Source organism: Sphingomonas sp., assembly GCF_041661825.1.
Classification (GTDB): domain Bacteria; phylum Pseudomonadota; class Alphaproteobacteria; order Sphingomonadales; family Sphingomonadaceae; genus Sphingomonas.
In genome coordinates this window covers 337,970-561,723 of record NZ_JBAZTU010000002.1, presented here as the reverse complement: position 1 = coordinate 561,723, position 223,754 = coordinate 337,970, and the positions used below count along the sequence as shown (strand labels likewise).

At 65.0% G+C, this 223,754-nt stretch carries 228 protein-coding genes and 2 pseudogenes (2 of these 230 running past the window's edge); 136 read left to right on the top strand and 94 right to left on the bottom strand.

Annotation, left to right across the window (positions count from 1 at the left end; translation table 11 throughout):
* The 3 genes from WC729_RS09825 to WC729_RS09815 form a co-directional block, all read left to right on the top strand.
* On the top strand, nucleotides 1–2,518 hold the 3' portion of the coding sequence (locus WC729_RS09825) for a CHAT domain-containing protein (RefSeq protein ID WP_372852082.1). Its footprint begins 344 nt before the window's first position; the window shows 2,518 of its 2,862 coding nt (coding positions 345–2,862); its start codon lies beyond the left edge, outside the window; it ends in the stop codon at nucleotides 2,516–2,518.
* Between the two features lie 358 nt (nucleotides 2,519–2,876).
* A complete protein-coding gene (locus tag WC729_RS09820) occupies nucleotides 2,877–3,629 on the top strand; it encodes a class I SAM-dependent methyltransferase (RefSeq protein WP_372852080.1) in 753 nt (250 codons plus the stop codon).
* Nucleotides 3,630–3,918: 289 nt separating this feature from the next.
* A complete protein-coding gene (locus WC729_RS09815; protein WP_372852078.1) occupies nucleotides 3,919–4,896 on the top strand; it encodes a hypothetical protein in 978 nt (325 codons plus the stop codon).
* On the opposite strand, the gene WC729_RS09810 is transcribed toward WC729_RS09815, so the two are convergent.
* Both WC729_RS09810 and WC729_RS09805 read right to left on the bottom strand, forming a co-directional pair.
* Nucleotides 4,893–6,080, bottom strand: coding sequence for an acetyl-CoA C-acyltransferase (locus tag WC729_RS09810; RefSeq protein WP_372852076.1), 1,188 nt, complete (start codon nucleotides 6,078–6,080; stop codon nucleotides 4,893–4,895). The two genes, WC729_RS09815 and WC729_RS09810, sit on opposite strands and share 4 nt — an antisense overlap.
* Nucleotides 6,081–6,182: 102 nt before the next feature.
* The gene (locus tag WC729_RS09805; RefSeq protein ID WP_372852074.1) at nucleotides 6,183–6,587 is read right to left on the bottom strand and encodes an acyl-CoA thioesterase; all 405 of its coding nucleotides are present in this window, start codon (nucleotides 6,585–6,587) and stop codon (nucleotides 6,183–6,185) included.
* Between the two features lie 120 nt (nucleotides 6,588–6,707).
* Between WC729_RS09805 and WC729_RS09800 the strand changes: the two genes are divergently transcribed.
* The 4 genes from WC729_RS09800 to WC729_RS09785 are packed head-to-tail and all read left to right on the top strand — an operon-like array spanning nucleotide 6,708 to nucleotide 9,611.
* Entirely contained in the window at nucleotides 6,708–6,965 is a 258-nt protein-coding gene (locus WC729_RS09800; RefSeq protein WP_372852072.1) for a hypothetical protein, read from the top strand.
* Nucleotides 6,958–7,713: an A24 family peptidase gene (locus tag WC729_RS09795; RefSeq protein ID WP_372852070.1), complete on the top strand. Its 756-nt coding sequence runs from the start codon at nucleotides 6,958–6,960 to the stop codon at nucleotides 7,711–7,713. The genes WC729_RS09800 and WC729_RS09795 overlap by 8 nt, the downstream gene beginning before the upstream one ends.
* Nucleotides 7,710–8,159, top strand: coding sequence for a hypothetical protein (locus WC729_RS09790; protein ID WP_372852068.1), 450 nt, complete (start codon nucleotides 7,710–7,712; stop codon nucleotides 8,157–8,159). The genes WC729_RS09795 and WC729_RS09790 overlap by 4 nt, the downstream gene beginning before the upstream one ends.
* 33 nt (nucleotides 8,160–8,192) lie before the next feature.
* A complete protein-coding gene (locus WC729_RS09785; RefSeq protein WP_372852066.1) occupies nucleotides 8,193–9,611 on the top strand; it encodes a coniferyl aldehyde dehydrogenase in 1,419 nt (472 codons plus the stop codon).
* Between the two features lie 4 nt (nucleotides 9,612–9,615).
* Here the strand turns inward: WC729_RS09785 and WC729_RS09780 are convergent, their stop codons facing one another.
* The 5 genes from WC729_RS09780 to WC729_RS09760 form a co-directional block, all read right to left on the bottom strand.
* Entirely contained in the window at nucleotides 9,616–10,833 is a 1,218-nt protein-coding gene (locus tag WC729_RS09780) for an RNA polymerase sigma factor (protein ID WP_372852064.1), read from the bottom strand.
* Entirely contained in the window at nucleotides 10,830–11,180 is a 351-nt protein-coding gene (locus tag WC729_RS09775; protein WP_372852062.1) for a YciI family protein, read from the bottom strand. The genes WC729_RS09780 and WC729_RS09775 overlap by 4 nt, the downstream gene beginning before the upstream one ends.
* An 83-nt stretch (nucleotides 11,181–11,263) precedes the next feature.
* Complete coding sequence (locus WC729_RS09770) at nucleotides 11,264–12,169, bottom strand: sigma-70 family RNA polymerase sigma factor (protein ID WP_372852060.1); 906 nt, start codon at nucleotides 12,167–12,169, stop codon at nucleotides 11,264–11,266.
* Nucleotides 12,166–12,921 carry an SDR family NAD(P)-dependent oxidoreductase gene (locus WC729_RS09765; RefSeq protein ID WP_372852058.1) on the bottom strand — a complete coding sequence of 252 codons (756 nt, stop codon included), beginning with the start codon at nucleotides 12,919–12,921 and terminating at the stop codon, nucleotides 12,166–12,168. The genes WC729_RS09770 and WC729_RS09765 overlap by 4 nt, the downstream gene beginning before the upstream one ends.
* Nucleotides 12,922–12,983: 62 nt before the next feature.
* Nucleotides 12,984–13,922, bottom strand: a complete 939-nt coding sequence (locus WC729_RS09760; protein WP_372852056.1) for a rhodanese-related sulfurtransferase — start codon at nucleotides 13,920–13,922, stop codon at nucleotides 12,984–12,986.
* Nucleotides 13,923–14,042: 120 nt separating this feature from the next.
* On the opposite strand from WC729_RS09760, the gene WC729_RS09755 reads away from it, so the two are divergent.
* Nucleotides 14,043–14,606 carry a DUF4337 domain-containing protein gene (locus WC729_RS09755; RefSeq protein ID WP_372852054.1) on the top strand — a complete coding sequence of 188 codons (564 nt, stop codon included), beginning with the start codon at nucleotides 14,043–14,045 and terminating at the stop codon, nucleotides 14,604–14,606.
* On the opposite strand, the gene glpD is transcribed toward WC729_RS09755, so the two are convergent.
* Nucleotides 14,599–16,053: a glycerol-3-phosphate dehydrogenase gene (gene glpD / locus WC729_RS09750; RefSeq protein WP_372852052.1), complete on the bottom strand. Its 1,455-nt coding sequence runs from the start codon at nucleotides 16,051–16,053 to the stop codon at nucleotides 14,599–14,601. The genes WC729_RS09755 and glpD overlap by 8 nt on opposite strands.
* Before the next feature lie 331 nt (nucleotides 16,054–16,384).
* On the opposite strand from glpD, the gene rpsL reads away from it, so the two are divergent.
* The 36 genes from rpsL to WC729_RS09570 all read left to right on the top strand — a co-directional run bounded on the left by rpsL (nucleotide 16,385) and on the right by WC729_RS09570 (nucleotide 41,570).
* Complete coding sequence (gene rpsL, locus WC729_RS09745; RefSeq protein WP_019516007.1) at nucleotides 16,385–16,756, top strand: 30S ribosomal protein S12; 372 nt, start codon at nucleotides 16,385–16,387, stop codon at nucleotides 16,754–16,756.
* A 55-nt stretch (nucleotides 16,757–16,811) separates the two neighbouring features.
* The gene (rpsG, locus tag WC729_RS09740; protein WP_299912737.1) at nucleotides 16,812–17,282 is read left to right on the top strand and encodes a 30S ribosomal protein S7; all 471 of its coding nucleotides are present in this window, start codon (nucleotides 16,812–16,814) and stop codon (nucleotides 17,280–17,282) included.
* A gap of 69 nt (nucleotides 17,283–17,351) precedes the next feature.
* Nucleotides 17,352–19,427: an elongation factor G gene (fusA, locus tag WC729_RS09735; protein ID WP_372852049.1), complete on the top strand. Its 2,076-nt coding sequence runs from the start codon at nucleotides 17,352–17,354 to the stop codon at nucleotides 19,425–19,427.
* A gap of 77 nt (nucleotides 19,428–19,504) precedes the next feature.
* Nucleotides 19,505–20,698 (top strand): elongation factor Tu, encoded by a 1,194-nt coding sequence (tuf, locus tag WC729_RS09730; RefSeq protein ID WP_332716319.1) that lies wholly within the window; start codon nucleotides 19,505–19,507, stop codon nucleotides 20,696–20,698.
* Between the two features lie 107 nt (nucleotides 20,699–20,805).
* Nucleotides 20,806–21,117 (top strand): 30S ribosomal protein S10, encoded by a 312-nt coding sequence (gene rpsJ / locus WC729_RS09725; protein WP_034161642.1) that lies wholly within the window; start codon nucleotides 20,806–20,808, stop codon nucleotides 21,115–21,117.
* Between the two features lie 200 nt (nucleotides 21,118–21,317).
* Entirely contained in the window at nucleotides 21,318–22,073 is a 756-nt protein-coding gene (gene rplC / locus WC729_RS09720; RefSeq protein ID WP_372852046.1) for a 50S ribosomal protein L3, read from the top strand.
* A 2-nt stretch (nucleotides 22,074–22,075) separates the two neighbouring features.
* Nucleotides 22,076–22,705, top strand: coding sequence for a 50S ribosomal protein L4 (gene rplD, locus WC729_RS09715; RefSeq protein WP_372852044.1), 630 nt, complete (start codon nucleotides 22,076–22,078; stop codon nucleotides 22,703–22,705).
* Entirely contained in the window at nucleotides 22,698–23,015 is a 318-nt protein-coding gene (locus WC729_RS09710; RefSeq protein ID WP_372852042.1) for a 50S ribosomal protein L23, read from the top strand. The genes rplD and WC729_RS09710 overlap by 8 nt, the downstream gene beginning before the upstream one ends.
* Before the next feature lies 1 nt (nucleotide 23,016).
* A complete protein-coding gene (rplB, locus tag WC729_RS09705; RefSeq protein WP_372852040.1) occupies nucleotides 23,017–23,853 on the top strand; it encodes a 50S ribosomal protein L2 in 837 nt (278 codons plus the stop codon).
* A gap of 5 nt (nucleotides 23,854–23,858) precedes the next feature.
* On the top strand, nucleotides 23,859–24,134 hold the full coding sequence (rpsS, locus tag WC729_RS09700; protein WP_034161646.1) for a 30S ribosomal protein S19: 276 nt from the start codon (nucleotides 23,859–23,861) through the stop codon (nucleotides 24,132–24,134).
* The gene (gene rplV / locus WC729_RS09695; protein WP_272626161.1) at nucleotides 24,134–24,511 is read left to right on the top strand and encodes a 50S ribosomal protein L22; all 378 of its coding nucleotides are present in this window, start codon (nucleotides 24,134–24,136) and stop codon (nucleotides 24,509–24,511) included. The genes rpsS and rplV overlap by 1 nt, the downstream gene beginning before the upstream one ends.
* Complete coding sequence (rpsC, locus tag WC729_RS09690; protein WP_372852037.1) at nucleotides 24,511–25,206, top strand: 30S ribosomal protein S3; 696 nt, start codon at nucleotides 24,511–24,513, stop codon at nucleotides 25,204–25,206. The genes rplV and rpsC overlap by 1 nt, the downstream gene beginning before the upstream one ends.
* A gap of 12 nt (nucleotides 25,207–25,218) precedes the next feature.
* Nucleotides 25,219–25,653, top strand: a complete 435-nt coding sequence (gene rplP / locus WC729_RS09685) for a 50S ribosomal protein L16 (RefSeq protein WP_372852035.1) — start codon at nucleotides 25,219–25,221, stop codon at nucleotides 25,651–25,653.
* A 1-nt stretch (nucleotide 25,654) separates the two neighbouring features.
* Entirely contained in the window at nucleotides 25,655–25,873 is a 219-nt protein-coding gene (rpmC, locus tag WC729_RS09680) for a 50S ribosomal protein L29 (protein WP_372852033.1), read from the top strand.
* A gap of 11 nt (nucleotides 25,874–25,884) precedes the next feature.
* A complete protein-coding gene (gene rpsQ / locus WC729_RS09675) occupies nucleotides 25,885–26,157 on the top strand; it encodes a 30S ribosomal protein S17 (RefSeq protein ID WP_372852031.1) in 273 nt (90 codons plus the stop codon).
* A 60-nt stretch (nucleotides 26,158–26,217) separates the two neighbouring features.
* On the top strand, nucleotides 26,218–26,586 hold the full coding sequence (gene rplN, locus WC729_RS09670; RefSeq protein ID WP_332716285.1) for a 50S ribosomal protein L14: 369 nt from the start codon (nucleotides 26,218–26,220) through the stop codon (nucleotides 26,584–26,586).
* Nucleotides 26,586–26,903: a 50S ribosomal protein L24 gene (rplX, locus tag WC729_RS09665; protein WP_372852029.1), complete on the top strand. Its 318-nt coding sequence runs from the start codon at nucleotides 26,586–26,588 to the stop codon at nucleotides 26,901–26,903. The genes rplN and rplX overlap by 1 nt, the downstream gene beginning before the upstream one ends.
* Nucleotides 26,904–26,934: 31 nt before the next feature.
* On the top strand, nucleotides 26,935–27,492 hold the full coding sequence (gene rplE / locus WC729_RS09660) for a 50S ribosomal protein L5 (RefSeq protein ID WP_372853294.1): 558 nt from the start codon (nucleotides 26,935–26,937) through the stop codon (nucleotides 27,490–27,492).
* A 1-nt stretch (nucleotide 27,493) separates the two neighbouring features.
* Nucleotides 27,494–27,799, top strand: a complete 306-nt coding sequence (rpsN, locus tag WC729_RS09655; protein ID WP_372852027.1) for a 30S ribosomal protein S14 — start codon at nucleotides 27,494–27,496, stop codon at nucleotides 27,797–27,799.
* A 10-nt stretch (nucleotides 27,800–27,809) separates the two neighbouring features.
* The gene (gene rpsH, locus WC729_RS09650) at nucleotides 27,810–28,205 is read left to right on the top strand and encodes a 30S ribosomal protein S8 (protein ID WP_272626176.1); all 396 of its coding nucleotides are present in this window, start codon (nucleotides 27,810–27,812) and stop codon (nucleotides 28,203–28,205) included.
* Entirely contained in the window at nucleotides 28,205–28,738 is a 534-nt protein-coding gene (gene rplF, locus WC729_RS09645) for a 50S ribosomal protein L6 (RefSeq protein WP_372852025.1), read from the top strand. Before rpsH ends, rplF begins: the two co-directional genes overlap by 1 nt.
* Nucleotides 28,738–29,097, top strand: a complete 360-nt coding sequence (gene rplR / locus WC729_RS09640) for a 50S ribosomal protein L18 (protein WP_272626180.1) — start codon at nucleotides 28,738–28,740, stop codon at nucleotides 29,095–29,097. Before rplF ends, rplR begins: the two co-directional genes overlap by 1 nt.
* 2 nt (nucleotides 29,098–29,099) lie before the next feature.
* Nucleotides 29,100–29,825, top strand: a complete 726-nt coding sequence (gene rpsE, locus WC729_RS09635) for a 30S ribosomal protein S5 (RefSeq protein ID WP_372852022.1) — start codon at nucleotides 29,100–29,102, stop codon at nucleotides 29,823–29,825.
* A 5-nt stretch (nucleotides 29,826–29,830) separates the two neighbouring features.
* A complete protein-coding gene (gene rpmD, locus WC729_RS09630) occupies nucleotides 29,831–30,031 on the top strand; it encodes a 50S ribosomal protein L30 (protein WP_372852020.1) in 201 nt (66 codons plus the stop codon).
* Nucleotides 30,032–30,149: 118 nt separating this feature from the next.
* Nucleotides 30,150–30,692, top strand: a complete 543-nt coding sequence (gene rplO, locus WC729_RS09625; protein ID WP_372852018.1) for a 50S ribosomal protein L15 — start codon at nucleotides 30,150–30,152, stop codon at nucleotides 30,690–30,692.
* 185 nt (nucleotides 30,693–30,877) lie between these two features.
* On the top strand, nucleotides 30,878–32,242 hold the full coding sequence (gene secY, locus WC729_RS09620) for a preprotein translocase subunit SecY (protein ID WP_372852016.1): 1,365 nt from the start codon (nucleotides 30,878–30,880) through the stop codon (nucleotides 32,240–32,242).
* A 31-nt stretch (nucleotides 32,243–32,273) separates the two neighbouring features.
* Complete coding sequence (locus WC729_RS09615; protein ID WP_372852014.1) at nucleotides 32,274–32,924, top strand: adenylate kinase; 651 nt, start codon at nucleotides 32,274–32,276, stop codon at nucleotides 32,922–32,924.
* 67 nt (nucleotides 32,925–32,991) lie between these two features.
* A complete protein-coding gene (locus WC729_RS09610; RefSeq protein WP_372852011.1) occupies nucleotides 32,992–33,552 on the top strand; it encodes an SRPBCC family protein in 561 nt (186 codons plus the stop codon).
* Between the two features lie 313 nt (nucleotides 33,553–33,865).
* Entirely contained in the window at nucleotides 33,866–34,558 is a 693-nt protein-coding gene (locus WC729_RS09605; RefSeq protein WP_372852009.1) for a response regulator transcription factor, read from the top strand.
* Nucleotides 34,558–35,907 carry an ATP-binding protein gene (locus tag WC729_RS09600; protein ID WP_372852007.1) on the top strand — a complete coding sequence of 450 codons (1,350 nt, stop codon included), beginning with the start codon at nucleotides 34,558–34,560 and terminating at the stop codon, nucleotides 35,905–35,907. The genes WC729_RS09605 and WC729_RS09600 overlap by 1 nt, the downstream gene beginning before the upstream one ends.
* 22 nt (nucleotides 35,908–35,929) lie before the next feature.
* Nucleotides 35,930–36,640 carry a hypothetical protein gene (locus tag WC729_RS09595; protein ID WP_372852005.1) on the top strand — a complete coding sequence of 237 codons (711 nt, stop codon included), beginning with the start codon at nucleotides 35,930–35,932 and terminating at the stop codon, nucleotides 36,638–36,640.
* Nucleotides 36,641–36,836: 196 nt separating this feature from the next.
* Nucleotides 36,837–37,205 (top strand): 30S ribosomal protein S13, encoded by a 369-nt coding sequence (rpsM, locus tag WC729_RS09590; RefSeq protein WP_332717555.1) that lies wholly within the window; start codon nucleotides 36,837–36,839, stop codon nucleotides 37,203–37,205.
* Nucleotides 37,206–37,265: 60 nt separating this feature from the next.
* A complete protein-coding gene (gene rpsK, locus WC729_RS09585; RefSeq protein WP_034161671.1) occupies nucleotides 37,266–37,655 on the top strand; it encodes a 30S ribosomal protein S11 in 390 nt (129 codons plus the stop codon).
* A 95-nt stretch (nucleotides 37,656–37,750) separates the two neighbouring features.
* On the top strand, nucleotides 37,751–38,815 hold the full coding sequence (locus WC729_RS09580; RefSeq protein ID WP_372852003.1) for a DNA-directed RNA polymerase subunit alpha: 1,065 nt from the start codon (nucleotides 37,751–37,753) through the stop codon (nucleotides 38,813–38,815).
* 121 nt (nucleotides 38,816–38,936) lie between these two features.
* Nucleotides 38,937–39,359: a 50S ribosomal protein L17 gene (rplQ, locus tag WC729_RS09575; protein ID WP_372852001.1), complete on the top strand. Its 423-nt coding sequence runs from the start codon at nucleotides 38,937–38,939 to the stop codon at nucleotides 39,357–39,359.
* A gap of 78 nt (nucleotides 39,360–39,437) precedes the next feature.
* Nucleotides 39,438–41,570, top strand: coding sequence for a prolyl oligopeptidase family protein (locus WC729_RS09570; protein WP_372851999.1), 2,133 nt, complete (start codon nucleotides 39,438–39,440; stop codon nucleotides 41,568–41,570).
* 479 nt (nucleotides 41,571–42,049) lie between these two features.
* On the opposite strand, the gene WC729_RS09565 is transcribed toward WC729_RS09570, so the two are convergent.
* Nucleotides 42,050–43,147 carry a 50S ribosomal protein L11 methyltransferase gene (locus WC729_RS09565; protein WP_372851997.1) on the bottom strand — a complete coding sequence of 366 codons (1,098 nt, stop codon included), beginning with the start codon at nucleotides 43,145–43,147 and terminating at the stop codon, nucleotides 42,050–42,052.
* Nucleotides 43,148–43,253: 106 nt separating this feature from the next.
* Here WC729_RS09565 and WC729_RS09560 point away from each other — a divergent pair, with 106 nt between their 5' ends.
* From WC729_RS09560 to WC729_RS09550, 3 genes are all read left to right on the top strand, one after another.
* Nucleotides 43,254–43,769, top strand: coding sequence for a hypothetical protein (locus WC729_RS09560; RefSeq protein ID WP_372851996.1), 516 nt, complete (start codon nucleotides 43,254–43,256; stop codon nucleotides 43,767–43,769).
* A gap of 59 nt (nucleotides 43,770–43,828) precedes the next feature.
* Nucleotides 43,829–45,385: a glutamine-hydrolyzing GMP synthase gene (gene guaA / locus WC729_RS09555; protein WP_372851994.1), complete on the top strand. Its 1,557-nt coding sequence runs from the start codon at nucleotides 43,829–43,831 to the stop codon at nucleotides 45,383–45,385.
* Between the two features lie 292 nt (nucleotides 45,386–45,677).
* Nucleotides 45,678–46,934: a tyrosine-type recombinase/integrase gene (locus tag WC729_RS09550; RefSeq protein ID WP_372853292.1), complete on the top strand. Its 1,257-nt coding sequence runs from the start codon at nucleotides 45,678–45,680 to the stop codon at nucleotides 46,932–46,934.
* Here the strand turns inward: WC729_RS09550 and WC729_RS09545 are convergent.
* A complete protein-coding gene (locus WC729_RS09545) occupies nucleotides 46,888–47,184 on the bottom strand; it encodes a helix-turn-helix transcriptional regulator (RefSeq protein ID WP_372851992.1) in 297 nt (98 codons plus the stop codon). The two genes, WC729_RS09550 and WC729_RS09545, sit on opposite strands and share 47 nt — an antisense overlap.
* Before the next feature lie 152 nt (nucleotides 47,185–47,336).
* Here WC729_RS09545 and WC729_RS09540 point away from each other — a divergent pair, with 152 nt between their 5' ends.
* The 21 genes from WC729_RS09540 (at nucleotide 47,337) to WC729_RS09440 (ending at nucleotide 71,262) form a co-directional block, all read left to right on the top strand.
* The gene (locus WC729_RS09540; RefSeq protein ID WP_372851990.1) at nucleotides 47,337–48,293 is read left to right on the top strand and encodes a tol-pal system YbgF family protein; all 957 of its coding nucleotides are present in this window, start codon (nucleotides 47,337–47,339) and stop codon (nucleotides 48,291–48,293) included.
* A 216-nt stretch (nucleotides 48,294–48,509) separates the two neighbouring features.
* Entirely contained in the window at nucleotides 48,510–49,301 is a 792-nt protein-coding gene (locus WC729_RS09535; RefSeq protein ID WP_372851988.1) for a zincin-like metallopeptidase domain-containing protein, read from the top strand.
* Entirely contained in the window at nucleotides 49,271–51,421 is a 2,151-nt protein-coding gene (locus WC729_RS09530) for a ParB/RepB/Spo0J family partition protein (protein WP_372851986.1), read from the top strand. Before WC729_RS09535 ends, WC729_RS09530 begins: the two co-directional genes overlap by 31 nt.
* Before the next feature lie 203 nt (nucleotides 51,422–51,624).
* A complete protein-coding gene (locus tag WC729_RS09525; RefSeq protein WP_372851984.1) occupies nucleotides 51,625–52,005 on the top strand; it encodes a tautomerase family protein in 381 nt (126 codons plus the stop codon).
* 378 nt (nucleotides 52,006–52,383) lie between these two features.
* Complete coding sequence (locus WC729_RS09520) at nucleotides 52,384–56,745, top strand: strawberry notch-like NTP hydrolase domain-containing protein (protein WP_372851982.1); 4,362 nt, start codon at nucleotides 52,384–52,386, stop codon at nucleotides 56,743–56,745.
* 11 nt (nucleotides 56,746–56,756) lie between these two features.
* A complete protein-coding gene (locus WC729_RS09515) occupies nucleotides 56,757–57,809 on the top strand; it encodes a toprim domain-containing protein (protein WP_372851980.1) in 1,053 nt (350 codons plus the stop codon).
* A 316-nt stretch (nucleotides 57,810–58,125) separates the two neighbouring features.
* Complete coding sequence (locus tag WC729_RS09510; RefSeq protein ID WP_372851979.1) at nucleotides 58,126–59,061, top strand: DUF2493 domain-containing protein; 936 nt, start codon at nucleotides 58,126–58,128, stop codon at nucleotides 59,059–59,061.
* Between the two features lie 376 nt (nucleotides 59,062–59,437).
* Complete coding sequence (locus WC729_RS09505) at nucleotides 59,438–59,605, top strand: hypothetical protein (RefSeq protein WP_372851977.1); 168 nt, start codon at nucleotides 59,438–59,440, stop codon at nucleotides 59,603–59,605.
* Between the two features lie 140 nt (nucleotides 59,606–59,745).
* Nucleotides 59,746–60,162: a hypothetical protein gene (locus WC729_RS09500; RefSeq protein ID WP_372851975.1), complete on the top strand. Its 417-nt coding sequence runs from the start codon at nucleotides 59,746–59,748 to the stop codon at nucleotides 60,160–60,162.
* Nucleotides 60,163–60,598: 436 nt separating this feature from the next.
* Nucleotides 60,599–60,919, top strand: a complete 321-nt coding sequence (locus WC729_RS09495) for a DUF736 domain-containing protein (RefSeq protein ID WP_372851973.1) — start codon at nucleotides 60,599–60,601, stop codon at nucleotides 60,917–60,919.
* 222 nt (nucleotides 60,920–61,141) lie between these two features.
* The gene (locus WC729_RS09490; protein WP_372851971.1) at nucleotides 61,142–61,357 is read left to right on the top strand and encodes a helix-turn-helix domain-containing protein; all 216 of its coding nucleotides are present in this window, start codon (nucleotides 61,142–61,144) and stop codon (nucleotides 61,355–61,357) included.
* A 2-nt stretch (nucleotides 61,358–61,359) separates the two neighbouring features.
* A complete protein-coding gene (locus WC729_RS09485) occupies nucleotides 61,360–62,679 on the top strand; it encodes a type II toxin-antitoxin system HipA family toxin (protein WP_372851969.1) in 1,320 nt (439 codons plus the stop codon).
* A gap of 364 nt (nucleotides 62,680–63,043) precedes the next feature.
* Entirely contained in the window at nucleotides 63,044–63,328 is a 285-nt protein-coding gene (locus WC729_RS09480; RefSeq protein WP_372851967.1) for a helix-turn-helix transcriptional regulator, read from the top strand.
* A 2-nt stretch (nucleotides 63,329–63,330) separates the two neighbouring features.
* Nucleotides 63,331–64,206 (top strand): replication initiator protein A, encoded by an 876-nt coding sequence (locus tag WC729_RS09475; protein WP_372851965.1) that lies wholly within the window; start codon nucleotides 63,331–63,333, stop codon nucleotides 64,204–64,206.
* 355 nt (nucleotides 64,207–64,561) lie between these two features.
* Entirely contained in the window at nucleotides 64,562–65,083 is a 522-nt protein-coding gene (locus WC729_RS09470) for a DUF2840 domain-containing protein (protein ID WP_372851962.1), read from the top strand.
* A complete protein-coding gene (locus tag WC729_RS09465; protein ID WP_372851960.1) occupies nucleotides 65,080–65,613 on the top strand; it encodes a S26 family signal peptidase in 534 nt (177 codons plus the stop codon). The genes WC729_RS09470 and WC729_RS09465 overlap by 4 nt, the downstream gene beginning before the upstream one ends.
* Nucleotides 65,614–65,647: 34 nt before the next feature.
* A complete protein-coding gene (locus WC729_RS09460; protein WP_372851958.1) occupies nucleotides 65,648–65,983 on the top strand; it encodes a DUF736 domain-containing protein in 336 nt (111 codons plus the stop codon).
* A 4-nt stretch (nucleotides 65,984–65,987) separates the two neighbouring features.
* The gene (locus tag WC729_RS09455) at nucleotides 65,988–66,701 is read left to right on the top strand and encodes a lytic transglycosylase domain-containing protein (RefSeq protein WP_372851956.1); all 714 of its coding nucleotides are present in this window, start codon (nucleotides 65,988–65,990) and stop codon (nucleotides 66,699–66,701) included.
* Nucleotides 66,702–66,954: 253 nt separating this feature from the next.
* Nucleotides 66,955–68,709: a relaxase/mobilization nuclease domain-containing protein gene (locus WC729_RS09450; protein WP_372851954.1), complete on the top strand. Its 1,755-nt coding sequence runs from the start codon at nucleotides 66,955–66,957 to the stop codon at nucleotides 68,707–68,709.
* A 34-nt stretch (nucleotides 68,710–68,743) separates the two neighbouring features.
* Entirely contained in the window at nucleotides 68,744–70,825 is a 2,082-nt protein-coding gene (locus tag WC729_RS09445; protein WP_372851952.1) for a conjugal transfer protein TraG, read from the top strand.
* On the top strand, nucleotides 70,822–71,262 hold the full coding sequence (locus WC729_RS09440) for a CopG family transcriptional regulator (RefSeq protein ID WP_372851950.1): 441 nt from the start codon (nucleotides 70,822–70,824) through the stop codon (nucleotides 71,260–71,262). Before WC729_RS09445 ends, WC729_RS09440 begins: the two co-directional genes overlap by 4 nt.
* Before the next feature lie 144 nt (nucleotides 71,263–71,406).
* Here the strand turns inward: WC729_RS09440 and WC729_RS09435 are convergent, their stop codons facing one another.
* Complete coding sequence (locus WC729_RS09435; protein ID WP_372851948.1) at nucleotides 71,407–71,727, bottom strand: hypothetical protein; 321 nt, start codon at nucleotides 71,725–71,727, stop codon at nucleotides 71,407–71,409.
* A gap of 262 nt (nucleotides 71,728–71,989) precedes the next feature.
* On the opposite strand from WC729_RS09435, the gene trbB reads away from it, so the two are divergent.
* From trbB to WC729_RS09370, 13 genes are all read left to right on the top strand, one after another.
* A complete protein-coding gene (trbB, locus tag WC729_RS09430) occupies nucleotides 71,990–72,925 on the top strand; it encodes a P-type conjugative transfer ATPase TrbB (protein WP_372851946.1) in 936 nt (311 codons plus the stop codon).
* Nucleotides 72,922–73,254 carry a TrbC/VirB2 family protein gene (locus WC729_RS09425; RefSeq protein ID WP_372851944.1) on the top strand — a complete coding sequence of 111 codons (333 nt, stop codon included), beginning with the start codon at nucleotides 72,922–72,924 and terminating at the stop codon, nucleotides 73,252–73,254. Before trbB ends, WC729_RS09425 begins: the two co-directional genes overlap by 4 nt.
* 17 nt (nucleotides 73,255–73,271) lie before the next feature.
* The gene (locus tag WC729_RS09420) at nucleotides 73,272–73,523 is read left to right on the top strand and encodes a VirB3 family type IV secretion system protein (protein ID WP_372851942.1); all 252 of its coding nucleotides are present in this window, start codon (nucleotides 73,272–73,274) and stop codon (nucleotides 73,521–73,523) included.
* Between the two features lie 8 nt (nucleotides 73,524–73,531).
* Nucleotides 73,532–75,967, top strand: coding sequence for a conjugal transfer protein TrbE (trbE, locus tag WC729_RS09415; protein WP_372851940.1), 2,436 nt, complete (start codon nucleotides 73,532–73,534; stop codon nucleotides 75,965–75,967).
* A complete protein-coding gene (trbJ, locus tag WC729_RS09410) occupies nucleotides 75,964–76,716 on the top strand; it encodes a P-type conjugative transfer protein TrbJ (protein ID WP_372851938.1) in 753 nt (250 codons plus the stop codon). Before trbE ends, trbJ begins: the two co-directional genes overlap by 4 nt.
* Nucleotides 76,717–76,733: 17 nt before the next feature.
* Entirely contained in the window at nucleotides 76,734–77,099 is a 366-nt protein-coding gene (trbK-alt, locus tag WC729_RS09405) for a putative entry exclusion protein TrbK-alt (RefSeq protein ID WP_372851936.1), read from the top strand.
* 1 nt (nucleotide 77,100) lies between these two features.
* Complete coding sequence (gene trbL, locus WC729_RS09400; RefSeq protein ID WP_372851934.1) at nucleotides 77,101–78,381, top strand: P-type conjugative transfer protein TrbL; 1,281 nt, start codon at nucleotides 77,101–77,103, stop codon at nucleotides 78,379–78,381.
* 3 nt (nucleotides 78,382–78,384) lie between these two features.
* Nucleotides 78,385–79,068, top strand: coding sequence for a conjugal transfer protein TrbF (trbF, locus tag WC729_RS09395; protein WP_372851932.1), 684 nt, complete (start codon nucleotides 78,385–78,387; stop codon nucleotides 79,066–79,068).
* Nucleotides 79,065–80,078: a P-type conjugative transfer protein TrbG gene (trbG, locus tag WC729_RS09390; protein WP_372851930.1), complete on the top strand. Its 1,014-nt coding sequence runs from the start codon at nucleotides 79,065–79,067 to the stop codon at nucleotides 80,076–80,078. The genes trbF and trbG overlap by 4 nt, the downstream gene beginning before the upstream one ends.
* Nucleotides 80,075–81,325, top strand: coding sequence for a TrbI/VirB10 family protein (locus tag WC729_RS09385; RefSeq protein ID WP_372851928.1), 1,251 nt, complete (start codon nucleotides 80,075–80,077; stop codon nucleotides 81,323–81,325). Before trbG ends, WC729_RS09385 begins: the two co-directional genes overlap by 4 nt.
* On the top strand, nucleotides 81,325–81,531 hold the full coding sequence (locus tag WC729_RS09380; RefSeq protein ID WP_372851926.1) for a DUF2274 domain-containing protein: 207 nt from the start codon (nucleotides 81,325–81,327) through the stop codon (nucleotides 81,529–81,531). Before WC729_RS09385 ends, WC729_RS09380 begins: the two co-directional genes overlap by 1 nt.
* Before the next feature lie 139 nt (nucleotides 81,532–81,670).
* The gene (locus tag WC729_RS09375) at nucleotides 81,671–82,108 is read left to right on the top strand and encodes a hypothetical protein (RefSeq protein ID WP_372851924.1); all 438 of its coding nucleotides are present in this window, start codon (nucleotides 81,671–81,673) and stop codon (nucleotides 82,106–82,108) included.
* Nucleotides 82,105–83,523, top strand: coding sequence for an ImmA/IrrE family metallo-endopeptidase (locus tag WC729_RS09370; RefSeq protein WP_372851922.1), 1,419 nt, complete (start codon nucleotides 82,105–82,107; stop codon nucleotides 83,521–83,523). Before WC729_RS09375 ends, WC729_RS09370 begins: the two co-directional genes overlap by 4 nt.
* Before the next feature lie 259 nt (nucleotides 83,524–83,782).
* Here WC729_RS09370 and WC729_RS09365 read toward each other — a convergent pair whose 3' ends face one another.
* Nucleotides 83,783–84,022, bottom strand: a complete 240-nt coding sequence (locus WC729_RS09365) for a YozE family protein (protein ID WP_372851920.1) — start codon at nucleotides 84,020–84,022, stop codon at nucleotides 83,783–83,785.
* Nucleotides 84,023–84,334: 312 nt separating this feature from the next.
* On the opposite strand from WC729_RS09365, the gene WC729_RS09360 reads away from it, so the two are divergent.
* The 3 genes from WC729_RS09360 (at nucleotide 84,335) to WC729_RS09350 (ending at nucleotide 89,395) form a co-directional block, all read left to right on the top strand.
* Complete coding sequence (locus WC729_RS09360) at nucleotides 84,335–84,850, top strand: hypothetical protein (protein WP_372851918.1); 516 nt, start codon at nucleotides 84,335–84,337, stop codon at nucleotides 84,848–84,850.
* Nucleotides 84,851–84,909: 59 nt separating this feature from the next.
* Nucleotides 84,910–86,178, top strand: coding sequence for a CsgG/HfaB family protein (locus WC729_RS09355; protein WP_372851916.1), 1,269 nt, complete (start codon nucleotides 84,910–84,912; stop codon nucleotides 86,176–86,178).
* Nucleotides 86,179–86,278: 100 nt separating this feature from the next.
* Nucleotides 86,279–89,395, top strand: coding sequence for a beta strand repeat-containing protein (locus tag WC729_RS09350; RefSeq protein WP_372851914.1), 3,117 nt, complete (start codon nucleotides 86,279–86,281; stop codon nucleotides 89,393–89,395).
* Nucleotides 89,396–89,531: 136 nt separating this feature from the next.
* Here the strand turns inward: WC729_RS09350 and WC729_RS09345 are convergent, their stop codons facing one another.
* From WC729_RS09345 to WC729_RS09335, 3 genes are all read right to left on the bottom strand, one after another.
* The gene (locus tag WC729_RS09345; RefSeq protein ID WP_372851912.1) at nucleotides 89,532–90,443 is read right to left on the bottom strand and encodes a LysR family transcriptional regulator; all 912 of its coding nucleotides are present in this window, start codon (nucleotides 90,441–90,443) and stop codon (nucleotides 89,532–89,534) included.
* Nucleotides 90,444–90,692: 249 nt separating this feature from the next.
* Entirely contained in the window at nucleotides 90,693–90,959 is a 267-nt protein-coding gene (locus WC729_RS09340; RefSeq protein ID WP_372851910.1) for a hypothetical protein, read from the bottom strand.
* 181 nt (nucleotides 90,960–91,140) lie between these two features.
* Entirely contained in the window at nucleotides 91,141–91,470 is a 330-nt protein-coding gene (locus WC729_RS09335) for a hypothetical protein (RefSeq protein ID WP_372851908.1), read from the bottom strand.
* Between the two features lie 53 nt (nucleotides 91,471–91,523).
* Here WC729_RS09335 and WC729_RS09330 point away from each other — a divergent pair, with 53 nt between their 5' ends.
* Nucleotides 91,524–92,819 (top strand): hypothetical protein, encoded by a 1,296-nt coding sequence (locus WC729_RS09330; protein ID WP_372851905.1) that lies wholly within the window; start codon nucleotides 91,524–91,526, stop codon nucleotides 92,817–92,819.
* Here WC729_RS09330 and WC729_RS09325 read toward each other — a convergent pair.
* From WC729_RS09325 to WC729_RS09290, 8 genes are all read right to left on the bottom strand, one after another.
* Nucleotides 92,816–93,904: a hypothetical protein gene (locus WC729_RS09325; protein WP_372851903.1), complete on the bottom strand. Its 1,089-nt coding sequence runs from the start codon at nucleotides 93,902–93,904 to the stop codon at nucleotides 92,816–92,818. The genes WC729_RS09330 and WC729_RS09325 overlap by 4 nt on opposite strands.
* Nucleotides 93,897–94,598 carry a hypothetical protein gene (locus WC729_RS09320; RefSeq protein ID WP_372851901.1) on the bottom strand — a complete coding sequence of 234 codons (702 nt, stop codon included), beginning with the start codon at nucleotides 94,596–94,598 and terminating at the stop codon, nucleotides 93,897–93,899. The genes WC729_RS09325 and WC729_RS09320 overlap by 8 nt, the downstream gene beginning before the upstream one ends.
* On the bottom strand, nucleotides 94,588–96,621 hold the full coding sequence (locus WC729_RS09315; RefSeq protein WP_372851899.1) for an AAA family ATPase: 2,034 nt from the start codon (nucleotides 96,619–96,621) through the stop codon (nucleotides 94,588–94,590). The genes WC729_RS09320 and WC729_RS09315 overlap by 11 nt, the downstream gene beginning before the upstream one ends.
* 174 nt (nucleotides 96,622–96,795) lie before the next feature.
* Nucleotides 96,796–97,524 (bottom strand): PP2C family serine/threonine-protein phosphatase, encoded by a 729-nt coding sequence (locus WC729_RS09310; RefSeq protein ID WP_372851897.1) that lies wholly within the window; start codon nucleotides 97,522–97,524, stop codon nucleotides 96,796–96,798.
* Nucleotides 97,517–98,986, bottom strand: coding sequence for a hypothetical protein (locus tag WC729_RS09305; RefSeq protein WP_372851895.1), 1,470 nt, complete (start codon nucleotides 98,984–98,986; stop codon nucleotides 97,517–97,519). Before WC729_RS09305 ends, WC729_RS09310 begins: the two co-directional genes overlap by 8 nt.
* Entirely contained in the window at nucleotides 98,983–102,417 is a 3,435-nt protein-coding gene (locus WC729_RS09300) for an AAA domain-containing protein (protein WP_372851893.1), read from the bottom strand. The genes WC729_RS09305 and WC729_RS09300 overlap by 4 nt, the downstream gene beginning before the upstream one ends.
* A gap of 532 nt (nucleotides 102,418–102,949) precedes the next feature.
* Nucleotides 102,950–103,843: a HEPN domain-containing protein gene (locus tag WC729_RS09295; protein ID WP_372851891.1), complete on the bottom strand. Its 894-nt coding sequence runs from the start codon at nucleotides 103,841–103,843 to the stop codon at nucleotides 102,950–102,952.
* Between the two features lie 173 nt (nucleotides 103,844–104,016).
* Nucleotides 104,017–105,852, bottom strand: a complete 1,836-nt coding sequence (locus tag WC729_RS09290) for a HipA domain-containing protein (protein ID WP_372851889.1) — start codon at nucleotides 105,850–105,852, stop codon at nucleotides 104,017–104,019.
* A gap of 174 nt (nucleotides 105,853–106,026) precedes the next feature.
* Here WC729_RS09290 and WC729_RS09285 point away from each other — a divergent pair, with 174 nt between their 5' ends.
* Nucleotides 106,027–108,123 (top strand): helix-turn-helix domain-containing protein, encoded by a 2,097-nt coding sequence (locus WC729_RS09285; RefSeq protein WP_372851887.1) that lies wholly within the window; start codon nucleotides 106,027–106,029, stop codon nucleotides 108,121–108,123.
* 210 nt (nucleotides 108,124–108,333) lie between these two features.
* Here the strand turns inward: WC729_RS09285 and WC729_RS09280 are convergent, their stop codons facing one another.
* The 6 genes and pseudogenes from WC729_RS09280 to WC729_RS09255 all read right to left on the bottom strand — a co-directional run.
* A complete protein-coding gene (locus WC729_RS09280; protein WP_372851885.1) occupies nucleotides 108,334–108,693 on the bottom strand; it encodes a hypothetical protein in 360 nt (119 codons plus the stop codon).
* A gap of 142 nt (nucleotides 108,694–108,835) precedes the next feature.
* Nucleotides 108,836–109,117, bottom strand: coding sequence for a hypothetical protein (locus tag WC729_RS09275; RefSeq protein ID WP_372851883.1), 282 nt, complete (start codon nucleotides 109,115–109,117; stop codon nucleotides 108,836–108,838).
* A gap of 388 nt (nucleotides 109,118–109,505) precedes the next feature.
* Complete coding sequence (locus tag WC729_RS09270; protein ID WP_372851881.1) at nucleotides 109,506–110,522, bottom strand: hypothetical protein; 1,017 nt, start codon at nucleotides 110,520–110,522, stop codon at nucleotides 109,506–109,508.
* Nucleotides 110,523–110,850: 328 nt separating this feature from the next.
* Complete coding sequence (locus WC729_RS09265) at nucleotides 110,851–111,231, bottom strand: hypothetical protein (RefSeq protein WP_372851879.1); 381 nt, start codon at nucleotides 111,229–111,231, stop codon at nucleotides 110,851–110,853.
* Nucleotides 111,232–111,419: 188 nt separating this feature from the next.
* Nucleotides 111,420–111,695, bottom strand: a complete 276-nt coding sequence (locus tag WC729_RS09260; RefSeq protein ID WP_372851877.1) for a sulfotransferase domain-containing protein — start codon at nucleotides 111,693–111,695, stop codon at nucleotides 111,420–111,422.
* Between the two features lie 77 nt (nucleotides 111,696–111,772).
* A pseudogene (locus tag WC729_RS09255) lies at nucleotides 111,773–111,919 on the bottom strand (hypothetical protein); the annotation flags it as partial.
* A gap of 555 nt (nucleotides 111,920–112,474) precedes the next feature.
* On the opposite strand from WC729_RS09255, the gene WC729_RS09250 reads away from it, so the two are divergent.
* The 3 genes from WC729_RS09250 to WC729_RS09240 all read left to right on the top strand — a co-directional run bounded on the left by WC729_RS09250 (nucleotide 112,475) and on the right by WC729_RS09240 (nucleotide 116,537).
* Nucleotides 112,475–113,092, top strand: a complete 618-nt coding sequence (locus WC729_RS09250; RefSeq protein ID WP_372851875.1) for a hypothetical protein — start codon at nucleotides 112,475–112,477, stop codon at nucleotides 113,090–113,092.
* 1,054 nt (nucleotides 113,093–114,146) lie between these two features.
* A complete protein-coding gene (locus WC729_RS09245; RefSeq protein WP_372851874.1) occupies nucleotides 114,147–114,302 on the top strand; it encodes a hypothetical protein in 156 nt (51 codons plus the stop codon).
* Nucleotides 114,303–114,659: 357 nt separating this feature from the next.
* Entirely contained in the window at nucleotides 114,660–116,537 is a 1,878-nt protein-coding gene (locus WC729_RS09240; RefSeq protein WP_372851873.1) for an asparagine synthase-related protein, read from the top strand.
* Nucleotides 116,538–116,549: 12 nt separating this feature from the next.
* Here the strand turns inward: WC729_RS09240 and WC729_RS09235 are convergent, their stop codons facing one another.
* From WC729_RS09235 to WC729_RS09220, 4 genes are all read right to left on the bottom strand, one after another.
* A complete protein-coding gene (locus WC729_RS09235) occupies nucleotides 116,550–117,479 on the bottom strand; it encodes a sulfotransferase domain-containing protein (protein ID WP_372853290.1) in 930 nt (309 codons plus the stop codon).
* Entirely contained in the window at nucleotides 117,409–118,344 is a 936-nt protein-coding gene (locus tag WC729_RS09230) for a hypothetical protein (protein ID WP_372851872.1), read from the bottom strand. Before WC729_RS09230 ends, WC729_RS09235 begins: the two co-directional genes overlap by 71 nt.
* 4 nt (nucleotides 118,345–118,348) lie before the next feature.
* Entirely contained in the window at nucleotides 118,349–118,648 is a 300-nt protein-coding gene (locus WC729_RS09225; protein ID WP_372851870.1) for a PqqD family protein, read from the bottom strand.
* A gap of 826 nt (nucleotides 118,649–119,474) precedes the next feature.
* Entirely contained in the window at nucleotides 119,475–120,167 is a 693-nt protein-coding gene (locus tag WC729_RS09220) for a glutathione S-transferase family protein (RefSeq protein WP_372851869.1), read from the bottom strand.
* A gap of 801 nt (nucleotides 120,168–120,968) precedes the next feature.
* Here WC729_RS09220 and WC729_RS09215 point away from each other — a divergent pair.
* From WC729_RS09215 to WC729_RS09200, 4 genes are all read left to right on the top strand, one after another.
* Nucleotides 120,969–121,463 (top strand): RNA polymerase sigma factor, encoded by a 495-nt coding sequence (locus WC729_RS09215; RefSeq protein ID WP_372853288.1) that lies wholly within the window; start codon nucleotides 120,969–120,971, stop codon nucleotides 121,461–121,463.
* Complete coding sequence (locus WC729_RS09210; protein ID WP_372851867.1) at nucleotides 121,463–122,476, top strand: FecR domain-containing protein; 1,014 nt, start codon at nucleotides 121,463–121,465, stop codon at nucleotides 122,474–122,476. Before WC729_RS09215 ends, WC729_RS09210 begins: the two co-directional genes overlap by 1 nt.
* Nucleotides 122,477–122,585: 109 nt before the next feature.
* Nucleotides 122,586–125,519 (top strand): TonB-dependent receptor domain-containing protein, encoded by a 2,934-nt coding sequence (locus tag WC729_RS09205; protein WP_372851865.1) that lies wholly within the window; start codon nucleotides 122,586–122,588, stop codon nucleotides 125,517–125,519.
* An 11-nt stretch (nucleotides 125,520–125,530) separates the two neighbouring features.
* Entirely contained in the window at nucleotides 125,531–127,618 is a 2,088-nt protein-coding gene (locus tag WC729_RS09200) for an Atxe2 family lasso peptide isopeptidase (protein WP_372851863.1), read from the top strand.
* Here the strand turns inward: WC729_RS09200 and WC729_RS09195 are convergent.
* The 7 genes from WC729_RS09195 to WC729_RS09165 form a co-directional block, all read right to left on the bottom strand.
* On the bottom strand, nucleotides 127,587–129,368 hold the full coding sequence (locus WC729_RS09195) for an asparagine synthase-related protein (protein WP_372851861.1): 1,782 nt from the start codon (nucleotides 129,366–129,368) through the stop codon (nucleotides 127,587–127,589). The genes WC729_RS09200 and WC729_RS09195 overlap by 32 nt on opposite strands.
* Complete coding sequence (locus WC729_RS09190; RefSeq protein ID WP_372851858.1) at nucleotides 129,365–130,021, bottom strand: lasso peptide biosynthesis B2 protein; 657 nt, start codon at nucleotides 130,019–130,021, stop codon at nucleotides 129,365–129,367. The genes WC729_RS09195 and WC729_RS09190 overlap by 4 nt, the downstream gene beginning before the upstream one ends.
* A 63-nt stretch (nucleotides 130,022–130,084) precedes the next feature.
* Nucleotides 130,085–130,219, bottom strand: coding sequence for a benenodin family lasso peptide (locus WC729_RS09185; RefSeq protein ID WP_372851856.1), 135 nt, complete (start codon nucleotides 130,217–130,219; stop codon nucleotides 130,085–130,087).
* A gap of 101 nt (nucleotides 130,220–130,320) precedes the next feature.
* Nucleotides 130,321–130,920, bottom strand: coding sequence for a GntR family transcriptional regulator (locus tag WC729_RS09180; protein WP_372851854.1), 600 nt, complete (start codon nucleotides 130,918–130,920; stop codon nucleotides 130,321–130,323).
* Complete coding sequence (locus tag WC729_RS09175; protein ID WP_372853286.1) at nucleotides 130,917–131,813, bottom strand: phytanoyl-CoA dioxygenase family protein; 897 nt, start codon at nucleotides 131,811–131,813, stop codon at nucleotides 130,917–130,919. Before WC729_RS09175 ends, WC729_RS09180 begins: the two co-directional genes overlap by 4 nt.
* A 5-nt stretch (nucleotides 131,814–131,818) precedes the next feature.
* A complete protein-coding gene (locus tag WC729_RS09170) occupies nucleotides 131,819–132,427 on the bottom strand; it encodes an acyl-homoserine-lactone synthase (protein ID WP_372851852.1) in 609 nt (202 codons plus the stop codon).
* A 100-nt stretch (nucleotides 132,428–132,527) separates the two neighbouring features.
* A complete protein-coding gene (locus WC729_RS09165) occupies nucleotides 132,528–133,370 on the bottom strand; it encodes a LuxR family transcriptional regulator (protein WP_372851850.1) in 843 nt (280 codons plus the stop codon).
* Nucleotides 133,371–133,596: 226 nt separating this feature from the next.
* On the opposite strand from WC729_RS09165, the gene WC729_RS09160 reads away from it, so the two are divergent.
* Entirely contained in the window at nucleotides 133,597–134,145 is a 549-nt protein-coding gene (locus WC729_RS09160; RefSeq protein ID WP_372851848.1) for an RNA polymerase sigma factor, read from the top strand.
* Nucleotides 134,145–134,516 carry a DUF6768 family protein gene (locus WC729_RS09155; RefSeq protein ID WP_372851846.1) on the top strand — a complete coding sequence of 124 codons (372 nt, stop codon included), beginning with the start codon at nucleotides 134,145–134,147 and terminating at the stop codon, nucleotides 134,514–134,516. The genes WC729_RS09160 and WC729_RS09155 overlap by 1 nt, the downstream gene beginning before the upstream one ends.
* Here WC729_RS09155 and WC729_RS09150 read toward each other — a convergent pair.
* From WC729_RS09150 to WC729_RS09130, 5 genes are all read right to left on the bottom strand, one after another.
* Nucleotides 134,419–135,996 (bottom strand): chloride channel protein, encoded by a 1,578-nt coding sequence (locus WC729_RS09150; protein WP_372851844.1) that lies wholly within the window; start codon nucleotides 135,994–135,996, stop codon nucleotides 134,419–134,421. The genes WC729_RS09155 and WC729_RS09150 overlap by 98 nt on opposite strands.
* A 431-nt stretch (nucleotides 135,997–136,427) precedes the next feature.
* A complete protein-coding gene (locus tag WC729_RS09145; RefSeq protein WP_372851842.1) occupies nucleotides 136,428–137,576 on the bottom strand; it encodes a Wadjet anti-phage system protein JetD domain-containing protein in 1,149 nt (382 codons plus the stop codon).
* Complete coding sequence (locus tag WC729_RS09140) at nucleotides 137,573–141,013, bottom strand: SbcC/MukB-like Walker B domain-containing protein (protein WP_372851840.1); 3,441 nt, start codon at nucleotides 141,011–141,013, stop codon at nucleotides 137,573–137,575. The genes WC729_RS09145 and WC729_RS09140 overlap by 4 nt, the downstream gene beginning before the upstream one ends.
* The gene (locus WC729_RS09135) at nucleotides 141,000–141,719 is read right to left on the bottom strand and encodes a DUF4194 domain-containing protein (protein WP_372851838.1); all 720 of its coding nucleotides are present in this window, start codon (nucleotides 141,717–141,719) and stop codon (nucleotides 141,000–141,002) included. The genes WC729_RS09140 and WC729_RS09135 overlap by 14 nt, the downstream gene beginning before the upstream one ends.
* A complete protein-coding gene (locus WC729_RS09130) occupies nucleotides 141,712–143,127 on the bottom strand; it encodes a Wadjet anti-phage system protein JetA family protein (protein WP_372851836.1) in 1,416 nt (471 codons plus the stop codon). The genes WC729_RS09135 and WC729_RS09130 overlap by 8 nt, the downstream gene beginning before the upstream one ends.
* Nucleotides 143,128–143,409: 282 nt before the next feature.
* Here WC729_RS09130 and WC729_RS09125 point away from each other — a divergent pair, with 282 nt between their 5' ends.
* Nucleotides 143,410–144,690: a cation:proton antiporter gene (locus WC729_RS09125; RefSeq protein ID WP_372851834.1), complete on the top strand. Its 1,281-nt coding sequence runs from the start codon at nucleotides 143,410–143,412 to the stop codon at nucleotides 144,688–144,690.
* Between the two features lie 33 nt (nucleotides 144,691–144,723).
* Here WC729_RS09125 and WC729_RS09120 read toward each other — a convergent pair whose 3' ends face one another.
* Entirely contained in the window at nucleotides 144,724–145,701 is a 978-nt protein-coding gene (locus tag WC729_RS09120) for an alpha/beta fold hydrolase (protein ID WP_372851832.1), read from the bottom strand.
* A 149-nt stretch (nucleotides 145,702–145,850) separates the two neighbouring features.
* Here WC729_RS09120 and WC729_RS09115 point away from each other — a divergent pair, with 149 nt between their 5' ends.
* The gene (locus tag WC729_RS09115; protein WP_372851830.1) at nucleotides 145,851–146,747 is read left to right on the top strand and encodes a LysR family transcriptional regulator; all 897 of its coding nucleotides are present in this window, start codon (nucleotides 145,851–145,853) and stop codon (nucleotides 146,745–146,747) included.
* A gap of 6 nt (nucleotides 146,748–146,753) precedes the next feature.
* Here the strand turns inward: WC729_RS09115 and WC729_RS09110 are convergent, their stop codons facing one another.
* Nucleotides 146,754–147,350 carry a CGNR zinc finger domain-containing protein gene (locus WC729_RS09110; RefSeq protein ID WP_372851828.1) on the bottom strand — a complete coding sequence of 199 codons (597 nt, stop codon included), beginning with the start codon at nucleotides 147,348–147,350 and terminating at the stop codon, nucleotides 146,754–146,756.
* 130 nt (nucleotides 147,351–147,480) lie between these two features.
* Between WC729_RS09110 and WC729_RS09105 the strand changes: the two genes are divergently transcribed.
* The 5 genes from WC729_RS09105 (at nucleotide 147,481) to WC729_RS09085 (ending at nucleotide 151,297) form a co-directional block, all read left to right on the top strand.
* On the top strand, nucleotides 147,481–148,449 hold the full coding sequence (locus tag WC729_RS09105; protein WP_372851826.1) for an alpha/beta fold hydrolase: 969 nt from the start codon (nucleotides 147,481–147,483) through the stop codon (nucleotides 148,447–148,449).
* 147 nt (nucleotides 148,450–148,596) lie between these two features.
* The gene (locus WC729_RS09100) at nucleotides 148,597–148,986 is read left to right on the top strand and encodes a nuclear transport factor 2 family protein (protein WP_372851824.1); all 390 of its coding nucleotides are present in this window, start codon (nucleotides 148,597–148,599) and stop codon (nucleotides 148,984–148,986) included.
* Complete coding sequence (locus WC729_RS09095; RefSeq protein WP_372851822.1) at nucleotides 148,983–149,759, top strand: SDR family NAD(P)-dependent oxidoreductase; 777 nt, start codon at nucleotides 148,983–148,985, stop codon at nucleotides 149,757–149,759. Before WC729_RS09100 ends, WC729_RS09095 begins: the two co-directional genes overlap by 4 nt.
* A 17-nt stretch (nucleotides 149,760–149,776) precedes the next feature.
* Nucleotides 149,777–150,553, top strand: a complete 777-nt coding sequence (locus tag WC729_RS09090) for a haloacid dehalogenase type II (RefSeq protein WP_372851820.1) — start codon at nucleotides 149,777–149,779, stop codon at nucleotides 150,551–150,553.
* 33 nt (nucleotides 150,554–150,586) lie between these two features.
* Complete coding sequence (locus tag WC729_RS09085) at nucleotides 150,587–151,297, top strand: NAD(P)H-dependent oxidoreductase (protein ID WP_372851818.1); 711 nt, start codon at nucleotides 150,587–150,589, stop codon at nucleotides 151,295–151,297.
* Nucleotides 151,298–151,308: 11 nt separating this feature from the next.
* Here the strand turns inward: WC729_RS09085 and WC729_RS09080 are convergent, their stop codons facing one another.
* The 5 genes from WC729_RS09080 to WC729_RS09060 form a co-directional block, all read right to left on the bottom strand.
* Nucleotides 151,309–152,055, bottom strand: coding sequence for a putative DNA-binding domain-containing protein (locus tag WC729_RS09080; protein ID WP_372851816.1), 747 nt, complete (start codon nucleotides 152,053–152,055; stop codon nucleotides 151,309–151,311).
* Nucleotides 152,052–152,891: a DUF692 domain-containing protein gene (locus WC729_RS09075; protein ID WP_372851814.1), complete on the bottom strand. Its 840-nt coding sequence runs from the start codon at nucleotides 152,889–152,891 to the stop codon at nucleotides 152,052–152,054. Before WC729_RS09075 ends, WC729_RS09080 begins: the two co-directional genes overlap by 4 nt.
* Before the next feature lie 109 nt (nucleotides 152,892–153,000).
* Entirely contained in the window at nucleotides 153,001–153,258 is a 258-nt protein-coding gene (locus WC729_RS09070; RefSeq protein ID WP_281125328.1) for a hypothetical protein, read from the bottom strand.
* Between the two features lie 88 nt (nucleotides 153,259–153,346).
* The gene (locus tag WC729_RS09065) at nucleotides 153,347–153,988 is read right to left on the bottom strand and encodes a DUF1109 domain-containing protein (RefSeq protein ID WP_372851812.1); all 642 of its coding nucleotides are present in this window, start codon (nucleotides 153,986–153,988) and stop codon (nucleotides 153,347–153,349) included.
* A complete protein-coding gene (locus WC729_RS09060) occupies nucleotides 153,988–154,521 on the bottom strand; it encodes a sigma-70 family RNA polymerase sigma factor (protein WP_372851810.1) in 534 nt (177 codons plus the stop codon). The genes WC729_RS09065 and WC729_RS09060 overlap by 1 nt, the downstream gene beginning before the upstream one ends.
* A gap of 257 nt (nucleotides 154,522–154,778) precedes the next feature.
* Between WC729_RS09060 and WC729_RS09055 the strand changes: the two genes are divergently transcribed.
* Genes WC729_RS09055 through WC729_RS09030 form a run of 6 tightly spaced genes read left to right on the top strand, consistent with a single transcriptional unit; the run spans nucleotide 154,779 to nucleotide 158,798 of the window.
* Nucleotides 154,779–155,051 carry a DUF2282 domain-containing protein gene (locus WC729_RS09055; protein WP_372851808.1) on the top strand — a complete coding sequence of 91 codons (273 nt, stop codon included), beginning with the start codon at nucleotides 154,779–154,781 and terminating at the stop codon, nucleotides 155,049–155,051.
* Nucleotides 155,052–155,055: 4 nt separating this feature from the next.
* Nucleotides 155,056–155,901 carry a DUF692 domain-containing protein gene (locus WC729_RS09050; RefSeq protein ID WP_372851806.1) on the top strand — a complete coding sequence of 282 codons (846 nt, stop codon included), beginning with the start codon at nucleotides 155,056–155,058 and terminating at the stop codon, nucleotides 155,899–155,901.
* Nucleotides 155,894–156,634 (top strand): putative DNA-binding domain-containing protein, encoded by a 741-nt coding sequence (locus WC729_RS09045; protein WP_372851804.1) that lies wholly within the window; start codon nucleotides 155,894–155,896, stop codon nucleotides 156,632–156,634. Before WC729_RS09050 ends, WC729_RS09045 begins: the two co-directional genes overlap by 8 nt.
* Entirely contained in the window at nucleotides 156,631–157,074 is a 444-nt protein-coding gene (locus tag WC729_RS09040) for a DoxX family protein (protein ID WP_372851802.1), read from the top strand. The genes WC729_RS09045 and WC729_RS09040 overlap by 4 nt, the downstream gene beginning before the upstream one ends.
* A 42-nt stretch (nucleotides 157,075–157,116) precedes the next feature.
* Nucleotides 157,117–158,064, top strand: a complete 948-nt coding sequence (locus WC729_RS09035; protein WP_372851800.1) for a helix-turn-helix domain-containing protein — start codon at nucleotides 157,117–157,119, stop codon at nucleotides 158,062–158,064.
* A complete protein-coding gene (locus WC729_RS09030; RefSeq protein ID WP_372851798.1) occupies nucleotides 158,064–158,798 on the top strand; it encodes a DUF1223 domain-containing protein in 735 nt (244 codons plus the stop codon). Before WC729_RS09035 ends, WC729_RS09030 begins: the two co-directional genes overlap by 1 nt.
* A gap of 158 nt (nucleotides 158,799–158,956) precedes the next feature.
* Here the strand turns inward: WC729_RS09030 and WC729_RS09025 are convergent, their stop codons facing one another.
* From WC729_RS09025 to WC729_RS09005, 5 genes and pseudogenes are all read right to left on the bottom strand, one after another.
* Nucleotides 158,957–159,385: a multiprotein-bridging factor 1 family protein gene (locus WC729_RS09025; protein WP_372851795.1), complete on the bottom strand. Its 429-nt coding sequence runs from the start codon at nucleotides 159,383–159,385 to the stop codon at nucleotides 158,957–158,959.
* Nucleotides 159,382–159,648: pseudogene (locus WC729_RS09020) on the bottom strand (hypothetical protein); the annotation flags it as partial. The pseudogene WC729_RS09020 and the gene WC729_RS09025, both read right to left, overlap by 4 nt.
* Nucleotides 159,611–159,823, bottom strand: a complete 213-nt coding sequence (locus WC729_RS09015) for a hypothetical protein (RefSeq protein WP_372851793.1) — start codon at nucleotides 159,821–159,823, stop codon at nucleotides 159,611–159,613. The gene WC729_RS09015 and the pseudogene WC729_RS09020, both read right to left, overlap by 38 nt.
* Nucleotides 159,824–159,877: 54 nt before the next feature.
* Entirely contained in the window at nucleotides 159,878–160,069 is a 192-nt protein-coding gene (locus WC729_RS09010) for a hypothetical protein (protein ID WP_372851791.1), read from the bottom strand.
* 274 nt (nucleotides 160,070–160,343) lie between these two features.
* Nucleotides 160,344–160,775, bottom strand: a complete 432-nt coding sequence (locus WC729_RS09005; RefSeq protein ID WP_372851789.1) for a winged helix-turn-helix transcriptional regulator — start codon at nucleotides 160,773–160,775, stop codon at nucleotides 160,344–160,346.
* Nucleotides 160,776–160,875: 100 nt separating this feature from the next.
* Between WC729_RS09005 and WC729_RS09000 the strand changes: the two genes are divergently transcribed.
* The gene (locus WC729_RS09000) at nucleotides 160,876–161,865 is read left to right on the top strand and encodes a zinc-binding alcohol dehydrogenase family protein (protein WP_372851787.1); all 990 of its coding nucleotides are present in this window, start codon (nucleotides 160,876–160,878) and stop codon (nucleotides 161,863–161,865) included.
* Nucleotides 161,866–161,927: 62 nt separating this feature from the next.
* On the opposite strand, the gene WC729_RS08995 is transcribed toward WC729_RS09000, so the two are convergent.
* From WC729_RS08995 to WC729_RS08960, 8 genes are all read right to left on the bottom strand, one after another.
* Nucleotides 161,928–162,908 (bottom strand): hypothetical protein, encoded by a 981-nt coding sequence (locus tag WC729_RS08995; protein WP_372851785.1) that lies wholly within the window; start codon nucleotides 162,906–162,908, stop codon nucleotides 161,928–161,930.
* An 11-nt stretch (nucleotides 162,909–162,919) separates the two neighbouring features.
* Nucleotides 162,920–163,306: a thioredoxin family protein gene (locus tag WC729_RS08990; RefSeq protein WP_372851783.1), complete on the bottom strand. Its 387-nt coding sequence runs from the start codon at nucleotides 163,304–163,306 to the stop codon at nucleotides 162,920–162,922.
* A gap of 67 nt (nucleotides 163,307–163,373) precedes the next feature.
* Nucleotides 163,374–164,099, bottom strand: a complete 726-nt coding sequence (locus WC729_RS08985) for a cytochrome c biogenesis CcdA family protein (RefSeq protein WP_372851781.1) — start codon at nucleotides 164,097–164,099, stop codon at nucleotides 163,374–163,376.
* Between the two features lie 3 nt (nucleotides 164,100–164,102).
* On the bottom strand, nucleotides 164,103–164,501 hold the full coding sequence (locus WC729_RS08980; RefSeq protein ID WP_372851779.1) for a thioredoxin family protein: 399 nt from the start codon (nucleotides 164,499–164,501) through the stop codon (nucleotides 164,103–164,105).
* 77 nt (nucleotides 164,502–164,578) lie between these two features.
* The gene (locus WC729_RS08975) at nucleotides 164,579–165,682 is read right to left on the bottom strand and encodes an ABC transporter permease (protein WP_372851777.1); all 1,104 of its coding nucleotides are present in this window, start codon (nucleotides 165,680–165,682) and stop codon (nucleotides 164,579–164,581) included.
* Nucleotides 165,679–166,407 carry an ABC transporter ATP-binding protein gene (locus WC729_RS08970; RefSeq protein WP_372851775.1) on the bottom strand — a complete coding sequence of 243 codons (729 nt, stop codon included), beginning with the start codon at nucleotides 166,405–166,407 and terminating at the stop codon, nucleotides 165,679–165,681. The genes WC729_RS08975 and WC729_RS08970 overlap by 4 nt, the downstream gene beginning before the upstream one ends.
* Nucleotides 166,400–167,458, bottom strand: coding sequence for a 3-oxoacyl-ACP synthase III family protein (locus tag WC729_RS08965; RefSeq protein WP_372851773.1), 1,059 nt, complete (start codon nucleotides 167,456–167,458; stop codon nucleotides 166,400–166,402). Before WC729_RS08965 ends, WC729_RS08970 begins: the two co-directional genes overlap by 8 nt.
* Complete coding sequence (locus WC729_RS08960) at nucleotides 167,455–167,892, bottom strand: 3-oxoacyl-ACP synthase (RefSeq protein WP_372851771.1); 438 nt, start codon at nucleotides 167,890–167,892, stop codon at nucleotides 167,455–167,457. Before WC729_RS08960 ends, WC729_RS08965 begins: the two co-directional genes overlap by 4 nt.
* Nucleotides 167,893–167,898: 6 nt before the next feature.
* Here WC729_RS08960 and WC729_RS08955 point away from each other — a divergent pair, with 6 nt between their 5' ends.
* The gene (locus tag WC729_RS08955; protein WP_372851769.1) at nucleotides 167,899–168,234 is read left to right on the top strand and encodes a hypothetical protein; all 336 of its coding nucleotides are present in this window, start codon (nucleotides 167,899–167,901) and stop codon (nucleotides 168,232–168,234) included.
* A gap of 219 nt (nucleotides 168,235–168,453) precedes the next feature.
* Here WC729_RS08955 and WC729_RS08950 read toward each other — a convergent pair whose 3' ends face one another.
* Nucleotides 168,454–169,002: a TetR/AcrR family transcriptional regulator gene (locus WC729_RS08950; protein WP_372851767.1), complete on the bottom strand. Its 549-nt coding sequence runs from the start codon at nucleotides 169,000–169,002 to the stop codon at nucleotides 168,454–168,456.
* A 232-nt stretch (nucleotides 169,003–169,234) separates the two neighbouring features.
* On the opposite strand from WC729_RS08950, the gene WC729_RS08945 reads away from it, so the two are divergent.
* Both WC729_RS08945 and WC729_RS08940 read left to right on the top strand, forming a co-directional pair.
* Nucleotides 169,235–169,597, top strand: a complete 363-nt coding sequence (locus tag WC729_RS08945; RefSeq protein ID WP_372851764.1) for a glutathione S-transferase family protein — start codon at nucleotides 169,235–169,237, stop codon at nucleotides 169,595–169,597.
* A 7-nt stretch (nucleotides 169,598–169,604) separates the two neighbouring features.
* Nucleotides 169,605–169,838, top strand: coding sequence for a glutathione S-transferase family protein (locus WC729_RS08940; protein ID WP_372851762.1), 234 nt, complete (start codon nucleotides 169,605–169,607; stop codon nucleotides 169,836–169,838).
* A 240-nt stretch (nucleotides 169,839–170,078) separates the two neighbouring features.
* Here the strand turns inward: WC729_RS08940 and WC729_RS08935 are convergent, their stop codons facing one another.
* Both WC729_RS08935 and WC729_RS08930 read right to left on the bottom strand, forming a co-directional pair.
* Nucleotides 170,079–170,825, bottom strand: a complete 747-nt coding sequence (locus WC729_RS08935) for a FadR/GntR family transcriptional regulator (RefSeq protein ID WP_372851761.1) — start codon at nucleotides 170,823–170,825, stop codon at nucleotides 170,079–170,081.
* Between the two features lie 96 nt (nucleotides 170,826–170,921).
* Nucleotides 170,922–173,771, bottom strand: a complete 2,850-nt coding sequence (locus WC729_RS08930) for a TonB-dependent receptor (RefSeq protein ID WP_372853284.1) — start codon at nucleotides 173,769–173,771, stop codon at nucleotides 170,922–170,924.
* Nucleotides 173,772–173,944: 173 nt separating this feature from the next.
* On the opposite strand from WC729_RS08930, the gene WC729_RS08925 reads away from it, so the two are divergent.
* Nucleotides 173,945–174,979: a sugar kinase gene (locus WC729_RS08925; RefSeq protein WP_372851757.1), complete on the top strand. Its 1,035-nt coding sequence runs from the start codon at nucleotides 173,945–173,947 to the stop codon at nucleotides 174,977–174,979.
* A gap of 66 nt (nucleotides 174,980–175,045) precedes the next feature.
* On the opposite strand, the gene WC729_RS08920 is transcribed toward WC729_RS08925, so the two are convergent.
* From WC729_RS08920 to WC729_RS08855, 14 genes are all read right to left on the bottom strand, one after another.
* Nucleotides 175,046–175,918, bottom strand: a complete 873-nt coding sequence (locus WC729_RS08920) for a rhamnogalacturonan acetylesterase (protein WP_372851755.1) — start codon at nucleotides 175,916–175,918, stop codon at nucleotides 175,046–175,048.
* Between the two features lie 28 nt (nucleotides 175,919–175,946).
* Nucleotides 175,947–176,699, bottom strand: a complete 753-nt coding sequence (locus tag WC729_RS08915) for an SDR family NAD(P)-dependent oxidoreductase (RefSeq protein WP_372851753.1) — start codon at nucleotides 176,697–176,699, stop codon at nucleotides 175,947–175,949.
* Nucleotides 176,696–178,000 carry an MFS transporter gene (locus WC729_RS08910; protein ID WP_372851751.1) on the bottom strand — a complete coding sequence of 435 codons (1,305 nt, stop codon included), beginning with the start codon at nucleotides 177,998–178,000 and terminating at the stop codon, nucleotides 176,696–176,698. The genes WC729_RS08915 and WC729_RS08910 overlap by 4 nt, the downstream gene beginning before the upstream one ends.
* 5 nt (nucleotides 178,001–178,005) lie before the next feature.
* Nucleotides 178,006–180,207 (bottom strand): alginate lyase family protein, encoded by a 2,202-nt coding sequence (locus tag WC729_RS08905; protein WP_372851749.1) that lies wholly within the window; start codon nucleotides 180,205–180,207, stop codon nucleotides 178,006–178,008.
* Nucleotides 180,204–181,577 carry a polysaccharide lyase 6 family protein gene (locus WC729_RS08900; protein ID WP_372851747.1) on the bottom strand — a complete coding sequence of 458 codons (1,374 nt, stop codon included), beginning with the start codon at nucleotides 181,575–181,577 and terminating at the stop codon, nucleotides 180,204–180,206. The genes WC729_RS08905 and WC729_RS08900 overlap by 4 nt, the downstream gene beginning before the upstream one ends.
* A 654-nt stretch (nucleotides 181,578–182,231) precedes the next feature.
* Complete coding sequence (locus WC729_RS08895; protein WP_372851744.1) at nucleotides 182,232–182,420, bottom strand: hypothetical protein; 189 nt, start codon at nucleotides 182,418–182,420, stop codon at nucleotides 182,232–182,234.
* Between the two features lie 44 nt (nucleotides 182,421–182,464).
* Complete coding sequence (locus WC729_RS08890) at nucleotides 182,465–183,016, bottom strand: ATP-binding cassette domain-containing protein (protein ID WP_372851742.1); 552 nt, start codon at nucleotides 183,014–183,016, stop codon at nucleotides 182,465–182,467.
* Between the two features lie 43 nt (nucleotides 183,017–183,059).
* Nucleotides 183,060–183,815: a molybdopterin-dependent oxidoreductase gene (locus WC729_RS08885; RefSeq protein WP_372851740.1), complete on the bottom strand. Its 756-nt coding sequence runs from the start codon at nucleotides 183,813–183,815 to the stop codon at nucleotides 183,060–183,062.
* On the bottom strand, nucleotides 183,812–184,624 hold the full coding sequence (locus WC729_RS08880) for a cytochrome b/b6 domain-containing protein (RefSeq protein WP_372851738.1): 813 nt from the start codon (nucleotides 184,622–184,624) through the stop codon (nucleotides 183,812–183,814). Before WC729_RS08880 ends, WC729_RS08885 begins: the two co-directional genes overlap by 4 nt.
* Before the next feature lie 136 nt (nucleotides 184,625–184,760).
* Entirely contained in the window at nucleotides 184,761–185,318 is a 558-nt protein-coding gene (locus WC729_RS08875; RefSeq protein ID WP_372851736.1) for a cytochrome P460 family protein, read from the bottom strand.
* A complete protein-coding gene (locus tag WC729_RS08870; RefSeq protein WP_372851734.1) occupies nucleotides 185,315–185,920 on the bottom strand; it encodes an NADPH-dependent FMN reductase in 606 nt (201 codons plus the stop codon). The genes WC729_RS08875 and WC729_RS08870 overlap by 4 nt, the downstream gene beginning before the upstream one ends.
* Entirely contained in the window at nucleotides 185,920–186,393 is a 474-nt protein-coding gene (locus tag WC729_RS08865; RefSeq protein WP_372851732.1) for a DUF1348 family protein, read from the bottom strand. Before WC729_RS08865 ends, WC729_RS08870 begins: the two co-directional genes overlap by 1 nt.
* Nucleotides 186,390–187,022, bottom strand: coding sequence for a pyridoxamine 5'-phosphate oxidase family protein (locus tag WC729_RS08860; RefSeq protein ID WP_372851730.1), 633 nt, complete (start codon nucleotides 187,020–187,022; stop codon nucleotides 186,390–186,392). Before WC729_RS08860 ends, WC729_RS08865 begins: the two co-directional genes overlap by 4 nt.
* 72 nt (nucleotides 187,023–187,094) lie before the next feature.
* A complete protein-coding gene (locus WC729_RS08855; protein ID WP_372851728.1) occupies nucleotides 187,095–187,640 on the bottom strand; it encodes a carboxymuconolactone decarboxylase family protein in 546 nt (181 codons plus the stop codon).
* Nucleotides 187,641–187,756: 116 nt separating this feature from the next.
* On the opposite strand from WC729_RS08855, the gene WC729_RS08850 reads away from it, so the two are divergent.
* From WC729_RS08850 to WC729_RS08835, 4 genes are all read left to right on the top strand, one after another.
* Nucleotides 187,757–188,698, top strand: coding sequence for a LysR family transcriptional regulator (locus tag WC729_RS08850; protein WP_372851726.1), 942 nt, complete (start codon nucleotides 187,757–187,759; stop codon nucleotides 188,696–188,698).
* Between the two features lie 118 nt (nucleotides 188,699–188,816).
* Nucleotides 188,817–189,482, top strand: coding sequence for a glutathione S-transferase (locus WC729_RS08845; protein WP_372851724.1), 666 nt, complete (start codon nucleotides 188,817–188,819; stop codon nucleotides 189,480–189,482).
* A 216-nt stretch (nucleotides 189,483–189,698) separates the two neighbouring features.
* Complete coding sequence (locus WC729_RS08840; protein WP_372851722.1) at nucleotides 189,699–190,304, top strand: cytochrome b; 606 nt, start codon at nucleotides 189,699–189,701, stop codon at nucleotides 190,302–190,304.
* Nucleotides 190,305–190,645: 341 nt separating this feature from the next.
* Nucleotides 190,646–191,338 carry a cytochrome b gene (locus WC729_RS08835; RefSeq protein ID WP_372851720.1) on the top strand — a complete coding sequence of 231 codons (693 nt, stop codon included), beginning with the start codon at nucleotides 190,646–190,648 and terminating at the stop codon, nucleotides 191,336–191,338.
* On the opposite strand, the gene WC729_RS08830 is transcribed toward WC729_RS08835, so the two are convergent.
* Complete coding sequence (locus WC729_RS08830) at nucleotides 191,335–191,955, bottom strand: rhodanese (RefSeq protein ID WP_372851718.1); 621 nt, start codon at nucleotides 191,953–191,955, stop codon at nucleotides 191,335–191,337. The genes WC729_RS08835 and WC729_RS08830 overlap by 4 nt on opposite strands.
* A gap of 46 nt (nucleotides 191,956–192,001) precedes the next feature.
* Between WC729_RS08830 and WC729_RS08825 the strand changes: the two genes are divergently transcribed.
* Both WC729_RS08825 and WC729_RS08820 read left to right on the top strand, forming a co-directional pair.
* On the top strand, nucleotides 192,002–192,796 hold the full coding sequence (locus tag WC729_RS08825) for a quinoprotein dehydrogenase-associated SoxYZ-like carrier (RefSeq protein ID WP_372851716.1): 795 nt from the start codon (nucleotides 192,002–192,004) through the stop codon (nucleotides 192,794–192,796).
* Nucleotides 192,793–193,746 carry a quinoprotein relay system zinc metallohydrolase 1 gene (locus tag WC729_RS08820; protein WP_372853282.1) on the top strand — a complete coding sequence of 318 codons (954 nt, stop codon included), beginning with the start codon at nucleotides 192,793–192,795 and terminating at the stop codon, nucleotides 193,744–193,746. Before WC729_RS08825 ends, WC729_RS08820 begins: the two co-directional genes overlap by 4 nt.
* Before the next feature lie 27 nt (nucleotides 193,747–193,773).
* Here the strand turns inward: WC729_RS08820 and WC729_RS08815 are convergent, their stop codons facing one another.
* The 6 genes from WC729_RS08815 to WC729_RS08790 all read right to left on the bottom strand — a co-directional run bounded on the left by WC729_RS08815 (nucleotide 193,774) and on the right by WC729_RS08790 (nucleotide 202,496).
* Nucleotides 193,774–194,469: a response regulator transcription factor gene (locus WC729_RS08815; protein ID WP_372851714.1), complete on the bottom strand. Its 696-nt coding sequence runs from the start codon at nucleotides 194,467–194,469 to the stop codon at nucleotides 193,774–193,776.
* Complete coding sequence (locus WC729_RS08810) at nucleotides 194,466–195,911, bottom strand: sensor histidine kinase (protein WP_372851712.1); 1,446 nt, start codon at nucleotides 195,909–195,911, stop codon at nucleotides 194,466–194,468. The genes WC729_RS08815 and WC729_RS08810 overlap by 4 nt, the downstream gene beginning before the upstream one ends.
* A 108-nt stretch (nucleotides 195,912–196,019) precedes the next feature.
* Entirely contained in the window at nucleotides 196,020–197,954 is a 1,935-nt protein-coding gene (gene acs, locus WC729_RS08805) for an acetate--CoA ligase (RefSeq protein WP_372851710.1), read from the bottom strand.
* A 1-nt stretch (nucleotide 197,955) separates the two neighbouring features.
* Nucleotides 197,956–199,971, bottom strand: coding sequence for a TonB-dependent receptor (locus tag WC729_RS08800; RefSeq protein ID WP_372851708.1), 2,016 nt, complete (start codon nucleotides 199,969–199,971; stop codon nucleotides 197,956–197,958).
* Between the two features lie 68 nt (nucleotides 199,972–200,039).
* Nucleotides 200,040–201,440 carry a porin gene (locus WC729_RS08795; protein WP_372851706.1) on the bottom strand — a complete coding sequence of 467 codons (1,401 nt, stop codon included), beginning with the start codon at nucleotides 201,438–201,440 and terminating at the stop codon, nucleotides 200,040–200,042.
* A 99-nt stretch (nucleotides 201,441–201,539) separates the two neighbouring features.
* Nucleotides 201,540–202,496 (bottom strand): PQQ-dependent catabolism-associated beta-propeller protein, encoded by a 957-nt coding sequence (locus tag WC729_RS08790; RefSeq protein WP_372851704.1) that lies wholly within the window; start codon nucleotides 202,494–202,496, stop codon nucleotides 201,540–201,542.
* A 134-nt stretch (nucleotides 202,497–202,630) separates the two neighbouring features.
* On the opposite strand from WC729_RS08790, the gene pedF reads away from it, so the two are divergent.
* The 4 genes from pedF (at nucleotide 202,631) to WC729_RS08770 (ending at nucleotide 206,574) form a co-directional block, all read left to right on the top strand.
* Entirely contained in the window at nucleotides 202,631–203,065 is a 435-nt protein-coding gene (gene pedF / locus WC729_RS08785; RefSeq protein ID WP_372851702.1) for a cytochrome c-550 PedF, read from the top strand.
* Nucleotides 203,062–203,919: a substrate-binding periplasmic protein gene (locus WC729_RS08780; RefSeq protein ID WP_372851700.1), complete on the top strand. Its 858-nt coding sequence runs from the start codon at nucleotides 203,062–203,064 to the stop codon at nucleotides 203,917–203,919. The genes pedF and WC729_RS08780 overlap by 4 nt, the downstream gene beginning before the upstream one ends.
* A 130-nt stretch (nucleotides 203,920–204,049) precedes the next feature.
* Nucleotides 204,050–205,840: a methanol/ethanol family PQQ-dependent dehydrogenase gene (locus tag WC729_RS08775; RefSeq protein ID WP_372851698.1), complete on the top strand. Its 1,791-nt coding sequence runs from the start codon at nucleotides 204,050–204,052 to the stop codon at nucleotides 205,838–205,840.
* Nucleotides 205,813–206,574 carry a response regulator gene (locus WC729_RS08770; protein ID WP_372851696.1) on the top strand — a complete coding sequence of 254 codons (762 nt, stop codon included), beginning with the start codon at nucleotides 205,813–205,815 and terminating at the stop codon, nucleotides 206,572–206,574. Before WC729_RS08775 ends, WC729_RS08770 begins: the two co-directional genes overlap by 28 nt.
* 212 nt (nucleotides 206,575–206,786) lie before the next feature.
* Here the strand turns inward: WC729_RS08770 and WC729_RS08765 are convergent, their stop codons facing one another.
* From WC729_RS08765 to adh, 4 genes are all read right to left on the bottom strand, one after another.
* The gene (locus tag WC729_RS08765) at nucleotides 206,787–209,048 is read right to left on the bottom strand and encodes a NahK/ErcS family hybrid sensor histidine kinase/response regulator (protein ID WP_372851694.1); all 2,262 of its coding nucleotides are present in this window, start codon (nucleotides 209,046–209,048) and stop codon (nucleotides 206,787–206,789) included.
* Nucleotides 209,048–210,217: an FIST N-terminal domain-containing protein gene (locus WC729_RS08760; protein WP_372851692.1), complete on the bottom strand. Its 1,170-nt coding sequence runs from the start codon at nucleotides 210,215–210,217 to the stop codon at nucleotides 209,048–209,050. The genes WC729_RS08765 and WC729_RS08760 overlap by 1 nt, the downstream gene beginning before the upstream one ends.
* Before the next feature lie 38 nt (nucleotides 210,218–210,255).
* Nucleotides 210,256–210,642 carry a DUF779 domain-containing protein gene (locus WC729_RS08755; RefSeq protein ID WP_372851690.1) on the bottom strand — a complete coding sequence of 129 codons (387 nt, stop codon included), beginning with the start codon at nucleotides 210,640–210,642 and terminating at the stop codon, nucleotides 210,256–210,258.
* A gap of 98 nt (nucleotides 210,643–210,740) precedes the next feature.
* Nucleotides 210,741–212,261 carry an aldehyde dehydrogenase gene (gene adh, locus WC729_RS08750; RefSeq protein ID WP_372851688.1) on the bottom strand — a complete coding sequence of 507 codons (1,521 nt, stop codon included), beginning with the start codon at nucleotides 212,259–212,261 and terminating at the stop codon, nucleotides 210,741–210,743.
* Nucleotides 212,262–212,441: 180 nt separating this feature from the next.
* Between adh and WC729_RS08745 the strand changes: the two genes are divergently transcribed.
* From WC729_RS08745 to WC729_RS08735, 3 genes are all read left to right on the top strand, one after another.
* Entirely contained in the window at nucleotides 212,442–212,882 is a 441-nt protein-coding gene (locus tag WC729_RS08745) for a pseudoazurin (RefSeq protein ID WP_372851686.1), read from the top strand.
* Between the two features lies 1 nt (nucleotide 212,883).
* Nucleotides 212,884–213,177 carry an EthD family reductase gene (locus WC729_RS08740; RefSeq protein ID WP_372851684.1) on the top strand — a complete coding sequence of 98 codons (294 nt, stop codon included), beginning with the start codon at nucleotides 212,884–212,886 and terminating at the stop codon, nucleotides 213,175–213,177.
* A gap of 110 nt (nucleotides 213,178–213,287) precedes the next feature.
* Nucleotides 213,288–215,756 carry a TonB-dependent receptor gene (locus WC729_RS08735; protein WP_372851682.1) on the top strand — a complete coding sequence of 823 codons (2,469 nt, stop codon included), beginning with the start codon at nucleotides 213,288–213,290 and terminating at the stop codon, nucleotides 215,754–215,756.
* A gap of 48 nt (nucleotides 215,757–215,804) precedes the next feature.
* Here the strand turns inward: WC729_RS08735 and WC729_RS08730 are convergent, their stop codons facing one another.
* Complete coding sequence (locus WC729_RS08730) at nucleotides 215,805–216,239, bottom strand: hypothetical protein (RefSeq protein WP_372851680.1); 435 nt, start codon at nucleotides 216,237–216,239, stop codon at nucleotides 215,805–215,807.
* 746 nt (nucleotides 216,240–216,985) lie between these two features.
* Here WC729_RS08730 and WC729_RS08725 point away from each other — a divergent pair.
* The 10 genes from WC729_RS08725 to WC729_RS08680 form a co-directional block, all read left to right on the top strand.
* Complete coding sequence (locus WC729_RS08725) at nucleotides 216,986–217,921, top strand: metallophosphoesterase (RefSeq protein WP_372851678.1); 936 nt, start codon at nucleotides 216,986–216,988, stop codon at nucleotides 217,919–217,921.
* 17 nt (nucleotides 217,922–217,938) lie between these two features.
* Nucleotides 217,939–218,283 (top strand): cupredoxin family copper-binding protein, encoded by a 345-nt coding sequence (locus WC729_RS08720; protein WP_372851676.1) that lies wholly within the window; start codon nucleotides 217,939–217,941, stop codon nucleotides 218,281–218,283.
* Between the two features lie 33 nt (nucleotides 218,284–218,316).
* Complete coding sequence (locus tag WC729_RS08715; protein ID WP_372851674.1) at nucleotides 218,317–218,946, top strand: sigma-70 family RNA polymerase sigma factor; 630 nt, start codon at nucleotides 218,317–218,319, stop codon at nucleotides 218,944–218,946.
* A complete protein-coding gene (locus tag WC729_RS08710; RefSeq protein WP_372851672.1) occupies nucleotides 218,943–219,713 on the top strand; it encodes an anti-sigma factor in 771 nt (256 codons plus the stop codon). Before WC729_RS08715 ends, WC729_RS08710 begins: the two co-directional genes overlap by 4 nt.
* The gene (locus WC729_RS08705) at nucleotides 219,710–220,135 is read left to right on the top strand and encodes a copper-binding protein (protein WP_372851670.1); all 426 of its coding nucleotides are present in this window, start codon (nucleotides 219,710–219,712) and stop codon (nucleotides 220,133–220,135) included. The genes WC729_RS08710 and WC729_RS08705 overlap by 4 nt, the downstream gene beginning before the upstream one ends.
* A gap of 153 nt (nucleotides 220,136–220,288) precedes the next feature.
* Complete coding sequence (locus WC729_RS08700; protein ID WP_372851668.1) at nucleotides 220,289–220,645, top strand: hypothetical protein; 357 nt, start codon at nucleotides 220,289–220,291, stop codon at nucleotides 220,643–220,645.
* Nucleotides 220,646–220,721: 76 nt separating this feature from the next.
* A complete protein-coding gene (locus WC729_RS08695; protein ID WP_372851666.1) occupies nucleotides 220,722–220,991 on the top strand; it encodes a hypothetical protein in 270 nt (89 codons plus the stop codon).
* Between the two features lie 94 nt (nucleotides 220,992–221,085).
* Nucleotides 221,086–222,327, top strand: coding sequence for a TolC family protein (locus tag WC729_RS08690; RefSeq protein ID WP_372851664.1), 1,242 nt, complete (start codon nucleotides 221,086–221,088; stop codon nucleotides 222,325–222,327).
* Nucleotides 222,324–223,577 carry an efflux RND transporter periplasmic adaptor subunit gene (locus WC729_RS08685; protein WP_372851662.1) on the top strand — a complete coding sequence of 418 codons (1,254 nt, stop codon included), beginning with the start codon at nucleotides 222,324–222,326 and terminating at the stop codon, nucleotides 223,575–223,577. Before WC729_RS08690 ends, WC729_RS08685 begins: the two co-directional genes overlap by 4 nt.
* Nucleotides 223,574–223,754, top strand: partial view of an efflux RND transporter permease subunit gene (locus tag WC729_RS08680; protein WP_372851660.1) — the start only. It continues 2,951 nt past the right edge of the window; only the first 181 of its 3,132 coding nucleotides appear in the window; it begins with the start codon at nucleotides 223,574–223,576; its stop codon lies off the right edge, out of view. The genes WC729_RS08685 and WC729_RS08680 overlap by 4 nt, the downstream gene beginning before the upstream one ends.

Here is a 223,754-nt window from a genome sequence, read left to right as displayed (position 1 = left end):
CGGCAACGGTGCCGATGGCCAGAGCCAATGGCCGAAGGCGCGCGATTATCATCGGCAGGCGATGGAGTTGCACGCAAAGACCTACGGACCTGAATCGGTCGACGCGGCGACGAGCGAGGCTGACCTTGGCCTCGAGCTGACCAAGCTCAGTGATTTTCCCGCTGCACTGAAGGCGCTCGAACACAGCTTTGCCGTGCAATCCCGGGCGAGGCCTCCCGCCGACCCATCGCGACTGGTCGCCGGAGTCTATCTGGCGAACATCTATTACAGCCTGCAGCGGATGACCGATTCCGAGCAATTGCTGCGCCGGCTGATCGCCGATGGCCAGCCGCTTGGCGCTGCCCATCCGTTGATGTCGCAGATGGTTAGCCAGTTGGCCTCGTCGCTGGCGGCGGTCGGACGACCGATCGACGCGATGGTCGTGCATCGCAACAGCATTGCGATGCTGGCCGCCAACGGCACCAACAAGTCGGTGCTCGCCGACGCGTTGATGGGCGCGACCCTGGTCAGCCTGCAGCTCGACCGACCCGAAGAGACGGAGTCGCTGGCGGCAGCGGCGGCGCAGAATTTCGAGGAATTCGGCCAGGCCCTGTCGTCGGCGGCAGCGCTCACCCAGGCGGCCAATGCCGCCCGACAGCTCGATCGGCCGGACGTCGCGCTCGTGCGGGCGGACAGGGCGGTGGCGACGGCCAGGGGGCTGCAACAGCCCGTGGCGATGGCCACCGCGCTGTTCGAAGGGACCCAGGCGATCGCGCTCGCCGCGAACGGGCGTGCCGCAGAAGCGCTGGCGACTCAGACGCGGGCATTGGAGGTCATCGCCAAGGTTCGCCCGCCCAGCCATCCCCAGCGGATCTATGCCGAGATCGAACTTGGCTGGCTGATGGCGCTGAATGGCGATGCGAAGGCCGGATCGGCGCGGATCAGGCCCATCGTCGAGAGTATCGTTCGCCGAAACCGTGAACTCGAGATCGCCCGAACCCGGGTGGTTCCGATCACCTCCAACCTCGAAAGCTACGGCCAGGCGATGGACGCGGCCTATCTCGCGGGAGATACCGAATTCGGCTTCATGCTGGCGCAAGTGCTGACCGAGTCCGACGCGGGGCGTGCGACACTTGCCACACTGGCCAAGCTTTCGGCACGCGACCCGGAAACGGCGAAACGGCTCGACCGCCGGCGCGAGCTGCTGGGTCAGCGGATAGACCTGGATGGGCAGCGGCTCTCGAAGATCACCGATGCCACGGCCGTGGCCGAGATCAATGGAAAGCTGACACCGATCGATGCCGAGATCGCTTCGATCGAAGCGGCGTTGACGCGCGATTTCCCCGGTTTCGACAAGCTGCTGCGACCCGCGCCCGGGCCGCTGGCAGCAGTCCAGAAAAGAATCGCGCCCGGCGAAGTGCTGGTCGTTCCCGTCACGACCTATCACGGCTTCTATACCTTCGCGGTGAGCCGCGATCGGGTGGCCTGGGGGCGGTCATCCCTGTCTCGCACGGGCGTGCGTAACCTGATCGAACGCGTCCGTCTGGCGATGCCGTCAACGGGCGCGATCCGGGCGGGGCGGGACAAAGCGGCGACCGATTCCGCAGCCTCGACCGGGTTCGACCGTGCCGCCGCCGCCGACCTGTACGCCGCCATCTTCACCCCGAACGTGGCAGCACTGGCGGCCAGGGCCAACCTGCTCTCGATCGCGTCGGACGACGTGATGAGTACGATACCGCTGGGCCTGTTGCCGACGGGCCATGGGCCGCGGGCACCATGGCTGATCGAGCGGGTCGCGTTGCGCGCGGTGCCCGCGATCGCGGCGCTTGGGCGGTCAGACGCCGTTCCCATGCCCAGCGACGGGTTCGTCGGCATTGGTGCGCCGGCACGAACATCGACGACCGCCACAGTCACGGCCGGCACGACGAGGCTCGCCACGTCGATGTCGGACCTTCCGCCGCTCCCCGGCGCGGAGACCGAATTGCGCGCGATGGAGCGCGCGATCGGTGGTCGGCACACTACCTTGCTGACTGGCGTGGACGCGACCGAGACTCAGCTGCGCGCTGCCACCAAGGTGAGCACGCGCATCCTGGTGTTCGCGACTCACGGCATCGTGTCTGGCGAATTCGACATGTTGACCGAGCCGGCGCTGGTTCTCGCTCCCGACGCGACAGTGCCGGGCGCGGCGGGCGATGGGCTGCTGACCGCCTCGGAAGCGGCGACGCTCCATCTCGACGCCGAATGGGTCATCCTGTCGGCGTGCAACACGGCGTCTGGGGATCAATTGTCGGCGGCGGGATATAGCGGGCTTGCGCGCGCCTTCCTGTTTGCCGGGGGGCGGCAGATTCTGGCATCCCATTGGCCGGTGCGCGACGATGTTTCCGCACGGTTGACCGTCGAAACGATCCGGGAGGCACGCAACGGCCGCTCTGGCCCAGAAGCGCTGCGTATGGCGATGCTGAAACTGATGCGCGACAAGAAGCTGCCGGGGGCCGCGAACCCAGCTCTTTGGGCGCCGTTCATGATCGTCTCGCGCTAGACAGATCCGCAGACGCTACCGCGCGGCTGCCGCGCATGGTGACAGTCATGATCCATGACACCAGCGGGTGTCTTTGAAGATACTGTCCCGCGGATAGGTCCAAATCCGTGGTTTAAATTCTGGCGTCCGTCAAATTCTTCCGTCAAAGAATGACTTAGCTCTACGAGTCGGTCACTAGTCTTGAGATATGCGTGCTTCCGAGGCGATTCGTGGGGCGCAGTACAGGTATGCGCCCTGTAATGCGACTAATGCTGTATTTGCGACGGTCAATTCTCATAGTGTTTAATGAAATCGCCGGGCCTGGATGTCGTCGCCAAGGTAGCGATATTCTCCCATAGGCGATTTTGGGGTAAGCCTCATGGCGATTGCTTCCAGAGAACAGCTGCGGCACGACCTGTTTGTGGATCCCTATTTTGGCGATGCCGTTCGGTTCGTCTTTGCCAATGTCGGAGATGTGAACGGCAAGCTTGTTCTCGATAACGGATGCGGTTCCGGAGAGATCGGCATCCTGTTCGCGCTCGAGGGTGCTCAGGTCATTGGTCTGGACAAGCGAGAGGCTGCGCTAGGCGACGCCCGGCGGTTGGCCGGGAGATATCATGCGCAGCACAGTCTTCTCTTCGTCACGTGCAATTCGGAAGAGATGCCGATCGCCGATGGCTCGGTCGATGTCATATTCTCCCGCAGCACCATCCAATATATGAAATATGACGTGATCATCCTTCAATATATGAGGATATTGAAGGATGACGGTGTTCTCGCGATAATCGAGAATCTGCGGTATAGCCCTATCATCAATTTCTACAGGTTGTTTCGCAGATACACGGCAAGATCACCGGCCGATATTGCGTATGTAAATTCCATTTACGGCTATATCACGGTGAAGCAGGCGGAAAAGCTTGCGGAGAAGTTCATTTCCTCCGTCCATCGCGAGTTTCATTTCTTCCGGATCGCGTCGATCTATCTGGGAAGATGGCTGGGCCGGGGCGTGGCAGTGCGGAAAGTCGATGGTCTTCTTGCCGGCGTCGACAATGGCTTGTTCCGACTTTTTCCCGTTATGCGGCATGTCGCCTGGTTCACCGCCCTTGTGTGCTGGAAGAAACGGCATGGATAGAGCGCCCCGACAAGCGAATATATCAAGAATATTCTCTCATATCGTCGGAGGAAGATGGTCGAGAATTGCCCGGACCATTGGACCTTTTCTGTGGACGATCTGGAAGAGCGGCAAGCTGGCTGAGCTCACATCCTTCATCGTGTGGGAGATACGGCACGCTCTCAGACTGTTCCGTTATGTCGACTTTACGGACGCTGCACCGGTTATCCCGGACCATCGCTGGGCGGGAGAAGAGGGTGCGTTAGCCGGCAAATTGTCATGCGACGTTCGCCGGATCGATTGTGTGAGGATGATCTATGTCGATCGATCCGGAAACAGATATGCCAGTTTCGATGCGGCCCCGGCCGAGTTGCGCTGTTCCCTGTCGGACGGTTCCTCCACGGCGTTCGTGTTCGAATCGGATGTAATGTCCATGTTCGTTTCTTCGACGGGCATGGTCTTCGTGTCGCTGAAGGGAGGGCTTGTCCTGCGCAGCGCCGACAGGGGCAAAAGCTTCTCCCCGTCGTTGCAACTCAGTCATGCCAACAGCTGGATTTGGTTCGATCACGGCATCACCGAAACGGGGCGCAAGGAACTGTTCGCTGGAGAGTATGGGACCGTCGTCGACCGAAAATCCGGATTTCAGTGCGTCGCCTTCCTCTATTGCAGCACGGATGACGGCGCGTCGTGGGAAGTCTGCGATTTCCTCAAAAGGGAGGGCGTCAACAAGCATGTCCATATGGTGCGGTACTGCCGGACCATCGACGCAGTGATATTGACCGACGGCGATAACAAGAAGCAATTGTGGATCGGCCGGCCGATGAACGGGCTGTCTGGCCTGAAACATATGAAATGGCGCCTGACCAACAGGTTCCACATCCAGACCGGCGGATACACCGCGCTTGTCGAGTATCGCGACAAGATGGTGTTCGGAACCGACTATATGGGCGGAACGAACTTCATCATCGAAAGTCACGACGGCGAAAGGCTGGCCAAATCGGCGCTGCCCGACCCCTATAGAAGATGCCCGATCCTCGGCATGGCGCTCAGATCAGGCAAGCAGGGAATCGAAATCTGGACCGTCCTCCATGATTCCTGCTTTGAAGGGACGAAGAGCCTGGTGATGCTCAGCCGGGACGGTGGCAGATCCTGGATCAAAGCGATCGAATATGACGGCTCCCAGTACAAGGTTGAGATCGCGTCCTCCTCCTCGACGACGATGAACGAATTGTACGTCAGCGCCTATGATTGTGCCGGGGGCATGGCGACGTTCGTCGTTCGGGATTAGTTCATCAACTCCACGGCCATTGCGGTGGCCTCGCCGCCGCCGATGCACAGCGACGCCACGCCACGCTTGCCGCCTGTCGTCTGCAGCGCGGAGAGCAGGGTCGCGAGCACGCGGGCACCCGAAGCGCCGATCGGATGGCCGAGCGCGCAGGCGCCGCCATGGATGTTGAGGCGGTCGTGGCTGATGCCCAGATCGCGCATTGCGATCATCGCGACGACGGCGAAGGCCTCGTTGACCTCGAACAGGTCGACATCGTCAGCGGACCAGCCGGCCTTTTCCAGGACCTTGCGCATGGCGAAGACAGGAGCGGTGGTGAACAGCGCCGGGGCATGGGCGTGGGCGCCGTGCGCGACGATTCGGGCGACCGGATCGAGGCCGAGCTTCTCCGCGACCGAGGCGCGTGTCAGCACCAGCGCGGCGGCGCCGTCCGAGATGGACGAGGCATTGGCCGCAGTGATCGTGCCGTCCTTCGAGAAAGCGGGCCTGAGCGTCGGGATCTTCGAGGGATCGCCCTTGGCCGGCTGCTCGTCCTGGGTGACCTGAGTCGGGCCCTTGCGGCCGGCGATCTCGATCGGGACGATCTCGCGGTCGAACGCGCCCGAAGCCTGCGCCTTTTGCGCGCGCTCGAGCGAGGCGATGGCGAAATCGTCCATCTGTCCGCGGGTGAACTGATAGTCGGCGGCGGTATCCTCGGCGAAATTGCCCATCAGCTTGCCGGGCTCATAGGCATCCTCGAGGCCGTCGAGATACATGTGATCCATCAGCCGGTCATGGCCGATCCGCGCGCCGCCGCGATGCCGCAGCGAGAGGTAGGGCGCGTTGGTCATGCTCTCCATGCCGCCAGCGACGATCAGGTCGGCGGAGCCGGCCGCCAATGCGTCGGACGCCATGATTGCGGCCTGCATGCCCGATCCGCACATCTTGTTGACCGTCGTCGCCTCGATATGGTTCGGCAGGCCCGCCTTCAGCGCCGCCTGGCGCGCCGGCGCCTGGCCGAGGCCGGCGGGCAGGACGCAGCCCATATAGATGCGCTCGATAGCCTCGCCCGAAAGTCCCGCGCGCTCGACCGCGCCGCCGACGGCGGTCGCGCCCAGCTCGGTCGCGGTCGCACCGCTGAGCGATCCCTGGAAGCTACCCATCGGGGTGCGGGCATAGGACAGGATGACGATCGGATCGGCGGACATGCGGTTGCTCCGGTTGGGAGAAGATGCCGGCGATCTAGGCGCCTGCGGGGGCGATTACAAACCGGCGCCGTGCAGGGCGGCACTGCGGTTTTGCAGGGCGGCTCAGTCCTTGAAGAAACGCTCGATCACGTTGTGCGCGATCCGTGCGGGGCGGAGCGTTTCGGCGTCGAGGCAGCACCAGCTCGACTTGACCTCGGCGAGCACTTCCTCGCCGCGCTTGATGATCGTTTCGTAAAAGGCGCGGGCGCCCTGGACCTTTTCGAGCAGCACGGTGGCGATCACGTCGTCGTCGAGAAAGGTCGGTTTGCGATAGGTGATCTCATGCTTCAGCGCGACCCAGAGGTGGCCGGCGACCGCATCGGCAGGTGCGAAACGCTGCCAATGGTTGATCACGGCTTCCTGGACCCATTTCAGGTAGCTCGCATTGTTCACATGCCCCATGAAATCGATGTCGGCTGCATCGATCGCGATGGCATAGCTGTGCGAGGCGTAAATGGGATCGGGCATGGGGCTTACCTTACCGTAAACGGCAAGTTTTAGCGAGAGCGAAGCGCGGGCATTCGTCGTAAAGATTCGGCGCACCAACTTGGGCATGACGCGGGGGCCGGGGGCGGGTATCGCCATGCGATGGAAGACACGCTCACCACCGTGCTCAAATGGTTCGCCTCGGGCAGCGGGATGATCGCGGCGGCCATGGTCTCGCTCGATCTCGGGCGGAAAGTGACGGGCTGGGGCTTCGTGCTGTTCCTGGCGTCATCGGTCGCCTGGATCTCCGGATCGGTACTGACCAAGGACTTCGCGCTCGGCACGCAGAATGTCGTGCTGTTCGGGATCAACCTGTTCGGCGTCTATCGCTATCTGATCCGCAAGAAGCTCAATGGCTGACTGGTTGTTCTGGCCGGTCGCGCTGGGGGTGCTGGGCGGAGTGATCGGCAGCTTCCTCGCCACGATCGTGATCCGCTGGCCGCAGGGCCGGTCGGTGTTGAAGGGCCGGTCGCATTGCGACGGGTGCGATGCGGTGCTGGGGCCGCGCGACCTGATCCCGCTGGTCAGCGCCGCGCTGGCGCGGGGGCGGTGCCGCCGTTGTGACGCCCGGATCGACCCGTTGCACTGGCAGATCGAGCTCGCCGCGCTCGGCATCGGCGTGATTGCCGGGCTGGTCGTGCCGGGCCCGGAAGCTCTGGCGGGATCGGTGTTCGGCTGGCTGCTGCTCACGCTTGCCGCGCTGGATGTCACCGATTTCTGGTTGCCCGATCCGCTGACCCTGGCGCTGGCGCTCGGCGGATTGGTGGCGGGAGTCGCCGGAGTCGAGCCGTCATTGGCCGACCGGTTGATCGGCGGCGCTGCCGGCTTCGCATCGCTCTGGCTGATCGGTTTCGCCTACAAGCGGCTCCGCGGCCGGGAAGGGCTGGGCGGGGGCGATCCCAAGCTGCTGGGCGCGATCGGGCTGTGGCTCGGATGGCGGATGCTGCCGGCGGTGCTGCTGCTCGCGGCGCTCACCGGTCTCGCTTTCGTGATGGTCGGGATGGTGCGCGGGCGGGCCGCGAAGCTCGACGACCGCATGCCGTTCGGCGCGCTGCTTGCGATCGCCGCTTACCCGGCATGGTTGTTCCTGTTAGGATGGGCGGGATGAGGTTTTTCGCGATCCTGCCGTTGCTGTTCGCCGGCGCCGCTTCCGCCCAGACTCCGCCGCCGGCCTCGATCGACGGCCTGCCGATCGGCGCGATCCCGACTCAGGCCATGCCGGCGACGGGCTGCGCTGCGTTCCTGTGGACCGCGACCGGCAGCCGCGCGCTGGTCGCGATGGCGGGCGCCGATCCAGCGCAGATCCGCCTGTCGATCGGCGGCACCTTGACTGACCTGCCGCGCACCGAGCAGCATGACGCGGGCGGCTTCGGCTTTGCCGGCACGACTCAATATCAGGCGGGCGACGTCACGGCGGTGCTGACCATGTCGATCGTGACGCGCGGCGACCTGAAGGACGGCGCCGCGGTGCCGGAGGCGACGCTCAGGATCGACCGGACCGGTCAGGATAGCTTCATCGTGCCGGTGGCCGGGCTGGTTGGCTGCGCTGCATAGGCCACGCCGAATGGCGGGCAGGGGAGAGAGACGATGGCGACGATGCAGGAAATCCTAACGAAGCAGCGCGTCGCGTTCATGGAGGAACTGCCGGTGTCGATGGCCGTCCGCAAGGACCGGCTGAAGCGCGCCGCGGCGATGGTAAGCGACAATGCCGCGAAATTCTGCGACGCGCTGAGCGAGGATTTCGGGCATCGCAGCCGCGAGCAATCGATGCTGACCGACATCGCCAGCTCGATCGCGCCGATCAACCATGCGCTCAAATCGGTCGAGAAATGGGCGCGCCCGGAAAAGCGGCCGGTGCTGTTCCCGCTCGGCCTGCTCGGGGCAAAGGCGTGGATCGAATATCAGCCCAAGGGGGTGGTCGGCGTGATCGCGCCGTGGAATTTCCCGGTCAATCTCGTCATGTCGCCGCTCGCCGGGGTGCTCGCGGCGGGCAACCGCGCGATGGTGAAGACCAGCGAATATACCCCGCGCGTCGCCGAGCTGTTCGAGGAGATCGTAGGCGATTATTTCGCGGCCGATGAGCTCGCCTTCGTCTCGGGCGGCCCGGAGGTCGGCAAGGCGTTTGCGGAACTGCCGTTCGACCATCTGATCTTCACTGGTGCGACAGCGGTCGGGAAGCATATCCTGCACGCCGCCGCCGACAATCTGACTCCCGTCACGCTGGAGCTTGGCGGCAAGTCGCCAGTGATCATCGGCAAGTCGGCCGATCTCGCCAAGGCGACCGAACGGGTTGCACTGGGCAAGATGCTCAACGCCGGGCAGATCTGCCTCGCGCCGGATTACATGCTGGTCGAGGCAGCACAGGAGGCGGAAGTGATCAGCGGGCTGAAGGCGGCGGCATCGGCGATGTATCCGACCCTGCTCGCCAATCCCGATTACACCTCGGTCATCAACGACCGGCATTTCGCGCGGCTCAACGGGTTACTCGACGATGCTCGGGCGAAGGGCGCCAAGGTCGAAACGGTCAATCCGGCGAACGAGGATTTCGGCGCGTCCAACGCCCGGAAAATGCCGCTGCACATCGTCACTGACGTGACCGACGACATGGCGGTGATGCAGGAGGAGATTTTTGGGCCGATCCTGCCGGTGCGCCGCTATGACGGGATCGGCGACGCGATCGCCCAGGTGAACCGACGCGACCGGCCGCTCGGCCTCTATTATTTCGGCAGCGACGAGGCGGAGCGGCGGCAGGTGCTTGACCGGACCATTGCGGGCGGGGTGACGCTCGACGACGTGATCTTCCATATCAGCATGGAGGATTTGCCGTTCGGCGGGGTCGGGCCTTCGGGCATGGGGGCTTATCACGGGCTCGACGGGTTCCGGACGTTCAGCCATGCCAAGAGCGTCTACAAGCAGGTGAAGCTCGACGTGGCGAAGATCGCGGGGCTCAAGCCGCCTTACGGGAAGGCGACGATGAAGGCGGTTGCGCGGCAGATGAAGGGGTAAGGGTTCACAGCCTCGCGCGCCGACTTTCCAGCCACAGTCGTTCGGCGCGCTCCGGCCCCAGCCTCAACGCTGCGTCATAGGCCTCCCGCGCGGCATCGGTGAGGCCGATTCGCGCGAGCATATCGGCACGGACGGCATGATAGGGCAGGAAATCCGCCAAACCCGGCGCGTCCAGTGCATCGACCTCCTCCAGCGCCGTTTCCGGCCCGGCAATCTCGGCGAGCGCCACCGCGCGGTTGAGCCGGGTAATCGCGTCGTCGCGTAGCGCGAGCAGGGCATCATACAGCGCGAGCACCGATCGCCACGGCGCCGGCTCCTTCAGCGACGCTCGCGCGCACCATTCCGCATGGAGCAGCGCCTGCAGGGCGCGCCTGCCTGGGAGCCCGGCACCGAGCGCCCGAGCGAGATAAGGGCGTGCCTCGGCGATCAGCGCCTTGTTCCATGCCGCCGGATCCTGCCGGGCGAGCGGAACCATCATCCCATTGGCATCCACCCGTGCCGGTCGTCGTGCCTCGGCGAAGCGCACCGTTGCCGCCAGCGCCAGCACCTCGGGCTCGTTCGGCGCCAGCGCGGCGAGCGTGGCGGTGATGCCGAGCACCTCCTGCGCATAGCCGGCATGCCGGCCGCTGCCGCCGCCATCCTCATGCGCCTTGGCATAGGCGATCTCGATCGTGCTCAGCACGGCGTCGAGCCGATCGGGCCAGGCGTCGGGGCCGGGCACCTCGAAGGGCACGCCGGCGCCGGCAATCTTGTTCTTCGCGCGTACCAGGCGCTGCGCCAGGGTTGGTTCGGGCAGGAGGAAGGCGCGCGCGATCTCCTGCGTCGACAGGCCGCAGACCAGCTTGAGCGTCAGCGCCGCGCGTGCCTCGGGATGGATCGCCGGATGGCAGCAGACGAAGATCAGCTTGAGCCGCTCGTCGGGGATCAGCCTGGTGTCGGCCATCATTTCCTCCTCCGGGCTGGGCGGCGGTTCTGGTTCGGGCAGCGTGGCGCCGGATCGTGTCGCGCGCCGCCGCACCATGTCGAGCGCGGCGCGGTCGGCGACGCGGTAGAGCCAGGCCGCAGGATCGCGCGGCGCTTCGGCCGCCCAGGCCGTCACCGCCCGGGCGCAGGCCTCGGCAAACGCCTCCTCGGCGATGTCGAGATCGCGGAACCGGGCCGCGAGCGCGGCACGCACCCGCGCGCCGTGATCGCGCGCGGCCCGGTCCAGCGCGTTGTTCAATCGGTCCCGCCGAGCAGCGGTCGGATCTCGACCGATCCATCGGCATAGATCGGGAGCTTCTTCGCGATGGCGATCGCCGCATCCAGATCCGGTGCGTCGATGATGTAGAAGCCGCCGAGCTGCTCCTTGGTCTCGGCGAACGGGCCGTCATGGATGGTCTGTGCACCCGAGCGGGTGACCACAGTGGTGGCCATGTTGGTCGGCATCAGCCCCGCACCGCCCTTGCGCTGCGCGCCGAGCTCGCCGCCGAACGCCATGTGGCGCTGGACGATCTCCATCACGGCGGGGCTGTCATGCTTGTCGCCGTAAGCGGTCTCGTCCTCATAGATCAGGAGCATATACTGCATCGGTCTGTCCTCCATCAGCGATCGCGTCCTGCGATCGTATAGCGGAGACGGGCGAGGGGCGGGGGATTCGACAGGGCCCGGAATTATTTTTCGCGAGCGCCTTCGAGGATCAGCTCCGCGCCGTCGAGCACATAGGGGACGTAGCGATAGTCGCGGATCGTGACGATCCGGTCGTCGCGCCATTCCAGCCACATGATGTGATGCGGCCGAGCCGCCGGGCCGTTCTCGAATACCGCGATCACCTCCCGCTCGCCCAGCCATGCCGGGGCGAGATGGACTGCCGTGTTGCGGGCGTAGATGGTGAAGAACAGGCCGACATCGGCGCCCGAGCGGGGCGGGTGCGTCGCCTGGGTCAGCTTCACATCCTCCGCCAACAGGGCGCGCAGGCCATCCCAGTCGCGCCGATTGAACAGATCGACATACAGCCGGTTCTCGGCCGAGGGCGTTCGGGGCCGCGGCGGCAAGGGCGGCCGGGCGTTGATCTCCTTCAACCGTGCCCGGCCGCGCGCCAGATGGCCCTTCACCGAGTCGATGCTGGTATCGAGCAGGCCGGCAACGTCATCGAGCGACTGGCCGAGTATGTCCTTCAGGATCACCGCGCTTCGTTGCGCTGTCGGCAGCTCGACGAAGCGCGAGATGGCGGTCGAGATCGCTTCCTGGCGCATCAGCGCCTCGAACGGATCGGGGGTTTCTTCGTCGGGCATGTCGAAGGCTGCCTCCAGCGGCTCGGCCGCACGCAGGGCGCGGCTCCGCAGCAGATCGAGCGCACGGTTATGGGCGATTCGGAACAACCAGGGGCGTAGCGCCGACATCGCGTTGAGGCTGTCGAGCGTCTGATAGCCCCGCGTTATGGCATCCTGCACCACATCCTCGCCATCGATGACCGATCCCGTCAGCCGCACGCAATAGCGGTGGAGCGCCGGCCGGATCTCGCCGACCAGTGCGAGGAACTGCGCTTCGTCGACGTCAGAGATCGGTCGCTGGCTCAAGCCGCCTGCTCCTCGATGATGTCGGCACCCGTGTCGCCCCTGATGCCGATGGCGATTGCCGACTCATAGGCGGAATCGGTGAGCACGCGCACCACATGATCGCCGAAGTCGCGCGGCGGCATCTCGGGATAGCGCGCGAGGAACGCCTCCTGCTCGATGCCCATCGCCCGGGCATAGGCGCTGGAGCCGGCCCCGCCGACGCCCGTCCCGCGGACCATCTGAATCGGCACGATGGTCTGGAAGCGGATGCCCAGGCCCTTCTCTTCAGACAGCCCGCTGGCATATTTGGCCATCAGCCACAGCATGCGCTTGGCACCGCCATAGCCGCCCGACATGGACGAGCCCTGGATCGCGGCGCCGCTCGAGCTGACCAGCACCCGGCTGCCGGGGGCGAGCGGCATTTTCAGCGCCGCCTGCATCCAGTAAAGGCCACCCTTGACGTCGGTCTCCCAGGTCGCGGTGAATTTCTCCCAGCTGGTCTCGTCGAACCGCGCCATTTGCGGAATGGCGCCGGCGTTGAGGATCAGGATATCGGGACGGACGGTCGAGAGGATGTCGTTCGCCGCGCCCGCATCGGTGATGTCGGCGGAGATCGTCTCTACGCCGAGCCGCGTTCGCACCGCGTCGAGATCGCGGGCACCGCGCGCCACTGCCCAGACCTTGCTTCCTTCGGCGACGAGCGCCTCCACGATTCCGAGGCCAAGGCTGCGGCTGCCGCCGGTGACCAGCACGCGCTTGTTGTTCAACTCCATGGGATGCTCCTTCATTGTCCGACGCCATGACGGGCGAGCGTGGGCAAAGGAGTCGCGAAAAATTATTCCGGCGCGCTGTCGTCGGAAAAGCGCCGGCCGACATGCACCTCGCCGCGCGCCTCGGCGAGGCGTTCCTGGCGGTGGCGTTCGGCATAGCTCGCCCGCTGTTCTTCGTTGCGGGAGGCGTGGCAGGCCGGGCAGCTCACGCCTTCGATATAGAGTGGGGACGCCTGGTCTTCCGGGCTGACCGGCATGCGGCAGGCATGGCAAAGCGCATGCGTGCCGATCTCGAGTCCGTGCGTCACTGCCACGCGCTGGTCGAAGACGAAACATTCGCCTTCCCAGCGGCTTTGCTCGGCCGGCACCTCCTCCAGATATTTCAGGATGCCGCCTTCGAGGTGGTAGACCTCGTCCAGCCCCTCCGCCTTGAGGAAGGCCGTGGCTTTCTCGCAGCGGATGCCGCCGGTGCAGAACATCGCGATCTTCGGCGCCTCGGCGAACGCGTCGCGATGCGCGCGGAACCAGGCGGGGAAATCGCGGAAGCTGTGGGTCTTCGGGGCGATCGCGCCGGAGAAGGTGCCGATCGCGACTTCATAATCGTTGCGGGTGTCGATCAGGATCGTACCGGGCGCATCGATCAGCGCGTTCCATTCGGCGGGCGGGACGTAATGACCGACTTCCTCCAGCGGATCGATATCGGGCTCGCCCATCGTCACGATCTCGCGCTTGAGGCGCACCTTCATGCGGTGGAACGGCATCTTCTCCGCATGGCTGTCCTTCACCTCGATATCCGCGCAGCCGGGCAGGGTGCGGATATGGTCGAGCACGCGCTCGATCGCGTCGGGCGCGCCGGCGATGGTGCCGTTGACGCCTTCCTTCGCGAGCAGGATCGTGCCTCGGACGCCGTTCTCTTCGCACAGGTTCGCGAGCGGCTCGCGCAACGCGGCCGGATCCGGAAAGCGGGCGAAACGGTAAAGAGCGGTTACGCGAAGAGGAGCCATGACGGCTCCGCTAGAGTATCCCGGCCCCTCCCGTCAAAACCGGTACTGCCCCATTGCGCCGCGCCGCCGCGCTCACCACTCTCTGCGTCCCGGGAGAATGCTCATGACGAAGGACAGTGCATGGAGGATGATCTCCCCGAGGGCGGCCGCGACCGGATGCTGAATCGACTGGTGGCGATGACGGTGGTCATCCTCTCGGTCTTCATGGCGGTGGCGAACATCAAGGACGACAATCTGGTCCAGGCGATGCAGCTCGCGAAGAGCGATGCGATCGACACCTGGTCCGAATATCAGGCGACCAAGACCAAGGCGCATATCGTCGAGACGGCCAAGGCCGAGATCGCGGTGATCGCCGGGGCGACTCCCTCTGTCGCAGCGCGTACGGCGCTGGTCTCGATGGATGCCGAGGCGACGAAATACGCGGCGGAGACGCCACGGCTGAAAGCGAAGGCCGAGGCGGACGATGCGCAATATGACGCGCTGAATACTCATGACGATCAGTTCGACATGTCGGACGCGCTCATCTCGATCGCGATCTCGCTCGCGGCGGTCGCAGCGCTGGCGGAGACGCGGTGGCTGCTGGTGTCAGCTTGGGGGTTCGGTGGGTTCGGGCTGGTAATGGGCGTCGCGGGCTTTGCCGGCTGGGCAATCCACCCGAACGCGCTGGCGAGCTTTCTCAGCTGAGCGCGTTCCAGCGCTCGGCGAAGATGGCGCGCTCGGCGTCGGTCAGGTGCAGGCCGATCTTGCTCCGCCGCATCAGCGCGTCCTCGGGCGTCCGCGCCCATTCGCGGGTTTTCATCCAGCGCGCTTCGATCTCGGTCAGCCCGCCACCGAGATCCGCACCCAGGCCGGCCTCGTCAGTCACGCCGTCCAGCATCTCGGCGAGCATCGTGCCATAGGCGTGCGCCATGCGCGCCGAGCGCGCCTCGCCGAGAAAGGGCCAGGTCGTGCGGACCTGCGCCAGGAACAGCGCGAAGTCGGGAATGGCGCCGCCCGGAAACACGCGCGCGCGCGTTGCCGGATGAGCGGTCAGGCCAAGCGGTTTGGCAAGTTTGCCCATCGCTTCCTCGGCGAGGTGGCGCGCGGTGGTGATCTTGCCGCCGAACACGCTGAGCAGGGCAGGGCCGTCGGTGTCGAGTTCGAGCACATAGTCGCGGGTGACCGCCTTGGCCTCGCTTGCGCCGTCGTCATAGAGCGGGCGGACGCCCGACCAGCTCGACGTCACGTCGGCGGGCGTGATCTGCTTCACGAAATGCGTGTTGGCCGCCGCGCAGAGATAGGCGATCTCGTCATCGCTGATCCTGGCGTCCTCGGGACGATCGACCGGGATGTCTGTCGTACCGATCTCGGTGAACGCGCCCTGATAGGGAATCGCGAATACGATGCGGCGGTCGCTCAGTTGCAGGATATAGGCGTGCGCGCCCTCATAGAGTTTGGGCACGACGATATGGCTGCCCTTGACCAGCCGGACGCCGCTCTTCGCGCTGACGCCCAGGTCGTCGAGCATGCCGTGGACCCAGGGCCCGGCCGCGTTGACGACCGCCCGCGCTTCCACAGTGCGGCCGTCCGACAAGGTCGCCTGCCAGACGTCACCGTTCCGCCGCGCCGACTCGAGCGCCACGCCGACCGCGATCTCCGCGCCGTTGTCGGCGGCATCGATCGCGTTGAGCACGGTCAGGCGAGAATCGTCGACGGCGGCATCGGAATAGACGAAGCCCCGATTGCCGCCCTTGAGCGGTGCCGAATAGGCAGTGTCGCTGGCGCGCAGGCCGCGCGAGCGAGGCAGGGACATCTTCCCGCCGAGCATGTCGTAGAGATAAAGGCCGAGCCGAATCATCCACCAGGGCCGCACCGAATTCTCCTGCGGCAGCACGAACAGCAGCGGGCGGATGATGTGCGGCGCGGCGTGGATCAGCCGCTCGCGCTCGCGCAGCGCCTCGGCGACGAGCCTGAACTCATAATATTCGAGATAACGCAGGCCGCCATGGATCAGCTTGGTCGAGGCAGAGGAGGTATGCCCCGCCAGGTCGTCGCGCTCGACCAGCAGGACCTTGAGCCCGAGCAAAGATGCCTCGCGCGCGATCGCGCAGCCATTGATGCCGCCGCCGATGATGAGAAGGTCGTAAGTCATCAGGCGCTGTTACCACAGCCGCGGGCGCTGGATAGCCGCGGCGCCGGCCCAAATATTCTATCCGGCCTTCTCGAAATGTCATATTGGGGGCGACAGCGCACCGGGCGGGAACGGGCGATCGGAAGAGTCCCGGCACTCACCATTGACCACCCCCGAGTCGGCTTGTATAGGCGCCGCTGCTCCGACGGGACCATACCTGTCGGGACAAGCTTGAACATTGCTGGATGCATTCCAGGGCCCGGGGGGTCGAAAGTCCACCCAGCGGTCCTTTTTGTATTCCCGAGCGTCATGGCTCCAGCAAAGTAACCACGTACCCAAGGTGAAGAGATTCATGCCGACGATCAACCAGCTGGTCCGCAAGGGCCGCGACCCGCAGAAGGCCAAGTCCAAGGTCCCTGCAATGGAGCAGAACCCGCAGAAGCGCGGCGTCTGCACCCGCGTCTACACGACGACTCCGAAAAAGCCGAACTCGGCTCTGCGCAAGGTTGCCAAGGTTCGCCTGACCAACCAGCGCGAAGTCATCAGCTACATCCCCGGCGAGGGGCACAACCTCCAGGAGCACTCGGTGGTGCTGATCCGTGGCGGCCGCGTTCGCGACCTTCCCGGCGTCCGCTATCACGTTCTCCGCGGTGTGCTCGATACACAGGGTGTGAAGGATCGCCGCCAGTCGCGTTCCAAGTACGGCGCAAAGCGTCCGAAGTAAGCCGGTCGGCTGCATATGCCGACCTCACAGGGCTGAAGTTTAGAAGGAAATTGAAATGGCACGTCGTCGTCGTCCCGAAAAGCGGGTCATCCTGCCTGATCCCCAGTATGGGGATGAGGTTCTCTCCAAGTTCATGAACAGCGTCATGCTGGACGGCAAGAAGTCCGTCGCCGAACTGATCGTCTATGGTGCCCTCTCGACCGTCGAGCAGCGCGCGAAGAAGGATCCGATCGGCGTGTTTCACGAGGCGCTCGCCAATGTGAAGCCGGGCATCGAAGTCCGTTCGCGCCGCGTCGGCGGTGCGACCTATCAGGTCCCCGTCGAAGTGCGCCCCGAGCGCGCCCAGGCGCTGGCCATCCGCTGGCTGATCACCGCCGCGCGCGCGCGGTCGGAGAACACCATGTCGGCACGCCTCTCGGGCGAACTGATGGATGCCGCCAACAACCGCGGCAACGCGGTGAAGAAGCGCGAAGATACCCATCGTATGGCCGAGGCGAACCGCGCCTTCAGCCACTACCGCTGGTAAAAATACCTCCTATATTGTGAAGGCCGGGGGCGATCCCCGGCCTCCTACATCGCTAAGGAAAATCCGATCATGGCCCGCAGCCATCCGCTCGACATGTACCGCAACATCGGCATCATGGCGCACATCGACGCCGGCAAGACGACGACGACCGAGCGCATCCTCTATTACACCGGCAAGTCCTACAAGATCGGCGAAGTCCATGAGGGCACCGCCACGATGGACTGGATGGAGCAGGAGCAGGAGCGCGGGATCACGATCACGTCGGCTGCAACGACGTGCTTCTGGAACGATCACCGCATCAACATCATCGACACCCCCGGCCACGTCGACTTCACGATTGAAGTCGAGCGTTCGCTGCGCGTGCTCGACGGCGCGGTCGCCTGCTTCGACGGCGTTGCCGGTGTCGAGCCGCAGTCCGAGACGGTGTGGCGTCAGGCCGAGAAGTATCACGTCCCGCGGATGTGCTTCATCAACAAGCTCGACCGCACCGGCGCGAACTTCAACATGTGCGTGCAGATGATCAAGGACCGCCTCGGCGCGCGTCCGGCCGTCCTCTATCTGCCGATCGGCCTCGAAGGCGACTTCAAGGGCTTGGTCGACCTGGTTGAGAATCGCGCGATCATCTGGCTCGAAGAGTCGCTCGGCGCGAAGTTCGAATATCAGGAAATCCCGGCTGACCTGGCCGACCTGGCTGCGACCGCACGTTCCGAGCTGATCGAGATGGCCGTCGAGCAGGACGACGACATCATGGAGCAGTATCTCGAGGGCAACGAGCCCGACGTCGCGACCCTGAAGAAGCTGATCCGCAAGGGCACGCTGAACTTCTCGTTCGTGCCGGTGCTGTGCGGCTCCGCGTTCAAGAACAAGGGCGTTCAGCCCCTGCTCGACGCCGTGGTCGATTATCTGCCGTCGCCGCTGGACATCAAGGACGTCGAGGGTCTGAAGCTCGACGGCGTGACCCCGGATTCGCGTCCGCCGGCCGACGATGCGCCGTTCTCGGCGCTGGCGTTCAAGATCATGAACGATCCCTTCGTCGGCACGCTGACTTTCGCCCGCATCTATTCGGGCAAGCTCGACGCTGCATCGATCGTCACCAACTCGGTGAAGGACAAGAAGGAAAAGGTTGGCCGCATGCTGCTGATGCATGCGAACAGCCGCGAGGACATCCAGGAAGCATTCGCCGGCGACATCGTCGCTCTGGCGGGCCTCAAGGATACCACGACCGGTGACACGCTCTGCGCGCAGAACGCCCCGATCATCCTCGAGCGCATGGAATTCCCGGATCCCGTCATCGAGGTCGCGGTGGAGCCGAAGACGAAGGCCGACCAGGAGAAGATGGGCGTCGCGCTCAATCGTCTCGCTCGCGAGGATCCTTCGTTCCGCGTGACGTCGGACATCGAGAGCGGCCAGACCATCATCAAGGGCATGGGCGAGCTCCATCTCGAGATCCTGGTCGATCGCATGAAGCGCGAGTTCAAGGTCGAAGCGAATGTCGGCGCGCCGCAGGTGGCGTATCGCGAATATCTCGCGAAGCCGATCGAGATGAGCTACACCCACAAGAAGCAGTCGGGTGGTTCGGGTCAGTTCGCCGAGATCAAGATCAAGGTCATTCCCGGCGAGCGCGGTTCGGGCTTCGTCTTTTCCGACCAGATCAAGGGCGGCAACGTTCCGAAGGAATATATCCCGTCGGTCGAGAAGGGCATGCGCGAGACGGCCGAGACCGGATCGCTGATCGGGTTCCCGATCATCGATTTCGAGGTTCAGCTGATCGACGGCAAATATCATGACGTCGACTCGTCGGCGCTGGCGTTCGAAATCTGTGCCCGCGGCGCGATGCGCGAAGCGGCCCAGAAGTCGGGCATCAAGCTGCTCGAGCCGATCATGAAGGTCGAGGTCGTGACGCCGGAGGATTATCTCGGCGACGTGATCGGCGATCTGAACAGCCGTCGTGGCCAGATCCAGGGCACCGACAGCCGCGGCAACGCGACTGCGGTGGAGGCGATCGTGCCGCTGGCGAACATGTTCGGCTATGTGAACCAGCTCCGCTCGTTCAGTCAGGGCCGCGCTCAGTACACGATGCAGTTCTCGCATTATGACGAAGTGCCAGCCAACGTTGCCGAAGAAGTGAAGGCTAAGCTGGCGTAACTTGAAATAGGTCGTTAAGGGGCCGCGTTCGCGTGGTGCCCTGAAGGCCGCGAATCTGATTCTAGAAGGTAGGAAAAATGGCTAAAGCAAAGTTCGAGCGGACCAAGCCGCATCTCAACATCGGCACGATCGGCCATGTCGATCACGGCAAGACGTCGCTGACGGCCGCCATCACCAAGGTGTTGGCTGAGACCGGTGGCGCTACGTTCACGAGCTATGCCAACATCGACAAGGCTCCGGAAGAGCGCGAGCGCGGCATCACCATCTCGACCGCTCACGTCGAGTACGAGACGACCGCGCGCCACTATGCGCACGTCGATTGCCCGGGCCACGCCGATTATGTGAAGAACATGATCACCGGTGCCGCCCAGATGGACGGCGCGATCCTGGTCGTGTCCGCCACCGACGGCCCGATGCCGCAGACCCGCGAGCACATCCTGCTCGCCCGTCAGGTCGGCGTGCCGACGATGGTCGTGTTCATGAACAAGGTCGATCTGGTCGACGACGAGGAAATCCTCGAGCTGGTCGAGATGGAAATCCGCGAGCTGCTCTCGAAGTATGATTTCGACGGCGACAACATCCCGGTCATCCGTGGCTCGGCAGTGTGCGCGCTCGACGACAAGCAGCCCGAGATCGGCCATGACGCCGTTCTCAAGCTGATGGCGGCGGTTGACGAATATCTGCCGCAGCCCGAGCGTCCGCTCGACAAGCCGTTCATGATGCCGATCGAGGACGTGTTCTCGATCTCGGGTCGCGGCACGGTCGTCACCGGCCGCGTCGAGACCGGCATTGTGAAGGTCGGCGAGGAAGTCGAGATCGTCGGCATCCACCCGGCAGTCCGCAAGACCACCGTCACGGGCGTCGAAATGTTCCGCAAGCTGCTCGATCAGGGCCAGGCCGGCGACAACATCGGTGCGCTGATCCGCGGCGTGGGCCGTGAAGAGGTCGAGCGTGGCCAGGTTCTCTGCAAGCCCGGTTCGATCAAGCCGCACACCGACTTCCAGTCGGAAGTGTATGTGCTGTCGAAGGACGAGGGTGGCCGTCACACGCCGTTCTTCGCCAACTATCGCCCGCAGTTCTACTTCCGTACGACTGACGTGACCGGCACCGTCGAGCTGCCCGAGGGCACCGAGATGGTCATGCCTGGCGACAACATCGCTCTGGGCGTCAAGCTCATTGCGCCGATCGCCATGGACGTGGGCCAGCGCTTCACGATCCGTGAAGGTGGCCGTACCGTCGGTTCGGGTATTGTCAGCGGCATCTCGAAGTAATATAGACGCGCCTCCGCCCGATTCCCCAGGGAGTCGGGCGGTTGCTATTTCAGTGAACAATGGTTCGGTTGCTCTCGGGCAACCCGCTCTTTCGCATCGGTAGGGTTATGGAAACGCAGAACATTCGGATTCGTCTGAAGGCATTCGATCATCGTGTGCTCGATCAGGCCACCGGCGATATCGCCGACACGGCGCGCCGCACCGGCGCACTCATCCGCGGCCCCATTCCCCTCCCGACGCGCATCGAGAAGTTCACGGTGAACCGCGGACCGCACATCGACAAGAAGTCGCGTGAGCAGTTCGAGGTCCGTACCTACAAGCGGATGCTGGACATCGTTCAGCCGACCCCGCAGACGGTGGACGCGCTGATGAAGCTCGATCTCGCCGCAGGTGTAGACGTGGAGATCAAGCTGGCCTAAAGGCCGCGCTCCAAACGAGATTCGGTTCCGCCGCAAGCGGAGCCTGATAGGGATACCGCCGGGCTTGCCCGGGTCTGCGTCCCCCGTCACGTCCCTGCTTCCGCGGGGACACCAGCCCGGGACGGGGCACGCATTATATTTTGGGCTGACACGCCCGTCGGAAATTGTTCCGGCGGGCCTCTGTAATAGGAGCATTGATCATGCGCACTGGCGTGATCGCGAAGAAAATGGGGATGACCCGCTTGTTCCAGGACGATGGGCGCCATGTGCCCGTCACCGTCCTGGCACTGGAAAATCTGCAGGTAGTGGCCGTTCGCGAGGCCGACCGTGATGGTTATACCGCTGTCCAGCTTGGTGCTGGCACCGCCAAGGCGAAGAATGTCGCCAAGCCGCAGCGCGGCCACTTCGGCAAGGCCGAAGTCGAGCCGAAGGCGAAGGTTGCCGAATTCCGCGTCTCCGACGACGCCGTGCTCGAAGTGGGCGCCGAGATTTCGGCTGCCCATTATGTCGCCGGCCAGATCGTCGATATCCAGGGCGTGACCCAGGGTAAGGGTTTCGCGGGCGGCATGAAGCGTTGGGGCTTCGGCGGTCTGCGCGCCACCCACGGCGTGTCCGTCTCGCACCGTTCGCTCGGTTCGACCGGTCAGCGTCAGGATCCGGGCAAGGTCTTCAAGAACAAGAAGATGGCCGGCCAGATGGGTGACAAGAACCGCACCCAGCAGAATCTCGAAATCGTATCGACCGATGCCGAGCGCGGCCTGATCTTCGTCAAGGGCTCGGTGCCCGGCTCGAAGGGCGGCTGGCTGCTCGTCAAGGACGCCGTCAAGGTCGCCCGTCACGCCGATGCGCCGTACCCGGCCGGCCTGAAGGCCGCCGCGAACAGCAACACCGCTCCCGCCGAGACGCCCGCTGAGGACGTCCAGGCCGTGGAAGCGACCGAAGGCCAGGAGGGCTGAACATGAAGGTCAAGATTCAGTCCTTCGACGCCAAGGCGAAAGCCAGCGATATCGAGCTCAACGACGAGGTCTTCGGCCTCGACCCGCGCGCCGACATCCTGCACCGCGTCGTCACCTGGCAGCTCGAGAAGCGTCGTGCGACCGCGCGCGGCACGCGTGAACGCGCCGACGTTGCCCGCACCGGCAAGAAGTTCGGTCGCCAGAAGGGCGGCGGTACGGCGCGTCACGGCGATCGCCGCGCTCCGACCTTCGTCGGCGGCGGTAAGGCGCACGGCGCCCGCGTCCGCGATTTCAATCCGTCGCTGAACAAGAAGATCCGGGCACTCGGCCTGCGCATGGCTCTCAGCAGCCACGCCAAGGCTGGCTCGCTGGTCGTCATGGACAGCCTGGCAGTGGCCGAGAGCAAGACCAAGACGCTGATCGCGGATTGGGCGAAGCTCGGCCTCGGCAAGACGGCACTGGTGATCGACGGTGACATGGTCGAGACGAGCTTCGCGCTCGCCGCGGGCAATCTCCACGAGATCAACGTGCTGCCGGCCGCCGGCGCCAACGTTTACGATATCCTGAAGCATGACACGCTGGTGCTGACGCGCGCTGCTGTCGAAAAGCTGGAGGCGCGCTTCAATGGCTAAGAAGCAGAAAGCCGAGATCGACATTCGTCATTATGACGTGATCGTCGCTCCGCACATCACCGAGAAGGCAACCTTGCTCAGCGAGCAGAACGCAGTTGTGTTCAAGGTTGCCAACGACGCGACCAAGCCTGAGATCAAGGCGGCCGTCGAGGCGCTGTTCAACGTCAAGGTCCTGGGGGTCAACACGATCGTCCAGAAGGGCAAGACGAAGAAGTGGAAGGGCACGCCCTACACGCGCTCCGACATGAAGAAAGCCATCGTGACCCTGGCGGACGGCCAGTCGATCGACGTGACGACGGGAGTCCAGTAACATGGCACTCAAGCATTATAACCCGACCAGCCCGGCACGACGCGGACTTATCCTCGTCGACCGCAGCGGTCTGCACAAGGGCGGCCCGATCAAGGCGCTGACCGAAGGCAAGCGCAAGACTGGCGGCCGCAACAACAAGGGCCATGTGACCTCGCGCGGCATCGCCGGCGGCCACAAGCAGCGCTATCGTCTGATCGACTTCAAGCGTCGCAAGTGGGACGTGGACGGCACGGTCGAGCGGATCGAATATGATCCCAACCGCACCGCCTTCATCGCCCTGATCAAGTATCCGGACGAAGAACTCGCCTACATCATCGCGCCGCAGCGCCTCGCCGTCGGCGACAAGGTGATTGCCAGCAAGAAGACCGACGTGAAGCCTGGCAATGCCATGGAACTCGGTCAGATGCCGGTCGGCACGATCGTCCACAACGTCGAGATGAAGCCCGGCAAGGGTGGTCAGCTCGCACGTTCGGCCGGCACCTATGTGCAGGTCGTGGGTCGCGACAAGGGCATGGTGATGGTTCGCCTCAACTCGGGCGAGCAGCGCTATATCCACTCGAACTGCATGGCGACCGTCGGTGCGGTGTCCAACCCGGACAACGGCAACACCAACCTCGCCAAGGCCGGCCGCAACCGTTGGCTGGGCAAGCGCCCGCTGACCCGCGGCGTCGCCAAGAACCCGGTCGACCATCCGCATGGCGGTGGTGAAGGCCGGACCTCGGGCGGCCGTCATCCGGTCACCCCGTGGGGCAAGCCGACCAAGGGTGCTCGCACCCGTCACAACAAGGCGACCGACAAGATGATCATCCGGTCGCGTCACGCGAAGAAGAAGGGCTAACCGCAATGGCTCGTTCCGTCTGGAAGGGTCCCTTTGTGGACCTCCATCTGCTCAAGAAGGCAGAGACCGCGCAGGAAACCAACGCGCGTGCGCCGATCAAGACCTGGTCGCGCCGCTCCACGATCCTGCCGCAGTTCGTTGGCCTGACCTTCACCGTTTATAACGGTCGCAAGTTCGTGCCCGTGTCCGTCAACGAGGACATGGTTGGGATGAAGCTCGGCGAGTTCGCGCCGACCCGCTACTTCCCCGGCCATGCCGCCGACAAGAAGGGCAAGCGCTGATGTCGAAGGCAAAATCCCCCCGCAAGGTCGGTGAGAAGGAAGCTCTCTCGGTCGGTACGCAGATTCGCGGCTCGGCTCAGAAGCTCGGTCTCGTCGCGGCGCTGATCCGCAACAAGAAGGCCGGGGATGCGATGAACATCCTCGCTTTCTCGACCAAGGCGATGGCAGTCGATGCCCGCAAGGTTCTCGCCTCGGCGATCGCCAATGCGGAGAACAACCACAACCTCGACGTCGACGCGCTCGTCGTCTCGGAGGCCTCGGTTGGCAAGTCGATCGTCATGAAGCGTTTCGCGACCCGCGGTCGTGGCAAATCGACGCGCATCCTCAAGCCGTTCTCACGGCTGCGGATCGTCGTGCGCGAGCAGGAAGAAGCATAATGGGTCAAAAGAGCAATCCGATCGGTCTGCGTCTCCAGATCAACCGTACCTGGGATAGCCGCTGGTATGCGGAAGGCGCCGATTATGGCCGCCTCCTGCTCGAGGATCTGAAGATCCGCACCTTCATCATGAAGACGCTGCCCCAGGCCGCGATCTCCAAGGTGGTGATCGAGCGTCCGGCCAAGCTGTGCCGCGTTTCCATCTATGCCGCACGCCCTGGCGTGATCATCGGCAAGAAGGGTGCGGACATCGAGAAGCTGCGCCGTCTCCTCGGCAAGATGACCTCGTCCGACGTGTCGCTGAACATCGTCGAGATCCGCAAGCCCGAAGTCGACGCCAAGCTCGTCGCCCAAGGCATCGCCGATCAGCTCGAGCGTCGTATCGCTTTCCGCCGCGCCATGAAGCGTGCGGTGCAGTCGGCGATGCGTCTTGGCGCAGAGGGCATCCGGATCAATTGCGGCGGTCGTCTCGGCGGCGCCGAAATCGCCCGGTCCGAATGGTACCGCGAAGGCCGCGTTCCGCTGCACACGCTGCGCGCGAACGTCGATTATGCCGAAGCGCAGGCACACACCGCCTACGGCGTGTGCGGCGTGAAGGTCTGGATCTTCAAGGGCGAAATCCTGGGCCATGACCCGATGGCACAGGACCGGATCATGATGGAGGCTCAAACCTCCGGCGTCCGTCCGGCGCGCTAAGGAACAAGAGCAATGCTGCAACCGAAAAAGACCAAGTTCCGCAAGGCCTTCAAGGGCCGGATCCATGGCGACGCCAAGGGCGGCACGACCCTCAACTTCGGCTCTTACGGGCTGAAGGCGATGGAGCCGGAGCGGATCACCGCACGCCAGATCGAGGCGGCTCGCCGCGCGATCACGCGTCACATCAAGCGCCAGGGGCGTTTGTGGATCCGCATCTTCCCGGACGTGCCCGTCACGTCGAAGCCCGCCGAAGTCCGCATGGGCAAGGGCAAGGGCTCGCCTGAATATTGGGCCGCCCGGGTCAAGCCCGGCCGGATTCTGTTCGAGCTGGACGGTGTCCCTGGCGATATCGCAGCCGTGGCGTTCAGCCGCGCCGCGATGAAGCTGCCGATCAAGGTGAAGGTCGTTGCCCGTCTCGGCGACACCTCGCATCTGGGAGTTGCATAACATGAGCAAGATCGACACCCGTCGCTCCGACCTCACGGCGAAGACCGAAGACCAGCTCGACGAGGAGCTGGGCAACCTGAAGCGCGAGGCGTTCAACCTCCGTTTCCAGGCAGCCACGAACCAGCTCGAAAAGCCGAGCCGGGTGCGTGAGGTCCGCCGCGACATCGCTCGCATCAAGACCCTGCAGAGCCAGCGCGTGCGCTCGGCCGAAGCCAAGTAAGGAAGACCGACATGCCGAAGCGCGTGCTGACCGGGGTGATCGTCTCGGACAAGACCGACAAGACGGTTGTGGTGAACGTTGAGCGTAAGGTGAAGCACCCGCTCTACGGCAAGATCATCCGCCGTACGAAGAAGTACCATGCCCATGACGAGGGCAACGAGTTCAAGCAGGGCGAAACCGTGCGGATCGAAGAGACCGCGCCGATCTCCAAGCTGAAGACCTGGAAGGTGATCGAGCGGGTCAACACCCACGCGACCCCCGAGCGGGCAACCATCGACGGCTAAGGCCGAGTTTTAGGCGGGGCCCGGTCGGAATCGGACCCCATGTGAGAAGGAACCGGATCGATGATCCAGATGCAATCCAATCTCGAGGTCGCTGACAACAGCGGCGCGAAGCGGGTGCAGTGCATCAAGGTGCTTGGTGGATCCAAGCGCCGGACGGCAGGCGTTGGCGACATCATCGTCGTCAGCATCAAGGAAGCGGCACCCCGTGCCCGCGTGAAGAAGGGCGACGTGCACCGTGCCGTCATCGTGCGTACGGCGAAGGACATTCGCCGGGCCGATGGCACCGTGATCCGCTTCGATTCGAACGCGGCCGTGCTGGTCAACAAGAACGAGGAGCCGATCGGCACCCGTATCTTTGGCCCGGTGGTGCGCGAACTGCGTGCCCGCAAGCACATGAAGATCATCAGCCTGGCGCCGGAGGTTCTGTAATGGCCGCTGCGAAGATCAAGAAGGGTGACCGCGTCATCGTCCTGTCCGGCAAGGACAAGGGCAAGACCGGTGAAGTCACTCAGGCCATGCCGAAGGACGGCAAGGTCATCGTGTCGGGCGTGAACATCGCGGTCCGTCACACCAAGCCGAGCCAGGGTGATCCCCAGGGCGGCCTGGTCCGTTCGGAAGCGCCGCTGTTCGCCTCGAAGGTTGCTCATGTGACTGCCGACGGCAAGCCGACGCGCGTTCGTTTTGAAACCAAGGACGGCAAGAAGGTCCGCGTGGCCGTGAAGTCCGGGGAGACGATCAGTGGCTGATGCAAATCAGAAGGCGGCGCACAAGCCGCGGATGAAGGCGATCTACGAAGATCGCATCATCAAGGCGATGACCGAGAAGTTCGGTTACACCAACGTGATGGAGGTCCCGCGCCTCGACAAGATCGTCCTGAACATGGGCGTTGGCGAAGCGACGCAGGACAAGAAGAAGGTCGAGCAGGCCGCTGGCGAGATGGAGCTGATCGCTGGTCAGAAGCCCGTCGTCACCAAGGCGAAGAAGTCGATCGCGCAGTTCAAGCTGCGTGAAGGCATGCCGATCGGCGTGAAGGTCACCCTTCGCCGCGAGCGCATGTACGAATTTCTCGACCGCTTCATCACGATCGCGCTGCCGCGCGTTCGCGATTTCCGCGGGCTGAACCCGAAGAGCTTCGATGGTCGCGGCAACTATGCCTGCGGTCTGAAGGAGCAGCTGATCTTCCCGGAAATCAGCTACGACAAGGTCGACAAGATCCGCGGCATGGACGTGATCGTGACGACCACGGCGAGGACCGACGACGAAGCGCGCGAGCTGCTCCGCCTGTTCGGCTTCCCGTTCCCGATCGAAGCCAGCGACGAAAAGAAGGCGGCATAAGATGGCTAAGAAGAGTTCTGTGAACAAGAACGAGCGTCGCAAGCTGCTGGTGAAGAAATACGCCGGTGCCTATGCGAAGCTGAAGGCGATCGCGGCGGACAATTCGCTCGATGACGGCGATCGCCTGATCGCTCGCCTGAAGATGGCGGAAATCCCGCGCAACGGTAACCCGACGCGCATCCGCAACCGGTGCGAGGTGACGGGTCGTCCCCGCGCTTATTACCGCAAGTTCCGCCTCTGCCGTATTCAGCTGCGCGATCTGGCCAACAAGGGCCTGATCCCGGGCGTTACGAAGTCGAGCTGGTAAGGATCACGAGATGGCATTGACCGATCCCCTGGGTGATATGCTCACCCGCATCCGCAACGGCCAGCGCGCGCGCAAGGACTCCGTCCTGTCGCCCGCGTCCAAGCTGCGGGCCCGCGTGCTCGACGTGCTTCAGCGCGAGGGCTATATCCGTGGCTACAGCGAAGAAGAGATGGGTCCCGCAAAGGGCATCCGCATCGAGCTGAAGTATTTCGAGGGCCAGCCTGCGATCAAGCATGTCGCGCGCGTCTCGAAGCCCGGTCGCCGCGTCTATTCGGGCGCAACCGAGCTGCCCCGCGTCATGAACGGCCTGGGCATCACGATCGTCTCGACGCCTCGCGGCGTTCTGTCCGACGCGGAAGCGCGCGAGCAGAATGTCGGCGGCGAAGTGCTGGCGGAGGTATTCTGATGAGCCGCATCGGTAAAAAGCCGGTCGCGATCCCGAGCGGTACGACCGCGACGATCGAAGGCCAGCAGCTGAGCGTCAAGGGGCCGAAGGGCACCTTGTCGATGCCGCTGCGCGAAGAGATCACCTACGTCCTTGAGGACGGCGGAATCTCGGTGAACCCGGCGAATGACACCAAGCGCGCCCGTGCCTTTTGGGGCATGCAGCGTACCCTGGTGCAAAACCTGATCACCGGCGTGTCGGACGGCTTCACCAAAAAGCTGCTGATCAACGGCGTTGGTTATCGTGCTGACGCCAAGGGCCGGGTGCTGAACCTGAAGCTCGGCTACAGCCACGACGTCAACATCGACGTGCCGGAAGGCATCGAGGTGAAGACGCCGGACAACACGACCGTCGAGATTTCGGGAACCGACAAGCAGAAGGTCGGTCAGCTGGCCGCGGAGATCCGTCAGTGGCGTAAGCCGGAGCCCTATAAGGGCAAGGGCATCAAGTACGACGGTGAGTTCATCTTCCGCAAGGAAGGGAAAAAGAAGTAATGAGCACCAAAGGTCTCTCCCTCTTTGCGAAGCGTCGCCTTCGCAATCGCACCGCGCTCCGCGGTCGTGCTGCCGGCCGTCCGCGGCTTTCGGTGCACCGTTCGGGCAAGCACATCTATGCTCAGGTGATCGACGACGCCCAGGGCAAGACGGTCGCTGCCGCCTCCACCCTGGAGAAGGACGTGCGTGGCACGTCCGGCGCGAACATCGATGCAGCCGTCCTGGTCGGCAAGCGCGTCGCCGAAGCGGCGAAGCAGGCAGGCGTCACCAAGGTCGTGTTCGACCGCGGAGGCTTCCTGTTCCACGGTCGCGTGAAGGCGTTGGCGGAAGCCGCGCGTGAAGCCGGATTGGAGTTCTAAGAATGGCCGACGAAATCAACCCGACGGAAGTCACCGCGGGCGCCGAGAGCGCACCGCAGGACGCGCCGCAGGGCCGTGGCCCGCGTGGCGGCCGTGGCCGTGGCGGCCCCGGTGGCGGTGGCCAGAATCGTGGCGGCCGTGACGGCAACCGTGGTCGTCGCGACGACCGTCGCGGTGGCCCCGGCAGCGACGATGGCGGCGAAGAGCTGATCGAGAAGCTGGTCCACATCAACCGCGTCTCGAAGACGGTGAAGGGCGGCAAGCGCTTCGGCTTCGCGGCACTCGTCGTCGTCGGCGACGGCAAGGGCCGGGTCGGCTTCGGTCATGGCAAGGCGCGCGAAGTGCCGGAAGCCATTTCCAAGGCGACGGCTGCTGCCAAGAAGGCAATGGTCCGCGTTCCCCTCCGTGAGGGTCGCACGCTGCATCACGACGGCAAGGGCCATTTCGGCGCCGGCCTCGTGACCGTGCGTTCGGCGCCGCAGGGCACCGGCATCATCGCAGGCGGCCCGATGCGCGCCGTCTTCGAGAGCCTGGGCGTGGCCGATGTGGTGACCAAGTCGGTCGGCACGTCGAACCCGTACAACATGATCCGTGCGACCTTCGAGGCGCTGACCACTCAGGTCAGCCCGAAGTCGGTCGCGCAGCGTCGCGGCAAGAAGATCGCCGACCTGCTCGGCCGTGGTGGCTCGCAGGCCGCCGAGGCTGACGCCGCAGCGATCGCGGAGTAAGACAGATGGCGAAGAAGCAAGCCGCCGCCGGCGGCACGATCAAGGTGACCCAGACGGGTTCGCCGATCCGCCGCGAGAAGGATCAGCGCGCAACGCTGATCGGTCTCGGCCTCAACAAGATGCACAAGACGCGCGAACTGCAGGACAGCCCCGAGGTTCGGGGCATGATCCGCAAGGTCGCGCACATGGTATCGGTCGAGGGTTGACCTCAATGATCCTCCCCGTCAGGGGAGGGTGAGGGGCGGAACGGCTCGAACGCAGGTTCGGGTGTTCCGCCCTCAGCCTTTTTAATCAGCGCGACAAAAGCGAAAGCGAGTGCACGACATGAAACTGAACGAAATCCGCGACAATCCCGGTTCGCGCAAATCCAAGATGCGCGTCGGCCGTGGTATCGGTTCCGGCAAGGGCAAGACCGGCGGCCGCGGCATCAAGGGCCAGAAGAGCCGTGAGGGCGTGTCCATCGCCGGCTTCGAAGGCGGCCAGATGCCGCTGCACATGCGTCTGCCGAAGCGCGGCTTCAACAACATCTTCGCCAAGGATTATGCCGAGGTGAACCTCGGTGCGATCCAGAAGGCAGTCGATGCCGGCAAGATCGAAGCCGGTGCGTCGCTCGACCACGAGACGCTGAAGGCCGCTGGCCTGGCGCGTGGCGGCAAGGACGGCGTCCGTCTGCTCGGCAAGGGCGCGATCACCGCGAAGCTCAGCTTCACCGTTGCCGGTGCGTCCAAGGGCGCGATCGAAGCGGTCGAGAAGGCCGGCGGCAAGGTCGACGTGCTCGTCGTCGTGCCTGCGGCCGAGAAGGCCAAGGCCAAGAAGGGCGTGGCCCGTCTCGAGCGCATCGCGCACAAGGCTTCGTTCAAGGCATGATCCCTGCGGGCCCGGCGCAAGCCGGGCACCGCGACGGATTTTTGCACCGGCTTTGCGCCGTTGTCGCAGATCCGGCATCAAAGCCCTTAGACAAGCCCGATCGGGCCCCTATATGAGCGGCGGGGCGGTCAAACGTTTCCCGCCGCTTTTGTTTCCCCCCAGGTTTTTTTGGGACGATCACAACTATGGCATCCGCAGCCGACTCGATGGCCTCCGGCATCAGCCTGTCGAAATTCTCGCAGGCGACTGATCTCAAGAAGCGCCTGTGGTTCACGATCGGCGCGCTGATCATTTTCCGCATGCTCAGCTATGTGCCGCTGCCGGGCATCGACCCGACCGTGCTGGCGCAGCTGTCGCAGCGGACCTCGGGCGGCGTGCTCGATTTCTTCAACGCCTTTTCGGGCGGTTCGCTCAGCCGGATGAGCCTGATCGCGCTCGGCGTGATGCCCTACATCACTGCCTCGATCGTCGTGCAGCTCGCGACCTCGCTGTCGCCGACGCTCGCCGCGATCAAGAAGGAAGGCGAGAGCGGCCGCAAGCGGCTCAATCAATATACCCGCTACGGCACCGTCGGTCTCACCGCGGTGCAGGGCTGGTTCATCGCCATCGGGCTCGAGGCGCTGGGCGCCAGCAACGGCATGCAGGCCGTGATCGAGCCGGGCATGCTGTTCCGCGTCGGCGCGGTGGTCAGCCTGGTCGGCGGCACCATGTTCCTGATGTGGATCGGCGAGCAGATCACCAGCCGCGGTATCGGTAACGGCATGTCGCTGATCATCATGGCCGGCATCGTCGCCAGCCTGCCGCGTACCCTGTACAACCTGTTCGAAGGCGGCCGCTCGGGGTCGCTCGATCCGGTGCGCTTCATCGGCATCATCGTGGCGGTGGTCCTGCTGATCCTCTTCATCTGTTTCATGGAGCGCGCGCAGCGTCGCATCCTGATCCAGTATCCAAAGCGACAAACCCAGCGCGGCATGCAGGCCGATCGCAGCCATCTGCCGCTGAAGCTCAACACCGCCGGCGTGATCCCGCCGATCTTCGCCTCGTCGCTGCTGCTGATGCCGCTGACCGTCACTCAGTTCGCGGGCAACCGCGTGGCGGGTGAGAGCTGGTGGGGCGATGTCGTCATCAGCCTGAACCAGTATCTCCAGCACGGGTCGCTGGTGTACATGCTGCTCTACGGTGCCGGCATCATCTTCTTCTCGTTCTTCTACACCGCCGTGGTGTTCAATCCCGAGGAGACGGCCGACAATCTGAAGCGCTATGGCGGCTTCATTCCCGGCATTCGTCCCGGCAAGAACACCGAGACCTATTTCGATTATGTGCTGACGCGCATCACCGTGATCGGTGCGGCGTACCTGACGATCATCTGCCTGTTGCCCGAATATCTGGTGTCGGCGCTGAGCATCCCGTTCTATCTCGGCGGCACCAGCCTGCTGATCGTCGTCAACGTGACGATGGATACGGTCACTCAGATCCAGAGCCACTTGCTTGCGCATCAATATGGCGATCTGATCAAGAAGGCGAAGTTGAAGGGTGGCCGCCTCCGCTGAGAGGGGTGACATCGAAGTGAGGGGAACGGCCTTGAATATCATCCTCCTGGGTCCGCCGGGTGCGGGCAAGGGTACCCAGGCGAGCCGGTTGATGGCCGACCGGGGGATGGTCCAGCTCTCGACCGGCGACATGCTGCGCGCGGCGGTGAAGTCGGGCAGCCCGGTTGGCCTCAAGGCCAAGTCGGTGATGGAGGCGGGCGAGCTCGTCTCGGACGAAATCGTCTCGGGCATCATCGGCGAGCGGCTCGACATGCCGGATACCGCCAATGGCGTGATCTTCGACGGCTATCCGCGCACCGCGGCTCAGGCCGAGCAGCTCGACGCGCTGCTCGAGGCGCGCGGCCGGACCCTCGACCATGTGATCGAGCTGAGCGTCGACGAGGACGCGCTCGTCGATCGCATCGTCGGCCGCTACACCTGCGCCAAGTGCGGCGAGGGCTATCACGATCATTACAAGCAGCCCAAGGTGGCTGGCGTGTGCGACGTGTGCGGCTCGACCGAGTTCAAGCGCCGCCCCGACGACAATGCCGAGACGGTGCGCACCCGCATGGCCGAATATCGCGCCAAGACCGCCCCGATCCTGCCGATCTACGAGGCCCGCGGCCTGGTGGCGCGCGTCGATGGCATGGGCGATATCGACCAGGTGACTCAGGCGATCGAGGCGATCCTCGACGGCAAGTAGAAACGGCGTCGCTTGCCGTTCGCCCCGCAGCGCATATGATGCGCGCGGGTCAGTGGGGAGCGCGTCGATGAAGTCTGTCGGTCTTTTGGGCGCTGCTGCGCTTGCGCTCTCGCTCGCTGCCCCGGCAGCATCCGAAGTCGTCTCCGCAACGCCGACCACGATGGAGATCAGCCAGGTCGTCACGGTCGACGCGCCGATCGCCCGGGTCTGGGATACGCTGCGCTCGCCGCAGCGCTGGTGGAGCAAGGAGCACACCTATTCCGACGATTCGGCCAACCTCTATATGGACGGCCAGGCGACCGGCTGCTTCTGCGAGCGCTTTCCCGATCGGCGGGGCAGCGTCGAGCATGCCCGCATCCTCTATATCCAGCCGCCCCAGATGATCCGGCTCTCCGGCGCGCTCGGGCCGCTCCAGGCCGAGGCAGTGGTCGGCACCTTGACCTTCAAGCTTGCGCCTGAAGGGTCGAACGCGACTCGGCTGACGCTCAGCTATATCGTCAGCGGCTATGTCCGCGCCGGTGCCGACACGCTCGCGCCCAAGGTCGACGAAGTGCTGGCGCTGCAGGTGCTGAACCTGAAATCCGCCGCCGAGGCTCCGCCGCCGCCTGCCCCGACGCCGCAGCGCTAGGACCTTAGGGCGGATCGACATTCAGATGCGCTGCCTTCGTTCTCTCGAGTGGGAGAGGAACGATCGTCTGCGTGAATATCGGTCCGCCCAATTTCTCCGCACACCCTTCGGCGCTCCATGACAAATTCTTCACATCGCCGTCATCGGACCGTGTGCGGCTGCCCGCTAATCAGGGTCCGTGCCCAGCGCGCCGGGCACCAAACTCCTTGAATCGGCGTCCGCACTCCCGGGGGCGCCGTGGCCGGCGGAAGGTTCGCTTTCCGCCGGCCAATTTTGCTGTAAAGGCAGAAAGGCACCGCCCGGAATGCCGCCGATGACCCGCAAGATCCTGATCGTCGAAGACGACGCCGCCACCGCTGGCTATCTCGCCAAGGGCCTGGGCGAGGCTGGCTTTGCGGTCGAAACCTGTGGTGACGGGCGCGACGGCCTGTTCCTTGCCAGCGAGGGTATTTTCGATCTGATCATCGCTGATCGCATGCTGCCCGGGTTGAACGGGCTGGCGATGGTCGGCGCGATCCGCGCCGCCGGCATCCGCACCCCCATCCTGATCCTGTCGGCTCTCGCGACGGTCGACGACCGCGTCGATGGCCTGCATGCGGGCGCCGACGATTATCTCGTCAAACCCTTTTCCTTCGCTGAGCTTTCCGCGCGGATCGAGGCGCTGCTCCGTCGCGCCGACCGCGTCGCCGGCGAAACCCAGACGACCCGCCTCATCGTCGGTGATCTGGAGATCGACCTGCTCGCCCGCACCGTCGCGCGCGATGGCCGGCCGATCGCGCTCGGCGCGCGCGAGTTCAACCTGCTTGAGTTCCTCGCACGCCATGCCGGGCAGGTGGTGACCCGCACCATGATGCTGGAGAAGATCTGGAACTATCACTTCGATCCGGGATCGAACGTGGTCGACGTCCATATCGGTCGGCTGCGGCGCAAGATCGAGGAAGGCTTTGCCAGCCCGATTCTTCACACGGTGCGCGGCGCGGGGTACCGGCTCTCGGCCGACGCCTGATGCGGCGGCTGTCGGTCACGGCGCGCATCGCGCTGCTCGCGATCGCATTGGCCCTTGTTTCCAATCTCGTCCTGGTGACCTTCATCTGGCGCCAGGTGCATGATGACGCGATCGATTCGCTGCGCCGCGACACCGCCGAGCAGGCCGATGCCCTCGTCTCGGTGTGGCGTGCCGGCGGCCTGCGCGCGCTCGATCAGACGATCGAGGAAGCACGCGCGCCGGGCGACCTGTCGCTCATCATCGCCGTGATCGACGCGCGGGGGCGCCGTGTGGCGGGCATCGGCCCGCCCGTCGCTACCATTGGCCCGGCCGGCTCGGTCGATTTCCATATTGGCCGCATCGGTGCGTCGCCGCCCTGGTCGCTGCGCGACGCCGGCTATTCGGTGCGACGGATCGGTGCGCTGCGCCTCGTCAGCGGTCGCATGCTCGACGATTGGGAACAGGTGCAGCGCGGGATCGAGCGGGCGCTGCTGTTGGCGATGCTGTTGTCGCTCGGGCTCGGGATTGTTGGCGGCCTGGTTGTCACCCGTTATGTCGGGCGGCGCCTGAACAACGTTGCCGATGTGATCGAGGGTGTGGCCGATGGCGACCTGACACGCCGCGTCGCGAATGCCTCGGGCGGCGGGGATGCGTTCGACCGGCTCGCGACGCGGCTCAACGCGATGCTCGACAAGGTCGAGCGCCTGATGGTCGAGCTGCGGCTGGTCACGGACAGCCTGGCGCACGACCTGCGCTCGCCGCTCGCCAGGCTCAGGACCAAGACCGAGAATGCGGTCCTCCTCGCTGATCCCGCGCAGCGCGAGGCGGCATTGGGCGGCCTGCTGACCGAGACTGACATGGTGATGCGCATGCTGACCATGCTGATCGAGATCAGCCGGTCGGAATCGGTCTCGCGCGATCGTTTCGCCAGCATCGACCCGGCGGCGCTGATCGAGGAGATCGCCGAGCTTTACGATCCGGTGGCGGAAGATGCCGGCCTGCATTTCGCGACGGTGCTGGAAACGCATCCGCCGCGTCTGATCCTCCACCGCGAGCTGATCACTCAGGCGATCGCCAATCTGGTCGACAATGCGCTGCGCCACGGCGCCGAGGGCGGCGAGGTGACCTTGCGGCTGACGGGGCAGGGGGGTGAGGTGCGGATCCAGGTCGAGGATCGCGGGCCCGGCATCGCCGCGGAGGATCGCGACCAGGCACTGCGCCGCTTCGGCCGGCTCGACAATGCGCGCAGCACGCCCGGCGCTGGCCTTGGCCTGTCGCTGATCGAGGCAGTCGCGCGGCTCCATGGCGGACGGCTGGAGCTGGGGGACAACGCACCCGGGCTGATCGCGGCGATCGTGCTGCCGGCGTGACGGTTTCCGGGGGGACGCAGGGATGAGCTGGGCACTCAAGGCGATCCACACCCATGCCTGGGATTTCTGGTTCGCCCGGGCCTCGGTCGCGCTGGTGGCCGCGCTCCAACTGCTCATGTTCAACGACCTCACGATCGGCCCGCGCTGGCTTGCGCCGGGGCTGGAGATCGCGCTGCTGTTGCCGCTGTCGGCCGCGACCGCCTGGACTCAGGCCAATGCCCGTGACGCAGCGGCCGATCACCATTGGTTGCAGGTCGCCTGGGAGCGCCGGATGATCCGCCGCGCCGCTGTGACGCTGACGGCGCTGATCACGGTGATCAATCTGGGCGCGCTGGTCGCGCTGGTCCATGCGCTGCTGGCCGGCAGCGCGACGAAGATCGGGCAGACCCTGCTGCTCGATGCGCTCAACATCTGGGCGACCAACGTCATCGTCTTCGCCTTGTGGTTCTGGAACATCGATCATGGCGGCCCGGCGGCGCGCGGCCTGATCGAGACCGAGAAATGCGATTTCCTCTATCCCCAGATGACGATCGGCGAACCGCGCGAGCCCTGCACCTGGTCGCCGGGCTTCGTCGACTATCTCTATCTGTCCTTCACCAATGCCACGGCCTTCTCGCCGACCGACACGCTGCCGCTGTCGGGCCGCGCCAAGATGCTGATGATGATCGAATCCGCGATCTCGCTGTTGACGATCGCGCTGGTCGCGGCGAGAGCGGTGAACATTCTCGCATGATCCGGACCAATGGGTCCGTAACGGTCGCTGCCGACCTTGACACGAACGACTCGCCCACCTATTTGGCCATTATTCCGAAACACCGGGTCCCGGCGGCGCTTGTTTGCGCACGCCGTTATCTTGCGTTCGGATGGCAACGCGTTGAGATGGGGCGGCTGCAGCCATGCACGCCCTGTGGAGCAGGAGAATAAATTTCATGGCTCGTATTGCGGGTGTCAACATCCCGACCAACAAGCGCGTCGTTATCGCGCTGACCTACATCCACGGCATTGGCGACACCAAGGCCAAGGAAATCACCGCCAAGCTGGGCATCGCCCCTGAGCGCCGCGTGCAGGACCTGACCGATCAGGAAGTGCTGCAGATTCGCGAAACGATCGACGCCGATCACACCGTTGAGGGTGATCTCCGTCGCAACACCGCGATGAACATCAAGCGGCTGATGGATCTGGCCTGCTATCGCGGCCTTCGCCATCGCAAGGGCCTTCCGGTCCGCGGCCAGCGCACGCATACCAATGCGCGCACCCGCAAGGGCAAGGCCAAGCCGATCGCCGGCAAGAAGAAGTGATGCGCTGAGCCGTTCCTTTCGGGGCGGCTCGCCTTCCAGCTACAGGGTTAGGATTTCAACATGGCACGCGAACCTCAGCGCATTAAGCGGCGTGAGCGCAAGAACATCACCTCTGGCGTCGCGCACGTGAACGCCAGCTTCAACAACACCATGATCACGATCACCGATGCCCAGGGCAACGCGATCTCGTGGTCGTCGGCCGGCATGATGGGCTTCAAGGGAAGCCGCAAGTCGACCCCGTATGCGGCCCAGGTCGCAGCCGAGGACGCCGGCAAGAAGGCCGCCGAGCACGGCGTCCGTACGCTCGAAGTGGAAGTAAAGGGTCCGGGTTCGGGCCGTGAGTCGGCGCTTCGTGCGCTGCAGGCGGTTGGTTTCCAGATCACTTCGATCCGCGACGTGACCTCGATCCCGCACAATGGCGTCCGGCCTTCCAAGCGCCGCCGCGTCTGATTTCCGTCTCGTCCGCGCGCGGTTGATCGCGCCGCGCGGACGATTCCCACATGGTCTGAGTTACCCCGCTCAGGCCCAAAACCAAGGGGAAGCCCGTGTCCGTCAATGCTAAGAACTGGCAGGAACTGAAGAAGCCCAATGGCCTCGAAAAGAAGCCGGGCGGTGATCCCAAGCGCAAGGCGACTTTCGTGGCCGAACCGCTCGAGCGTGGCTTCGGCCTGACGCTCGGCAACGCGCTGCGCCGCGTGCTGCTGTCGTCGCTTCAGGGTGCTGCCGTTACCTCGATCAAGATCGAGAACGTTCTCCACGAATTCTCGTCGCTCGCCGGCGTGCGTGAAGACGTGACCGACATCGTCCTGAACGTGAAGCAGATCGCGCTGCGCATGCAGGGCGAAGGCCCGAAGCGTCTCCAGCTCTCCGCGACCGGCCCGGCCGACGTGAAGGCCGGCGACATCGCGGTGTCGGGCGACATCGAGGTGATGAACCCCGATCTCGTGATCTGCCACCTCGACGAGGGCGCGACGCTCAACATGGAGCTGACCGCTGACGTGGGTAAGGGCTATGTCGCCGCGGTTGCGAACCGTCCGGCGGATGCCCCGATCGGCCTGATCCCGATCGACGCGCTTTACTCGCCGGTGCGGCAGGTGTCGTACAAGGTCGAGAACACTCGCGTCGGGCAGGAACTCGATTACGACAAGCTGACGCTCACCATCGAGACCGACGGCACGATCACCCCTGAGGACGCTGTCGGCTATGCCGGTCGCATCCTGCAGGACCAGCTCGCGCTGTTTGTCCACTTCGACGATTCGTCGGTCCGTCCATCGGCACCGATCGGCCATGCCGCGCCGTCTTCGGCCGGCGAGGTCTCGGGCGACACCCAGCAGATCAACCGTTACCTTCTCAAGAAGGTCGACGAGCTCGAGCTGTCGGTTCGTTCGGCCAACTGCCTCAAGAACGACAACATCATCTATATCGGCGATCTGGTTCAGAAGACCGAAGCCGAGATGCTGCGCACCCCGAATTTCGGCCGCAAGTCGCTGAACGAAATCAAGGAAGTGCTGTCGTCGATGGGCTTGCGTCTCGGGATGGAAATCCCGGGCTGGCCACCTGAGAACATCGAAGAGATGGCCAAGAAGCTTGAACAAGAGATTATGGGTTAAGCGATACGGGTCGGGGCGATGCTCCGACCCGCTTTGCCCATAGGCGATTGGCGGTGGCCTTTAACACCGCCTGGTCTGGGGTTCCGTCAAACGGCCCCTTAACGAACGAAGGAAAGATACCATGCGCCATCGCGTAGGCGGCCGTAAGCTTCAGCGGACCTCGGCTCACCGCACTGCCCTGTTCCGCAACATGTCGGCAGCGCTCATCAAGCATGAGCAGATCATGACCACGACCGCCAAGGCGAAGGAGCTTCGCCCCTATGTCGAGAAGCTGATCACGCTCGCCAAGAAGGGCGGCCTTTCGAACCGTCGCCTGGCGCACGCGCGGCTGCTCGACGATGCGCAGCTGGTGAAGCTGTTCGACGTCCTGGCGTCGCGTTATGCCGATCGCAATGGCGGCTACACCCGCATCATCAAGGCCGGCATCCGCGCCTCGGACGCGTCGCCGATGGCGATCATCGAGTTCGTCGATCGCGACGTCAGCGCCAAGGGCCAGGATTCGGGCCCGGTGATGGGCGACGAGGATTACGATCAGGCCGCGTAAATCGCGCCCGATCAGGGAGTTGAGAAAGGAGTCGCGCCTGATAGGGTGCGGCTCCTTTTTTCTTGTCCGGAGCCCTTGATGCGTCGCGTTTTGCCCCTGATCTTGCTCCTTCTCGCCACTTCAGCCGCCGCTCAGACCAAGGCTCCCAGCATGATCTATCCCCAGACGACCCGTGGCGACACGGTGGACGAGCAGTTCGGCGTGAGGGTTGCCGACCCCTATCGCTGGCTGGAGAATGACGTGCGCACCGATGCAGCGGTGGCCAAATGGGTCGCCGACGAGAATGCGGTGACGAACGCCTATCTCGCGAACCTGCCGGGGCGCGACATCTTCGCCGCGCGCATGAAGCAGCTGCTCGATTACGAGCGGTTCGGTGTGCCGGTGAAGAAAGGTGGCCGCTATTTCTACATGCGCAACAGCGGCCTGCAGAACCAGGCAGTGCTCTACGTTCGGGATTCACTCGAGGGTGCCGGCCGGGTCCTGATCGACCCCAACGCATGGGCCAAGGATGGTGCGACGGCACTGGGCGAATGGGTCCCGTCCGAGGATGGCAACCATATCCTCTACTCGGTGCAGGATGGCGGCACTGACTGGCGCACGGTGAAGATCCTCGACGTCGCGACAGGTGCGATCGCCGCCGATACGGTCGAGTGGGTCAAATTCTCCAACCTGTCCTGGGCGAAGGACGGCTCGGGTTTCTATTATTCGCGCTTCGCCGCGCCGGCGGAGGGCGCCAAGTTCCAGGCGCTGAACGAGAACCAGCAGGTCTATTTCCACAAGCTCGGCACTGCCCAGTCCGCAGACCGGCTGATCTACGCCACGCCCGACGCGCCGAAGCGCGGGCATAGCGCCCAGGTGACCGAGGACGGCAAATGGCTGGTCATCACCACCACCGAGGGCACCGACAATCGCTACGAGATCACCATCCTCGACTTGACCGATCCGGCGGCCAGGCCGCGCACGATCGTGAAGGGCCTGGAGAATGAATGGTCGCTCGCCGGCAATGTCGGCTCGACTTTCTACTGGACGACGAACAAGGATGCGCCGCGCCTGCGCATCGTCTCGATGGACGTGCGCCAGGCCGCGCCCGCGATCCATGAGGTGGTGCCGCAGGACAAGGCAGTGCTCGAGGGCGCCGGAATCGTCGGCGGCAAGCTGATCGCCTCTTATCTGGTCGATGTGAAGTCGGAGCTGCGGCGCTACGCCCTGGACGGCAAGTCCGACGGCGTCGTCGCGCTCCCCGGCATCGGCAGCGTTGCCGGCACCAGCGGTGCGGCCGACGACGACGAACTGTTCTACGCCTTCACCAGCTTCGCGACGCCCACCACCATCTACCGCTACGACCTGAAGACCGGGACCGCGGCGCCCTGGGCCCAGCCCAAGGTCGCGTTCGATCCGGGCCTGTATGACGTCTCACAGCACTTCTACGCGTCGAAGGACGGCACGAAGGTCCCGATGTTCATCGTCCGCCGCAAGGACCTGCCAGCGAGCCCGGCGCCGACATTGCTGTACGCCTATGGCGGCTTCAACGTCTCGATGAACCCAGCCTTCTCCGCGACCCGGATCGCGTGGCTGGAGCAGGGCGGGGTACTCGCGGTCGCCAATATCCGCGGCGGCGGCGAGTACGGCAAGGCATGGCACGATGGCGGCCGGCTGACGCACAAGCAGAACGTCTTCGACGACTTCATCGCGGCAGGCGAGGACCTGATCGCTCAGGGCGTGACGTCGAAGGACAAGCTCGCCATCCAGGGCGGCTCGAACGGCGGCTTGCTGGTCGGTGCCGTGGTCAACCAGCGCCCCGATCTCTTCGCGGCGGCGCTGCCGCAGGTCGGGGTGATGGACATGCTTCGCTTCGACCGCTTCACCGCTGGCCGCTACTGGGTCGACGATTATGGCTATCCCTCGAAGGAAGCCGATTTCCGCGTGCTCCGCGCCTATTCGCCCTATCACAACATCAGGGCAGGGCAGGATTATCCGGCGATCATGGTGACAACCGCTGACACCGACGACCGCGTCGTGCCCGGCCACAGCTTCAAATATACCGCTGCGCTGCAGGCGGCGCAGATCGGACCCAAGCCCCATCTCATCCGCATCGAAACGCGCGCGGGGCACGGTTCAGGCAAGCCGACCGACAAGGTGATCGCCGAGGCAGCCGACAGTTGGGCCTTCGCCGCGGCGTGGACCGGCATGACGGTGAAAGCGCCCCGCTAACGCGGGAAACGTAGCGTGCCTTGGTAGCATACGCCGCCTATCCCATCGCGCTTCCCCGGCGAAGGCCGGGGTCCAGTTGGGGGACGTCGGTAAACGGATGCTGCGCGTAGTCACGAAGGCCATTCCGACTGGGCCCCGGCCTTCGCCGGGGAAGCAGGAAGAGTCGCTGAGCTGCATTTTGCGCCACTTTCCGGGCGCTCGAAGCTTTTCACGTGTCCCGTATCAGGCGTTACCTAACAACGCGCGTTGTCAATTAAATATTTGATATATAATAATATTTATCGAACCCGCTTCACGAGACAGGGAGATATGGGACATCCTTGGTGTCCCATATCTCCCGCATATTCTCGCCGGCGTCGATTCAATCATGACCCAGCATCTGGCACGCCGTCCCTCGCCGGACCTGTACCGGCACGCTCTTTCTGATTGTCGGAACATGATTGCCAAGGGCGACGTATGCGGCCGAGGAACGCGGTGCGCTAGCGATCCGCCCCGATCATCTGCTCGTCGACCCAGATGCGCACGCTGTGCCGGTCGTGCGATCCATAGACGCGGATGATCGTGCCCGCCGGCGGCACGATCTCGCGCCCGAACGGCACGAACAGGGCCGCCCAGTTCGACATGGTTTCCGGTTTCGGCCGGTTCTCGTAACTGCTCTTCGCATCCACCCTCAGGCGGATCCACTGGATCACGCCGTTGATGTAATTGCCGTCCGCGACCAGATCGACGCTGCACTGTTCGTCCGGCCAGGGGCCGCCGGTGGTGAAATCGAAATCGAACAGGTCGGCCGGATCGCCGCGCAGCTCGATGCCCCGGTCGCCCACCTTCAGCCGGAGCGGGCGTTGCTCCAGCCGGTTGAACGGCCGCATGTCGAACCCCGCGACATCCTCCATGCCGTCGCGCCCATAACCGTCCCAGTCGGCCAGCGAGACGACGATCTGCCCGGCCTCGGGGATCATCTTGCCACCCGGCGCGAGCAGCCGCTCGACCGCGTCCGCCATGGTCGGCAGCACGTCTTCGGACAGCAAATTGTTGGAGACGATCTCCGAGACGATCAGCGTCGCCTTGCCGCCGAGATCCTCAGGCCCGATCGCTGTAGACGGCGCAGAAAGGATGCGTACCCGATCGGCATAGCCGTTCAGCGCCACGATTTCGGTCGCCGCATCGGCGATCGCCGGGTTCATCTCGCAGCTCGTCACCGATGCCGCCCCGGCCCGGGCCGCCATCATTGCCAGCAGCCCGGTCCCCGCGCCGATATCGAGCACGCGCGTCTCGGGCGTCACCGCCCGCTTGATGGCTGCCTCGAACGCTGTGTTCCGGGCCTCGTCGAGCACCATGTAGAAATGCCAGCCGGGCACGCCGGCGGAGATCAGTTCGCCGGCCATGCTCGCGACATCGGCATCGTCGGGTGCCAGCGCCTGCGCCTCGCGCGCCAGCGCATAGACGCGCGGACCCAGGCCGATCCGGCTCGCCGTTATCGCGAGTTGTGCGAGTTGCAGGCCGTCGCCCTGCGCTGCCGCGACCCGATCCTCGAATCCGGCTCGCGCCATTTCATCCAGCTTGCCGTCATCCGTCATCCGCGGCCCCTCGCACGTTGCGCGCGCTCTGTCCAAGCGGGCGGTTCATCGACGCGACAGCACGACTCACCTATCGGTACGACATCGAATCGAAAGGGACGGGGACATGACGATTTTCGGCAAGGCAGTCGCGGCGACCGCGCTGGTGGCGATGAGCCTCACTTCAGTCCCCGCCCAGGCGGAGCGCCACCGCCGCCACAACAATAATGACCGGATCGATGGCGGCGACGTGCTGCTCGGCGCGGTATTGGCTGGCGGCTTGTTCGCGATCCTGTCGGGTGCCGGCAAGAAGAAGGCGCCCGAGGAGGTCGAGCCGACTCCCGTCATCGGACCCGAGGAAGGAAACCGCACCGTCTCGGTAGCCCGCACCGATGAGGAAGCCGCGGTCGACGCCTGCGTCTCGTCCGCCGAATCGGAAGGGCGCCGCTACGCCCGCATCGCCAAGATCGACAAGGTGACGATCGTCGATGCGGTCGCGTCCGACTGGATCATTCGCGGCACGCTCGGCCTGCGTGAGGATTATCGCGACACTGCGTCGGAGCATCGCGACTTCACCTGCCGCGTCGGCGAGCGCGGCGTGGAGCAGGTGACGATCGACGGCCCGGCGGTCGCGGCGAACTAAACGCCGCGCCACTGCCCTGGCGGGGCTTCCCCCCCGGGCCGCATCTGCTATCTGGCCGCATGACACAGCCCAGCGACTCGATCCTCATCGTCGATTTCGGCAGCCAGGTGACTCAGCTCATCGCCCGCCGCGTCCGTGAAGCGGGGGTCTATAGCGAGATCGCCCCGTTCAACTCCGCCGCCGAAGCCTTTGCCCGGATGCAGCCCAAGGGCGTCATCCTGTCCGGCAGCCCGGCTTCCGTGCTGGAAGAGGGCAGCCCTCGCGTCCCGCAGGAAATCCTCGATAGCGGCCTGCCGATCATGGGCATCTGCTACGGCCAGCAGGTGCTGATGGCGCAGCTCGGCGGCACCGTCACCCTGGGCGACAGCGGCGAGTTCGGCAGCGCCGTGATCGAGGTGACCGACAGCTGCGCGCTGTTCGACGGCCTGTGGAGCAAAGGCGAGAACCATCAGGTCTGGATGAGTCACGGCGACAAGGTTACCGCGCTTGCCCCCGGCTTCCGTCCGGTCGCCGCCAGCAAGGGCGCGCCCTATGCGATCATCGCTGACGATGAGCGCCATTATTACGCGATGCAGTTCCATCCCGAGGTCGTCCACACGCCCGACGGCGCCAAGCTGATCGCCAATTTCGCCCGCCACGTCTGCGGCCTGTCCGGCGAATGGACCATGGCCGAGTTCCGCGCCGCCAAGATCGCCGACATCCGCGCCCAGGTCGGCAAGGGCAAGGTGATCTGCGGCCTGTCCGGCGGCGTCGATTCAGCGGTGGCCGCCGTGCTGATCCACGAGGCGATCGGCGAGCAGCTCACCTGCGTGTTCGTCGACCACGGCCTCATGCGCACGGGCGAGGCGGACCAGGTCGTCACCCTGTTCCGCAACCATTACAACATCCCGCTGGTCCATGTGAACGCGGAAGAGCGGTTCCTTGGCGGCCTGGCCGGGCTCACGGATCCGGAGAAGAAGCGCAAGTTCATCGGCGGCGCGTTCATCGACCTGTTCGAAGAGGAAGCGCGCAAGATCGGCGGGGCCGATTTCCTCGCCCAGGGCACGCTCTACCCGGATGTGATCGAAAGCGTCAGCTTCACTGGCGGTCCTTCGGTCACGATCAAGAGCCATCACAATGTCGGCGGTCTGCCCGAACGCATGAACATGAAGCTGGTCGAGCCGCTGCGCGAGCTGTTCAAGGACGAGGTTCGCGCGCTCGGCCGCGAACTCGGCCTGCCCGAGATCTTCGTCGGTCGTCACCCGTTCCCGGGACCCGGCCTCGCCATCCGCATCCCCGGCGAGGTGACCAAGGAGCGCTGCGACATCTTGCGCAAGGCCGACGCCATCTATCTCGAGGAAATCCGCGCAGCGGGGCTCTACGACACGATCTGGCAGGCCTTCGCCGTGCTGCTCCCGGTGCGCAGCGTCGGCGTGATGGGCGACGGCCGCACCTATGACAATGTGCTGGCGCTCCGCGCGGTCACCTCGACCGACGGCATGACCGCGGCCGCCTTCCAGTTCCCCGGCGACTTCCTTCCGCGCGTCGCGACGCGCATCGTGAACGAAGTGAAGGGCATCAACCGGGTGACCTACGACTATACGTCGAAGCCACCCGGGACGATCGAGTGGGAATGATTCGGAGCGTTTGAAGACCTCCGACTACGATCGGGGTTCTGCTCGTAAGTGTTTATAAAATAATTATTTCTTATCGAGTACGTTCGGGGACGTTCGGTAGGCAGCATTCGCGCCTGACGGCGGTGCTGACGGTTGCGCCCCCCTGTTGACGGCGTCGCTTTTCGAAGTACCGTCAGGCTCTCAAACACAAGTGACGGTCTTTTTGGTCGCGTAACCATCTGAAAGGAAAGCGATTTCCTTGCGGGAGACGTGTGTTTTGAGGGTGACGGTCTTTTTCGCGGAGAAGGGCAATATGCTGACGGATGCTGCACTTAAATCACTGAAACCAAGGGATAAGCCGTACAAGGTCACCGACCGGGACGCGATGTATGTGCTGGTCACCACCAACGGTACGTTGTCGTTCAAGCTCGACTACCGAATGAATGGTCGGCGCGAGACGCTGACGCTCGGGAAATACGGGCCGAGCGGGTTGTCGCTGGCACGGGCGCGCGAGCTTTGCATCGACGCGCGCCGGACGATCAATGAAGGCAAATCGCCGGCAATCGAGAAGCAGCGCGACAAGCGTCGCATGAAGGAAGCGAAGAGCTTCGGGGAGTTCGGCGAGAAATATCTCAAGACCGCTGTCATGGCGGAGAGCACCCGCGCGATGCGGCGTGCGATCTTCGAACGCGAATTGCTCCCCGTTTGGCGCAAGCGCCTGTTGACCGAGATCATGCCGGGCGACCTTCGCGAGCTATGTCTCGCCATCGTGGAGCGCGGTGCGCCGGCGACAGCGATCCACGCGCGCGATATTGCCAAACAAATCTACGCCTTCGCCAAGCTGTACGGCGAGAAAGTCGACAATCCCGCCGACGAGGTCGGTCCGGCGTCGATTGCCACCTTTGTGGCGAAGGACCGCTCGCTGTCGCCGACCGAAATTCGGCTCATGCTCAAGCAGCTGGATCACGTCGCGACCCTGCCGACGATACGATTGGGGATGCGGCTCTTTCTGATGACGATGGTGCGCAAGAGCGAGCTGCAGGATGCCATTTGGGACGAGGTGGATTTTGAGAACGCCGTCTGGACGATCCCTGCGGAGCGCATGAAGCGCAGCAAGGCGCATAATGTCTATCTCTCGACCCAGGCACTCGACATCATGATCGCGCTGAAGACCTGTGCCGGCAATTCACGCTATCTGCTGCCGTCGCGCTATGATGCCGATGCGCCGATGTCGCGGGCCACGTTCAATCGCGTTACCTATTCGGTTGTGGAGCGCGCGAAGACCGAAGGGCTCCCCCTTGAGCCTTTCACGGTCCACGACCTGCGGCGTACCGGCTCGACGCTCCTGAACGAACTTGGGTTCAACAGCGACTGGGTTGAAAAGTGCCTTGCCCATGAAGACGGGCGATCGTCGCGGGGGGTCTATAACAAGGCCGAATATGAGATTCAGCGCCGGCACATGATGCAGGAATGGTCGAATCTCATCGATGCATGGGTCGCCGGCCAGCGGTATGTCCCGACGCTCATTCCTCCCTCGATGCCGCTATATGAGGCTGACCCGCGCCTTTGACTGGGCCTGCGCGCCGGTTTTTAGGGTTGGGCGTGAACGCTCGGCCCACGGGTCTCGACCTGCGCGCCTGAAGCCAGGCTTCAACCTCAGCCAGGTCCCAGACGACGCATCGCGGCGACAACGCGAAGCGCAGCGGGAACTCACCGCGCTGCTCCATCTCCCAGATGGTGCTGTCGGCCAGCGGCACCATGTCGCGAAGTTGTGCCCGGCGAATGGTGCGCCTGATCGGTAGTGGTTCGCCATGCGCCATCGGATGTCTCCGTTCTTTTGATCGCTGGCGATTGAAGCCGATTGTCCTCCCGCAACGGAAGCCCATAAAGCTCAGGGCGTACGCTGGCGTGCAAATAGAAGCACAAGGCGGACCCGGCTCGCAACGGGGGGAGAGGGGATGGCATGACCTGGTTGAGAAAGCTGCTCGGCATCGACGCGGCGACTCCGACCACGAAGGTGTCGGTGCCCGTGAAGCCCCAACGAGATCGCCTAACCGTCGAGCGTTACGGCGGACATATCGTGTCGGTTCGCGAGATCGACTTTACCGGTCAATGCGCGCAATCGCCCAATGGGCGCTTCACGCTGCTGTGGCGCGACCGCTATATACTCAATGATGTTCTCCAGGGTGGCCGGTATGTGCTGCTCGACAATCGGCGCTTGGTCCTCGACGAAGCCATGGCGCGGCCGCAGGATGGCAAGGTCGCTAATGACGGCGTCTTCATCCTCAATGACTGGGGTTCGAGTGAGGAGCTAGCAGGCACCTTCCATGCCTTTGCACCCGATGGCCGCGAGATTCTCTCGCGCCATTTCACCGCCAACTTGCTCAACAATGGGTTGTCGGACGACGGCCGTCTCGCCGTTAGCCAAACCTGCAATGCCCCGGGCTCTTCGGACAGTTCGATTCTGTGCGTGTTCGATCTTGTCGCAGGACAGGAGGTTGCAAGCTGGTCGCCGCAATCTGGCTGGGCGGATGCGTATGAGTTCCCGGCAGGCGGGGATCGGGTGCGGATGCTGCGTCGCGACCGCGCGCCGATCGACTATTCGCTGCAGGGCGACTTTATCGACCGGCGTAAATGGTATCGGGGGGAAGTCGCGCGCGGCACTTACTACGTCATTCGGGACGCCTTGAAGGAAGGGGAGGCCGTGACAGGCCTGAATTTCGACGACCTTCGCCGCGGCGCGAACACGGCGATCGATAACCCCGACGACCGCTTCAAGGCCGACAGCTTGCGATTGCTCGGCGAGATCGAGGAGCAGGCGGGCGATGATCGCGCCGCGCTCACGGCCTATCGGCAGGCGCTGGCGATCAACCCCAAGACCGGCGTGGCGAAGCGGGCCGCGGCTTTGGCCAGGACGCTGGGTATGTGACCGATCACGCGGCGTCTATGACGCTCGCCCGCGACGGATTTCAAAAAAAAGCGTGAATGGGGAAGGCTTTCCCCTGATGCCGGGCCCAGGGCCCCGGCATACCCCTTCTGCGGGGATACCCCGCAACGCCCCGAGAGGAAGAGGGATGGCCGGGTCGGCCGTGACGGGTTGAGGGATCGGGAGTGGCCCGGCCCGGACCCGTCGCGGAGAACCGCGATGGCCCACGCATTCATCCACCGGCGCGTGCCCGGTCCGGATTATCTGTTTGACCCCAGCAACGAGCAGGTTCTGGCGCAGCTGGAGCGGGGAGAGATACCCTGGCTCAACCGCGATACCCCGGACGCGACAGACATTCGGTGCCGCAATGGCGGCGATGTCGAAGCCGCGTTCCTCGACCTGTTCGCCGCGACGGGCATCGACTTCCGACTTGGCGCGATACGGACATTCTACAGTCCTGGCGACGACATGATCGCCTTGTCGGACTGGCGTGGCTGCGATCCGGCTGATCACCTGCGCGACTGGATCCACGAACTCATCCATGCGACCGGCCATCCATCCCGCCTCGATCGGGAGCTGCCGCTGGTTTTCGGATCGATCGGGCACGGCGTTGAGGATCTGATCGCCGAGATGGCCGCCGCCTCCGTCTGTGCTTCGCTCGGTATCGCGCCGTCGCTCCGTCATCCCGACAGCGTCGAACGCTGGATCGATCTGTTGCGGGCCGACGACCGGATCTTCGGCCATGCCGTGCGGGCCGCCGGCGCCGCCGCAGCCTATCTGTTCGCGCGCCACGACGCCCAGGCTGCGGCTTCCGACCGGATGGAGGCGGAAGCAGCGGCGGCCGAGCGTGAAGAGGCTGCGCTCGCTGCGGCGTCTCGCCGGCGGAAACGTCGGGAGGAGAGGGAGAGATGGGCCTCCGGCCTCGTGACGGGCTTCGGGCCGAGAGAGAGTCTCCCGGCGGTCCGTCATGGAGACCCTACATGGCAAAGCCCAATCTCAAGCTCGTTCTGAGCCCGTCGCGGGATATTCCCTTCGACAAGCTCATCCTCAGCCAGTCAAACGTGCGCCGGATCAAGTCCGGCGTCTCGATCGGCGCGCTTGCCGAGGACATCGTCCGCCGTACCCTTCTCCAGAGCCTCAATGTCCGGCCCGTGCTGGACGGCGAAGGTCAGGAAACCGGCATGTTCGAGGTGCCGGCCGGCGGCCGGCGCTACCGCGCGCTGGAACTGCTCGTGACCCAGAAGCGTCTCGCCCGCAACGCCCCCATTCCGTGCGTCGTCCGGGTAACTGTGAACGACGGCGATCCGACCGCCGAGGAGGATTCGCTCGCGGAGAACACCCATCGCGAGCAGCTCCATCCGCTCGACCAGTTCCGCGCCATGAAGGCCCTGGTCGACCAGGGCTCGGACATCGACGCGGTTGCTGCCCATTTCATGACGACGCCCGCCGTGGTCCGGCAGCGCCTGCGCCTCGCATCCGTCTCGCCCAAACTGCACGAGATCTATGCCGAGGACGGCATGACGCTTGAACAGCTGATGGCCTTTTCGGTGTGCGAAAACCGCGCGCGGCAGGAACAGGTCTGGGATTTGCTCCAGCATAGCTGGAACAAGAGCGGCGGCTATATCCGGCAGAAACTGACCGAGGATACGGTGCGCGCGTCGGACCGGCGTGTGCAGTTCGTCGGGCTCGATGCCTATCTCGCAGCAGGCGGAGCCGTCATGCGCGACCTGTTCGAGGCCGACAATGGCGGCTGGCTCCAGGACATCCCCCTGCTCGACCAGCTCGTTGTCGAAAAGCTCGGCGCCGAGGGCGAGCGGATCGGTGCCGAAGGCTGGAAGTGGGTCGCGGTGGCGACGGACTTTGCCTATGGCGAAACCGATGGGTTGCGCGAGATCGAGGGGGCCCAAGCCGAGATCAGCGCGGCAGAGCAGGAACGGATCGATGCGCTGAAGGCCGAGGCCGATGCGATCGAGGCGCAATATGAAAATGCCACCGACATCCCCGACGAAGTCGAGGCCAGGATAGAGGCGATCGATGACGAGCTCGCCAGGATCCTCGAACGGCCTGTCGTCTATGATCCGGCTGAGATGGCGCGTGCCGGTGCGTTTGTGAGCCTCGATCACGATGGAGCGCTCTATATAGAGCGGGGTTTCGTCCGGCCCGAGGACGAGTTGCCGTCGGATGCGGCGGATCGGATCGAGGGCGGGGAAACGTCGGCGGTTATGTCCTACGGGCCGCAACAGCCGGATGGCCCGGCCCAAGGCGCTACGGTCACTATCGGCGCGGACGCGGGGGAGGATGACGACGAGGTCGTCAGACCGCTGCCGGATCGCCTGATCGGCGAGTTGACGGCGTATCGCACACTTGCCCTGCGCGACGCGTTCGCGGCCAGCCCCTCGATTGCCTTCATGGCTGTCCTGCATGCGATGGCGCTGTCGATCTTCTACTATGCCAGCCGAGAATCCTGCCTTGGGATCTCGATCAATCGGGCGACCTTCCCGCACCAGGAGCCTGGCATGAAGGACAGCCCTTCGGCGAAGTCGATCGGCGCACGGCACAAGCTGTGGGAAGATCGGCTGCCGGAATCCGACAAGGATCTTTGGGACGCCCTGGCCTTGTTCGACAGTGAGGATCAGGCCGCGCTGTTTGCGCATTGCGCGGCGTACGGCGTCAACGCGCTGTGGGAACCGACCAGCCGATATGATGGTCGGGTCTCGGCGCACGCGGTCGAGCGACGGCTCGAGCACAGCCACATCCTGGCACGCACGGTCGGGCTCGACATGGTGTCGGCCGGCTGGAAGCCAACGGTCGATAATTATCTCGGCCGTGTGACCAAGCCGCGCATTCTCGAAGCGGTGACCGAGGCAAAGGGCGAGCAGACCGCCGGCCTGATCGACCATCTGAAGAAAGGCGACATGGCACGCGAGGCCGCGCGCCTGCTGGACGATTCGGGCTGGCTTCCCGAACCGCTGCGTACCCCCGTGATCGAACGTCCCGCCGATCCCGAGGCGCGACCAGTCGCGGACGCAGAAAGTGAATCGGACCTGCTTCCTGCCTTTCTCGATGCAGGGGAGGAGCCTCCCGCCGGCGAGGGCGACATTCCGCCAGAATATGCGGTCGCCGCCGAATAATGCGGTCGCATCGGCGGGGCGGCCACGGTCGCCCCGCCCATCATCCCCAATTCATATCGAGCGCCCGTCTCCCCTCGTCAGACGGCCGGCGAGAGGCTGACCAGGAAACGCGATCGATCGCTTTCAGGCGTTGCAGATGGTTCAAATCTGCATTGGGCGTCATTAACTCCGGTCGGCATTCTCTCAGAACGAAAGGGCCGGCGATGCCGCTGCTTCATATTTCACTGCGCGCCGGAAAGCCCGAGATTTACCGGCAAGCGATCTTCGACAGCCTTTACCAAGCGCTGCGCGATACGTTCGACGTGCCGGAAGATGACCAGTTCATGACCATCACGGAGCATGACGCTGCAAATTTCCGTTACGGCGCGTCCTATCTTGGCATCGCCCGAAGCGACGAGCTCGTGTTCATCCAGATTGCCGCAAACAATACGCGCACGGTGGAGCAGAAGAAGGCGCTGTTTCGGCGGATCGCGGAGCTGCTCGGGGAAAGCCCCGGCATCCGGCCGGAGGACGTGTTCGTGAACCTTGTCGAGGTCGCGAAGGAGAATTGGTCCCTCGGCCACGGCCTCGCCCAATACGCTTGAGGCGAAAGGGGGCAGGGCCCCGCGACCATGCTCGATCAGTCGCGGCGTGTGATCGCGCATCGTTCGACGATCTGGCGGGCCAGGCCGATGGATGTCGCGGTGCTTCGATTCAAACGCTTGGGTCGGCGCTGCGGATGTAACGACATCTTTCCCGGCCGGTGCCCGATTGCAGACATGGTGGCAGCTTCGCCCCTGATGCCCTTTCCGGCACCGGCCCGCGCGAAGGACTGATCGTGACCTGTCGTCATGCAATGGCAGGGACCGCGTGACCGCGATCCTGCCAGAGGGAGAGGTGAGCCCGGAAGGAGCGAGCCTGGGCGGGCGAGAGAGAGTGGCCCGGCAGGCGTCCTCCTTCCCACGCTCTCCCGGAGACTTTCCTTGGACGACACTGCTCCCTCGCCGCGCGCGCCATTGTATCCGCCCGCGACCAGTGGCTTCGCCGCCACGGCCGACGCGCTTTTCCGCGCCGGCCAGACGATCCTCGCCGAGCTCGAACATGGCCGTGTCATCAACGCCTCGATGCTGCGCGCTGCCATGGAGTCCGCATTCAGCGGCTCGGATGCAGAGGGGCTTTGGGACTGGAAGCTCGCCTATGACGCCGGGGAGTCCGCGCAGGTTCTGTTCCTGCGCAAATACGGAAAGGCGATGTTCCGTAATGCCACATCGCCGGCCGCTTCCCTCGGCATGATCGAAAAGCTGTCCGCGCTATTGCCGTCTCACACCCGCCGCTCGGAGACGAGTCAGGCGTTGCAGCAGTTCAGCACGCCAGCGGGCCTCGCCTTCGTTGCGGCTACTGCGGCATCGATCCGGCCGGACGAACTGGTGCTCGAGCCTTCGGCCGGCACGGGCCTCCTTGCAGTCCACGCTGAGGCAGCCGGTGGGCGGCTGATCCTCAACGAACTGGGCGAGACAAGAGCCGAACTGCTCGCGCGCCTCTTTCGCGGCATCACCGTTACGCGTCATGACGCGGCGAACATTGACGATTACCTCGCAGTGTCGATCAAGCCGACCGTTGTGCTGATGAATCCGCCTTTCTCGGCGGTCGCCCATGTCGGCAGGGCGATGAAGGATGCCGCGCTCCGCCACATCTCGTCAGCGCTTGCCCGACTGGCACCCGGTGGCCGCCTCGTCGTCGTGACCGGTGCCGCCTGCTCCCCCTTCAACCCGACCTGGGCCGAGGCATTCGCGACACTGCAGGGCCGCGGACGCATCGTCTTCTCGGCAGCGATCGACGGCCGCGTCTATGCGCGACACGGCACCAGCGTCGACACGCGGCTGACCGTCATCGATCGCCTTCCCGCCGACGATCCTCATATCTTTCCCGCATCGCCCGGGACCGCGGCGGATGCCGCAACGCTGCTGGCCTGGGTTCGCGAACTGGTTCCGCCGCGCGCACCCGCGCCGACTGCCCCATCATCTGCCTTGCCGATTATGCCTGCTGGCCGAGCGGCGGCGCGGGAAGCTTTGTCGGGTCGTGCCGCAAGCGCTGCCGCGATCGCGACGCAAGACGCGGCCCACGCCGTCGAGCTCACCTATGAAACGATCGATTGGGCGCCGTCGGACTCTGAACGCCTGACTGATGCGATCTACGAGCCTCACATGCTCCAGTCCGTCCGGATCCCTGATGCGAAACCGCATCCGACCCCGCTGGTTCAGTCGGCGGCGATGGCGTCGGTCGCACCGCCCAGGCCGTCCTATCGGCCGCAGTTCCCCGCGGGGCTCGTTGTCGATGGGCTGCTGTCGGACGCCCAGCTTGAGACCGTCATTTACGCGGGCGAAGCCCATGACGGCTTTCTGACGGGTGCATGGTCGGTCGATGCGACCTGGGGTGTCATCTCGGCCGCGCGTGACGATGCCGACCGGAGCGTTCGCTTCCGGCGCGGCTTTTTTCTCGGCGACGGCACCGGTGCAGGCAAGGGGCGTCAGGTCGCGGGCATCATTCTCGACAACTGGTTGAAGGGTCGCCGGCGTGCGCTCTGGATCAGCAAGTCCGACAAGCTGCTCGAGGATGCGCAGCGCGACTGGTCGGCGCTCGGACAGGAGCGGCTGCTGGTCACGCCGCTGTCGCGCTTCCGTCAGGGAACGCCGGTCCGGCTGGCAGAGGGCGTATTGTTCACGACCTATGCCACGCTCCGCTCGCAGGATCGCGGCGAGAAAGTGAGTCGGCTCCAGCAGATTGTCGACTGGCTGGGCGCGGATTTCGACGGTGTGATCATCTTCGACGAGGCGCATGCGATGGCCAATGCAGCCGGCGGCAAGGGCGAGCGCGGCGACCAGACGCCGTCGCAGCAGGGCCGTGCCGGCCTCCGGCTGCAACATGCCTTGCCAAACGCGCGGATCGTCTATGTCTCGGCGACCGGCGCGACCACGGTGCAGAATCTCGCTTATGCGCAGCGGCTCGGCCTGTGGGGCGGCGAGGATTTCCCGTTCGCCACGCGTGCTGAATTCGTCGCGGCGATCGAGGATGGCGGTGTCGCGGCGATGGAGGTGCTGGCCCGCGACCTGAAGGCGCTCGGCCTTTACGCGGCGCGCTCGCTCTCGTTCGACGGTGTCGAATATGAACTGCTCGAGCATGATCTGACACCGGAGCAGGTTCGTATCTACGACGCCTATGCCGGCGCATTCCAGGTGATCCACAACAACCTCAGCGCCGCGCTCGAGGCGGCGAATGTCACGGGCGCGACGGGTACTCTCAACGGCCAGGCCAAATCGGCCGCACGGTCGGCGTTCGAAAGCGCCAAGCAGCGCTTCTTCAATCATCTGATCACCGCGATGCAGACGCCGAGCCTCGTGGCGAGCGTCGAGCGCGACCTTGCCGAGGGGCATGCTGCGGTCGTCCAGATCGTCTCGACCGGCGAGGCGCTGATGGAGCGGCGCCTTGCCGAAATCCCGACCGATGAATGGGGCGATGTCCAGGTCGACATCACGCCGCGCGAATATGTGCTCGACTATCTCGCGCACAGCTTTCCGGTGCAGCTTTATGAGCCGTTCAGTGACGGGGAGGGCAATCTCTTCTCGCGGCCCGTCTATATCGATGGCCAGCCGGCCGAATGCCGCGATGCGGTCGAGCGCCGGCACCGGATGATCGAGCATCTGGCCGCCTTGCCGCCCGTGCCGGCCGCACTCGACCAGATCCTCCACCGCTTCGGGACGGACCTGGTTGCTGAAGTAACTGGCCGCACGCGCCGGATCGTGGCGAAACGCGACGACGATGGCGGGGTGCGCTTCGCCGTCGAGAACCGGCCAGGGTCCGCCAATCTCGGCGAGACCCAGGCATTCATGGATGACTCGAAGCGTATCCTGATCTTCTCCGATGCCGGTGGCACCGGCCGTTCCTATCACGCCGATCTGGGGGTGGTGAACCAGCGGCTGCGTGTTCATTATCTCCTCGAATCCGGCTGGAAGGCGGACAGCGCCATTCAGGGATTCGGGCGGACCAACCGCACCAACCAGGCACAGCCGCCGCGGTTCAGGCCGGTGTCCACCAATGTGAAGGCGCAGAAGCGCTTCATCTCGACCATCGCCCGGCGTCTCGACACGATGGGCGCGATCACGCGCGGCCAGCGCCAGACCGGCGGGCAGAACATGTTCCGGCCCGAGGACAATCTGGAATCCCATTATGCCCGCGACGCGTTGCGGCAGCTCTACAGTCTGCTGGTGGCGGGCAAGGTCGAGGGCTGCCCGCTCATGCTGTTCGAGCAGGCGACCGGTCTTTCGCTGACCGACGAAGGTGGTCTGAGGGACGAACTGCCGCCGATCACCACCTTCCTCAATCGCATGCTGGCGCTGACCATTGCCCTGCAGGATGTCCTGTTCACGGCATTTGAAGGCCTGCTTGCCGCCCGCGTCGAGGGCGCGATTGCCAGCGGGGTCTATGAGATTGGCCTGGAAACGCTGATGGCGGAGAGCTTCGTCATCTCCGATCGCCGGACGATCTACGCTCATCCGGGCACCGGCGCTGAGACAGCGCTGCTGACGATCGAGCGGCAGGATCGCAATCAGCCGCTCCAGCTCGACCAGGCGCTGGATCGCGGCAAGGGTGCGGATGTCTTGTTGCTGGTGAATGCAAAGTCGGGCCGCGCAGCCGTGCAGCTGCCGTCGCGCAGCCTGTTGCTCGATGACGGCAGTCTCGAACGGCGGGTGCGGCTGGTCCGCCCGATGGAGGCACCGACTATGCCGCTGGGCGCCATGGCCGAAACCCAGTGGGAAAAGGCAGACCCGGCAGCGTTCGCCGCTGCATGGCATGCCGAGCTCGCGACGATTCCCGAATTCGAGACGAGCACCATGCATATCGTCGCCGGCCTCCTTCTCCCGATCTGGAAACGCCTGCCCAAGCAGTCTTCGCGCGTCTATCGCCTCCAGACCGATGACGGCGAGCGCGTCGTCGGACGGCGTGTCTCACCCGCCTGGGTCGCGGCGACGCTTGATGTGGATGTGCCCGCGCTCTCGGCGCAGCAGGCCTGGCCGATGCTGCTGGCAGGGGACGTCTCGCTTCATCTCGCCGAAGGGCAGGTCCTCACCCGGGTTCGCGCGATGGGCGTCCACCGGATCGAATTGACCGGCTTTGACGATCTCGCGCTGCAGCGGTTGAAGGCGTTCGGCTTGATCTCGGAGATCGTGTCGTGGAAACTGCGGCTGTTCGTGCCGACGGGGGCCGACGGCGCGGATGCGCTCGCGCGGCTGTTGGAGCGATATCCGCTCCGGAAGGTCGCCGAGCGCAACCCGGCGAAAGCCGCTTGAGGATGCGCCCCATGGACAAGCCCGCCACCGACATCGCCCACCGCCTCGCTTCCCATGCCGAGGCGGTGTGCCGTCGCTATCTCTCGCAAGGGCGTCGCGAAGGCCGCTACTGGCTTGTTGGCGACGCTCGCAATACGCCCGGCCGCAGCCTTTATGTCCGTCTCGCCGCATCGCCGGATGGACGTGGCGCGGCTGGCAAATGGACCGACGCCGCGACTGGTGAGCATGGCGACCTGCTCGATATCATTGCATTGTCGGGTGGCCATGATCAGTTACGCGACGCGCTGGACGAGGCACGGCGCTTTCTCAGCATGCCCTTGCCCGAGCCGTCAGCCGACGTGCCACGTCCTCGCCTCGGGAAGGTGCCTACGGGCACTCCCGAAGCAGCGCGCCGGTTGTTCGCCGCATCAAAGCCGATCACCGGGACGATCGTGGAAGCGTATCTGCGCAAACGCGGGCTTGCCGACTTGCGCGGGCACGACATGCTGCGCTTCCATCCGCATTGCTATTACCGGCCGTCCGAGGACGATGCGGCCGGCACGAGGGCCGCCTGGCCGGCGATGATCGCTGCCGTGACCGATGGCGATGGCACCATGACCGGCGTCCATCGCACCTGGCTCGATCCTGCGACGTTCGAGAAGGCGCCGATTGCGACCCCGAGGCGTGCGATGGGGAATCTCCTTGGTCACGGCGTTCGGTTCGGCGTTGCGGGCGAGGTGATGGCGGCGGGGGAAGGGATCGAGACCATGGGTTCGCTGCGATCGATCATGCCCGCCATGCCGATGATCGCCGGTCTGTCGTCCGCCCATCTTGCCGGCATCCTGTTCCCGGCGACCTTGCGGCGTCTCTATGTCGCCCGGGACGACGACCCCGCCGGTAATGCGGCGCTGGGGGCATTGACCGGGCGCGCCATGGCAGCCGGGATCGAGGTCGTTCCGCTGTCACCACTGTTCGGCGACTTCAACGAGGATCTCCAACTCCTGGGAGATGCACGCCTGTGCGCGGCCGTGCGGGAGCAGCTCATGAGCGACGACGGAAACCGATATCTCGTACCTCCGGGTTGAACGGCGCAGTGGCGGGGCAGGGCATCCAGGTTCGTCCTGCGCCGGGATCGCTGAGATGATGCCGGGGGTTCGATACCAAGCCGCGCTCTCGGCCTTCTGAGAGGGCGATCGGGACGGCAAACGTCCCTGCCCCGCAACCGCGGTCTTCACCTTTCTTCCCCTGTCGGCTGCGCCGTCATTCCTCGCGAGGCAAGAAAGCCTCGCCCGCCGTCCCCCGCTTCGCTCGGGCCCTTCGGATGCAGGTCCGGTCCGCCCGCCGTCTTTCGTCGCCTGCGAAGGCCGCGATGGGCGCGGCTCGATATCGAAGGGCAGCATCATGACAACCGATCACGACGATCACGAACCCGAGCATCAGGAGTCCCCCACGAGCGTCATTCTCCAGGAATTGTCGCTCTACGCTTACCGGCCATTCTCCGACGAGCCGGATCCCCGACCGCTCCCCGAGGACCAGATGGCGATCGGTGCGGTGGTCGACACCTTCGACGCATTCGTCTCGGCGCTGCACGACACACGGATCGAACCCGATCTCGAGGATCTGCTCTGGGGCGTGACCAATGTGTTCCACCGCGCGGTCGAGCGGGTCGAACGTGAGCTCGACGATAACGAGGTGGCGCAGCGCGCCAGCCAGCGCGAGCAGGACGGCTCGGAGGTCAAATCGGTCGAACTGGAGCGGCTGTTGCGCGAAGGCACGACGATCTTGGAGCGCCGCGACACGATGGAGTTTTTCCGCGAGGTTGCCATCGAGCAGTTCAACCTGCATTTCCGCAAGCCCTGGACGCCGCGCTCGGGTTCGGTCGCCAATCGCAAGGCGCTGACCGCTTCGATGATCGACAGCCGCGATTTCATCAGCGCACGTCGGCTGGCCGACCGCGAGGTGTTGATACCGGCCGGGCCGAAGATCGCGTTCACTGCGGGCAATGCGTTCAACGATCACCAGTTGATCTGGCAGGTGCTGGACAGGGTCCATGCCAAGCACCCCGGCATGGTGCTCCTGCACGGCGGTTCTACCACTGGCGGAGAACGTATCGCTGCGTGCTGGGCCGATGCGCGTAAGGTTACCCAGATCGCGTTCAAGCCCGACTGGGCACGACACAACAAGGCAGCGCCGTTCAAGCGCAACGATGCGATGCTGGCGGTTCTTCCGATCGGTGTGATCATCTTTCCGGGCACCGGCATCCAGGACAATCTCGCCGACAAGGCAAGGGCGATGGGTATTCGTCCGATGGATTATCGCCCGAAGGGAGGAGGGTGATCGGAACCTGGTCAACAACTGGATTTGGCTGAAGGCATCTGGAGCTCATTGTCCCCGCAGGTTGTGCAAAGCGTGAGCCGGCTCATCGAACCTGACGCGTCGGAGGTGCTCTTCGGCGCGGTACAGGAGCAGGCATAGGATTGAGACGAGGCAAATCGATTGGTTGGCCGTCCTGTCCGGAAGCGAGGCCCACCCCGCTCTTTGAGGCTTTACCCTTGGTCCAGTGCATGGCCTGACGCCATCAACCCTAAAGGGTCTGCTACGCAAGCGTGCTGCCGCGCCGGCTGCGCCTGCGCGGTGACTGCTGCCATGCCCCCGACACTTCGGGCGCCTGTCGAGCGGGGATGGTCCTCGCTCCCGGACAGGAGCTTCGATCATGCCGCTGAACCTCGCACAATCCTACGCCTGGAACCTCGCCCGTACGATGATGGCCTGCATCGTCATCTTCAAAATCAATGAGCAGATTTTCGGCGTCGCCGAAGCGCGTGAATATGACGGCGACCCGCTGAGCATCGTGCGCGAATATGATCCGTTCGACCGCTGAACGATTCACCCCGTCAGGCGTCCGGGAAGGCCATTTGGTCTTTCCCGGGCGCCTTTTCCGTTGCTAATATGGTCGGACAGTTGCGCTGTGGTGGTGGTGGAGAGCGCGTCCGACGACTTTGTTCGTCAAGGAGGACGCTCATGATTCTTGCTGTTCCCATCCTGATTGCCGTCAGCCTGTTCCTGGGCTGGGCGCTTGTATCGCTCGCCGTCAACGCGCTTCCCCTGTTCTCGGGCGTATCCGCCGGGCTGCTCGTCCTGGGCTGGAGCGGCAGTGCGGCGGGCGGCTTGATCGCCGGCCTGAGGGTCGGGATCGCCGTCGCGATGGTCGGGCCCATCGCCTTTTCACGCGCGCGGTCGCCGATGCTGCGCCTGTCGATTGGCCTCATCTTCGCGGCACCTGCGGCGGTTGCCGCCTATCATGCGGTGTCGGGGCTGTTCGATCACGTCGTCGGGACCGCGCCGCGCGAGACATTGGCATTCGCTGCAGCCTTTCTCGTGGGGATGGCGGCATGGCGGCGGTTCACCGATCGTGCGGATCGACCCGTTGCCGATTGATTGACCGGCTGAGCCGGGAGCGATGGGATGGCCGACCGGCACGGACTGACAAATTCCGTGTGCGACTTCTCGCCGCGATTGTCGGAAGCGATGGTGATGAGGAGCATGTCTGAACGGTCTTGCCGGGTGCCCGCCCAATCAGGCTGACCTTTTTCGCGGCTTTGACAGATGTCGCCTTCGCGGCGCGGTAGCGCTCCACACGACCTCGTTGATGGCTGTGCTAGCCGGACGACGGCTGCGCCTCGATCGCCTGTCCGCAACCTCGGTCCCGGCACTTTCTTCCCCTGGGCTGGCGCCCATTCCTCGCGAGGCAAGAAAGAGCCGGTCCCGCGGTCCAGCGCTTCGCTCGGGCAAAGCTGCGTCGTCGATCGCGCCCGGCCTTTGCTGGCCATCGAGGCCGCATGGGGCGGTATCGAGACAGCGAAGGAATATCATCATGGCAAATATCGGCAGCTTCAAGAAGGTCGGCCTGGAATATCAGGGCGAGATCGTCAGCCTCGGCGTTCAGGCCCGCGGCGTCCGGATCGTTCTGGAAGACAACCGCCAGAACGAGAACGCGCCCACCCACCGGGTTTTTGTCGGTCGCGCGGAAATCGGCGCAGCCTGGACCAAGCGCTCGGCCAGCCAGCGGGACTATCTCTCGGTCAAGCTCGACGATCCGAGCTTCACGGCACCGATCTTCGCCAATCTCTTTGATGACGAGGAAGGCGACACCTACAGCCTGATCTGGTCGCGGCCGAGCCGCGCCAACGACTGACCCGAACGGGGTCGCCCCGCCCGGCAGTGCCGGGCGGGGCATCGCGGCGTTCTATATCGAAAGTGGTTGTCAACGAGTGTGAGCAAATAGCACAGGCGATCTACATCCCGATCGGTAAGATTTGACGAAGGCGAGGGATTTGAGAGCCCATTCTTCCCGATCGGTAAGAAACGCCTTGATCTTGAGCTTGTGATGTGGAATCTTCCCGTTCGGGAAGATGATATGATCGAGAATGCACAGCAATTCGGTGAAGCAGTAGCGAGCGCGCGCAAGGCGCTCGGCCTGACGCAGCGCGAGCTTGCCCTGGTGATCAACAGCGGCGAGCGTTTCATCGTCGACCTGGAGGCCGGCAAGGCGACCGCCCAGCTCGGCAAGGCGCTTGCCGCCGCCAAGGCGGTCGGGCTTCGTCTGTCGGCATCGGTCGCGGCACCGAGATGACCATGGAACTACCGGTCCTGTATGACGACCGCCTGGTTGCCATGATCACGGCCGATGCGACGCGGACCGAACTGGTCTATTCGCAAGCCTGGCGCGACGCGGACGATCGGTTCGCCATCTCGCTCGCCATGCCGATCCGCGAGCAGCCTTATTCCGCCGAGTTGGTGCTACCCTGGCTCATGAATCTGCTGCCCGAGGGCGAGCCGCTCCGTGCCATGATGCGCGTGCTTGGCACGGCCTCGGAGGATGTGCTGGGCCTGATCATCGAGACTGGCAACGACCTGGCCGGCGCGCTCACCATCGCGCCACAGGCTTTTCCGGGCGCGCCGGGCTACCGGGAGATTTCCGATGCCAAGACGCTCGAACGGATCCTGACCGACCTGCCCGCGCGGCCATTCCTGGTCGACGAGGAGGGGGTGTCGATGAGTCTCGCGGGTGCGCAGGACAAGCTTCCCGTAGCGCTTCGCGGAGGCGAACTCTCCATACCGGTCAACGGCGCTGCCTCGACCCATATCCTCAAGCCCGACAATCCGCGCCTGATCGACAGTGTCCAGAACGAAGCCCTGTGCATGGTGCTTGCGCATCGGGTTGGCCTTGACGTGGCGCCCGTCATCACCGGCAGGGCGGGCGGGCGCAGCTATCTGCTGGTGACGCGCTATGATCGCAGCGAAGATGGCAATGCGGTCCGCCGCCTGCATCAGGAGGATTTCTGCCAGGCGCTCGGGCGCCCGCCGGGCGCGAAATATGAATTCAACAGGACCGGCCCCCGCGGCCCATCGCTTGCCGAGATATTCGGCGTGGTCCGCCAGCACATGACCGGTCGCGACATCACCCGTCTGCTCGACGCCGTGATCTTCAACATCGCGATCGGCAATGTGGATTCGCACGCCAAGAACTATTCCGCGCTGCTTGAACCCGATGGCGCCAGACTGGCGCCACTCTACGACCTGATGTCTGGCCTCGCATGGGACGGGATCACGCCAAATCATGCGCAGGAAGTCGGCGGCCAGCGCCGGGGGCGGTACATCTATGAGCGCCATTGGCGTCGTATGGCAGAAGCCGCTGGACTGGGCGGCAGGGGAACGGTCCAGCGGGTCGAGCAGGTCACCGCACGCATATTGCGCGAGCTGCCCGCAGCGGCCGAGGAAGTGGCGGTCATGCCGGCGGGCGCCGGCGGGATGCTCGATATCTTCGTCAAGGAGATGACCGAGCGAGCGACCGAAGTGCGCGCGCATGCCCGCGAAAATGGGGACCATATGCCCGCGGAGAATGCGGCGGGCGACGACGAGGAAGGAGCGGCCGCGACCGCTTATCACGGCTAGCGCCCCGCCCTGACAGCAGGGCTTGCAAGTCCATTGAACGGCATTGGCGCCAGGCGATCTTACCGCTGCGGCTTGACTGCCAAGCTCACCCCCGCCGGCGCTCGCCGATCCACCTTCCAGCGGGAGAGGCTTCCCCGCCCGGACGGATAATCCGATCCGGGCATATTCCGCTGGGGCCGCCCAAGGTGGTCGCAAACGGACGAACGCCCGCCACTTCGCGGCAAAAACAGGTGGCCAGGCTCTCCCCGTCACGGTCGGATAAGGCGCAGAATCCGGACCTTCCGGCCATTCCGCCACATGCCCATCCATGCCGGCGATTGGATGGAGCTGGCGATCACCGCCCGTCGTCCGCTGGAGGTCACCCATGACGACGCCGGAAACCCCTACGGCCCAACGCTATCTACGCACGCCCGATGCCGCGCTCATTCTCTGCCTGTCGGCGCGGACGCTCGAGAAGCATCGTTGCTACGGCACGGGTCCCGTCTTCTACAAACTCGGCGGCCGGGTGGTATATACGCTGGAGGACCTGCAATCCTGGGCCGACCAGGGGGTGCGGCGCTCGACCTCCGATCCGGGCAACGGCGTGGTTCATCCCGCTAAACGCCTCGACCCCGCCGTCCTCGGCGCGACCGGTCCGGTGCGGCGTTGACCATGGCGGTCATCCGGTCTGGCAGTGAACGGGCGCAGCTCGACCTGTTCCGGTCGATCCCAGGCGATATCGCGCCGAGGGATGCACAGGACCTGATGGCGTGGCCCTTTTTCAGCCTGGCAAAATCGAAGCGCGTTACGCCGATCGACTTCCGCATGGGCGACACCTGGATCGTGGTCGAGGCGACGCCCGAGCACGGCATGGCGACCATCTGGGATGCCGATGTGCTGATCTGGGCGGCTAGCCAGATCGTCGAGGCGCGCGATGCCGGGCGCCCGACCTCGCGGCTTATGGCGACCACCCCACACGAGATTCTGACCTTTATCGGCCGCGGCACCGGCCGCGACAATTACGACCGATTGAAAGCCGCGCTCGACCGCCTCCAGTCGACCACCGTCGCGACCTCGATCCGCCAGCCGTTGCAGCGGCGCCGGCACCGCTTCTCCTGGATCAACGAATGGAAGGAGCGGCTCGATAGCGACGGTCGGCCGCTGGGTATCGAGATGATCGTGCCCGACTGGTTCTTCGCGGGCGTCATGGACCAGGCGCTCGTGCTGACGATCGACCGGGCCTATTTCGAGCTCACCGGTGGCATCGAGCGCTGGCTCTACCGGATCGTGCGCAAACATGGTGGCCGGCAGCTTGGCGGCTGGAGTTTCGACCTCGCCCATCTTCACCTCAAATCCGGTGTGCTCTCGCCGCTGAAGCGGTTCAGCTTCGAGCTGCGCGGCATTGTGCGCCGCCAGCCGCTTCCCGGCTACCGCCTCTCACTCGAAACCGAGTTCGGCCGGCAGCGCCTGCGGTTCGTGCCCATCCCCGAGGATTCCTTCGATGTCGCGATGCGCCGCGTCGGCCTCGCACCTGTGGGTAAGAGGTGATGGGAGTCGTCCTATCAGGAACCGCTGGAGTCGTCCTATCCGGAACCGGGGAGTCGTCCTATCGGGAACCGGAATCGTATCTAAGTCACGGTTTTGTCAGCCCGAATCCCGCGCCTAACTTAGCTAACAAAGAATCCTTCGGATTCTTTCTAACGCTCCGGGCGCGAGACCGATCTATGGACGGATGGCGCGTGGGGCGACGGCATCGCCGGCCGCCGTGTCGACCGGTCCCGCGGCTTCGCCTGGCCCGGTCCTGCGCTCGATCCGGCCGGGCCGTGACCCGTCGCCTCAATCATCGCCGCGTGCTGCACGGTCCGATCGTGCATGCGCTTTCCGCCTCTGATGGAGTGCAATCATGAACGATCGAGTCCGCGTTTCCGAGCATTCGAGCGCGTCTCCACCCGGCATTCCGGGCAGCACACTCACCCATGTCGAACTGGTCTGGATCGAGAAGCGGATCGAACACTGGATCCGGTTCGGACGTGTGGCCCAGGAGCGGATTATCGATCGCCGTCGCCGCGCCGTCAGCTTTCGATCGAACGCCGTTTTTGCTTTCGTTCGCTGGTCGTCGAACTGCTTCGGCACGATCCGGTCGCGCATCGACATCGTTCGCGCCGTCTCGCGCGGTGAGCCTTATTCGACACTGCCCTCGGTCCGCCCCGGCGGCGAACTGTTGCTGTCGATCCATGGCTGGCCGAAGGTAGAACGCGTCCTGCGCGCGATCGATGCCGTCGAGGCGATCGGCGTGGATGCATGCGACGCGGCGCCCGAGCATTGGTGCCATGTGCATAATCGGCTGACGGCCGGCCTCGAGCCGCGGGTCTATTCGATCGACCGTCACCGCGCCTGGCTCCAGCGCCGGGAGCTGCGGTCATGACCCGGTTCGGTTATGTAATGGCGGCCTATTTCGCCGCGATGGCGACGATCATCACCGCCTTCATTCATCCGCAGCCCAGACTGATCTGGAACGCCAGTGCAAGCGTGCCGGTCGGTCTCTATCGCTTACGCCCGTCTTCTTCGCCGAAGGTCGGCGAGTTGGTCGCCGTGCTGCCGCCAAAGGCGCTCGGCGCCTATCTCGCCGACCGCCATTATCTGCCGCTCGACGTACCGATGCTGAAGCATGTCGCGGCCGTCGCAGGGCAGCGCGTCTGTCGGGCCGGCACCAGGATCACGGTTGACGGCAAATATCTCGGCGATGCCCGCGATCGGGATCGTCGCGGCCGAGCGCTGCCCATCTGGGACGGGTGCCGCTCGCTCTCGGCGGACGACATCTTCCTGATGAATCCGGACGTGCCCGACAGTTTTGACGGCCGATATTTCGGGCCGCTTCCAACGGCCACGATCGTCGGCCGCCTGTCGCCGATCTGGATTCCGCGCGCCGACGCCGCGCCGAAATCCACCCGCTGAAACCCAACCCGATCGCAAACAACAGGAGCATATGATGACACAGATTGGCCGCTTCGACCGTACCGCGGACGGCTTTCGTGGGCGCCTCCAGACGCTCAGCCTGGACGTCAAACTCTGCCTCGTTCCGGCCGATGCCGACGCGGAAAATGCGCCGGACTATCGGATCCATCTCGGCGCGGACGGCGATGGCCTGGAGGTCGGCGCGGGATGGAAACGGGTCGGCGAGCGTGCCGGCGCCTATGTCTCGCTGCTCATCGACGATCCGGCGCTGCCGCATGCGATCAATGCGAACCTCTTCCAATCGAACCGTGATGGCCAGGAGCATCATCTGCTGTGGAATCGCGCCTCGCGCACCGGCCCGCGGAGCTGATGTCGTGCGCTTGCTCGACCTTTCCGCGGCTATCCTGCTTGCCGGCTTTACCGCGGCAACGGCGTCGGCGAGCACGCTCGCGCCGGCCGTCCGCGTCTCGCCCAGCGCGAACGATGTCGCCGGCTATGTGACGGAGGCGGCGCGCCGTTTCTCGATTCCGGAGAGCTGGATCTATGCGGTGATGCGCGTCGAAAGCGCCGGCGATCCGCGCGCCGTATCGCCAAAAGGGGCGGTCGGGCTGATGCAGATCATGCCCGATACCTGGGCCTATCTGCGTGCCCGTTACGGCCTCGGCGGCGACATGCACGACCCTCGCGACAACATCATCGCGGGTGCCGCGTTTCTGCGTGAACTCTATGATCGCTACGGTGTTCCGGGCTTTCTCGCCGCCTATAATGCCGGTCCCGGTCGCTACGAAAGTCACCTGGCGACCGGCCGATCGCTGCCTGCGGAGACCATTGCCTATGTGAACAGGCTGGCGCCGATTATCGGTGGGGCGGCGCCTGGCCGCACCGCATTTGCTGCAGCCGATCCGCGCGCCTGGACTCGTGCGGCGCTGTTCGCAAGGCGGCCGGAGGCGCCGGTCGATCGCGATGCGGATGCGGTTGAGCCGGCATCCGAGACGCAGCCCGCCACCCGCCGGCCGCGCGATATCGACGCGCACGCACCGGTTTCGACCGGCCTCTTCGTCCCTCTTTCCGGCAACATCTCGCGGTGACGCGGCATGGCGGCCTCTGGCGTGGCATGGCGTGCTCCATCGCTGTTTTGGCGGAATCGCAGGCTTCTGAGATCACTAGGAAAAAGCGATGGCAAGATAAAAGCGCCGCCGTCTCCCGGGGCGCATGTGGTTGGACAGGCAGGAGAATTTCGGCTGGCGCGTTCACTAAGCGGCTGGCGCGTTTCCTGATTTATGATGATATTACAAGGGACTGCTGTCTGGCCCATGGGTTTCTGGCCACGGTGTCGGTCCGATGAGCGCCGATGGCGAGGACTTCCGGATCCGGCCGGGAAGGGCAAGGGATGGGGGTTCTGGCTCAGGCCGGAAGGCCAGGACGCTGGCCGCCCAGGTAAAGCGAGCGGCGATGAAGGCCGGGTACACGCATGCCGGACCGCACGCGCGGCGCGGCGGCGGGACCGGGCGCTACGGTCGCGGCGGGCGGGCGCGGCTCATGGCGCGCCGGGCACCCGGCAGCCGGCGCGTCGTCATCATGGCGCGGGTGGTCCGCCACAACGGTGCCCGCTTCAGGGCCGCGTCGCTCGCGCGCCATATCGCCTATCTCGAGCGCGACGGCGTGACCCGCGATGGCGGCGCCGCCAGCCTTTTCGATGCGGGGTCCGAGCGGGCCGATGGGGATGCCTTTGCCGGACGCTGCGAGGATGACCGGCATCATTTCCGGTTCATCGTCTCGCCCGAGGACGCCGGTGAAATGGCCGACCTGCGCGCCTTCACCCGCGAGCTGATCGCCGACATGGCGACGGATCTCGATACCGAACTGGACTGGGTGGCGGTTGATCACTGGAACACCGACAATCCCCATATCCATGTGCTGGTGCGGGGCCGTGCGTCCGACGGCGCGGATCTGGTCATCGACCGAGACTATATTCGGGAAGGGATGCGCGCCCGGGCCGAGGAGCGCGTCACAATCGAACTGGGTCCGCGCAGCGAGCGGGAGATCCAGGGATCGCTCGAACGCGAGGTCGAGGCAGATCGCTGGACGAGCCTCGATCGCCGGCTACAGCGCATGGCGGATGAAGGGGCAGGCATCGTCGATCTGCGGCCCGGCGGCCGTGGCCCCGATCCGGACGCGCGGCGGCTGATGCTCGGCCGTGCGGCGAAGCTTGAGCGGCTTGGCCTGGCGGACCGGATCGATCCGGCCTGCTGGACCCTGAAGCCGAGGATCGAGCAAACGCTTCGCGATCTCTCCATCCGCACCGACATCATCAAGACGATGCACCGCGCGATGGCGGGCGGCGATCGGGCGCCGGATCTGGCAAGCTTCGCACTCCACGGCGATGTCCCCGTCGAGCCGATTATCGGCCGACTTGTTGAGCGCGGTTTGCATGATGAACTGACCGGCAGCGCTTATGCCGTGATCGACGGCGCGGACGGCCGCGCGCACCATGTGCGCTTCGACGACATCGACATGACCGGAGATGCCAGGGCCGGTGCGATCGTCGAGCTGCGTAGCTGGCCGGACACCAGGGGCAATCCGCGTCTGTCGCTCGCAATCCGATCAGATATCCCGCTCGATCAACAAGTGAAGGCGCCCGGCGCGACCTGGCTCGACCGCCAGCTCGTCGCACGAGAGCCGGTAGCTACCGGCAGCGGGTTCGGGCGCGAGATCCGCGACGCCATGGAAGCGCGCGCCGACCACCTTGTCAGGGAGAGCCTCGCGCGGCGCCAGGGCGAGCGGATCACCTTTGCGAACGGCATGATCGAGACCCTCAAGACCCGCGACCTGGACGACACCATCACGCGGATCGCGGAACGTACCGGACTGGCGCATCGGCCTTCCGCGCCGGGCGATCATGTCAGCGGCGTGTTTCGCGAGCGGGTAACGCTGGCGTCCGGCCGGTTCGCGATGATCGACGATGGGCTTGGCTTCCAGCTCGTGCCCTGGCGCCCGGCGCTCGATCAGCACCTTGGCCGCCACATCACGGGCACGATGTCGCCCGGCGGCGGTGTCGACTGGAACTTGGGGAGAACCCGGGGGCTCGGCTTGTGACGACTTTCTCAACCTCACCGCGGGAGTCCTTCTGATGTCGGCCACCAAGATCCTGTGGGGCCAGATCATTGTCGTTTTCCTGATTGCCCTGGGCGCGGTCTGGGGTGCGACGCAATGGACAGCCGCAGCGCTCGCCTATCAGCCGGAGCTGCAGCCGGTCTGGTTCATGTTCGGGCGTACCCCGATCTACCCGCCGCCTGCCTTCTTCTGGTGGTGGTTCAGCTACGACGCCTATGCCCCGGCGATCTTTCTGAAGGGCGCCTATATCGCCGCGTCGGGCGGCATCACGTCTGCCGCCGTCGCGATCGGCATGTCGGTGTGGCGCGCGCGCGAAGTGAAGCGGGCGCAGACCTATGGTTCGGCACGTTGGGCGAGCGAGCGCGAGGTCGAGGCGGGCGGCATGCTTGGCGAGGATGGCGTCCTGCTCGGCAGGCTCGGGGCGCGCTATCTTCGCCATGACGGGCCCGAGCATGTGCTGTGCTTCGCGCCGACCCGGTCGGGCAAGGGCGTCGGCCTGGTCGTGCCGTCGCTCCTGATCTGGCCGGGAAGCTGCATCGTCCACGACATCAAGGGCGAGAACTGGTCGCTGACTGCGGGGTTCCGCGCGACCGTCGGGCGGGTCCTGCTGTTCGATCCGACCAACCCGGCATCGTCGCCCTACAATCCGCTGCTCGAGGTTCGCAAAGGCGAATGGGAGGTTCGCGATGTCCAGAATGTCGCCGACGTGCTGGTCGATCCCGAAGGGAGTCTGGAGAAGCGCAACCATTGGGAGAAGACCAGTCACGCGCTGCTGGTCGGGGCGATCCTTCATGTCCTTTATGCCGAAGGCGACAAGACGCTCGCCGGTGTAGCCGCCTTCCTCTCCGATCCGCGCCGGCCGATCGAGACGACGCTTCGCGCGATGATGACCACGCCGCATCTCGGCGAGGCGGGCGTACATCCCGTGGTTGCCTCGGCCGCGCGCGAACTGCTCAACAAGAGTGAGAATGAGCGATCGGGGGTGCTCTCGACCGCCATGTCGTTCCTCGGCTTGTATCGCGATCCGGTCGTCGCCCGTGTCACCGGCGCCTGCGATTGGCGCATCGCTGATCTGGTCGACAGCGAGCGCCCGACGAGCCTCTATCTGGTGGTGCCACCGTCCGACATCTCCCGTACCAAGCCGCTCGTTCGCCTGATCCTCAACCAGATCGGGCGGCGACTGACGGAAGAGCTGACGCCGAAGGCACGGCGGCACCGCGTTCTGCTCATGCTCGACGAGTTTCCCGCGCTGGGGCGGCTCGACTTCTTCGAAAGCGCGCTCGCCTTCATGGCGGGCTATGGGATCAAGGGGTTCCTGATCGCGCAGTCGCTCAACCAGATCGAGAAGGCGTACGGCCCGAACAACGCGATCCTCGATAATTGCCATGTTCGAGTCTCGTTCGCGACGAACGACGAACGTACCGCCAAGCGAATTTCGGATGCCCTCGGCACCGCGACCGAGATGCGCGCGATGAAGAATTACGCCGGGCACCGGCTGTCGCCCTGGCTCGGCCATCTGATGGTTTCGCGGTCAGAGACGGCACGTGCCCTGCTGACGCCAGGCGAGGTGATGCAGCTGCCGCCCGACGACGAGATCGTCATGGCAGCCGGCCTCGCGCCGATCCGTGCGCGAAAGGCGCGTTATTACCAGGACCATCGTTTCACGGAACGACTGGTCCCGCCGCCATTGCCGCAACCACTCCCGGCGGACCAGCGGCCGGCCGACGACTGGACCGCGCGACCGCCGATCGCGGCGGCCACCGCCCCGAAATTGAGACCGGTCGGCGGGGAGGAGAGCGTAGGAAGCGACGCCAGGGTCCCGGTACCGCCAGTGTCGCCGGTGGCCGATCCCGGTAGTGCGGCGACGAACGAGGCGGCGCCCGTCGATACCGCCAATGCCGGCATCCGTCGCGAGCCCGATCTTCCTGAGCATGAGGAGATCGTCGCCCGGCCGATCCAGCAGCCCGGCGAATTCGATTTTGGCGATGGCGACGGCGATCAGGACGCCGATGCAGTGCGCAACCGCAGGCTTCAGGAGCGGATGTCGGGCGTGGCGCGCCAGGCGTCGCTCGACCCCGACGACGGGATCGCACTGTGACCCCGCGGCCGAGGGTCAAGCATACTTTCCGCCTGCCGGCCGATCTCGCGCGGCAGCTGGCGGATCATGCCCGGTCGCGGCGGGTCTCGCAGGTGGCGATCGTCGAGGCCGCACTCGCATCGTTTCTCTCGCCCGATGGCGCCGACCGACTCGAGGCAGCGGTGAGCCGCCGGCTAGACCGGCTGACGCGCCAGGCTGACCGGCTCGAATGGCATGTGGAATTGTCGAACGAGACGCTCGCCTTGTTCATCCGCTTCTGGCTGACCAGCAACGCGCCGCTGCCCGATACCGCGCTCGCCGCCGCGCAGGCTATGGGAAAGGAGCGTTGGGAGCGCTTCGTGGAATCGCTGAACCGGCGGATGGAGTTGGGGCCGAGGTTAGCCCGGGAGCTTTCGCAAGATGTTCGAAAGCGTTCGACTGAGCCACCTGAGGCGTGATCCCCGCATGCGCAAGCAGACGGCCATTTGCGACACGGGACTTGGCCGGACGCGTTTGGGGGTATCGACAAGGCATTGGCAGCACGACAAGGGCGATCTTGCGTCCGAACGCATCACGGGTTTGAGGCTGAAGGCGTGGTGGCTTCAATATCGGCCGACGACCTCCACCTGGCAGGATAACTCCCCCGGGCCGGTCCCCGCATCTTCGCAGGGAACAATGCTGGCGCTGACATCGAAGAAACAGGCCGTCGTGATACTGGCATGTTGTTCCCAGACGATGACGCCGCCCCGGTGCCATTCGCCCTCGGTGTCCTCTATTATTGCTCGCGCGAAGGCGCCGGCAGCGTCGATCGGATCCTCACCGATCACGCGCCGCGGGCTGGTTTCAGCACCCGGCACAAATATCGCTGCCCAATAGGTTGTTGGCATCCGCCCTCGATTCGCAAGTCGATGCAGATTGCCCATTGTCCGGAGAATGCCAAGCTCGCTTCAGGGCGGCAGGATCGGTGGTCCGGCAGTGTCGGTCACGGATGAGCGTTCGATCAGAACCGCCGTTCCTTTGTCTTTCTACGCCACGCTACGAGGTGGATAAATCCTTGTTGCCTCGAACGGATTTGCACCTCTCTTAATTGTCCCCGTCAGCCGGATCAGCCGTGCGGGCGTATCGAAGGGGACCACTTTGACCGTGCATCCGTTCCGATCCGAGGCTTCCTCGCGCGGTGCCAGAATGCTGCGCAGCGCGCTCGGGTTATCGATCTCGGCCTGGCTCGAGGATCCGGCCGTGATCGAGGTGATGCTCAACCCCGATGGCCGGCTCTGGGTCGATCGCCTCGCGCAAGGCGTTTCCGATACGGGTCAGATACTGTCTGCGGCCGACGGCGAGCGCATCATTCGCCTGGTTGCGCATCATGTCGGGGTCGAGGTTCATGCCGGATCTCCGCGCGTCTCGGCCGAGCTTCCCGAAAGCGGCGAGCGGTTCGAGGGACTGCTGCCACCCGTCGTCGTCGCGCCGACCTTCGCGATCCGCAAGCCCGCAGTCGCGATCTTCACGCTCGAGGACTATGTCGAGGCCGGGATCATGTCACTGGCGCAGGCCGAGGCGCTGCGCGCCGGGGTGTCGGGCAGGCTGAACATCCTCGTCGCCGGCGGGACCTCGACCGGCAAGACGACCCTGACCAATGCGCTGCTCGCCGAGGTCGCCAGGACCAATGATCGCGTGGTCCTGATCGAGGATATTCGCGAGCTGCAATGCGCCGCGCCCAATCTGGTGGCGATGCGGACCAAAGACGGCGTGGCGACCCTGTCGGATCTCGTCCGCTCCAGCCTTCGCCTTCGGCCCGATCGCATCCCGATCGGCGAGGTGCGTGGCGCCGAGGCGCTCGACCTGCTCAAGGCCTGGGGCACGGGTCATCCGGGTGGCGTCGGGACGATCCACGCCGGCACGGCGATCGGCGCGCTGCGCCGGCTCGAGCAGCTGATCCAAGAAGCCGTCGTCACCGTACCCCGGCCGCTCGTTGCCGAGACGATCAATCTCATTGCCGTGCTGGTCCGCGACGGCCCTGGCCGGCGCCTTGCGGAGCTGGCGCGGGTCGAGGGGCTCGGGCCCGATGGCGACTATCGCCTCAGCTTCCTTCCCACCCCCAGCAACGGAGCCATATCATGAGCCGCTTCCTCGTCCGCATGCGATCCCGGGTCGCGCCGCTTGCCGGCGTGGCGCTCGTCGCTTTTGCTATCACCCGCCCGGCCTATGCCGCCGGATCGTCGATGCCGTGGGAGGCGCCGCTTCAGTCTATCCTCGAATCGATTGAGGGGCCGGTGGCGAAGATCATCGCGGTGATCATCATCATCGTCACCGGCCTGACGCTCGCCTTTGGCGATACGTCCGGCGGTGGGCGTCGTCTCATCCAGATCGTGTTCGGCCTGTCGATCGCGTTCGCGGCCAGCTCCTTCTTCCTCAGCTTCTTCAGCTTCGGTGGCGGGGCACTGGTCTGATGGACACTGGCGAGACCATGTCCGGCTATTTTGCACCGGTGCACCGTGCGCTGACCGAGCAGATGCTGCTCGGCGGCGCGCCGCGGGCAGTGGCGATCGCCAATGGCACGCTCGCCGGCGCGGTCGGTCTCGGTCTCAGGCTCTGGCTCGCCGGCATCGTCATCTGGGGGATCGGTCATGTCGCGGCGGTATGGGCCGCGAAACGCGACGCGCAGTTCGTCGATGTCGCGCGTCGGCACCTGCGTTACCCCAGCTATTTCCGGGCTTGAGGCCAAAGATGCTGTCGCTCCGCGAATATCGCAACAGGGCATCGAGCCTGGCCGATTTCCTGCCCTGGGCGGCACTGGTCGCTCAGGGCGTGGTGCTCAACAAGGACGGAAGCTTCCAGCGCACCGCCAGTTTTCGCGGACCGGACCTGGATTCAGCGACACCGTCGGAGCTCGTCGCGACGACCGCGCGCCTCAACAACGCGCTCCGGCGGCTGGGCTCGGGCTGGGCGATCTTCGTCGAGGCCCAGCGCTATGCTGCGCAGCATTATCCTCAGAGCCGTTTCCCCGATCCAGCGTCGGCGCTGGTCGATCGCGAGCGCGCGGAGCAGTTCGCCGAGGAAGGCGCGCATTTCGAGAGCAGCTATTTCCTGACGTTGCTGTGGATGCCGCCGGCCGAGGACGCCGCGCGCGCCGAGGGTTGGCTGTTCGAGGGACGGGCCCAGGCGGGCATCGATCCGCGCGAGATCCTCGCGGGTTTCATCGACAGAAGCGGACGCGTGCTGCAGCTGGTCGAGGGGTTCGTCCCCGATGTCCGCTGGCTCGGTGACGGCGAGACGCTGACCTATCTGCACAGCACCATTTCGACAAAAGCGCAGCGGGTGCGCGTCCCCGGGACGCCGATGCATCTGGATGCCTTGCTGGTCGACGAGCCGCTGATGGGCGGGCTCGAGCCGAGGCTCGGCAGGCATCACCTGCGCACGCTCACCATCACCGGGTTCCCGACGGTCACCTTTCCCGGCCTGCTCGACGAACTCAACCGGCTCGCCTTTCCCTATCGCTGGTCGACGCGGGCGATCATGCTCGACAAGACCGACGCCACGAAGCTGCTCACCCGCATCCGCCGGCAATGGTTTGCGAAGCGCAAGTCCGTCGCCGCGATCCTGAAGGAGGTGATGACCAACGAGGCCTCGACCTTGCTCGATAGCGACGCGTCGAACAAGGCGGCTGATGCCGATCTCGCGCTGCAGGAACTCGGCTCGGACATGATCGGCCAGGCCTATGTGACCGCCACCGTGACCGTGTCCGATCCCGATCCGGCAATCGCCGGCGAGAAACTACGGCTGGTCGAGAAGGTCATCCAGGGCCGCGACTTCACCGTGATCGCGGAAAAGCTGAACGCGATCGAGGCGTGGCTCGGATCCTTGCCCGGCCACGTCTATGCCAATGTCCGCCAGCCGCCGGTCTCGACCCTCAACCTCGCGCACATGATCCCGCTTTCGGCCGTGTGGGCGGGGCCGGAACGGGACGAGCATTTCGGTGCGCCTCCCTTGTTCTTCGCCCGCACCGAAGGGTCCACCCCGTTTCGCTTCTCGCTGCATGTCGGCGATGTCGGCCATACGCTGATCGTCGGGCCGACCGGTGCGGGAAAGTCGGTGCTGCTCGGCCTGATGGCGATGCAGTTCCGCCGCTATGAAGGCGCCCAGGTCTTCGCATTCGACTTCGGTGGGTCGATCCGCGCCGCGGCGCTGGCAATGGGCGGCGACTGGCAGGATCTCGGCCACAGCCTGCACGACGGTACGGGCGGCGGCGTGCTGCTGCAGCCGCTGGCGCGGATCGACGATCCGGCCGAACGGAACTGGGCGGCCGAATGGCTTGCCGCGATCCTCGCGGCGGAAGGCGTGCCGGTCGATCCCCAGGCACGGGAGCATCTCTGGTCGGCGCTCGGCTCGCTGGCGTCCGCGCCGGTTGCCGAGCGGACGCTCACCGGTCTCGCCGTACTGCTCCAGGCACAGGCCCTGAAACAAGCGCTGGCGCCCTATTGCGTTGGTGGACCTTATGGCCAGCTGCTCGACGCCGAATCCGAGCGGTTCGGCGATGGCAGCGTCCAGGCGTTCGAGACCGAGGGGCTGACCGGCACCGGCGCGGCACCGGCGGTGCTGTCCTATCTGTTCCACCGCATCGAGGGTCGCCTGGACGGTTCACCAACGCTGATCATCATCGATGAAGGCTGGCTGGTGCTCGACAGCCCGGCCTTCGCCCAGCAGCTGCGCGAGTGGCTGAAGACACTGCGCAAGAAGAATGCGAGCGTCGTCTTCGCCACCCAGAGCCTCGCCGATATCGAGACGTCGACCATCGCGCCCGCCATTGTCGAGAGCTGCCCGACCCGCATCTTCCTGCCGAACGAGCGCGCGGTCGAACCGCAGATCATGGCCATCTACCGGCGCTTCGGGCTGAACGATCGCCAGATCGAAATCCTCGCCCGGGCAACGCCCAAGCGCGACTATTACTGCCAGTCGCGGCGCGGCAACCGCTTGTTCGAACTGGGGCTCGGCGACGTCGCGCTCGCCTTCGTCGCTGCCGCGTCAAAGGCCGACCAGCTGCGCATCGCGCAACTGACCGACACGGGTGGCGCGCGCGGATTTGCCGAGACCTGGCTGCGCGCGCGCGGCCTCGACTGGGCTGCGGATCTTCTGCCCGGTATCATTGAGGAGATGTCGTCATGAGAAGGTTTTTCGTTCGGCGGCGCATCATGTCCGCCGTCGCTATGGCCGCGCTCGCTGTCGCGAGCGCGGAGCCGGCAACAGCGCAGTTCGGCGGGATCGTCTACGACCCGAGCAACTATGCGCAGAATGTGCTGACGGCGGCGCGCTCGCTCGAGCAGATCAACCACCAGATCGAGATGATCCAGAACCAGGCGACCGCGCTGATCAACGAGGCGAGGAACCTGGCCTCACTGCCTTTCTCGTCGATCGCCCAGCTCCAGGCGCAGGTCCAGCGCACCCAGCAGCTTTTGGGCAGCGCCCAGCGCATCGCCTATGACGTCCAGTCGATCGATAAGACGTTCACTGCCCAATATAAGGGGGTGAGCCTGGCATCGTCCGATCAGGCGCTCGTCGATGGCGCGAAGGACCGTTGGAGCAACTCGGTCGCCGCGTTCGAGGACGCGCTCAAGGTTCAGGCCGGCGTGGTCGGCAATATCGATGGCGCGCGCGAGACGATGTCGTCGTTGGTCACCTCGAGCCAGTCCGCGACCGGAGCGCTGCAGGCGGCACAGGCCGGCAACCAGCTGCTCGCGCTTCAGTCCCAGCAATTGTCAGACCTGACCGCCCTGATGGCGGCGCAAGGCCGCGCCCAGGCGCTGGACGCGGCGCAGCGCGCAGCGGCCCAGGACCAGGCCCGCGAACAGCTCCGCCGGTTCCTGGCCCCCGGTACCGGCTATCAGCCCGGCACCGTCTCGATGTTCCACAACTGACACGAGGGTTGGCGGACATGAAGACCATCGCCCGGATCGGCGCTGTCGCGTTCATCGCCATCGCGATCACCATGACCGCGATCGAGATGCGGGACGCGCGGACTCCGGTTGCCGAGCCGGTGGCAATTTCGGCGACGGCGCGCGAGCGTGATCCGTTTCGCGGCGCGCTGATCCGCTGCCAGGCGATCGGCCAGGCGGGGGCGACCGACGCCGCCTGCCTGCGTGCCTGGGCGGAGAATCGCAGGCGCTTTCTGGCACCGGGCGCAAGGCCGCGGGAGCGGTTGCCCGATCAGGTCGATGCCGCCGAGGTCGCAAATCAGCCTGCGGACGAGCCCATGGCCATTGCAAAATCTTCCGCTTCAGCGCCGGGCGAGGAGCACTGACATGGGTGGCACGGGTGTCATCGACCGCTTTCTCGAGGTCTTCACCAGCTATATCGATTCAGGCTTCGGCCTGCTGCACGGTGAGGTCGCGTTCATCGCCACGACCCTGATCGTCATCGACGTGACGCTGGCCGCCTTGTTCTGGACGATGGGCGAGGGCGACGACATCATCGCGCGGCTGATCAGGAAGACGCTGTTCGTCGGCGTCTTCGCCTATATCATTGGCAACTGGAACGCCCTGGCGAAGATCGTCTTCAACAGTTTTGCCGGGCTCGGCCTGAAGGCGAGCGGCACAAGCTTCACCGCCGCCGAGCTGCTCCAGCCGGGCCGGGTCGCGCAGGTCGGGCTCGATGCCGGCCAACCGATCCTGGAATCGATCTCGGGGCTGATGGGCTATGTCAGCTTCTTCGAGAATTTCATCCAGATCGTCGTGTTGCTGTTCGCCTGGGTGGTGGTGTTGCTCGCCTTTTTCGTGCTGGCGATCCAGCTGTTCATCACGCTGATAGAGTTCAAGCTGGCGACGCTCTGCGGGTTCGTGCTCATCCCGTTCGGCCTGTTCGGCAAGACCGCGTTCATGGCCGAGCGCGTGCTCGGCAATGTCGTCTCGTCGGGCATCAAGGTGCTGGTGCTCGCCGTGATCATCGGCATCGGCTCGACCCTGTTCGACCAGTTTACCTCGGCGATCGGCACCGCCCAGCCGACGATCGAGGATGCGATGACGATCGTGCTGGCGTCGCTGACGCTGCTTGGGCTCGGCATATTCGGACCGGGCATCGCCAATGGCATCGTCTCGGGCGGCCCCCAGCTAGGCGCTGGTGCCGCAGCCGGGACCGCTCTTGCCGCGGGCGGCGTCGTGGCGGGCGGTGCGGCCGCGGCGGGCCTGGCGGCGGGCGCTGCCGGCGGGGCAGTGACCGGCCTGGCGGCCGCCGGCGCTCGTGCCGCCAGCGGTGGGGCAGCGGCGTACCGGCTCGGCGCTGCCGGCAAGACCGGTGGGGCAAGTGTTGCCGGAGGCCTTGGCGGTGTCGGCAAGGCTGCTCTTGGCGCGGCAATCTCACCCCTGCGTAAGGCTGCCGACGCCATCAAGTCGGGCCATCAGGGTGGTGCGGGGTCGCCAGCCGGCGGTGAGACCTCGGGCCCATCGCAGGGTGGCCAGCCCGCCTGGGCCGCCGCCATGAAGCGCCGCCAGGCCGTGACCCATGCGGCGACCGTCGCCGCCCACACCTTGCGCTCGGGCGACGGCGGCGGTGCCGGCGCCGCGATCGATGTCAGCGAGAAGGACTGATCGATGTTTCGTCGCCCAACGATCCGCTACGGCAATGCGCCCGAGAGTGAGACGCCCTATCAGCGAGCCGGCCAGGTCTGGGACGACCGGATCGGTTCGGCGCGGGTCCAGGCGCGTAGCTGGCGCCTCGCCTTTTTCGGCACCCTGGCGCTGGCGGGAGGCCTTGCCGGCGGCCTGGTCTGGCAGGGCGCGCGCGGCACGATCGTTCCGTGGGTCGTGGAGGTCGACAAGCTCGGCGAGGCGCAGGCCGTGTCGCCCGCGACCGCTGCCTATCGGCCGACCGATCCCCAGGTCGCTTTCCATCTCGCGCGCTTCATCGAGCAGGTGCGGGGGATCGCCGCGGACCCGATCGTGGTTCGCGAGAACTGGCTCAGGGCTTATGACTTCACGACCGACAAGGGCGCGCTGGCGCTCAATGACTATGCCCGGACCAACGATCCCTTCGCGCAGATCGGCAAGGTCCAGGTCGCGGTCGATGTCTCGAGTGTGATCCGCGCTTCGGCGGACAGTTTCCGGGTGGGGTGGACCGAGCGCCATTACCAGGATGGGAGCCTTGAGCGCACCGAGCGCTGGTCCGCGATCCTGACCGTAGCCGTTCAACCGCCGCGCACCCCTGACGCCCTGCGGAAGAACCCGCTGGGGCTCTTCGTCAACGCCATCAACTGGTCGAAGGAGCTGGGCCAATGACCGCGCCGCATTTCCGTAAATCCGCCATTCCGGCACTGCTGCTCGCTACCGCGCTCGCAGGGTGCGCGACAGCATCGGCAAAGCTGCCCGCGATCAGCTATGACGATGCCGTGCCGGCGGTACAGGCATCGCCTCCGGCCGCGCCGGTCGAGGTCGTCGCGGTCCCGACACCGTTGCCGCTTCCAGGACAATTGAAGCCTCTATCGGTGGAAACATCTCGATCGGACCGCACCGACCCGAAATCGCGCATCGGCGCCGCCAATGAGGCGGCGCGCATCCAGCCGGCCCGGGACGGGTTCCTGAATGCGATCCAGCAATATCCCTGGAGCGACGGGGCGCTCTACCAGCTCTATGCGGCGCCGGGACAGGTGACCGACATCGCGCTGCAGGAAGGCGAACAGCTCGTCGGTGCGGGGCCGGTGGCGGCGGGCGACACCGCACGGTGGATCATCGGGGACACGGTGAGTGGCAGCGGACCGAACAGCCGAGTCCATATCCTGGTCAAGCCGACCCGCGCCGACCTCGCCACCAATCTGGTGATCAATACCGACCGGCGCACCTATCATCTCGAACTGCGGGCGACGTCCGCAACCTATATGGCCTCGGTTTCCTGGACCTATCCGCAGGACCGGCTGATCGCACTACGCGGCGAGAACGCAGCCGCGGCGAACGCGGCGCCGGTCGCGGCGGGTGTCGATCTTGCGTCGTTGAATTTCCGCTACGCGATCGAGGGCGACAGTCCGGCGTGGCGCCCCCTGCGGGCATTCGACGACGGGCGCCAGGTGTTCATCGAGTTTCCCGTCGGCATCGCGCAAGGTGAGATGCCGCCCTTGTTCGTGGTCGGCGAGGCCGGCCAGGGTGAGCTGGTCAACTACCGGGTGCGCGACCGCTATATGGTGGTCGACCGGCTGTTCGCCGCCGCTGAGTTACGCCTGGGCACGAAGAAGAGCGAGACCAGGGTGCGTATCGTCCGGAACGACGATCGCAGGGCCGGAAAGGGGCGGCGATGAGCGAGGGGGTGGAGCCTGCGCCGGCGCTTCCGGATCTCCGGCTTCGCGGCGACCCGCCCCGCGTGATGCGGCTGTCGCGCCGGGCGCTGATGGTGCTGGCGCTTCTCGCCAGCGCCGGCATCGGTGGATCGCTCTTCTACGCGCTGCGGCCGGCGCACCGGCAGGCGGCGGAGGAACTCTACAATACCGACAGCCGCGCGACGGCCGACAGCGTGGCGAGCGCGCCGAAGGATTATGGACAGGTGCCAAAACTCGGGCCGCCGCTGCCGGGAGACCTTGGACGCCCGATCCTCTCGGCGCAGCAACGCGGCACCGACGTGCCGGCGCCGTCGTTCGGGCCGGGTGTCGGTGCGCCGCCCGCTGGCGCGGCGGCAAGTCCGGCGGCGAATGCCGCCCTGGCGGCCCGCCAGCGCATCCGGCAGGAGCATGATGCCGCGCGCACGAGCAAATTGTTCCTCGGGACCGCAGCCGGTGCCTCAGGGGGCGGGTATGTTCCGGCGTCATCCGATCTGCCCGGCGGCCTCGGCACTGTCGGGTCCGGCACGGGTGCGACGCCGGCGGTTGCTTTGCCGCCAGCCGAAGACGTGGCCCAAAACGGACAGGCGGCGAAGCGGGCATTCCTCAAAGAGGGAGCCGACCGACCGGCGACGAGCGCTAGCCGGCTCGTGGAACCCGTATCGCCTAATGTCCTGCAGGCCGGTAGCGTCATCGCCGCGGCGCTCATCACCGGCATTCGCTCCGATCTCCCCGGGCAGATCACCGCCCAGGTCACCGAGAATATCTATGACAGCCCGACGGGCAGGATCCTGCTGATCCCGCAAGGGTCGAAGCTGGTCGGCGCGTATGATTCTCAGGTGTCGTTCGGCCAGAACCGGGTGCTGCTCGCCTGGGATCGGCTGATCCTCCCGGATGGACGGTCGATATCCCTGGATCGCCTGCCCGGTGCGGACGGGGCCGGATTCGCCGGATTGCAGGACAGCACCAACTATCATTGGGGTGGGATTGCGAAAGCGGCTTTGCTCTCGACCGCGCTTGGGATCGGCGCGCAGGCCGGCTCGAACGGCAATGACGATCTGGCCCGCGCCATCCGCGAGGGAACGTCGGACACGATCAACCAGGCTGGTCAGCAGATCGTCCGGCGGCAATTGAACGTCCAGCCGACGCTGACTATCCGGCCGGGCTATCCTTTGCGTGTCATCGTTACCCGCGATTTGGTGTTGGCGCCGCTGGCGCAGGGAGACCGTTGATGGCCGGATTGAAGCTGGGTCCGCTGGTGGAGGACAAGCCCGTACGGGTCACCCTTGAGCTTCCAGGACCGGTCCACCGCGACCTTGTCCGTTACGCCGCCGCTCTCGGTGCGCAGACCGGGCAGGCACCGGTGACACCCGAAAGGCTCGTCGCGCCGATGCTCGAGCGGTTCATGGCCACGGATCGGGCGTTCAAGAGGGCCTGAGCCACTGGCCGTCACAGCGCGATCCCGTCCGCAATTTTGACGTGATGCCGGACCGGGCTACCATTCGCGATGCAGGCTGCTAAGTGCTGGGCAGGTACAACGGTAGAAATTGGCAGAGATGAGCGGTCAGGAGCGACCCATGACCGCAGAGCCTGCGCCAGTCGCCACGGACCAGGAACTCAAATACGACAAGGGTGACCGACGCAAGAAACATGTCGGCACGACGAGCGAGCCCGTGATCGAACTCGATCCCCACCAGCCGCGCAAGCTGATCGGGAAATGCCCCAAGGGGCTTGAGCGCCAGGCCGCGGCGATCCTCAAGCGATCCCTGGCTGGTCCCCGGGGCGATCGTCCCGGCAGCTACGCGAAACACCGATATGCCGTTCACAACGGCACCATTTACGAGGCTGCCACCAGCGATCGGGGAGAGACCTATCATGGATATCCATACCACGGTAAGCTCGCCAAGGCATTGGTCGCAGAGTTGAGGAAGTACGCCGTGGAGGACGAGATGGAGGCCCAGTTCGACAAATGGGTCCGCGATCACATCACCGCGCATGGCAGCTGGCAGCCGTGAGCAAGGGCCTGGAATTCCGGTTGTCGGACCCGCTTGACGCCGACGCGCCATCCTATGTCCATTTCAGCGTTGGGCTGGACGGCGAGGGATTCTGGCCGGTCGCGTGTGACGACGAGGCGGCGGTCGAGATATTTATCGACGATATTCTCGATTATCTCACAGACTTCTGGATGCCGCTGCTGCTTCGGCAGACCTATCCACTCGCCTTTACAGAACCGCCGGAGCGCCCGACCGCCCTGGCGACTGCCGCTGCATCTCGTTGGCTGCAATTTCCGGAAAGTCAGGTCGAGGCAGAACAGTCTCGCGTATCGGCCTTTGAAGAGGCGCATAATCTCGCGCGCTGCTTTGATGGTCAGTTCGCGTTGCCACCTCTCTGGCTCCTTCGTGATCGCGAAGATCTGATCATCGATACCGGCGAACGACTGGCGAGGGTGGATTTCGAGCAGGGGACTGCCGCGCTGACGATGCTTGGCGACCAGATCGCGTCCCGGCTCGAACAGGCGGGAGTGAAGGCCTCGCTCGTCCAGGCATGGCGTGCGCGTGAGGAGGCCAGCGGCGTTCGGATGGTCGAGCTCTCCGCAGGGCTCTCAACCGACAAGGCCCAGGCCCTGATCAAGGCAAGATATCTCGCGGCGCCCGAGAACCTCGTCCAGGCGGCGAACGACAATGATGAAATCGTGGTCGCAGCCCGGATGGCCGGCGCGCTGCCGCTGGAAGATATCAAGCGGATCATCAACCTGGCCAAGGGGTTTGCGCTACATCCAAGCGAGCCCCTTGCGAAGCTCGGCAGGGCGACGCGGGAGCATCTTGCTACCGCCTTTGCAGATGCCAAGCCCTTCGATCAGGGCGAAGCGGCGGCGCGCCTGCTTCGTAAATCTCTTCAGATCGACGTTGACGGTGTGCTTGACGTTCGCGCCCTTGCCGGGTCGCTTGGCATCGAGGTGAAGGAACACGGGCTGTCGATCAGCGCGATGGCGGGATTGGCAATTTGCGGTGCCCATCATGGTCCGGGTGTGCTGTTGAACAGACGAAGCAGCCATCTCCTCCACGCGAAGTCGGCGTCGAGGGAGGCAATGTTGCGCTACACGCTCGCCCATGAGCTGTGCCATCTGATCCTCGATGGCGAGCATTCGTTCACTGCCGTCGATGTTCTCAGTGGTCGCATGCCCCCCGCAGTGGAGAGTCGAGCGCAATCCTTCGCCGGCGAACTACTGTTCCCAACCCGCCTGGCGCACTCCTTGTGGGAGGGGCATGGCAGTCCGGTTATCGCTGCCGGTCTTGGTCCGGTGCTGGACGAGGCGGTTGAACGATACCAGGTCACCCGAAGTGTCGCGGCGTGGAAGGTCGAGCATGCCGCGAGGCAGGTCGGTATCGATCTCTACGGAGTGCTGAATTCACTGGCACGATACCGGTAGTGCCTCGTCTCTTCTGACGTCGCCAGTCTGATCAATCCTACATAGGTAGCGCCGGTCGCAGCGGTATTGGATGTCGCTGCGGGCCAGGCCGCGTACTGTATGCGCGCTCGCGCTGCGAGGCGGCAAAGGCGCCGTTATGTTTTCTCGGAGGTTGAGCCATGAAGTCCGAGGTTTTGTAACAAACCTGGAAGAGCGCTACACCACCGCCAGTCGATCGTCAGATAGCGCCGTGGTGGGGAAACGCCGGTTCGGACAAGCGTTATGAGCTCAGCCAGGCGCCTTCGGCGTCCTCGAGGGCGAGATGCATCTCGCTTTCGGCCTGGAGCTCGTTGAGCCGGCGAGAGATTGCCTCGAAATCGCCGTCCCTCGGAAATCTCGAATCCGCCTTGGCTGATCTGGCAAGGTCGCCGATCGCATCCTCGCGCGCGACCTGTGCCAGCAACCAGCGCCCGAAGGGTTGCGCCGACGCCAGATATCGTTCGTCCGTCGCTGTGGCCATGGTTGTGCTCTTCCCTCGTTGAGTCGGTATTGCGGAACATTAGTAGAACAAAATGCCGGCCCCGAACAGGGTCACTGGTCGCGCGCGCGGCTCGAACCGCCGCGGAATGGCGAGGGCCCGGCACGCGGTCCCGCCGATTTCCTGTCTTTCATCGCCACGCTACGATTGCGCCGGATCCTTGTTGCGCCAGGGCATTTACCGCCCCTTCTACTCGCCCCCGACGCCGGTGCGCATCACGCGGCCGGCCAAGGGGAGGATCCCGTGACCACTATTCATTCAAGGACTTCGGAGCAGGGGTGGCCATGCCGGCTCATGTCCGCCGCCATCATCGTTGCCATCGCGGCGGCACCAGCGCCGGTGTTCGCCAATAACCATGGCGAGAGCCTCGCCTGGCAGTTCAAGACGTCGACGGATCGCGCCAACCAGGCAGCGGTGCTCGACCTCATCGAGAAGCGCCGCGGCGGCTATTATGCGGCGCCAATCTACAACACCAATATCGCCCGCCAGTATAATTGCTCGATCGCGGCGACCGCGACCGGCAACAGCGGCGCGCAGACCGCGCTGGCCAATTCGCCGAGCGTCGCCGGCGCGACCTCGACCGCGACGGGCAACGCCAACGCGACGACCATCGGTGACGGGCATGGTGGTGCCACGGTCGATGGTAGTCAGAGCAACAGCGGTGCGGTGTCCTCGGGCGTCACCGGGGCGACGGTCACCAATGTCCATGGCACCGCGTCGCAGGCGCTCAATTCGGACCAGGCAAATAGCGGCAACCAGACCGCCAGCGTGCAGGACAGCCGTGCCTGCGCGTTCGCGGCGCTCAACTGATGCGCGCTGTGAATGTTCGCACCGGGCGATCGGCCGGGAAGGGGAGGCGGGCCGCTGGCGTGTCGTTGCTGGCGACTGCCCTGTCGGGCTGCGTTCAGCTGCATCAGGCGCGGCTCGGGGTGGGGGAGGCGCCGACCCTGATCGGGCCGGCGGTGCGCGACAACCGGACGCCGATGGACCCGGCGCTGGCTTGCCTTGCCGGCGCCATCGTTGCCGCGAAGGCGCGGCCGCCCGTGATCGGGGTCGGCGACGTGCGTGACTATACCGGCAAATATTCGGTCAGCGAGGGCAATGCGATCACCCAGGGCGGCGCGCTGATGGTGACGTCGGCGCTCGGCAAGCTTGGTGGCGCGGTCGGTCTTGCCGAGCGATTTGATCCGACCATCGCCGAGCGCGAACTGGGCTATACCGATCGTCGCCAGCTCGGCGACGGCGAGATCCATGATGTCGCCGGGCAGACGGGTACCGGCAAGGTGCCGTGGCTGCCTTATTATGGCGGCACGATCCGCCTTTCCGACTATTACATCGTCGGCGGGATCACCGAGCTCAACTACGACATCCGCTCGGGCGGGATCGATACTGAGGTCGGTCAGCTCGGACCCAAGGCCCGGATATTTACGCAAGGCGTGGCGATCGACCTGCGCATCGTCGATACCCGTTCGCTGCTCGTCGTGAAGACGGTCAGCCTGACCAAGCAGTTCACCGGCTATGAAGTCGGCTTCAACCTGTTCCGTTTCTTCGGCTCCGACCTGTTCGACATCAATGCCGGCGCCAAGGGCCAGGAGCCGCTTCAGCTCGGCATCCGCACCGCGCTCGAAGAAGCGACGCTGCGACTGGTCGCGGCCGTGACGAGGATAGAGCCCGGGGCCTGCCTTGCCAGTCAAAGCTGGGCGGCGATGCCGACTGCCGGAACGGCGCCGCGCGGGGCGGATATTGCCCGCTCGCCGACGACCATGATCGGGGCCGCCTTCAATGCCGCCCCGGCCGGAAGCGGCCGATCTGGCGATGGCGTAGTGCAGGTGCCGTTCGAGGTCGGCTCGGCTGAACTCGCCGGCGCCGCTCTGGCGCTGGTCGACCGCATCGTCGTGGCCCAGGCGACGGGACCGGTCGAGGTCGCGATCGTCGCGCGCGACACCGAGACGCCCGATCCGGGCAAGCGCGATGCCCTTGCCGACCAGCGGATCGCCGCGCTGATCGCGGCACTTGCGGCCCGCGGCATTGCCGCTGGCGCGGTGACATTGCTGTGGCGCGCGGATTCGGCCGAAAGCGCGGTCCACCGCAACGCCCCCGGCCTCCAGGACATCGCCCGGCTGCGCATCGGCCACTGAGCCGATCCGGCCACCGAGCGCTCGAAACAGGGGAGGTGCCCGCCATCAACCGCCTTCGATCCCGATTTTCGATCATCCTCCAACCGACAGGAAATCCATCATGAAACATGCTCCTTCACGCCGCTCGCGGCGTCTGCTCGGCAGCGCCGGGCTCACGCTCGCGACCCTGCTGGCCGCGGCACCGGCTTCGGCCCAGCTCAGCCAGGTCCAGGCATCGGGTCCGAACACCCTTGCCAGCGACCAGGCCAATCGCGGCGCTCCGACATTCGCCGACGGCGATGGCACGATCATCCAGATCGTCCCCGGCGCAACCGTCCAGGGCTCGGTGATATCGGTCTCAGGCAATGCCGTGAGCGCCGCGGCCCGCGGCAACAGCCTGGCCGACAGCCTGGCACCCGATGCACTGACGGCGGCCGGCGACGGTGCCGCGAGCCATCTCGCCGCCGGCAGCGGCGGTGTGGTCGCGCGCGCCGACAGCCTCATTGCGAGCAGTCAACGCAATCTCGGCTCGGAAGTGCAGGCTGTCCTGCTGGCGCCGCGCCACGCGCTCGATGCCGGTTCGGTCACCGCCAGCCGGTTCGCAATCACCGCCAACAGCCAGGAGGCCGACGCGCTCGGCAATGCCGGCATGAGCGCGCTGTCGCTCACTGGCGGCTTGAGCGGCGGTGGTATCGTCGCGCTGCAGAAGAACGATGCCACGTCGCCCGTCGCCGCGCGGTCGCTTGGCGTGACCCGGTTGACCGCCGGGCAGGTCCAGGCAAGCGACCTGTCGCTGAGCCGCAATCTCGTCCGCGCACTCGGCTATGGCAATTCGGTCGACAATGCGCTGAGCGCCACGGGCATCAACGTCGCGGTGCCGGCCAATGGCGATGCCGCTGCGATCGTTCCCGCGGGGGGCGATGGCGATCCTGCGGTCAATGCCGCCTATGCCGTCCTCAGCAACCAGGAGACGGGCGCGACCGTCAAGGCGCGCACCGGCGACGACAATGCGTCCGCCTCGTTCGGCGTCACCCTGACCGGGGATCTCTATGCATCGTCGGTCGGCAATGACGAAAATGCCGTCGTCGCGGCGGGCTATGGCAACCGTTCGGCCAATGCCCTCGATCTCGCGGCAGCCTCAGTCGTCCGCGGCGCGGTTGGCGACGGCGGCGCGCTTGCCAATGTCACCGGCGTGCAGCGGATCGACGATTCCAGGGTCGTCGCGTTGTCGCTCGGCGGGACCGTTACCGATGTGCTCGGCGGGGTGGCCGCCAGCGGGCTTTCGGCTTCACGCAACAGCCTGCTGACCCAGGCGACCGGCAACCTCGCCAGCGGCAACCTGCTGACCGTGAAGGCCGACACGATCGATGTGCCGGGAGGTGATCCGTTGTCCGGCGGGGTGGTCGGAACGGCCGTGGTTTCCGGCGACGGCACCGCGAGTGTGAGCGCGCCGATCAGTGTGCTTGGCGTTCAGGAATTCGGCCATGGGTTTGTCGGCGCCATGCAGCTGAACGGCGGCGTCCGGCTGGTCGCGGAAAATGGCGTGAGCGAGGCGTCCCTGGTGGCCGACGGCAATCTCGCGACCGCCGCCGCGACGGGCAATATGGCGGTCAATGGTGCGACACTCGAGGCGACCTCGCTGCGTAGCGCTGCCGATGTCGACAGTCTCCAGACCGGTGATGGCACCGTGCAGGTTGTACTGGGACAGCTGTCCAGCCGTGCCGGAGCGGTCGTCGCGCCGCAAAGCGGGGTGTCTGACTCGACCCTGTCGGCCAGCGGCAACAGCGCGACCGGGACCGCCTTGGGGAATGCGGCGACCAACAGCCTGGCCGTCGCCGCGAACCTGATCGCCGATGGGAGCGGCCATGACGATGCCGAGGCCGGGTCACTGCCCGCTGGCTATGGGGCGGCAGCGACCTTCGCGCTGGCGAACAACCAGAAGCTCGGCGAACCGAGCATCGACGGCAGTTCCGCCGCGCATGTCAGCAGCGAGATATATGGCCAGTTCGGCATAACCGGCAGCGGCGCCACCGATCATTCGTCGCTGATCGTCGATGACAACGCCCAGCGCGCCAATGCGCTCGGCAACAGCTCGGTCAACCGCCTCACGGTGTCCGCAACCTCGCTGGCCGCGGACGGGGCCCCCGCGGCCGGGACCGCTTTGTCCTCCTCGCAATATGGCGAGGCCGTGATCAGTTCGACCTCCGACCTCAATCTCACCGCGAAGGGTGATCTCGATGCGTCCAGCGTGTCGCTGTCGGGCAATGCCAACCAGGCGCTGGCAGCGGTCAACGATGTCGATAACGGCCTTGCCATCGACGCGGCCGGGACCGGCAGCGTCACCGGTGGCGCTGCCCAGGGCGATATCGGCTCGCTTGGCTCGGCCGGCATCGCCGGCGACAATGTCCTGGCCAGCACCCAGTTCGCGACCGGCAGCGCCACCGCCTCGGCCCGGACGTCGATCGCGAACGTGGCGGGGACGACCGGGCTGAACGCGTCCCGTTTCACGATCGCGGGCAATGGGACCAGTGCCGATGCTTCGGCCAATCGGGCGATCAACAAGGTCTCGGTGAGCGCCGGCCCTGCCGGGCAGGCCAATGCCGGCCTCGCCAGCAGCCAGATGAGTGTCGCGGACGTGACCGCTTCAGCCGTCACCACAGCGGCCTATGTGTTCGCCGTCGCGCCCGGCGCGACGGTATCCGGTTCGTCGATCGCGATCGGCGGGAACAGCACCACTGCCCTCGCAAGGGGTAATGTGGCCGACAACCAGCTCAGCTTGAGTGGCGCGGGGGCGGCTGTTTCGTCCGCGGTTCCGGCCGTTCGGATCGGTCGCTTCGACAGCACCGCCGGTGCCGCGGCGCTGCTGCTCAACGGCCAGTCCAATTATGGCGCCGTCACCGCGTCGGCGGGCGCGACGAGCTACGGCGTTCCGCTCAATCTCGCCGCTGCGCCTTTCTCCGCGTCGAGCGTGGCGCTGACGGGCAACAATGTCTCGGCGAATGCCTATGGCAATGCCGCGAGTAATCAGGTGACGATCGGCTCGATCGGCCAGCTGCCGACCGCGGCGCTGGTCAATGTCCAGGCCAATTACGGTCCCGTCACCGCGCTGGTGACCGGAGCGAATTACCGCGTCGCCGCCGGGCCCGTGACCGGCAGCGCGCTGTCGATCACCGGCAACCAGCTCGCTGCGATCGCGACGGGCAACCAGGCGATTAACACCGTCCTCACGGCGCGCTGACCGGATCCGCGCCGGGCGGGCCCGCGCCCCCAGGGCCTGCCCGGCAAGCGGGGAGGGCCGTCACGCTTCCCTTGTCGTGACGGCCCTTCGATATCGCATGGCGGGTGCGGTCGAACGGGAGGCCGCCGCCCTGGTTTCAATCGCTGGCGATGGGTCGGGCGTAGCGCCGGGACAGCAGGTCGAGGAAGTGTTTCAGCGCTGGGTTGTCGTTGTCGCGGCGCCAGTGGACGCTCTGGTCGAGGGTCGTCGCGCCGTACGCGTCGTGCACCTCGCGCAGGATCGGCATGTCGGTGCCGAACGGCGGAATGGGAGGGACACCGGCCAGGACCGCGAGCCGATCGGCCGTGACGAAGGAGGGGAGATTGTCGCGGCTGACATCCTGTGTGGCGATCCGTGGCCTGTGGCCCGGTCCGGAGAGGCGGGCGGTGATCATGGCGCCGATGTCGGGACCGGGGTCCGCCGCTGTCACGACGAACGAGGCGCCCCGCAGATCGGTCCAGTAGAGCGTGTCGGCGTAGGCCAGCGGATGCCCCGGGGGCAAAGCGAGCAGGAGCGGCTCGCTCCAGAAGCTCAGCGAATGCATGGCGGGACGATCCGAGCGGCCGGCAAGGATCGCGAGGTCCAGATTGTCCTTGTCCAGCGCGTTCAGGAGCCGGTCGCGGCTGTCTTCGCTCGCCTCGATCTCGACGTCGGGCCAGGCGGCGCGATAGGCCCTGAGCGCGGCGGACAGGTCGCCGCCCGCCAGCGAGCCGTGAAAGCCCAGCCTGAGCCGACCGGTCTCTCCCCGGGCGAGCGCGCGGGATTCCCGGTCGAGCGATGCAATGTCCTCGACGATATGGCGCGCCCGGCGCAGGAACCTCTCGCCGGGATCGGTTGGCACCACGCCGCGCGTGGAGCGCCGGAACAGCGGTAGGCCGAGACGGTCTTCGAGATACTGGACGCGCTTGCTCAGCGTCGATTGCTTGATGCCGAACTGGTCGGCGGCCCGGCTGAAGCTGCCGCTGTCGGCGGCGGCGAGCGCGTAGCGCAGGAGGTGGACTTCGATCATTCACGGCCCTTTGCCGCGCGCCGGTCGATCGTCGTGTCGGCCGGTCGTTCGCGGGTTGGGGAGAAATAGGGGGATTGGGGTGCGGGGCTATTCCAAGAAATGGGCAGAGTGCGGCGATATCGCGTGTTTTGGCGCGCGAGGCTTTCCAGCTTGGGATGGGAGGCTCGTTCTCGCTGAGTGGATTGCGATGCGGCTTGTTCCGCTTGGGCCGCCGATGGGGACGTCCCGCGCCTGCGGCGCGGCCGCGCTCTACTTCGCCAGGCACGCTTCGCGTCGCCAGGCTTCGCCGAGCCCCGCTTGCGGGTCTCGGCCGGAGGTGACGATCGGCTGGCGCGTGGCCGCGCTGGGCGCGGCCTGGAATGAGTGCGGCGATCGAACGGCCAATCCAATGATGGTGATGATATTGATGGCGCCTTGGAAGGCCGATGCCGGTTGGCCGACGCTGCGGCGTGCGACTGCGGATGGCTGACCTTCGTTCAGGAGATCGGCGATCGGCGGCGTAGTGAAGCGCAGCATGGGTCAGGACCCGCGCGATACACCCGAGCGGCTACTAGGTCGTGCACCACGCGGAATCTACGTTGCAGTTTTTGGGTTGGGGTTCGGATTATTCCCGGCCAGCAGACCGAAGGGATCAAGGTCAAGTCGCGGGACTTTCGGTGATGATCGTCAGCAGCCCATCCGTCGGCCTCGCCAACCTTTACTTGCTGTTCAGTGGTCGCCCACTAGCAAGGCTCGCGCACATCCTGATCGAGGCAACCAGATCTGCCTCCGTGCCGAAGGTCAGGAATTCGACGACGGCATCGGTTACCTCCGTTGACACCTTGGGATTCAAAATAAGCATATCGGCATATTTATTCAGTGCGATAAGAGTGGCGTTTCGGCGATGTCGTTTTCCGTTGATCACCTTGGAGATCGTCTCCTGGCGTATGCCCGTCGCGGTCTCAATGTCTTTCTGTGTTGCGAGCCCGTCTCGACGAATCCGGCGGAGCTTGTCAGCGAGACTGGAGATGAAGTCCGAATCGTCCATTTACTTTGACTGGCATACTGGCATAATTCAATCAAGAGACTGGGAGATGAGCTTTGAATCCGATCACGCAGGGCATCGACAGTCACATAGGGTTCAAGGACTGGACCCGCGAACGCGAGGTCGCGACAATCGGCACGAACACCGGTTCGATAGCACTCGCCTTTCAGGACTGGCGTCATTTCAAGGAGGCGTTCGCCCCGGAACTGATCGAACTCGCGGTCTCGGAGACGAAGGGCAGAGTCGCGGCGATAGTCGATCCTTTTGGCGGGTCCGGGACCACGGCACTCGCCGCTCAGTTTCTTGGGATCAAGCCGACCACGATCGAGGTGAACCCCTATCTCGCTGACCTGATCGAAGCGAAGATCGCCACCATCGACCTGGATGCGGCGGCGGCGGCTTTTGGGCGGGTCGTCGAACGAGCCGCTGAAGCCAAAGCGCACTCAGCAGGCATCTTCCCGGGCGCGCCAGCCACGTTCGTCGAGCCGGGGGTGAAGGGCCGATTTCTCTTCTCGCGTTTGGTGGCCGAGAGGATCACCGCCTACCGCGAGGCGATCGCGGACGAGGCGAGTGCTGATATCCGCAGGTTGTTCACCGTGGTGCTGGCTTCAGCGACGGTGCCCGCGAGCAATGTGGTCGTCAGCGGGAAGGGGCGGCGTTATCGGCGGGGCTGGCAGAAGCGCCTGATTGATCCGGCGACGATCGACGACTGGTTCCGGGACGGCGTCCTCAGGGCGCTGTATGATCTGCGTCTCTATGGCGACCGCGCGTGTATCGACTACACGCTGCTTCGTGGTGACGCCCGCGAGCGCGTCGCGGAACTACCGGATCACGACCTGGCCGTCTTCTCCCCTCCGTATCCGAATTCATTCGACTACACCGACGTCTACAACGTCGAGCTGTGGACGATGGGATACCTCGATGGGAAAGCGGCGAACCTAGCGCTGCGTAACAGCACCCTGCGCAGCCATGTGCAGATACATCGCGACATGGCCGCGACAGGGATCCAGAGCGGCCTGCTCAGCGAGACCGTGAGGCGTCTGGAGAACGTGGCGGGCCACCTATGGAATAAGAACATCCCAGCGATGGTGGCGGCCTACACGGCGGACATGGCGACCGTGCTTCGAGGCATCGCCGCGCGTATGCGACCGGCCGGCCGGACCTACATGGTGGTCGGGGACAGTCGCTACGCCGGAATCGACGTCCCGGTCGCGGCAATCCTGGCGCAGATCAGCCCGGGCATCGGCTTCGAGGTCGTCAGGGTTGAGCCGTGCAGATCAATGCGTGCCTCGCCGCAGCAGGGTGGCCGCGCCGAATTGGCGGAATCACTCGTCGTCCTCGAACGCCGTTAGACGCCAGACTCCCCAGCGAGCCGGGCGTCTTCCGGGGAACCGTACATCGGACGCACGTTATATTCCGGTTTCGGAGAGAGTCTCGCTAGCTGCTTGAGAACATCGGCATCCCCGAACAGGTCGTCGGATTTGTCTCGCCGCATGTCGTAGACCTCAAGTAGTCCATGTTCGGTCTTGCTGTTCTTTTGATAGCCCCAGGCCTGCCGAAGGCCCTTCTTGACGGCCTCGATGTTTTCGGACCGATTGATGTCACCCGGTTTGGTTTTGCCCGTCGCATGAGCGAAGGTCCTGATCACCTTGAGCTCGAGGATTGCCCAGTAGGCGAGCGGTTGTCCGTTCGCGTTGGTGAGCAGCTTGACGTCGATCCGACCGATGTTCGTCTTGTGCTCGCAAACAACCTTGATGACTCCTTGGAACCAAGAACTGAGATGCCGGCTCAAGCCGTTTTGTATGGCCAGTTCTGGCCGAGCACCGGGAACATATGCGATCGCCCGCTTCGGCTCCCACACTCCGTTTTCGCAGTGCCCGGGCGTTAGAAGCTGATCGAGACGGAAGCGCTCGAGTGCTTCGCGCAGTGCCTCCACGGTCGCCACCGGGGGGACGCTTCGGATCGGATCTTCCCGCGTGATGGCTGCCTGAACGCCGGCGGTCCTCACGGTCATCTTGGCGGTTGGCCGATAGGCGATTACTAGCGGGGATTCACCGAAGCCCTTGTCCGACAACCAATCGAGAAGTCCATCCGGCTCGCAGGGCATGGGGAAGATCTGTCCGTGCGCGCCGTCGCGAGTGAGCAGAAGCACGTTACCCAGCAGAGGCTTGGTTGTAGCCGCCGGATCGGCGATCGGAGCCGATGAGAATGTCGCCTGATGTTCGCGCGGCCGCGCAACCATGACGAATGCGGCGACCTCGTGGTCGGCGGCCTCGCCCGGCCAGGCGTTCTGTGCACGTCGTTCGACAAGCGCTCGAATAGCTTGAGCGAAGCGGTCGGGATCGTCCGCACGCGTGTTGGGCATTGTGAGCAGCGTCGCCGCCGCCTGAACCAGGTCCTTGTCGTCGACGCCTTCGACCGGAGACGGTTCAGCCATTTACGGCCCGTCCAAGGTAGTTTGCGTATAGGAACAGCTTCTCTCCGCTCGTGAGATGCGCCTGGTCGGGAAGGAATTGTTCGAAGCGTTCGGCTGTACGCCAGCTGGGGTTCGCGGCCCACGGGTTCTTAGTCCACGCAGCGAAATCGATAACGTTCTCACCCAGTCCTTCGGAGCGATACGTGACGTCCGAAGACGTTGCTCGATTGAGTTCCTCATCGGAGAGCGTGGCGAGAGCCCCTGCCAGCTCGACTAGGAAGCCGTGCACGTTCGCATCTTCCAGGTCGAGAGGCCGGCGCAGTGGCTCGGCGCCGAGCGCGGCAAGGAGGTCCGCTAGTCGCGGCGAACCGAAGTCCAGCGCGTAGCAACCCTCGAGCCGTGCGCCGACGTCGTCCGGACCGCGGCCGACGTAGTCGAGATTGGATATCTCGACGAGCCCCATGACGACGAGGTGATCCAGTTCCTCCTGCAGATCTGGGTAGTGCGGTCCTCCGTCGATCTTCAGGATTTTGCCGTCGAACGCCGGCAGCCCCCAAACCGGGCTCAGCACGTCCGCGAGGTAGGCAAGGGCATGCAGACGCGGGGATGCCAACGGCGTGATGGCTGCGCGTTCAGCGGCGTCAAGCAGCATGACGAGGCGGCTGCGGCGACGAACGCGCGAGATGTCGGACGGGTTGAGCTGCTCACTGATCACCGGTGATCGCCTGTTCCAGCAACTTCTCGTATTGGGCCCGATCGAGCTCGAGCGCTCTGTTGGGTGCGGCCACCTTGAGCAGGTTCAGCACGCGCTCACGTCGAGCTTCCGTCTCCGCGTCAGACTTCGACTTGCCACCGAAAAGACCAGTGATCAGCCCCGCGTTGGATAGATTGCTCGTGACGATGAGCCGGTTGTCGGAAACGGAGCCGAACTCCGCCAGCGCCCTGCCGACGCGGACCATCGCGACGCCATCAAGGCTGGCTTCCGGTGTCTCCATCACAAAGGTCGCTGAATTACCGGGAGCCGCGACGCGTACCAGCGACAATCTGAAGGCGAGGTCGATCAGTTCGCGCTGCGATTCCGACACGTCGCTCGGGTCGTCGCGACGCACGAAACCCGGACGGTTCGCGGCCACCATCTCCGCCTTGTATGCGGGAAAGCTCAACCGGCTTTCGCCAGTGGCTTTTTCAGCTTGGGTGTAGCGGGGTTTGAGCTTGACCTCCGCGAGCCGCGCTGGTTCGGCGAGCAGGTTCTCGGTCAGCTCCGCGAAGTTTTGCATCACCTCGGCGGCCCGGGACGAGATGAGATCTTCCTTGTCCGCGAGGAGGTTGGAGAGTTCACGAACATGCTCGGCAAGCGAAGCGCTCCATTCCGCATGCTGGCGGCGCAGGGTCACGAGCGTCGTCTCGATTTCCTTGCTGGTCACTCCGTCGGGCAATTGGGCGCGAAGTCGCCGATTCCGGGCCTTGCGGTCTTCGATCGAGATTCGCAGTGCAATCGACTTGTCCAGCGCTCGATCGTAGTTCGTCGCGATCTGTTCGAGTTGCTTTGCCTTCGCAGACACCTCAATCTCAGCGAGTTTCGCAGCCGCCTGAGCCGCGTCGAGCTTGGCCTGCTCGAACTTGTATTTCCCAACGACGTTGTGCTGTTCCTCCGGTGGAGAGCCGCAGGCGGGGCACATGCCCTTCGCCAGCAGCGCCTCCAGCTCCTCTTGCTTGCCGATCGCGTCCGCATCGCACACGAGACATTTGGCGCGGGTCAGGATACGGGCGATGACAAGGCGCGAGGCTTCGTCCATGTCAGGGTAGAGTGTGGCCAACGAGGAATACTTGATCCGTTCGACCGCGCCCGAGGCCTCCTCGCGCGCGATTTTCGCCTTCTCGTGCTCAAGTCGGACCGACTGTCGCTGCTCCTCGTACTTCGACAGCGATTCGTCGAACCGGGCCTTCTCGATGAGGTCGGCATCGAGCAACTTCTGTTCGGCGTCGAGCTGAGCCGCTGCGGCTTCCGATCCGGCCTCCGCCTTTCTAGCTTCCTTCAGATCGTCTTCGGTCGCGGTGATCCGCGCCTGAATTCCGCGGGCCTGGCTGTCGGCACTCTGCACCTGTCTCTCAAGCAGCGCGACCTTTCGGGCGTCGTCCTTGTCGAGAAAGAGTGCGCGAAGCACTTGGCGCTGAGCGTTCTCGTCCCACAGTGCGCCGGGACGGCTCTCGTGGAACAGCATCACGTGATGAAGCACCAGGAGGACATCGGTGAATGAACCCAGTCCCATTAGATCGGCAAGCGCCACCTGGAATGAGGCTTCACGTTCATCTCGATTCCGTCCGGTGACTGCGGATTCGTCATCGATCTCGAATTTCGACAGCGAAAGATCCGACAGTGCGCGTTCGACGAGGAATCGCTTGCTGCCGAACGTCGCTGTCAGGACTACGGACGCGCGCACCGCGTTGTCGGCCACCCGCTGCCGGAAGAACGATATCGGCTTGGACTTGAGCCTCACCGGGTTCTCCGGCATCGACACGCTCATTTCCGTGGAGGCCCCGTCGCCGGTGAGGTCGTAAGGACCGGTGAACGCCCGGAGGATCGCCGTGAGGAGGGTCGTCTTACCTAGACCGTTGATTCCCGCGATCACGGTGAGACCAGCCTTGAACGGTTGGGTCACGCCGGAGCCGGATGGATCCCCTGGGAACAGCCCGTAGTCCATCACGCTCAGGCCGGTGAGGACTGGCATCGTCACCATGGCGCACAGACCATCGACTGGGATCCAAACCAGCTCGAAAGCAGATTTTCAACCCGACTCGGTTTCGCTTTCCCCATCCAGGAGTAATGGGACAAGCGCGAAGGCGCGACAAGACAACCACGGTCCAGCGATGTCGCGCGCGGACGAGCTGGATCGCTGATTCGCCGCTTCATCCTAGACGCTCACCACAACCACGGTAATGTTATCACGACCACCTGCCGAGAGTGCGGCGTTGACGAGTGCAGTCGCCGGATGTGCAGGTCCGCTGCGCAGGACGAGCGCGATGGCGTCCTCGTCGACGAGATCGGTCAGGCCGTCGGAGCACAGAACGATCACATCGCCGGGCGCGATCGCCACCTCTTCGATATGTGGGACGAGCTTCCTTCTATCGAGGGTCCCCCCGAGTGACTGTGTCAGGGCGTGGCTCCGCGATCCCGGAACGCGACTGTCGACCGGTGTGTGGTCGACGCTGTGCATTTTCAAATATCGTCCCCGGAGGATGTAGGCCCGGCTATCCCCGACGTTGAAGAATGTACAGCTAGTAGAGTGCAGCATCACGCCGACGACCGTCGTACCCATGGCCGGTCGGCCGAGACCGGTAGACATGGCGTCGTAGATTGAGCCGCTAGCGTCCTGGATCGCGTCGACCAGACATTCGGTGGTGGAGGCGGTCGAGAGATGCCTTGCCAGGAATTCGACCGCGATCTCGCTCGCGACCTCGCCGGCGCCATGACCTCCCATTCCATCTGCGATCAGCGCCCAACCATCAGTCCGGTCGGCTGGACCCTGCCAGTCCGCGTTTCCGCCATCCGTCCGCCAGTCAGGCGTGCGGCAGCGATCCTCGTTGCTCGCTCGCAGATGGCCCACGTGAGTGGACGCGTAGAGGCGCGCCTTCTCAGGCACGACGACGAGGCGCGGCGGCGTCCGCCGCCATTGCTTTGATCTTCTCGACAATGGATCGATCCCGCGTGACGAAGCCTTCGACACGCTGGAATCCTGATCGCCGGACCATCTCGCCGAGGAAGGGGCGATTTGAGATCACGGCCAAGTCTTGGTCCCGGATCAGGAAGAAGAAGTCCGATCTGGGCGTGGTCGCGATCTGCATGCGGCCCTTCTGCGCCTGCTTCGAGATTTCTGCCAGTGGATCATAGAAGTCACCGCCACGCGGTTCGAGCTGCGGCTTGAGGAACGACGCCACGGTGATGGCCACCCGGCTCCCGGCGAGTCGCTCGAGGTCGCGCATGATGTGCTGCGTCAATATGGATGACTGCAGACCCGCGCTCGTCACTAGCAGGCTTTTCGTCGCATTCGCTATCGCCTCGGCGAGAAGCTCCCCCTGCTCGTAGCAGGCGAGGGGCCGCAGTTGGATCGTATCGAGCTCGTGCATCGCGACGGCCAACCGCTCCTTTGCCGCCGCAAGCGCCGGAACGGCGGGATTTGCGGAGCGACGGGAGCGCCCGGTCTCCACCGCGGGTTCGATGGATCGTACCTGCGCACGCGCCTCGGCCTCCTCCTTGCGTACACCTCTAAGGCTTTGCGGATCGGGGAGTGATCGCACGGCATCGCGTCCGACCAGACGGTCCAGTCTACGTCGCGCGCCGTCGTCGCCGATCATGCGCACAAATCCCATCTTCCGAGGACCGCCATTCTCCGCAAAGGAATGCTCGTGCGATTCGGACAAGCGCCCGTCGATCGCGAAGGCGACCTGCACCTCGTCACCCTTGTCGGCCGCGAATACGAGGGCGACAGCCTCACGGAACACGTTGTTTCGGCGGACGACGCGCTTCAGTGCTAGGACGTTGTGTCGGAAGTCGTCGCCGCTCTGCCGGCGTATGACGCGACGGACGTCCGGGATCGAGAGTTCGGAGACGTTCGGTGGATCTGAAGGGTAGGGCCGTATCTCGACGGCGCCGAAGATCTTCAGCTCGGCGGCCCTCACAACGTTCTCGCCGGCCAGCTTAACTGGCATGCGTCGGATTGCGTCATAGTCGACGACGATCATCTCCTCTTGAACCACCTCCTGCGCCTCCTGCCCGAGCCTATCGAGGCCGGATTGGGTCAACGCGAAACTGCTGAAGCTGGAGATGATCGCCGTCCGAGCGACGTATCCATCGAGGACGAGCGAATCGACGGCCCCACGGACGATATCCTCCTTGAGGCCGAGCATGCGTGCGATCGTGGCCTCTTCTGTCTCGCCGAGCGCCATGCAGCGCATCGCGAATTCTTGGATCGTCGGTAGGGTACGGGTTGTCGTTGTCACGGCTTCGATCGTCAGCCGGAAGATCGGAAGACCGACCTCGGCGTAATCCACGAGCGTGAAGCCCTCACGAAATTGAGCGTCCCGTGCGACGTCCTCGGCCCTCACGACAGCGTCTCCATCTCGCAGGTGCCTTCGTTGGCGTCGATATAGTCGAGGACCCTCCGGAACGGGTTCCTGCCCTTGGCCGAACGGCAGAACATCTGGTCCCCGACGATGAGGAGGGCGCTCTTTCCGCGCGACAGCGCGACGTTTAGCCGCGGCTTCTCCTTGAGGAAGCCGAGCCTGTTGGCCGTGTTCGACCGTACGATCGAGTAGATACAGACGTCGGCCTGCCTTCCTTGGAACGCGTCCACGCTATTGCAGGCGACCTCGATGTCCGACCATTCGGCTATGCCTTGCGATACCATCTCCCTCAGCGCCTCGACCTGCGCGGTGTAGCCGGCGATCACGGCGACCGAGATGCGCTTCTTCTGCGCCTTGGCAAGGAACTGCATCTTGAGCAGGAGGTTGCGCACAACCGTGACCTCGGTGGGGTTGGAGAACGTCTGGCCTTCCGGCTTCTCGGAAAACTGCCGCAGCGCGTGCGTGGAATACCAGGTCACAGGCTTCGGGATCGCGGGTGCGAGCTTCAGTCCATGTGTCGTGACCGGACTGTCGAGATCGCCATCGTAGAAGCATGTGCTTACGAGATCTCCGATCGGTTTGACCATCCGGTACTGGTTTCGGAGCTTGTCCCTGCATCCTGCCGGAAGCCCGTCCTCGGGGTCGAGGAAGCGGTCCAGCAGCGTCTGCTTCACTTCGTTCTCGTCGAAGGAATCCAGCAGGTCGTCTCCCAGTTCCTCGAAAAACGGCGGAAGTTGCTGTGGATCGCCGACGACGATCCACTTTCTGCTGCGCGCCATCGGGATGAGGATCTCGGTCGCAGTGGCCTTCGATGCCTCGTCGATTATGCAGAGATCGTAGGCGACATCCTCCATACCCTTCACGCCGGCGATCCCCACGCACGTCCCGGCGATGATTTGCGCGGCTGAGAGCATCGCTGCGTTGAAGTCGGGCGAGCGACCCACCCGAAGCTGCCAGTCCTCCAGAAGCGTCAGACGATCGCGGCATGCCCGGACGACATCGCTTCCCTGCAGGAAGTGCACCGCCCAGTCCGCCAATTCGTTCGAGTCCCCGGTTTTCGCTAGCTCTGCGGCATAGCCGCCCATCTGATCCATGTCCCCGAGCAGGCTGCGTTCGCTCTCCCGTAGTTTCGCCATGGCGCGTTGAAGCTCGCCGATCTCGGTGTCGAGCTGCGTCGTCTCTTCGTCCAGCTCCTGCTCATCCAACGTCGAGGAGTCCTGCTCGCCCTCGGCGCGAACCTCTTCCTTTTCAGCCTTCAGCCTGTCGATCGCGGCCTGCGTCTCCTCTTGCCGCCTCCGAATCTGGAGGAGGCGCTCCACCTTCATGCCGATCGCCACGGTCGACCGGTCGACACCGTTCTCTGTCGCCCAGCGGTTCATGTCCTCCTCCGCGGCCTTACGGACCTCGGTGATCCACTTTTCGACTCGGCGCTCGAGGAGAAGCTCCTTGCTCGCGATCGAGATGCGGGGCTCGTCAGCTCGGCCGATACGGATCACGTCCAGCTTCGCGTCAAGCTGGGTCACCCGCTCCAGGACGTTATCGAGCGCGATGTGGGTCTGCGACGATAGGAGGATGCGGTGCTTGGGGTTTTTCTTGAGCCACTGCACGACGATCTCGGTGATGAGCTTCGTCTTGCCGGTGCCCGGCGGGCCCTCGATGGCAAGCACGTCCTGGACGCCGAGCGCTTTCTTGAGGATCATCAGCTTCTCGTGGTCGAAGTCGGGGTCCGTCGGTTCGACGTCGCTTACCGGTATACACGGTGTGGCGGTCCGCGGATCGAGGATGATCGGCTTCAGTCCGATATCGACCGCGCGATCGAACATCACCGAATTGAGCGCCTGTGTCTGGTGGTTGAGCGCGCGCGTGGCCGCGATCGTATTGATTGCGAGCTCGCCGCGGGAAGGAAGCCTTGCGGCGTCGCCGTAGGTGATCTCCATCGTGACGAGATTGAAGGACACCGCGACGATCCGACCCGAGACTTTGCCGGCCGCAGATTCGACCAACCGATCCTGGCCGACGATATCCTCGGTCTGGGCGATCTCCGTCGTGAAGACGACACGGTCTTGGCTGCCACTCCTGTGGATGTACCTGATGGCGCTTTTGCGTTTGGCCTCGAGGTCGGCACGATCGCGCAGGTAGCCGCGCCAAACGCGAAAGATCCGCTGGGTGGCGCGCGCGGCCCGCTCCTCGCGCAGACGTGCCTCAAGGCTGCGCGCCTCCGAAATGAGGAGTTGAAGCTGCTGACCGGCGCGCTTCTCGTCGTCGGGACGGACGAACCGCGCCCTCACGCTCCTAATGAGCCCGCCTTCGCGCAGATCGGCGGCCAGCCCCGCGCCGAGCTCGCTCGCCGAGATGATGTGGAGGAGTTCCTTCTCTCGACCCGCCACCAGCGCCTCGAACTTCCATGCGCCGCTGATCAGGTCGATGCGGGGGAGTTCGCCGTCCTCGCTGGCACGCGCGATCACCGCGCACGTCTCGCCCAGCTCCTCGATAATGAACCGCTCGACTATGTTGATGTCATCGGTGTCTAGTCGCCGCTCGAGCCCAATCTTGGTCTTGTTGTTGAGCCGGAGATGCAGATCGAGGCGCAGACCTCCTCGCTTGCCCTCTTCCGCACCGGCTAGTCGGAGCTGCTCGAGCAGAAGCGAGGCGAGGGGCGGCCTCTGCGCCGCGTCCGCACTGAGGCATCGTTCGATGATCGGCCTGACGTTCGCGGGCAGCGTTGCCTCCTGGAGGGCCGCAAGCAGATCGGCGTCGCTGTCGAACGCCCGCCCCGTCACGCATGACAGTCCGACGGCGGCGAACGCGTAGCAGTCCCGCGAGAGGGCGTGATCCGCTTCGGGTTTCTCCGGCGTGTAGCCTGGCGTCCGGTCGAATCGAAAGGTGATGCCGGCGACCGGTGCCCACGATCCGCCGTTGTCGAGAAGCTTCGCGATGCCGTAGTCGGCGAGCTTGGCCGTGCCGTCCTCGGTCACCAGAATGTTCTTCGGCTTTACGTCTCGGTGTGCGATCTTACTCTTGTGGGCGAAGGCGATTGCCTCGAGTAGGGGCTCGCCGAACCGGTCCCAGAACTCCTGCCACGGGATCGGGCCGTCGCGTTCGATGACATCCTCGAGGTTCATCGGCACCCAGTCGAGCACTAGGAACCAATGGCCGTTCTCGTCGCGATCGACGTCGATCACCTCGACGATGTTGCGATGCTCGAGGCGCTGCAGAAGTTCGACCTCACGATTAAATCCGGCCTGACCGCGAGCGTCGTCGGGGCCGAATTTGACGCGCTTGATGGCGACCATTTTCGCGCGCTTCGAATCGAAAGCTTGTGTCACGGTCGCTTGGGCGCCCTTTCGGACGACCTCCGTGAGCATGTAGCGGTTGGCCAGAAGCTGCGGCGCCTCCTCCGATGGAGTGCTCACAGCATTGATCTCGCCGGCCGCCCTCTAGCGTCTTGAAGTGGGATCATAGGGGGGTGGCAGGACGTCGGGTCCCGCAGTTCGAATAGGCTGATGTCAGTCATTTGCCGCCTCCCCGATGGCGAATTATCCCGCTCTATCAGGCCACTCGGTCCACCGCGAGACGAGGTTACGGCGAGCTAGCTCTAGTTGATTTCAGCCGAGGCTAACTCAGGAATGCGTTACGCGCGAGAAATGAATACCGCCATTTTGGCGAGAACTCTGTCCCACGCGGATACCAGTTCTGAAAAGTGATACGGAGGTAGGCAATCGTCACACACGCGGGACGCAGGCTCAACGGAGCAAAAGACGAGTTCTCCTCGCCGCCACCGCCCAAAACTCCGCAAGATGGCCAAGATGTTACCAATGCCCGCTAAACCGGCTCCCGCCTGACAGAGAAACTGAGTCCTCGCTCCGTTGTCGCCCCAACGCGACCGGACTTCTTCAACACAATCGGTGCATTGCGGCCATACGAGCCCGTGGCCGCGCGCGAACATCAGGTGGAGAGGCGTTCATCACAAACCCTCGCAACGAGAGCCCGCAATTCGGCGACACGCGCGCCAAGCCATCTGAGCTCCTCATTGGTGATTTCGTAATGCGGTGAATAGCGCGCATTGACGTAGGCCTGACGCAGCAAATCGAAACAGCGGCGACTAAATTTGTCGTCGCGTGGCCAAGCGGTAATCAGGCCGGGTGCAATCTGTTCGCATTGAGAACGAAGGAAATTTAGCCTGTGGGATTTCGGACTATATAGAGTCAACACGAGCAATGCGCAGTGATAAAGACGCTCGACCGATTGGTGGTAAGCGAACGCGGCTTCTTTTGGTCCATCGTCCGAAACTAGAAAGTCGGCGGCGCGCATGAATTTAGTGGCGCTTGGAAACCACTCGTCGAAATATGCCTGCGCTTCAGCTCGGGCCTCTTCCGGTGGAAGGTCACGTGGTGCCGCAAACGGGAACCCTTCGGCTTCATAGAGCGCGATGCCCTGTTTCACGATGTCGGCGAAGAACGGGCGGCCGCGCTCAAGCTGCTGGTTCACGTCGGTGAGCGTGTGGACGATGAAGCTCACGGGCGCGCTGAGTGCCTCGTTGATCGTCACGTCGCGCATCAACCGGTCCTCGGCTGCCGACCAGAGTTCGAAGTCGGTCAGGCGCTCGTCGTTGACGATGATGAGGATGTCATAGTCAGAATGATATCCGCCGACCGGGTCGTCGACCCAGTCGCCGCGCGCATAGGAGCCGTAGAGCACGAGCTTGAGGATCCGGCCCTGCTTCTTCCACTTCTGGGTGCCGAGCGCATGGGCGGCCTCGAATTCCTCGAACAGGACGCGCACCACATGGGCGAGTTCGCGCTGTTTGGCGGCAGGCAAGTGGTCAAGCTGGTCACGCATGGCTGGGTCTGTCTACCAACAGGTGCGCTGTGATGGACAGCAAATTTCCACTGGTCCGGACGGGCGAAGTGGTTGCGCTGCCTGGCTTGTGTCGCTGGATCATGGGTTGACCGCTCGCCGCGATCCATGGGGATCGTGGGGGCTTCCAGCATCCATTTTCGTCGCGCCGATCACTAGACGAAGGGCTCGGCGCGTTGTGCAACGATGGTGCGGATACGGTCGAGCATGCGGTCGCCGGCACGGGCGAGCGGCGCCGGCAGCGCGAGGGTCGGGAGCGCGTCGACCAGCCGCCTGGCGCAGGTCGCCATCAGGATCGAGGCGCGCGCCTGGGGCAGTTCGATCGTGCGCGCCAGCGTGAGAAAGTCGTCGGGCGACAGGCGGTCATCCTTGCCGGCGAGCTTGAGCGCCATGCGGTCGTTCTCGAGCCCGGGAAAGACCCTGGTCGTGACCACGTCATAGACCGGCGCAAAGCGCACCGCGGTCATGTGATCTTCGCCCGCATCGGCGATCTTCAGCAAGGCGAGGTTCTTCAGGTGCATGTCGCCGTCGGCGATCAGCCAGGCGAAGACGGCGCGGCGGAACAGGATTTCCAGATCGGCGACCGGGTCGGTCGATAGCGGGCGCAAGCCCCTGGCCATCCGCTCGATCGTGCCGTCATATTTGCGGCTCGCGGGCTGGTCGAGAACGGAGCAGAAGTCTTCGAGCGCCAGGCGTCGCGTGTCGTTGCCCGTCCTGCGGATGTCGAAGCGTTCGACGAGGAGTGCGGGCGCCATGCTGTCGGGCATCTCGACCAGCGCGGCCTCGGCGACATCGAATTCGGCGGCGCGCGCGAGGGTCAGGCAGATCCACTCCACGACCGGGATATCCTCGAAGCCATTGGTGCCCGCAGGCTTGAGGATATGGGTGAAGGGGGCGTCGATCGCGGCGATGAGGTCGCCGTCGCGCCGCAGGCACATCGGCGCCTTGATCTGGACGCCCGACAGACGCGGCGCGCGCCCGGCGGCGAAGATGCTTGCCAGGCGCTCCTGGAAGGAATCCTCGAACGTCTGTTTTGCCGGCCCCAGATAGCGCCCGGTGAACAGGCCGGATTTCTGGAACTGGGCGAGACGGCCTTCGAGGATATCGGCCGGAAGGGTGGCCAGTTCCGCTTCGTTCGCAACGATGGTCACGTTCGACGTGTAGCGGCTTCCGCTGCGCAACGTCTCGCGTTCGTCGCGTTCGTCGAGGACCCGCGCCAGCCACCCTTCGGGCAGCAGGGATTCGATGAAGGCGGGCAGGCTGCCCGGACGTGTTTCGCGCACCAGGGCAGGGCGCCGACCCTCGGCCGGCGTCCAGCGCCATTCGGCGCCGTCATGGGCGAGGCGGCCGATGGGTTCGCCGTGCCAAGCGACCAGCAGATCGAGTGCGGCCTTGTTGACGGGTATCTGGGGGACGCGAATGTCGGTGCGCAGATAGTGCTCGGCGGCTTCCGCTTCTCGGTGCCATCCATTGGCCCGACCCAGGACCCAGAGCGCGTCGGCGGCCTTTTCGGCATCGCCGAATTCAGCAAGCAGGCGGTCGGCCATCTGCCGGCGCATCTGCGGATCGATCGCGCTGGCATGCTCGCTGCGCTGCCGGAAGGCCTCGAGAAACCGCTGCCGGGGCGAGGAGGCGGTCAGGTTCAGCTCACCCATGTCGTCGCCGACGATGACCGGATTGGTGGAGGCCTTGGGCGGCGCCTCGTTTTGGATGATCTCGAGCGCGCGAATCCGCGTGCGGTTGTTGCGCCGTCCGCTCAGGAAGAGCCTGCCATCTTCTGTGGCGGCCAGGCGCAGCGCGCTCGCGCCCGACAGATAGGCCTTGGGATAGAGATAGGCGGCGATCCGCACCGCATGCTCCATGACCGTCTTGTCGATATCGTCAGCGGCATCGATATAGATGCCACGGTGCAGATTGATGAGCTCGCCGGCCTGCGCCGCGGCATGCGCGCGATGCTTGTCCAGCGTTTCTCCGACCAGATGTAGCGGCATGACTTTCTCGTATCTCAGATGCGCCAAAGTTAGGGCGAACGGGCGGAGATGCCAGCGAAAAAATCGGGTCGCGGCGAAAAATCACCCATTTGCGCGCATAATCTCTTGTAATGGAATTCTATATTGCGAATATTCGCGATATATGCGATCTGAATATGAGAAATGGAGCGTTTGATGGCCTATCCCATTCCCACCGACGTCCTCAAGCATGTTCGCGATGCGGGCAGCATGAGCCAGGCAGAACTGGCCAGGCGGATGGGTACGGTTCCCAGCGTCCTGTCCAAGCTCGAAAAAGCCGATGAGGCCGAGCCGGAAATGGCTGAGCGCTATCTGACGGCGATCGCGTCCGACCTCGCCCAGGCGGTGCAGGATTATTACGCGCGCGCCTGGTTCCAGGAAAGGCCCCCATCCTTCCTGCACCCCGACAGCGAAGAGCTATGGGTGGTCGACCAGGCCTTGAAGGATCTTGCCGCGTTCGAGGCCGGGAATGACGATCCCATCCTGCGCGGGCCGATCGGCCTGCTTCATGGCGAATTGCGGGCGGCCGAGGCCTATCTGCGTCGCCGCGACCATGTCGTGGCATGGGTGGGCGATATCGGCGTCGGCAAGACCACCGCGCTGACCTATGCCGTCGGCCTGCTGGTCGGGGACGGCCGGAGCGGTCGCAAGCCCGCGTTTCCGGTCGGCCCGGGCCGCACGACCGTCTGCGAGACCGCCATCCGTGTCGCGCCGACCTTCGGTGTCCTTGTCGATGCGGTTCCGGACGAGGCGGTGCTGCGCCTGACGCGCGATCTGGTCTCCAGCCTGGTGCCGGGCGCCGCCGGCGTCGGCGTGTCGGCTGAAATGGACCGCGTGCTGCGCAACATGTCGGGCATGAAGGCGATCAACACGATCGTCGATGACGAGCCGGTGTCGACCGATCCGATCGCCGACCTTCTCGCCGGCGGCCTCGGCGTTGACGAGGTCACCGACCGCACCGTGGCCGCGATGAAGCTTGCCGACCGCAAGGAGCGCCAGCTCATTCTGCCCGAAGGCAGCGATGATGGCCTTCTCTGGGTGTCGCGCCTCGTGTCGAACATCAACAATGGCCTCGACCATCGTTTCAGCGTGCCTGACGGGATCACCGTACTGATGCCGTCGAAAAACCTTAGCGCCGACGGGCAGACGCTGCAGGTCGTCGATACGCGCGGCATCGAAAGCGTCACCCAGCGCGAGGACCTTGCCCGGCACGGCGACGATATTCGTGCCCTGGTGGTGCTGTGCACCAAGTTCGCCGACGCGCCCAATGCCACGGTGCAGCGCCAGTTGCAGGAGTCGCTTGATACCGGGTCGGATGCCGCCCGGCGCCACCGCCAGTGCATCCTCGTCCTGCCGCGCGGTGACGAGGCGCTCGAAATGTCCGGGTCCGACGAGCCGCTCGCCTCGCGCCAGCAGGGCTATGCGATCCGCCGCAAGCAGGTCGAACAGTCCCTGGCGAACGCCAATCTCCCCAGGACACCGGTCTATTTCTTCGACGCGCGCAACGACGAACCCGACAAGATATGGAAGACGCTGCGCACCCAGATCGGGGCAATGCGCGCGGCCTATGGTGATCGCGCGCGCACCGCCGCGGCGGGCGTCACGAACCTGCTGGAAAATGTCGACGATGTGCGCGCCGGCGCCGCACGCCAGGATGTCGAACACGAAGTCGAGCGGATCCTGCAGATGGTCGCCCCGCTTCCCCAGAGCCTTCGTCCGGCGCATCAGAATCTGATCGAGCAAATGGCCGTCGGCCATCACAGCTCGATTGCTGCCTCGATCGCCCGGCGCGGCGACTGGGCGCCGTTTCAGTTTGCCCATATTCTGGGGCACGGTGTGCGCATCGATGCCAATCAGCGAACCGCCAACCTGGTCCTGCGCATCGAGCACAAGCTTGATGACCTCGAGAACAAATATTCCGACCTCGTTGCCGTCGTGCAGAGCATCGCCATGCTGCGCGCCCGGCTGGCCGAGCGTCGCCAGGAGTTCCTCGCCACCGCCCGCACGATCGGACGTGATGCCTATGGCACCGTGCTGGCCGAGCAGGGGGAGGTATGGACTGAAAGCGCGCAGCGTTACGGGCTCGGGGCCGGCTACAAGCGCGACGTCGCCGATATCTGGCGCACCTGGTTCGAGACCCAGGAGGTCGCGCAGGTTACCGCCCAAGCAATCACCGACCGCCTGCAGGATGCGTGGCGGGTTTCGATTGTCGACGCCTTGCGGCTGGCCATGCAGGCCGACTCCGATGGCTAGGGCGCGGAGCCCCTAGCCGGTGTCTCCGTCTGGTGGCTCGGATTGTCTCGCGCCAAACACGGACTTCCCCTCCATCAACCCATGATCGGTGTAAAGCGAGGCGGGCAGGCGGTCGATCTCGAGATAGCTCCAGCTATATCCCTTTGAGCGCGTGCCGCCCTTGATTTCGGGGTAATTCTCGAAGGTCACATCATTATATTCCGGGCGAAGCTACCGGACGAGCTGCGCCTCGACCTCACGGGTCAGCGTCTCGTCGCCGAGCGTCGCGAACGGCTGTTGGACGGAGGTCGCGATCGCTTCGTCGTCGTCAAGATCGAGGGGGTGCAGGATCGGCTCGACGCCTTCTGGCTTTATCGGGTCGATGCAGTCGCGTTCTGTCACGCCTATATGGGCAGTCTCGACCGTCTCGTCGAAGTCGGTCGGCCGCAGCAGTATGAGTGAAATCTCAAAACGGCGCTCGCACATCCGGCGATGCGCCGACCGGACACTGAATTCCTCGAACAACACGCGCGCCACATGGGCGAGTTCGCACTGTTTGCCGGCAGGCAGGTGGTCAAGCTGGTCACGCATCTATGGGTATGTCCTGCCAACAAGCGGGCGCCGATGCCCAGCCAATTCCGGTGGGGGCTGGACCATGTCTGGCGCGCGAGCCGCTCTCCGGTGAGAACCGTCGCGGTTGCTCGCCTTCATCGATGGGCCGGGTGCGATTTTGTCAGTCCGTGTTGCGGCCCTCGATGAAGCGGATGAAGCGCGCCGTCGTCAGCGCGCGGGGCAGGGCAACCTGGAGCAGGTTCAACTCCGGCGTGCCATGCCCGGGCCGCTTGCCGTTCCATGTGTCGAGCGCGGCGCGGAGGCGGGGCAGATCGAACCGGGTCACCATGGCCGGATCATTCGCCAGTCGGTCGAGTTCCGCCGTCAGCGCCTCCCGGTCGCGCCACAGCCGTTGGGGCCAGTCCGCTGGCTGAACACCGCGGCTGTCTTCGGTGTGCAGCATCTCGGCGGCACCCGCGCCATCCTCTGCCGCATGGAGGCCTGGTCGGTGACAGGATGGATCAGGGTCGCGCGGTTTAGGCGGACAAGCCTGTGAGAAGCGCTCCCGATGCGCCGAATTGAAGGCGCGGGGGGGGGGGGGATCAATGATTGTTTCCAGCATCGCCGAGTGCGCGGGCAATCGGCACTGTCGCCATGGCAGGGAGGCGGCGCGAAGCCCGGATTTGGGTGCCGGGGCCGCTCTTCGGTCCTGTGTGGCGTCCACGGATGACTAGGGCCATGCGCCGTCGGTTGTGGTGGAATGCATCGTCAGCCCTCCGCCCCGCCCCAAAAAAACCGTAGCCTTCCCGGAAGTGTGGGTAGTGGCAGCCCATACGAAAAGTTGCGTTCATTCAACCTTGAATACCACTCACCCCTTGAGCGGGCGACAATGCCGGTACAGACAAGCGGACAAGCGTCTGGTTCAACAGGATATAGGCGAATTCGCCGAAGGTTACCGGGCCGACGAATCCGCCGGTCGGATGACCTTCGAGGCCAGCATAGCGATAGTTCAGGATGCAATTGCATGAGAGCATGTCCGCCGCGCTTCCGACGTTCGCCGCTTTTTCATAGGCCAGAGCATAATCGGACACGGCACGCGCGAGGCGATAGATCGTGCCCGGGACAACCGGGGCATAGAGGCGCACGCGGCCATTCTCGACATCCACGGTCTGGAAGGAGACATTGATCATCGCCCCTGCATAGTCGGCGACCAGCGGGAGATTGGTGTCCAGGTCATTTTCCACAACATACCGCGCGAAATTGGCAGGAGCGTCACCGATCAGACAATCGGTCACTTCGAAACCGGCTTCCGGGAAGGTGATTTCATCCCCATCGCCGGTCGTGAATAGATTGACGATGTCCAGATCGACGTCGAGATTTTCAGGTAGCTCGATCCATAGCGCGGCAAGGCCATCTTCCGAAATCATTCCAGTTGCACCATCAAAGACCTTGGGTGTTTCTGTGCCGGCCCTGTCAAGACGGACGCCGGCAACCCATCCGAAGACCGGCTGGTTGTAAAGTCCGGGAAGACCCGGTCCTTCGATTGCATAACGTTGGAGAGTGGAACTGAATGCCGGCGCAACGATACAGGTGAAACCGTGCTGGAAACGATGAGCGGTCAGATCGGAGAGCTGATCGGCGGGCAGGATGGCGGTTCGAACCCCGATGGCTTCATGAAAGGTTGTACAAAACAGCCGATCTTCCCGGGAAACCCCTCCACCCTCCGTCATGAAATAGGCGGTGGTGCCGCCGATCCAGTTTCCTCTGGGCAGCACGCGAAGCAGGGCCTCCGGTCCCGATATGAACAGCGTCGCGCCGGATGCAATGAGTTCCGCCGCTGGCCCCACCGGAAGAAATGCATTTTTCATCGATCAGGCCCCTGAGATCGCAGCGAGGTCACGGTGTGCGAATCTGTTCGTTGCAAAGAAGTTGTGGAGCGTGAAGGTCGCATCCGACAGGCTCGTGCTACTATTTCTCACCTCTATCCGAAGGCGAGTTATAAGTAGGCGCGTAGCGAGGGTCTGTATTTCCGGAGTAAAATTGCCGGATATTATCCTGCCCCAGCAATAATGGTCATAAGCCGGGACGTTCACTTCACTCTCGACCACATGGGCCGTGGTTTCGAGGCCATTTTGTGCCCCCCGATTCCGACATCCGCGTTTGACGGGTCAAATTTGGACGCCACACGGTTCGGCCTCATGGCTGACTTGCTTCCGCCAACCATGCTTCGGCGCTCGCCGTGTCGCCGAACCACTGCACATTGGGGATGTCGTCCACGATCCGGCGAGTCTGCATGCGCGCCAGCGCTCCGCCGACTACGAAAGCAAGGCGTCGGGCCCGCCACTCCGGTTGCGCGAGCATCACGCGCAGCGCGGCAAGCGATTCCTTCGACTGGATGGAGCATTGCGAGACGTCGCACAGCGTAACATGTTGGTTAGGCCGCGTCTTAAGACGCGGAAGCATTGTAGCGCGTTCCGTGCGAAGGGAGGTCAGCGATGCTTCGTCGAAAAAGCCCGCCAACGTGTAGCGAACAAACCCGATCTCGGCATCGACCTCAATGGAGTGACTAGCGTGCATCAGGCTGTGTGAACCGGGAAGCTTAACGGTATCCCTCTGCCCAATTCCGTATTGATACGTGTTCCCTGATCAGAACACGCTTACACCCGATCAGCATTTCGCGATCCAGTGTCGCGCATTGCCCGGCAGGCGGGCGGATGTGGCTGGCGCAAGGTTGTTTGATCCTAAATCCACGTAGTGGCGAGCCTTCAACGCACGCATACGTTCGCGCTGCCACGCGCATAACCAAAGCGCGCCATCATCGCCTCGTTGTGCTCGCGAATGCGTTCGGCCTGTGTGGCTGTGAGATGGTTGCGCCAGTCGCCCGCGCGACCGCTGCGGAAGAACCGCGCCTGTTTCGGTGAGCGCTCCCTGAAGCCGGCGCGGGTCTCGGCTTCCTGCAGGCGTTCGAACGTGGTTTCCGCAGCCGCGCCCGCGATCCGTTTGGGGTCGATCGATATCCCTGGTCTGGCGAATGCCAGCACGCGGGCAAGTTCGCGACCGCATCGTCGAGCATATCCTCATTACGTACCACCAGCACTGGAATGTCGCGCTGATCGACCCAACTCTCGACATGCTGACTCCAGCTGCCGAGCCGCTGGCGCAGCTGCGCGCCGCTCGATCCGCCCATCGCTGCGTCGGGGTCGCAGAGTCGGTCAACGGCGCGCTGCAGATCCTGGCCTGAGTGGAAGGCATTCGAGACTGCCACGTCCCGGGGATCGCGCAGCAGATAACGTCACGTTCGTCTGGATGGGTGGGACGATCAATGCGCACGCCTTCGCCCCGGCGGTAATAATAGGCGATCCCGCTCGGCAGGCGCAGCACAAATGCGTTGGCGGCGAGCGCGCAGGTTGGGGCTTCGTACAGCGCATCTGCCAGATGCTCAGGTACTGCCCCGCGATCCGCCGCATCTCGTTGGCCATCTGGCTCGCCGCCGGGAAAATGGTCATGCCACCGCCCTAGTCGCTCACGTTGTGACGACCAGTCGTGACCACAGGAGCGACGTCCTGCGCGCCCAAAAACGGACGGTCGCGCACATATTCGGCATGATCGAGGACGAGTCCGGCCATCCGCGTTTCCTGGCGTTTCCTGCCCTCGCGTAACGGTGTGACGGAGGGTAGGTGGTCCGATGGCGCGGTCGCCTGCAAGCATCGCGACGGGAATATCTGGATTGATTGATCCTGGCCTCGACACGAGAGAGACGGTGGAACATAGCGTGGGTGCCCGTCGAAACGTCCGCGTTGCGTCTCGACATACTTCACATATGACAAGGTCCGCCTTCATGTCGGGTACCCCCGATCTCGCCGCGCTCGGAACCATGATCGCAGCAAGTCAGGGCTGGCCGGCAGCGAAGGCCGTCAAGGCCTATTGCCCGACCGACGCGGACAAGGCGACCGTCGCCAACCTCGCGCGGGACCTGCTCGATATTTACCCGGACACGATCGGCGCCTGCGCACCGATGAGCGCGGCCTTTGCCGCAGGTCTGGAGCGCGTCCTGTCGGCTCCCATACAAGTTGTAGCGGGGTCGCTGTTTGCAGACGGTACCCGCGTTTTCGGTGGCGACGCGCCCTTCGACGGCGCCGCATCGTTCGCGGAGGGCGATCTCGACTGGGACGGCCATGTCTGGGTGATGATCGGGGCATATGTCGCCGACATTTCGCTTTTTCGCACGGCCTATTCGCGGTTCGCGCATCCGGTGCTTGGCCGCCACGTCGCGGCCACCTTCGGTCATGGCAAAGGCATGTATTTCGACGCGTGGCGTCATACGACGCGGCTTGGCCTGCGCTATGCGCCGCGCCATGTACTGACCCGTGCGCAGGTGGACGGTCTGCTCGGGCACGCACACGCGACGATCAAGGGACATCGGCAGGCCTCGGGGTGATTGTCCGGCGTCACGCATCAGGCCAGGGAGGACCGCATCGACCCCACCCTAGCATGACCGCGCGACGCGGAGCGAACTGCGGCTGGGAAATGGTGCCTTTCGCGCCGGCCTGACGAAAGAATCTTTCTTCATTGTTCAAGGCGATGATACGAATGCCGCCCCTGAACTGGTCGCGCCGGGTAAGGTCACATGCGTGGCTCGCGCCAACAGCTATTGACGACTTGGTCAGGGGCGATAGGCAAGTTGGATTTCGATTCTATGGATCGCACCTACCCCTTGCGATCCTAAAAATATGAGGCGTTTCCGCAAGGGGGCGTAGGACCGGGCAGCGCCACCAGCGGCCACGCCATTGGAGTGAAGTAGTTGGAGTTCGGGTACCGGCTGTCGCGTTCGACCGTTGCTATCGCACAGGATAGGCCTGTTTCGCGTTGCCGCCCGCAACTCTACCCACACCCATCTTCCCGTCGTTCGTCACCAAACTTGTTGGGGCGTTCGCGAACTTGGGACTGCAACAAAGCGCGGAGCGCGGCCAGCAAAGCAAATCGGTCGAATCGGACCCTTCTCTCGGTGCAACGTGGCAGTCTTTTGGTAATATATCGCAGCCGGCAGGCGTTGGGGGGATGAGCAACCGCAATTGCCGTAAAGGCCAATGCTGGCGTCGATGACGCCTTTATTGTGTGGGACACACCGGTCATTGATGATCTCCGCGGTTTCGCGCCGCACTGCAAGGTGCGCCGAGCGGCGGGAAGCCCCCCTGCGCCGAAGCTCTGGGGCCGCCAGCGGCCGACGGCTTCGTCGAGGAAATGGTCGAGCTGGGTCGGATTTGCCGCCAGGCACACGCAAACCGTACAGCGAGTGGCCGATCCGGAAATATCTGCGGACCGATCATGCGGTCATAGCTTGCGAGGAAGTCGGATATCGTGTCGTCCCCATGTGTCGGGACGATGCCGACCCATCCGTGGACGATATCGGCCAAGCGTCCCGCTGGACTGCCCAAATTCGGTGGCGCGGTCAGGAATCCCAATCTACGACGATCCGATTGGGAGCGAAAACGATGACAGATTTCAATTCGAACGACTTGGATCGCGATACCGTGATCGATACCCGACCGGTCTGGAACACGCCGACGGTGATTGTTGCCGAGATGAACACGCTGACACAAACCGCTGGGTTTTCGAACTTCGATGCACCGACTTCGTTCGGCTCGTAACTGATAGCCAGAGCACCCGCGCGCAGGAGGTAATCGCTCGGACAGTGCGAGTGACGGTGATTCGCGCTGCTGAGCCAACCTTCGTGTATCCAGGCCATACCGAACAGTCTGATTTCGGTCGGCCGGCAACCGGCAGCCCACTGCGCGCGCCGCCTGCCTGTCGATGCCGCCGTTTCCCGTGGAAACGGAGCAATATGATGGCTGCCTTAAGCGACGGCGCTCGCGCGGCTTCGGCCGCGCGAGCGTCGCGAACGTGCCTGCTTTCAGCGTTCGCTCATAAAAGCACTTAGTCGGGTTTTTCGGCGCGGCCCCCACGGCTAAGGAGTCATCGTGTACGCAATCGCAGGCATCGTTAACTTGGATTCCGCAGCCGTCACTAGCGCGGAGGCCGATGCCGATGCGCTGTACCGCGCACTTTCCGCGGCCGGCTATCCCGGTATCGAAACCCGCACCCATGCGGGCGCCACTTTCGCCGTAGCGCGCGACAAGTGGACGGTAAGCTGTCGCAAATCGGCTACACTGGCCCATGACGGCGTCCGGCTGGCCGGATTCGTGGGGCGCCTGGACAATTCAACGGCGCTGGTCGCCACGCTCGACCAATCGCAGGATCCGGACCCGGCGGCAATCGTCGCCGGCGCGCATCGACACTGGACCGACGAGGCACCGGCGCACCTGCTGGGCGATTTCGCCTATTCGGTATGGGATGGGCGCAACCGCCGCCTGTGCCTGGCACGAGACGTCGGCGGTTGGCACAGCCTCTATTACCTACGGCAGGCGGATCGCGTGCTTTTCGCGGACTCGCTTCCGGTGCTGCTGGCACTTGCCCCCGACGCGCGCCGGCTTGATCCGCAGGTACTTGCCGACGTGTTGGTCGACGGCCTGCCGCCTGCAGATCGCACGATCTGGCGCGATGTGCACGCGGTCGCCCCGGCAAGCATCGCCTGGTTTTCGCACGGCGACGGCGACGCGCGACCCTATTGGCAGCTACCGCAAACCAGGCTTCGTTTTGCCCGCGACGGCGACTATGTCGATGCCGCCCGCGCGTTGCTGGACGAAGCCGTGCGCTGCCGCCTGCCAACGCACGGTCCGATCGGCCTCGCGCTCAGCGGCGGCCTCGACAGCGCCGGGCTCGCGGCATGTACGGCCAAGGCCGCGCCCGGCGCCGCCTTGTTCGGCTTTACCGGGGTGCCGGCGCCCGGCACCGCGCTGCCGCATGCTCCGCACCAATATAATGATGAACGCCCTTATGTTCGGTTGTTGAGCGAGCAGTTTCCGTCGCTGCACGCAGTGCACGCATCAAGTGCAGCGGACGCCGAAGATGAAATCAATGCGGCGATCATCCGGCTTGGCGGTATGCCGCTGAACAACAGCCTGAACGCGGCGTGGCTCAGCCCGGCCTATGAGGCGGCCGCACGGTACGGCGTGCACAGCATGCTGACCGGCGGCTTCGGCAACATAACGCTTAGCTATGACGGCACCGCATTGCTCCCGGCATTGCTCGACCAGGGCAGGCTGATCCGGTTCACCATGGAGCTTGCTGCGCTTGCCTCCAGCGACGGGCGTTCCGGCCGCCAGATCGCGCGCAATGCCCTCGCCAACAGTCGCTACCTCAGCCGCTATCGCAAGCAACGCCGCGATCCGAGCCTGTGGCCGCGCCAGCGCCTCGAGCGCGCATTTCTGAGCGACGGTTTCACCGAAGCCTCGGGCTGGCTGCGCTATCAACTCGATAGCGACGCGCCGATCCCCACGGGCGGCGCCGATCATCGCGCCTGGCATATCGGCCGCAGCCAGCGTCAACGCCATCTGCACGCGCCATTGCAACGCTATTGGCGCGCCGAATTCTCACAGCCGCTCGCCGACCAGCGCCTGATCGAATTCTGCATGGCGATACCCCCGGAGCAATATCTGCGAAATGGCGAGGCGCGGTATCTTGCTCGGCGCGTATTGTCGGGTCGGTTGCCAGCGTCGATCGTGCAAAACCGGCTGCGCGGGCGGCAATGCCCCGAAGCCGTGCAGCGGGTCGTGGCGCAGGCGCCGCGCCTTCTGGCCGATTTGAATCGCCATGCGGCGTCGCCGCTCGTGCAGCATTGTCTGGACCTGGCGAGAATCCGCGCGCAGCTGAACCGGGTCGGCGACGCGGCACCGGACGAGGTCGACCGCGTTCAGTATCTGCATCGCGCGCTGCAACATGCGCGCTTCCTGGACTATCTGGACCAGTTTGGCGCGGTGCTCTGACAGCGGCCTGCCTCAACGATAGCCGAACCGCTCCATCCATTCCGCATGGCAATCCTCGATCTGCGCGGCCTGTGCTGGGGACAGTGCCTCGCGCCAACCGTCGAATTGCCCTTTTCGAAAAAACGCCTGCATCGTTGCTGGCCGCTCGGAAAATCCGCCCGCGTCTTCCTGGCGTTTCAGCCGGTCGAAGCCGCTGGCCGCAACGGCCCCGCCAAGCTGTGCCGCGTCGACTCTCCAACCCATGTCCGATGCGATATCGCCAAGAATGGTGAGCAGGTCGCTGTGCATCGCCTCATAGCGCACGACCCGTACCGGAAACGCGCCCGCCGCACCGTCCGGCGCGACCCAGCTCTGAACGTGCTGGCTCCACGACCCAAGCGACTGTCTCAGCTGGCGGTTCATTCGATCGCGTGACGCGGCCATGTCGACATCCGGTGTGCACAGGAAATCGACGGCGCGCCGCAGCGACCATTGCCGGTGATGCGCCAGCGACACCGCAACGTCGCGCGGATCGCGAACGATGTAGACGGCACCCAGCGTCGCGTCGGCGGGGAACAGCGGTTCATCGCCCGCACGGGCATAGGCATCGTGGACCTTGCATAACACCGGTTTCTGCTGCGCCTGCGCCAGGCTGCGAAACACCGCTGGGCGCAGCCGCTGAATCTCGGTGTCGGTCAGGTTGGATGCCTCGACGCTCGTATAGCGGTCGAACAGCATTCGTGACGAGGCGATCCGCTCTCCGTCTAACCGATTGATGTCGACGACCCCGCCGCCGTGGCGCAGGCTGGTCAACGCGGCGCGTAGCCAGGTATTGCCGGATTTGGGGTAGGAGGCGATCCAATACAGTCGCGCCGCCGCTCGAAACGTCACGTCAGCGTTCGCTGTAGCGGCCGAGCAGTGCGGGAAGGCGCGCCGCGAACGACGACAACTCCTCCAGTTCATCCGGCACCGGCAGCGCGAGCTGTGGCACGGTCTTCGCCAGCGCGGCAACGCTGTCGAACATCCGCTGCCCGTTGAGCGCTTGGCCGATGCTCAGCCGATAGACCGACTCGTTCGCTGCCAGCAGCGCCCGGAAGCGATCCGCGTACAGCGCCGGTAGCGCGGCAGCGTCGCGCTCCCGGTAGAGATGGCACATCAGCGCCAGCGGGCGCGGATCGGGGCAGAAGGCGTCGCCGACCCGGTGCTCGAATTTCTCGGCATCGCCGGTACTGCGCAGCTTGCGTCCTGCCGGCAGCCTGAGCGCCGTCAGCGCATCACGCCACAACTTCTGTCCCGGGAACGAGGGCATGATGCGAAAACCGTCGTCGGCGCGGGTCGCAACCGCAACATCATCGGCAAGCATCCTGGTGCCAAGCGCGACCATCGCCGCGGCCAGCGTCGATTTGCCGGTGCCCGACAGGCCAGAGAAGACCACGGCCCGGCCGTCGATTTCGACGCAGCTTGCGTGCAGCGGCAGCTCCCCGCGCTGATGGCACAGGATGCCAATAACGCTGCCGAGCAGAAAGACACCTATATCTGGCGCATCGGGCGCCATCTGCGGCGCGATCACGACTTCCCGACCGTCGCGCACCACGAACGCTGCAACGCCCGGAATTTCGATGCGGGCACAACCGTTGCGGTTGTACGAAACCAGCGTGCCAAGCGGAATCGCATCCTCGAGCGGCGGAGCATCTCCCAGGCGGAAGGTCACATCGACGCAGTCCGAAGTGTCACCTGTCGGCAAATTGGGCAGCTCCAATTCGCTTTCCAGCTGCCAGCCGAAGATGCGATAGCGCCAGGCAGCGCCGCGAGCGGTGGGTGCGCGCATCGGGTCATGCATCGACGCTGACCAGGCCTTCCTCAAACCAATAGCCCAGCAGCGCCAGCACATCGGCACGGATGCATCCCGGGTTGCCTTGGAAGTCGGCGATCAGCCCGGCAATGAGCGCTTCGCCGGTCGGCCCCGAATCCAGCCTCCGCCAAATAGCCGTCGCTACTGCATCCAGCGCATAATAGCGGCCATTGTCGATGCTCATCAGGAAGACCTCGCCGTCGATCTCGGTCGATAAGACGTCGCGGCCAGAGCGGATCGAGCCTGTGATCAGGCGATGGTCTAGGTCGCTATCCTGCATACGCACCCCTGAATAATTCGAACCGATTCACAAGACGTTCGCGCGCGTCCTGGCTGCGGTACGTGAGAAAGCTCCGCGGCTGGTCGCGCGTGCCGGCGGAGAAAGCCACCGGTCTATTTCCACCAAGCGCTGGACCTTCTGACAGTCGACCGGCTCGCCGAGGGCAATCGCTGCCCGGGGATCCGGTACCGTCGACCGTTTGGCGGGAGCCGTGGCCGGCTCGGCGGGTGCGGTCCCTGCAACAGTAAGGCCAAGGGTCGCAGCCAAACTGGCTTGAGCGGAGCGCATGGCCGTTTCTTCGATTAGGATGCCCGCGATCGCACGGTCGCAAGGGGCGACGGACCGCGCGTTGATCGGAAAGAACGCAAGTGAAAGCCGGGGCACGCCATCAATTCGGCGAGGGGGCGCCAGTGGTTACAAACAATCTGCGTAATTTTCCGAATTTTCCGACCACCTGGTACTCATGATCTGCGCTGGGCCAAGAGTTTGCATCCGGAAGCCAGGCCGAAAAGATCGCGGGTCTTCTTCAGCCGCCTTTCCCTGTCGCTTCGAAGGGGGCAGCGATGCGCTGATCAAAGATTGGTGGATCGATCCGTGCGTGCGGCCGCCCAAACCCCGGGATCAACATCGGCCGCGCGAGGTCGATTTCTGGCTGGGCAAAGGGTGATCAGGGCGGAGCGCCTTGTAGCACCGATATGGGCGATGCACGCGTGGACTGGGCCTTGCTGCGGCCGTACGCGCAAGCTGAGACGGAACCTCCCGCCCGTTCCTGGCGAGAGGCTCCCGTTCGAGCCCTCGGGTGACGAGGCGCACATCGGCGCGATGGCTATTCCGCGGCGATGAGGCGCTTGTTCTGCGGGAACATGTGCCCCCGGGCTTCTTCATCCATTTCGGACTTGAAGCTGTGGGCGGTTGCCAGGGCGGCGGCGCGCTCGGCGGCGGGGCGGCTGCCAACATCGTCGAGCAGTCGCTTGACGTTCGGGAACATGGTCCATGCATCCGGCCCGAAGATGAACGGCACCGCACGCGCCCATCCCCACACCGACATGTCGACGATCGTGTAGGTGTCGCCGACCATATAGCGTCGCTTTTCGAGCTGGGCCTCGATCAGGCCCCAGTGGCGCTCGGCTTCATAGCCGTAGCGGTTGACGGCATAGCCCTTGGGCTCGGGGGCGAAGTGCTTGAAATGCACTGCCTGGCCCGAATAGGGGCCGATTCCGGTCGCGACGAACATCAGCCAGGACAGGAGCTGCGCGCGTACGGCCGGGGCGCTGTCGCCCATGAACTGCCCGGTCTTCTCGGCCAGATAGAGCAGGATCGCCGTGCTATCGAACAGCACCGCATCGCCATCGACCAGCGCGGGCGTCTTGGCATTCGGATTGATCGCCAGATAGGCGGGGGCGAACTGTTCGCCCTTGCGTGTGTCGACCGGGATCACCTCGTAATCGAGGCCGGCTTCTTCGAGGAACAGCGCGATCTTCGCCGGGTTGGGCGACGGGTGATAATAGAACTGGATCATGATCTGTCCTCTCGGTGGGAACGGGCGCGCGAGTGTGGCAGCGGGAGCTCGACTGCCACCGCATCCACTATCGGCTATGTTCGCCGCCGGGCACGCGGTGGTTACAGGCGTCGTCGAGGAACGGCGAATTTTTCGCCGAATGGCTCTTACGGCGCGATATCGGGCGCGCTCGCCATGAGAACGGACGGACAAGCACGTCTTCGGCACGATCCGGGACAAGATTGGGCGGCGTGTTTATCGCCGGGCGTTCGCATGAAAATCGCGACAGAAAGAGCCTTTTTCGCGTCATCGCCAGGGTTCGGTCTCAGTGTCTCCTCGTACGGCGTGGCGCGCGCGCCTTGCCGCCGGTCGCTGAAACGATTGCGTTGGCAAGACTGCGCCGAAATGGATGGAATCGCGGTCTTTTTCGGGCGCTTGCCTTTTGGAACGGTCCCGTTCTAGACTCGTTCCGCGCTGCCTTGCAGGCGGCGTCGAGGCGTGAGAACCTTGGTTTAGAAGCGATATCGCCAGGTCCGTCAGCGGCCGGGTAGCCGACGCGTATGTCCAAGCCGCTTGCGGCCAAAGGCGTCGGCGCGAGGCCTAAACCCTTGTTCTCACCACCCGGCTTTTCGCCGGACCCGCCTCGCTTGCTGGAGGCGGGATGATGGGCTGCGCGAATGCTGCGCGAGGGCAGGGGGCGGAATGGTCCGGCAGCTGTGCTGCGTTCGCCTTGTGTCCGGGTTCGATGTGATGGCGGGACGTGCTGACCGTGCCGGGGAGACGGGCACAGCGGAGGAGGCGCTGCCCGGCGCCGTGCCGACGATGGTCGAACTCGATGTGCTGTATCGCAACGAGCAGCATGCGCTGGTGCGCTTCTTCACGCGCTATCGCGCCAGCCCGGAAGATGCTCGGGATCTCGTCCAGGAGGCATTCCTGCGGCTGTCACGGATCGATCTGAACCGCTCCGGATCGATCCTGCGGCCCGCCGAGTATCTGCGGCAGATCGCGCGCAATCTGTTACGGGATCGTGCGAAGGCGGCGCGGCGTCATGCGGCGGACGCACATGTGAACGCCGATGATGTCGAGCTTGCCGGCGTCGACGAGATGGGGCGGCTCGAGGCCCGCGATAGCCTGGTGCGTCTCGAAGCTGCTATGAAGTCCCTGAAACCAAAGACTCGGGGAATCTTCATGGCGCACCATCTGGAAGGGCTGAGCTATGCGCAGATCGCCGCGCGTACCGGGCTTTCGGTGTCGGGCGTCGAAAAGCAGATGGCGCGTGCGTTCGAGCAGATCCACAGGCTGACGGGCCTGCAGTGATGGCAGGGTCGGGCGGCGGCGGTCACGCAGGCGATGAGGCGCGCCAGGAAGCGGCGGCGTGGATCGCGCGAATGCGCGGGCCCGACTCCGAGATGTCGCGGCTTGATTTCGAGCGCTGGCGTGCGCGCAACCCTCGCAACCGCGCCGCCTATGCGGAAATGGAGCAGATATCGCGCCTGTCGCAGCGTCTCGGGGAGACCGCGCTCGGGCGCGCGCATCACCAGAAGCGCCGGCTTCCGTCCTTCTTTGCGGGGCCGGGCGCGCGGGTCGCCTTTGCCAGTCTTGTCGTCGCGCTGCTGGTTGGCGCCGGTGCCGTTCATCTGTGGCGGGGCGCGGCAAGACCTTCCGTCGCCGCCGCCGGCACCGGCACACCGCTCGCAACCCGTTTGGGCGAGATCCACAGCATCCGTCTCGCGGATGGGACCAGCGTCATCCTCGACACCGACAGCGCGATCGAGCCGGCATTCACCGATCAGCTGCGCGTCGTGAGATTGGTGCGAGGGCGTGCAAGGTTCGACGTCGCACACGATGCCGGGCGGCCGTTCATGGTCGAGGCGGGCGGCCGGACCATCATCGACCGCGGCACCCTGTTCGACGTGGCGCTGGGCCGGGAAGGGGTGAAGGTCACCCTGTTGCGCGGGGCGGTCGAGATCAGGGATCGTGCCTCTCCGGTGGGCGGCGTTGCACCGGTCGCGCGGCTTGTGCCGGGGCAGGTCTTTGCTGACGCGCCCGCTGCCGGTGCGGCGCAGGTGTCCGCGGCGCCAGGTGGGGCCGACCAGTGGGTCAGGTACATGCTGAGCTATGACGGGGCACCGCTCGCGGTCGTCGTCGCCGACGCCAATCGTTATTCGGATCGCAAGATCAGATTGGGGGAGCCAGAGCTCGCGACATTGCGTGTCACGGGTGCTTTCCGCGCGACGCCAACCGAAAACCTCGCGGCCATTCTCGCGGCTGCCCTTAACTTGCGGCTCGAGCGTTCGCCCCAAGGCGAGATCGTCCTTCACGCGCGCTGACGCGCCGCTGTTCTGCGTTCGCTGAACTATTTTGGGCGGGTCGGCTGACCCGCGTCGTCTTGCCCTTTCGACAGCCGCCAGAACGGCGTCGAGCAAAGGGGAAGAACAAATGCGTTTGGGAAAATATCTGGCAGCGACCGCCTGCACGAGCGTGATGCTGGTGGCGGCGCCGCTCGCCGCGGCGCAGGCCAATGACGCGCGGGACTATGATTTGCCGGCCCAGGAGCTTGGTGCCGCACTACGTCAGGTCGCGGCCGTGTCGGGACGGCAGGTGATCGTCGCCACCGAGCTGGTGACGGATCTGCGGGCGCCAGCGCTCAAAGGGCGGTTCAGCGCGGAGGACGCGGTTGAACAGGTCCTGCGGGGGAGCGGACTGCGCGCTGTCCTGGTCGGCGGGGCGCTTGTCGTGCAGCGTGATCGGGTGGTCGGGTCTTCGGGGGATACCCCCGATGGCGACATTCTCGTTACCGGCACGCGCATCCGGGGGAAGGGGCCGGTAGGGTCCGCGGTGATCACGATCGACCGCAAGGCGATCGACGCGAGCGGCTTTGCGACGACGCAGCAGATCGCGCAGTCGATCCCGCAGAATTTCGGGGGTGGGCCCAATGAGGCGACCGCCGGAAGCGGCACGCTCAGCCAGGAGGCTTCGCTCAACGGGGCGAGGGGGTCGGGCCTCAACCTGCGCGGACTGGGCGCGTCGTCGACACTCATCTTGTTGAATGGCGATCGGCCGCCGCTGGGCGGTTTTGCCGGCGCGTTCTCCGACCTCTCGATGATCCCGGCCTCCGCAATCGAGCGGATCGAGATCGTCGCCGATGGCGCGTCCGCCATCTACGGCTCGGACGCGGTCGCCGGCGTGGTCAACATCGTGCCGCGGCTCGACTTCAAGGGTGCCGAGAGCAGTTTCCGGATCGGCACGGCGGACGGCGACTCCCAGGAATATCAGGCGAGCCAGCTGCTCGGCACGCGCTGGTCGGGCGGTCATGCCGTGATCGCCTATGAATATTACCAACGCGATCGACTTCGCGCGGCAGACCGGGATTTCGCGACCGACGATCTTCGGCGCTTCGGCGGTCCCGATTATCGTGGCGGCTATGCCAGTCCGGGAACGATCTATGCCGGTGGCCAGAGCTTCGCGATCCCGCGGGGGCAGAACGGCGTTGGCTTGACCGCGGCCGCGCTCACGCCCGGAACCGTGAACCGGGGCGATAGCTGGGCCGGCGTCGACATCCTTCCGCGACAGCGGCGCCATTCGCTGTTCGCGGCGGTCAGCCAGGATCTTGGCGGGGGTCTGCGCTTTTATGCTCACGGACTGTTGTCGATCCGCGATTTCGACCAGGCAGTCCGCCCGAGCGCTGACACGCGGCGGATCGTATCGGTCACCAATCCCTTTTATGTCGATCCGATCGGCACGGGTCAGCCGGTCGCCGTGCAGTATAGTTTTGTGCGCGACCTCGGCAATGAGCGGGCCCGCGGCCGGGCGAGCGCCTATGGGGGCACGGCCGGAATCGAGGCCAGTCTCGGCAAATGGGTGATCGACGGCCATGGCACCTGGGGCCGTCAGATCGAGCATTCCGACCTCATCAACCGGATCAACACCGCGCGGCTCGCCGTCGCGCTCGCCGACACCAATCCCGCCACGGCCTATAATCTGTTCGGTGACGGGCCATCGACCAACAGGGCGACGATCGATCGCGTTCGCGGCTCGACGCTGAGCGCCAACAGCGGCACGGTATGGTCGGCTACGGTCCGCGCAGATGGTCCTCTCTTCTCTCTTCCGGCCGGCGCGGTACGACTCGCCATCGGCGGCGAATATCGGGAGGAGCGCTACCGCGATCACGGCACGATCACGGACACGTCGAGCCTGACACCACGTGTCGCGGCCCCGATTGCCCTTGGCGATGGCCGCCGCGTGGCGGCCGGCTATGCCGAACTGCTCGTGCCGCTTTTTGGCGGGTCGGCGACGCTACCGGGCTTCCACCGGCTCGACCTGTCGGCCGCGGTCCGCACCGAGCATTACAGCGACGTCGGGGCGACCACCAATCCGAAGTTCGGGATTGCCTGGGAGCCGGTTGCCGGGCTCACCTTCAGGGGCAGCTACGGCAAGTCCTTCCGCGCTCCGAGCTCCCAGGATCTCCGCCAGGACCCCGGCTCGCAGCTGATCTTTTCCTACACCATTCCCGACCCAAGCGCAGCGGGCGGCCAGTCCAACGTCATCGTCCTGCGTGGCAATGATCCAAAGCTCCGGCCCGAGCGCGCGACGACCTGGACGCTGGGGGCCGACCTGAAGCCGCTGGCGCTGCCGGGGCTTCACGCGAGCCTCACCTGGTTCAATATCGACTATCGCGACCGGATCGCGTCGCCCGCGGCGCAGCTGTTCAATTTTCTCGTCAACCGCGACACCTATGCCGGCATCATCGAGTCCAATCCGACGGCCGCGCGGGTTGCCGAGCTCTATGGCTCGCCGATCTTCGTCAATTTCCTGAACATCCCGCAAAATGCGGCGTTCGCCGCTGTGGTCGATGCGCGGCAGCAGAATCTGTCGGTGGTCAGGCAGTCCGGTCTCGATATCGACCTGGGCTATGGCTTCGGCATGGCGGGCGGCCGAGCCGAGATCGGCGCGGCGGGGACCTATATCTTCCATATCGACCAGGCGCTCACCGCGACGGCCCCGACGACCAATGTGGTGGGCATTCTCGGCAATCCGGTCGATTTTCGTGCGCGGGGACGGTTGAGCTGGACATCCGACAGTTTTGCTGCCGGCCTCTTCGCCAATTATGTCGACAGCTATGTGAACAACACCAACGCCACATCCCAGAAGGTGGCCTCCTGGACGACCTTCGACGTGCAGCTGAGCTATCGCTTCCGGCAGCAAAGCGGCGCGCTGAAGGGCCTGCACGTTGCGCTCAACGCAAACAATCTGTTCGACCGCGATCCGCCTTATGCCGCTTATTATATCGGCCTGTTCACCAGCGGCTATGACCCGGAAAATGCCAGCCCGCTCGGCCGGGTGGTTTCGCTCCAGGTCACGAAAGCGTGGTGAGGCGCGTCGTCATGACGGGGGTGTTCTGCGCGCTTGGCTGGGTGCCGGCGGTGCAGGCGGCGCCCGCTTGTGCCGAGCGACTAATGCCGGCGCCGCCGACCGCGGACCATGCTGTCACGGCACGCGACCTTATCGAGCTTCGCGATTTCGGGCGGGTCGATACCAGCGTGGGCGGACCGGCGCCGTTCACCGTCTCGCCCGATGGTGCCTGGGCGGCGCTGATCCTCAGGCGGGCGGACGCGGATGTCGATGACTATTGCTTCGGCGTCATGCTGGTGTCGCTCGACAGAAAGGCAAGGTCGCGATTGCTCGATGTGGGCGGCGAGTTCATCGCGATGGTGAACGACATCCGCGGCATCCCGGCGATCGTTAACGGCTCCTCCGCTTCGGGCGCCCCGATCTGGTCGCCCGATGGCCGCTCACTGGCCTATCTGCGGCGCGATCGCGGTGTGACCCAGGCCTGGCGTGTCGGACTGGACGGGAGGCCGGCCGAGCAGGTCAGCCGCCTGCCCACCGATGCGCTCGATGTCGCCTGGGCAGCCGATGGCACTACGCTGCTGATCACGACCCGTCCGGCGCTTGCTGAGGGCGAGCCAGCGATCGACCGGGAAGGGCGATCCGGCTTTCTGTATGACAGCCGGTTCTGGTCCCTGTCGGAAAGCAGGCCGCGGCCGGCCTTGCCGCTCCCTGTCGAGATCCGAGCGATCGAGGTGGCGAGTGGGGCGACCCATAAGGTGACGTCGGAGGAAGCGGACCGCCTTGAGCGCGGCGCGACGCCTGATCCGCCCGCCGGAGCGGGTCTTTATGCGCGCTCGACCGCCGGGTTTCGGGCGTGGGTCGCCTATGATGATCCGCGCCGGACCTTCGGCCAACCGCGGCTGCACATCGAGGCCAGGGGGCGAGCAGTCGCTTGTCCCGCTATCTGCGATGACCATGTCGCGGCCCTGTGGTGGACTGGCCCGGACACGCTGCTGTTCATGCGCGGCGGCAGCCCCGCCAATGGCGGCAGGATCGAGCTCTACCGATGGCGGGTCGGGCGCGACCGCGCGCCGTCGCGACTGTTCGACACGACCGATGCGCTGCTTGGCTGCTCCCTGGTCGACAAGGGGCTGATCTGTGCCCGGGAGACGGCGGTTCAGCCGCGCGCCCTGGTGCGACTGGCCCCCCAATCGGGCCGGACGGTCACGCTGTTCGATCCCAACCCTGAGTTCGGGTCGGTCCAGCTCGGCAAGGTCGAGCGGCTCACCTGGAACGATCGCCAAGGGGTGCACAGCTATGGCGACCTCGCTCTGCCGCCGACGCACCGGTCCGGCGAGCGGCATCCGCTGATCGTGGTGCAATATCAGAGCAGGGGATTTCTGCGCGGCGGTACCGGTGACGAATATCCCATCCATCTGCTCGCGAGCCGAGGCTATGCGGTCCTGAGCTTCCAGCGTCCGGCGATGCTCGCCGCCACCGCCACCGCGATCGACATCAATGCGGTGCAGCGCATCAATATCAGGGACTGGGCGGAACGTCGCATGATCGTGTCCTCGCTCCAGGCCGGCATCGATGCTGCGATCGCGCGCGGCGTCGTTGATCCGGGCAGGATCGGACTGACCGGCCTTAGCGACGGCGCGGTCACGGCCCAGTTCGCGCTGAACGGCTCGAACCGTTTCAGGGCGGCAGTGATCAGTTCTTGTTGCGACGATCCAAGCGCCCTGTTCGCGGTAGGACCAGCCTATCGCGACGCGGTCATCGCGTCGGGCTATCCGCCGCCGGGCGCCGATGGCAGTGCCTTCTGGGCACCGATGTCGCTCGAGGCCAATGCCGCCCGGTTCAGCACGCCGCTGTTGATCCAGGCAGCCGATGCCGAATATCGCCTCGGCCTGGAGAGCTTCTCCGCGCTGCGATATCACGGCGCCCCGGTGGAGATGTATGTCTATCCGGACGAGCATCATGTGAAATGGCACCCCGCGCACCGTCTCGCGGTCTATGAACGCACCATCGACTGGTTCGACTTCTGGCTGAAAGGCGAGGCCTCCGAAGACCCGGACAGGCGCTCCGAGGTCGCGCGCTGGGAGGCGCTCAGGAGCGGGATGCAGGCGCGCCGAAACTGACATCGCCTTGCCAGGTGCGGCTCCATGCCTCGACGTCAGCCAGCGATAGCAGCCGGACGATGGCGTCGCTGGCCGGCAGGGTCGGGCCGAGGTCCCGTTCGATCGCGTCTATATCGACAAGCCGCTCGCGCGCCAGCAGACCGTCGAGCAGCATCTCGCGCAGCAGCGCGCGGTTCGCGTCGAGCAATTGACCTGCGAACGCATCGAACGCACCCTTGCTGCGCCGGGCGATAACCGAAGCGGGCAGCACGTCGCGGAATGCCGCTCGCGCCATCGCACGGTTGTTACCACCATCGCACCATAGCCAGCTAGGAATGGCGAGGCAGACCTCCATCAACGGCTGGGAAAGCAAGGGTGAGATGATCGGTGCCACTCCGATGCGTTCGAGGCCGTCGAGATGATTCTGGATCGCAATCAGCGCCGTTACATGGTCCCGCTTGCCCGGCAGTGCGTCCGGCGGTGCATCGACCCAGGGATGGCCGTCAGGGAAGGGAAGGCGGTCGAGCGCTTGCGGTGACAGATACCGGGTGTTCGATGGCCAGCGCTCCGCCCCAGCGCCGCGGATCATTCGCCGCGCCGCGACCCTGGCGACATTCCAGCTACTGCAATGGGCGAGCTGAGCGACATGATCGATGGTCTCGAACAGGCCGCGGCCAAGGCCCTGTCGCCTGAAACGGTCGATGACCGGCGCCGTTGACTGGATGTGACAAAAGACATTGTCGCCACCGCCACCGCTGAAAAAGGCGTCAGCCCCGATCTTCGCCGCCAGTTCCCGATTGGGCCGATCGAGTGCCTGCGCGAAATTCCGCGCGGATGGTCGCGGCAGCTGGTACGCCTGCGACCGCATCAGGTCGATGTCGGTGATCCGGAGCGGAACGGCCTCGAGTGGCACCCCGAGATGGTCCGCGATCGCGCGTGCATAGGGAGTCTCGTCGGGATCTCCCTGCGCCGGCTCGAACGTAAGGCACGCCGGCATGCAACCTGCCAGCTTCAGCCCGGCCGCGACGATGGCGGAATCCAGTCCCCCCGAGATTTCCGCGATCGGGCGCTGGAATGCCCGTCCCCAGGCCGCGATGCACATGCGCGCCGTCTCTCCGACCGCCCCGATCGCCGCCGTTCGATCCGCGAGCTCACTTTCCGGCCCGGTGAACTGCCAGGGCGACCAGGCGCAGTTCGTGTCGATCCGACCCGGCGTCAGCCGCGCCGCCATGCCGGGTTGCAGTTCGCTGATACCGCGCAGCGCGGTGCGCGTGGGTCGCAGGTCGCGATAGGCGAGGCCTTGCACGACGATGGTCCAGTCGATCTCAGCACGCATCAGGCCGGCTTCGACGAGGAGCTGCGGACGCGAGGTGAGGATCTGCACGCCGTCCACCTGGGCATGATAGCACGGCACGACGCCGGACGGATCCCTCAGGACGGTCATGCCGTCGGCCGTCGCGCATAGCGCGGCATAGCCGCCCCAATAACGCCGCAGAAACTCCTTGGCGCCGCCGCCTAGGTCGGTCGTGCCGGCGAGGGTCTGTCTCCGCTCGCCTCCATGGCGGTCGAACAGATGGCCCCAGACCAGCCCCGCTCCGTCGGCGATGACGATGTGCGGAGCCTCGGGCGCCCCCAGGACGAGCAACCGCTCGCGCTGGACGAGCGGAACAAGCCCATGGCTACGGCACGAAACTTCCACGAAATGGTCGATCCGGTCGGACCGAGGCCTGTCCCGATCCATGACGAGCGCGACGAAGGGGGCGATGTTCACAGGGCGAGAATCGGCGCGTAGCGCGACACACGGTCGTAACTGTCATTGAGGATCGCGTCAGGCGTCTGAAGCCAGCAATGGGCGGAAAAGGGTTGGGCCGTGACGCCGAAGACGAGGCGGCAATCGCGATTGATGCGCGCGAGCCAGGCATGGAGCGAAAGCGAGTCCAGCAGACAGTTGCGAGCAAAGGGGCTAGCACGCCGGGCCACGTCATACGCGCTCGCCCGCGCGATCACGGTCTCCGGTTCGTCGACGCCCACTTCCGCGCCGCGGCCTGCGCGACGGTCCAGTATCTCCTGGAGCGGTCGCAGCCTCAGCTCCATCCATGTCTTCGTGACGATCGCGGCCACACGCAAGCGATCGGTCGAGGTGACGTTGCCAGATCCCCATCCCGGCGGCACAAGCGTTTGAGGTGTCGCCGGAACGTCAACGACGGTGCAGGACGGCTGTTCGCCCGAACGCGTGATGCGGCTCCGCTCGAACATGGTCATGACGATCTCTGGCGGGCCAGCGCTTGTCGCCTGAAACCAGGCCTTCATGGCATCGCTGACAGCTTGTGGCGCGAGGAAATAGCGGTCTTGCCGGATGTCGAGCAACACGACCCGGTTTGAGGCGATGCACGCGGTTACGTGTGGCAGGACGCGCCAGAACATTCCAATATTTCCCCCGGGGCAGGCGGTACGTCGGCGCGGCCCGCCGCGCCGACGCCCTGGAAATCAGTCCTCGTCGGACAGGCCGGCAATCGGCTGCAGGCCGACCGCGTCCAGCACAGTGAAGCCCTGACCCTGGGTCTCGACGCTGGCGGCGCCGAGATCGATGAGGTCGATGGTCTCGTTGGTTTCGGGGTTCATCTTCGGTCTCCTTGATCGCCGCGATCATGCGGCAGGAGGAGGATCAGCCCGTCGGAGGATTATAAGAACATTATAATCGGATTATAATCGAGTCCGCCCGGTCAGGTCTTGCGGCGCGCGCGCAGGAGCGCTGGAACGGCGCGCATCCGGCGCAGATGGTAGCGGCGGATGGCCTGGGCCTGCCCCGGACCGTGCAGGACGATCGCCTCGAGTTCGCCATCAATGCTCTCCAGCACATCGGGTTCGATCAGCCGGAACGGGTGCAGGCGGTCATTTGCGCTGTCGATCGCCGATCCGATTTCGCGATTCGGCGATGCTGCCCCAAGCCTGATGAACAAGGCCGCCACGCGGTCGGCCCCCGCCGCGACTTCCCAGAGCGGTGGGGTCGAGCCGGGGTGATTGCCAGGGTCGGGTGACCGCGCCGTTCTGGCCGCGATCGACAGGAGTGCGGCATTCCACTCGTAGAGATCCCGAAGCGCCTCCTCCGTGAAGGTCGGCACGTGAAAGCCTTCACCGCTATTGGCTTCGACCAGCCGCTCACCCACCAGCCGGTGGAGCACGTCGCGCACCGGTGTCATGCTGACCCCGAGATCGCCTGCGAGGCGGTTGGCCTCGAGCCGGAATCCGGGCGAGAAAACGCCCTCGCGCAGCATCTGTTTGAGTGTCGCATAGCTGCGATCCATCGCCTGGACCGGGCTCACGCGTCGTCACCATTGCCATGCTGTCCGCGGCGATGGGCCGCCACCGCTTCGGCCTGGTCGGGACGCAGGGCGTCGATCGCGCCGAGATGATCCGGTAGATCGTCGCCCAGCAGGGCCGACGGGCAGACACCTTCGTAATTACCGAGATTGGGGCGGTGCTGGCGATAGCCGACAAGGCCTGCGAGCTCGGGATCGAACCGCCTGGCGACCGAGGGTGGATAAGCGAGCCACTGGTTCTCATAGGGTTTGAGCCAACCCAGGCAGTAGCTGATGATCACGCCGCGTCGGGGCTCGATGGCGGTGTTGGCGCCGGCGCCGTGGAGGGTCGAGCCGAGGAACAGCAGCGCGGTTCCGGGGCAGCAGGATGCGACCAGCGGCTCGCCCGGCGGCTCGTCGACCAGCGCTTGTTCGCCGTGCGTGCCCGGATAGATCAGGGTCGCGCCGTTTGCCCGGGTGAAGGAGGTGAGCGGCCACATCACGTTGACGAGATATTCCATCTCACCTTTCTCTGCTTGCCACATGTCCTGGTCGCGGTGCGGGAATTGCGCTGGTGCGCCGGGATGGATCTCGATGGCCTGGGTGAGGTTCAGCTGGAGTGTGTCGCACCATCGGCCAAGCATTTCCTGGACCAGGGCGAGAATGAGCGGATGCTGGACGAAGTCGGCGGCGTGCGTAGAGCGTTTCAGGAGGCTGCCGAAGCGTTTGGTGCGGGCGCCGTAGAAATCGCCCTCGCAAAAGGGCGTGGCCTCGAAGATCGGATCGAAATCCGCGGCGAGCGCTGCGACCTTGTCTTGCGGGAGGAGGTTCGGCAGCAGGCACCAGCCCTGGCCGCGAAGTGCCTCCGAGGCGGTCTCGAATCCGGCGGGCTTTGGCGAAGCATGATCGAGCGTCATATCGGTCACCCTCTCGCGCCGGCGGCGCGCCTTTGCGTAAGATCGCTGCTTTCGACCGGGGACCAGATGCCGGCCTCGGCAAGATAGCTCGGGGTACGGGGCTCGATCCTGATCTCAAGCGCGCCGAGCATTGTGCTGCCGTGATGAACGGGCAGGCCGAGCGGCCGGCATTCCCAGCCGAAGCTCAGAATCTGTTGTAACCAGCCCATTTCAGCGACGCCGGTATAGGTTGCAATGCCGTGTCTCCGGGCGTGTTCCACCAGGGCCGTGACGAGCTGGTCGCGAACCTTGCGTCGCTCGATCGCCCTGAGGCTCCGGTCAAGGCAGAACCGGGTGATTTCGTAGACGTGCGGACCGCGCGGCGGCTCGTGCTCGCACAGGCCGGCAAATAGCGTGTCAAGGATGTGTGGCCTGGTCGTCGGGAGCAGTCGCGCCGAGCCAAGGTGCCGACCGTCATCGCCAAGCAGGATCAGGTAGCGGGCGTGCGCATCGTCGAACTGGTCGATCTCGTGACAGTCATCGCGGACCGGGACGTCCCATTTGAGCAGGTCGACAAAGACGCTCTTGCGCGCGAGGAACATCGCATTGAGCGCGGCATCGCCCGCCGTTTCCATATCTGTATCAAGCAGTTGAACCATGTGGAGGCCTCCAGTGAGAAGAGGCCGACCTTGTCGCGCCGGTCACGCACACCGGCTATTCCAAGAACTTGGTATTTCAGTGGATCAGTATTTCCGAGAAGCTGATCAGGCCGTCGAATAGGACCCGGATCGCCAGGATTGCCTTGTTATGTACCCCGTAGCGCTGGCGCGCGTTTTGCAGGTGCTTGATCACGGTTTCATGGCTGATGCCGAGGATCTGGGAGATTTCCCAATCCGTCTTGCCGCGTGCCGACCACAGCACGCAGTCACGTTGGCGATTGGTGAGCGGTCGCTCCGGCGCGGGCGAGAGGTCGCGCATATGGGACAGTCTCCTTGCTGCTTCAAAGGCAATGCCACCCACGATCTGAGCGACCGAATACAGTTCCTTGGGAAAAGGGTCTCCAGGGTCGATGGCGAAGGAGCACGACCCGTTGATTTCGCCCGGTACGTGGACGGGAACGGTGAAGCCGTCGCCGATGCCGATAATGCGGGCCTGGGACAGGATGCTCCTGTCCGCTGGTGTGAGTCCGATCATGTTCGGCACGGCGGACCATGGAAAGCCGAAACCCGTTACATGGCTGGCGCGGTGGATCGGATCGGCCTGACCCAGGCGGTTTTCGTCGAACCAGTGCTGCCATGCTGGCGGGTAATTGTGCAGACGGATGCCCGAACTGCCGGCAGCCATGAAATCGACATGTTGCACCAGTGCGAAATACCGGACCTTCATCGCCTCGCAGCATTGCGCGAGCAGGGCGAACAACTCGTCTTTGGAATTCGCAGCGCGTGCGCTGTCGACGAACGCATCGGCGATCGCCAGCCTTGCCATAACGACCCGCACCGATCGCAAGGCCGGCCCTAACGCCGGGCTTTGCGAAACGACCTTCTCGGGCTCCTGGCCGGACGGCTTCTCACGGGCCACCGACAGAGCGACATTGTTGCCGCCTGATTGGCGAGGGTAAATATATGACGTCAAACGATTAAACCTCCAAAATGGCTTTGAATCGGGGCCATTGGCGAGTCTGTTCCTCGTAAAGGTGTGATCCCGTCCGGAGGTGGTGCCAGGTCCGGCAGCAATATTTCGACAGCTGGATTGAACCGGGCGTCGTCATCGAGTCACCTTCTAGCTGACAGAAGGGGGAATCGGCGTGACTCGGACAAAGGCCCGCGTCTTCGACGAATATCTGGTCGCGTCGGCCAAGGCGGGGGACCGCGGGGCATTCGGCGCGCTGGTAGAGCGCTGGCAGCGAAAACTCGTCGCGCATGCTTGGCGTCTCCTTGGCGACACCGAGAGCGCGCGCGAAGTCGTGCAGGAGGGCTGGACGGAGATCGTACGCGGCCTGGGGCAACTTCAGGACGACCGGGCATTCCCGGCCTGGGCCTATCGCATCGTTTCACGGCGCTGCGCGCGCCACATTGCGGGAAATGTCAGACGGCGTGCGCTGCGCGACGCAGTCGCCCTTGAACCCGAAACGGTCGCGCAGGGTGCGGAGATTGGTGGGCGGGATATTGCCCTTCTCCGCGCAGCGATTCGCAGACTGCCCGCCGCGCAGCGCGCGGCGATCGCGTTGTTCCATCTCGAAGACATGAGCGTGGCCGAGGTGGCCGTCGCGCTCGACGTGCCGGCGGGCACCGTCAAGACCCGCCTGATGCATGCGCGGCTGAAGTTGCGTGAGGAATTTGGAGGAGAAGAGTGATGAAGGACATCGACAGGTTGATCGACGAAGCGCTCGATGCGGAAGAGCGCGCTCTGCTCCATTCGATCGGCGACGAACCGGGCTATTTCGAGCAGATAATGGGGATTTTCGCTGGCCGGTTCGGCTGGGTGAGTCTGATTCTGATCATCGTTCAGGGCGCAGCCTTCGTCGCGGGCGCGTGGGCGGCGTGGCGCTTTTTCGCGGCAGACCAAGTCCTGGACGCGCTGCGCTGGGGATTGCCGGCGGCGGTGCTGCTGTTGATGTCGCTGATGATCAAGATGGCGCTTTGGCCCCAGATCCATACCAACCGCCTGATGCGCGAGTTGAAGCGCATTGAATTGCAGGTCGCACGCGGCGCAAAGCCGCAATGATGTCGCGCCGATCATCGTTCGAGCGGGGGCCGAGATGTCGCCGCGCGGAAGCCAGCGTTGCGAAGGCGCAGTTCGTGAGCGGAAAAATTGGTGCGACTAGCGGGCCGGAAGAACAGACGCCGCACCATGAGGCAGTCAGGCGCAACCAGGGCTCAATCAGCCGGGGCCGATGGCGTTGTGGCTCGCCGCCCCGCAATGCCTCGCGCCACGGTTTGGAGAGCCCATGATAGAGGCGTTCCTTGCAGACGAGTGCGGACACGGCGTGCGCGATCAATGCCGCGAGGAACAGCGGCAGGATCAGTCCGCGGCTCGCCGTCGCCTCGACGATGATGATCACCGCGGTCAGCGGTGCCCGGACGACACCGGTGAAATAGGCGACCATGCCGAGCAGCACGACCGCACCGCCCGGGTCGCCGGGGAACATTGGCCGGAGCAGCGCGCCGAGTCCCGCACCGGTTGCCAGCGACGGCGCGAAGATACCGCCCGGCATGCCCGATGCCGCAGTCGCCAGTGTCGTCGCGAATTTGGCCGGCCCGAACCAATAGGGCGCGTTGGTACCGTCAATGATCTGCCGCGCGGACGAATAACCAGTCCCCCAGGTGAGATGGGTCACGACGCCGAGCGTTCCGACGATCACACCGCAGCCAAGCGCCCATAAGATCGGCCTGTTGGCCAGCGTTGGCAGCCAGCGCGCGCGCATGGCGCCCATGCTGAGCAACAGGCGCGCGAAGAGGCCGCCGCTCAGCCCGCCCAGGACGCCGGCGACGGGTGCGATGCGCAGTACCGCGCCTACTTTGAGATGCTCGCCGACCTCGCCAAAATAGACATAGTCGCCCGCCAGCCCGAGGCTGACCATGCCGGCGATCAGGATCGTCGTCATCACCAGCAGGGCCACGCGCTGCTCATAGGCGTCGGCCAGCTCCTCGATCGCGAAGGTGACGCCCGCCAGCGGCGTATTGAACGCTGCCGCGACCCCGGCCGCGCCCCCCGCGATGATCATCGAGGCGCGCAGCGGCGCGCGGAAGAAGCGGTGATGCCAGCTCAGGATTGCCGCCGATATCTGCACCGTCGGTCCCTCCCGTCCGACCGAGGCACCGCACAGCAAGGCGGCGATCGTAAGGGTGAACTTGATTGCGGCGGCTTTCAGCGAAATAAGCATCGGGACAGCCCGGTCGGGGTCATGGGCGGCGGCAATGACTTGTGGGATGCCCGAGCCAGCCGCTTCGGGGGCGAAGCGCCTGGTAGCCCAGGCGATTCCGGCAAAACCGAGCGGCGTCATCACCAATGGAATCCAACAGATCGAAGCAACGAGACGCAGGAACAGGTCGTTGGCGCCATCGGCCACGCGCGCGAAGAACAGTGCTGCAAGCCCGATCGAGACCGCCCCGGTGCCCATGGCGATCCGGCGGCGCCATAACGGAGAGGTCGGGCCATGGCGCCGGATCAGCACCCGCCACCGTCGGCTGAGCGAAGTCTTCATCGGCAAGCGACTAGTCCGACTCGCCGACGGTTTCCACAGCGATGGCAAAGGTTGGGACGGTTTCGGAATCATGGCGCAGCAGCGGGTATTGAAACTCCGCCCGGTGAGCCGAGACTCGCGGACTGTGTTGCCTTCGCCGCAAGGATCGATGACCGGGCGCAGCAGGCGCCCCGATTTGACGGGCCCGGTCATCGCGACCTCGGTCCAGGCAATGGCAGTCTGTCGTCAGGGCCGGTTCGCGCTGACCTCCAACGGCAATGTCGGAGCCACTTGGCCGTCGTGGCAGGGCTGGCGCGATCGGGCCTGAGAGATCGGCCAAAAGATCGGCCATATTTTGCGAAGAGCTAAATAATATTGATAATTAGCAGTATATTGTGCGGATTGGAGATCGGCCAGAATTGCTGGATCAGGCCGCCCGCAGCTCGACGCGCTTAACCCACGGGCTCGGGATCTGTCATCTCCTGCTCAAGCCACCGGGCATCCTCGCCGGCGAGATAGGTGGCCAGCCTGCAGAAGCCGGATAATGGAGTGGCCGGCGGCACTTGCTGCCTGGATGAAGGCGTGCTGCCGCGAAGCTCGGCGAGGTCGGGGTCCATCAGATGTGGCACAACGCTCAACGACAGGGCTGACTCCAGAAAGAGCGCGATCCTCAGGCCGCCCGGGTCGATGTCGCCCCAATGATGGAGCCGCTCGACGCCCGCCAATCCCACCAGGTGGGCAAGGAGCGAGACCACGGTGGGTGCCGGAAAGCCGCCGGTATAGACGACGATATCGCCGCCATGCCGTGCCTCGCGAACATGTCGGTTGAAGCTCTCGAGATTCTCGATGGTCAGGAGCGATTTGACCCGACCAGCCGGCTCGACCGTATCGATAAGCTCAGGAGGAATTCCCACAAATGGCCAACCGGCCATCGCGGCACCGCCAATGCTGAACGCGCCCGCTGCCAGCACCGGCTGCGGAAATTTCGACAGGCCTAGGTGTCCCAGGGCTTCGTCCCGGGACAGCTGTGGATCAACCGCTCCGATCAGGCGCAGATAGGTGAGGAGCGGCGCCAGGCTGCGTTCGAGCGCCTTGCTGTCACCAAGGAGCCGCGCGGAGCGGGTGCGCAGCGGAACGCCGGGCGGCAGTGGAGTGAAAGCGGCTTCGGTCGCCAGGACCAGAGCGAGCGCTGCATCGGGTCGCTCGGGGCCCAATCCAGCAACCTTTCGGTTGCTTCGCCATGCGTCGGTCAGGTCCGACACAAGCCGCCGCGCCATGTCGGTCGTGGCACCGGATGCGGTCAGCGCCGCGACCCCAGCCTCCACCGTCAGCGATCGAGGGACGTGGCCGGTGAAGCGGGAGAGGAGCTCGGCATCGAGGAGTAGCACACGCTCGATCAGATGCGGCGCATCACGGTCCCAGAACAGCCGAACCGCGCCGGCAACCTCGGCTGCAGCCAGCACATCGTTCAGCGCCCTGCGGTCTTCCGTCCCGTCGAACACCTGTGTTGGCCGCTCAATCAGATGGCGGTCATCCGTTCGGCGTTCATGCCGCTCAAGCAGGCGCCGGAGCAGGGTTCCCGGATCGCCGTGCCGCTTCATTCTGCCGCTGCTGCCTCCGGCCTGTAATATTCGACGCCGCGATTGACGGGGTTGATCCCGGCCAACGCCTCGCGCGCATAGGGAGTTGGACGGGTAACCGTGATCATCGGCTCCTGCGTGTCGGGGCGCCGGTTAACCGAAACGATGGTGTCGACGGTCTCAAGGAACATCGCTCTGACCTTGTCAGGCGCTGCGACAAGCACCTGGAGGTGGAGCGCGTTGAAGAACTCCAGCAGGGCGCGCGTGTTCGGCGCATCGAGATTGTTGAACGCCTCGTCGAATACGACGAGTCCAAGGCCTTCGGGTTCCATGCCGGTCGATTTGGGGAAATAGGCGGCCGCCATCGCGGCGCCGACCGCGACATAATAGGGCGCCTGCTTCTGTCCGCCCGAACCCGTCACCGAGCGCTTGCTGAGGGTAGTCTCCTGGCCGGCGTCGTTGCGCATGTGGAGGTCGAAATCGAAGAATTTGCGATAGTCCCTGAGGTCCTTCACGAGGTCCTCGTCAGCCAGGCGCTTTTCCAAATCCCTGAATCCCGCTTTCACGCGCGGGTCGATACCGTCATCGTCGAGGATCGAAAGCCCCCGCCCGGGCGCCTCGGCGATGGCCTCCGCCAACACATGGATGGGCTTCAGTGCCTCGTTCACGCGGTACCTGAAGGTGTAGGTCTGCCCGGTAAAGCGCCTGCCCGCGAGGTTGCGGTTCAGGCGCTCGATCTGGGTGCGCGCCTTCTGGAACTTGTCGGAAAGGCGGTTGATCAACCCTTCGGTGAGGTCGCTTTCCATCTTCTCGCGTGCGCTGATGAATTGCTCGCGATATTGCCGCAGCTCGTCATCCTCGAGCTTACGTTCCTTGGTCAGGCACCATTGCAGGATCAGGACGTCGGTCGGATCGGCCATCGGTGACTGGCCGACATGATCCTGCACGAATTGCATGAAGAGTGATCGCCCGCGCTGCACCGATTGTTCGGCAAGCCGGAGAAGCGGTTCGCCATCGGCCTTTGCCTGGACGGCCAGATCGTTCAGCTGGGCGGCCGGGTCCCGTCCTTCCGGGACGAGCTCGGCGGCCACACTGACGCGCGACCGCGCCTGTTCGATCCGTTCCGCCTCCGGCAGCATGGCGACGAGAGTTGCAACTGGCTCCGCGCGGGACCGTTCTTCAGCTGCCTCTTCCTCGGTGACCCTGCGGCCATGGTCCTGCGCGGTTGTCGCCAGCTTGACCTGGAGCGCTACCTCATCGGTCTGGAGCTGCTTGATCAACGGCAGAATATCCTGCGCGATCTCGTCGCGATGGCCCGCTATGTCCGATTCAAGCGCTTTGATCTCTTCATCGAGCCCGGTGCTCTGACCGGTGGCAACGCCGCTTCTGGACTGGGCAATCCCGCGCAGCGCGCTGGCCGCGTCGCGCATCCGGCCAAGGGCAAGGGCAAGCGACGCATCGTCAGTGGTGCCGCCTTCCGCGATCGCCGCGCGGGCGGTCATCAGCGCCTGCAAGGCCCCCAGCGTATGGGCGTGGTCGGCCGATAGCCGTTCGAACTCCTCCCGTGCGGCCACGAGCGCGGTACGTTGCGCGGTCTTGCCGAGGATCGGCTCGATGTCGCGGTACACCCTGAGCGCCATGCCTTGCGTGGTCTTGCCGCGCTTGGTGATCGCCTGGTCGAGTATTTCCAGTTCGCCTTCGGAATCGGCCATCAAAAAGCGGCCGACCTGCCGCTCGACATATGCGCGGATATCCTCGCTCTCTGTCGTGATGACCCGGGCGATCGACCGTTCGGGAAGTCTTGACTGCCACTGTGCGGTCTTGCGGGTGTCGATCAGCCGGCAACTGTCATAGTCGCGCCGCTCGCGGTACAGGAGTCCAAAGGCGTCCCCCAGCCGCGCGGCCGGAATCAGCAGCGCCTCGCGGTGCGCGCCGAGCAGCATTTCGAGCGCCATCGCCCAGGAGGGATCGCTTATCTCGACAAGATCCGGCAGCGCCTGCGCGGCGATACCCTGTTCTTTCAACAGGGCGATGAAGCGCACCGTCTTGAACGAGAGAATCTGGCCGGTCTGTCCCCCGGCAAGACGTTGCTCCAGTTCGCCCAGCCGGCGTTTCTGATCGACGCTGTCGGCGTTCAGTGCCTCAATCTGTCGTTCGAAGCTGCCGTCGGCCTGCGCCAGTGCGATGACGCGGCGCTCAAGCGCGACCAGATCGTCATCGATTGCGAGAAGTGCGTCGACGGTGCGTGTGCGGACCAGGATCTGCAACTCCGTGACGGCTTTCATCGCATCCGCCAGATGGATCGGTACCCGGTCCCGGTGCTTGTCCAGCCCAGCGAACCTGGCAAGTGTCGAGAGCCGTCGCTGCGCCGCCGCGAGTGCGTCGGCCTGACGTTCCGTCATCGCTGCCCGCTCCGCGTCGAGCGCCCGCAAATGCATCGCCTCGGGGAGCTGCGTCATGGTTGCGCGGTGCCGAAGAATGTCTTCCTGAAGCTGTGTGATCGCCTGTTCGCTCCGAAGCTTTGCCTGGAGTTCGCGCTGCAGGCGTTCGCCGAGCTCGGTCCGCTGCTCCTCATAGCGGGCACGGACCAGTTCAAGGCGGCGCCTCTCTGCATGCGCGACGGTGAATTCGAGCACATTACGGCGCACCAGGTGTTGCGCCCAGACCTGCATTCGTCGCCGGACCTCGCCGATCTCGGCCAGTTGCAGCTCACGGCGCTGAACCTCCTGCTCGAAAAACCGGTAGCGCTCGATCGAACCGCGCAGCGCCTCGACCTCGATAAAGTCTTCTTCGAGGATATGACGCCGCACGAACTCGGTCGGATCGTCGATAGGCTGGAAGGCGATCGATTCCCGGAAATTTCTCAGCACCTGGCCACTGTCTGGTGCGGCGCCGTGCTTACGCATCGCGTGGAGATAATCGTCGACATAGGCAATGCCGGTGTTGTGGAAGCGAATAGCCGGGCACCGCTCCTTCAGACGCTCCACCATCCGGCCGGCCTGCGGCATGAAGCGTTTGCCGCCCTCCCGCACATCCGTCAGATCATTGAGGCAAATGCCGTAATTGCGCGCGACGAAGCGCCAGCGCACTTCCTCGCGCCTTTCTGTCCGACTGGCGGAGAAGATAATGCCGATCGAGACCAGCTCGCCTGTCTTTCGGTCGCGAAAGGCCAGCGCGACCAGCGTGTCGGCTACCTCGCGCGCCGGGCCGTCCGGCGAGATATGATCGTCGGCCCCAAGGCAATAATCGCGCACAGTCCGGGCGTTCTTGCCACCCGTCGATTTGTTGAGGTCGAAATAGCGGCTATTGGCACCGGTCACCACGACCTGGATCGCATCGACGATCGTGCTCTTGCCGGCCCCGGTCGGACCCAGGATGGCGGTTGTACCCCTGATCTCGATATCCTGGGGCTCGAGCCTGCCCCAGTTATAGAGGACCAGGCGCTCAAGCGAGTACATCGGGGTCCTCCTCGGCTGTCATGTCTTCCGCCGCGGACGTGTTGTAAGGATCTTCCGCAGGTACATCGTCGGCGTGTCCGGCCACGATCGCGACGAATCCGCTCGCGGGCGCCTGTGTCGGCTCCCGGTTTTCCAGCCACTGCACCAATGCTTCCACATAGACGTCCGGCACCAGCACCGTGATGCCCGGCATGATCGTCAACGGAAGGATTTGCTCATTCGCGTCTCGTTCACCGACCCGGACAAGGCCGCGCCGTTGCAGGAGCTTCAGGATCTCGATCAGTCGCGGTAGCGGCGGGGGCTCGTCGCCTGCCGATCGCAGGCGATCGTGCAGTTCGTCGCTGTCGCACTCGACCCGGCCATACTCGTCGAGCGAACTCACGCCTTCGGCGTAGAGCAGCCTGAGAGCGAGAAGGATCGTGGTCTCGTCCTTGCGCAGCCGGCTCATATGCACGCCGTAGATCGCCTTCACAGGCTCGAGTACCAGCATCCGCGCGACGCTATGGTGCGTCAGCCGGTAGCCGAAAGCACCCAGGATCGGTTGCACCTGGTGCAGGTGCCGCGCGAGCAGCCGGTATGCGGGCGCAAAGGGCCAGTCTTCATATAAGCATTGGTGGAACAGGATCGCCTGAAGCGCCGCCTGCAGGTCCTCCTCGTCGACCTTGCCACTGTCGAGGATCTGCGAGACCTGGAGCAGATCAGCCATTGGCCCTGGCCTTTCGCCGCAGGACGAAGTCGTCGCGCTCGATCCAGTCGTTCGCGAGGCGACCATCGACCGGCTCCAGCTCGAACCGGTCGGCCAGCGGGCCGAATCCCGCCTCATGAAGGCGCTCGAAGGTCAGGAAATCGTCGATATCGCGCAACGGAAAATCGGAAGCGGGCAGGGCGTCGTTTTCGCCAAGTGCAGCCTCGATATAGCGTTCAAGCCGTTCGGGCGTGATGCCCACGCGGCCTTCGAACAGGTCGAGTGCCGCGAGATATCGCGAGAGCGCCGGATCTGGCGGACGAACCTCGATTTCCCGTTCGGTCGCCTCCGCACGGCGCCGGGGCGGGCTGTAAAATTGGGCCTGACCGATCGGGAGGGGAAGGAGTTGAAGCCTGGTACGCACGTCCATCTCGGCGTGCGGCGGAAGGCCTGATGATCCTAGCAGCGAAAGGGCTTCGAGGATTCTCCCGGTGCTGATCGTCGCCATGCGGTCGCTGAACCGCACGACGTTCGTCATGCGCTTTTCGATCCGGTAGGTCGTCGTCTCGATCTCGCGGACATGATCGTCAATGGCCGAGAAGACCCGCACCACTTCGCGAATATCGGCGATGACCTGGTCCCTGACCTGCGCCGCCTCGCGCGCGATGCCTCCCGCAACCCAGCCTCGGGCGACGCGGGCCAGCTTGTCGTCATCCTCTAGGAGCTCCTCGCCGACATCGACGATCTGGCTACGAAAGCGATACGGGCTCTCGCGCGAATGCAGGTTGCGATAGTCCTGAACAACAAGAGATTCGATGAAGTCCTCGACGAAGCGACGCACGAGCGCGGTCGCGCTCGGCTGCTTCATGATCAGATCTTCGATCTTCCGCATCGTGCCCGCGACGGTATGTAGGTGATTCATGAAACCGCGTGCGGCAAGCGCGGCTTCCCGAGCATTGAGCGCATTGGTATCGGGATCGTCAATCACCGAGCGCAGCAGTGTGAGTACTTTGAGAACCGCCCCGCCATAGGAGCGGACGCGGCCGTTCTGAATGTCGAGCAGCGTGTGCAGCAACAGCCGCGCGGCGGGGTCGAAATCGACGACACGGCGATAGCGGTCTCGATACTCGACCAGCCAGCCAGTCGCCCGCAAGCGCCGATAGGCTGCCTGATGCGATTGCAAAACGAAGTCGCTGCCCTCCTCTTCGGACAGCTTGCTCACGACCAGCGCCCGGCCAGTCCGGTCTATCACCTCCGCGATCGCGTCCAGCACTCGGCTGCGGGTCGCAATCTCGCCATTGTGCCCGAACGGATCGTCGACCAGCTGGGTGAGGAGATCGGCGTAGAAATGCCGGGCTGGGCCAGCAAATATCTTGAACAGGTCGGAAGGAACCGAGCCAAACAGTGGCCGTTCCGTTGCATCGTCCATCGTTCCTATACCCCCTGCGCCAGTCGTCACCCGGTGACGAGCGGGAGTCAACGTGGGGAATGATCCGTTTGGCTCGCGCGCCGATAATCGCCCGGCGGGCTGGATCATGCACGCTAATTCTTGGAATTAGGGATCCCTTGTCCCATGAGGTTGGTGACCCGTTTCGCGGGAAGTCGTGTCCGCGACAATCGGAGAATCGCCAATGCTCGTCGAGCCGTTACCGGGAACCAAGGGTACCGGTCCGTGCCCGTCCTTGCGCGCGGCCCAGTTGGAGATGGCGCGATGATCCACGGCCTCGTCATCACCCCACTGGATGCAGCGGCCGTGCTGATCGTCCTCGCGGCGTTGCTCGGGTATATCAACCACCGGTTTCTTGGCCTGCCCCAATCGGTCGGGCTCACCATGATGAGCGCAATCGCGTCGCTGATCGTCGTGGGGATCGACCTGCTCGTTCCCGGGAGCCAGTTTGCGGCGGAGATCGTTCGGTTTGTCGCCAGCATCGACTTTCGTGACACGCTGATGAACGGAATGTTGTCGTTCCTGCTGTTCGCCGGCGCGCTCCATGTCGACTGGAGCGACATGAAGCGCGGCGGCTGGCCCATCCTGATCCTGAGCACGATCGGCGTCCTCATCTCCACGGTCCTGATCGGCGGCGGGTTCCGGTTGCTCGCCGGGCTGGTCGGTCTCGATGTCCCGTTCGTCTGGTGTCTTGTGTTCGGCGCCCTGATCAGCCCAACCGACCCGGTTGCGGTGATGGGCGTCCTCAAGCGCGCCGCTGTCTCGCCGACGCTCGAGGCGACGGTCGCCGGTGAAAGCCTGTTCAACGACGGTGTCGGGGTCGTCGTCTTCGCGATCATCCTCGCAACGGCGCTAGGCACCGAGCCCTTTTCGGCCGGTCGTGCCGCGCATCTGTTTCTCGTGGAGGCCGGTGGCGGCGTCCTGCTCGGACTCGCCACGGGCTGGATCGGCTACCGGGCGATGCGCTCGATCGACGACTACAAGCTTGAAGTCCTGATCAGCCTCGCGATCGTGATGGGCGGATATACCTTGGCCGGGTGGGTGCATGTCAGCGGCCCGGTCGCGATGGCGGTCGCCGGGTTGCTGATCGGGAACGAAGGTGTCGCGACGGCAATGAGCGACACGACGCGGGATTATCTGCTCAAATTCTGGTCGCTCATCGATGACATTCTCAACGCGGTGCTATTCGTCCTGATCGGGCTGGAGGTGGTGACGATCCCGTCCGATATGCGGCTGATCGTGCTCGGCCTGGCGGCGATACCGCTGGTCCTGCTGGCGCGGGCCATTTCGGTGACGGGGCCCCTTGCCGCGATGCGGCCATTTCTGACGCTGGGCCCGCTGGCATTGCCGACGCTGATCTGGGGCGGGCTCAGGGGCGGCATATCGGTCGCGCTCGCGCTCGGCCTGCCCGAAGGGCCGGCGCGCTCGATCGCGTTGACCGCGACCTATATTGTCGTGTTGTTCTCGGTGATCGTCCAGGGCGGCAGCATCGCCCGGCTGCTTGCTTGGTTGACCGTCCGGCGCGCCGCGAGCGACGGGAGCTAGGCTCGCCGCCGCTCGCCGATGCGCGCCTCTGCGTCATCGCGTTGGGGTTTCGGGCAGGCGGTCGAGAAAGGCCAGCATCGCTGCCGCAATCTCGGGTGCATGGGTCTCCAGCGCGAAATGGCCGGCCTGGTAGGAATGAACTTCGGTCGACGGGACCAGCGTCCTGTACAGGTCGCGGCCCTTGGTCGTGAAGATCGGATCATTGTCGCCCCACACCACCAAGGTCGGCAGCTGCCTCGCCTTCAGGAACGCCTGCCACTGCGGGTAGAGTTCGACATTGTGCTGATACTGGTAAAGTAGCTCGACCTGGATCCGGTCGTTGCCGGGACGGTCGATCAGCGTCTGGTCAAATATCCAGGCGTCGGGGTCGATCCGGTCGGTACGCGCTACGCCCTCGACATATTGGAACCTGGTCGACTCGGGTGTGAAGGCACCGCGAAAGGCCTTTTCCGTCTCGGGCGTGCGGTTCTTCCAGGCCGGGGCGAAGCTGCCGACGATCTGCGGATTCCATCCGTCCACATTGGCGACGGCATTCTGCACGACGAGGCCGCGGACGCGCTCGGGATGCATGATGGCCAGGCGAATGCCGACTGGGCCGCCATAATCCTGCATGTAGAGGACATAGCGATTCAGCCCGATCGTCGCGGTGAACTCGTCGACGACATTGGCAAGCGTCGGGAAGTCGTAGGTGAAGGCCTCGGGGGATGGCGCGCTCGAATGGCCGAAACCGGGATAGTCCGGCGCGATCACATGATATTTCGTGGCAAGAAGCGGGATAAGGTCGCGGAACATGTGCGACGAACTGGGGAAACCGTGAAGCAACAACACGGTCGGAGCCGAGGCCGGCCCGGCCTCGCGGTAGAAGATGTCGAGGCCGCGCACCTTGGCAGTATGATAGGTGACGACGGGTGCCGCCGCGACCGCAGAGGGGGTGGCCGCGCCCGGCGTGTTGGCGAAGCCTGCGGCCGGCAGAAGGGCGGCCGCGACTGCGGCCAGGGCAAATTTCATCATCATCGATCTCACTGACTGGGAAGGCGAAAGGGGGTAGGGCGCTTGGCGGCGCACCCGCCATGTCGCTGATCCTCCCGATGTGCAGTCTTCCGATCTCGTTAGCTATCCGTTATTTATGAGAACTACCCTCCTAAAATATGGAAGAGATCATGGACCGACTCGAGTCGATGGCGGCATTCGTCGCAACGGTGGAAGACGGAGGATTTTCCGCCGCCGCTCGAAGAACCCGCATGCCGCTCGCGACGATCAGTCGGAAGGTCTCCGATCTGGAGAATCTGCTCGGTGTCCGCCTGATCAACCGGTCGGCGCGGGGGATATCGCTGACCGAAAGCGGCCAGTCCTATTATCCCGAATGCCGCCGCCTGCTCGACGAGCTGGCTGAGGCCGAACGCGCGGCCTCGGGCGAGTATCGTGCGCCGCGCGGCGAGCTCGTCATCACCGCGCCGATCGTGTTCGGGCGGATGCACCTCTTGCCGATCGTGGTGGATTTTCTGCGCGCCTATCCCGAGGTCGAGATCAGCCTCAGGCTGACCGACGAGATCGTGCATCTCGGCGATGAGCAGGTCGATCTCGCGGTCAGGATCAGCCGGCTTCCCGACAGTAGCATGGTCGCGACGAAGATCGCTGACATCCGGCACGTCGTATGCGCGAGCCCCACCTATCTGGCCGAGCGCGGCACGCCATTGCATCCAGGGGACCTGGCCAGCCATGACTGCGTATCGGGCAAGCTCCTGGCGACGCCGGACACCTGGCCGTTTCGGATCGGTAAGGCGATCAGGTCGTTCCCGATCCGCCGCCGGCTTGCTGCGACGACGGCGGAAGCGGTGATCGAGGCGGCGATCGCCGGGGCCGGGCTGACTCGGGCGCTCTGCTATCAGGTCGTCGAGGCGGAGAAGCAGGGGCGGCTGGTGACCGTATTGCGCGCGTTTGAACCAGAGCCGACGCCGCTTAGCCTGGTTCATTCGAGCGCGCGGCTGGTGCCGCTCAAATTGCGGGCGTTTCTCGACTTCGCGGTGCCGCGCCTGAAGCAGCGTCTGGCGGACTAGCTTGCCTCAGTCCGCGCGACCGGCCGCCTTCCTGCCGCGATACTGGGCCACCTTTTCGCGATTGCCGCACAGCGACATGGTGCACCAGCGTCGGCGGTTGTTCTTGCCGACATCGTAGAACTGCATGGTGCAGGCCGGGTTGTCGCAGTGCCGCAGTCGCTGATGTTCGTAGTTGCCCAGGAACTGCGCGAAATCCCAGGCAACCGCGCTCGCGACCGGCGGTCCGGCGAGCTCGACATGCTCGTCCACTGTGGTGGTGGCGCCGGCATCGGCGAGCCGGCGCCTGATCGCCGAGTGCTCGATCAGGTGATTTATCGTCGCAATCAGGTCTGCCGACAGCGGCTTGGACGCCGCGAGCCGGTCGAACGCTTCCGCTAGCTGCGCGCGCAGGTCATGCAGGGTGGCCGGATCATCGGGCTCGCTTGCGAGGGCGGTTTCGATATTGGCCTGCCTAGCCCAGTGAGCCAGCCCTGAGGCGTCGCCGATCAGGTCGAGTGCCGTGCCCTTGATGACCGGCGTTGTGTTGACGAAGTCGATCCACAGGCTGCCGCCCAGGAAGGGCATCCCCTCGCGAAATTCTCCGGAAAACGGCTCCTGGTGCATTGGTAGGGCATCCTGTGTCCGTCGCCGGGTGGCGACGATTTTCAGCTGTAACCGATAAAATCGGTCTTGACAGGTGGCTTTTAAAGAGACACCTTTAAAAGGTCATTACAACGGTTACAAGGAAAATGCCATGACCAATCCACTCAGTTCCACCGCCGGCGCGCTGCTGGCGACTTCGGCCGCCGGCCTGCTTGCAGCGACTCCGCTCCCCGCCGAAGCCGCGCCTGCCGCGCCCGCATCGACGCAGACCTTCTACCGCACCGCGACGGTCGATGGCCTGAAGGTCTTCTATCGCGAAGCGGGGCGCCCCGACGCGCCGACCATCGTGCTGCTGCATGGGTTCCCGACCTCGTCGCATATGTATCGCGACCTTATCCCTGCGCTGGCCGACAGGTTTCACGTCATTGCGCCCGACTATATCGGCTTCGGCCAGTCCGCCGCGCCGTCGAACACCGAATTCACCTATAGCTTCGACAATCTGACCGCGCACGTCACCGGGCTGCTCGATCAGCTGCACCTGACCTCCTATGTGCTCTACATGCAGGATTATGGCGGCCCGATCGGCTTCCGCATCTTCGCCGCCCACCCTGACCGGGTGAAGGGTCTCGTGATCCAGAACGCCAATGGCTATCTCGAAGGCGTCGGCGACATGCCCAAGCAGGTCTTCCTGCCGCTCTGGGCCAAGCGCGACGCGACCACCGAGGCGGCGGCGCGGACCTTCCTCAAGCCCGAGACGACACAGTTCCAGTACAGCTTCGGCGCGAAGAACCCCGAGGCGATCAGCCCGGACAATTGGGTGCATGACCAGGCATTGCTCGATCGGCCCGGTACCGATGCCTATCAGCTCGATCTGCTCGCCGACTATAAGACCAACGTCGCGCTCTATGACAGCTGGCACGCCGCGTTCCGGCAGTACCAGCCCAAAACACTGATCGTCTGGGGCAAGAACGACCCGTTCTTCATCCCGGCCGGCGCCGAGGCCTTTACCAAGGACCTGTCCAAGGCCAAGCTCGTCTGGCTCGACGGCGGCCATTTTGCGCTCGAGGAAAATGTGCCGCTCGTGGCGAGCGAGATCAAGACCGCCTTTGCCGGGCACTGACGCCCAACGCCTGTCCGGCAAAGCGTTGCCGGTGCGGTTCCGTCCCCCGTTGGAACCCGCCGGCAACGCACCCCTTGTTCCGGTTCGCCAGCTGTTGTTCGAGCAAATGTTCGGCGCTGTGCGACCGTCAGATGGATTGAGAACAACATGAGCAGCAATCGCGACACCGTCGCGTCCTTTTATGCAGCACTGGCCGCCGGAGATGCCGGAGCCGCGCTGGGCACGATGGCGGAAGATATCAGCTGGATCGGCATGGACGGCTGGCCCTATCGCGCGACCGGGCGCGGTCCGGCGGCGGTCGCCGAAGGGATCCTCGCGCCGATGATGGCCGACTGGGAGCATCTGGCGGTCACGCCCGCGACCATCCTCGACGCGGGCGACGTCGTCGTCGCCACCGGCCGCTACGGCGGCGTTCACCGCACCACGGGAAAAACGCTCAATGCCGCCTTCGCCCATCTCTGGATGGTCAGCGATGGCAAGCTCGCCGGTTTCCGCCAGTTCACCGACACGCTGCTCGTCGATCGGGCGATGCGGTGACGGTTGCGCCTCGCACCGTCATCGTCACCGGCGCGAGCCGCGGCATCGGCCGTGCGACCGCGATCCGCCTGGCGGAGGATTTCGACCTCGTCGTCTCGGTGGCACGAAGCGAAGCCGATCTCGAGGATTGCGCCGCGCATATCCGCGCGGCAGGCGCAAAGGCGCTGCCGATCGTGCAGGATCTGCGCGACCTGGATGCCGCCTCGAACGTGATCGCCGGCACGCTGGCGCAATCCGCGACGATCGATGCGATCGTCAACATCGCCGGCGCCGTGCCGCAGGCCGAGTTGCTGGCGATGACCGACGCGCAATGGGAGGATGGGCTCGCGCTCAAATTCCACGGCGCCCGGCGCCTCGCCACGGCTGGCTGGCCGCATCTCGTGGCGTCGCGCGGTTCGCTGATCTTCATGTCGGGCGCGACCGCCGAAACGCCCAGGGCGCTGCTCGCCGGGGTCTCCGCGATCAATGCCGCGATCTCCGGCCTCGCCAAGGCCTTTGCCGACCGCGGCGTCGCCGACAATGTCCAGGTCAACACCATCCTTCCCGGTGCGGTCATGACCGGCCGGCGCCTGGCGATGATCGAACATTTTGCCGCGAGCCGCGGCCTCGCGTTCAAGGACGCGCTGCACGTCTATGCGCGCGAAGCCAGCATATCGCGGTTCGGCCAGCCCGAGGACATTGCCGCGCTCATTGCCTTTGCCCTGTCGCCGCCCGCCCGGTGGATGACCGGATCGAGCCTGCGGATGGACGGCGGCGAAACCAGATCCCTGTGACCAGAAGAAAGCCAGCCATGCCCGATCATCCAACCTCAACCTCGCTCTCGCGCCGTGACGCGATCGGCGCGCTCGCGCTGGGTGCGGCGATCCTGCCCAGGGTCGCTCATGCCGCACCGGCCACGATCGTCCATGCCATCGCCTTCGATGGCTTCCCGATCTTCGACCCGCGCCCGGTCGGCGCGCTGGCGAAACGGCTGTTTCCCGATCGCGGTGAGGCGCTCGCCCAGCAGTGGAGCGCCAAGCTGTTCGGCTATGCCTGGCTTTACACGTCCGCCGGGCAATATGCCGGGTTCGACGCGCTCGCCGACGCGTCCTTGCGCTACACCGCCGAGGCGCTGCAGCTCGCGCTCAGCGACCGCGATCGCAGCGCGCTGGTCGGCGCCTATGCCCAGCTCGATATCTGGCCTGACGTCCGCCCGGCACTGGTGAAATTGCGAGCCGCCGGTGTCCGGCTCGCCTTTCTCTCGAACCTCAGCGAGGCGACGCTACGCGCCAACATGGCGCGCAGTGGCATTGCCGAGCTGTTCGAACAGGTGCTGAGCACCGACCGTGTCCGCCAGTTCAAGCCCGCCAGGGCTGCCTATGCGATGGCGCTCGACGCGTTCGGCCTGCCGAAGTCGCGGATCGGCTTTGCCGCCTTTGGTGGCTGGGACGCAGCCGGTGCCGCCTGGTTCGGCTATCGCACCGCCTGGGTGAATCGGCTCGGCGTGCCACGCGAACCGATCGAGCCGGGCCCGGCGATCGTCGCGCCGGGCATGGAGGCGGTGCTTGCCCTTGCCGGCATTGCCTGAGCAAATTGCGGCCATCGTGATGAAAGGGCTTGGATGCGGGTTCTGATCGTCTTCGCCCATGCTGAGCCGACCAGCTTCAACGGCGCGATGCTGCGTGCCGGTGTCGCAGCGCTGACCGCCGCCGGGCATGAGGTGAAGGTGTCGGATCTCTACGCCATGGGCTTCGATCCCGTGTCGGACCGCCGCAATTTCCTGACCATCGCCAACCCCGATGAACTGCGCCAGCAGGCCGAAGAGGCGTATGCCAGTGCCAATGATGGCTTCGTGCCCGATCTCCAGGCCGAAATGGACAAGCTTGCCTGGTGCGATGCGCTGGTGTTCCAGTTCCCGATCTGGTGGCTCGGCCTGCCCGCGATCCTCAAAGGCTGGGTCGATCGTGTGTTCGCGGTCGGCCGCGCCTATGGCGGTGGGCGCTGGTTCGAGGGCGGGTTCTTCGCCGGCAAACGCGCGATGTGCGCGGTGTCGGTCGGTGGCCTCGAAGATGTCTACTCGGAGGATGGTGTCTATGCGAGAATCGAGGACATATTGTTCCCGATCCACCGCGGCATCTTCGCCTTTACCGGGTTCAGCGTGATCGAGCCCTTCGCCGTCTACGGGCCGGGTCGTATCGGCGCGGCGGAGCGCGAAAGCTATCTCCGCGACTATGTCGAGCGCCTGCTCACACTCGATATGGCGCCGATCCTGGTCAATGAGCAACGCGCTGACCGCGCGGGTTTCAGCGGGAGCCCGGTAGGCAAGCGCTGACCCCGCTCGGGTCAGGCGATCTCGGTGATCAGACCGTCGCCAAGCCAGGCGCGTAGCAGCTCGGCGGCCGTGGCCGCCCCGGCCTCTTCGCCGAGTTCATCGACCAGGGTTGCACACAGCGCCCCGAAGGGCCTGCCGGCAAGGGCGAGCGTCAGCATCGCTTGCTCATGCGCCTCGATGCTGCGGAAATGCGGCGACAGGTCGCGGCGCCAGACCAGCAGCGCGCCCGCGCGCGGCAACATCTCTGCCGCCGGTGGGGCGTCGCCCTGGGCGATCGCCGACCAGATCGCCGCGCTGTTGGTAAGCGACCGGCCGATCGTCAGCGTCGGCACGAAGCGCAGGATGGCAGTTTCCCAGTCGAGTTCGGGCAAGGTGGCAAGATCCACCGGCGCGGCGTCGGGACCATCGAATGCCTGTCGCAGCGTGGAGTCCAGCCAGGCCAGCTCCGCGACTTCGCGATCGTCGGGATAAAGCGTCGATAGGGACGCGGCGAAGTCGTGGCCGTAGCGGCCTAGCGTCCAGCTCTTGGGCGGGTGCCGTTCGATATGGTGCAGCGCCGCCTGCTGGAACGCGTCCTCGCCGAGCCAGGCGGCGCATTTCTCATGGGTGTCGCGCAGGCAGTCGACGAGCTGGGCACGATAGGCGTGGTGATAGACGGCAAGCCCGTCTTCAGCGCTCGCGCCGAGATGGCGCGCGACATGGTTCGGCGCATCGACCAGCCAGGCAGTGAAATCGCGCTGTAGCCCTGCGAGACTCATGCGGCGACCGCCTCGCGGACGCCGGCGATCTCGCGGGCGATGGCGAGCTCGACCAAGAGGTCGTCGAGCGGTGGAATGCGGTCGTCGCGCTCGATCATCGTCGCCGCCGGACCGAACCGGGCGCAAGCCTCTGCGTAAAGCGCCCAGACCGGGTCCGGCACGGGGGCGTCATGGGTATCGATCAGGAGGTTCTTGCCCTGGCTGTGCCCGGCCAGGTGCATCTGGCGCACCCGGTCGCCGGGAATGCCGTCGAGATAGGCGATCGGGTCGAAGCCGTGATTGCTCGCGCTGACGAAGATGTTGTTCACATCGAGCAGCAGATAGCAGCCGGTACGCGCCGCCATCTCGGCGATGAAGTGCCACTCGGTCCGGTTCGATCCGGGAAAGGTGAGGTAGCTCGACGGGTTCTCGATGACGAGCGCGCGGCCAAGCGCTTCCTGGGCGTGGTGGATATTGGCGCACACCACCTCCATCGCCTCGTCGGTATAGGGCAGGGGTAGCAGGTCGTGCGAATTGAAGCCGCCATAGCCGGTCCAGCACAAATGATCGGAGACCCAGAGCGGATCGATCCGGTCGGCGAGCGAGCACAGGCGGCGCAGATGCTCCTCGTCCAGACCGTCGGCGGATCCGATCGACATCGACACGCCGTGCAGCGCGACCGGGCAGCGCTCGCGGATGCGTTCCAGCATCACCAGCGGGCGGCCGCCATCGACCATGAAATTCTCGGAAATGACCTCGACGAAATCGAGCGGCAGGGGCCGCGTCAGGAAGTCGTCATAATGTTGCGGGCGCAGGCCGAGGCCGAAGCCGCGGAAAGGCGCGATAGGCTCGGGCATCGGGCTCACCATCGATCGCAGGAAAGGGACAGCACGGGGCCACTCCGTCGCTCTTGCGATCGGATGGCCCCGGTGTCGTTGGCCCGGCCGGGAGTCCGGGCCTGCGAAATTACTTCGGCTCGGTCAGGCTGCCGCCCTGTGCCTTGCAGGCCTTGGTGGTCAGCGCCTTGAAGCCCTGGCCCTTGCACTCATTCTGGCCCTTGCACTCATGCGCGCCCGACTTGCAGTCCGACGTGCCCTTGCAGCTGTTCACGCCGTAGCAGTGAACGACCTTGCCGGCGGCCTGGGCGGGTGCCGCTACCGCAACGCCGGCAATCGCGACGAGGGCGACGCTGCTGGCGATGCTGGCGGCTTTGAAACTGATCATGAGCTTGTCTCCGAATAGGTTTGCCGAAGTGGCACTTCCCTATTCGGGGGCACGGGCGATCAGGTTACAGCCCGCGCCGAACCTATTTCTACCAGCGCAGCAAGCGCGGTCCGACGAGCGCCCCGAAACCGGCGGCGGCGACCATGCCCAGCGTGTACCAGGTGAGCACGAAGAATGCGGAAGTCTCGCCGCAGTGGAAGCTGTAGAGCAGTGCGGCCCAGCCGCCCGACGCGAGGCCTGCCGCCGCGCCGGTCAGGCGCAGGCGGGTCGGCGCGAAGCGACGGAATGCCCAGATCAACCCGGCGAAGATCGGCACCGACAATAGCAGCACGCGCATCGAGCATTGCCGCCAGCTGTCGCCGAGCCACATCGCCAGCCAGTGCGATTGCGGCGCGCGGGCGAGTTCGGTCGCGGCGACGGCGGCGAGCAGGCCAACAGGTATGACGAGCAGCCACAGCCAGTCGCTGCGCGTCGCCTCGGGCCGGGCGAGATGGCGCGTCGCGAGGATCGCGATCACGCCAAGTGACAGCGTATAGGCCCATTTCATCCAGATGGCGTAGCCATGGACGGCGGTCGCGAAGTCGGAGCGCAGGCCGAGGCCGAGCACGACCATCACGGCGGTGATCGCGCCGCCAAGGGCAAGTGCTGCGCCCAGCCGGCGCTCGACGGCGTGGCGCGCGAGCGGGCGGACGCCCGCCGAGAGCGAGTTGATCAGATCGTCGGTGTTCATCATGAAAGTCCCAGCCGGGCGGCGAGCGATTTCAGCCCGCGGTGCACCGAAATCTTCACATCGGATTCGCTCATGTCATGGCGGTCGGCGGCTTCCGCCACGCTGAGGCCATCGACCTTGGTCTCGCGGATTGCGCGCGCCTGTTTCGCAGGGAGCGTCTCGAGCAGGCTGTCGACATCCATCCGCGCCGACACCGCGTCCTCGAAGCCTTCGGCCGCCAGGATCTCCTCCAGCCCCTCGATCGGGACGGTCACCCGCCGTCGGCGGAAATGGTCGACCATCTTGTAGCGCGCGACCGCATAGGCCCAGGCGGTGAAGGGCCGACTGGTGTCGTAGGTTGCGCGCCTGGTGTGAATGGCAATGAGTGTTTCCTGCACGAGATCCTCGACATCTTCCGCGGCGTCGCGAAGGCGGCGGCCAAAAAAGGAGCGGAGCAACGGGGCGAGGATATCGAGCAGAGCTCGATATGCTTTGGCGTCCCCGGAGAGACCGCCGAGCATCATCGCCCGCAGTTGTTCTTCACTCGCCCGCACGTGCACTCCTGATGTCCATTCGTGTCGTCCCGCCGGCTGGTTACATCGAACCGTCCGAATCGCGAGACATTTCTTGTCTCCCGAGGGCGGGGTTTCAATCGCACCTGTCGCTGTAACCGCACGGCGCCGGTCCGCGAATAGCGATCGAGACCGTTCGCCCGCGGTCTCCCGCCTCCCGTGCGGCGATCGTCCTCCCCCCTCGATCGTCGCACGGCAGGCGCTGTCCACACCTTTTCTATTTCCAAGGAGATTATCCCATGACGTCCCGTTCCAGCCTCGCGCTCACCGCGTTGCTCGTCGCCTCGCTCGGCGCCGGCGCCGCGCAGGCGCAGAAGGCCGCCAAGCCAATGGAGAAATGCTACGGCGTCAGCCTTGCCGGCAAGAATGACTGCAAGGCGGGCGCGGGCACGAGTTGCGCCGGCACCTCGGTGCGCAACTATCAGGGCGATGCCTGGAAGCTGGTGCCGGCCGGCACCTGCACCAAGATCAAGACGCCCAAGGGCTTCGGCTCGCTGACCGCCAAGGCCTGATCGCATGACGCTCACCGCAGGCCTGGGGCTCAAGCTCGAGCATCTCGACGCGGCGCTTGCCGCGCGCGACCCGGGCCTGTGGTTCGAGGTCCATTCCGAAAATTACATGATGGACGGCGGGCCGAGGCTCGCCGCGCTGGAGACGGTGCGGCGCGAGCATCCGGTCTCGCTGCACGGCGTCGGCCTGTCGCTCGCCTCGGTCACACCGCCCAACCCAGGCCATGTCGAACGGCTCGCCCGCCTCGCGGCGCGGATCGAACCCTGCGCGGTGTCGGATCACCTCGCCTGGACGCGTTGGGAAGGCGTGGAGCATGGCGATTTCCTGCCGTTCCCGCGCTCGCGCCAGGCGCTTGACTGCGTCGTCGACAATATCCAGCGCGTCCAGGACGTGCTGCGACGGCCGCTCCTGGTCGAAAATCCCTCCACTTATCTCGACCTGCCGGGCCATGACCTCGACGAGGCATCGTTCCTTGCCGAGATGGTGCGCCGGAGCGGATGCGGGCTTCTGGTCGACGTCAACAACGCCTTTGTGTCGGCGCATAATCTTGGCGGCGACGCGGCCGCCTTTCTCGATGCCCTGCCGGCCGCGGCGATCGGGGAGATCCATCTCGCGGGTCATTCCGCCGACCCTGACGGCGCGACCGGGTTGCTGATCGACACGCACGACGCGCCGGTCGCGGAGACGGTGTGGTCGCTCTATGCCCGCCTCGTCGATCGTATCGGTGCCCGGCCGACGCTGATCGAGCGCGACGACCGCCTGCCACCGTTCGACGACCTGATGATCGAGCGCGGTCGCGCCGCGGCGTTGCTCACGGATTTGCGTGCCAATGCGGACCTGATCGATGCATGATCTGGCCGATTTTCAGCGTGATTTCTCCGCGGCTTTGTTCTCAGCCGAGGTCGCCGGGGCCGCCGCGCTTGCTGTCCATCGTAACAGCGGCGCCCGCGCGGCGATCGATGCGCTCGCCGCCAATTATCCGGTGGTGCGCGCCCTGTTCGGCGAGGAGCCCTTTGCGGCGTGCGCGCGAAGCTATCTGCAGGCGCACCCGCCGCGCGATCCGAGACTGAGCCATGTCGGCGCGTCGTTCGCGGCGTTTCTTGGCACCTATCCGTCCGCCGGTGACCTGCCCTGGATCGGCGATGTCGCGGCGCTCGAGCACCTGTGGCTGGAGAGCCTGTTCGCCGCCGATGCGGTGGTGCTCGATGGTGAGGCGCTCCTGGCGCTGGGTCTTGATGACGGGACGAAGGTGGCGCTCCACCCCGCGACCAGGTTCGCGCAGTTCGCGTCGCCGGCCGCGAGCATCTGGCGGGCGCACGACCAGGGCGATCCCGGCGCCCTCGAGACGATCGACTGGCGGCCCGAGGCGGTGATCGTCACCCGCCACGATCAGACTGTCGGCATCGCGCCGCTCAGCGCCGCGGGGCTTGCCTTTGTCGGTGCCATCGCCGCTTCACACACCATGGTGGCGGCGGCCGAGGCGGCGCTGGCGGTCGACCCTGGCCTTGACCTTTCGGCCATATTCGGCGCGCTGATCGACGCCGGCACCTTCACTTATGCCACCGATGACGGGAGCCTTTCATGATCCTCGACCTGTATCGCCGCCTTGGCGCCGCGCTTGACCGGCTGGTGCCGACCGCATTGCTGTTGCTGCTCGCCCGTCTGGCGATCGCTGCGATCTTCTTCCTCTCGGGACGCACCAAGGTCGAGGGCGTCCTGACGCTGACCGATTCCACCTATGAGCTGTTCCGGACCGATTACGCTTTGCCCTTCGTCTCGCCCGAGATCGCGGCGCCACTGGCGGCTTATTCGGAACATTTCTTCCCGGTCCTGCTGGTGCTCGGCGTGTTCACGCGTCCTGCGGCGGCCGCCCTGCTCGGCATGACGCTCGTGATCGAGATCTTCGTCTATCCCGATGCCTGGCCGACGCATCTGAGCTGGGCCGCGCTGTTGCTGCCGCTCATCGCGCGGGGCGGCGGTGCCTGGTCGCTCGACAATCTGCTCGGAATCGATCGGCGTTTGTAACCGACGAGCCCGTGCTGACGAATTGGTTGTTCGGAGGACACGATGAACGAGGCCGAATTCGACACGATGCTGACGACGATGAGCGTCGCCGTACAGAACTTCTTCAGGGTGAGACTGAAGCAGGGTCATTCGCTGACCGGTAATCGTGACGGCGGTATCGCGGTCCATTATGTTCTCGCGGGGACGATGTGCCTCGAGGTTGCCCAGCAGAAGGATATCCTGTGCGGACCCGGCACGCTGGTGCTGTTGCCGCCCGGGCTCGAGCGGACGATCAGGCCGGCCTTTGACGCCGGGTCCGGCGCAGGGGCCGGGGAGGCCAGTGATGAACCGGGCCTCCTCCTCGCGACAGGCGCCATCACGGCACGGGTGTGCGGGGCGTTCGGGTTGCTGGATTCGGTCAGCGCACCCATTGCCGAGGACCTGGGCGATTCCGCGCTGATCCGCGAGAGCTGCCGCCTGATGCTGGCCGAGTTCGTCGAGGCGGGATACCAGTCGCGCGTTCTGGCCGACGCCTTGATGAAGGTCTGCGTCGTGATGGCGCTGCGGCGGGCCTTTTCGCGCGGTGAACCCGATTCTGGCCTGTTAGGTACGCTGCGCGATCCACGACTGGGCAGGGCAATTGCCGCGGTGATCGGAAACCCGGCAGCGCGTCACAGCGTGGCAAGCCTGGCGGGAGAGGCCTCGATGAGCCGCTCGGCCTTCGCCCGGGAGTTCACCTCCAACCTCGCGATGACGCCGATGGCCTTTGTCGTACGGGCGCGGCTTCAGCAGGGCGCCGACCTGCTGAGCGGCACCAGGCTTCCGGTGAAGATGATCGCGGCCAATATCGGTTTTGCCAGCCGCAGCCATTTCAGCCGGGTCTTTTCCGCCGCATTTGGCGCCGATCCCAGCAGCTTTCGCCGAGCGGGCGTCCGCAAGGGGCGAATCGACGGCGCGCGGCGAAACGGCGCGGTGCCGCGCCATTCCCTTTTCCATGCCGGAGAACGATGATGACTGGCCTTTCCTCTCGCCTCAGCCTGGCCGCGGTTGCTGGAACCGCGTTGGCGATTCTGCTGGTCGCCGCCGGTTCGGTGGCTCCCGCGGCGGCAGGCGCGGCGGACGCAGCGCACCCGACAGTGGTCGAGCTGTTCGAGAGCCAGGGGTGTTCAAGTTGCCCGCCGGCGAACGCGAACCTGAACGCGATCGCCGACCGCCCCGATATCCTCGCCCTGAATTTCGCCGTGACCTATTGGGATCAGCTGGGCTGGAAGGACACGTTCGCGCAGCCGGCCTTCACCGCGCGGCAATGGGACTATGCTCGTGCCGGCGGGCGTGGCGAGGTCGCGACGCCGCAAGTGATCGTGGATGGCCGCGATACCGTGGTCGGCAATGACGCACAGCAGCTCGCGGCGGTTATCCGGCGCAGCGGTCGTGGCGAAGCCGGTCCGGCCATTTCGAGTACTGCCGGAAGCGTGACCGTCGCCGCCGGAAGCGTGTTGCGGCCGGCGACGGTCTGGCTCGTTCGCTACGATCCGCGGACGCAGCTCGTGCCCATCCGCGCCGGCGAAAATGGCGGGCGCACACTGCCCCACCGCAATGTCGTCCGCTCGCTCGAAGCGCTCGGCAGCTGGACCGGCCGCGCGCAATCCTACCGGATCACCCAGCCAGCCCAGAGCAATTTGCGCGAGGCAGTTCTCGTGCAGGAGGGCAGGGGCGGCAGGATCCTGGCCGCCCACCGCCTGTAGCCGGGGCATTGCCTTCTGCGTGCCCGGTGCGGTGCGTGGTTGGTTTGCTTGCCCTGCCAGCTAGGACGGCGCACTTCGCGAGCCATTCGAGTTGGTGGCCCGCGCGGTCGTACAGATTGGCTGGCTCGCGGCCAGCGGGACGAGAGCGAAACCCTGGCCTATTGCGTGACACGCGCCTCCTCTTCGCGCTCGCGGTGCGACGCGACGATCGCCGAGGCGACCTTGGCCAGCGTCTTCAGGCTGGCCTTCATATAATGGTCGCGCTCGTAGCGCTGAATCTGCTGGGCCTTGGAGCCGACCCTGGCGGCCAGCTCCTCCTGGGTAAGGCCGACCGCAATCCGCGCCGATATAAGGTCGTCGCCCACCGTTGCGACATGCCCGATGGCCGTGAAATCAACCCGGCCCGAGACGGCCTCGCGATAGCGCGCAACCTCGGCATCGAGCTTGCCGATATCCGCTTCGAGCGCGGCAATCCGCGCGCGTTTCAGGGGATCGGGCGTGCGCCGGTCGCCCAGCGCCGCCAGCGATCCCGTCAGTCGATCGCGCTGCTGCTTGGTGATGGCCAGCTGGCGCTCATTCTTGATCATGGCTCAACCTCCGCCAAAACAAGCCGTACGATGCCCTTCCGCTCGCCGTTCCGGTCGATCTGGAAGAACTCCAGATAGGAGGCATCGAGCTCGGTCGGCGAAAACGCGTCTGGACGAATGTCGCCGCCATATTTGACCTCCATCGCCGCATTGCCTTCATGGCTGAACTCGAGAAGCGCCTTGTCGAGCTTCTCGATCTTGACCCCTTGTACGTCCCAGCAGGCGTCATAGTCGTTCGGTTTGGCCTTGTCGGTCACGAAGCTGCCGTCGACATAGCGCCCTGCAGCCCACCGCTTTCAAATGCCGGACGAGAAGGGCCAGCTTGTCGGTCAGCGCCCGGCGATGTTCGGTGACCGCGTAGCGCTCAGCAAACTCCTGCCAGCTCGCATCATGCACTCCTGCGGGCAGGTAGCCGCGCTCGTCACACTCGGGAATCATCTTTAGGACAACACTTTTGTTGTGTCAATTCGTGCGAGGTAGGTCGAGCGTCGATCAGCGCAGCGCGTCGCGTTGCTTCTTCAAGGCGTCGAGTTCCTGTTGCTGTTCGGCGATACGGTCTGAGGACCGCTCCTCGTCGTTGCCGCCGGAATAGGCCGCCGCCTGTTCCACCAGGTCCCGCAGGTTATCCTCGATGATCGCGATTCGTTCATCAAGTTCGGCGAGCGTCGCGTTGGTGTCAGACAAGATGCGATCTCCCATCAGAGCTTCGAATTCCTGCGGTGCCCCATCGAGGAAATCCCTTTCCGCGCTGAGTCCCGATGCCGCTCGTCCGCAGTCTTGCGCATATGGTCAAGTACTTCGTGCGGGAGAAAATCGCGGGCGGACCTTGCCTCACCGCAATGTCGGCCACGCACTCGATGCGCTTGGCACCTGGACCGGCGGCCCGCCGCCCGTAGCGGTCGTGTCGTTTTCCGCACGACCGGCAAAATGCCTGGCCGGTTCACGCTTTCCCCGCCTGCTAGGCTTGCCCGACCGGCAGCCGCGTTCCACCGGCGGGCATTCGCTGCGCTTCCGCGCGCCGCCGCGGTGGCATGACGGCGCAATCCGCGAGCCGATCGAGGTCGTCGAGCTCGGCAGCGTGGTGGCGCCCCCAGTCGCATAATGCCAGCAGCACCGGTTCGAGGCTCAGTCCCAGCGGCGTCGCGCTATAGTCGACCCGGGGCGGCACCTGGCGATAGACCTCGCGGTGGACGATGCCATGTTCTTCCATTTCGCGAAGCTGCTGGATCAATACCTTCTGGCTGATCTCCGGCATCTGCCGCTTCAGGTCAGACAGGCGTCTGGGCCCGTCGAACAGATGATAGAGGATGATCGGCTTCCAGCGCCCCGCGATCACCTTCAGCGCGCGTTCGGCCGGCAATACCGGCAGGCGCTTGATCGGGTCCGCCATGGTTACCTCCAGGTGTGTATGGCACGAAAGGGTGCGTAGAACCCTAGGGCGGGATATTGCCAATGTGGGTGCTCAAGACAACCCCAATGCGAGATCCATCATGAAAGTCATTCAACTGACCCGCTTCGGCGGGCCCGAGGTGCTCCAGCTGGCGCAATTGCCAACGCCCGTGCCGGGGCCTGGCCAGATTCTCGTCCGCGTGCGCGCGGCCGGGGTCAATTTCGCCGAGACGCTCATGCGCGAGGATCGCTACGCGATGACACCACCGCTGCCCTCGGTGCCGGGCGTCGAGGCGGCCGGCGAGATCGTTGCCATCGGTCCGGATGTCAGCGGCTTCGACCTTGGCGCGCGGGTTGCTGCTCCCCTGTTCGCTGCTGGCCTGCATTCCGGAGGCTATGCCGACCATGTGGTGATCCCCGCCGAACTCGTCGTGCTCCTGCCGGATGATCTGTCGTTCGAGGATGCGACCGCCCTGATGATCCAGGGGCTGACCGCTGCCTATCTGCTGAAACAGGCGTCGCCGGCCGGCAAGACGATATTGGTCAATGCTGCCGCCGGCGGGGTCGGCTCGATCCTCGTGCAACTCGCCCGCAAGGCCGGCGCGAAGACGATCGTCGCCGCAGCCGGCAGTGACGACAAGCTCGCTTTCGCCCGATCGCTCGGTGCCGATATCGGGATCGATTACACCCAGCCCGACTGGACCGAGACGATGAGCGCTGCGCTGGATGGGGAGGGCCCCGATATCATCTACGAGTCCGTCGGTGGTGCGATCACGATGGCGAGCCTCGCGGCACTGGCGCCGCTCGGCCGGATCATCGTCTATGGTGCGCTGAACATCCAGCAGTTCGCATTGGGCGTGCCGGACCTGCTCGGGCTCATCTTCAAGAACCAGTCGCTGACCGGCTTTGCGCTGGCGCCGTTGTTGACCCCGGCGAGTCTCAGGGCCGAGCTCGGCGGTCTTTTCGAGCTGGCCGCGCGCGGCGAACTGCGTGTCACCATTGGTGGTTCCTATCCGCTCGAGCGCGTGGGCGAGGCGCACCAGGCGCTCGAGCAGCGCGCTACCATGGGAAAGCTGGTGCTGTTGCCCTGATTGCTCGTGGCCGCCGCGCCGCGAGGCGCGGCGGCTCCTCCCGATCGAGCGCGGCTGCCTGTTCAGGCCAGCCGGCGCGCGCGGCGCGTGAGGTCGCGACGCAGTGCCGCGAGCGGCGCTGCGTCGTCGAACCTTACCTGACCGTCTCGATCAGCGACACCGAGGCTCGCGAACAGGGCATCCAGATCAGTCGCGACGCGTTCCCCGGCGAAACGTGCATAGAGGCGGCTCAGGGCGTCGGTGCCGGTCGCTGTGTCGCCGGCTGCCATTAGCTGCTCCGGCGTCCAGTCGGTGTTGTTGCCGCCGCTTTGCCGGTTGATCTCGCGCATGGCGTCCTGAAGCGAATGCCGGCCGGCGCTCGCACGCGCAATGTCGATCTCTGCCTGCAGCCAGAAGGTTGCGCCGCCCCAATAGAGCCTGGCCCAGCTTTTCGTGCCGTCCATGCCGCCATCATTCGGTCCGGGCTCGCCCTTCGGCATGCCGGCCAGCGACTGGCGCCAGACGTCGCTCGCCGCAAGGTAACCGGCCCGTGCGCGGGCGATCGGCTCGACATAGGTGGCGTTGCCTTCCTGCAGCCAGAGCGCGCGCCGCGGCAGGTCGGGCAGCGCGGCATGCAGCATCTCGTGTGTCAGGACCCAATCACGCGCGAACGCCGGGCGGTCGGCGAACCGCCCGACATGGATCCGCGTCGCCGAACCGGCATAGCCGAAGGTCGTGGCGTGGCCGACCTTATCGCCATCCTCCGCGATCACGAGCAGGCCATAATGCTCTACCGGAAAGCGCCCGAAATAGCGGGTGACCGCGTCGGCCCCGTCGCGCACCCAGGCGCGCACCCGGTCACGATCGAGCCCCGGCGCGCCGTCGGCGAAGACGAGTGCGATCTCGCCGCCCGGCAGGACGATCCGCTCGACCGGCTGGTCGCGGAGCGCCGCATACAGATCGTCGGGGTCGTCATAGCCCGGCGCCTCGCGAGCGTCCGCGAGTACGGTGACACCGGCGATGCCGATTCCGAGTGCGGCGATAGCGCTGCGGCGGGTGAACATGGCGCGTCGCCCTAGCGGAGCGCGGTCGCCGCGAAGGTCCTGAGCTGGGTGGGATCGGTGATGCCGAGGACGCGGCCGGTCTCCTTCGTGCCGCGATAGGTGATAAGCGTGCTCTGCCGGGTGACGCCGAGCGCCTTTTTCTCCGCTGTCTGATGATCATAATCGAGCCGGAGGATGAGAAGCTTCGCATAGGCCGGGTCGGTCGCGAGCGCGTCGATCGTCGGTGCCTGGGCGCGGCAGGTTGGGCACCAGGGCGCGAACACGTCGATCAGCACCGACTGCCCATGCGCCTGCGCTGTCTTGAGCGCGGCCAGGCTGAACGGCCTGACTGGCTGGGCCGTGGCGGGGGCGGCAATGCACAGGGCGGCGGCAAGGGGAAGAAGGCGGGAAAAAGACATGAGGGATTCCTTGCAGATAGAGATAATTGCTGTGACGCGTTCGGAGGCAGGAGATCGGTGCCGCTGGCTAGATGGAGGTCGTCAGATCGGTCAGCCAGTCCGGCGAGATGCTGACCACCAGCCCCTCGAACATCCTGTCGCCACCGGTCAGGATGAGCAGGCTGACCAGGATGAGCAGGCTGCCGAGCAAGCGCTTGCCGCGATGGCCGGTGCTCATCAGCCGGCCGCGCCAGCGCGTCAGGAAACCGCGCGTCGCGGTCGCAATCAGCAACAACATGGTCGCGATGCCGACCCCGAACGCCGCCATCACCAGCGCAACCTCGGCCAGATCCTGGCCTTGCGCGGCGAGCACAGTCGCTGCACCCAAGGTCGGCCCGACGCAGGGGCTCCACACCAGCCCGAGCAGGACGCCGATACCGGCCTGTCCAGCCAGGCCGAAGCGCTCGAGCCCCGACTGCCGGCGCCCGGCCCAGCCGGCGAGCGGCGCCGCGACACGCGCGAGCAGGTCTTGTGCCTGCGGGACCAGCAGCAGGGCGCCGACCAGAAGCAGAATGACGGCGCCCGCCTGGCGCACGATCTCGCCGTCGAACCCTGAGGAAGCACCGAGCACCGCGACCGCGAAGCCGACCAGGGTGAATGACGCGACCAGCCCGAGCGCAAGCGCGAACGGTCCCCATTTATGGCGCTGGGCGGCGCTGCCGATCACGATGGGCACCAGCGGCAATACGCAGGGTGACAGTATCGTGAGTGCGCCCGCCGCAAAGGCGAGCAGGGGGCTGAGGCCGTTTGCCATGGGTCAGCGGCCGGTCGAGGCGATGAGGTCGGCGATCTTCGCCTTGTCGGTCATGAAGGCGATGCGGCCGGTCTCTCGGCGGCCGTGGAACGCGATCAGTGTCGCCTGCTTGCTCACCCCGAAGCTCCGCCAGACCTCCTTCTGCTTGTCATAGTTGATGCGGAAGACGATCAGTTTGGGATAGGCCTCCGGCGTCGCGAGGCGCTTGATCGTGCGCGCCTGCGATCCGCAAACCGGGCACCACCAGGCATGGACGTCGAGCAGGATCGGGCGGCCCTGCGCCTGCGCCGCCTCGAAGGCGGTGCGGTCGAAATCCGCGAATTCGGCGGCCTGTACCGGCATGGCGGCGACAAGCGCGACGGGCGCGGCAAGGGCGATGGCGGCGGCGCGAAGGAACGACATGGTGAATCTCCCGGATCGACCCAGCGGGGTCTTCATGTCCCATTCGGTTTGACCGGAGATCCGGTTACAGTGCCGGGTCAGTCGAGCCGGCGTGCCTGCGCCAGCAGCGCCGCAGCGGTCGCGGCGAAAAGGAACAGGATCATCGGCCAGCCACGCGCCAGCACCTCGGCGGCCCCCGCGCCCTGCAGCAGCGCCGCGCGCGCGGCGCGGATGAAATGGGTGAGCGGAAAGGCGTTGCCGATCCAGCGCGCCCATGACGGCAAAGTCTCGAACGGATAGAGGAAGCCCGACAGCAGCATCGCGGGCAGATAGAAGGCGACGGCGCCTTGTAGTGCCGCGAGCTGGGTTCTCGCCCTGACCGAGATCGCATAGCCGAGCGCGACATGCGCCGACGCGAACAGCGGCAGTAACAGGATCAGAGCGACGACGCTGCCGCGCGTCGGCAGGTCGAACAGCATGACGCCCGCCGCCAGGACCAGCAGACCCTGTGCCGTGCCGATCACCGCATAAGGCAGGAGCTTGCCGAAAAAGATCTCTGGCGGGGCGAGCGGGAGGCCGAGCAATCCCTCCCAGCTACCGGATTCGCGGTCGCGCGCGAGGCTCAGGCTGCCGAGCATGACCATCGCGATCATCACCGTCACCCCGATCAGCGATGGCAGGAAAGTCCAGTCGGCGCGCGCCTCGGGATTGTAGAGCCGCTCGACGGCGATGCCGGGACCGCTGTCGGCGGCCTCTGCGCGCTCGGCCAGCCCCCGCCAATAGCCGCCCTCGATCCGCGCGACCGCGGCATTGGTCAGCGCGGCGTTCGTCCCGTCGACGACGATCAGCAAGGGGCGCTGGACCTGGGTCGGATTGGCGAACGAGCGGAGCGCCGGCACTTCGATGCCGATCAGTGCGCGACCGGCGCGCACCGCCTTTTCAGCCGAACCGGGACTGGACGGCCCGGTGATGACGGTCAGTCCCGGCAGGCGGCGCAGCGCCCGGGCCGCGTCGGCGGCATTGGCGGGTGTTGGCGCAGCGACCGCGACGTTGACGCTCGCGGCGGTCGGGTGGATCGCATAGCCGAACAGCAAGACCTGCAGCGCGGGCACCAGGACCAGCAAGGTGAAGGTCGTGCGGGAGCGTATCAGCCGTAACAGCTCGACACGGGCGACCGCCGCGATGCGTCGCAGCGCGATCATAGCATCGCTGCGGGTGCGAGCGCCGCGACCGCCGCCTCGAGCGTCGCGGTCCCGCTCTTTTCGATCAGGTCCGACGGCGCGATCGGGCCCTCCACCTGGCCGTCCCGGTAGTGCAGGATCATGGGGCAGCGCTCGGCCTCGGCCAGGTCGTGCGTCGCGATGACGACGCTGTGGCCGCGCCCGGCCAGTTCGATCAGCCAACGCCAGATGTGGGTGCGGGTGACCACATCGAGACCCGCGGTCGGCTCGTCGAGCAGCAACAGAGGTGGTGCGTGAAGCATCGTCGCGGCGAACTGCACGCGCCGGCCCCAGCCGCCGGAAAGGCGCTCGAACCGCGTCGCGAGGACAGGGTCGAGACCCCAGCGCGCCGCCGCCGCCGCGACATGGTCCCTTGCGGCCACCAGCCCATGGACATCGGCCCGAAACCGCAGATTCTCGGCGACGGTCAGCTCGGGGTAGAGCGAAAGCCGTTGCGGCATATAGCCGATCCGGGCGCGGCGCGCGGCGCCAGGACGCCGGATGTCGTCGCCGACTATGGTGCCGCTGCCCAGGTCCGGCCGGAGCAGTCCGGCGAACATGCGCAGCGTCGTCGTCTTGCCGCCGCCATTGGCGCCGACGAGGCCAACGATCGCGCCCGGCATCAGGCGCAGCGTCACATCGCGCACGACCGTGCGTGAGCCGTAGCTTTTTGCGAGGCCGGCGACGTCGATCAGCGGCTCAGCCATGCTCATAGACAAAGCCGCCATGCATATATTTGGTCGCCTCGGCGCCGAGGATGAGCGCGCGCGTGCCCATGGCGGGGCGAGCCTCGCGAAGCTGGGCGAGCGCAAGCCAGATCGCAGCCGAACCGGTATTGCCCAGCCGGTCGGCGTTCACGAAGAAGCGCTCGACGGGCAGGCCGAAATGCGCGGCGCTCTGCATGCCGATCCGGCCACTCACCTGGTGCGGAATGATCGTGTCGACAGCGTCGAGCGCGACGCCGTGCCGGCTCGCTGCGTCCCTGCCGGCATCGAACAGCATTGCGCCCGACGACAGGATCGCGGCGAAGTCATGATCGAACTCGCGGGCGCCCGCGCCGCGCATCTGCAGGCCCGGCGCACGGCCGAGGCCGACTGCGCCAAACCATGCGGCCTCAATGCTGTCGCTGGTGCTCGTCGCCGGCCCAAGGACAATCGCGCCGGCGCCGTCGCCCATCTGCACCATGTTTACCAGCTGCCCTGAATCTTCCGCGATCCGGCCGGGGTCGAAGAATAGCGAGCCGGTCTCCGAGCCGACGATCGCCACCGGTCGGGCATCTGGTGCCGCCAGCAGTCCGAATGCGATCATCAGCGCGTTGGCAAAGCCCGTGCAGGCCTGGCGCAACTCGAGATGCGGGCCGCGATAGTCCAGCCGATCGGCGACAAAGGCGATGTTGCCGGGCAGCGGCTGGAACGGGGTCGCAGTATGGCCGATCAGATAACCGATATCGTCGATCGCGAGATTTGCGTCCGACAGCGCCCGGGTGACCGCCGCCGCCGCGAGGTCGGGATTGGACTGGCCCGGTCGGGCGGCCTCCGTCGCAGCGGCGAAATCGCGGCAGACATGACGGGTGTCGATGGCCATGCGCCGCGCTACCGCCAGCGCTTCGCGGCGGCGGGAAAGATCGAACCGCGCGGCGATCCGGTCGAGCAGCATCTCGGTCGATAACGCCGGGCCGGGCAAGACATGGCCTGTGCCGAGCACCGTCACCCTTCCACGCGACAGCCAGGCCCGGTCCGGGAGTATCGGGGCGATCATGCCACGAGCAGCCCGTCAGGCAGCCGTCTGATATCGCGGTCGAGTGACGCAGGATCGACCTGCAGATCCTCAAAGGCGTCGCGGGCGAGCAGCAGGATATCGGCAAGACCGTCGCGCGCCGCCGCCGCAGCGTCGCGCATCGCCGGAGCCGATCCCGTTTCGAGCGCGAGCCTGCGCGCCACGCGCACATGGCGCGCCTCGTCACGGTGGATCCGCCGCAGGATCGAGGCGACCGCGGGGTCGGCGGCGATCGACTCACCTTGCCGCAGCAGTCGGCCGAACATCGTGCAGACGGCAGAATCGAGCGCCGCGATCCGGGCGAGATGCAGTGCGGTGCCACCGCGGACCAGCCCGATATGGAACCGGCGTGCTGCCTCGATCTGAACCGCATCCTGCCCTGCCTCGGGCAGGCCGCGCTGCAGCTGTCGGATCAAGAGGTCGTGCAGTCGTTCTTCCTCGGCGATGGCGCGAAGGGTCGGGGCGGCGCGATTATCCTTCAGTTGGCATTCCGCAAGACAGCCAAATGCCATTTCAGCTGCTTCCTCGCCGCATCCGAGGAGCGGAAGCAGTGCCGCGAGTGCCGCCGCCGGGCGATCGTCGAGCTGGATCCGCAGGCGTGGACGTTCCGGCTGCGTATCGCGTTTGTGGGCGAAGTTGAAACAGCGCGGCAGGCTTACGTAACCGCTCCCTGGAGTGCCGTCCAAAATCGCGATCCTTCGCCCTGTGCGCCCTGGGTCCTGCCTAGTTCGTCGATTGCCGTCGATCGGTTACAATGACCGGGGCCTGGCACGACACCGAGTGCGGGCGAGCCGTCCAGGCTGAAGACGGAGACGGCAGGATTCGGCGCGACGCCACGGACGCCGTGGCCGATCGCCCGGTGTCGGAAGGGTGGCTTCAGCTCACCGCGTTGCAACGGCGATCGTCAGCAATCCCGTGAGATACCGGCAGACAAGAAACAGTCGATTTTCCCTTCCCGATAGCCGTCGGCGGACTTGTCATGCAGCAGGCGGGGAAGGCCAAGCCTGGAGGCTGGTTATGGCAATGTCACGAACGCCGGACGCGTCGGACGTTGCGCGCGCCACGAGCGCCATGCCTTGGGCGACGCCAGTAAAGAACCGAGCAAGCGCCCGAATGTCGACCTCGGCTTCGAGATACCCGGCGCTGCGTCCACGGTGGAGCGTCTGATAGAGAGCGTCCTCGAGGCCACTGACGCCAGCGGTGGCCGTACGCGCGATCGCGGGTGGTCCGGCGGCGCATTCGAGCACCGTGTTTGAGAGCAGGCATCCGCTGGGCAACCGAGCATCGATCAAAAGCTCAGCGGTGCGCTCCAGTAAGGTGCCGACCGCCATTCTGGGATCGGCAAATTCGGAGAGCGCCGACAAGGGACGTGCGAAGAATATGTCAGCATATCGCTTCAGAATCAGGAGAAACAGGGCCTCCTTGTCACCAAAGGCAGCGTAGAGGCTGGCGCGACTGAGTTCGAGGGTGCGGACGATGTCCGACATCGTCGTTGCTTCGTACACTTGCGTCCAGAAGAGGCGCATCGCCTTTTCGAGCGCGACGTCCGTATCGAACTCACGTGGCCGACCACGGGGCTTCCCTAATACATCCCTATCGTTCTTTTATCAGGTGTTTGCCCATGCGGAAAGCGGTGAAGGGTCTTATCAAGTATCTGCATTTGCTTGGGTATGACCGACATCTGCAGTATACCAGCCTCATTGATATTATAGACATCACGTTCCAGAAATTCGCCTCCAACCCAGCCTGGGTATCGTGATGATAGAATTGTACACCCGTAACACCTCGAACGGGCACAAGATCAGCATCGCGCTTGAGGAGCTCGGCCTGCCCTATGTCATCAGGCCGGTGAACACATTTGTCGGCGAGCAGTTCGCACCTGAGTTCGTCGCGCTGAGTCCGAACGCCAAGATCCCGGTCATTGTCGATACCGATAGCGGCCTCACCGTTTATGAGTCGAATACGATCCTGCTTTACCTCGCCGGAAAGGCCGGACGGCCGATGCCAACCGACGCCGCCCGCCGCTTCGACGCGCTCCAGCTTCTCTTCTTCCAGGCCGCGTCCATTGGTCCGATCTTCGGCCAGCGCCGCAAGATACGACGCCGAAGCGGCTCGGCTTGAGGCCGTGATGGACAGGTTGCTTGAGGGACGCGACTATTTCTGCGGTGATTTTTCCACTGTGGACATTGCCCATTTCGGCTGGGTGAACACTGCGGTCGCGTCCTTCTATCCCGTCGCGGGTTATCCCAATCTCGGCGCGTGGTTCGAGCGAATGTCGGCCAGGCCTGCGGTCGCCAAGGGTATCACGATCCCGGCGCCCCTTATCGACTTCGCCCCGCTGCGCGAAGGCGCGGTTGCGTAAAGTTCGGGCCGTCGCGACCTTGGAAAAAGCCGCGACGTTCAGGCTATTCCGCGTGCTTTCGGGGCCTGGCCTCAAGACGGTCCACGACGATCACCCGTGGGACTAACATGACCACCGGGCCGAAGGAACCGGGAGGCTCATCCTGTAAATCTCCTTGTCGGGCATGCCTCGTCAGTTATGTCGCGCGAAAGCCCGATATTGGCTGGCCATGACCGCAGATCATCGCTCCCACGCACCTGATCAGGGAAATTGGGCGGTGATCAGGAAGCGAGCCCGGCTTGCGTCCACCTTGCGACGGAGTTCGCTGATTTGCTTCTCCTCGGCCACGTCGAGCATTGCCTCGAGCAATCGGCTGAAATGCTGGCGCATGGCCTGCCGGGCGCCGACGGAGTCGCGCTTCTTCAGCGCCTCGAGAACGGCGGCGTGTTCATCATGACGTGTCCCTTCGTCATGCTGGCAGACCGAGGCGTGGAGCGAACATATCTCGGGAATTTCGGTGCGCATCCGCCACAGCGTGCTGATCACATATATGATCGCCTCGTTGCCCGAGGCGGAGGCGATCGTCAGGTGGAAGGAGCGGTCCGCCTCGGTCGCCGCCGCACTGCCGTCATCGGCTTCGGACATTTGCGCGAGCAGCATCTCCAGCACTTCGATCTGCTCGTCGGTGATGGTCGGCGCCGCCAACGCCGCTGCCTCCGACTCAAAAAGCGAACGCGCTTCGGTCAACTCGAACGCACTGACGACGGGCAGCGCCCCGACGCCCACTTCAGACCGATCGCAGACATAAACGCCCGATCCGGTCTTGATCCGCACCAGCCCCTGCGCCTGTAGCGCGATCTCGGCTTCACGGATCGTCACCCGGCTGACGCCGAGCCGTTCCGCCATTTCCCGCTCGCCCGGAAGCCGCGAACCGGGGGGGAAGGCACCCTCCGCGATCATTGTCGCCATTCGTTCGGCGATGTCCTGGAAGAGACGGCGTTCGGCCATAATATCCTCAGTTCAGTTGGGTCCTTTGCCAGACATGCCTCAGTCCGCACCGCTTTGGAATAGGCAATTGGTCCGCAAACCCGCGCTAGTCATCGCTCAACGCAGACGGACGCGCAAGCTGAGGAAATATTGCGACCCGTAATATTCCACGTTCCGCGTGCTGCCGACCACAGGCATATATTCGACACGTGGTTCGTTGAAGATGTTGAGCGCTTGGAAACGAATGTCGGCGATCTTGTTGAGCTTGAAGCCCAGATTCACGTCGAAAGTGTTGTATCCCTCCACATAGCGCAGCTGCGTGTTATCGCTCGTGAACGCCTGATAATAGCGCGAGCGATAGCGATAGATGCCCTGGAGCGAGACGGGGCCGAGCTCGTAGAAGAGCTGTGCCGAAAAGACGTGTTTCGAATAGCCGCTGAGGCCTGCCGGCGGAATCAGGCCCGGCGTAAGGTTCCCCGAAGCATCGATCACGTCGCCGTAACGGATGTCCTGCGTCTTGAAATTCGACCAGGCGTAATTGTAGCTCAGCTTCGCGCCCAGCCCGTCGAGCGGGTGAGGCAGCCAAGTGAACTGGTTGGAAAGCGTCAGTTCGAGGCCGTACAGGTCGCTCTGATCGTTGCTGTTGGTGGTCTGGGTGACCGGCACCGCGTAATTGGTGCCGCCGATCGTGAAGTCCTCGTTGGTTTCGATCGGGATCCGGCCGCCGGTGAAGCGTTTATAATAGACCGTCGCGGCAAGCAGCGTGTCCTTGTTGGCATAATATTCCAGCGCCATGTCGGCGTTCCACGACATGGTGGGCTTGAGACGCGGGCTGCCGGTGGCGATGATCGAGTTGATCGCGTCGGCGACCGACGGGAAGCCGGTACCAGTCTCGAGCGTGATCTGACGGCCGGCACCGAGCGCGCTGGGCGCCGGGCGCGACATGGCGCGATAAAGGCCGACGCGCAGGCGGCTCTTCGCACTCAGGTCGAAGATCGCGTTGAGGCTGGGCAGCCAGCGCAGCGAGCCCGACTTGACCTCGGTGGTCGCGAAATTGCCATTCGCGCGCAGGCTGATCGAGCCGTCGGTGTTATTGATCACATCGAGGCCGCTGCGCAGGCCACGCGCGGTGACTTCGGTGTGGACGCCCCGGATGCCGAAGTTGCCGCGGACGGGAATGTTGCCGAGATGGCCTGAATAGGTCGCCATCGCATAGCCGGCCAAGGTCTCTTCGGTGACATCCGCATTCTCGACCGCACGCAGGTCGCCGCTGTTGCCGGGATCCTCGGTGCCCAGATAATTGCGGAACTGACAAAGGACGTCGAAGGTCGCGTAGCTGGTGATCGCGGCACTCGGCGCGTCCGAGAAGAACCCCCGCTCGGGGAACGGCGTGCGGCAGGCGATGTTGACCGTGCGGTCCACTGCCAGATCGGCCTGGTCGATATTGACGTCATTGCTGTAGCCGAAGAACTTTCGCTGCGCCCAGCGGCCGCCGATATCAACGCGCTCGATGAAGCCGTCGAGCTTGTAGCTGGCGTCAAGGCGCGCCGAATAGATCTCGTCGTCGCGGCCGTCCTGCGAACGGGTCAGCCGCGTATCGTCGCTGAACGCGGTGTAATCGGTCGGGCTGAAGCGCGGATCATAGGTGAAGGTCGGCAGGAAGCTCTGGGTGAAATCGACATGATAAGGGATGCGCTGGTTGTTGATCGCCGTGCGCGTGCCGAAAATGTTGAAAGGATCGGTACGCAGGCGGACCTGACGAGTGATGTCGAGGCGCGTCGTATGGGAATAGCCGACATCGGCACCCACCGTCAGCCGCTCGGTCGGCTTCCACTCGACGTTGCCGCCGAGGCCCAGATATTTCTCATCGCGGACGAACAGGCCCGAAATGGTCTGCAGCGTCGCCGAACCATCGGCCGAGAGCAACTGGTCATTGTCGCCGATCACCACATTGTGGAGATTGAAGCGGCCCTCGGCCGTGCCGAAGTCGTTGCGCGTCTCGCTATATTGGCGGCGCGAATACTGCACGTCGAGATTGACGTTGACCGTCGGGCTCGGCTGCCACTGCAACGTGCCGAACACGGCGTTGCGCAGGTCCGATGTGATCATCTGGCGATAGAGATATGAGTTGGACGCATGGAAAAAGGGCGTGCCCGAATTGCCCTGTTGGCGGCTGACTTCGGTGCAATTGCTGGTCGAGACGATCGCCGCGTTGCAGGTGAACCAGGTGCTGCTGGTATAGAAGCGCTCGACCGGATCGTTCACTACGTTGCGCTGGTACCCGATGGAAATTCCGACGTCGCCGAGCGCACCGGCCTTGAACTGGTCGATATAGCTGACTGTCCCGCGCCAGCCCCACGCACCCTGGCCGGTGATGCGATCCTGATAGGGATTGAAGTTGGCCTTGAGTTCGGCCTGGATTTGCTGGCGGTGGTAATCGAGCGGCTTGCGTGTCTCGAGCTCGATGACACCGGCGACCCCGCCTTCGATCAGATCGGCTTGCTGGGTCTTGTAGATCTTGATCGCGTTGAACAGCTCGGCCGGGAACTGGCCGAAATTCACCGCGCGGTCGCCACTGCCATTGGTCGCCTCGCGTCCGTTGAAGGTGGTCAGGCTGAGGCCCGAGCCGAGCCCGCGGATCGAGACTTCGGTGGGGCCGTAATTGGCGCGGTCGATCGTCGCGCCGGTGATCGTCGCGATCACTTCGCCGACCGACTGGCCGGGCAGTTCGCCGATCTCCCTGGAAGAGACCGCGTCGACGATCGTGTCCGACGTACGCTTGGTCTGGATGGAATTCTGGATCGTCTCGCGAATGCCGTGGACAATGATGTCAGCCGCAGCAGCCTGGTCGTCCTGCGGCAAAGGGGCTGCCTTGTCCGGCACGGTGCTGCCGGCCTTTTGCGCTCGTACCGGCGCGCCGCCGACGAGCGTCGCGATTGAGGCTCCGGCAAGCAGCGCCAGACGCATGCGGTTCACGCCACGACTGGCCCCACAGCCCGATAAAGCAGCCATTCCATCCTCCCCATTATGTTTATACCAATTTTATGATCCAGATGTTGCCAATGAGTCGAGAAAAAGTAAATACCAATTTCATGGTGCTCCTCCCATATTGGTATAGCACATAGGGTTTGGGAGCGAACTTGGCTGGAAAACAAGGTGATGGCGGTGCTCCGGAGATCGTCTGCTTCGGCGAGGTGATGACTCGGCTCTCCGCCACAAGCGGTACGCGGCTGGCGGCTGCGGGGCGACTCGACCTTCATGTCGGCGGGGCCGAGGCGAATGTCGCCGTCGCGCTTGTCGCGCTCGGTCACCGCGCAGGGCTGGTAACGGCGGTGCCCGAAGGCGCACTCGGCGACGGGGCATGGCATTTTCTGCGCGGTGCCGGGGTGGATTTGCGCGACGCCTTCCGTTGCCCGGGACGACAAGGCCTGTATTTCCTCGATCCCGGCGCCTCACTGCGCCCTTCCGAGATTCTTTACGATCGAGCGGACAGCGCTTTTGCCCGGACGGACTGGTCCACTATCGACTGGCGCGCGATCCTCGCGGGCGCGCGCTGGCTACATGTCTCGGGCATCACACCGGCGCTTGGTCCCCAGCTCGCCGTGGCGACCCGCGACGCCATGGCGGCGGCGCGCGCGCTTGGTGTCCGCATCTCGTTCGACGGCAATTACCGCCCGCGGTTGTGGGAACGTTGGGACAGCCGCCCGCGAGATATCCTGTACGAACTGGTCGCCCATGCCGACCTGTTCTTCGCCAATCACCGCGACATGACCCTACTACTCGATCGGGAATTCTCGAGCGATCACGAGACGCGGCGCCGCGAGGCCGCGCTGGTGGGATTCGAGGCCTTTCCGAACCTTTCGCTGATCGCATCTACCGCACGGCATGTGGAAACGGTCGGCTGCCACCGCATCGCCGCGCGGATCGACGGTCGCGAGGTCAGCCACCAGACGTGCGAGGTGAGGGTGACCGGCATCATCGACCGGATCGGCAGCGGAGATGCATTCGCCGCGGGGGTGCTGCACGGACTGATGCTCGAAAAGGCGGCGTGCGAGGCCGCCGAACTCGGGCTGGCGCTTGGCTGTCTCAAGCATAGCGTGGCGGGCGATGTTGCGTTGTTCGGGCGTGAGGACCTGGCGGCGTTCGCGGTCGAAGGAGGCGATGTCCGTCGCTGAACCGTGGGAAAGGGAGGCGCGCCACACGGGCGCGCACCCCATTCGGCTATGGTCGCTGGCGCTGGCTCAGGGCAGTAGTTGACTGCGCAGCCCGGGCACAGTGACGGCGAGATCATTGGCGATGATCTTCGAGATTACCCGCGCGCCGGCCTCGCCGAGATGCGTGTAGTCGAATTTTGGCTGAAGACGCCCGCGCGGGCCCGTAGCGGGCGGTTCTCCTGCCGGCTCCCGCGCCTCGACAGCGGGTCGCGGCCTAAGCGTGGTGCCCTTGCGCGCCGCCTCGAGCTCTTCGGGGAGGGGGGGCGCCTGTGCGAGCTCGGTCGCGTCGGCCGCCCCGAGCTTTTGGACCACTGCGGCGCTGTCACGGTTGAGGTCGATCAACGGCACCTGCATGGCACTGGCGACCTTGCGCACCTCGTCTGACCAGGGGACGAGCGTGTTCTGCAGCTTGCCGTCACGAAATTCGCGGCGGCTGAGCGGTGTCACCAGCACCGGCACCGCGCCGGTCTCGCGAACGTCGGTCACCATCTGGCTCAGATTGGCGGAGAATTCGGTGGCGAGGTCGGTCCAGCGCTCGCCTTTGCTTGACTGATCGTTATGACCGAACTGGATCAGCACATAGACCTTGCCATAGCCTGCTGCCTTTGCCTCGTTGAGCGCGATGGTCCATGAACCCTCGGCGCGGTAGCTCCGCGTCGAGCGCCCGCCGCGGCCAAGATTGAGACAGGCGAGCGTCGACTTCACATGGTATGCGCAGAAGACCGAGGCCCAGCCGCTCCCCGGCGCCATGGTCGAATCGCCGACCAGGATAAGCTTGTCGGCCTTGATCGGCGGCGCATCGACGCGCGGCTCTCGTCGTGCCGTCGGCTCGGCACCGATCTGCGCCATCACGATTGCGGGCATGCCGAGCGCCAGCAGTGCAAGTCCATATTTCAGCATTGCGTCCCTCCTAGGATGCTGCGGTCCGTCACGAGAAGGCGAGACCGCCGTTGATGTCCATATTGACCCCGGTGACGAAGGCGGCGTCGCTCGATGCGAGAAAGGCGACAGCGGTGGCGACTTCGTCGGGATGGCCTTCGCGCCGCAGCGGCGTGTTGCCTGCGGTTGCCTTGCGGCCCTCCGGTTTCGAGAAAGTGTCATGGAAAGTGGTACCGATCAGGCCGGGGCACAACGCATTGACGCGGATCCCGTGCGGACCCAGTTCCTTGGCGAGACTGCGGGTTAGCGTCATCAACGCACCCTTGGCGGTCGCGTAGATCGAGGCACCCGGCCCGCCGCCATCGCGGCCCGCGAGTGAGGAGAGGTTCACGATCGCACTGCCCTCGCCAAGATGTGGCAGCGCCGCTTTGGTTACGAGGAAGGCGGATTTGAGATTTAACGCCATGACCTGGTCAAAGAATGCCTCGTCCATCTCGGCGAGCAGCTTGCGTGCGACCATGCCGCCCGCGACATTGACCAGCACATCGATCCGGTCACCGAACGCCGCGGTGGTGGCGGCGATGAGTGCGGCGACCTGATCGGCGCTGGCCACATCGGCCTCGACCAGGATTGCCGTGCCCCCGGCTCGCTCGATTGCGGCGACGGTCGCTTCCGCCGAGGCGCGGTCGCTGCGGTAATTGACCACCACTTTGGCGCCCTCGGCTGCGAGCCGCAGCGAAATCGACCTGCCGATATCGCGTCCGCCGCCCGTCACGATGGCGACCTTGTCCTTGAATCTCATGCTGTTTCCCGTTGGTTGTCGACATTGGATGAATGGGCGCCCGGACCGCGGGGCAACCCGCGACCGAGCAGCCAGACCGAAAGCAGTGCAAGTGGAACGATCGCTGCCGCGAGCGCGAAGATTGGCGCGTAGCCGTGCCGCGTCATCGCCGGAACGAGCCAGGTGGTGATGAGCGTGCCGGCAACCGCAGCGGTGCCGCTGATCCCGGCGAGCGACCCTACCGCACCGCCGGCGAAATAGTCGCCCGGCATCGTCTGGATATTGTTGATGGCGACCTGAAAGCCGAACAGGATCAGCGCGATCAGCAACACCGCGGCAAGCGGCGTCGACGCCAGGGCGGTAAGCATCAGGGCCGGCAACATGATCGCGCCGCCGATGGTGATCGTCACCTTGCGCGCCTTGAGTGTCGGCCAACCGTGCGCGATCAGCTTGCCCGAAAACCAGCCGCCGCCAAGGCTGCCGAGCATCGCGCCGACAAATGGAACCCAGCCGAACAGGCCGATCTGCACCACGTCGAAGCCGAAGGTCTCGGCGAGATAGATCGGCAGCCAGGAGACGAACAGCCACCAGACCGGATCGAGGAAGAAGCGCGCAAGCAGGATCGCCCAGGTCTGGCGGTAGCGCAGGAGCGCCAGCATGCCGGGCGCCGGAGCCTCCCCGCGCCCGCGCTCGGCGTCCGCCGCGGGCGCGGCGATCAACGCGCGTTCCGCATCACTCAGCCAGGGATGCCGATCGGGATCCCCGCGATAGACCGCGATCCACGGAATGAGCCAGAGCAGCCCGAGCGTGGCGATCACGAGGAATGTCATGCGCCAGCCCAGGGCGCCGTACAGCGCGGCGACCGCAGGCGCGGCGATGATTGCGCCGATCGCGGCGCCCGAATTGAAGATGCCTTGCGCCAGGGCACGCTCGCGCTGCGGGAACCACAACGCATTGGCTTTGACCGCGCCGGGCCAGTTGCCCGCCTCGCTCACTCCCAGCGTGACGCGGAACAGCGTCAGCACGCCCAGCGAACGGGCGAACGCATGGAGCCCGATCGACACCGACCAGATCGAGATGGAAAGGACGAAGCCCATCCGCGTGCCGATCGTGTCGAGCAGGCGTCCGAACAGCGTCTGGCCGGCGGCATAAGCGAGCATGAACGCAGTGACCAGCAAGGCATAATCGGACTTGTCGGCGCCGATCTCGCGCGAGACCGCAGGCCACATCACGGCAAGCGCATTGCGGTCGATATAGTTGATGACCGTGGCGGAGGCGATCAGCGCGATGATGAGCCAGCGTAAGCCTTTGATCTTGCGCACCGCCCTCATTTCGCTGACGCCCCGGTGTCGAAGCGCGCGAAATGTCCTTTCCAGTCGAGCTTCTGGCCATCGAAGGTCGCACTGTGTGCCGTCGCCCCATCGCTGGTAAGGGCGATGGCGAGCAGGACACGGCCGCCGTGGATGAAATCGATTGCGATCAGGTCCGCATCGGCGGTGCGGATATGACGGAGCTGCGTGACCCGGCTCTTGCTGGCGACGGTTTTTTCCTCCGACGCGTCGTACACGCCGTGCGGCTCGAGCAGGTTGACGAATTGCGCGTCCGTCGCGCCCGTCACGCGCTCGATCAGCAGCGGCTCGCGGCGCAGGTTGAAGTTCGGATCGTTGGCGCCGCTCTCGCCCAGGATCACCGTCGCGCCGGCGGGCGGCAGCATCCGATAGGTGTAGAACCGCTTGTCGTTGATCCAGCTGAGCGTCGCATTGCCCATGCCGGGCGTGCCGGTCGCATCGACCCAGATGTGCTGATAGCCGTTGGCGGTGCCGAGCACCGGGCGCTCGGCGATATGCGAGCGCAGCGGGAAGCCGATGTCGGTGATCTGCCCGGCATAATGGAGCGGCAGGTCGTAAGTGGCGGGCTTGTCGCCGCGCACGTCGAGCAGATCGACGATCAGGGGGCTTTCACCGCCGTCGACCGGGAGCTGAATCAGGGTGCGGCGGAAGGTGACGCCGGGCCAGGCGCCGGTCATCTCCGCGGTGCTGACCTTGGTCGGGCCGTCGCCCGACCAGAAGAGCTGGCGCGGCGCGAGCTTTTCACCGGCCTGCCATTTCGCACCGAAATCACTCGTCTCGTCCACGACCAGCGTGTTGTGCGCTACGGTCTGCTTCGCCCAACTATTATTTTCTGCCAGATAGCGCCCGCCATCCTTGCTCTCGACGTTGAGGAAGCGCGCCGCGCCGTAATCGACGATGATCGGATGGCCATCGTCGTAAAGGATCCAGGAGAGCTTGTCGAAATGGCCATGGCCCATGCCCATCGCGCTGTTCTTGGCGACGAGCACCTCGGCATTGTCGCCAGGGCCTGAGCGCATCACCCCGAGACCGCCCTGCTCGCCTTGCGGTCCATCGCGGAACAATTGCGACATGAACGGGAAGGGCTTGGCCTTGCCCGCCACCAGGTCGCGCGCGACCGCCACGCCGTCGGGCGTGAGCACGGTACGCCCCTGCCACTCGGCGATCGCAAGCAGGCTTGGATCCTTGGTTACCTGATAGCCGATCGCCACCGCCTGATAGAGCTCGTCGGTCCGCAGGCTCTTGTCCGGCATCGCGTCGTTCAGCGGGAAGAAATAGCCGTCATAGGTGAGCTGGATCGAGGTGCGGATCGCCTTCAGCAGCACGCCGTCGCGATATTGGAAGATTTGTCGCTCAGGCTCGTTGGCCTCGATGAAGCGGGCGAACAGCACGAAGGGCTGCATCGCGTAGCGCTGATAATAAGGTCCCTCGGTATAATAGCCGTCGGGCGAAAAGAGCTGATCGATCTGGCGCAGGAAGCCGCTCTTGCCGTCGCCCGCGCCGCCCTTCAGCGCCTTGGTGACCAACGCGGGATCGCGCAGCACATAACCGATCATGCCCACTGCGGCACAGGCCCAGGTCGCATGGTTGTGGATCAGGTTGAACTCTTCTGGCTGCCCGTCGGACAGAAAGGTCGCCATTGGCCGGAACACCTTGCCGTCGATCGTGGCGCGGTCGGCATCGTTCAGCGTATCGCGGATCGCGTCATAGCCCTGCACCGCATAGACCACCCATACCGCGTCGTTCAGGCTCTGCCAGAACAGCCGGCCGCCGCTCTTGCCCTGGCGCGCGGGATGTGGGCCGAGGCCTGGATAGAGCCGGGCATAGTCGAGCAGCATCGCCCGCGCGAAATCGGCGTAGCGGCGTTCGCCGGTGATCCGGTAGAGCAGGCCCGCGCCATAGAGCGCGGTATAGTTTCGCTTGTGCTGCTCATGAGTGTAGCCGCCGCCAGGATCCTTGGGGACGGGAACGATGATCCCGGCCTTGATCGCCTTGTCGACTTCCCGCCGCACCCGCTTCATCTCGGCCGCGAACAGCGGATAGCTGCCCCCGGCCCTGGCCGTGGCGGCCATCTCGTCAGCGCGGAACAGGGTCGGCTGCGCGCCGGGGGCGGACTGCGCCGTTACAGGTGCCGCGGCAAGCAAGGCGGCACCGGCGAGGAGGATGGCGATACGGCTCATTTGATGTTCCCTGGAAGCGGCGAGGCGGCGGGTTTGGCGTACCAGGAGACGCCCGTCTCCTCGCGCCGGATGGGCTGCAGCGTGCGCGCGGTGCCCATCCGGGCGAGCGCTGGATCGGTCGGATAGAGCAGCCCGTTGGCGGCGCGCGCGAGCGGTACCGTGCGTCGCTCGACCGGGATCGACAGCGCCGGCGCGCCGGTGGCGTAAAGCAGGTCGCCCGAAAAGCTTATCCCGCCGATATCGGCATGCGCGCGGAAGGGATCGGGCCCGTTGCGGTTCACGAACAGATTGGCCACGAAGCGCGTCGAGACCGGTGGCAGCGTCAGCTCCTGGTTCGCGCCACTGCCCAGCGTCACGCGCGCCGCGTCGATCACGCTGTTATGCTCGATCAACGCGGCGCGGACTTGCATGTACCGGTTGAGCGGCGAGTTGGGCACGCCGTTCATCAGCGCGAGCGCGCTGAACGAGCCGGTGCCGGCCAGCCCCTCAAGATAATTGTTCCGCACCGTCTGGCGCTCGTTAATCACGCGGATGCCGCCGCTTTTTGGCAGACCATTGCCGAAGAACACATTGTCCTCGACCAGATTGCCGTGGCCGTGGCGAAGTGTCAGTGCGCCCTGACTCTCGACGAAGACATTGCGGCGCATGATGTTCGCCCCGGATTTGACCGAGACGATCTCTACCTCACCGTCGCAGCGCTCGAAGAAATTGTCCTCGACGGTCGTAAACGAGTCGCTCTGCGATTGCTCGCTCGTGCCGATGCGGATCGTCTCGCCGCCATTCTCGCCCAGTTCGGGGCGTGGCCCGAAATAATTGTGGTCGATGCGGTGATGGTTGTCGAGCGGTGTGGCACGAACCACCACCATCATCGCGCCGCCATTCGTCTTTCCGACGAAATGCGAATGATCGACGCGGTTGTTGCGGCCATAAAGCGAGACCCAGTGATCGGTGTCGGCGCGGTCCGGCTTGCTGAAGGTGTCGATGACGATGCCGGTCAGCCGGCTGTCGTCGGCCTCGCGCCTCGTCCCGTCGCGAAAGGCGATCAGCTCTTCGCCCGGGGGATGGCCGTCGCGGAAAACGAGGTCCGATACAATGAGGTGGCGGCCGGCCAGGTTCAGGCTGGACTGGCCGGTCAGGATCACCTTGCCCGGCGTCTGGGCCGTCAGCGTGAGCGGTGCGGCTTCGGTGCCCTCACCGTCGAAATGGATTCGGAAATCGCGCCACTCGCCGTCAGCCAGGATGATGCGGTCGCCAGGCTGGAGATGCTTCGCCGCGGCGGTGTAGGCGGGTTGGTCGTGGACGAGAACATCGCGGGCCTCGGCCGGTGTGTCGAGCGTCAGCAGGACGATGGTCATCATCAATGCGCGCATGCCTTCCTCCCTCTCCCGGCTCTAACGGTCGATCACCATGGCCTAACAATATCGAGGCCAGTGCGCAAGGTAATCTGAATACCAATTTACATGACCAATTATACGAGCGGTGGTACCATATCGGCGCTGACCGCGTCCACCAGGCGACCGGCGGCGGCCGTCGGCGATTGCCAGGCTGCGCGGGCGGATTCGCGGATGAAGGCGACCGTTCGCCATAGGCGTTCGGGTCGATCCCGCGATCGGAAGGCAACCGGCCAAGACCAGGCGTCCCGATCGCGCGCCGCGCAAGGCGAAAGCTGCGCTCAGATCGTCTACGATCCGGAGCAAGCGCGATGAGATTTAGATGAAAGCCGAATTGGTGCTTTCATTCAATAAATCCGGCTGAGCCCCGTTCTAACACATGTGCGGCCCGGCGACTTCCCAACCGGGGTCTCTTTCACTCGGGCTAGGGTCCGAGGCGCAGAACCGGGTGTCTGGCTATGCAGCTGGAGCCATCAGAAGCGCTCTAGTTTTTCTGCCGTCGCGCAAGCATTATTCGGATCGGCTTGCGCCTTTTCCCCCAGTGCCGTGCCGCGACAGTTTCGCGGACCCGCCCCCATTAAGCATCTGATCATGGCGTCAAGAGGTGAAGGCATCGACTTTGATAGGATCGCGTTACGACCACGCCGCGGCTTCAGGCCCAGCGATATTCGCAATAGCGAACCGCACCGCCTGGGCAATTTGCTGTTCGAACTTGGCGTCGCGCTCCGGATTGTCGAGCCCGAGTGCGGCTTCCAGATAAGCGCCACCGAGCAAGAGATTGATGAATCCCGATGCCCGAAGGCCGACCTTGGCGTCGCTCACGCCGACCCGCGCGATAATCTCGCCTGTTTGTCGTCGCAAGACCGTCATGCCGGATTGCTCGAAGGTGCTGGCAAGTGCCGGGAATCGTCATCCGTCGGCATGATCAATCGAGGACCTCGACACGCTGCATCATGCGCGCAATGGTCTGGCGATCTCGTGGCGTCGTCGATGCCGCGCGCCAAAGTGCCGGGATATCCTGTGCAACTGCCGTATGGCGTCGCGGTCGACCTCGGTAAGATGCTCGGGCTCTTCCGCCAGGGCGGGTTGCTGCTCGCCCCAAGCGATTGCTCGGCTGCGAGCGCCTCTTCCCAGTCTCGCTCCAACGTCCGGGCTTCGGGAAGATCGACCGCTTGGGGCGCATAGCCGGGTGTGCGCCTGAGCGTTCGGCGTGCGGTCGGGAGGGCAGCGCCGTTCCACGACATCTGGCCGCCCGATGGTTTTTCCGCGGTCACCAGCAAGCGCAGGAAGGTCGATTTTCCGGCGCCGCTAGGGCCGACGAGCAGGGTGAGTCCCGTCGGAAAGCGATGCGAGACGCCGTCCAGCACGACCTTGCCGCCATAGCGCTTGCGCAGGTCGCGGATCTTGAGGACGCTCATGGATTAATCTCCCTGCCAGGGTCGGGAATCGCTGTGTGACGGGTCAGATGCCGGCGAACCAGGCATAGTCGTTGCTGTCTTCCCAATAACCGCCCTTGCCGGCGCCGATCCGCAAGAGGCTGTCCACGACCTCGATGCGCATCACATATTTGGCGTGTTTGTAGCCGAGCTGGCGCTCGACCCTGAGCCGGAGCGGGGCGCCATTGGCGATCGGCAGGGCGTGTCCGTTCAATCCCCATGCCATGATGGTCTGCGGATGGAACGCGTCGAGCAGGTCGATGCTCTCATAATATTTGCTCGAGCCGTAATCGTCGGCGCAGTGAAACACGACATAGCGCGCGGCGGGCATCAGGTCCGCGTCGCGCAGCAATCCGCCAAGCGGAGTCCCGGTCCATTTGCCGATCGCGCTCCAGCCCTCGACACAGTCGTGGCGCGTCGTCTGGGTTCGCCGCGGCAGCCGGTGGATTTGGTCCATCGACAGGGTCAGCGGCCGGCGCACCAGCCCGTCAACCCTCAGGCGATAGTCGCGAAAGCCGTTCGCGGCGAGCTCGGCATAGTCCGCATTGCCGGGGCGATTGGTGCCGTTCGAGCGAAAGGTCGCCGATATCTGGGCGTCGGGAAACTCCTGGGCGAGCGCGTGGCGTGATGCGGTCAGGCGCGAGAGATCGCGCGTGAGTGCTTCTGTTCCTTCGAAGAAGCGACGCGCCGCCGGCGTCGCGGCGATCCGGTCGCATCCGGAGAGCAACAAGCCGCCGGCTGATGCGCCGAGCGAGCCGATGAGTGAGCGGCGCGTGATCATGTCTCGTCCTCCGATACGGGAATGACAAATCGTCCGGTCAGCATCGACCGAACCTGGTTCAGCGGCCCGGCCAGCAGGACCATGACGAGATGGACGACCGTGAAGGCGACCAGCCCGAAGGCGCAGAGGAAATGGATCGACCGCGCAGACTGCCGGCCGCCGAAGATAAAGGGCAGCACCGGAAAATTCGCGTCGAACGAGGGCGACATCGTCATGCCGGTCAGAATGACCAGCGGGATCAGCACGAACACGACCCCGCCATAAGAGAGCTTCTGCAAGATGCCGTAGCGCATCGCCGCAGCACCGGTCGGAAAGCGGAGTTTGGCGTGCTCGACCACGTCATGCCAGATATGGCGCGGAGACAGTTCGCGCCGGGCCGGTATCAGGTCGCGCGCGAGATGCCGGTTGGCGAGGCCGACGCCCAGATAGCAGAGCGAGGCAAGCACCAGGATCCAGGCGAAGGACAAATGCCAGCGGCGTGCGGCGGCGAGGCTGTAGCCGGACGGGATCGTCAGCCACCAGGGAAAGGCCCGGGTTCGCTCGACGCCCTGCTGGTCCCGCCAGCGGCCGAGCACGCCGCCGGTCGGCACCTCGACGGGGCCAATCACGAGATGCCCGCCATGTGCGGTCGGGCCGATGGCCAGCCACGGCGCATTGCTGTTGGCGCCCGCCTGTCCCCAATAGAGCCGGGGGTGGGCATTGAAGATCATCAGTCCGCTCATCAGCATGACGGTGAGCGTCACCGCGTTCGTCCAGTGCCACAGTCGCGTCGGCAACCGGTGGCGGTAGAAGGCGCGGGGCACGAGCACCGGAGGAAGCGCGGGATCCGCGGCTTCTCCAGCTGGCGGTGCGGCACCATGGATGGGCGCGCCGGCCTTCTCTGTTGGCGTTCTTGGCCACCATCGCCGCGCCCAGTTCATGAGGGTCGTCCAGACCAGCGGGGGGCTATTTGCTGGCATCGAACGTGCCCGCTTTTACCGCGATGGGTTTGGCTGTCGGGTAGAACTGGACGAAAATCGTCTCGACCGCGGCGTGCTGCTGGTGACAGGCATAGCAGCTCGCCGAGGTGGGGAGCACTTTCGCGGGCTTGTCGCCGGCGACTTCGAAGAATCCCCAGCCGGTCGGAAAGCGCTTTGCGTCGCGGATGTGAAGCTCGAGATAGGCGCGCTGCTCGGTCTGGAACTGCCCCGTCCGGTTGATCGACCCGTTGGTCGCGCCGCGGCGCCCTTCCTTCACGAAGATCGTGCCCTGGGGCCAGCGTCCGGTTGCCTTGAAGACGCGCCAGGAGACCGGATCGACGAAGACATTGTCGAAAATATCGTGCCCGGCGATCGGCTCGTCGCCATAGTTCATGTTCAGGCCCGAGGTCAGGAAGATCCAGTCGCGATAGTCGGCGGGGACCACGAGCTCGCCAGCGCCGTTATAGCGGGGCGCGTCGCTCGCGTTCGCCGCGCCGATCAGCAGCAGCGGTGATAGCAGCTTGAGTGCGCGTATCATGGTCATTGTCCTGTTCCCTCATTGGCTGGAGCGTGCTGGTGGGATTCCTGTTCGGTTGCGTTGTTATGGGGTTGGTCGTGCGTTTCGCCCGGCATCGTCCGGCGCGTGGCTGTGACGAGCGCCGCCAGGGCATCGGTCAGCATTTCGTTGGTGGCGGGGTGGCACGGCGCGGCGTTCGGCAGCGGGACAGTGACCGAGGCCTTCTCGACGACCCGCGCCGCCATGGTCGAGAGGGTTTCGCGCAGCGCGGTATCGGCATGGTGCGCCCGCGGGGCGGCGTTCAGTACTGCGACCGGCTTGCCGGCAAAATCCTCGCTGGCCACCAGCCAGTCGAGGGCGTTCTTGATGACGCCGCTGACCCCATGGGCATATTCGGGGCTGGCGATGACCAGTGCGTCTGCCGCCGCGATACGGCCCCGGAACGCCGTGACCGCGTGCGGCAGGTCCGGCTCCAGATCGGGATTGAACAGCGGCAGCGCTTCGAGCGACACGATCTCCACGGCGACGCCGTCGGGCGCGCCTGCCGCAATCTCCCGGAGGAGCGCTGTGTTGACCGACTGCCTGCGAAGGCTGCCCGACAAGGCGACGATGCGTGTCACCCGGGCCATCAGCCCACACCGGCCAGGCCGGGATGACCCTGGGGCCGCGGGGCCGGTGCGATCCACAGAAAGCGACGGTCGCTTGCTGCGATCGGCACGTCGTTCACTGAGGCCTCTCGCCGGCGCATCAGGCCGTTCTCGGCGAACTCCCATTGTTCGTTGCCGTAGCAGCGATACCATTGGGCATCGGTGCGGCATTCATATTGGAAGCGGACAGCGATGCGGTTGTCGGTGAACGCCCAGAGGTCCTTGACCAGCCGATATTCCTCCTCGCGCGCCCATTTGGCGGTGAGCAGGTCGATGATCTCGGCTCGTCCCCGGAGCACCCTGTCGCGGTTCCGCCACTCGCTGTCGACGGTATAGGCAAGCGCCACGCGTGCCGGATCGCGGCTGTTCCAGGCGTCTTCCGCCGCACGGACCTTGAGCAGCGCGGTCTCGCGCGTGAAGGGCGGCAGCGGCGCGCGCGGAAGTTCCACCGTCATATATAATCTCCGGGGTTGAATAGCGTGTCGCGCAGTGCCTGGATTTCGGTTTCGAGTTCGGCGAGGCGGGTGCGCAGTGGCGCGACCGCGGCGGCAACCTCGCTCTCGGTGAAGCGCGGCGTGATGTGCTGCGGGCAGTTCCAGTCGAACGCTTCGAGGTGAAGCAGGAAGGCGCGCTCGGGCACGCCGCGATAGCCGGGCAAAGCGAGCTTTTCAGCGAGGGCGAGGTCGGCTGCGAGATCGCGCGCCTCGATCCGGGCGTAGAGCTTCAGCCGCCTGCGCGCTGGATAGTCCATCAGGATCAGCGCAACGCGGTTGTTCGTCGCCGTGTTGCCAAGGCTGATATATTGCCGGTTACCCCGGAAATCCGGGAAGCCGAGCGTCTTGTCATCGAGTATTTTGACGAAGCCGGGCGGGCCGCCGCGGTGCTGGACATAAGGCCAGTCCGTCTCCGACACGCTCGCCATGTAGAAGCTGTCGCGCGCGGCGATGAAGGCCTCCTCAGTCGGGCCGAAGCGATCGAACGCCCGGTTCGCCCCGACCTTCTCGTACAGCCCGGCGCTGCCATGGGCGACCTGCGCTGCATGGACGCTTGGCGTGGTGGCGATGTCGAGAAAGCCATAAGGCATGAGCGGTTCCGCAGCACAGGATGCCGTCGGCGGGCTGGGGGGCGCTGGGGGAGCCCGCCGACGGCAAGGGGATCAGGCGGCTTGCGCGGCGAGGACGACGGGGAAGTCGATCTCGGTTTCGGCGACATTGTTGATATAGTTGGTCAGCACGTTGAGCGCGACCGAAGCGACGATCTCGATCACCTGCGCTTCGCTGAAGCCGGCGAGACGCACAGCGGCGATGTCGGCGTCGCTGACCTTGCCGCGCGCGGCGAGAACCTGGCGGGCGAACACGATCGCGGCATCCGCCTTGGCATCGCCCGAATGGCCGGCACGGTTCAGCGTGATCTCCGCTTCGTCGATCTTGGCGAGGTTCAGCCCGAGATAGCTATGCGCCGACAGGCAATAGTCACAGCCATTGGCCTGGGCGATGGTGATGGCGATCCGCTCGCGCGTCTTGGCATCGAGCGTGCGGCCCAGCGCTGCGTTGAGGCCGAGATAGCCTTCGAGTGCGGCGGGACTGCTGGCAACCAGACGGAACAGATTGGGGACGCCGCCGAGCTGCTTCTCGACGGCATCGAGCAGCGGCTGGGCTGCGGCGGGGGCATCTTCACGGGCGGGGATGGCGAGGCGGGACATGGAATCTTCTCCGGCGAGAGCGGCTGAATGCCGTCTGCCCATTGAAGATGTCACTCCTGGATGTTTGTGATAATCCGTTCATCATACATTTCACTCATGCCGATATCGGGATAATCATGGACCGTCTGGAAGAGCTGCGCACCTTCGTCATGGTCGCCGACCTGGCGAGCTTCGCCGAGGCTGCGCGCCACATGCGCATATCGCCGACCGCGGCAAGTCGGGCGGTGGCGTCGCTCGAAGCGTCGCTGGGCACGGCGCTGCTGCGCCGGACGACCCGGTCGGTCCGGTTGACCGAGGAGGGTGCCGCCTATCTGGAGCGCTGTCGGGCTGCATTGGTCGAGCTCGACGATGCCGCATTGTCGTTGCGGGGGGATGGCGCCACGCCGGGCGGGACGCTGGTCATCACCGCCCCGGTCACCTTCGGGCGGCTGCACATCCTGCCTTTGGTGAACCGTCTGCTGCGCGCTCATCCAGCTCTCAGGGTCTCGTTGACGCTGATCGATCGGGTGGTCAGGCTGGTTGATGAGGGAATCGACGTGGCGGTGCGGATCGGCGACTTGTCCGACAGTTCGCTGCACGCGCTCAAGGTCGCCGAGGTGCGTCGTATTCTGGTGGCCGGCCCCGCCTATCTTGCCGCACGCGGCATGCCGGCGAACATCCCAGCGCTGCACGCCCATGACCTGATCTCGTTCGCCGAGATCGACCGGTCCCCCGAATGGCGGTTCGGGCCGGCCGGCAAGCCGGCGATCCGGATCGAGCCGCGCCTGATCGTCAACACCGCTGACGCTGCGATCGCCGCTGCTGTCGATGGCATGGGCATCGCGCGCGTCCTGTCCTACCAGGCGATCGATGCGATTGCTGCTGGCACGCTGGTGTCACTGCACGACGATGTGGCTCCGCCCCCTGTCCCGGTTCATCTCGTCTATCAGGCCAACCGCCGGGCATCGGTGAATGTGCGCGCGTTCGTCGAGGCCGCGCGGGACCATTTTGGAGGGCTGGACCTGACCGCCCGGTCGCCCATCGATGTTCCCGACCGGGCCAATCGCGCGACCCGCTAGCAGTTTGAAGGGAAGGCCAGACCCGGTTCGAGGAAATGGCACGCTCGTCGATTGAACGGGCCAGGCCGGCATTGCTCGTGTACGAACATCCTGTCTGACGATCGCGGGGGCGAATCCAATGATCACGTTGTGCGGCTTCGGCGTCAGCAACTATTATAATAAACTCAAGCTGATCCTGCTCGAAAAGCAGATTCCGTTCGAGGAACGTGTCGTTTATCCATGGGAGCGAGATAGCTTCCTTCAGGCGTCCCCGTTGGGGAAGATCCCGTTCATCGAGACCGAATATGGTGGTCTCTCGGAATCGCAGGTGATCCTCGAATATCTTGAGGAGTGCTATCCGGCGATCCCGCTCTATCCGACCGGGGCGTATGAGCGCGCCAAGTGCCGCGAGTTGATCCAGCATCTCGAACTCAACGCCGAATGGGTCGCGCGGCGGCTCTACAAGGAATGTTTCTTCGGCGGCACCGTGTCGGACGAAACCAAGCGCGAAGCGCTTGGGCGGCTGCTTGTCGGCCTGGCGGCCGCTGGCAGGCTCGCGAAATTCTCGCCCTATATCTTCGGCGCTGCGTTCACGGCCGCGGACTGCGTCGCCTATGTCCATTTCACGATGATCAGGCTGGCATCGTCAGCGATCTACGGCGAGGACATGATCGAGCGCCATCTCCCGATGGCGGTCGATTACATGGCCCTTATGGATGAACGCCCGCACATCCGCACGATGATGGCCGATCGCGCCGCGGCCATGACGGCCTTTCTTGCCCAGAACGTCCCGTATGACGGCTGAAGGCCGTCAGGGTTATCTCCCGGCGGGGACGATGGCGCGCTACTTTCGGCGTTTCGTACATGGCGGACATGACGGAGGGACTGCCGCTCCCGGCATTGAGTGGCGCCTTGCGGGCTCCTGACGGGAATAAAAGTCCGCGCTTTTCCGTCTCTGTTCAGGCGCAGCATCTCCCGGTGCCAATCAAGGACGGGCCGATCGCCCGCGCCGGGACCCGCCATGACATCTTTGACTTTCGATGCCGACGATTTCCTGCTCGAGCAGGCAGGCCCGCGACGCTTCGACGTCGTGACGATCGCGCTGCACTGGTTGACCGTGCTGCTGCTCATCGGGCTGTTCGCCAGTATCTGGAGCCTCGCATCCGTCGAGGACGGGGAAACCGCTGCCTTCCTCCTGACACTCCATCGCTCGCTCGGTGTGCTGCTGTGGATCACGGCCGTCGTGCGGATCGGCTGGCGCCTTGGGCGCGCAGTCCTGCCGCCCTTTCCAGCGACGATGGGGCCGCTGCAGCAATGGGCGGCGCGGCTCAGCGAATATGGCCTGTATGCCCTGCTGCTCGCCCAGCCGCTGACGGGCCTCGCGCAGAGCTTTACGCGCGGAAAGCCCTTTGCGATCTTCGGCGGCGTGGTTCCGGCGGTCATGGAGCGGGATTTGGACATGACCCACCTCTTCCACGAGCTGCATGAGTACGCCGCCTGGTTGCTGCTGGTCTTGATCGCGCTGCATATACTCGCCGCGGTCTTCCACCGCGTCGTGGTCAGGGACGAGGTGCTGCAATCGATGCTGCCCTGGAAGCAGGCGGAGACGGGCGAGGGACGAGAGTAAGAACCTGAATGCGACCTTCCTCCATTCAGAAAGAGTGCAAATCCTTCGCCCCGTGGCATGTCGTGCAGTCCGCGGACTTCGCGCCATTGTTCGGCCGGGTCGCCTCGTAAACCGCACGTCGGACGTCCTGCTCGGTAGGATGGTCGGGTTCTTGAGGCGTCTGTCTCTATTCTCGCTCTCGCGGGAGGATTTCTGCATTGCATGAGCGACGCTTGCCTTTGAAGGCCTCTAGATAATTTGGCACCGAATGGACTGTATACAATAGATGGATTGTACTTTTGGGCAATTGACGTGGGTTTTCGACCCCGTAAATGCCGTCAGTTAAAGATCGGTTGGTGTAAATGTCTAAGCATGATTATGATACAGGAAGCCAAAAGGGTGCGATCCGCTATTCAACCGTAGCCGTCATACTGCATTGGATGTTGGCTGCATTGATTTTTTACAACCTGGCGTCGGGCTTGTTGAGGCATCGCCTTCCGCACGACGTTTTCCAATTTCACGTGTCTGCCGGTATATCGATCCTTGCTCTAAGTATCGCGCGCGTGATTTGGCGCTTGACGCACCGTCCGCCGGCATTTCTCGAACTGAATCCGTGGGAGCGCAGGCTTGCCCGTCTCGTCCACGGCCTGCTTTATGTCGCGATGCTCATCGTGCCTTTTTCGGGTTGGGCGATGGTATCCGCCAAACCGCCGATGGGATCTGCGGGCGCAGCCTGGAGCCTCGCAAATCAGCCCGCTGCTTCCTTGCCGGCGAACGCCGCAACGCCCCCCAAACGACTTCGCGGGCCGACTACATTCCTCGGTTTGTTCAAGCTGCCGCTGCTTTCCCCGATTACCGAATTGGGTCGCGAGCCGGAGGGCGTTGCACGGCAACGCGCGTTGCGCGACCGGATCCAGGACTTCCATCTTTTCGGTGCCTGGATGATGTTCGGCCTGCTCCTGCTCCATATCGCGGGTGCCCTCAAACATCAGTTCGTCGACCGACGGCGCCAGCTCGCGCGGATGGGCTTGGGGAAACTAGCGCCGGCCGTTTAGCGTCGAATGCCGCGGTTCTTTCGGCGCGAAGCGCACATTCCGACGCATGCCGCCGGTTCGAGGCGAAGTCCCGCATCCCGCCAGCCGTCGATCCCCTCTGCAAACCAGCGGATGTCCCTATAGCCCTCGCGGTGAAGCCGCAGCGCGGCGTTCCAGCTCATCCAGCAATCGGCAAGACAGAAGATCACGACCGGACGGTCTGGCGCGGCGCGGTGGAGCCGCCGCACGCCGTCCAGGAGCCATGGCGCGATGCCTTGAGCGAGCTGGCCTCGCCCACTTTCCGGGAACCAGTGCGCACCGGGGATGGAGGAATGGGGCTCGGCGAGCGTCCAGCGGCCTGTCGCGGCGTCTCGCACCGCCCCCGGTGCGGGGTTCACATCGATGAAGATCGCGGCCTTGCGGCGCCAAAGCCTAAAAGCCTGGGTCGTATCGATCCGCGCCACGCCCTCAGGCGCGGGGCCGACGACGCCACGATAATGGGCAATCCGATAACCCCGCACTGGATCGAACAGGGGCTCGGCCGTCTGCGCGGCGGCCATTGCCGACAGGGTCAGCGCCGCCACGATGGTCGTGATCGCATTGTGCATCGTCAGGTCTCGCTTAGTCCTTAGTCTCATGTAGCAGAGAGGCGACTGATGCTATCTTGGCCTTTGGGAGAAGGACATGATCTGTAGAATATCGCTGGCCATGGCGGGCCTGCTCGCAGTGATGGCAGTGCCGGTCGCGGCCGAGCTGCCGCGCGATCCGCTGGCGTCTCCGACCTGGCAGGCGCTGGGTAAGACGCTGTTCGGGGACGATCCCGTCCGGTTCGACGACCGGGTCAAGGTCAGCTTCCCCGCGATTGCCGAGGACCAGCACAGCTTTCCAGTGACGATCGATGCACGAGGTATTGCCGGCGTGACGCGTATCCTGCTGTTTGCCGATCTCAATCCGATCCCGCTGGCGATCGACTACAGCCCGGATGCTGCCCAGCCGTTCCTGTCGACGCGGATCAAGCTCGACCAGCGTACGCCGGTGCGCGGCGCGGTGCAGCTCGCCGACGGCAGCTGGCTCGTAAGCGGCGGCTGGATCGACGCGGCGGGGGGCGGATGCTCCGCGCCGCCGGTGAGTCGGGTGAAAGGCGACTGGGCCGACCATCTCGGCGAAGTGCGCGGGATCGCGCTGCGCCAGGCCGGCGGCACGCGGGTGCGGCTGACATTCCGCCACCCGATGGACACCGGGTTCGTCGCCAACATCCCCACCTATCATCTCGAGCATGTCGCGCTGACCGGGCCGGGCGGGAAAAGCTATGGCGAGATGCAGATCGAGGCATCGGTTGCCGAGGACCCCGCAATCACCATCATCGCGGATGCCGCGACGGGCGATACGATCATCATCGCAGGCAACGATACCAACGGGATCGATTATGGTGGCAGCCTGACGGTGACCGAAGCCCCGGCTGTGCTCGCAGCGCGCTGATGCTCGATCGCCGAGCCGTGATGGCCGGATTGGCCGGGCTGATCGCCATGCCCGTCCGGGCGCAACCGCTGCGTTATGCCATCCGGCCGCTTGCCTCTGGCGACGGCTTGTGGGTGGTGCGCGGCGAGGATGCGCCGATCGAAATGGCGAACGGCGGGGCGATCGCCAACATCACCATCATCGCGACGTCGGCGGGCACGGTTCTGGTCGATTGCGGCCCGTCGCTGCGTTATGGCCAGGCGTTGAAAGCTGCAGCGGAAGGGTTGACGGGCAAGCCGGTGGTTCGGGTCTACCTCACCCATCTCCATCCTGATCATATCTATGGCGCTGCGGCGTTCGACCAGGCGATCGTCGCGGCGACTCCGCAACTCGCGGCCTTGCTGGCGAGCGAGGGAGCGGGCTTTTCGGACGGCATGTACCGATTGCTGGGAGACTGGATGCGCGGCACGGAGTTCAGGCCGCCGGGAAGGATTCTACAGGATGACGAGGAGCGGATCGGTGACCGCCGACTGGTATTGCTGCCGCTGAGCGGACACAGCCCGGCGGACCTGGCAATCCTGGACGACCGGACGGGCACGTTGATCGCAGGGGATCTGGTGTTCCACGATCGTGCGCCATCGACACCGCATGCGGAACTCGATCAATGGCGCGCGGCGCTCGCGAGGCTCCGGGGGATCGCGCATCAATCGACCATTCCCGGCCATGGTCCGGTCGATCCTACGCCCACCGCTGCGATCGACCAGACGCGCGACTGGCTCGACTGGCTCGAGACCAGCTTGCGCGCCGCCGTGGCCGACGGGCGCGACATGGTCGAGGCGGGGGCCATGGAGATCCCGACACGGTTCGCGGGGATGCGGGCCGCGCGATATGAGCTGCAGCGGTCGGTCTCGCACCTCTATCCCGGGCTGGAAGCGACGTTGTTTCCGCGGATCGACACCAGGCGTCGTTAGGGAGCGCGACGACCTGATCGCACCGCTTTACGCCTCTCGGGGTGAGCCGTCGCTGGGTGGAATGTCCAGGCGGTAACCGCGTCTGCGTATCGTCCGCACCATGGGCGCGCCTGGAAACCGTTCCAGCCGGCGCCGCAGATAACCGACATAGACGTCGATGCTGTTGTCGCTGATCTCCGCCTCCGCGCCCCACACTCGATCGAGCAGCTCGGCTCGGGTCACGACCAGATCGGGCTGGCCAGCGAAGCACAGGAGCAGGTCGAATTCGCGCGGGGAGAGCGGTACGATCGCCGCATCCACCGTGACGACGCGGGCGATAGTGTCGATTGCCATGGCGCCGAGCGAGATAGTCCGGGCGGCGGCACCGGCCCGTCGCGTGAGTGCCCCGAGCCGCAGCACCAGCTCGTCGAACGAGAAAGGCTTGGGCAGATAATCGTCGGCGCCGCAGCGAAATCCGTCCAAGCGGTCCTCCAGTGTCGCGCGCGCGGTGAGCATTAGGACGGGCGTGTCGATGCCGTCGCGGCGCAGGGCTCGGCAAAGCTCGATGCCGTCGATATCGGGCAGGCCGAGATCGAGCACGGCGGCGGCGAACCCGGCAGTTGCCAAACGTGCCGCAGCGCCGGCCCCGCCACGCTGCCATTCGACGTTATACCCTTCGGCGCTGAGACCGCGGCTGACGAAACGGCCGATGCCGGGGTCATCTTCGACCAGCAGGATGTTCACGCGGCGAGCGGCAGGCTGATGCGCACGGTCAGTCCTCCTCCAATATGGTTATGAGCGGCGATGCTGCCGTGATGCGCCTCCGTCACCCAGCGCGCGATCGCCAGGCCGAGCCCGGATCCGCCGCGCCGGCGGCCCGCGGCGGTCTGGTGCCAGGTGTCGAACAGCAAGGGGAGATCTTCCGACGAAACGCCCGGGCCGTCATCCGTCACGGAGAAAGCGGCGTTCGCGCCGTCGTGCTCGAGCGACATACGAATCGCGCAGCCGCTCGAGGCGTGTTTGACCGCATTGTCGATCAGCGCGAGCAATGCCTGCTGCAGCCAGCTCGCGTCGCCGGCAGCCTCGACCGGGCCGGTCGGGCTGTGTTCCGTAATCGTCACACCGCTCGAGCGTGCATAAGGACGCGCGCGCGCCGTAGCGGTGCGCATGACATCGCCAAGATCGATCGCTTCGCGGTGCAACGTCAGCCGCCCATCCTCGGCACCGGCAACGCCGAGCAGGTCCTCCAGCCGCCGCTGGGCGAATTCGCCATTGGCGACGATATGGCGAAGCGCGTCGCGCAACGCATCGGCGTCGGCGCGGTCGTCGCGGAGCGCGACTTCGGCTTCACCCATGATCACGGTGATCGGCGTGCGCAGCTCGTGGCTGACCTGAGCAAAGAACAGGCGGCGATTGGCGTCGATCGCCGCGAGCCGATCATTGCGTTCGGCCAGGGCCGCGGTGCGATCCGCGACGTCGCGTTCCAGGCAGCTGTTGGCGTCGGCCAGCGCGGTGCGTTGCGTGACGATCTGCCGCGCCATACCGCAAAAGGCCTGTGCAAGCTCGTCGAAATCGCTGAACCCGGCTACCTCCAATGCCCCGACGGCATCGCCCTTTTCCAGTCGCGTTATGCCGCGGCGCAGGATGCGGATCGGCCCAAGCAGGTTGGCGAGCATGGTCAGCAGCGCAGCCGCACCCAGAAGAGCGAGCATTGCCGGAACGACGATTGCGATCACGGTGCCCGTCTGGCGAAGATGGCGCATCGCGGTGATCGCCTCGGTCGCCTCTATCTGTTCCGCAGCGACGATGCGCCGCGCCAGCACCCGGAAGGCGGCGTTATCGGCGGGTGTCCGAGACATCGCGCGGAGCTGGCGAAAGGCTGTCGAGAGCTGTTCGGCGCGCGCGATTTCGGCGGTTTGGGCGACGGCGCCGACCAATGGCATTTCCGCAATGACGGTCCGGCGATAGGCGGCGATCCCGGTTGCGATCCGCCCGGCCAGGATCGGCTGTTCACCCGCTGGAGCGAGGAAAAGGGCGTTGGTGTCCGCTTCAAGGCGCGTGACCAGCGCGAGCTGGGTCTGGGAGCGCGATACCCTGTCCAACAGCCGGTCCGCCCGGGCCAGCCCCAGTGCGAGCATCAGCGCCATACCGGCCAATGACGCCAGCACGACCGATCCTGCAACCATCAGCGCGCGCCTGAAGCTTCCTCTCGATCGCACCGGTCTCTCCGTGTCCGGCGGGACTGTCGGCCACCGGCCATGCATCGGCCATTGTACCTTGGTACGAGGCGCGACCTATCCGAGCCGGTTGGCGATCAGATCGTCGACTACCGAAGGATCTGCCAGAGTGCTGGTATCGCCCAGGCTGGAGACATCGCCCTCGGCGATCTTGCGCAGGATGCGGCGCATGATCTTGCCCGATCGGGTCTTTGGCAGGCCGGGGGTGAACTGGATCGCGTCGGGCGTTGCGATCGGCCCGATCTCGTTACGGACCCATTTCACCAGTTCGGTCCGGAGCGCTTCGCTTGGGGCGTCGCCCGCGTTGAGTGTGACATAGGCATAGATGCCCTGGCCTTTGATCTCATGCCGCATGCCGACCACCGCTGCCTCGGCGACATTGCGGTGAAGCACCAGGGCGGACTCCACCTCCGCCGTACCCATGCGGTGGCCGGAGACATTGATAACGTCATCGACGCGGCCGGTGATCCAGTAATAGCCATCGGCATCGCGGCGGCATCCGTCGCCCGTGAAATATACTCCGGGATACGCCGAGAAATAAGTTTGGAAGAAGCGCTCATGATCGCCCCAGACGGTCCGCATCTGCCCAGGCCAGCTCCGGGCGATGACGAGGTTGCCCTCGGCCGGACCTTCCAGAACCGCGCCGGCGGCGTCGACCAGCTTGGGTTCGACGCCGAAAAAGGGGTGGGTCGCGCTGCCGGGCTTCAACGCGGTCGCGCCGGGCAGGGGAGTGATCATGTGCCCGCCGGTTTCGGTCTGCCACCAGGTATCGACGATCGGGCAGCGTCCGCCGCCGACGACCTCATGATACCAGCGCCAGGCTTCGGGATTGATCGGCTCGCCGACCGAACCGAGCAGTCGGAGCGACGCGCGGCTGGTGCCGGCGACATGGCCATCGCCTTCGCGCATCAATGCCCTGAGCGCCGTGGGGGCGGTGTAGAGCTGATTTACCTGGTGGCGATCGACCACTTCCCACATCCGTGCCGGCGTCGGCCAATTGGGCACGCCTTCGTACATCAGCGTGGTCGCGCCGTTGGCGAGCGGGCCATAGACGATGTAGCTGTGCCCGGTGACCCAGCCGACATCGGCGGCGCACCAATAGACGTCGCCCTCGCAATAATCGAACACCAAGCCGTGTGTCAGGCTGGCCCAGAGCAGATAGCCGCCGGTCGAATGAAGGACCCCCTTGGGCTTTCCGGTGGATCCCGACGTGTAGAGCAGGAACAACGGATCCTCTGCATGCATCGGCTCCGGCGTGCAGTCCGCGTCGGCCGCTGCCATGAGATCGCCGTACCAATGGTCCCGGCCGGGCCGCATTTCCACGGCGCCACCCGTCGCCTTCACGACGATGATCGTGTCCAGGCACGTCACCAGCTTGGCCGCCGCATCGACATTGGCCTTGAGCGGGACGCTCTTGCCGCCGCGTCGACCCTCGTCGGCGGTCACCACGATGCGGCTGTCGCAATCGGTGATGCGTCCGGCGAGCGCGTCGGGCGAGAAACCGCCGAACACGATCGAATGAATCGCGCCGATCCGTGTGCAGGCGAGCATCGCCACCGCCGCTTCGGGGATCATCGGCAGATAGAGCGTGACTCGGTCGCCCTTGCGCACGCCCTGCGCCTTCAGGGCATTGGCGAAGCGGCTGACATCGGCGTGGAGCTGGCGATAGGTGATGCGTCGCGGCGTCGCGGAGGGGTCATCGGGTTCCCAGATGATCGCGACCTGATCGCCGCGTGTGTTTAGATGGCGATCCAGGCAGTTGACCGATACGTTGAGCACTCCGTCGGCGAACCAGCGAATGCCGAAATTCGCTTCGTCGAAACAACTTTCGTCCGCGACGGTCGGTGGTGATATCCAGTCAAGCGAGGTCGCCTGCTCAAGCCAATAAGCGGTCGGGTCGTCGAGCGAACGGGCATAGTCGGCAGCATAACGTGCGGCATCGATCTTGGCGTCACGCGCCCAGGCCTCGGGGACCGGAAACAGGTCGTCCACTCTACTCTCCCAGATTGAATTTTACGCCGATCCACAGGGTGCGGGGCGTGCCGATATCCATTGATCCGCCCTGGTTGCGGGTGATCACTGTCTCGTCGAACAGGTTCTCCGCGCGCGCGACGATCCAGAAGCGCCTGCCGATCGGCAGTCGGGCAACGGCGTCCACGACCAGCGCATCGGGCAAGATGTCGGTCTGCAGATCGTCCTCATATTGCCTGCCGATATAGCGTAGCGTGGTGGACAGGCCGGGTCCGTTCTTCGGCGACCAGGCGAGAGTGGCGCTCGCGCTGTGCCGCGGGCTCTGCGCGGGGATCAGGCCGTTCAGCCGGACGGATGTGCCCGAAGCGCGGACATGGCTGTCGCTGAATGTATAGGCCCCATCGAGCGACACCGCGCCGCGCACCATGCGTGCCGTCACCTCAACGCCTTTGGCGACGATCGCATCGACGTTGCGGCGCTGGCGCAGGTTGGTGCCGATCGTGACGTTGGCGATCGCCCCGTCGAGCCGGTTGTAGAACCCGGTCACACCGAACGAGACGCCCTGCGTCGGGGCGATATCGATCCCGGCCTCAATGCCTTTGAGCCTTTCCAGCCCAAGTTTTTCGTTTGCCTGAGTAGTGACCGGGAACACGGTGAACGGACGGTACAGCTCGTTGAGCGTCGGGAGGCGGAAGCCGGTATAGCCGGCGGCGCGCAACGCAATCGCGTTGGTCGGGCGAAGCACCGCGCCGACCCGAGCGGTGCCCCGAAACCCGTCGCGATCGCCATAGTGCCTGTCGCTGTTGACCGCGCCGTTCGCGGCCAGCTCGCGGAAAAAACCGTCTGTGATCGTCCAGCGGTCGCCGCGCACCCCGCCCGTCAGGACCAGCCTGCCGATCGTCCAGTCGTCTTCGGCAAACGCGCCGATCGTACTGCTCCTGCCCCCGGCATTGCGCCGTGCGGTGACCAGCCCGGTTGCCGTGCTATACGCGTCCTCGAACAATTCACCGTCTGTGAGGCGCGCATCCACGCCAATGCGCACGACATGATCGCCGCCCAGGGGCGGTCGCACCTCGATCTTGCCGCCAACCCCGGTCGAGGGCGTGTTGCGCTGGTCGAGGGTCAGCTTGAAGTTGGTCGAACTGATGACTTTGTTGGTGAAGTTGCGCGCCTGGACATAAGCGAGCGCGTCGATCGCCCAGGCGCCGCGATGGATCAGGCGGATGCTGGCATCTTCTCCCTCCGAGGAACTGTCAGCGCCCTTGAAGCGAAGGGTGCGGTTGTCGCGGAACAGGAGGCCGCGCGTCTGGATTTCCGTATCGGCATCGATTGGCGTGACCGCGCGAATACTGCCCGACCAGTCGCGAAAGCGCGCGGGGGAATCGGCGATCGTACGCTGCGACGGGGGCGCCGTGAGATAGCCGTCGCTGCGTTCCCATTTGCCCGATATGGAAACATAGCCGCCGCCGAGATCGGGTGTGACGGTGCCGGTGATATTCTCGGAATCGTAACTGCCGTAAAAGGCGCTGCCGGAGACGAGCGGCAGGTCGGCGCGGGTCGCGCTGGCCAGTTCGATCGTTCCGGCGACGGCGCCCGCGCCAAATGCTCCGGCGCCGCCGCCTCTTGTGACGCGCACGCCCGAAAAGCGATCGGCCACCAGCGCGTTGAACGGGATATGACCGAAGAACGGATCGGCCAGTGGCACGCCGTCGAGCAGCACCAGCGCCCGGCTCGACGCATTGCCGCCGAGCGACCGAAGGGTGACCCCCTGCGCCGAAGGGTTGGCCGAGCGGCTGTCCGACCGGCGGAATTGCTGAAGGCCCGCGACATCGGCCAGTACATCTTCGAGCCGGCCGGACGCGTCGCCGGTGAGCCGGTCGCGGTCGATCACCACGGATCCATAGGCCGGGGTGCCCGGGGGCAGGGGCAGGCCGCGGCCGAGCACGACGATGTCGTCATGCGATGCGGCGTCCCGTTCCTGCGCCTGGGCTGGAAGGGCGGCGAATATCGAAAGCAACGGCAGGTAGCGGAAGCGCATGGTCGAAGGTCCAGTGCGGATATGCGAGGGGGCGGCCCATGCCGAGCCGCCCCCGTTTATGGGCCCGATCAGAAGAACAGGATCGCGCCCAGCGCTATCGTGTCGGAGGTCGCCTCGTTCGTGCCGTGCGCCTCAGCCTTGGTGTGCACATATTCACCCACCAGCGTGACCCAGCTGGTCAAACCGTAGCGACCCTGGCCGACCCAGCTGCTGTTCTTGTCGAGCAGGGTCGGATTGATCTCGCCGTTGGTCAGATCGAGATGGCTTTCGCCATAGCTGCCGCCCAGGGTGAATTTGCCGAAGGTGGCGGTCGCCTGACCGTAAAAGCCGTTGCTGTCGCGCTTGCGACCAAGGGCATCGGTCGACAGGATGAACAGGCCTGTGGTGCCGATGCCTGAGCCGTCATAATAATAGCCGAGCGCGCTGAACGGACCATAGGTGAGCTTCGCGCCAACATCGAACCCGCTACCGGTATAGCTCGGGAAACCGCCCACGCCGTCATGCTTCTGGGTGATGCCGGACGCCCAGAGATGCCCGCCGAACTTGTCGGCGGTGAAATCATAGGTCACCTTGCCCTGGAAGCCGGGAGTGCCGTTCACCTCGTTATTGCCGATCGTCACCAGCGGCTGGAATATGCCGACGGAGGCCTGGAAGCCGCCGAACTTCGGCGTGGTGTAGGTGATCTGCGGCTGGAAGTCGGTGTAGATATAGCCGATGCCGATCCGCCCGAGCGATGTGTTCGACGGCGCGACATTGCCGCCGGTCGAGCCGACCGACAGCAAGGTGATGTCGTTCAGGATCGCATCGGAACCGAACAGGCCGATATCCCGACCGATCTTGATCTCGCCGATGTTGGGCCGGCCAAAGGTCAGATAGGTCTGACGGAAATCGATGCCGGATGTTGCCAGCGCCTGCGGCGTGCCGGCCGAGTTGGCGCCGCCGACGTTCGAGACGCTGTTGATGCCTGGATAAAGGCCGAAATGCGCCCCGACGTCCCAGCCGCCCTGGTTGGTCGTCACATCGACCTTGAGGAAGCCCGGAAGCAGGCCGTTGCGGACGGATGAGCTGTTCTTGCCGACGCCGGCAAGGCCGCCGGCCACGGCTGTACCCGCTGTGCTTTTGTCGCCCGCTTCATGGGTGTAGAAGCCATTGATCGAGCCGGAGAACTTCACCGTCACGCCGCCGACCTGCATGCCCACGCCGCTGTCGGCCATCCGCACGAGATGCTTGTCGTCGAGGGCCTGTGCCGCGGCCTGTTGTGGTTCGGTCGGCGCATTGGTGGCGACCGCGGCCGGCTCGGTCGCCTTGCGCGCAACGAGCTGGTTATATTCCTCGTCGGTGAGGATGCCCTTCTCCTTCAGGCGAAGAAGCAACTGGCTGGTCGTGTCGTCCTGCGCGAAGGCGGGCGTCGCGCCCATCATCAGTGCTATCGCGCCCGCGGCGTGCAACAAACTGGTTCTGCCCCTCATGATATCCTCCCTGTCGCTGGCCCGCGTGTCGCGGCGCCAATCGACCTGAAACTGGAGGTGCGGGACTGGCAGGGAAATTGGACTATGGTCGCGTAGCGGTCAGGGGGCGATCGCGACGCCCCAAGGCGCGCGACCGACGGGAACGGTCGCAATCACGCTGCCGGCGGCAATATCGATCACCGATATATTGTCCGAAAGTCCATTGGCCGCATAGGCGCGTCTGCCCGCCATATCGATCGCGGTGTGCCATACCCGGCGCCCGACGGGCACATAGGCCAGCACCTTCCGGGTCGCGACATCGACTAGGGCGACATGATCGGCCCGGCCGAGCGCGATCACCGCGGTCTTCCGATCGGGTGTGAACCGGATGCCCACAGGCATGATCTTGTCCGCGAAGATTCCCGGTATCTCGAAATGGATCGTGCCGGTCACCTGGCGTGTCGTGGTATCGACGATCTGCACGATGCCCCCGATTTCCGAACTGACCCAGAGGTCCATGCCGTCGGCAGTGAACTCGGCGTGACGCGGGCGGTCGCCAACCTCAGTCTGGGCAATGTCCGTCCGACTAGCGATGTCGATCCAATGGACCGCATTGTCGGTCTCCGCGGTCGACACGGCGAACCGGCCATCGGGACTGACGGCCATGCCTTCGGGCTCGACACCGACATCGACCTGAAAGGCCACGCTGCGTTTCTCTACATCGATCGCGGTGACGGCTGCATCCCGTTCGTTCGCCGCGAACAGCAAGGTGCCGTCCGGCGAAAGCGCGAACTGCTCGGGATCCTCGCCGGAAGGAAGATCGGCGACGACCTTGCCGGTGGCGCGATCGATGATCTGCACCGCGTTGTCGTCGCTTGCGCAGAGATACAGGAATTTGCCATCGCGTGAGAGCATGATGCCGCGCGCGCGCTTGCCGACCGGCCAGGTCGCGGTGACCTGAAGCGTCGCCGCGTCGATGACCGAGATGCTGTTGCCCTTCTCGTTGGAGACATAGATCGTTTCGCCCTGGGCAATGCCGGGAGCGAGAAGGGCGAGGCTCATCAGGATGGTGCGCATGGCCTCAGCGTAGCCCAGGCTGCTCGAGCTTCATGCTGTACCAAAGTCCAATAGGGCGACAACGCAACCCCCGCCTAGACAAGGTGCAAATCCGCACGTTCGACGCGGGTCCATGGCTTAGGGAGAGTATGCGTATGAAGAAGCCCCGACTGTCGCTGGTCACCTTCGCTGCGGCGACGGCGATCGCGGTCGCCGCTGTGGGCAGCAGCGTCTTCGCGCACGGCAATATCCTCCCCCAGCCGGTCAACACGTCGGCATTGCCCGATATCGGCGAGGCATGGCTGCAGCATAACCCGTATCGCGGCAACGCGGTCGCGATAAAGATCGGTGAGTCCGCGTACGGCCAGAATTGCGCGCGATGCCACGGGCTGGAGGCGATCTCCGGCGGCATTGCGCCCGACCTTCGCTATCTCGAACTGGGCGATACCGGCGACGAATGGTTCATTCAGCGCTACCAGCACGGCTCGGTGCGCGACGGCAAAGTCTATATGCCGCCGCTTGGCGACGTGCTCGGCCAGAAAGCCGGCTGGGCGATCCGGGCGTGGCTCGACACCAAGCACGAGGAATGAGCACGATCCTTTCCAGGCGTACGATGCTGGGCGGTCTCGCCACCGCCATGTTGCTTCCGGCCTGCCCCGTTCGCGCCATGTCGCTGGACAAGGTGCGGGCGGCCGGCGTGATGAGGATCGCGGTCTATCGCGATTTCGAGCCCTGGGCCTGGTTCGACGGCGCTACCCTTCGCGGGATCGATGTCGATATCGGGATCGCGATCGCGGCAAAGATCGGAGTCCGCGCCGAATTCATCGATTTCCTGGCGGGCGAGGATGTCGACGAGGACCTTCGCAACATGGTGTGGAAAGGCCCGGCGACCGGCGGGCGGGTCGCCGATGTGATGATGCACGTTCCCTATGACCGTGTCTTTGCCCAGCGGAACGATCGCGCGGTGATCGTCGCACCTTATTATCGCGAGGGCTTTTCGCTTGCCTGCGACCGCCGGGCGATCGACTGCGAACTGCCGCCGCCGCAATATAAGGGGCGCAAGATCGCGGTCGAACTCGATTCGATCCCAGACTTCTACATGAGCGGGTCCTTTGGTGGGGTCCTCCGCGCCGACGTCACCCATCTGCCAAGCGGCATGGCGGCCCTTGAGGCAGTGCGCGGCGGGCAAAGCGAAGTCGCGATGGCGACGCGCGCGCAGATCGAGCATGCGCTGGCAAAAGGCGGAGACGCGCTCATCGAACGCAAGGGGCCCCTGCCGGCGCTGACCAGCCCGGGCTGGGACATCGCGCTCGCCGTAAAGGACGATAGTCGCGATCTGGGCGACCGGCTGGAGTCGCTCATGTCGGAGTTGGTGGCCGACAAGACGATCCCTGCGATCTTCGACCGCTATGGCGTCATGTTGCGTCAGCCGCTCGCCTCGTGAGCCGCGCGGCTCGTTCCAAGGTCCAATTGGCGCGCTGCGTTCCCCTGATACCGTGTCCTCCATCGCGCTGCGGCCTGGCAGCCGGACCGTCGACATCATGCCGGCGCAAGAACAACTAGGGGAGAATGAGATGAAACGGTTTATGCGAAACGCGTCTGCCTGGGCGCTTGCAGGGGGGCTGTTCGCGGCGCCGTTGACGGCCGCCAGCGAGAATGCCGCGCCGGCGACACCGCCGGCGCCCGCCGCCGCGGCAGGTGCAGGGCCTACCGATGCCGATCTGATGGCCGATGCAAGCTCGGTCGGCGACGTCCTGACCTATGGCATGGGGCCGCGTGCGCAGCGTTTCAGCCCGATGACGACCATCAACAGCGACAATGTGAGCAAGCTGGTTCCGGCCTTCGCCTCGTCGCTCGGCGGCGAGAAACAGCGCGGCCAGGAATCGCAGCCGCTGGTCTATGACGGCACGATCTACGTCACTGGATCCTATTCGCGGCTGTTCGCGTTCGACGCCCGCACCGGCGAGGAGAAATGGGAATATAACGCCCGTCTGCCCGACGCGATCGTGCCGTGCTGCGACGTCGTCAACCGCGGTGCCGCGATCTATGGCGACAAGATCATCTTCGGCACGCTCGATGCGCGCCTTGTCGCGCTCAACCGCACCACCGGCAAGGTGATCTGGAACAAGGAAATCGCCGACTACAAGGCCGGATACAGCTTCACCGCGGCGCCGATGATCGTGCACGGCAAGGTGATCGTCGGCAATTCGGGCGGCGAGTTCGGCGTGATCGGCGAAGTCCAGGCACGCGACGTCAACACCGGCGAGCTGATCTGGACTCGCCCGACGATCGAAGGAAATATGGGTACGCTGAAGGGGCAGCCCAACGGCATCACCGGCAAGACCAATGCGACCTGGCAGGGGGACCAGTACAAGACCGGTGGCGGCGCGACCTGGCTCGGCGGCACCTACGACCCCGACACCAACCTGATCTATATGGGCACCGGCAACCCCGCGCCGTGGAACAGCCATCTGCGCCCCGGCGACAACCTCTACACCGCGTCAACGCTCGGCATCGATCCCGACACCGGCCAGATCAAATGGCATTATCAGACGACGCCGCATGATGGCTGGGACTTCGACGGCGTCAACGAGTTCATCCCGTTCGACGCGACCATCAAAGGCAAGCCGATGAAGCTCGGCGCGAAGGCCGATCGCAACGGCTATTTCTTCGTGCTCGACCGGACCAACGGCAAGTTCGTGTCGGCGTCTCCGTTCGTTTCCAAGACAACCTGGGCAACGGGGTTCGACAAGAATGGCCGGCCGATCTATGTCGACGCCAACCGCCCCGGTCCGCCAACGGCGGAAAAAGGCACCAGCGTATTCGCAGCACCAGCGTTTCTGGGCGCGAAGAACTGGATGCCGATGTCGTACAGCCAGCAGACCGGCATGTTCTACATCCCATCGAACGAATGGGGCATGGACATCTGGAACGAGCCGATCGCCTACAAGAAGGGTGCGGCTTATCTGGGCGCCGGCTTCACCATCAAGCCGCTCTATGAGGACCATATCGGCGTCCTCCGCGCGATGGACCCGACGACCGGCAAGATCATGTGGGAATACAAGAACAAGGCGCCGCTCTGGGGCGGAGTCCTGACCACCGCCGGCAATCTGGTCTTCACCGGCACGCCGGAGGGGTATCTCAAGGCGTTCGATGCGAAGACCGGCAAGGAATTGTGGAAATTCAACACCGGCTCGGGTGTGGTCGGCTCTCCGATCACATGGGAGCAGGATGGCGAGCAATTCGTGGCGGTGATGTCCGGCTGGGGCGGCGCGGTGCCGCTTTGGGGCGGCGAGGTCGCCAAGGCCGTACAGCACATCAACCAGGGCGGTTCGCTATGGGTGTTCAAGCTGCCGAAATCGTGAGCCTGATCGGGTCGGGGGTGGCGTATGCCGCTCCCGATATCCTCTCGCGTCAGTTTGGGATACGATCTGAGCGTGAAGGAGGGCGAGGCGACGTGGAACGGGTACTCATCGTCGATGACCACCCGATGGTTCGCGATGGATTGCGCACCGTCATCGCCGTTGCGTTCGACCGCTGCGAATTGTTCGAGGCATCTTCGCTGAAAGAGGCGGCATCGATCATCGAGCGGGAGGGTGATTTCGACCTCGTCCTGCTCGACCTCAACATGCCCGGGACCGCGGGTTTTTCCGGCCTGATCGAGTTGCGTGAGCGTTTCCCTTCCGTGCCGATCGTGATCGTCTCGGCGGCGCAGGAAAGGGGGCTGGCACGCGCGGCGCTTGCAGCAGGAGCCGCCGGTTTCATCCCGAAATCGCTGCGGCGCGGTGCGATCGTCGATGCGCTCAAGATGGTGCTGGCAGGAAATATCTACGCCCCGGAGATCGACGAGGCCGAGCAGGTCGCGAATGCGGAAGATGCAGAGTTCGCGCGGCGGATCGACACCCTGACGCCGCAACAGAAGGTGGTCCTGAAACTGCTCGTCGCGGGTAAGCTCAACAAGCAGATTGCCTTTGATCTGGACGTGTCGATGACCACGGTGAAGGCGCATGTATCAGCGATTCTGGGCAAGCTGAACGTGTTCAGTCGTACCCAGGCGGTGATCCTCGCCAACAAGGTGAAGTTCGGCAGCGGCGGCTAAAGGCTGCAGTTGCAGAACGCACAATCGCCACGGGAATCTATGCAGTTGCATCGTCTCATGCTGCGCTGCACAACGATCAGGCCTTTCAGGCATCCTCTCCTAAAACTTTCAAGGCCGGCCCATTGAGCCGGCCCTTTTTTTGACTGCTTTCCGCCATGGAACGCGGCGGTTTAGGGCGGAGGATCGAGTCGTATGCGTTCGCCTCCGCTTCTTTAGTGGGTCAGCCTCGTGATCAACGCGCGGAGCTGAGCGGGTTTCACCGGCTTCTGCAGGATGTGCAGCCCGTTCCTGACGAGATAGTCGCGCAGTTCGGGCGTGCGGTCGGCCGTGATGACGATGGCGGGCAATTGCTTTCCGCATGCGGCGCGAACTGCGTCGATCGCGGCGTCCCCCGTCTTGCCGTCATCCAGATGATAATCGGCGATGACGATATCGGGGACGATGCCGTCCATCGTGGTTCTCTCGACGGCCTGGGCTTCGCTCAACGCACCGTGAACCGTGCAGCCCCAGCCAGCCAGCAATACCGCCATGCCCTCCAGGATCGACGATTCATTGTCGATCACCAGGATCGTCTGATTGTTCAACTGGCCGCGCCGCGCTGGAGGGGTGGTGCGCTCGATCGCCGTCATGGCCTCGCCGACCGGGACATAGACGCCGAACCTCGATCCCTCGCCCGGGGCGGAAACCAGCGTCAGTTCATGGTGCAGCATCCGTCCGGCGCGCTGCACGATCGCCAGGCCAAGGCCGATACCACGATCGCGATTGCCGTCGTCGAGGCGGCGGAATTCCTCGAAAATTTCGAGATGATGCTCGGGTGCGATACCGGGGCCGGTATCCGTCACCTCAAGGTGCAGCCGATCGCTGTCCACCCGGCACATAACGTCGACCGAACCCGCTGTCGTATAGCGCAAGGCGTTGGAGATCAGGTTCTGAAGAATGCGTCGCAACAGGCGCGGATCGGACCGAACCCATTCGCCGCTTTCCTCGACGCGCAATGTGAGGCCACGATCGCGCGCAACGGGCGCGAACTCGGCCTTCATGCTGTGCAGCAGTTCGTCGATCGCGAAATCGATGGGCTCGACCGTGATCGCGCCGGCATCGAGCCGCGATATCTCCAATAGTGCTTCGAGGAGATCTTCGACTGAATCCAGCGCCGAGCCGGTCTGCCTGACGAGCGCGCGCGTGGGCAGCGCCAGGCGCCGGTCGCCCAGCGCCGCGACAAACAGACGGGCGGCATTCAGCGGCTGGAGCAGATCGTGGCTGGCGGCAGCAAGGAAGCGGGTTTTCGAAATATTGGCCTGCTCGGCGGCGGTCTTCGCATCCCGCAGCGCTGCCTCTACCAACAGGCGCTCGGTGATTTCCTGATGTAGCTTGGTGTTGACCGCGGCGATGTCCGCGGTGCGTTCATTGACCCGGCGTTCGAGCGTCTCGTTGGTTTCGCGCAAAGCTTCGGCGGCACCGAGGCTTTCGGTGATGTCGTCGAAGCTCATCACCATACCCCCATCGGGCATCGGAGCGCGGCGCACTTCGATCACTTTTCCGTTACGGTAGCCGCGCCGGGATACCTCTTCGGGCGCCCCGTGCGGCAACCACGCAAGCGGCTCGTCTGGCTCCATCGGGCCGTTCAAGTCGGCGCAGGCGGTGAGAAGGCCGTCATGTGTCGTCACCAGCGCAATGGCATCGGGCGGCAGGCCGATCACTGCGAGCAGCGGATCGTTCCAGGCGACCAGCCGGTGATCGGAATCATAAACGCAGACACCCTGGGGAATGGTGTCGAGCGTCGCCTGCAGGATCGCGCTCTTTTCGGCCAGCTCGCGCGTCCGCTCGCGCGCATCCTCCGCTTTTACCTCGGTGATGTCGGTATAGACGCCAACGATCCCGCCTTCGCTGGTGCGGAGTTCGTTGATCTGGATCCAGCGTCCGTCGGCCAGTGCATGGACGTGTCCGCCACTGGCGACCATCCGCTGGGCCATCCGTTCCGATACCCAGCGATCGGGCGCGACCATGGCGCCGAGGGTCGTGCCGTCCTTACCGATCAGGCTGCAGATTTGGGCAAAGGAGATGCCTGGGACCAGCTTGGACGCGATATTGGGCCAGAGGCCGAGATAGGTCTGGTTGCACAGCACGAGGCGATCATTGGCATCGAAGATGGCAAAGCCCTCATTGATGCTCTCGATCGCGTCTCGAAGGCGGCGCTGCGCATCGTCGGCGGCTTCCTTCGCCACACCCAGCGCGGCGTTGCTCTGTGCAAGCTCGCCGAGCGCGCGCTCGAGATCGGTAGTGCGCTCGCGCACCTTGCCCTCGAGCGAAATGGCGGTTTCGAACAGCGAAAAAGCGTTGCCCTGGAGATCGGTCGAGCGCTCGACCCGGTCCATCAACGCCGTGTTGATCCGCTTAAGCTTGACGATTTGGGCTTCGAGCGCGGTAATGCGCTCCGACTCCCGATCGCCTTGAGAAGCCGCACGCGTGGCCATCAGCGGCCGATCGCCAGACCGCTGAAGGTCTGGTTGACATGGAGGGCATGGAACTGCTCGCCATAGGTATTGAAGCCGACAACCCGCCGATCGACGAACATCTGAGAAACCTTGCGCGTCAGCTGGCGCTGTTCGACCTCGACCTTGTTGAGCACGCAATCGAAGCCGAGGATGCGGTCGATGCCACCGACCGTTGCGGCAAGATCGTCGAACAGGCTTTCCAGCCCGGCCAGGATGTCGCGGCCCTCGCCGAGCGTCAGCACCACCCCTTCGTCGATCGCGCAATAGAATGTCAGGCTGCCGTCCGGGTTCGCGGTCTGGATTGACCGGACATAATATTCGCCGCCGGCGCGCACCATCGGCGGGCGCGACGCGAACACGCTGGGACCGAGCTGGTCGAGCGAAACGCCGGTGAGCCGGGCATATTCCGCCGCTGCCGGTTCGGCGTTGATTTCGGTAACGACACGCCCGACTGGATCGGCGCTGGTGATCACCATCTTCACCGTGCCCGGCTCGTAATGCTGCGAACGGAACACCTTCATCGGGCGGGAGGAGGAAAGGATCGCAACGAGCGCTGCGTCGCGCCGGAACGCGCCGCCCTGGAAGATGAAGGTCTCCTTGAAATCCAGACCGTCGCCGGACGATCCGCCGATAAGGGGTATGTTGCCAAGCGCATCCTGCACGGTCACCGTCAGCATTTCTTCGCGGTGCGACAGCCCGTCAACAAGGAAGATCGCCGCGCGCGAGACGTTGGGGCCCAGGTTGCGGGATGCCTCCGATGCCTCGGCAACGAGGCTGCGGATCGCGCTTTGGGCGTTGCTGGTATCGAAATTGTCGAGATGATCGAAGCGGACCGCATTCAAGGTGAAATCGCTTGAAGGAAAGCCGATCGCGGTGATCGTCCCTTCGGCAATGCCGTCAGGGGTGATTTCTCCGGAGGAGGTGCAGCCCACGACGCACAGGCCCTCGCTGCGGCGATTCACCGCTTCGGCCAATGCGGAGAGGTCGTACCGGCTGGAACTGAAGATCACGAGCCCGGCGAGGCTGGGTGGATCAAGCTCCGCGAACAATGCCTGCGCGGCGGCGTCCGGATCGGCGATGCTGGTTGCTGCCGTCCGCACCGCATCGCGACTGACATGTCCTGGACGATCGTCGATCATGACCGGCATGATGTCATGCCCTTGATCCCGCGTCACGATCCATCGGTTCAACCGCCGCGGGCCGGCTCACCCGCCGCGTCCAGCAGGTCCACTTCTGCATCCGTGAAAACGCGGCTCCTGATGATGAAGCGCATTCCCTCCGGTCCTTCGAGGGAAAAGCCTGCTCCCCGGCCCGACACCACGTCGATCGTCACCTCGGTATGCCGCCAATAGTCGAACTGCGCGGCGCCGATCCATACCGGAATTTCGCTGCCGACATGGCCCAGCAGTACGTCCTGCGTGCCGACCCTGAACTCTCCGGCGGGATAGCACATTGGTGCGGATCCGTCGCAGCAGCCACCCGACTGGTGGAACATCAGCGGACCATGGATATCGGCGAGGCGGTCCATCAAGCCGACCGCTGCCGGCGTGGCCAATATTCGAGCGGGCGTCATCGTGATTTCCTCGGATGAGAAAGGCGGCGGACCCGAAGGCCCGCCGCAGAAGCCGGGAGATGAAAAGGGAGAGAGAGTCCCGGCCGATCCTGCCTTGATCAGAAGAACCCCATCGCCTTGGGGCTATAGCTGACGAGCAAATTCTTGGTCTGTTGATAATGGTCGAGCATCATGCGGTGGTTCTCGCGACCGATGCCCGATTGCTTGTATCCGCCGAAAGCCGCGTGGGCGGGATAGAGATGATAGCAATTGGTCCAGACCCGGCCGGCCTGGATGGCGCGACCCATGCGATAGGCACGCGTCCCGTCGCGCGTCCAGACGCCGGCGCCGAGGCCGTACAGCGTGTCGTTGGCGATCTCGAGGGCCTCGGCGTCGTCCTTGAAGGTCGTGACGGCGACCACCGGCCCGAAAATCTCTTCCTGGAACACCCGCATCTTGTTGTTGCCGGAGATGATCGTCGGCTCGACATAGAATCCGTCGCTGAGGTCCCCGCCGTGCTGCGCGCGCTTGCCGCCGGTCAGGATCTTGGCGCCTTCGCTTTGGGCGATGTCGAAATAGGACAGGATCTTTTCGAGCTGGTCGTTCGAGGCCTGGGCGCCGATCATCGTCGTCGAGTCGAGCGGGTTACCCATCTTGATCGACTGGACCCGGGCCACCGCCTTTTCCATGAAGCGGTCGTAGATGCTTTCATGGACCAGCGCCCGGCTCGGGCAGGTGCAGACCTCGCCCTGGTTGAGGGCAAACATCGCAAAGCCTTCGAGCGCCTTGTCGAGGAAGTCATCGTCCCGATCCATCACGTCGGCAAAGAAGATATTCGGGCTCTTGCCGCCGAGTTCCAGCGTCACGGGGATGAGGTTTTCGGTGGCATATTGCATGATCAGTCGGCCGGTGGTGGTCTCGCCGGTGAAGGCGATCTTGGCAATGCGCTTGCTCTGCGCGAGGGGCTTGCCCGCCTCGACGCCGAAACCATTGACGATGTTGAGCACGCCCGGCGGCAGCAGATCGGCGATGATCTCGGCCAGGACCATGATCGACATCGGCGTCTGCTCGGCCGGCTTGAGCACGACGCAGTTGCCGGCAGCAAGGGCGGGTGCGAGCTTCCAGGTCGCCATGAGGATCGGGAAATTCCACGGGATGATCTGGCCGACCACACCCAGCGGCTCATGGAAATGATAGCCGACTGTGTCGTGATCGATTTCCGAGATGCCGCCTTCCTGCGCGCGGATACACCCGGCGAAATAGCGGAAATGATCGATCGCGAGCGGGATGTCCGCGGCCGTCGTCTCACGGATGGGCTTGCCGTTGTCGATCGTCTCGACAAGGGCCAGGAGACTGAGCCTCTCCTCCATCCGGTCGGCGATCCGGTTCAGGACAAGCGCTCGTTCGGCACAGGAGGTGCGGCCCCAGGCGTCCTTCGCCTTATGGGCAGCGTCAAGGGCGAGTTCGATGTCTTCGGCGCTCGACCGGGCGATCTGGCAGACATTGTCGCCCGTGACCGGCGAGGGGTTGTCGAAATATCGTCCCTGGACCGGGGCGACCCAATTCCCACCGATGAAATTGTCGTAGCGGGAGCGGATGGCGATATCGCCCTTCAGTCCTTGCAGCGCCTGCAGCAGCATCTTGTCTCTCCTTGTGATGCGGCCGGCCCCGTAGTTGGCGCCTGAGCCTTCGCTGTCCATTGTGAGGATTCCCGCGGCCGGCGCCATTGCACCAATGGGCAATTGGCGAACGGGTCGAGTCTCGCCATCGTGGCGCATCGCACCAGGCCGGCGCCTGTCGAGGCGCGAGAGAGGACATTCATGAAAAGCATCGCCCTGATCACTGCCCTGTCGAGTCTTGTCGCAATCGTCGCTCCGGCGCAGGCGAAGGAAGTGATCATCCACATGAAAGACCAGGGCGCCGCCGGCGCGATGGTGTTCGAACCCGCCTTCGTGAAGGTCAAACCAGGCGACACGGTAAAGTTCGTTCCGACGAGCCTCACACACAATGCCGAGACGATCCCGACGATGCTGCCTGCCACCGTCGTCTCGACCAAGGGGGCGATCGGCAAGGAATTCATCCTCAAGGCCAGCGTACCCGGCGTATACGGCATCAAATGCCAGCCGCATTATTCGATGGGCATGGTCGCGCTCGTGCAGGTCGGTGACGGGCCGTCCACCAATCTTGCCGCCGCACGCGCCGTGAAGCTGGCCCCATTCGCGGCCAGACGCATGGCACCACTCCTCGCGCAGGCGAAGTGAGATGGCGACCCTGGTCGTCACCTATCCAGCGCAGGACGGTGCGCACTTCGACCTCGACTATTATATCGACCGGCACTTGCCGCTGGTTCGCGACACATGGAGCAAGCATGGCCTGACCGATGCGCGGGCGCTGATCCCGGACGAGGTCGCGCCCGCCTATGCGGCGATCGCCCTTCTGGAGTTCAGCGACGCAGCCGCGATCGATCGCGCGCTTGGGTCGCCAGAGGCGGGGGCTGTCTTCGGCGACGTCACGGCCTTCACGAACATCGCGCCGGTGCCGATGCGGGCGCAGTGAGACCTTGAACCAAAGTCCTATGAAATCTGAGAAGCTTCTCAGGTTTCGCCGATGCCTCCCTTGCTAGGCCCGTGCCAACGCCGAACGCGGCGGGAAACGGGGAGGACGAGATGAGCAGGGCACTTCTTCTGGCGAGCGCCGCCACGGTGGCAATATTTTGCGCGAATGCCGCGCACGCGCAGGAACAGCCGGCCGATATCGTCGTCACCGCGCAGACTCCGCTCGCAGATGTGGGGGAAGGTGCCTTGCCCTTTCCGGCGCAGACTGCGAGCGACGAGCAGATCGAAGCGTCGCACGGGACCCTGACCGACTATCTGCGGCGGATGACCGGCGGCGTGTTCGTCAACGACGTACAGAACAATCCGCTGCAGCCGGATATCAACTATCGCGGCTTCACCGCGTCGCCGCTGCTCGGCACCCCGCAAGGGCTATCGGTCTATATGGATGGCGTGCGGCTGAACCAGCCCTTTGGCGATGTCGTGAGCTGGGACCTGATCCCTAAATCGGCGATCCGGTCCGTGAGCCTGGTCCCCGGTTCGAATCCCCTGTTCGGGCGCAATTCGCTGGGCGGTGCCCTGTCGGTTCGCACCAAGGACGGTCTGTCCGATCCGGGCGTGGAGCTGGAGGCAAGCCTCGGTTCCTTCCGCCGCCGCACGCTGGAGGCGCAGGCCGGCGGTGCGATCGGCGGCGGGTTCGACCTGTTCGCCAGCGGTGATTATTTCCGCGAGCGTGGCTGGCGGCAATTTTCGCCGAGCGAGGCGGGGCAGGGTTTCGGCAAGCTCGGCTGGTCGAACGTGACCACCAGAATTGCCCTGTCTGGAAGCTATGCCGATACCGACCTCAACGGAAACGGGTTGCAGGAGCAGCGGCTCCTCGCTGCGGACCGGACGAGTGCCTATACCAAGCCGGACAATACGCGGAACCGTGCGGGTCTGGTCAACCTGACCGGTCGGCATATGTTTTCCGATACAGTGTCCTTCTCGGGCAATCTGTTCTGGCGGAAGATCAAGACCCGCACCTTCAATGGCGACATCAACGACGATGCGCTCGGGGAGAATGTCTACCAGCCGAGCGCGGCAGAACGAGCGGCGTTGACGGCGGCAGGCATCACTGGCTTCCCGCTGAGCGGCGAGACTCAGGCCAACACGCCATTCCCCAGGTTTCGCTGTATCGCCAATGCGTTGCTCAACAGCGAACCCAATGAGAAGTGCAATGGGCTGATCAACCGGTCCGCGACGGATCAGCAGGAACGGGGAGCGACCGGCGAGTTCACTCTAAACAGTTCGATCGGTGGGGTGGCGAACCGCTTCACCTTCGGCGTGGGATATGTCGATAGCCGCGCCGACTTCATCCAGACCTCGCAATTCGGGTATCTGACGTCCGATCGGGGAATCGTCGCGGTTACCGGTCCCGGTGCCTTCGCCGACGGCACGCAGGATTCGGAAAATGCGTTCGACGCCCGGGTGGACCTGCATGGCCATACCACCGGTTTCAGCGTCTATGGCGTCGATTCGATCGATCTTTCACCGTCCCTCAAGATAGACCTTTCGGGACGGTTCGATCGGACCACGATCCATAACCGGGACCGCATAACGCCCGGTGGCGGGACTGGATCACTCGACGGGGATCACCGCTTCGACAAGCTGAATCCCGCTGTTGCCCTGACGTGGAGTCCCTCCGCATCGTTCGGTGCGGACGCGGCGATCGCGCAAACCAGCCGGGCGCCATCGGCGATCGAACTAGGCTGCTCGGATCCGGAAAGCCCTTGCCGGCTGCCCAACGCGCTGGCTGGGGATCCTCCCCTGAAGCAGGTCGTCGCGACGACGGTTGAGGCAGGCATTCGCGGAACCCGATCCGGGATTGCATGGCGGCTTGGCGTCTTCCGGACCGTGAACCGGAACGATATCATGTTCGTCGCGGACGATGCCTCCGGGTTCGGTTATTTCCGCAACTTCGGCCGCACGCGACGGCAGGGTGTGGAGGCCGATCTGGGCGGTACCGTCGGGCCGGTTCGCTTTTCCGGGCACTACACCTTTCTGGATGCGACCTATCGCAGCGCGGAAATTGTCGGCGGTGCCGGCAACAGCAGCAATGACGGCCCAGCGCCAGGGTTTGAAGGGGACATCGAGATCGCCAGGGGCGATCATATTCCGCTGGTTCCCCGCCATATTGCCAAGGCATCGCTCGGTTGGGATCCGGTCCGGCAGGTCTCGTTGAGTCTCGACATGATCGCGGTATCCGGCGTTTATGCGCGCGGTAACGAGAACAATGCCCATCAGCCCGATGGCATCTACTATCTCGGTGAAGGGCGCACCCGGGGCTATGCCGTTTTCAATGCCGGCGTCGAAGTGCGGCCGGTCAAGGGGTTGGCGTTGTTCGCGCAGGTCAGCAACGTGCTGGACAAGGATTATGCAACCGCCGCCCAGCTTGCTGCCACGGCCTTCGACACAAAGGGGAATTTCGCGGCAAGGCCTTTTGCTGCGCCTGTGATCGATGGCGAACGACCGCTGCAAGGCTCGACTTTCTACGCGCCCGGCGCGCCGCGCTCGGTCGAGGTCGGCGCACGTTTCCGGTTTTGAGGCTATGACCGCGTCCGATCAGCTCCTCGCTTCGACATGGGAAGACACTCATTGCCGGCGTGGGGCCGGCCCAGGCGCGGAAAGATCCACATCGCCTTCGAATGCGATCAAAGGATCCCTGCGAAAGCGCACGAAATCTGCGGCGCTCTTCTGTCCTGCATAGGGCGCGTAGAGATGGTCCTTGCGGTCGTTGGCTGGGTTGGCGTTGCGCCAGACCAGGACGTCGCTGATCCTGCGCGTGTCGTCGCGAGCCTTCAGGCCGGGGAACAACGTACCGGTCCACCAATCGGGATCGTGCAGGGCCTCGAGCCCGGTTTCAGTGAGCGCGGCAAGCTTGCCCCGAGAGCGCCCAGCGCACCACATCCTCCAGTCGCCGAACGAAGACTGCCCGCGTCGCCGGGGGGGTGATGCTGTGATAATCGTCGAACCCGGGCAGGCCGACTTGGTCGCCGTCTGGATAGAATTGGAAATACCCGGCTTCATCGTCGAACACGAACGCATAAAGAAGATTATGCACACCATGGGTGTCTCGCGGTAGCGCACCGTGAAGCGCCACACTGTCCCGAAATCTTCGGGGCTGACATGGCCTTTGCCCCACCAGAACCGCGCGCCGGTCAGTTCGTGGCACGGCCGAACCACACGGGGATCGGCACGCGGTGCGCGTCGGCGAGGCTCTTGAAGAAATCGGCGGCGGTATCGAACAGACCGTGTAGCGATCGGATAATCGAGAAAATCTCCCGGTAGATAGGGGAAAGTTGATCTGCTCCGATTAAGTTCGGATGTTGGTCGACTCGGCCCAGCGACGTTCATAGGGCGATGATCGCCCCAGTCGCCATCGCACCCGGAGGATGATCGAGCGAGATCCGATACGATGGGTTTGTTCCTCATTGCCCCGGCACAATGGCGGATCTCGCCAGAAAGCTGGCCGGTCGGCGGATCGGCTCTTCAAATCATGGGGTCATGCCCCCCATGATCTGATGACCAGAATGGGGCATGAACCACAACCCGGATAAGGTTAACTCCGCCAGCAAACTGTCGAAGATGCCGGGACCACCTCAGACAGCGCCCAGGTCTCGCCACTTCCTCCCCCGGCAATTTCCCAATATCGCGCCGTGTGGGGCCCCTCCTGAATACTCGGAAGGATGCGGAAACAGACTTTTTGTGCGGTTTGGGAATAAACGCCGGCGATCTCCCGTCTTGCTCTCCGACCCCCATCTGGAGTGCTGGACATGGACCTTTTCGATAACCCGACCGACCGCCGCGATGCCCTCAGGTGCATGGCATGGGCAGGCACCGGCGCGCTCTGGGCGATGTCGGGCGGCGTCGCCTCGAGCACGATGCTTGGCGGAAAGCGCGCTGGCGCCTATGCCGTTCCGAGCTTCACCTTCCTGCAGCTCAGCGACAGCCATGTCGGGTTCGCCAAGCCGGCCAATCCCGATGCGCGCGCGACCTATCGTGAGGCCATCTCCAAGGTGATCGCGATGCCGGAAAAGCCCGACTTCATCATCCATACCGGCGACATCACCCAATTGTCGCGCGACCAGGAGTTCGACGATGCCGACCAGATCCTGAAGGAAGCCGGTATCCAGACCTTCCATGTCCCGGGCGAGCACGACATGCTCGACGAAGGCAATGGCAAGGCGTTCCTGGCCCGCTACGGCAAGGGCAGCAAGGGGGCGGGCTGGTTCAGCTTCGACCATAAGGGCGTCCATTTCGTCGGGCTGGTCAATGTCGCCGACCTGAAGCCGGGCGGGGCAGGCAGGCTTGGCGCCGAACAGATCGCCTGGCTGGCCAGGGACCTGGCGGGTCATGCATCCTCGACCCCGATCGTGATCTTCGCGCATATCCCGCTATGGATGCTCTACGCCGAATGGGGCTGGGGCACCGATGACGCCGCCCAGGCGCTGACCCATCTGCGCCGCTTCGGCTCGGTCACGATTCTCAACGGCCATATCCACCAGATCGCCCAGAAGGTGGAAGGCAACATGATCTTCCATACCGCGCGCTCGACCGCCTTCCCGCAGCCGATGCCCGGGACCGCGCCGTCGCCCGGCCCGCAGGTCGTGCCGGCGGGGCAGCTGCGCGGCCTGCTCGGCATCACCGAGGCGACCTTCAAGCGCGGCGAGCATCAGATCGCCCTCGTCGACACTACGCTTTCTGCCTGATCCCGGAGATTATCATCATGTTCCGCTATTCTATCGTCCTGCTTGCCGCGCTCGCCGGCGTCGTCGCTGCGCCCGTCGCCAGCCGCCCCGTGGCCGCCCAGGCAGCCACCGCCGCGCCGATGGTCCATATCTCGAACTTCACTTTCGGTCCCCAGGCGCTGAAGGTGAAGGTAGGTCAGACCGTCACCTGGGTGAATGACGACGACATCCCGCACACCGTCGCTTCGGGCACGAAGGTGTTCAAGTCGAAGGTTCTGGACACTGGCGACACGTTCAGTTTCACCTTCACCAAGGCGGGCGCCTATGCCTATTTCTGCTCGCTCCACCCGCATATGACGGGCAAGGTTCTTGTCTCGGCTTGAGGGAGGCGCGCTGATGCGCGGTGGCGTGGCGTGATGGGCAGACGCGGCAGCATTTTTCGGCCCCGGCTCGTCCCTGGCGGGCGGGCACGGGCGGCGGACGCCGCCGCGTCCGACGATGCCCGGCGTTTTCGCGAGGTTATGCTGCCGCATCTCGATGCGGCCTATTCCCTGGCGCGCTACCTTGCCGCCGACGCGACGGCAGCCGAGGACATCGTCCAGGAAGCCTTTCTCAACGCTTTCCGGGCGTTCGGAACCTATCAGGGCGGCTCGGCCAAGGCATGGCTGTTCGCGATCGTGCGCAATTGCTGGCGCGACCGGGCGAGCGCCGAACGCGGCCGCAGCCGTGTCCTGGTGGACCATGCCGGCTTGACCGAGGGCCAGGCGGCGGCACTCGACAATTATCCCGATGACGGGGAATCGCCTGAAGCTGCCGTGCTCCGGCAGGAGGAAGTCGAGAATGTCCGTACCGTCATCGCCGCCATCCCGGAGCCGTTCCGGGAGGCGCTCGTGCTGCGCGAAATGGACCAGTTATCGTACCGGGAGATTGCCACAGTGACCGAGGTTCCGATCGGGACCGTCATGTCCCGCCTGGCGCGGGCGCGCGACATGCTGGCGACATTGCTGCTGCCCCAGCCGGACGCGCAGCGGGAGGAACGCGCATGAACGCATGCGAGGACCGGCTGCTCCAGCTTCACGCGCTGCTCGACGGCGAACTGGATGCGGTGAACAGCGTCGCGATCGAGGCGCATCTGAAGACTTGTGTCGGCTGTGCCGAGGCATTCGCCCGCCTGGAGGCGGTGCACGCCCAGGTCAGCGACCCGGCATTGCAGCACCAGGCCCCTGCATCGCTGCGCGCGCGGATCGAGGCCGGTATCGCCGCTGAACGTCCCGGGCGTGTTTTGGGCAACGTGCCGCGCCGCGGCCGTTCGACCGGTCCGTGGCTGGCAGGCGGGGCGTTCAGCGCGATGGCGGCAAGCCTGGCGCTGCTCGTCGCCGTGCCGCAACTCACGACGGGCACGACCCAGGACCAGCTGGTCGCGAGCCATGTGCGCTCCTTGCTGGCGAACCACCTGACCGATGTCGCGACCTCGAACCGTCATGTCGTGAAACCCTGGTTCAACGGGCGCATCAATTTCGCACCGCCCGTGCCCGAGCTGGCGGCGCAGGGCTTTCCGCTGGTCGGCGGGCGACTGGACTATCTCGATGGCCGGGTCGTACCGGCGATCGTCTATCATCGACGGCTGCACACCATCAATCTGTTCGTGATCCCCGCAGGCACCTTCTCGTCGCCGGTCGGGATCGCGACACGGCGCGAGGGCTATAGCCTCGTGCGCTGGACGAGCGGCGGGCTCGAATTCTGGGCGGTGTCGGACATCGATCCGGGCGACCTCGAGCTGTTCCACCAGGCCTTTGCGCGTGCGGCATCATGATTGGAGGTCCGGGCCGTCATTATCGTGACGCCGCGTGCAGGGCGGCGCTGCTTGTGGTTGCCTGCGTGACACTCGGCGCTGCCGTGCCCGTCCCGGACTGGTTGAAGCCCGAGCGAGTCGATGTGACCCTGCGCAACTTCGCCTTTGCGCCGTCCGAGCTTCGCCTGCGCGCTGGCCATGTCTATCAGCTGCATTTCGCCAATGTTGGCTCTGGCGGTCACGATTTCACCGCACCGGATTTCTTTCGTGCGGCCAACATCCGCGACGGCGATCGGCCTGGGGTCGCCGGGGGGAAGGTCTCCTTGCGGAAAGGTGAGGTGCGCGACGTCCTTCTCGTTCCTGCCGCCGGGACCTATCCGCTGAAGTGCGGCCACTTCCTGCATGCGTCACTGGGCATGACGGGGATGATCGTCGTCGAATGACGTCGGCGCCGTTCGATGCCCAAGCACGCCGACCGCGCTGGCTGCCGATTTGCGCTGTGGTGGTCGAAAGAGCACCAGAGCGGGATGACGGCGCTCCCTCGTCGGGCTTCCCGAATTGACTTACCGCGGTGCGGACCTCAGGTTGCACGGATCGTGACCCGCATCCTGCGCCTTTTCCTGCTGACCATGGCCCTTGTCGGGCTGGTTGGCCAGTCGACCGCGATGGCGATGGGGCCGGCGGTTGCGATGTCGTCGGCCGAGGCGTCGATGGCCGGCACGGACTGTATGGACATGGCGACGGGCGCGATGCCCGATGGCACCCCGTGCAAGAAGATGACCTGGCAGTGCATCGCCGCGATGGGCTGTGCGACGCCAGCCGCGATCGCACCTACCGCGCCGCTGGCCGCAATGGGCCCCGCCAGTCGGGTCCTGCACGGCCCGGTGGTTGTTGCCGCCCTGTCCGGCCGTTCCTACGGTCCCGAACCCGACCCGCCCAGCTTCCTGATCTGACACCCGGAATCCGTTGATCGTGCCGCTTCGTCTCGAAGCGCGCGACCAGCGACCATGCTCAGATCAAGGAAACATCATGTCGAATCCCATCACCATGGCGATTGTCGCCGCAGCCGCCCTTCTGTCCGCCACGCCCGCTCTGGCCTCACCGGCACAAGCCACGACGCCGGACCAGGGCCATTTCGAATGGCGGGCCGCCCCGCAAGCCGGACCACGTGCCCCGATCGCGGCGCCACGCCGCGTCTGGGTTGGGTCCCCGTCGGCCAGCGACCGGATGGCATCATGCGATCACCGCATGAGCCAATCCGGCCGTGCTGCCGGCATGCCCTCCTCCCAGGGCTCGTGATCCCCGCATCACGTTGACGACCGACCGGCGGGGCGCAGGCCCCGCCGGTCCTCTCGCCTTCCGCGCCCAGGCGCCGATACCGATCGGGATTCTCATGATCAGATACCCTTTGCTGGGCACGGCGCTGGCCGCGTCCGCTCTTGCGGCCCTTCCGGCGCAGGCCGGGCCGCTTACCTTCGACGAGGCGCTTGCCCGCGCCCGCACCAATGCCCCGTCGCTCCAGGCCAGCGCGCGGGGGGCGGACGCCAGCCGGGCGGCACGGCTGGCCGCCGGGTCGCTTCCCGATCCCAAACTGTCGCTCGGCGTCGACAGTTTTCCGGTGTCGGGGCCACTGGCGTTCGCGCCGTCGCGCGACAACTTCACCTGGGCGCGCATCGGAGTGTCGCAGGACTTCCCCAACCTCGCCAAGCGCCACGCCCAGCAGGCGCGGGCCGATACCGATATCGTCGCCGCGGACGCGGAGACGCTGGCCGAGGCGCGCACCGTCGAGGTCGAGACCGCGGTCGCCTGGATCACGCTCGCCTTCGCGGAGCGCAGGCTGGCCGCGCTTGATGCGGTGCGGATGCGGCTCGACCGGCTCGTCGCGACGACGCCGGGCGCGGTCGCATCCGGCCGCGCGAGACCGGCCCAGGCACTGGCCGGGCAGCAGGCGCTGGCCATGCTCGCCGACCGTCGCGACGAGCTGGTATCGGCTGTCGCCCGCGCGCGTGCCGATCTTGTCCGGTGGACCGGCGACGCGGCGCCGGTCGTTGCCGGGGCGATGCCCGATTTTGCCGTCGATGGCGCGCGGCTTCGCGCAGCACTCGACGCTAACCCGGCGCTTGCGACCATCGCCGCGCGGGTTGGCCAGGCCGAGGCGGACGTCCGGCTTGCCCAGGCCGGGCGGCGGCCCGATTTCGGGGTTGATATCAGCTATCAGCGCCGTGACCCGCGCTTTGGCGACTATGTGTCGGCGGGCGTGACGATCGGCCTGCCGCTGTTCAAGCGGCACCGGCAGGAACCGCTGATCGCGGCGCGACAGGCGGATGCCGACCGGGTGCGGGCCGAGCGCGAGGCGGCGCGCCGCGCGCTCGCCGCCGGTCTCGACACCGCGATCGCCGACCATGTGATGCACCATGCGCAGTGGATGCGCGCGCAGGAGACACTCGAACCGCTGGCGCGCGAGCGTGTCGCCCTCGAAACGGCGAGCTATGGCGCGGGCCGCGCGAGCCTCGTCGATGTGGTCGAGGCGCATATCGCCTTGGCCGACGCCCTGCTGGCGACGCTCGACCGCGAGGCGCTGGTCGCCATCGACGGCGCGCGTCTCACCCTGACCTATCGGAGCGAAACACGATGACCCCGCGCGATCTCATCCCGACCAACCCGGCCGGCCGGGCCGTGGCGCTCGCCATCGTCGCAAGCGGCGCGATCGGTTTTGCCGCCGCCCGCCTGACCGCGCCCCAGGGCTCGCCCGCGATGGCGGATGCATCGGGCAAGGGCAAGGTGCTGTATTATTACGACCCGATGGTGCCCGCGCAGCATTTCGACAAGCCGGGCAAGTCGCCCTTCATGGATATGGAGCTGGTCGCGCGCTACGCCGAAGGCGTTGGGGGCGCCGGGGGACCGGGACAGGAGCCGCCGGGCGTCCGTGTCGATCCGGCGGCGGTGCAGAGCCTGGGCATCCGTCTCGCCACCGTCGAGCGCGGCACGCTCGCGTCCGATCTCACCGTCACCGGCAGCCTTGATTTCAACCAGCGCGATGTCGCGATCGTCCAGGCGCGGGCAGGTGGGTTCGTGCAGCGCGTCTATGCGCGCGCGCCGGGCGACGTGATCGCGGCGGGCGCCCCGCTTGCCGATATGCTCGTGCCGGAATGGGGTGGAGCGCAGGCCGAATATCAGGCGGTGCGCCGCACCGGCGACGCCGCGCTGATCGCGGCCGCACGCGACCGCCTCCGCCTGCTCGGCGCGGGCGGTGCCGGCGGGCGGGGAATGACGACGATCCGCAGTCCGATAGGCGGGGTGATCCAGACGCTTGAGGTACGCGCGGGCATGACGCTCGCCAGCGGCCAGACGCTGGCGCAGATATCAGGGCTCGGGACCATCTGGCTCAATGCCGCTGTGCCCGAGGCCCAGGCCGGGCTGCTGCGGGTCGGGCGACCGGTGCGCGCCGAGCTGACCGCGTTCCCGGGCGAAAGCGTCGCCGGCCGGGTGGTCGCGATCCTCCCGACGGCGCAGATCGACAGCCGCACCCTGACCGTGCGGATCGAGCTTCCCAATCCGGGCCGCCGCCTGCGGCCGGGCATGTTCGCGACCGTTCATCTCGGCGGGGAAGGCGGATCGGGCCTGCTCGTCCCGAGCGAGGCGGTGATCCGCACGGGCAAGCGGGTGCTCGTCATGGTTGCCGGCGCCGGGGGCCGCTACCGGCCGGTGGAAGTGCGGATTGGCCGGGAAGGGGGCGGCAGGACGGAGATCCTCGCCGGTCTCGTCCAGGGCGACAAGGTGGTCGCCTCGGGCCAGTTCCTGCTCGATTCCGAGGCCAACCTGAGCGGGATCGACGCCAGGCCACTTGGCGGCGTCCCGATGACGCCTGCGGGCGTGCGGCGATGATCGCGGCGGTCATTCGCGGGGCCGTGCGGATGCGCGTCCTGGTGCTGCTCGCCGCGCTGGTGCTGGTGGCGGCCGGGCTGGTCGCGGTGCGCTCCACGCCGATCGATGCGCTGCCCGATTTGTCCGACGTGCAGGTCATCATCCGCACCAGCTATCCCGGCCAGGCGCCGCAGCTGG

Bases quoted from the DNA above. Each gene is read 5' to 3' on its own strand.
- WC729_RS09820 (WP_372852080.1), top strand. From the start codon at position 2,877: ATGGCGATTGCTTCCAGAGAACAGCTGCGGCACGACCTGTTTGTGGAT.
- WC729_RS09815 (WP_372852078.1), top strand. From the start codon at position 3,919: ATGATCTATGTCGATCGATCCGGAAACAGATATGCCAGTTTCGATGCG.
- WC729_RS09810 (WP_372852076.1), bottom strand. From the start codon at position 6,080: ATGTCCGCCGATCCGATCGTCATCCTGTCCTATGCCCGCACCCCGATG.
- WC729_RS09805 (WP_372852074.1), bottom strand. From the start codon at position 6,587: ATGCCCGATCCCATTTACGCCTCGCACAGCTATGCCATCGCGATCGAT.
- WC729_RS09800 (WP_372852072.1), top strand. From the start codon at position 6,708: ATGGAAGACACGCTCACCACCGTGCTCAAATGGTTCGCCTCGGGCAGC.
- WC729_RS09795 (WP_372852070.1), top strand. From the start codon at position 6,958: ATGGCTGACTGGTTGTTCTGGCCGGTCGCGCTGGGGGTGCTGGGCGGA.
- WC729_RS09790 (WP_372852068.1), top strand. From the start codon at position 7,710: ATGAGGTTTTTCGCGATCCTGCCGTTGCTGTTCGCCGGCGCCGCTTCC.
- WC729_RS09785 (WP_372852066.1), top strand. From the start codon at position 8,193: ATGGCGACGATGCAGGAAATCCTAACGAAGCAGCGCGTCGCGTTCATG.
- WC729_RS09775 (WP_372852062.1), bottom strand. From the start codon at position 11,180: ATGCAGTATATGCTCCTGATCTATGAGGACGAGACCGCTTACGGCGAC.
- WC729_RS09765 (WP_372852058.1), bottom strand. From the start codon at position 12,921: ATGGAGTTGAACAACAAGCGCGTGCTGGTCACCGGCGGCAGCCGCAGC.
- WC729_RS09760 (WP_372852056.1), bottom strand. From the start codon at position 13,922: ATGGCTCCTCTTCGCGTAACCGCTCTTTACCGTTTCGCCCGCTTTCCG.
- WC729_RS09755 (WP_372852054.1), top strand. From the start codon at position 14,043: ATGGAGGATGATCTCCCCGAGGGCGGCCGCGACCGGATGCTGAATCGA.
- glpD (WP_372852052.1), bottom strand. From the start codon at position 16,053: ATGACTTACGACCTTCTCATCATCGGCGGCGGCATCAATGGCTGCGCG.
- rpsL (WP_019516007.1), top strand. From the start codon at position 16,385: ATGCCGACGATCAACCAGCTGGTCCGCAAGGGCCGCGACCCGCAGAAG.
- rpsG (WP_299912737.1), top strand. From the start codon at position 16,812: ATGGCACGTCGTCGTCGTCCCGAAAAGCGGGTCATCCTGCCTGATCCC.
- fusA (WP_372852049.1), top strand. From the start codon at position 17,352: ATGGCCCGCAGCCATCCGCTCGACATGTACCGCAACATCGGCATCATG.
- tuf (WP_332716319.1), top strand. From the start codon at position 19,505: ATGGCTAAAGCAAAGTTCGAGCGGACCAAGCCGCATCTCAACATCGGC.
- rpsJ (WP_034161642.1), top strand. From the start codon at position 20,806: ATGGAAACGCAGAACATTCGGATTCGTCTGAAGGCATTCGATCATCGT.
- rplC (WP_372852046.1), top strand. From the start codon at position 21,318: ATGCGCACTGGCGTGATCGCGAAGAAAATGGGGATGACCCGCTTGTTC.
- rplD (WP_372852044.1), top strand. From the start codon at position 22,076: ATGAAGGTCAAGATTCAGTCCTTCGACGCCAAGGCGAAAGCCAGCGAT.
- WC729_RS09710 (WP_372852042.1), top strand. From the start codon at position 22,698: ATGGCTAAGAAGCAGAAAGCCGAGATCGACATTCGTCATTATGACGTG.
- rplB (WP_372852040.1), top strand. From the start codon at position 23,017: ATGGCACTCAAGCATTATAACCCGACCAGCCCGGCACGACGCGGACTT.
- rpsS (WP_034161646.1), top strand. From the start codon at position 23,859: ATGGCTCGTTCCGTCTGGAAGGGTCCCTTTGTGGACCTCCATCTGCTC.
- rplV (WP_272626161.1), top strand. From the start codon at position 24,134: ATGTCGAAGGCAAAATCCCCCCGCAAGGTCGGTGAGAAGGAAGCTCTC.
- rpsC (WP_372852037.1), top strand. From the start codon at position 24,511: ATGGGTCAAAAGAGCAATCCGATCGGTCTGCGTCTCCAGATCAACCGT.
- rplP (WP_372852035.1), top strand. From the start codon at position 25,219: ATGCTGCAACCGAAAAAGACCAAGTTCCGCAAGGCCTTCAAGGGCCGG.
- rpmC (WP_372852033.1), top strand. From the start codon at position 25,655: ATGAGCAAGATCGACACCCGTCGCTCCGACCTCACGGCGAAGACCGAA.
- rpsQ (WP_372852031.1), top strand. From the start codon at position 25,885: ATGCCGAAGCGCGTGCTGACCGGGGTGATCGTCTCGGACAAGACCGAC.
- rplN (WP_332716285.1), top strand. From the start codon at position 26,218: ATGATCCAGATGCAATCCAATCTCGAGGTCGCTGACAACAGCGGCGCG.
- rplX (WP_372852029.1), top strand. From the start codon at position 26,586: ATGGCCGCTGCGAAGATCAAGAAGGGTGACCGCGTCATCGTCCTGTCC.
- rplE (WP_372853294.1), top strand. From the start codon at position 26,935: ATGAAGGCGATCTACGAAGATCGCATCATCAAGGCGATGACCGAGAAG.
- rpsN (WP_372852027.1), top strand. From the start codon at position 27,494: ATGGCTAAGAAGAGTTCTGTGAACAAGAACGAGCGTCGCAAGCTGCTG.
- rpsH (WP_272626176.1), top strand. From the start codon at position 27,810: ATGGCATTGACCGATCCCCTGGGTGATATGCTCACCCGCATCCGCAAC.
- rplF (WP_372852025.1), top strand. From the start codon at position 28,205: ATGAGCCGCATCGGTAAAAAGCCGGTCGCGATCCCGAGCGGTACGACC.
- rplR (WP_272626180.1), top strand. From the start codon at position 28,738: ATGAGCACCAAAGGTCTCTCCCTCTTTGCGAAGCGTCGCCTTCGCAAT.
- rpsE (WP_372852022.1), top strand. From the start codon at position 29,100: ATGGCCGACGAAATCAACCCGACGGAAGTCACCGCGGGCGCCGAGAGC.
- rpmD (WP_372852020.1), top strand. From the start codon at position 29,831: ATGGCGAAGAAGCAAGCCGCCGCCGGCGGCACGATCAAGGTGACCCAG.
- rplO (WP_372852018.1), top strand. From the start codon at position 30,150: ATGAAACTGAACGAAATCCGCGACAATCCCGGTTCGCGCAAATCCAAG.
- secY (WP_372852016.1), top strand. From the start codon at position 30,878: ATGGCATCCGCAGCCGACTCGATGGCCTCCGGCATCAGCCTGTCGAAA.
- WC729_RS09610 (WP_372852011.1), top strand. From the start codon at position 32,992: ATGAAGTCTGTCGGTCTTTTGGGCGCTGCTGCGCTTGCGCTCTCGCTC.
- WC729_RS09605 (WP_372852009.1), top strand. From the start codon at position 33,866: ATGACCCGCAAGATCCTGATCGTCGAAGACGACGCCGCCACCGCTGGC.
- WC729_RS09600 (WP_372852007.1), top strand. From the start codon at position 34,558: ATGCGGCGGCTGTCGGTCACGGCGCGCATCGCGCTGCTCGCGATCGCA.
- WC729_RS09595 (WP_372852005.1), top strand. From the start codon at position 35,930: ATGAGCTGGGCACTCAAGGCGATCCACACCCATGCCTGGGATTTCTGG.
- rpsM (WP_332717555.1), top strand. From the start codon at position 36,837: ATGGCTCGTATTGCGGGTGTCAACATCCCGACCAACAAGCGCGTCGTT.
- rpsK (WP_034161671.1), top strand. From the start codon at position 37,266: ATGGCACGCGAACCTCAGCGCATTAAGCGGCGTGAGCGCAAGAACATC.
- rplQ (WP_372852001.1), top strand. From the start codon at position 38,937: ATGCGCCATCGCGTAGGCGGCCGTAAGCTTCAGCGGACCTCGGCTCAC.
- WC729_RS09570 (WP_372851999.1), top strand. From the start codon at position 39,438: ATGCGTCGCGTTTTGCCCCTGATCTTGCTCCTTCTCGCCACTTCAGCC.
- WC729_RS09565 (WP_372851997.1), bottom strand. From the start codon at position 43,147: ATGACGGATGACGGCAAGCTGGATGAAATGGCGCGAGCCGGATTCGAG.
- WC729_RS09560 (WP_372851996.1), top strand. From the start codon at position 43,254: ATGACGATTTTCGGCAAGGCAGTCGCGGCGACCGCGCTGGTGGCGATG.
- guaA (WP_372851994.1), top strand. From the start codon at position 43,829: ATGACACAGCCCAGCGACTCGATCCTCATCGTCGATTTCGGCAGCCAG.
- WC729_RS09550 (WP_372853292.1), top strand. From the start codon at position 45,678: ATGCTGACGGATGCTGCACTTAAATCACTGAAACCAAGGGATAAGCCG.
- WC729_RS09545 (WP_372851992.1), bottom strand. From the start codon at position 47,184: ATGGCGCATGGCGAACCACTACCGATCAGGCGCACCATTCGCCGGGCA.
- WC729_RS09535 (WP_372851988.1), top strand. From the start codon at position 48,510: ATGGCCCACGCATTCATCCACCGGCGCGTGCCCGGTCCGGATTATCTG.
- WC729_RS09530 (WP_372851986.1), top strand. From the start codon at position 49,271: ATGGCAAAGCCCAATCTCAAGCTCGTTCTGAGCCCGTCGCGGGATATT.
- WC729_RS09525 (WP_372851984.1), top strand. From the start codon at position 51,625: ATGCCGCTGCTTCATATTTCACTGCGCGCCGGAAAGCCCGAGATTTAC.
- WC729_RS09515 (WP_372851980.1), top strand. From the start codon at position 56,757: ATGGACAAGCCCGCCACCGACATCGCCCACCGCCTCGCTTCCCATGCC.
- WC729_RS09510 (WP_372851979.1), top strand. From the start codon at position 58,126: ATGACAACCGATCACGACGATCACGAACCCGAGCATCAGGAGTCCCCC.
- WC729_RS09505 (WP_372851977.1), top strand. From the start codon at position 59,438: ATGCCGCTGAACCTCGCACAATCCTACGCCTGGAACCTCGCCCGTACG.
- WC729_RS09500 (WP_372851975.1), top strand. From the start codon at position 59,746: ATGATTCTTGCTGTTCCCATCCTGATTGCCGTCAGCCTGTTCCTGGGC.
- WC729_RS09495 (WP_372851973.1), top strand. From the start codon at position 60,599: ATGGCAAATATCGGCAGCTTCAAGAAGGTCGGCCTGGAATATCAGGGC.
- WC729_RS09490 (WP_372851971.1), top strand. From the start codon at position 61,142: ATGATCGAGAATGCACAGCAATTCGGTGAAGCAGTAGCGAGCGCGCGC.
- WC729_RS09485 (WP_372851969.1), top strand. From the start codon at position 61,360: ATGGAACTACCGGTCCTGTATGACGACCGCCTGGTTGCCATGATCACG.
- WC729_RS09480 (WP_372851967.1), top strand. From the start codon at position 63,044: ATGACGACGCCGGAAACCCCTACGGCCCAACGCTATCTACGCACGCCC.
- WC729_RS09475 (WP_372851965.1), top strand. From the start codon at position 63,331: ATGGCGGTCATCCGGTCTGGCAGTGAACGGGCGCAGCTCGACCTGTTC.
- WC729_RS09470 (WP_372851962.1), top strand. From the start codon at position 64,562: ATGAACGATCGAGTCCGCGTTTCCGAGCATTCGAGCGCGTCTCCACCC.
- WC729_RS09465 (WP_372851960.1), top strand. From the start codon at position 65,080: ATGACCCGGTTCGGTTATGTAATGGCGGCCTATTTCGCCGCGATGGCG.
- WC729_RS09460 (WP_372851958.1), top strand. From the start codon at position 65,648: ATGACACAGATTGGCCGCTTCGACCGTACCGCGGACGGCTTTCGTGGG.
- WC729_RS09450 (WP_372851954.1), top strand. From the start codon at position 66,955: ATGAGCGCCGATGGCGAGGACTTCCGGATCCGGCCGGGAAGGGCAAGG.
- WC729_RS09445 (WP_372851952.1), top strand. From the start codon at position 68,744: ATGTCGGCCACCAAGATCCTGTGGGGCCAGATCATTGTCGTTTTCCTG.
- WC729_RS09435 (WP_372851948.1), bottom strand. From the start codon at position 71,727: ATGGGCAATCTGCATCGACTTGCGAATCGAGGGCGGATGCCAACAACC.
- trbB (WP_372851946.1), top strand. From the start codon at position 71,990: ATGCTGCGCAGCGCGCTCGGGTTATCGATCTCGGCCTGGCTCGAGGAT.
- WC729_RS09425 (WP_372851944.1), top strand. From the start codon at position 72,922: ATGAGCCGCTTCCTCGTCCGCATGCGATCCCGGGTCGCGCCGCTTGCC.
- WC729_RS09420 (WP_372851942.1), top strand. From the start codon at position 73,272: ATGTCCGGCTATTTTGCACCGGTGCACCGTGCGCTGACCGAGCAGATG.
- trbE (WP_372851940.1), top strand. From the start codon at position 73,532: ATGCTGTCGCTCCGCGAATATCGCAACAGGGCATCGAGCCTGGCCGAT.
- trbJ (WP_372851938.1), top strand. From the start codon at position 75,964: ATGAGAAGGTTTTTCGTTCGGCGGCGCATCATGTCCGCCGTCGCTATG.
- trbK-alt (WP_372851936.1), top strand. From the start codon at position 76,734: ATGAAGACCATCGCCCGGATCGGCGCTGTCGCGTTCATCGCCATCGCG.
- trbL (WP_372851934.1), top strand. From the start codon at position 77,101: ATGGGTGGCACGGGTGTCATCGACCGCTTTCTCGAGGTCTTCACCAGC.
- trbF (WP_372851932.1), top strand. From the start codon at position 78,385: ATGTTTCGTCGCCCAACGATCCGCTACGGCAATGCGCCCGAGAGTGAG.
- trbG (WP_372851930.1), top strand. From the start codon at position 79,065: ATGACCGCGCCGCATTTCCGTAAATCCGCCATTCCGGCACTGCTGCTC.
- WC729_RS09385 (WP_372851928.1), top strand. From the start codon at position 80,075: ATGAGCGAGGGGGTGGAGCCTGCGCCGGCGCTTCCGGATCTCCGGCTT.
- WC729_RS09380 (WP_372851926.1), top strand. From the start codon at position 81,325: ATGGCCGGATTGAAGCTGGGTCCGCTGGTGGAGGACAAGCCCGTACGG.
- WC729_RS09375 (WP_372851924.1), top strand. From the start codon at position 81,671: ATGACCGCAGAGCCTGCGCCAGTCGCCACGGACCAGGAACTCAAATAC.
- WC729_RS09365 (WP_372851920.1), bottom strand. From the start codon at position 84,022: ATGGCCACAGCGACGGACGAACGATATCTGGCGTCGGCGCAACCCTTC.
- WC729_RS09360 (WP_372851918.1), top strand. From the start codon at position 84,335: ATGTCCGCCGCCATCATCGTTGCCATCGCGGCGGCACCAGCGCCGGTG.
- WC729_RS09350 (WP_372851914.1), top strand. From the start codon at position 86,279: ATGAAACATGCTCCTTCACGCCGCTCGCGGCGTCTGCTCGGCAGCGCC.
- WC729_RS09345 (WP_372851912.1), bottom strand. From the start codon at position 90,443: ATGATCGAAGTCCACCTCCTGCGCTACGCGCTCGCCGCCGCCGACAGC.
- WC729_RS09340 (WP_372851910.1), bottom strand. From the start codon at position 90,959: ATGCTGCGCTTCACTACGCCGCCGATCGCCGATCTCCTGAACGAAGGT.
- WC729_RS09335 (WP_372851908.1), bottom strand. From the start codon at position 91,470: ATGGACGATTCGGACTTCATCTCCAGTCTCGCTGACAAGCTCCGCCGG.
- WC729_RS09325 (WP_372851903.1), bottom strand. From the start codon at position 93,904: ATGGCTGAACCGTCTCCGGTCGAAGGCGTCGACGACAAGGACCTGGTT.
- WC729_RS09315 (WP_372851899.1), bottom strand. From the start codon at position 96,621: ATGGTGACGATGCCAGTCCTCACCGGCCTGAGCGTGATGGACTACGGG.
- WC729_RS09295 (WP_372851891.1), bottom strand. From the start codon at position 103,843: ATGCGTGACCAGCTTGACCACTTGCCTGCCGCCAAACAGCGCGAACTC.
- WC729_RS09290 (WP_372851889.1), bottom strand. From the start codon at position 105,852: ATGCCGCTACATCTGGTCGGAGAAACGCTGGACAAGCATCGCGCGCAT.
- WC729_RS09285 (WP_372851887.1), top strand. From the start codon at position 106,027: ATGGCCTATCCCATTCCCACCGACGTCCTCAAGCATGTTCGCGATGCG.
- WC729_RS09280 (WP_372851885.1), bottom strand. From the start codon at position 108,693: ATGCGTGACCAGCTTGACCACCTGCCTGCCGGCAAACAGTGCGAACTC.
- WC729_RS09275 (WP_372851883.1), bottom strand. From the start codon at position 109,117: ATGCTGCACACCGAAGACAGCCGCGGTGTTCAGCCAGCGGACTGGCCC.
- WC729_RS09270 (WP_372851881.1), bottom strand. From the start codon at position 110,522: ATGAAAAATGCATTTCTTCCGGTGGGGCCAGCGGCGGAACTCATTGCA.
- WC729_RS09265 (WP_372851879.1), bottom strand. From the start codon at position 111,231: ATGCACGCTAGTCACTCCATTGAGGTCGATGCCGAGATCGGGTTTGTT.
- WC729_RS09250 (WP_372851875.1), top strand. From the start codon at position 112,475: ATGACAAGGTCCGCCTTCATGTCGGGTACCCCCGATCTCGCCGCGCTC.
- WC729_RS09245 (WP_372851874.1), top strand. From the start codon at position 114,147: ATGACAGATTTCAATTCGAACGACTTGGATCGCGATACCGTGATCGAT.
- WC729_RS09235 (WP_372853290.1), bottom strand. From the start codon at position 117,479: ATGAACTGGAGGAGTTGTCGTCGTTCGCGGCGCGCCTTCCCGCACTGC.
- WC729_RS09230 (WP_372851872.1), bottom strand. From the start codon at position 118,344: ATGCGCGCACCCACCGCTCGCGGCGCTGCCTGGCGCTATCGCATCTTC.
- WC729_RS09225 (WP_372851870.1), bottom strand. From the start codon at position 118,648: ATGCAGGATAGCGACCTAGACCATCGCCTGATCACAGGCTCGATCCGC.
- WC729_RS09220 (WP_372851869.1), bottom strand. From the start codon at position 120,167: ATGATCCAGTTCTATTATCACCCGTCGCCCAACCCGGCGAAGATCGCG.
- WC729_RS09215 (WP_372853288.1), top strand. From the start codon at position 120,969: ATGGTCGAACTCGATGTGCTGTATCGCAACGAGCAGCATGCGCTGGTG.
- WC729_RS09210 (WP_372851867.1), top strand. From the start codon at position 121,463: ATGGCAGGGTCGGGCGGCGGCGGTCACGCAGGCGATGAGGCGCGCCAG.
- WC729_RS09205 (WP_372851865.1), top strand. From the start codon at position 122,586: ATGCGTTTGGGAAAATATCTGGCAGCGACCGCCTGCACGAGCGTGATG.
- WC729_RS09200 (WP_372851863.1), top strand. From the start codon at position 125,531: ATGACGGGGGTGTTCTGCGCGCTTGGCTGGGTGCCGGCGGTGCAGGCG.
- WC729_RS09190 (WP_372851858.1), bottom strand. From the start codon at position 130,021: ATGTTCTGGCGCGTCCTGCCACACGTAACCGCGTGCATCGCCTCAAAC.
- WC729_RS09185 (WP_372851856.1), bottom strand. From the start codon at position 130,219: ATGAACCCCGAAACCAACGAGACCATCGACCTCATCGATCTCGGCGCC.
- WC729_RS09175 (WP_372853286.1), bottom strand. From the start codon at position 131,813: ATGACGCTCGATCATGCTTCGCCAAAGCCCGCCGGATTCGAGACCGCC.
- WC729_RS09170 (WP_372851852.1), bottom strand. From the start codon at position 132,427: ATGGAAACGGCGGGCGATGCCGCGCTCAATGCGATGTTCCTCGCGCGC.
- WC729_RS09155 (WP_372851846.1), top strand. From the start codon at position 134,145: ATGAAGGACATCGACAGGTTGATCGACGAAGCGCTCGATGCGGAAGAG.
- WC729_RS09150 (WP_372851844.1), bottom strand. From the start codon at position 135,996: ATGAAGACTTCGCTCAGCCGACGGTGGCGGGTGCTGATCCGGCGCCAT.
- WC729_RS09145 (WP_372851842.1), bottom strand. From the start codon at position 137,576: ATGAAGCGGCACGGCGATCCGGGAACCCTGCTCCGGCGCCTGCTTGAG.
- WC729_RS09140 (WP_372851840.1), bottom strand. From the start codon at position 141,013: ATGTACTCGCTTGAGCGCCTGGTCCTCTATAACTGGGGCAGGCTCGAG.
- WC729_RS09135 (WP_372851838.1), bottom strand. From the start codon at position 141,719: ATGGCTGATCTGCTCCAGGTCTCGCAGATCCTCGACAGTGGCAAGGTC.
- WC729_RS09130 (WP_372851836.1), bottom strand. From the start codon at position 143,127: ATGGACGATGCAACGGAACGGCCACTGTTTGGCTCGGTTCCTTCCGAC.
- WC729_RS09125 (WP_372851834.1), top strand. From the start codon at position 143,410: ATGATCCACGGCCTCGTCATCACCCCACTGGATGCAGCGGCCGTGCTG.
- WC729_RS09120 (WP_372851832.1), bottom strand. From the start codon at position 145,701: ATGATGAAATTTGCCCTGGCCGCAGTCGCGGCCGCCCTTCTGCCGGCC.
- WC729_RS09115 (WP_372851830.1), top strand. From the start codon at position 145,851: ATGGACCGACTCGAGTCGATGGCGGCATTCGTCGCAACGGTGGAAGAC.
- WC729_RS09110 (WP_372851828.1), bottom strand. From the start codon at position 147,350: ATGCACCAGGAGCCGTTTTCCGGAGAATTTCGCGAGGGGATGCCCTTC.
- WC729_RS09105 (WP_372851826.1), top strand. From the start codon at position 147,481: ATGACCAATCCACTCAGTTCCACCGCCGGCGCGCTGCTGGCGACTTCG.
- WC729_RS09100 (WP_372851824.1), top strand. From the start codon at position 148,597: ATGAGCAGCAATCGCGACACCGTCGCGTCCTTTTATGCAGCACTGGCC.
- WC729_RS09090 (WP_372851820.1), top strand. From the start codon at position 149,777: ATGCCCGATCATCCAACCTCAACCTCGCTCTCGCGCCGTGACGCGATC.
- WC729_RS09085 (WP_372851818.1), top strand. From the start codon at position 150,587: ATGCGGGTTCTGATCGTCTTCGCCCATGCTGAGCCGACCAGCTTCAAC.
- WC729_RS09080 (WP_372851816.1), bottom strand. From the start codon at position 152,055: ATGAGTCTCGCAGGGCTACAGCGCGATTTCACTGCCTGGCTGGTCGAT.
- WC729_RS09075 (WP_372851814.1), bottom strand. From the start codon at position 152,891: ATGCCCGAGCCTATCGCGCCTTTCCGCGGCTTCGGCCTCGGCCTGCGC.
- WC729_RS09070 (WP_281125328.1), bottom strand. From the start codon at position 153,258: ATGATCAGTTTCAAAGCCGCCAGCATCGCCAGCAGCGTCGCCCTCGTC.
- WC729_RS09065 (WP_372851812.1), bottom strand. From the start codon at position 153,988: ATGAACACCGACGATCTGATCAACTCGCTCTCGGCGGGCGTCCGCCCG.
- WC729_RS09055 (WP_372851808.1), top strand. From the start codon at position 154,779: ATGACGTCCCGTTCCAGCCTCGCGCTCACCGCGTTGCTCGTCGCCTCG.
- WC729_RS09050 (WP_372851806.1), top strand. From the start codon at position 155,056: ATGACGCTCACCGCAGGCCTGGGGCTCAAGCTCGAGCATCTCGACGCG.
- WC729_RS09045 (WP_372851804.1), top strand. From the start codon at position 155,894: ATGCATGATCTGGCCGATTTTCAGCGTGATTTCTCCGCGGCTTTGTTC.
- WC729_RS09040 (WP_372851802.1), top strand. From the start codon at position 156,631: ATGATCCTCGACCTGTATCGCCGCCTTGGCGCCGCGCTTGACCGGCTG.
- WC729_RS09035 (WP_372851800.1), top strand. From the start codon at position 157,117: ATGAACGAGGCCGAATTCGACACGATGCTGACGACGATGAGCGTCGCC.
- WC729_RS09030 (WP_372851798.1), top strand. From the start codon at position 158,064: ATGACTGGCCTTTCCTCTCGCCTCAGCCTGGCCGCGGTTGCTGGAACC.
- WC729_RS09025 (WP_372851795.1), bottom strand. From the start codon at position 159,385: ATGATCAAGAATGAGCGCCAGCTGGCCATCACCAAGCAGCAGCGCGAT.
- WC729_RS09015 (WP_372851793.1), bottom strand. From the start codon at position 159,823: ATGATTCCCGAGTGTGACGAGCGCGGCTACCTGCCCGCAGGAGTGCAT.
- WC729_RS09005 (WP_372851789.1), bottom strand. From the start codon at position 160,775: ATGGCGGACCCGATCAAGCGCCTGCCGGTATTGCCGGCCGAACGCGCG.
- WC729_RS09000 (WP_372851787.1), top strand. From the start codon at position 160,876: ATGAAAGTCATTCAACTGACCCGCTTCGGCGGGCCCGAGGTGCTCCAG.
- WC729_RS08995 (WP_372851785.1), bottom strand. From the start codon at position 162,908: ATGTTCACCCGCCGCAGCGCTATCGCCGCACTCGGAATCGGCATCGCC.
- WC729_RS08990 (WP_372851783.1), bottom strand. From the start codon at position 163,306: ATGTCTTTTTCCCGCCTTCTTCCCCTTGCCGCCGCCCTGTGCATTGCC.
- WC729_RS08985 (WP_372851781.1), bottom strand. From the start codon at position 164,099: ATGGCAAACGGCCTCAGCCCCCTGCTCGCCTTTGCGGCGGGCGCACTC.
- WC729_RS08980 (WP_372851779.1), bottom strand. From the start codon at position 164,501: ATGTCGTTCCTTCGCGCCGCCGCCATCGCCCTTGCCGCGCCCGTCGCG.
- WC729_RS08975 (WP_372851777.1), bottom strand. From the start codon at position 165,682: ATGATCGCGCTGCGACGCATCGCGGCGGTCGCCCGTGTCGAGCTGTTA.
- WC729_RS08970 (WP_372851775.1), bottom strand. From the start codon at position 166,407: ATGGCTGAGCCGCTGATCGACGTCGCCGGCCTCGCAAAAAGCTACGGC.
- WC729_RS08965 (WP_372851773.1), bottom strand. From the start codon at position 167,458: ATGATCGCCCCGATACTCCCGGACCGGGCCTGGCTGTCGCGTGGAAGG.
- WC729_RS08950 (WP_372851767.1), bottom strand. From the start codon at position 169,002: ATGCGCCTCTTCTGGACGCAAGTGTACGAAGCAACGACGATGTCGGAC.
- WC729_RS08945 (WP_372851764.1), top strand. From the start codon at position 169,235: ATGATAGAATTGTACACCCGTAACACCTCGAACGGGCACAAGATCAGC.
- WC729_RS08940 (WP_372851762.1), top strand. From the start codon at position 169,605: ATGGACAGGTTGCTTGAGGGACGCGACTATTTCTGCGGTGATTTTTCC.
- WC729_RS08935 (WP_372851761.1), bottom strand. From the start codon at position 170,825: ATGGCCGAACGCCGTCTCTTCCAGGACATCGCCGAACGAATGGCGACA.
- WC729_RS08930 (WP_372853284.1), bottom strand. From the start codon at position 173,771: ATGCGTCTGGCGCTGCTTGCCGGAGCCTCAATCGCGACGCTCGTCGGC.
- WC729_RS08920 (WP_372851755.1), bottom strand. From the start codon at position 175,918: ATGCTGAAATATGGACTTGCACTGCTGGCGCTCGGCATGCCCGCAATC.
- WC729_RS08915 (WP_372851753.1), bottom strand. From the start codon at position 176,699: ATGAGATTCAAGGACAAGGTCGCCATCGTGACGGGCGGCGGACGCGAT.
- WC729_RS08905 (WP_372851749.1), bottom strand. From the start codon at position 180,207: ATGAGCCGTATCGCCATCCTCCTCGCCGGTGCCGCCTTGCTTGCCGCG.
- WC729_RS08900 (WP_372851747.1), bottom strand. From the start codon at position 181,577: ATGCGCGCATTGATGATGACCATCGTCCTGCTGACGCTCGACACACCG.
- WC729_RS08890 (WP_372851742.1), bottom strand. From the start codon at position 183,016: ATGAGCGTCCTCAAGATCCGCGACCTGCGCAAGCGCTATGGCGGCAAG.
- WC729_RS08885 (WP_372851740.1), bottom strand. From the start codon at position 183,815: ATGATCACGCGCCGCTCACTCATCGGCTCGCTCGGCGCATCAGCCGGC.
- WC729_RS08875 (WP_372851736.1), bottom strand. From the start codon at position 185,318: ATGACCATGATACGCGCACTCAAGCTGCTATCACCGCTGCTGCTGATC.
- WC729_RS08870 (WP_372851734.1), bottom strand. From the start codon at position 185,920: ATGGCCCGGGTGACACGCATCGTCGCCTTGTCGGGCAGCCTTCGCAGG.
- WC729_RS08865 (WP_372851732.1), bottom strand. From the start codon at position 186,393: ATGACGGTGGAACTTCCGCGCGCGCCGCTGCCGCCCTTCACGCGCGAG.
- WC729_RS08860 (WP_372851730.1), bottom strand. From the start codon at position 187,022: ATGCCTTATGGCTTTCTCGACATCGCCACCACGCCAAGCGTCCATGCA.
- WC729_RS08855 (WP_372851728.1), bottom strand. From the start codon at position 187,640: ATGTCCCGCCTCGCCATCCCCGCCCGTGAAGATGCCCCCGCCGCAGCC.
- WC729_RS08850 (WP_372851726.1), top strand. From the start codon at position 187,757: ATGGACCGTCTGGAAGAGCTGCGCACCTTCGTCATGGTCGCCGACCTG.
- WC729_RS08845 (WP_372851724.1), top strand. From the start codon at position 188,817: ATGATCACGTTGTGCGGCTTCGGCGTCAGCAACTATTATAATAAACTC.
- WC729_RS08840 (WP_372851722.1), top strand. From the start codon at position 189,699: ATGACATCTTTGACTTTCGATGCCGACGATTTCCTGCTCGAGCAGGCA.
- WC729_RS08835 (WP_372851720.1), top strand. From the start codon at position 190,646: ATGTCTAAGCATGATTATGATACAGGAAGCCAAAAGGGTGCGATCCGC.
- WC729_RS08830 (WP_372851718.1), bottom strand. From the start codon at position 191,955: ATGAGACTAAGGACTAAGCGAGACCTGACGATGCACAATGCGATCACG.
- WC729_RS08825 (WP_372851716.1), top strand. From the start codon at position 192,002: ATGATCTGTAGAATATCGCTGGCCATGGCGGGCCTGCTCGCAGTGATG.
- WC729_RS08810 (WP_372851712.1), bottom strand. From the start codon at position 195,911: ATGGTTGCAGGATCGGTCGTGCTGGCGTCATTGGCCGGTATGGCGCTG.
- WC729_RS08800 (WP_372851708.1), bottom strand. From the start codon at position 199,971: ATGCGCTTCCGCTACCTGCCGTTGCTTTCGATATTCGCCGCCCTTCCA.
- WC729_RS08795 (WP_372851706.1), bottom strand. From the start codon at position 201,440: ATGAGGGGCAGAACCAGTTTGTTGCACGCCGCGGGCGCGATAGCACTG.
- WC729_RS08790 (WP_372851704.1), bottom strand. From the start codon at position 202,496: ATGCGCACCATCCTGATGAGCCTCGCCCTTCTCGCTCCCGGCATTGCC.
- pedF (WP_372851702.1), top strand. From the start codon at position 202,631: ATGAAGAAGCCCCGACTGTCGCTGGTCACCTTCGCTGCGGCGACGGCG.
- WC729_RS08780 (WP_372851700.1), top strand. From the start codon at position 203,062: ATGAGCACGATCCTTTCCAGGCGTACGATGCTGGGCGGTCTCGCCACC.
- WC729_RS08775 (WP_372851698.1), top strand. From the start codon at position 204,050: ATGAAACGGTTTATGCGAAACGCGTCTGCCTGGGCGCTTGCAGGGGGG.
- WC729_RS08770 (WP_372851696.1), top strand. From the start codon at position 205,813: ATGGGTGTTCAAGCTGCCGAAATCGTGAGCCTGATCGGGTCGGGGGTG.
- WC729_RS08765 (WP_372851694.1), bottom strand. From the start codon at position 209,048: ATGGCCACGCGTGCGGCTTCTCAAGGCGATCGGGAGTCGGAGCGCATT.
- WC729_RS08760 (WP_372851692.1), bottom strand. From the start codon at position 210,217: ATGCCGGTCATGATCGACGATCGTCCAGGACATGTCAGTCGCGATGCG.
- WC729_RS08755 (WP_372851690.1), bottom strand. From the start codon at position 210,642: ATGACGCCCGCTCGAATATTGGCCACGCCGGCAGCGGTCGGCTTGATG.
- adh (WP_372851688.1), bottom strand. From the start codon at position 212,261: ATGCTGCTGCAGGCGCTGCAAGGACTGAAGGGCGATATCGCCATCCGC.
- WC729_RS08745 (WP_372851686.1), top strand. From the start codon at position 212,442: ATGAAAAGCATCGCCCTGATCACTGCCCTGTCGAGTCTTGTCGCAATC.
- WC729_RS08740 (WP_372851684.1), top strand. From the start codon at position 212,884: ATGGCGACCCTGGTCGTCACCTATCCAGCGCAGGACGGTGCGCACTTC.
- WC729_RS08735 (WP_372851682.1), top strand. From the start codon at position 213,288: ATGAGCAGGGCACTTCTTCTGGCGAGCGCCGCCACGGTGGCAATATTT.
- WC729_RS08730 (WP_372851680.1), bottom strand. From the start codon at position 216,239: ATGAAGCCGGGTATTTCCAATTCTATCCAGACGGCGACCAAGTCGGCC.
- WC729_RS08725 (WP_372851678.1), top strand. From the start codon at position 216,986: ATGGACCTTTTCGATAACCCGACCGACCGCCGCGATGCCCTCAGGTGC.
- WC729_RS08720 (WP_372851676.1), top strand. From the start codon at position 217,939: ATGTTCCGCTATTCTATCGTCCTGCTTGCCGCGCTCGCCGGCGTCGTC.
- WC729_RS08715 (WP_372851674.1), top strand. From the start codon at position 218,317: ATGGGCAGACGCGGCAGCATTTTTCGGCCCCGGCTCGTCCCTGGCGGG.
- WC729_RS08710 (WP_372851672.1), top strand. From the start codon at position 218,943: ATGAACGCATGCGAGGACCGGCTGCTCCAGCTTCACGCGCTGCTCGAC.
- WC729_RS08705 (WP_372851670.1), top strand. From the start codon at position 219,710: ATGATTGGAGGTCCGGGCCGTCATTATCGTGACGCCGCGTGCAGGGCG.
- WC729_RS08695 (WP_372851666.1), top strand. From the start codon at position 220,722: ATGTCGAATCCCATCACCATGGCGATTGTCGCCGCAGCCGCCCTTCTG.
- WC729_RS08690 (WP_372851664.1), top strand. From the start codon at position 221,086: ATGATCAGATACCCTTTGCTGGGCACGGCGCTGGCCGCGTCCGCTCTT.
- WC729_RS08685 (WP_372851662.1), top strand. From the start codon at position 222,324: ATGACCCCGCGCGATCTCATCCCGACCAACCCGGCCGGCCGGGCCGTG.